Raw genomic sequence first — 219,048 nt, 5'->3', positions numbered from 1 at the left:
TCTGCTCGTCCGGGATGAGGTCGTCGTGGATGTACGGGGTGCCCTTGGCTCCCTTGGTGGTGAAGTAGGTCAGCAGGTAGGTGAGCTCCTCCTCGGTCCACTTGAGCATCGGGCCAAGGCTGTCAGCGCTCTTGTAGTAGAGGGTTCCAATCTTCTGGAGGCCTGCGTTAGCGTCGCCGTCGCCCAGGTACTTGAGGGCGTCCTCAACGGTGACGGTGTTGATGTGCTTCGGATCAACTGCTCCCGGAACGTATCCGTACCAGGCGGCGTAGAACCAGGCGGTGTAATCGTCAATCCAGACGCTCGGAATACCGCTGGTACCCCATCCGCCGGTGTAGATGTTCCACTCGTAGTTGCTCGGCGGCTTGGCGAAGACAACCTGGCCAGCCTTCTGCCTGTCCCACTCAAGCCTGTCAACCTTGAAGCCGACCTTCTTCTCAAGCAGGTCGGCGACGTAGAGACCAATCTCGTGCCTCTCATCCTCGATACGGATGATGAACTTGATGGTAACCGGCTCGCCATCGAAGTACCACATTCCCTCCTTCTTCTCGAGGGTGTGGCCGTACTTGGCAACCTCCTGAGCGGCCTTCTGCATGGCATCGGCTATAAGCTTGAGGGCAAGCTCCTCGTTGCCTGCACCGGTGAGGCCGAGGGCCTTGTAAACCGGCTCGAAGTACTTGTCGGCCGGGTGGCTGGGCCTTATGCAGCCGAGCATTGGAGCGCCGCTACCCTGGTAGATGTTCTGGACGATGTAGTCCCTGCTGATGAGCCAGTTCATGGCGAACCTGACCTGCCTGATGGCGAACGGGTTGAAGTAAACCTTGTCACCAACGGTGACGATCGGAGCGTCCTTGTCCGGGTCGTGGTAGGTGTTGAAGGTCAGCTCGTTGTAGGAGCTGGCACTCTTGTACAGGTTGAGGTTGGCAAGAACATCCTCACCAAGACCCTGGTACTTTCCAGCCGGGAACGAGAACATACCGAGGTCGTACTCACCCTTGGCGATCTGGAGGATAACGTTCTCAGGGTTCTGGACACCCTGGTACTCTATAACGTCGGCGTAACCGTCCTTCGGGAGAGTGTCGGTGAATATCTTCCTCGGGCCGGTGAACTTCTCAAGCTTGAGGTAGAGGTTCTCCGGGGAGTACATGACGAGCATGTACGGACCGTTGCTGATGACGAAGTGGCCGTACTTGAGGTACCACTGGAGGTCGGCCTTGAAACGGGCCTTGGCCTCATCGCTATTCAGCGGAATGTCCTTTGGAGTGTAGTCCGCTGCGCTTACTGGGTGCACGGCAAAAATACTAAACAACATCAAACCCATAATAAACAATCCCAAAGCCTTCTTCATACTCCACTGCCTCCTTCACTTTTTGGCAATGTTGCCACATATGGTGTATAATGGCATGAAGATATACATTGAAAGCCTATTTAAGGGTTACGTTCTTGTAAAAGTAGTGTGCTTAACAGAGCCACCACGAGCCACTATTACCCAAGTATAGAGGTTTGACATGTTCATCATTGCATTGCGTTGTTAAAAACGGCATAATTGTCCAATGTCCAGTAAACATAACGGATAGGGCGATGTTAGGACGGTAGAGGGTTGGGGAAAGCCCCAAAAATCGTTAGCGGTCAGTTCCGCATCACTCCATAGGAGCACCCATGCAAAAAACTTAAAATGGGCTAGTATCCATTCCAGTGCGGGCGCTATGTACGACCTTGTCCTGAAAGGGAAGCTCTTAAAGGATGGGAAAGTGATAGAAGGAAGCGTAGGCATTCTTGGCGGGAAAATTTCTCGAATATCCCTCGGCGAATTGGAAGGAGAGGAAAGGATTAAAATTGGCCGTGGGAATCTCATCCTTCCAGGCCTCATAGACGTTCATGTCCACTTGAGGGATTTTGACCAGAGAAAAAAAGAGACCGTTGAAACCGGCACGATGGCAGCCCTACACGGGGGAATAACCACCGTCTTCGACATGCCCAACACCCAGCCGCCCATTTTGAACGTTGAGATGTTTGAACGGAGGAAAGCGCTGTTTGAAGGGAGGGCCTACGCCGACTACGCCCTGAGCTTTCTCGTCAGAGACAACTGCACAGAGGCCGAAAGGGTGAACGCGGATTTCTACAAGATCTTCATGGGCGCTTCGACGGGAGGTCTCTTCTCCGAGCATTTTGAGAGCGATTATCGCTGTATCCCAGGAATTGTAAGCGTTCATGCTGAAGACGCTGGAATAATTCGAAAAAAACCTGAAAGACCGCCAGAGGCCGAGATAACAGCCATAAAACTGGCCCTGAAAGCCGCCGAGAAATTCAGAAAGCCCCTTAACATCTGCCACGTTTCCACCGCCGGTGGAATAGATGCAGTACTGACCGCGAACCTCCCATGGGTCAGCTTCGAGGTTACACCCCACCACCTTTTCCTGACGAAGAAGGACTACGAGAGGAACCCGCTCCTCAAGGTCTATCCCCCGCTGAGGGACGAAGAAGACCAAAGGACACTCTGGAGGAACTTTTCCCGGATTCCAATAATAGCGAGCGACCACGCACCCCACACGCCAGAGGACAAGGAATCCGGCGCGGCAGGGATACCCGGACTGGAAACTGAGGTGGCCCTTCTTCTGGACGCGATTAACAGGGGGATGCTCGAGCTTTCCGACATCGTGGAGAAGATGCACACAAATCCAGTTAAAATATTTGGAATAACGAACAAGGGGTTCGAGGTGGGAAAGGACGCGGACTTCACCGTGGTAGACCTCAAGAGGGAATGGACCGTTAAGCCGGAGGAGTTCTACACGAAGGCAAAATGGAGCCCGTGGAATGGCAGAAGACTGAAGGGAAAAGTGGTAATGACGATTCTTCGCGGAAAAGTCGTCATGGAGGAAGATGAGATCGTGGGAAAGCCGGAGGGGGTCAGGATAAATGCTGGAAATGGTAGCGCTTAGGGAAGTTTGGGAGGTATCAAAGGACGTCAAGGCCTTCCGCTTCGATAAGAAGCTCGAATTCAATGCCGGACAGTTCATAATGGCATGGCTTCCCGGAGTCGGTGAGAAGCCCTTCAGCCTGGCCTGGGGGGATTTGATAGTCGTCAAGAGGGTCGGCCCCTTCACCTCAAGGCTCTTCGAGCTGGCTGAGGGCGATTACCTCTGGATACGCGGGCCGTACGGAAGGGGCTTCGAGCCGAAAGGGAAACGAGTGGTCCTCGTCGGCGGCGGCATAGGGATTCCACCGCTCTATGCCTTCGCGAGGCAGGAGGCAAAGAATCTCGAAAGCATCACGCTCATCTACGGCGCCCGCTCGAAGGAAGAGCTGGCCCTGATGGACATTGAAGAATACGTGGATGAGGTGGTAATCACCACCGACGATGGCTCGGCCGGGAGGAAAGGTTTTCCAACCGATGTGCTGGCGGAGAGAAAGAACGAGTTCGACCAAGCCTACGCCTGCGGCCCGGAGCCGATGCTGAAAGCGGTACTCAGAGTTATGAACTACGAGAACGTCCAGATATCGGCTGAGCGCTACATGAAGTGCGGAATCGGCGTCTGCGGCTCCTGCAACCTCGGGAAGTATCTCGTCTGCAGGGACGGCCCTGTCTTCAGCGGCTTCCAGCTGAGGGGACTGCTCTGACCAATCACCTTTTTAAACCCCTTTTCTCTGCCTCCCCCGGTGAGAGAATGAAACGGATGAGCTGGGAGGAGTTCGCGAGGAGCATGGGTGTGGAGCCCCATATTCTTGAGAACGAGGAGGCGAGGCTCTTAAAGGAGTTCGTGATGGACTTAAGGTTCCCCACTCACTGTCAGGGCTGTCAGGGGCTCGATTTAAGCAACCCAAATCCCGTTCACCACCCGAGCTATGAGCTAACCCCAGCCTGCAACCACGACTGCATCTTCTGTTACTCGAACGTCGCGGTCAAGCTCGGGAAGGCTCCAAAGCCCGGCTACTATGGCTGGGAGGGGCCGTATGCCATAACAGTCTCCCAGTACGGTGAGCCATTGCTCAGCAAAAGGATAGTTGAAGTGAACAAGATGCTTAGAGAGAGGTTTCCGGAGGCGAGGCTCGACCTTCAGACCAACGGCTCGCTTTTGACGGAGGAACTCTGGGAGAAGCTCGACTTCGACCTGGTAATGATAAGCCTCGACGCTTCAACGAGAGAGAAGCATTTGATGATAACCAACGCCGACACCTTCGACGCAGTCGTGAACGCCCTTAGAATAGTCAGCTCAGATAAAAGCGTCCGCTCGGTTGTAAGGACGATATTCATGCCAGGTATAAACGACGAAGACATACCCAGGATAGCCGAGTTGGCGGCTTCCCTCGGGATTGATGAGATGATGCTCCAGCCACTGACGATTCACGAGCTGAACGTTGAGAGGCTTAAGAAAGCCGGGCTGGATTTTGACAGGGCCGAGAGCATAAGGGAATATCTGAAAACGGCAATGGGGGCGAAGAAGTATATAGACGTCCGCATAAGCGGCTGCCAGCTCGCAATCTACAGGACGATGGACCCGCTGACGCTGTTCAGCGCAAGGCGCGTTGCCAGGGACGTGGCACCGATAGTGAAGAGGAAGCGGGCGGAGATAGAGGAAACCTGCGACGGGGCGTTCAGGCTCGCCCTTGAGAAGCTGAGCCTTGAGGAGCTCGCGATGAAACTGAGCTCCCGCAGGATTGGATACACAATGAAAAACGGCACCCTCCGGTTTAAGGATGGCGATGCGGAAGTTGTGGTCTTCAAAAGCGGGAAGGTGCTGATAAAGGGCGTTGGAGAGGAGGAGGTAAAAGAACTGTACAGAAAGTATTTTCTTTGATATCTAACCCTTGTCCCAGCAACGTGGGTAAAACATCATAGAAAGTACTTCCATTACCCCCAACAAGCAAAAAGTTTAAATTCCGAACCCAGATATGAAGTTAGGTGATAGAATGTCACGGGCTATTAAATACATAGCTCGTAACATTGTCGTACTTTTTTCTTGCCCTCATCATAACCGGGATGATAATTGCTGGAGCAGAGCACAGGGTCTGGGAGTGGAGGAGCAGGCACACGTTCATCCAGACGAAACCGTTCACGCTTGAAGAGGGACTTAAGAAAACCAGAGAGTACTTTGAATATTCCATCTCCCTGTTCAGGGAAAGTGAAGCCAGAGAGCAGTTTATAGAGATGTACATGATAAGTCCCGAGGGGGCCATCCTCACGACGATGGTTGTACTCGCCCTCACAATGGCGCTCGTGTTCGTCCTCGGCCTCTACTGGGGGCTTAAGGCGGGATACAACGGAAAACGATCGGACAGAATCTTGACCACCCTTGCCCCGGTGTTCTCCGCGATTCCGGGCTGGTTCTGGGGAGTATTTCTAATCTGGGTACTCTGGTGGCGAACCGGGTTATCAACCATAGACTACATGACCTACATAGCGAGGGCAAGGCTCAACGACGAGTTGGGATTCGGAACGTATCTCAACGCTATGCTGATTCCCGTCCTCACGCTGACCTTCGCCAACGTTGTGATCTATGCGTTCAACGTGAGGACGCTTGTGAGGAAGGAGATGCACGAGGAGCACTTCTTCGCGGACGTGCTGAAGGGACTTCCCGACAGGAAAATAATGAAGAAGCTCCTGAGAACGGTTCTCCCGTCGTTTTTGACCTTCACAAGCTACAACTTCCTGAACCTGCTGGTAAACGGAATGGCAGTTGAGAAGCTCTTCAACGTCAACGGCATAGGCTACGTCTTTGCAACGTCAGCGGGGAGGCAGTATGACTACGTGTGGAGCTATCTGAGGAGAATTCACGTTGTTGCTTTTTCCTTTGTCTTCAGGCCAGAACTCCTCTTTTTTGTGGCCTTAGTCATGGCGTTCCTGTACTTCGTAAACTCGTCCGTGATGGAGGTTCTCTACTCAAAACTTGACCCAAGGGTGAGGAGAGATGTTTAAAGATAAGGCCCTCCCGCTCTCCGTAATAGTAATCACGACAATGATAGCGGTTTCTCTGATAGGGCCCAGTTGGGTAAATCCCAAGGATATAGAGAACTGGGACAGCATTCTTTACTGGCATCTCAATCCCAAGAACGTGCCGCCCGGGTGGTACGGGAAACTGACCAATCTCCCCAAAACCGAATGGCTGACCGCAACCAAGGAAAACGGTTCCTACGTGTTCAAATACGACTTCCACTACAAGGTTGCCCCCAAGGGCATAATAATCGTTCTTGAGAGGTTTGAAAGCTATCGGGTAACCATAAAGGATCCAGAGGGAAACGAGTACACTATGTGGAACACCCACATACCCAGGGAGCTGAACCTCAGGAATTCGATAGTCCTCAGGGAGATCGCAAGAGAAAAGTGCGGGATTGAAACTACCTCCGACCAACTCCTCTTCTGGAACGGTCTTAACGTAATTTTCTCCAAGCCCAAAAAGGACTGCATTCTGAACCCAGAAACCGTTAAAGGCACGTACCTGATAGTGCTTACTCCTTTGGGACAGTACAACTCGACTCCAAGGGTATACATCCAAGGGGAAAGCTACGGAGTGATGGGAACGGACAACTTCGGCAGGGACATATGGGCGGGATATCTGTGGGGCATGAGGGAAACGATTGCAGTAGCGGTTATCGGAGCCCTCTTCGCAATGGGCTTGGCAATGATATTCGGAATGCTCAGCGTTCTATCGAGTGGGCTTGGAAAGGCTCTCAACTTTGTCTCGCACCTTTTAACTGTCATGCCACTCCTTCCGGTAGCGATAGGGCTCATCATAATAATCTCTGACATCAACGACTACACGTACACAATATCAACAAACCCAATCCTCTTGGCAGTGGTGCTCGGAATTCTCAGCGTTGGTGACCTCTCCCGCAACATACGCTCAATAGTGGATGAAGAGCTCAGAAAAGAGTACATCGAGTCTTCTAAGGCCCTGGGTGGAAGCTCACGGTGGATACTAACGAGGCATGTCTCAAAGGTGCTGATTCCCTACACACTCTACCAATTCGCCCTCACCGTCCCGGGAATAATAGCTTTGATAACACTTCTCGGCTTTTTCAACGTCGTTCCAGGATTCAATTGGGGAACGCTGATGAGCCAGAGCATAAGGGAGAACACCGTTTACAGGCTCTCATGGTGGCACGTCCTGCCCGTTGGCATCTCAATAGGCCTGATGACACTCTCTTTCGTCGCAATAGCCAGGGACATAGAAAGGCGTTTCCTGGAGCGTTAAGAGGAGAAAAGTTAATTATCTCTCGCCCATTTTTATAACCGGGGATAGCGATGATACGTGAGATATTGGCCTTCGTATTCCTGACGGCGTTCCTCTTCATCAACCTATCCCTGATTCTGATGAGAACCTTTGGCAGCATCGCCGGGGTGACGTGGAGGAAGGTTTTAAGAGTGGACGTACCGGAGAACGAAAAGAAGGGTATCGAGAGGATTTACACATTGGCCTGGATAGCCGTTGGGGCTTGGGCATTCCTCAAGCTCTGGGGGGCCAGCTGGAGCGCGGCATTCTTTGGCTTTCTCGCCTTCAGGAGCGGGGCAAACATTACTAAGACCCTAATCTACGGCCTCCACGACCAGAGAATCATAGAGGAGTACACGGAAGATAGCAGGGTTCTGAGAATAATCGGGATGGCCACCAAGCTATCGATACTGCTGGAAACGATTTTCGTTGTGGCGTTTGCGCTCGCATACAAGGCTTTCTCGGTAACACTCAGCCCAAGCGGCATGAGCGTGAACATCATCATCCTCTCCCTCTGGCTCGCCGGGCTAGCCTTTGGACTGCTCTTTGGCTGGTTCATAGCCAGAAACAACCGTGGAATACTGCTGAGGAACGCTATAGCCACGGTGGGCTTTTTCGCCACCAGAAAGGGGAAAAAGAAAACCGAGGAAACCGTTGAGAAAGCCAAGAAAGCTCCCGAAAAACTTCGTTCAAAGTTCCCGAAGCTGAGAAAATAACCTTTTTAAAATTCGCCTCTTTTCTTCCAACATGCTCAAGTGCTCGCTCTGCATCCACGATGAGAGAACCGCGAAGATAGACATCATTGACGGAAAACCAATCTGCAGGGAGTGTCAGGTTTATCTGAGGCATCCAATCGACAGGGAAAAAATCCGTGCCGAGCTTGGAGAGCTCATGAAGGACGTTGAGAAGGCAATCGTTGCCTACTCCGGGGGAAAGGACAGCGTTGTTGCGCTCTACCTGGCGAAGGAGACCTACAAGATTCCGGAACTGGAGGCGATAATGGTCGACCACGGCCTAATGGCGAAGGAAGCTATAGAGAACGCCCAGAGAATAGCCGAAGCGCTTGAGGTTCCCTTCAAGGTTCTGCGCTACGACTACTCCGACATCTTCCGCGAGGCCCTTCTCAAGGGGGAATCCCCCTGCAGACGATGCTCCAGGAGAACGATGGAGAAGCTGAGGAAGTACGCCCTCCGAAACGGCTACCGATACATAATAACAGGCCACGAGCTTCCATTCGGCCACCACCCGTACAGGCTCATGAGCGGGGGAGTAATCCAGGTAAGGCTCCTGTCCATGATGACCGAAAGGGAGAGGCTCGAAATTCTGAGAAAGCTCCCCTTCGAGTTTCCGGAGTTACCCGGCTACACCACCAATTGCCTGGTTCTGGGACCTGCACTGGAGCGCTACTGGGAGGTTCACGGCCACAGCTTCGAGCAGAGGAGGATAGCGGCGCTCGTGAGATACGGTCTCATGGAGAGGGATAAGGCCGAGAAAGAGCTTTCGAAGCCCAACGTCCCGGAATGGCAGAGAGAGTTAGTCTTCAAAAAGCTTGGAATATATTAAGAACAACTGTGATTAAGAGTCGCCCGAGAGAAGTGTCAGCCCGATGCTCACCAGAACTATCGCCACAGAGGGAGATGCTCACCAGAACTATCGCCACAGAGGGAGAGAGCGGCCACCACCAGAGGGTGTAGATGGCGTTCTGGGTAAAAGCTTCGGCCACAAAGGAGCCCCAGTTGACACCGGGGATTATCTGGAAAAGGCCGAGTACCGAGATTATGGCTATCATCTGGGCGAAGAGGAGCGTGGAGTAGGAGAGGGTATACGGCACCACTGCCTTCATTATATGCCTGAGGATTATGGCCATATCACCCGCCCCCAAAGCCCTCGCCGACTCTATGTACTCCTGGACTTTCTCGTGCATGACGATGCCCTTAACGGCACTCGCAAACTTCCCGACGAGGAGCAGGGACAGCACGAGGGCCAGTTCAAGGGTTCCCATCTCAAGCTTGCCGTGGGAACCCGTCGAGGAGAGGACGAATATTATCACTATCGCCAGGGGGAGGTAGGGAATGGAGTTCAGGGCTTCCAGCAGAACCGAAACTGCATCCCCAAACCGGTTCTCGTAATAGCCCGAGCCGATGCCCAGGAAGAGGCCGACGATTATTATCAGCAAGGTCGTTAAAGATGCCAGGATCAGCGTGTTCACAGTCGAACCGACGAAGCCCACCCACAGATCTCTGCCCTTGTAGTCCGTGCCGAGGAGACCGTAGGTGTCGCCAATTATCGCCGCCTTAACTCCCGCCGGATTGACCTGAACGGTGTAGTTTCCGGAAAGGGGCTTCTTAGTCCCGTCCATGAACAGAGCCTGGGCCGGCGTTATGAACGCCAGGTCCTCCCGTTTCATCCCAAGTTCCTCAATGGCAAAGCGCCTCGCCTGGAGCGCCAGCTCAACGTTCGAGTTAACGCTCGTGGTGCCGTTTATCGTCCCCCTAAGTTTAACAACCTTTCCATCGGGGCGGAATATCGTTATGGACACCCTTCCTTTCCCCTCAAGCAGGATGTTGGAGGGGGCTCTTCTGGTCACGATGTAGTCAAGGGACCCCCTGAAGGCGACGGTTTTGGACGAGTCACCAAGCCACACTGGTTTAGCTCCCCTCGGATAGTCAACCCAGAAGATGTAGTTGTCCCAGTTGTCGAGCTTGGCCTCATCCAGGGTGGCGTAGGAGACAGTTGTGAAAAGGAGGAACGCAACTAATATTGCCGCACCGAGCGTTCTTCTCCTCATGCCGTCCCCCTCGGTTCCAGCTTTATCGAGAGAACCTCAACGGTCATCGAGACTAGGAAGTTCAGAAGAACCAGCACCATGACAACGAAGGCAAAAGTCCCAGGGAAGAAAAACACGCTGTCAGGGGTTATGATGAGCGTTGATGCGAGTACAGTCCCCAGACCGTTGAGCTTGAAGAGGTAATCAACGACGAGAACCAGCGTTTGAATCTCAATGAAGTTCTGGAGCCAGACGTGCATTACCGGAACTATGGAGGCCCTCACGATGTGCCTCTTCACCCTCCTCTCGGGCAGACCCATCGCCCTCTTTGCTTCAACGTAGAACTGCCCGAACTCCTCCCTCATAACGACGGTTATACCCTCCGCGAGCCCCCATGAGGCAACGAGAAGCACGGAGAGGACAGGAAAGACAAAATAGGCGAGCATTCTCAAGCCAGAGCCTTTAAGGCCGTTCGCCAGATCGGACGGTATGGGGGAGTAGATTATGAGAAGGAAGAAGAGAACAACGAAGAACCACACCGGGATGCCGTTGAAGGTTCTGGCAGCAGTTTGAAGGAAGCCGTAGAAGCGCTCGTTCTTCACGGCCCTAAACGAGAGCAGAAGCGCCAGAAGGACAACGGCTACCTCAACCATGACGAGGAAAATAAGGGTGTTGTAAACGAAACCCCAGCTCGGCTTAAGGAAACCGTAGAGGTAGCTCCAGCCCCGTTCCCGGGAAGGCCCGAGAAGGTCCTTAAAGGTGAGCACCAAGTACTCCAGACCGACCCTGAGACTCGACTTTCCCAGCTCGGGGTGGTTTTTAGGGGCGATATACTTGACGTAGTATTCTATCGGGTCCATACCGAGCCTCTCGGCCACGGCCACTACATTCTTGGCGTTTGGGTTGTACTGGAAGAAATCAATGGCCTCAAGGTAGGCCCTCTTTTCCACAACCCCCTTTATAGCGTATCCGAGAACGAGGGCCACCAGGAGGGTCACTATGGCGTATCTGATTACTATCCTCCCAAGGGACAAAGAGGCACCCCCAGAGAGACGGTGTGGTTCTAACTCGTGACGATAAAAATTCCCGACAATTCTTAAAAGGTTTACTCTTAATTAAAACCTGTGCAACAAGTCCCAAAAGGAGAGAATTATCAGAGAAAAAACATCACACAAGGTAACCCCTCAGAACCCTACGGGCGGTCTCCAGGACTTCTTCCCGTGACACTTTGAAGCCGCCGCCCCTTGCGAGGGCCTCACTGCCGCCGCCACCGCCGCCGACCTGGGAAAGAACCTCCCTCAGGAGGTCACTCATTGAGAGCCCCTTGACTTCCCTGTTCTTGGCGAATATGGCGTAGTTCTCGCCGGCCACCAGGGCCACAGTGCCGGGGTTCTTATCAACGAGGTAAACCACGAAGGCCTGGGCGTCTTTCATCGGGGCGTCCTCGATGTACGAGACGACCCTTATTCCGTTGATCTCCTCGGCGTCCTCCAGCAGGGCCTTCGCCTTCCATCTCCAGAGTTCCCTTCTAAGGCCGTCTTTTTCCTCATTAAGCCTTTCGATTTCTGCCTTGAGTTCCTCCACGCGCTCGACGAGCGGGCGGTTCTTGTTCGGCATCTCATCGAGGCTCAGCCAATAGTCAGCCATAAGCTCGTCCAGATACTTAAGCGCCCTGTTTCCGCAGACGAACTCGATGCGCCAGAGCTTCCTGCTCTTCCGGTAGAAGTTGACCACCTTTATGATACCGACCTCACGGGTGCTCCTCACGTGTGTCCCGCCGCAGGGTATCACGTCAACCTCGGGAATGGAGACTATCCTTATCGGGGGCCTGACTTTATCGGAGAGCTCCTTCCGGAGCTTTTTTCTGAGCTCATCAGGAAGCTTCTCGTAAACCTCCACCTCAACCGGAAGATCCGACCAGACGATTCCGTTGGCGGCTTTCTCAACCTCAAGAACCATCTCCCACGTGAGCTCGCCGGGGTAGTCGATTTCAATCTTGTTGTATTTCTCGAATATCTGGAAACCGGTCGTGTTGGCGCCGTAGAGGTCCTTGAAGACCGCTGAAAGGATGTGCTGTCCGGTATGCTGGCGCATGTTCTCGTAGCGCCACTCGGCATCGAGGATTAGCCTCACCGGCTCGCCCGGCTCTGGAAGGCGGCCCTCAAGTTTCCCCTCGTGCCATATCTCGTCCTTTCCCTCGACCTTTTCGACGGTTATCCTGAAGCCCTCGCCGGCTATTATCCCCCTGTCGGAGGGCTGACCGCCACCTTCGGGGTAGAAGATAGTCCTGTTGAGAAGGACTCTAACCTTCTTGTCGCTTTTTTCAACCCTCTCGACCCTCGCCCCTGCTTCCCACAGATAGGCGTTCTTGTAGAACAGCTTTTCCGTCATGTCACCACCAGGAAGAAAAGGGAGGCTGGAAATAAAAGGGTTGCCGTCAGGAGCCCTCGGCCTGGGTTCTGGCTTCTATCAAAGCCTTGACCCTCTTCAGCCTGAAGAAGTTTTCGCGCTCCATCTCGTCGAGGCGCTGCTTGATGAACTTGACGGTGGCTTCCATCCTGGGGATTATGATGTACTCAAGGGCATTGACGCGCCTCTTGGTGACCTCTATCTCCTTCGCGAGCCTCTTGAGGGTCTCCTCCACCTCGGCCAGGCGGACGGCCAGGTCAAGAACCTCCTCGAACTTCCCGGCGGCGAGGTCGACCTTGGCCGAGCTGGAAACGAAGGCGTAGCCTCTCTCGTCCGCGCTTCTCCTGAAGGATTCTGCCTCTATGAGAGGAACGGGGACGCCCATTACGTTCCTCCTTCTTATCTCGACCTCTCTGTTGGGCTTGACCGAGAGGCCTATCTCCCTGAGGCGCAGGGTTCCGACGTCTATCTCCGCCGCCTGGAGTGCCGAGAACGCCTCCGCCATCTTCCTGCCCAGCTCTTCCCTAAGTTGGAGCGCCTCGTCGTATATCGTGAAGAACTCCATGACCAAGGCGTCCTGCTTGTCCTTGAGGAGCTTGTGGCCCTTTTTGGCCAGCTTAATGCGCCTCTTGAGGTTCAGGAGCTCCATACGGGTGGGCTTGACGTTGAGCAGCTCTGCCATCTCGACCACCTAAAAGTTAAGGGGAGGTCAGCCCTCCCTCTTCCTGTACTTCGGGTGGTACTTGAGGATGTACTCCTTCCTGACACGCTTAAGCTCGCTCTCCGGGAGTTCAGCGAGGAGTTCCCAGCCAAGGTCGAGGGTCTCCTCGATGCTCCTGTCCTCGTCGTAGCGCTGGGCGACGAATTCACGCTCAAACCTGTCAGCGAACTTGAGGTACTTCCTGTCGGTCTCGCTGAGTGCCTCCTCACCAACAACGGCGACGAGGTCCCTAAGCGAGCGCCCCTCAGCGTAGGCAGCGTAGAGCTGCTGGCTGAGCTGCGGGTGGTCTTCCCTGGTCATTCCCTTACCAATACCGTCCTTCATCAGACGGCTGAGGCTCGGGAGAACGTCAATGGGCGGGTAGATACCCTTTCTGTGCAGCTCCCTGCTGAGGACTATCTGTCCCTCGGTGATGTAACCGGTCAAATCCGGAATCGGGTGGGTGATGTCGTCGTCCGGCATCGTCAGGATGGGCACCTGGGTGATGGAACCCTTCCTGCCCCTAACCCTTCCAGCGCGCTCGTAGATGGTCGCCAAGTCGGTGTACATGTAACCGGGATAACCGCGCCTTCCTGGAACCTCTTCCCTCGCCGCGGAAATCTCACGCAAAGCTTCTGCGTAGTTGGTCATGTCGGTGAGTATAACCAGAACCTGCATGTCGTAGTCGAAGGCGAGGTATTCGGCAACCGTCAGCGCCATACGCGGGGTGATGATGCGCTCGATGGCCGGGTCGTCTGCTAGGTTAAGGAAGAGGACGGCCCTCTCTATTGCACCGGTCTCCTCGAAGCTCTTCTTGAAGAAGTTAGCTTCTTCGTAGGTGATACCCATGGCCGCGAAAACTACCGCGAACTGCTCCTCTTCACCGAGGACCTTCGCCTGCCTGGCTATCTGCGCAGCGAGCATGTTGTGTGGAAGACCTGAACCGCTGAAGATTGGTAACTTTTGACCGCGGATGAGGGTGTTCATTCCGTCTATGGCGGAGACACCGGTCTGGATGAAGTCCCTCGGGTAGGCACGGGCAACGGGATTGAGGGGAGCACCGTGAACGTCGCGCCTGTCCTCGGGGATTATGTCCGGGCCTCCGTCTATCGGCTTTCCGATGCCGTTGAAGACCCTGCCGAGCATGTCCATGCTGACCGGAACCTTGAGGGTCTCGCCGGTGAAGCGGACGCGCGTCGTTTTGACGTCGAGGTCGCGCGTTCCCTCGAAGACCTGAACGATTGCCATGTCCTGCCTGGCCTCAAGCACCTGCCCCTTCCTCTTCTCCCCACTCTCGGTCTCTATCTCGACGACCTCACCGTAGGCGACGCCCTTAACACCTTGGACGATCATGAGCGGTCCGTAAATCTTGCTAACGGTTGAGTACTCCATTCCAGGCATCGACATCACGCTCCATACCTCTTAAAGAGCTCCTCAAACTGCTCGTTCGTCTCATCGATGAGGGCTTTGACCTTCTCTATCTCCGGCTCGAACTTCATACGACCTATCTTCTCCCTGACCGGGAGCTTGGCTATCTCGTCAACCGGAACTCCCCTGTCAACGGCCTCCATGGTCTTCTCGTAGAAGTTGAGGATAACCCTCATCATGGTGACCTGCTTCTTCGGCGGGCAGTAGGTGTCGACCTCGTCGAAGGCATCCTGCTGGAGGAAGTCCTCACGTATCATCCTTGTCACAATGAGTATGGCCTTCTCCCTGTCCGGCAGTGCATCCGGACCGACGATCCTGACTATCTCCTGAAGTTCGGCCTCCTTCTGGAGGAGCGCCATTGCCTGGTCGCGCATCTTCCTCCACTCGGGGTCAACGTTCTTGTGCCACCAGTCCTGAATGGAGTCGATGTAGAGGGAATAGCTCCTCAGCCAGTTGATCGCCGGGAAGTGCCTTCTCCTGGCCAAGTCGGCATCGAGGGCCCAGAATACCTTGACGACTCTCAAAGTGTTCTGGACGACCGGCTCGCTGAAGTCTCCACCGGGCGGCGAAACGGCACCGATGACGGAAACACTTCCAATCCTCTCGTCGCTTCCGAGTGTAACAACCCTTCCAGCTCTCTCATAGAACTCCGCTATCTTGCTCGCGAGGTATGCCGGGTAACCCTCCTCACCGGGCATCTCCTCAAGCCTTCCGGAAATCTCACGGAGCGCTTCCGCCCACCTGCTCGTGGAGTCGGCCATCAGAGCCACGTCGTAGCCCATGTCCCTGAAGTACTCGGCTATTGTAATTCCGGTGTAGATTGAAGCCTCCCTGGCCGCGACCGGCATGTTCGAGGTGTTGGCTATGAGAACGGTCCTCTCCATGAGTGGCTTTCCGGTCTTCGGGTCCTTGAGCTTCGGGAATTCCTCAAGCACATCAGTCATCTCGTTTCCGCGCTCTCCACAGCCTATGTAAACGACGACCTGCGCGTCGCTCCACTTGGCGAGCTGGTGCTGGGTAACGGTCTTACCTGAACCGAAGGGACCCGGAATTGCCGCGGTTCCACCCTTTGCCTGGCTGAAGAAGGTGTCGATGGTTCTTTGTCCCGTGATGAGCGGAACCTCCGGTGGGAGCTTCCTCTTGTAGGGCCTCTTAACACGGACGGGCCAGCGGTGGTACATCTTGAGCTCCTCAATGGTTCCGTCGGGCTTCTTGACCTTCGCAATGACCTCCTCGATGGTGTAGTCACCCTCCTCGACTATCTCCACTATCTCTCCCTCAACCCACGGCGGAACGAGGATCTTGTGCTCGATAATACTCGTTTCTGGAACAACACCGAGGACGTCGCCCCCGACGACCTTGTCCCCGACCTTAACCTTTGGCGTGAAGTGCCACTTCTTGTCCCTTGGCAGAGCAGGGGCGGTAAGGCCCCTCGCTATGAAGTCACCGCTCAGCTCTCTGAGAACCTCGAGAGGCCTCTGAATTCCGTCGTACATTGCGGTGAGCAGTCCGGGGCCGAGCTCGACGCTCAGTGAAGCGCCGGTTCCCTCAACCGGCTCACCCGGTCTTATACCTGCAGTTTCTTCATAGACCTGAATGACTGCTTTGTCCCCCTCAAGGCGAATGATTTCTCCTATAAGCCCCATTTCGCCGACGCGAACCACTTCGTACATCTTGGAGCCTTTCATTCCGTCGGCAACGACGAGCGGACCGGTAACGCGAATTATCCTTCCCATTTCCCTTCACCTCTTCAGCTCAACACCAATTGCCCTTCTAACTATCTCCTTGATGGCCTCTTCACCTAGCCTGGAGCCGGACTTGTCCGGCACCTGAAGGATGATTGGAACGGTAACCTCAGGGAGTTCAACCTTCTCAACGAATCTCTCGGTTATCAGGATTATTCCAATGTCGTCCCTCTCGACGAGCTCCTTCAGCTTGTTCCGGAGCCTCTCCATATCAAGGGGAGTATCGTCGAAGGAATAAACCTCATGGGCACCGGCCAGCCTGAAGCCGAGCGCGGTGTCCTTGTCGCCAAGCACGGCTATCTTCATGCAACATCACCCGCGAGTTCCTTTATCCTCTCAGGGTGAACGCCGTCCTCGATGAGCTTCGCTATCGCCCTGAGCTTTCTGACTTCCCTCTCCTTCTGGAGGATGTAGCTCAACGGAGCCGCAACGCTGAGCGGGTAGAACCTGTTGAGCTCGTTCATCCTCTCAAGGATGTGCCTCTCAAGGGCCCTCTCGAGGACACTGAGATCCCTCTCGACTTCCTCCCTGACGTCCCTGATGACCTTGCCGTACTTGGTGGAGTCCAGCTCTGCCAAGGCCATGCTCAGGTCGTCGACGTGGAGGAGCGGGTCCAGCTTTACGCTTCCTCCAGGGATTATCAGCGGCCTTATCTCCTCCGCGGTCATTCCGGCGGACTTTGCCCTGAGGACGGTGAGTATGTTGGCCTTATCGATTTTGAGCCTGACGAACTCCTCGAGTATAACCCTCTCGTCGTCCTTCCTTGAGAGAGCATAGCGGAGGAGCTTTCCGTAGTGCATCCTGTAGAGTTCGGTCTCAAACTCCTGGAGCGATATCTCTCCGAGGAGCAACTTCTGGTAGGGTTCCTCGTAGGGTGTGCCCTCAAGGATTACGAGTATCTCCTCCATGGTCTTTGCCTCGGCCATGGCCTTGACCTTTGGAAGCATCGGGCCTATCTCCATGACGTAGTCGCCCGCAACCTCGCCGGCGAACTTGGCCTTGACGACACTCGCTATGTTTCTGACGTCCCACTCCTCGAGCATGAACCTGAAGAACGGACTGACCCTCTTCGGGAGGATCTTGATCATCAGCTCGTAGGTCCCGGCAAGGGCCTTTTCTAGGGCTCTCTCTATCTCCTCGACGGTGTAGGCCGAAACATCGGTGAGGTAGTCCTTGTAGTCGGTGTCCTCCAGGCTAACGACGAAGTTCTGAAGCGTCCTGCTCTCGGCCAGCTCGTTGAACCTCTGCTCGCTCAGGAGCTTCGCCTCCATGGCCTTTATCCTGGCGTTGGGGTATGAATATGGGGTGTACTTCCACACTATCCTGGCCGTCTTGTATCCCACCCAGGTGAATACTACAGCCAGCGTCGTGTTTAGGATTCCGCTTACGGCTCCTGCTTCCATTAACCTCACCCGAAGAGAGCCTTGGCTATCTCTGCCCTCAGTTCACTCTCAAACCTCTCTATCCTTGACTCGAAGGTGTTGTCGACCCTAACAGAGCCATCAGGGGTCTCAACTAGGACACCGCCTATGGTCGATATCGGCTCACCGAGGCTTATCTCCACGTCCCTTCCGAGCTTTGCCGCAACAGTCTTTCTGAACTCCCCGAGCTTGCTCTCAAGGAGCTTCAGGGTCTTCACGTTGGAGCGGATAATGCACGCCTCCCCACCGAGTTCTTCGAGGGCCTTGACTGTGAGGTCAACGAGCATCGGGAAGTACTCCTCCTCGGGAAGCTCAGCCAGCCTCTCCTTGAGGGCGGTTATTACCTCCTGGATGAGCTCTTCCTGGACCTCAAGGCGCTTCTTCCTGACCTCAAGCCTTGCGTTGGCTATTATGCGCTGCCTTTCCGTCTCGGCCTGGGTCTGGGCCTTCCTGAGTATCCACTCGGCCCTCGCTTCGGCCCTCTTTCTCGCTTCTTCCTTAATCTTCTCCGCCTCCTTCTGGGCCTCGCTGAGTATGTACTGTATCTTCTGCTCCGCTTCCCTGTTTATCTCCTGGATGATCAGCTCTGCTCCTTCCATCCTCCTTCCTCCTTGGTCTATAAAGAAAGTTTGCGGGAGTCAGAAGCCGACTCCGGTAACTATCATGATCAGGGCACCGACGAGACCGAAGATGGCCATGGTTTCTGCCATAGCTGAGAATATGATTCCCTGGGTGAAGGTCTTCGGGTTCTTGGCGACTGCACCGATGCTCGCGCTGGCGATGATTCCCTGCGGTATTGCCGAGAGACCTGTGAGGCCGACGGTGAGACCTGCACCTAGGAGGATGGCGCTCTTAACGATGTTGTCCATGCTGTTCGGGTCGGTGAACTTGAAGCCGCCACCGAGGATTCCAGAGACCATCAGGATTAGGAACAGCGTAATGAGGCCGTAAATACTCTGGGTCATTGGCAGACCCTCAAGGATGAGGGCGTTCTTAAAGTTCCTCTCATCCTCGGCGACGACTCCGGCCGCTGCGGCACCGGCTATACCGACACCAAAGGCCGAAGCTGCTCCAGCTATTCCTGCGGCGAGGGCCGCACCGAGGGATACGTAAACTATCGGGTCCATCTTTCATGCACCTCCTTAAGCTTCAAACTCCAGTTCGGAAACTTCTCTTTTAGCCCTGAAGGGCTGGAAGGGTTTACCTTCACCTGAGTAGAACGTGCCGAAAAATTCAACGTACTGAAGACGGAGCGAGTGGACGAACGCTCCGAGGGCGTTGATGGCGACCGAAAACAGCTGGCCGCCGGCAAACAGTATGATTCCGATGAGTATGCCTATGGGAACGGGGCCGATGCTTATGCCCCAGACCATCTGGGCAAGTATGTTGACGACCATGGCTATTCCAGCCGTCGCTAGGGCGAGTGCCATGAGCCTCGCGTAGCTGAGCCAGCTGCCCACGAAACCGAAGAAGTCCGAGATGACCAAAAGAACCGCCAGTGCACCGTTCTTGAGCTCGCTGAGTACGAAGAGAGCCAAGCCAACTCCGAAGAGCGCCTTGCCGGGCATGTTCAGTGCTGGGTTTTTACTGGAGAGGAACAGGAAGGTTATTCCAAGTATTATGAGCATCCACGAGAGCTGGTCGAGTATCGCGTCCTTAACCTCGCCGTTCCTGAGCTTGACTATGAAGCCGACGGTGTAACCCGTGAAGAGGTGGGCTATACCTATCGCGAGAGCAAGCTGAAGCACTACTAGTGCATCCTGGAAGGTGTCCCAGACGCGCGGGACTGTGAAGCCGGCTAGATCAAAGGCGTTGCCAAAGTAGCTGCCGAAGATAACACCCATTGCCATGGTGAAGAACGAGCTTATAAGCAGGGTGTAGGCGAACTTGTAGGTGCCGTCGTTGAACTTCCTGTGCCCCTTGACGAGGAGCGCGGCTATTATTGCTATTATGAGGCCGTACATGAAGTCGGTGAGCATGAATCCGAAGAAGAACGAGTAGGTGAAGGTTATTATCGGCGTCGGGTCTATCTCGTTGTACTTGGGGACGCCGTACATCTCGGTGAGCATCTCGAAGGGCCTGGCCCAGGATGGATTTTTCAGCTTTATCGGAATCTCGTCGAGTTCTTCTTTGCTCGGCTCCCTGATGTTGATGTAAGCAGTACCTTTGGTCACCCTCTTGATGCCGTCCAGAACCCGGGGGACATCGCTCCTTGGGAGCCAGCCGGTTAAAGCGAAGGTCATGTTGGTTCTGGCGAGCATCGGGAGAACCGTTGCCTTGTCGCGCTCGTTCTCCATGAGCTCCTGGTAGAAGACGACGTCCTCGTAGTACTTCTCGGCAAGCATCTCCGCGTCTTTCCTGGCGCTCTCAAGCTCCTCCTCCTTTCTCCTGAGCTTCTCCTCGTAGACCGCTATGAGCTCCTTGGGGGTTCCCTCACCCTCGGGAACCTCTAGCCTCTCAAGAGAGTACTTGGCCAGAATCGGGTTGGCTCTGTCGTAGTCGACCTTGAGGAAGACGAAAACCGCCAGAACTTTGTCCTTCAGCTCCTTCGAGACTATGACAGCCCTGTTCTCAGTAGCCTTGGTGACCTCCTCAACGAGGGCCTTGAACTTGTTCCTGTCAACGGTTCCGACGACGATTTCAAGCATGTCGGTCGATTTGAGATACGAAACGTCAAGGTTGAGCGTCGAGAGGAGTTCCAGTATCGCTATGTCACCCTTTATCCTCTCGATTTCAGTCTGGGTTGAGGTTATCTTGCCCTCAACCGCCTTTATCTCCGGCTCGACGGCGCTGAGAAAGTCTTCAACGTCCCTGATAAGCCTCTCGATTCCCTCGTACTTGTACTTCTTCCTCGCCCTCTCCTTTGGGAAGATGAACTCCTTTATGCCGCCTCCGGTGGACTTTCGGTAGGCCTTCAGGAAATCAACGAGCCTTGAGATGGTTATACTGTACGAGGCAGCCTTCCTGTGATACTCGTTGGGTGAATCCTTCTGGGCTATCTCGACGTCGAGTTCCCTTATTTCAACCATGCCGTTCTCGTGGAGATAAGTCAGGAGACTGTCCTTGTAGCGGTTGAGCGTGATGACTTCTACCTTGACCATCTCTTCAGGCTTGAACATTTCAGCCCCCTCTCACGAGCGCTATTCCAGCGGAGATGGCCCTCTCGAAGTTGTTCGTGGCCTTGACCTTGAGCTCCTCGATCTCGGAGTCGCCCTCCTCAAGTATTCTCTTGGCCTCCTCCTCACCCTCGAGGCGGGCCTTCTCGATGAGGGATTCTGCGTTTTTCTCGGCCTCTTCAACTATGCTCTTTTCGAGAAGCTTGGCCTCCTCGCGGGCCTTGAGGACTATCTCCTTGGCCTCTTCCTTGGCCCTCTCGATCCTCTCCTCGGCCTGCTTCTCTGCATCGACAATCTGCTTGATGACGTCCTCCATGATTAGCCCCCCAATGACACCGAAAACAGGTGATCCTCACGCCACCTTTGGCTTCCCTAATTGGTTTAAATAGTTTTTGGCCCACCAACCGAGGATTTGACGATGAAAGAACAAAAATGGGCATAAAAGTTGAAAAAAATGTCATATTAACTTTCGCTGTTGGGTTTTTTCTTTTCCAGGAGCTTCTTCACATCGTCCAGAACGCTGTTCTTGGCAAATATTATGAGCTGTCCCTTCTCTGGAAGCTTCGTATCGCCTGACGGAATTATGAGGTTGCCCTTCTCGTCGTAGACAGCAACCATAAGCGCGTCCCTCGGCAGCTTCAGGTCCTTGACCAGCTTACCGGCTATCTCACTGTCACCGTTTATGCTGAAGCGGACTATTTCAGCACCTTCCTTCGGGAAGAGCACCCTATCAAAGCCCGGCGTGACTATGTTCCTGCTGATGTATTCAGCCGCTATCTCCTCGGGTGAGATCACGAAGTCGAAGTAGCGCTTGAGGTCGGTGACCTCCTCGAATATGCGCCTGTTTTGTGGGTTGCTTATCCTGAGCGACGTCTTGATCCTCGGATTGAGGTGCTTCGCCAGTATGCAGGCGAGCAGGTTGGCATCATCCTTGCCCGTCAAGGCCGCAAAGGCATCGGCCTGCTTTATGTTGGCCTCTTCCAGCGTTTTCGGGTCGGTGGCATCGCCCTCGATGACCAAGCCGTTTATGAGGAGGGAGAGCTCCTTGGCGCGCTCCTTGTCCATCTCTATTATCGTTACGTCGTGTCCCTCCTCCTCCAGCATCTTGGCCACGAGGTAGCCGACCCTTCCGGCGCCCATTATAACGACGAACATCAGTCCTCACCGAGGAGGTATTTGGCTATTTCAGCGTAGGCTGGCCTGGTTATCAGGATTCCGATGAGCACACCCAGTATCGTCGTGAAGGCGAATCCCTTGAGCGTTCCGACGAAGTAGACCAGCAGAAAGCTCATGGCCGCTATCGTAGTCGCTGCTGACGCGAATATGACGAAGAACGCCCTCCCCATCCTCTTGAGAACGCTGGAGCGTCTGCTTATCTTGGTGCTCTTTTCCCCTCCGATTAGCTCGTCGGTTATGACTATCTGCTGGTCAACGCCCGTACCTATGGCCGCAATGATACCCGCGATACTGGGCAGATCGAGGTTCCACTTGATAAGCGCCGCAAAGCCGAGGATGATTATCGCTTCAAAGAGGCTGGTGCTCGCGACAGGTATTGCTATCCTCCACTTCCTGTAGTGGAAGTAGACGATGAGCAGGACCGTTATCAGCGCACCTATGCCCGCGTAGAGAGCCTGCGTCCTGAAGCCCTCTCCAAGGCGCGGGGATATGAACTCCATTCCCACGACGCTGAGCTTGACCGGGAGCGAACCACTCTTGAGGACGGTGTAGATAGTGCTGGCTTCCTGCTCGGCCGTGAGCCTGTCGGGGGCACTTCCTGTTATCTGAACGTCCTGCTGGGGCTCTCCAACCGTGAGGCCCTCACCAAGGGAGTACGGGCCGTAGAGTCCAAGAACCCTGACTATGAGCGCGTGATCACTCTCGCCCTGGGCCCTTGGAACGTACCTCACCGTGATGTTCATTCCCTCAAGCTGGGCCTGAAGCTCCCCCGGGACGTCAACGAGGACTATCTTGTCCTTACCCTGAGCGAGCTTGGCTATTTCATCGGCGCTCTGGTTTGCGTAGGCAACGACGCTTATGTTGAAGGCCTTGCCAATCCTCTCCAAGAGCGTCGGTGCCTCCGGGGCCTCAGCGTTGAACTCCGAGCTGTTCATCGTCTTGTAAACGCTCTCTGGGACAACCATCAGGGAGTTGACCGGCGGGTCAAGGAACATGTCAACGGGCCAGCCCTTCTTACCGTAGGCCAGCTCGGCGAATTTCTCCGCGGCGCTCTTTGAAATCCTGAATGGAACCGCCCAGCTGTTGTCAGGCTTTATCTGATAGATTCCAACGTACTCCACGTCATTTCCTGTTCCAAAGACAACGCCGTTGAACTCCATGTAGAAAACACCCTGGCTCTCAATGACGCTCTTTATCTGATTTGCTTCCTCAGGAGAGGTGACGTTGGCAACTTTAATGAGGACTATCTGGTCTCCCTGGGCCTCAACGGTTATGTCCCTCAGACCGAGGGTGTTCAGCCTCTTCTGAAGGGAGTCCGTTACGAGCCCCATGGTCTTGGTGTCAACGGGGTGTTCCGTCTGGGCAACGAGAGCAACACCACCGCTTATGTCTATACCAAAGGTCAGCCCATTCACATACAGAGAAGCTATGGAACCTATGATGAACAGCGTGAGCAGGATTATCCTCCAGTTCAGGAGGAGCTTTTTGGTTCTTCTCTTCATGATTTACCACCCCTTGCCTCTCTGGTGAGGTACCACTTCAGGACTCCAGCGTTGAGAACCCACGTGTTCATGAAGTCCGCGAGCAGACCAAAGATGAGGACTATGGCGATGTTGTCGATGGTCTGCGAGGTCGAGATTACCCAGAGTATCAGCAGGGCACCCAGCGTAGTTGTGCTCATCGTGAAGCCCGTCGAAACGGCCGAGAGATAGGCCTTATCTATGGAATCCTCCTTTCTCCTCAGGAGCTTGGTGGTGAGAAGGATATTGCTGTCGACGGTGTAACCTATGAGCATGAGCAGGGCCGCTATCGTGGCGGTGGTGAGCTCTATTCCAAAGAGCCCCATCAGGGCAACTGCTATCGTCATGTCCGAGAGGGCCGAGAAGATTATCGTGAGCGATGGAACGAGGTTCCTGAAGAACAGGAAGACCACGACCGCCATGGCGAGGAACGCAAAGGCCAGCGCCCTGATTCCCTGCTGTTGGGCGATTTCACCGAATGTCGGCTGAACCTCGCTGTGAGTGTATTCCGCGTTTGGGTACTTATCCTTCATGGCGTCGATTATTTTGAGCGGGTTAGTGCCTATGGGGGCGTAAACTCTGACGCCGCTGGCTTCCACACCGGTGAAGCTTTCGACCCTGACGTCAACGCCGATTTTATCGCTTAGGTATTTTGCAAGCTCATCGGGGTTGGCATTAACCCCATAGGCTGTAACCACAACACCGCCGCGGAGATCAATTCCAAGCGTTGGAAAGTTGACCGCGAGAAGCATCAGCGCTATCACGAAGACCGCGAGGGGGTACATTATCATCTTCTTGTACTCCATCCGCGCCAGAAAGCTCAGTTTTTCCTGCTTCATCGCCCTCACAGAATTCCCTGCGCTGGGCTTGGACTTTGATTTGGACTTCGACATACCTTCACCCCTTCGTGAGTTTTCGCAAACTTGTCGTTAGTTGGAGGTATGAGTTTTAAAATTAGTGGTTCACACTTAAAAAGGCCCATCGGTTAGGGGAATTAAACGAGGTGGAGAAGGGATTTAATCTATGAAAGAGCCTTCAAATCGGGATTAAGAGGAATCCATCACGAACTTTCAGAAAATTTCCATAACGGCCAGGATATAACCGTTCAATACATTCCAGGCCAATTGAGAGCAGTTCAACGCCAGAACGACCAGTTCACAGCTCTCCACTTTAGGGCTTAACTTTAAAAAGGGTTCGTAATAGGAGCAACAAGAGGTGAGAGCCATGGTCGAGATAGAGACGATAGGGTTCCACTACGTTGTTGAGGCGGCTGGCTGTGACCCCGAAATCCTCGGTAACGCTGACAAGATAAGAGAGATATTCCTAGAGGCTGCCAAGGTTGGTAAAATGGAGGTCAAGGCGAGCTATTTCTTCAAGTTCTCGCCGACCGGTGTCAGCGGCATGGTCATCGTCGCCGAGAGCCACATCTCAATACACACCTGGCCCGAGAAGGGCTACGCGGCTTTGGACGTCTACACCTGCGGAACCACCGCCGACCCTGAGAAGGCCGTTGACTACATTCTCGAACAGCTCAAGGCCAAGTACGCTCACGTGAGTGAGATAAAGCGTGGAATAGAGGAGGACGACGAGACCTTCACCCACATGATACTGACCTGGGAAGAGAGCCTGAGGAAAAACGGGGATTAAAGAAGTTTCTCAATCTCCTTTATCCTTTCGAGGGCATCGCCGAGAACTTTTCTCACATTTTCGAGCTTCGCTTTGAGCTCGTGATTCTCTTCCTCAAGGGTCCTGATTCTCTCTTCAAGCTCCTCCTTCTCCTTCCTGAGCTTCTCGTACTCCTCCATCGCGACGAGCTGGCCACCCTTGGATAGGACTTCAACGTTCTTAACCAGCTCGTCGAGTTTGCCCTGCTTTATGAGTTCGTAGGTCTCCCTGACGAGTTGGCCTGCTTTCGTCTCGCCCTTGAGGTGCTTCCTTATCGTTGCCTCCGTCCTGCCGAGTTCCTCGGCGATCTCCCCAACCGTCATGCCCGCCTTTTCCCTCGCTATCGCTCCCGCTGCCACCGCTAAGCTGTCCACCCACGTCAGTCTCTCGGCCGGGTCCTTGATGAGCTCTATGACCTCCGGCCTGAAGAGGGTCGCGAAGAGGAGTATGCTCTCAAGCCTGTGTATCTCCTCCCTTCCGAGCGGGTTGAGGGGAACCTCCACCATCTTTCCTCACCCCTTTCAAGTTTTCATTCGAGTTCTATTACTCCCTTCCTCTTGAGAACCTTGTCGGGGTAAACGACGATTCCCCTGTCCGTTATCTCGAAGGGATGCCTACTCATGCTGTGGCTCGTTCCGCGCATCTTCCAGATGAGTAATGAGCGCTTGAGCTCGCCGTCAATCTCGTCGAGGTCGAGCCTTATTATGCCATCAACACCGTGTTCAACTCCTGGCCCGCCGAAACCACGCTCACCGACGCTTATCTGACTCACCAGTATGCTCGTGACGCCGAGGCCGGCGAGAACCCTCTTCAGCTGCATCACGATGCTCCTCGCCATGGCCGGCTTGTTGATGTAGAGCGTCGTTACCGAGTCTATGACGACCCTCTTGGCTCCTAAGTCCTTGACTGCCGTTCTAAGAACGTCTATGAACTCCCTGATGTCGGTGAGGTCGTGAACTATGTACTTCTCGTACTCCCTGCTCTTTCCAATTCCGGCTGTGAAGGCATCGACCATCGCGAACAAACCATCTTCCTCGTACTTTCTGACGTCCCAGCCGAACTGGGCCATGTTCCCCCTCACCTGAACCGGGTGCTCCTCCAAAGCGACGTATATGCCGGGCTCGCCCATCTGGAGGCCGTTCCATATGAACTGCTGGCTGAAGATAGTCTTCCCCGTTCCCGGTCCACCGCTGAGAAGGACAACGTTTCGCTCCGGAATCCCGCCGTGGAGTATCTCGTCCATTCCAGGGATTCCAGTCTTGACGCGCTTGACCATGAGCGTCACCCCCTTTAGTTACTTTTTGTTATCATTATGCTCTACTCAAAAGGCCTTAAAAAGATTACGTTTGGTTAGAAAAGTTTGCCCCATTCTGGCTCTTATCTTCAACCGGAGAAAACTTTAATTGCACAACCCCCCCTAACTGGTTAAGGGGGGTTGTTGAGTGAAGAACTACTTCAACGTTCATCCAAGAACGGACATAAGAACGCTTCATGGCAGGAAGAGGGAAGCAGAGAAGCTTTTAAAGGTTCTCCATGCCTCGGGATGGGGAGTAGTGCTTGGACCACGCATGGTCGGAAAGACGAGCCTCTCCATAGCGACGGCCGTTGAATACTCAAAAAGCGTGAGAACCGCTGTCATATACCTTAACCTCTCCACTGCGAAAAGCTTTCATGACCTAACCGTTCGCCTGTTAAACGCGGTTTCCAAACTAAGGGACAAAAGACGGAGCATCGATGCAGAGTTCAGCGTATTCGTTCCGGCGGGCCTTGGGGGTCTCGGTTTCTCGGGAAAACTGCACAGGCCAAACGAACATCACGTCAGCGAGAGCTTCGAGGACGCCATAATGGCATTGCCACCAAATACCGTGGTTATACTGGATGAAATTCAGGAAGTGAAGGGAAGACTTGACAGAATGACAAGGGCTCTCTGGGTTATTTTTAACGAGAGACCAGACATCAGAATCGTCTTTACGGGCTCTTACTCAGGGGTTGTTAAGAGAGTGGTTGAGGCCCATCACGAAGAGCCCATGTTCGGACGACCACCTGTCCAGATAAAAGTCCTCCCCTGGGCGAGAAAAACTGCGGAAGAGTTCCTGATTAAAGGATTGAAGGACTGTGGGGCATATTACGAACCCGTGGAGATAGATGAAACAGTATCCACTCTCGGAACGCTCCCCGGATGGTTGAACGAGTACGGTTTCAGAAGATGCATCGGAGAATCCCACAGCGAAGCTTTGTCCATCGTCTCAACATCCGCCGTGAACAGGGCCAAAAGAGAACTTGAGAACATTCTTGAGGGCAGGGGACCCGCTTCACGGGAAGTCGTTAGAAAACTCTCTGAGGGGCCAAAATCGTGGAGTGAACTCCTTTCAACCGGAATCTCAAAGCCCTCCCTAAGCTCCCTCCTTGAAGTTCTAACCGAGGGGTTGTTCCTGCTCAAAAGAGAAACTATTGGCCACAGAGTCTTTTACTCCTTCATCAATCCTGTCTATCGGAATGCCGCCAGGCTAATCTAGCGCTTCCTCCTTATAAACTCCCCCACATCAGTCACGTTCAGAATGAACTTTCTCCTGCTCTCAGGATTTATCCGCCCTATGCCGAGCAGAGTTCCGTTTTCATCGTAGATAACGAGCTTCTTCGTCCCCTGCCAGCTGTATTTCCTCACGCCGCTCCTCGGCACGTCCTTACCGGTGGTGAAGAGAAAGCCCGCCTTTGGACTGAGAACCGCGTAGTTCTTACCCACATCAACAAAGTAGAAGAACTCCACGTTGGGGTAGAACTTCTCGACCAGGTTTCTGTCCACCTTTATAGTGCCGACGAAGGTTCCGTAGGCGTAGGGTTTGATGTTTAGACCCTCAATCTCGGCCCACACCCTCTCGTTAACGGCATAAACGTCCCTAAAGCGGCCCTCAACTACCGCGAAGAAGTGGTGCTTCAGCCCGCCATACTTCTCGGCCTCGCGGAGGATCAAATCGTACTCCCAAGACGAGGCACGCCTATACCTCAGCTCACCCTCCATGAACCCACCTGTTGGGACTCTTGGGCATTCCTTAAAAGGCTTAGCTCAGCTTGAGTTCGTGAGGTTCGGGGGAGGTACCTCAATTGGGTGTTCCACGACAACCGTGGCGTTTTCCATCCCCCCGTTCGTGTGGACGTGGATGTAGTAGTCGGTGACCACCCACTGGGCCATTGCGGCACTGATGAAGGCCGAGATACCTAAGAAAGCGATTATCACGGCGGCAACAGCATCGGGGACCTTCTCCTCCAGCAACCAGAGGGAGAGGATTCCCCCAATGGACGATACAAACCAGATGCCGAAGGCTATCGCTAAAAGGGGAGTTTCCATGCCCGCGAGGGTTTGCGGTATCCCCCAGGCTGAGCCGAGAGCACCGAGGGCGAAGTACGCCGAGCCGAGTAGCCTGCCCCTTTTCGGCCTTGGCGAGATTCCCATGTAGTAGAGGGCCGCCATCCCCAGGAGGAAGTATATGATGATGAGAACGGGCAGGCTCCAGGCAATTTTTGGATAGATGGACTCCGGGACTATCCCCGAGAACATTACGGCCGGAAAGCCGTAGAAAATCAGATTGATGGCCAATTGAACGATGAACGGAGCGAGGAGCAACGTGAGCCTCCAGTTCCTCATGGGTAAACAATACTCACGGGGGTATATCTACTTTTCGAGCCGATCAATGAGCCTCGCAAAGCCCTCCATGTCGGTTCTTTCTAGTTCCCTCTCGAATTCGAGGCCGAGCTTCGCTATTTCCTCCGGCGTTATCGTCGTTTCCGGTTCCTCCGCATTTATCCCCGGACAGCTTTCATCGTAGTAGAGCCACAGCTCTTGACCCTTGTACTGGAACGGCCTTTCTCCCTCGACCCCGAGGGGCTTTCGCGAAACCATGAAGGGGTAAATCCTGCAGATTACCGGGTTGACCTCGTGAATCCGGCACTTTCCGGTTTCAGGGTCGTGGAAGACGCAGCCAAGGTCCCACTCCCTTACAGCCAAAACGAAGCGTATCTTATTTCCCTCAACCGAGAACGTCACGAACTCCTGGGGGTCGTGACCCTTCTTCGCTATCCTCTCGATGTCCTTCAGCGTCAGATAGACGTGCCTCCCCCTGCAACAGTCAAGGCAGAACTCACACCTGAAGGACACCGGCTCCGTGAAAGGCTTCGGTTCGAACCTCATGGAATTCAATTCAGGAATCTGGTTAAAAATGCATCGGAATATTTCCGAAAACTATTCGACGGAAGGTTTTTATGGGTTCGAAGTAGAGACTCCATTTGCAAAAAAGCGTTTTGGAGGTAATACCATGGACGAAGTTAAAGAGCCTTCCGGGGTCAGGGAAAATGAAGCGATGACCCCTGAAGAGTACAGGGAGGAGATGGCCAAGGAGCAGATGGCCAGCCTGATGGCCCACTGGCCCTGGTACCTGATCCTCGGTATAGTGCTCACCGTTCTCGGTGTCGTTGGTTTGGGGATGCTCCCCTTCTTAACGCTCGCCAGCATAGCCGTCTTCGGCGTCTTCCTGATAGTCGGAGGCATAATGCTCATATTCGCGGGACTCTTCGGCCGCGATGAAACCGGAGGGACGAGGGTATTCCAGCTGTTGCTGGCGGTTCTCTATCTCGCCGTTGGCGTTACAATGATAGAGGAGCCGCTGATGTCGGCAAGGGTACTGACGTTCATACTCGGCGGGGCCTTTTTCATCTTCGGTATCCTCAAGATACTCATGGGATTCAAGGTCCAGAACGGCGGGCTAGTGATGTTCTCGGGCGTCATAGACTTCTTCATTGGAGGGATGATACTCGCCAACTGGCCCGAGTGGAGCCCCTGGGTCATAGGCATCTTTATCGCCGTCGAGCTTATAGTTGCTGGTGCCAGCTTCGTAATCATATCGCTCGGCGCGAGGTCAATGAAAAAAGAGGCGGAGATCGGAGGATAATCCTCCCACTCTTTTTATCTAACTTTTTCCATAGGCGACTTTGAATGCTCCCCAGTCTGTTTTTTCGCCGTAGGTCACGGTGAAGTTGACAAGCTCGTACCTCTCGGGTTTTCCATCGGGTTTGTAGAAGATCAGGTGATATCCTGGCTCAACGTACCAGTACATGGCACTGGTTATCACGAAGAAATATTTAGAGATGGCCAGCCTTCTCCTGCACTTCTCGCTCACGATGAATTTCTCTCCATCCCAGAAGGCGACATCAGCACACCAGCCGGGGGTTTGAATCTCCAAAAGAACGGAATTGCCGTAGTCCTCTCCCCCCTTGAGTATCAGATGTTTCTGCATGTCGACCGCGTTCTCCCAGGTGTAGTTGCCGAGCGTGATGTTCTCAAGGAGGACTATCTGGCCCTTCGGCGCGGCGACGCCGTATGGAACGGTCTTGTGGGTGAGGATGGGGTAGTAGATTATCCTGAAAATCAGGATACCAAAGATAAGAACTATGAGAAGAACCTTAAGCCGAAACTCCGTTTCGTAGGATATCCTCATGGAACCACCTCATGACTTTCCAAGGGACACCTTAAATGCCCCCCAATCCGTTCCCTCACCGTAGGTGACCGTAAAATTGACCAGCTCGTAGTTCTCCACTTCCCCGTCTTTGTGGAACACGAGGACGTATCCCGGCTCCAGGTACCAATAGAGTATTTCGTTTGCCTCGTGTGTCGGAAGCCTCTTGAATGCATACTGGCTCAGCTGAACCTCCCTGGCACAGTCGTACTTCAGCTGCCAGCCCTTCGATGAGCCGCCCCAGATCCAGAGGTCAATGCACCAGCCAGAGGTGGTCACCTTCATGGTCAGCGTATCTCCGGCGTCATCGTTGCCCCTGAGCACAAGCAGGTTGTTCCCGGACGTTGCCGGAACGGCGTTGGTGTAGTTAACCCCTCTAATGGTGAAGTTCTGGGCAAGAACGATCTGTCCCTTTGGGGCGGCAACTCCCCAGGGGTTGGTCTGATGGCTCAGCAGGGGGTAGTACACTATCATGAATATGGCGATTCCAAAAATGAGCGCCAGTATGAGAACCTTGACTCTGAAACTTGTCTCATAGGATAGCTTTTTCTTCAGGGCCACTGTGCTTCACCTCAGTCCATACTTGTTCACCAGTGCTTAAAAGTTTTACTAGCAAGAAAAGGTTTTTTCCTCAGAACTGGGTGATAAAAATAAACTGAGGTCAAGGAGGTACAAACCACCTTTCAGGTGTTCAGGTGCCCGTCGAAGTGCCCGCGGATTTCGAAGTCAGCGTAGCCCCTATCGAGCCTCTTCGCCACGTAGGGCCCGTTCTTCCGGTAGCCGAATTTCCGGTAGTAGTTCCTGACGCCGACACCGCTGATGACGAGCATCTTCCTGACGTCGAACTCCTCGCGAGCTATCCTCTCGGCCTCGCTCAAAAGCTCCCTTCCATATCCCCTGTGCTGCCACTCGTACTTAGGCTTTCCACCTATCGGCACGAGCGGGCCGTAAACGTGGAGCTCCCTGACTATGGCTGAGGGACAGCAGTTTATCTCCCTCCGGTGGGCCTTTTCACTCGGAATTCTGAGGCGGAGGAAGCCGATGAGGATGTCGTTTTTGACGTCCTCAAAGCTGAGGAATATCTCTTTACCTCCAGCCGCTTCATAGTCCTCACGGAGCAGTTTGATGTGCTCGATTTCGGGCTGAACCCCGAACTTCTCCATCATGTGGCCGACTTCCCTAAAGCGAATCTCCCTCGGTCTTATGCCCCTCTTAACCAGCTCGTTGAAGACTAACTGACCCAAATTGGAGTGCTTGACGCCGTCAACGATGAGCTGAACTGGAATATCGCGCTGGATTCTCATCACGCGGACCCACTTGGGAAAGAGCTTGTATGCCTCAACCAGAAGCTCAACGGCTTCTTCCGTGCGGTAAGGACGATATTTACCCTCCTTCCACCAGCGATAGAGCGGTGCATCTGCCGTAACGAGCGTGGGGTATATCTTCAGCATGTCCGGACGGAAGCGAGCGTCCTCAAAGATAGCCTGAAAAGTGTAAAGGTCGCGCTCGAAGTTGCTCCCCGGAAGGCCCGGCATTATGTGGTAGTTTATTTTAAGGCCGGCATCGCGAAGGAGTTGCGTGGCCTTAACGATTTCCTCAACGCCGTGCCCCCTCTTAGTCCGCTCGTGGATGAAGTTGAATACCGTCTGGACGCCGAGCTCGACCCTCGTGGTTCCGAGGCGGAGCATTCTGTCTATTTGCCTCTCAAAGGCCCAGTCCGGGCGGGTTTCAATGGTCAGGCCGACCATCCTGACCTTAGCCCTCTCGTTCTTCCTCTGCTCGTCTTCGAGGTAGTAGTAGGGCTTTGAGTGGGTTTTCTCCCATGCTTCCTTAAACTTCGGGTCCTCGTCAAAGACGGACTCATCTCCCTTAACAATTAGCCTGACGAGCTTCTCATCGAGGTTTTCTATATCCCTAAAGTGCGGGAAGTCGTTCATCGCTTTGAAGGCACACTTGACGAACCACTCCTGGTAGTCGAGATCAACCGCTGGAAAAGTACCTCCCTGGATGATGACCTCGACCTTGTCGACGTCGTGCCCTATGTCGGTGAGCTGCTTCAACCTGCGCATCATGATGATGTATGGATGATACGCGCTCTGGACGGCCCTTAAAGCTGAAGGCTCCCTTCCCGTGTAGCTCTGCGGAGAGCCAACGCTCGGCCCGCCGGGGCAGTATATGCAGCGCCCGTGTGGGCACGGGAAGGGCTTGGTCATCATAGCTACGACTGCCACGCCGCTTATCGTTCTCGTCGGCTTTCTTTTGAGCAGTTCCCTGAACTCTTCCCTTCTTTCCTCGGGGATGGCCTTGAGGATGTCCGAGTTACCGGGAATCTTCGAGAGATGATACTTCCTGGATACGGCTATCTTGTACCTGTTGAGCTCCTCACGGCCCTTTATCTCGCCGTTCATAACGGCCCTCGCGAGCTCCTCAACGGCCTTCCTAAACTCATCCTCACCCATCTCAACACCTCTCGGCTGGAGTTGAGGCTCGGTTTTAAAAGGGTTTGCTGGACATATTCAGTTAGTGAATAATTCACCAGGTGAATAGAGGTGAGAAAATGAACCGTGACGAGCTCGTTGCCTTCCTCGACGAATACCTCAACGTTCAGGCTTACCCAGACAAGTCGAGCAACGGCCTCCAGGTGGAGGGAAAGGAGGAAGTTGAGAGAATAGCTTTTGCCGTCGATACGACGCTTAGAACCATAGAGCGGGCCGTTAAAGGAAAAGCCGACATGCTGATAGTCCACCACGGTATGATATGGGGCGGCCTTGGATACATCACCGGAATACACTACAGGCGTTTGAAGGCCCTTATGGAGGGCGGAATAAACCTCTACGCTGCCCATTTGCCCCTCGATGCCCATCCCGAGGTTGGCAACAACGTTGAGCTTTTAAGGCTCCTCGGTATAGAGCCAATGGGACCCTTTGGGGACTACAGAGGCCTGAGCATAGGCTTCTACGGCGAGTTTGAGAAAGAACAGCCAATAGAAAAGGTGGCACAGGTAATAGCGGAGAAGCTCGACACCACCGTCAAGACCTACGAGTTCGGGAAGCGTAAAATTAAAACCGTTGGGGCAATAAGTGGGGCAGGGGCCTTCGCTTTGGAAGAAGCCCACAGAAAGGACATCGACCTGCTCGTAACGGGCGAGTTCACCCACGCGGATTATCTAACGGCCATCGACCTGCCGCAGAGCGTCCTCGTTGCCGGCCACTACAAGACCGAGACACTCGGGGTTAAAGCGCTCATGGAGGTCGTGAAAGAAAAGTTTGGGATCGAAGTTTTCTTCATAGACGAGCCTACTGGGCTCTGATGCCCCGTATCTTTTCCCTGAACTCCTCCGGCCCGAGGATTCTTAACTCAACGCCAAGCTCCATGGCGTACTCGTTTATCCAGCCTAATTGGGGGGCCTGAAACGGATACACAACCCAGAGCTCCGAGAAGCCGGCTCTGGAGGCTTTAACAATGTTGTATAGGAGCCTCTGGCGGATCCACTTGTAAGAGTTCTCGAACTCGATTGCGAGCAGTTTCTTTCCATCGTTCAGTATCGCCAGGTCGATTCTAGTGCCGTCGGCTGTTCGATACTCGGGAACCGCCGTTAACCCCCTTCCTCTGGCTATCTCAGTCGCTTCCTTGGTTAGGGCCTTCACTCTGATTTCAACCACCCAAAAAGTTTTGAATCAGCCGAGGTGCTTTCTTACCTCGGCTATAGCCTCTTCCGCCTTCAGCGGGTTCCTGATTCTGCCCTGGGCGAGCTCCTTCCTTCCGCCACCGCCACCGCCGGCGACGCTCGTTATCACCTTCGCCAGCTCGCCGGCCCTTACGTCCAGGCCATCTCCTACTGCAACGACGAAGTGGCCCTCCCCGCTGATGAGGGCTATAACCCTCTTCTCCTTCCTGAGCCTGTTGGCGGCCTCGCGGAGGTCGTCCATCGCACCCTCAACGACGGCTCCGATGAACTCTATCTCCCCAATCTTCTCAGCTTTGCCCTCAAGCTCGTAGACTAAAAGCTTGGCCAACTCCTTTCTGAGTTTCTCCACCTCTTTCCTAGCCTGCTTCCACTCGTTGAAGAACCTTTCCGCTGTTTCGGGCACCTTCTCCGGAGGAACGCGGAAGACCTCGCTCGTCCTCTTAAGTATCCTCTCCGTCTCCTGCATCCAGTTGATTGCGGCTTCACCTGCCGCGAAGATTATCCTCTCGACGCCGTCCTGTATGCGCTCCGTCCTGAGAATCTTAATCGGGCCTATAAGACCTGTGTTCGGCAGGTGCGTTCCACCGCAGGCCTGGACGTCCCAGTCCTCGATGTTGAGGACGCGGATTACCCTTCCTGGGACAACTCCACCCTGGTAGAGGCGGAAGCCGTACTTCATCTCGGCCTCGGTCCTTGGAAGCCACTCCCAGGTTACCTTCCTGTTCTCCATGACGACGCGGTTCGCGAGGCGCTCGATTTCTCTGAGCTCTTCCTCGGTTATGCGCTTGTAGTGGGAAATATCTAACCTGGCCCAATCGGTTGAGAGCTGGCTTCCGGCCTGCCAGACGTGCTTGCCTAGGACCCTAACTAGAGCCCCCATGAGAACGTGGGTCCCCGTGTGGTGGCGCATGTGCTGGATTCTCCTCTCCCAGTCGATCTTCCCGTGGACGGTCATGCCCTCTCTGAAGGCCTCGGGCCTCTCCACCCTGTGGAGGATTACCTTTCCGACCTTCTGGACGTCCAGAACCTTCACTCCGCCCAGCTCACCGAGGTCGGATGGCTGACCACCGCCCTCCGGATAGAAGGCAGTCTGGTTCAAAACGACCCAGTCCTCTATGACCTTAAGAACTTCCGCATCGAACTCCCTCATGAAGGGGTCTTCGTAGTAGAGCGTCCTCGTGTCGGGCAAATCTTTGACCAGCTCGAAGTCAACGACGTATTTGGCGGCCTCTTCTCTGGCCGTCTTCTCGGCGTCCTTCGCAACCAGCGTGTAGAAGTTGTCAGGGATGTGGACCTTAACCCCCTCCCTCTTGGCGACTTCCGCGACTATCTCCGGCGTTAAGCCATGGCTCTCGTAGAACAGGATTAGCTTTTCGAGGGGTATCTCGGTCTTTCCGGCCTTTTTGAGCTTTGCAACCTCTCTCTTCACGAGGTCGCTTCCGCGCTTGAGGGTTTCCTGGTAGCGCTTCTCCTCGACGTTGACTATATCGAGGATTACATCCTCCATCTCCTTGAACTCCGGGAAGGTCGGGGAGAGCTCCTTTATGTGCATGGCGACGATCTCAGCGAGCGGTGTCTCAAGCCCAAGCTCGCGGAGGTGCCTTATGCTCTTCCTTATAAGAAGCCTAGCCAGATAGCCGGCTTTAACGTTGGAGGGGATTACACCGTCGGCGAGCATGAAGGTCAAAGCCTTCGTGTGGTCGGCTATGGCATAGATGAGCTCGTAGGGCCTTACTGCCCTTTCAAGCTCCTCGACGCTTATGCCGACGCGCTCGGCCACTTCCCGGCGGAGAACCTTGAGGTCGCCCATATCCTCTATGTCGAACATTCCTGCCAAACGGGAGTTCTCCATCAGAATTCTCTCGTCTATCCTCTCAACTCCAGCGAGCTTCTTGAGCGGCTCAACGACATAGGCAAGAACGGCATCGTAGGCAGTCGGCGTCCCCTGGCTCATCCACACCAGGCGCTCAAGGCCGTAGCCGGTGTCAACCACCCTCGTCTCCATCGGGACATAGTAGTCGCCCTTTATCTCGACGACCTGGTCGGCTGGAGCGTTCTCAGGGGCCTTCTTGTACTGCATGAAGACGAGCGTTGCCACCTCAAGACCGCGGTAGAGGACTTCAAAGGCCGGTCCGGCATTTCCTCCACCGGCCCAGGGGTTCTCCTTGAAGGTTATATCCTCAGCCTTCATTCCCAGCTCCTTGGTGAAGAACTCGAAGGCGAGTTCAACAGTCTCGTCCATCCAGTAAATCGGCTTGTCAGGGTAGTTGAAGGCGTGGTGCGCCATCATCTCGAATATCGTGAAGTGCCTGCCGGTTATTCCGACGTTATCTATGTCGGTGAACCTTATTGAGGGCTGGCTTATCGTGAGGGGGTTGGCCGGCGGATCGGCCTCGCCGCTGATGACCCACGGCTGAAAGTCCATGATCGAAGCCCCAACGAGGAGCACATCATCGCGCCATCTCGGCAGAACGGGGTAGCGCTTTACCCTTCCGTGCCCGTGCTTCTCGAAGAAGCTCAGGAACTTCTCGCGCATCTCCTCAAGGGTGTACTTCTTGGGTATGCCGGGCTTTCCGATGAACTGATATTCGTCGCACGGCGGGTCTCCGCAGGTCTCCCTGTCCGGGTCGAGCGTCCAGAAGAACTTGCCGCACTTGGGGCACTGCTTCCTTATCCATCCTTCCTCCTTAAACATCCTGGTCGTCATGTCCATGCTCATGAGCCTCACCTCTTTGAACTGAAATAGAAACGTGGATAGGACTAATTAAGGTTTTCCTCACTCCTTCGAATCGGGAGTTAGATCAACCTCAATATCCTCAAACTGCTCCTCGTCGATGTGTACCACTGGAACCTTCAGCTTTCGAAGAAACTCCGCGAGTAACTTCTCGCGTTTTTCCATCAACTCCAGCTTATGCCTTAAGCTCGCGTTCTCTATTGCCAGGCGATTTGCCTCGTCCACCTTCAGGTTGAGCTGCATGCGGAGTTCTATTATCTCTTCCTCAAGCTCCCTGATGGAGCGTTCGAGCCTTTCAATCTCCTCGATGTAGTCCTTACAAAGGTGCTCCCTTATCATTCCGGTCAGCCCCGCGAAACATCATCACTGCTCAGGGGGCTCCAGACTCATCATCCCCTAATAATAGCGCGTCCCTGCTCATAAGCCTTTGCCTGCGAAAGTTTTTCAAAAATGAAACAGTTTTCTTTTATTAACCTCAAAGTCAAACTTTAAAAGGATAAAAGCACATAGATGTACTGGCCAGTAACGTTATGTGCAGCATACGCGGCAGAAGGTCATCAAACCCCATGTTTGGCTTGAGAGGTGTTGAAAATGAGCGCCATCGTGGACTTTATAAACTGGCTCGATGGGGAAGTCTGGGGCATACCCATGATAGTGTTGCTGCTGGGCACCGGCATTCTCCTGACAGCGTTTCTGAAGGTTATACAGTTCAGGCGCCTGGGCTGGTCCATCCGCTTCACCCTCTTTGAGGGCAGGAAAAAGACCGGTAAGGGAGATATCACCCCGTTCCAGGCACTGATGGCAACCATCTCAGGAACAGTCGGTATCGGAAACATAGCCGGTGTCGCAACGGCAATCCATTTCGGTGGCCCCGGAGCCCTGTTCTGGATGTGGATAACAGCGCTGGTGGGAATGGCCACGAGGTACTCTGAGGGACTCCTCGGAGTTGCCTTCAGGGACACCCTTCCAGACGGAACCATGATAGGAGGAACCTTCAACTTCCTGGAAAAGGGCTTTGCCATGGAGAACATACCCAAGACCGGCAAGTACATAGCTTCGATATTTACCCTGCTGTTCGCACTCTTCGTCGGCTACGATGCAACAAAGCTGGGCGGCGCGACTCAGATAGGGGCCATCATCGTTGCCATACTCTTCGGTATCCTCGGCCTGTTCCTGCTCAAGGACGACGCCTACCCGACGCTCGGAAAGGTGCTGGCAATACTCTTCGCACTCTTCGCCTCCATAGCGGCCTTCGGAATAGGCAACATGACCCAGTCCAACTCGGTCGCTGACGCCCTGAAAACGGCGTTCAACGTCCCGATGTGGGTCACTGGCCTGGTCCTCGCGATCCTGACGTTCATAGTCGTCATAGGAGGTATCAAGAGGATCGGTGAAGTCGCGGAGATGCTCGTGCCCTTCATGGCGATAATATATTTCCTCTTCGCCATAGGCGTCTGGATCAAGTTCGCAGGAAAGCTACCGAGTGCGATAGCACTCATCGTCAAAGACGCCTTCACCGGAAAGGCTGTCGCGGGAGGTGCGATTGGCCAGGTCATCCTCTGGGGTGTCAAGAGGGGACTGTTCTCCAACGAGGCCGGTCTCGGTACGGCTACCCTTGCGCACGCGGCCGCTAAGACAGACCACCCCTCAAGGCAGGCCCACGTTGCCATGCTCGGTCCGTTCATCGACACACTGATCATCTGTACCCTCACCGGTGTCTCAATAGTCGTTACTCAGGCCTACCTCAACCCCGAGCTCAACGGTGCACCGCTCACCCAGGCGGCATTTGCGGCTGCCTTCGGTCATGCGGGCGAGATAATGGTGGCAATAGGCATCGTCCTCTTCGCGTACTCGACGATACTCGCCTGGTCCTTCTACGGCAGGCAGAACGTCATGTACCTCGCCAAGTGGCTCGAGCAGGACCCGGAGAAGTTTGCCAAACTCTATCCGAAGCTCCACCTGGTCTACAACCTGCTCTTCGTCGTCTTCATCTACGTGGGTTCAGTGACCAAGCTGGAAACCGTCTGGAACTTCTCGGACATGATGAACGGACTCATGGCAATACCGAACCTGATAGGCCTGCTCGTTCTCTCCTGGTACGTCAAGAAGAAGACGGACGAGTTTGTCGCGGCCAACCCGTAACCTTTCGTTTTTTCAACTTTTTAGCTCTTTGAGGCGATGAAAATGACTTCTGAGTATCCAAAAATCGTTGTTAATCCCCCCGGACCAAAGGCCAGGGAACTCATCGAGAGGGAGAAAAGGGTTATCTCGCCAGGTCTTGGCGTCAAGCTATTTCCCGTCGTCCCGGAGAGGGGCTACGGGGCGCTGGTAGAGGACGTTGACGGTAACGTCTTCATAGACTTCTTGGCGGGAGCGGCGGCAGCTTCAACAGGCTACGCGCATCCAATGCTTGTAAAGGAAGTTCAGGAGCAGGTGGAGAAGATACAGCACTCGATGATAGGCTACACATACAGCAAGAGGGCCATAGAGGTAGCCGAGATACTCGCGGAAAAGGCCCCTCTGGATGAGCCGCTGATACTCTTCGGTATGAGCGGGAGCGACGCAATGGATTTAACCATGCAGGTGGCGAGGTTCGCCACGAGAAGGCCCTGGATGATAGCGTTCATCGGCGCCTATCACGGCCAGACCTACGGCGCTACATCCATAGCGGCCTTCCAGAGCTCCCAGAAGCGCGGACTGTCACCGTTAATTCCCAACGTCGTCTGGGTACCTTATCCAAACCCCTACCGAAACGTCTGGGGGATAAACGGCTACGAAGAACCGGACGAGCTGATAAACCGCTTTCTCGACTACCTTGAGGGCTACGTTTTCGCCCATGTGGTTCCGCCCGATGAAACCGCCCTCTTAATTGCCGAACCGATACAGGGCGATGCCGGAATAGTTGTTCCGCCGGAGAACTTCTTCGTCGAGCTAAAAAAGCTCCTCGACGAGTATGGCATCCTGCTCGCCATGGATGAGGTGCAGACCGGAATCGGAAGAACCGGGAAATGGTTCGCGAGCGAGTGGTTTAACGTTGAGCCGGATCTCCTGGCGTTCGGCAAGGGCGTCGCCAGCGGTATGGGACTGAGTGGAGTCATCGGAAGGAAGGAACTCATGGAAGACCTGACGAGCGGCTCGGCGCTCCTCACACCGGCAGCGAACCCGGTGGTTTCCGCGGCTGCCTACGCGACGCTGAGGATAATAGAGGAGGAGAACCTCCTTGAAAACGCCCTGAGGGTTGGGGAATTCATAAGGAAGCGCCTGATGGAGATGAAGGAAGAGTATGAGGTCATAGGGGATGTCCGCGGAAAGGGACTGATGATTGGGGTTGAGGTGGTCAAGCCGGACGGAAAGCCTGACCCGGAGCTGACGGGAAAGGTATGCTGGCGCGCCTTTGAGCTCGGCCTGATCCTGCCGAGCTACGGGATGTTCGGGAACGTTATCAGGATAACGCCGCCTCTGGTGATAAGAGAGGAGCTTGCCGAGAAGGGCCTTGAGATTATGGAGAGGGCCTTGAAGGACGCACTGGCCGGGAAGGTTGCCCGGAGAACGGTGACCTGGCATTAAATTTTTTAAGAATCCTTTCCCTCTTTTCTCTTTGTGGGGAACATGAAGCGGCTCATTATTCCGCTCCTCATGGTCTTTGTACTACTCTCAGCTGGCTGTCTGGGCAACGGCACCACTAAAACGATGACTTACACCATCACCGCAACAAAGACAGAAACCGAGACTTTCACGAAAGTAGTGACCGCTGAAAATCAAGTAAACAGGGAACTGGAAAACAACCTCACGAGATGCAGAACCGAGCTTCAGCTCATCAAAAACGCCCTTAACCTGACCGCGGAGAGATTTCAGGAGCTGGAATCCAGATATGAGGAATGCGCCTCAAAACCAAAAACTGTGACGAGAACTACCACCTCAACCAGTATCGACCAGGAAGAAGGGCCGAAAGTTCTCCTGCTGGAGGACGGGAACTACTACAGAAGCCTGATTTCGGCAATAGATGGTGCTGAGGAGAGCGTTTATGTGATGGTTTTCCTAATGAAGTACGATCCAGAGGACAGCCACGACCACGCCAACGACCTGATAAAGGCACTTGTGCGGGCGAGAAAGAGGGGAGTCCGGGTTTACGTTCTCCTTGAAGATGGTCTGGACGTGAACGAAGAGGCCTACCGCTATCTGAAGGAAAACGGGGTTGATGTATCCTTCGACTCGCCCTCCACAACCCTCCACGCCAAGGTCGTCATTGTGGATGGAAGACTCGTCTTCATAGGAAGTCACAACTGGAGCGAAAGCGCCCTTGACTGGAACCATGAGGTCAGCGTTATGGTCGTGTCTGAGGAACTAGCCAGAGACCTCATCGGGTACTTTGAGGAGGTGAAATCAAATGCCTGAAAGGTTGAGAAGGGTCTATCTGAAGTGGCGTTCAAGGTGCCCCTTCGTGAGGAAAATCGAGGAGTGGCGGATGAAAAGAAAAGCCCGGGAGTTCCGGGTGAAGGTGAAAAAGTAGCTAACCGCCCAGCATTCTCCTGATAACCTCTACGACCCGTTCCTTTTCCACCGCCCTCTGCTCGCCGCTCTCCATGTCCCTTATTGTTACTTTGCCCTCAGCCAAGTCCCTCTTCCCAACGAGGACGACGTAGGGGACGCCCAGTCTCCCCGCGTAGTCAAGCGCCTTCCTCAGCTTCCTTCCGGTCAGCTCGACGTCGGCCTTAACTCCTGCCCTTCTGAGGGAAGAGACTATCCCGATGGCGGCCTTCCTAAGCTCCGGCTCCCTTCCGATCGGAACCACGTAGACCTCGGGTCTGAGCCTTGGCTCCGGAATGAGACCCTTCCACTCAAGGATCGGGATGAGACGCTCTATACCTATGGCAAAGCCCGTTGCTGGAGTCGGCTTTCCACCAAAGACCTCAATGAGGTTATCATAGCGGCCTCCACCACCTATCGAGCCTATGCCGAGGTCATTGGGAGCTATGGCCTCGAAGACTATGCTAGTGTAGTAGTCAAAGCCCCTCGCTATGCCGAGGTCTATGAGGATTCTCTCCTTAACGCCGTATGCATCGAGGAGGTCAACAAGCTCGTAGAGCCTTCTGATTTCTGCCTTTGCCTCATCGCCCGTGAAGAGCTCCTCCGCCTTTGGTAGAACCTCGTCGGGTTTGCCCTTGATCTCGATCAGCGAGAGGACCTTCTCAACGCCTTCTTCATTCAACCCAAACTCTTTCAGGGCACCTATGAAGTCCTCCCTGCTCATCTTGTCCTTCTTGTCTATGAGCCTCATTAAACCCACATCGTCCTCAACGCCGAGCATCTTGGCGAACTCGTCGAGGAGAACCCTATCCCCTATGTTGACGGTGAAATCTTCAAGGCCCGTTGCGAGGTAGCTCTCCACGAAAAGGGCTATCACTTCAGCATCGGCCTCCACCTTGTCGCTCCCGAGGAGCTCAACTCCCGCCTGCCAGAACTCCCTATAGCGGCCGCTTTGGGGCTCCTCATAGCGGAACATGTTGGCCATGTAGTACCACTTTATTGGCTTAGGCGCGTTCTGGAAGGAGTTGACGTAGAGACGAGCCACGCTCGACGTCATATCGGGCCTTAAAGAGAGGTTTCTGCCGCCCTTGTCGTCGAAGGCGTAGAGCTGTTCCACCACTTCCTCGCCGCTCCTGAGCTGGAAGAGCGTGGTGTATTCAAAGGTCGGTGTGAGAACCTCATGAAAGTTATAGCGTTCGAAGACCTCGCGTATTCTCTCAAACACCCATCTCCTCTTGGCCATCTCCTCCGGGAGCAAGTCTCGCGTTCCCTTAACCTTTTCAAGCCTAACTTTCATCTTCAACCCTCCTTTTGAAGAGAAAAGAGGAAGGGGTTAAAAGTTTAGCCCAGGAGTTTTTGACGTTTATCCAGCAGACGTCATGAGCAGGTATATTCCAACGACGCCCTGCACCATCATCTGCGCTCCGATTGCCATCGTGAACATACCTATTATCCTGATGAAAACACCCAGCGTGGTCTTGCTCACGTTCTTGATGACGTACAGCGTGACGAACATCACAAGGGCCGTCAGCAGTATGGCGATGAATATCGCGGCTGTGGCGTGGTAGAGGCCTCTCTCGGCAGTGAGGGTTATGGCGGTGGTTATCGCCGCCGGACCGGCTATCAGCGGTGTCGCAACAGGAACCGCGGCCAACGCCAGTATGTTCTTCTCCCTTTTGAGTGTTAGCATTCCACCGCTTTCGAGGGCTTCTAAACCGATTTTGAAGAGCACGAAGCCACCCGCCACACGGAGGGCGTTGATGTCTATGTGAAAAATCTGCTGAAGGATTATCTGCCCGGAAACCGCGAAGATGAACAGGAGAAGAAAGCCTATGAGGTTCGCCCTCACGATGAGGGTCCTTATGTCCTCTATGTGGAAATCCTCGCGGAGGAGGCTGACCAGGAGTATCTTGTCGCTCGGGTCTATCATGATGAGCATGAAGAGCGCCGAACTGAGTATTGAAAGCCACTCGCTCATGTTCGCCACTGCGGTGAGGGTTTTATAAAGCTATGCCCCAAAGTGTGCATAGCGATGACGACACCGGCACTGGCTGAGGTGTGATGACCACTCCGGTTGGCTGAGCTACCGTGAGTAAAGCCACTTAAGGAGCGGCGGCGTTATTACGGTCGTCACGAAGACCATGAGGATTGCTACGGTGAGCGCGTCCGGCCCTATTATTCCACTGGCCATCGCGACGGCGAGCATGGCAAGCTCCACACCCAGGCGGGGTACCATTCCAACACCAATCTTGAGGGAGGAGTTCCAGTCGAAGCCTGCCATCCTGGCTCCGGCGCCGCATCCGAGGATTTTGCTCGTTATCGCCGCCACGGTGTAAAGAACCGCGAAGAGGCCGGCGTGAAGTATGTAACCCAGCTCGATCCTCATTCCCACCTCGACGAAGAAGAGCGGTATAAAGAGCGAGTAACCGATGACGTTCATATGATCCATTATGCCCTTCTTTTTGGTGCTCTGGCCGAGGGCGAGGCCGGTCAGGTAGGCTCCGAGGATTGACGCTAGGTTCAGGTGTTCGGCGAGGTAGGCGAAGGCTATCAGAAAGACGAGGGCGAATGCCGTCTCCGCCTCCGGGAGGTCAATGCGGGAGATCAGCTTGAATGCCCTGTCCGCAAGGCTCGGCCCAAAGTACAGGAAGAAAAAGAGAAGGAAGGAAACGGAAATAAGAACCTCCGCGAGGCTCGCGTAGTTTACCGCACCCCCCTTTATCATCGAGATGGCCACGGTTAAGATGAGGATTCCAAGAATGTCGTCAACTACGGCAGCAGCTAAAATCGTCGTCCCCTCCCGGGTGTTCAGCCTCCTCAGCTCCATGAGAACCTTCACCGTTATGCTGACGCTCGTGGGGGTCATCATGGCGCCGTAGAGGACGGCCTCGTGAAGGGGGACGAAAAAGTAGGCAACTGAAAAGCCGAAGACGAAAGCCATCAGAACTCCAATGCCCGCCACTATCACGCTCTGACGGCCGACACGTTTGAACTCCTCCAGCTCGCTCTCCAAACCGGCTATGAAGAGGAGGAGCAGGACACCAAGGTTGGCGAACTGCCCGATGATCGGGTTGGTGTCAAAGAATATTCCTATGATGAGACCCCCAAATATCTGGCCGAGAACCACGGGCTGGCCGATGCGCTCGAATATGTACCCGACCAGCTTCGCCGTTGCAAGCATCAGGGCCATCAGGAGTAGTATCTCCATATCACTCCCTCGAAAACGCCCATTTGAGGAAGAAGGGTGTCACGAGTGTTGTGATTATCACCATGCTGACGGGTATTGAAAACGTCCCCCTGTCGAAGACGCCCTCGCGGAGGGCAATGTTTGCCATGATGAGCGCGACCTCCATCCTAGGGACCATTCCCACACCGATCTGCAGGGCTTCCCTGCCTTTGAACTTGGTCAGCAACCCACCAATGCCACAGCCAACTATCTTTCCGAATATAGCCAGAAACGCATAGAGCCCGGCGAACGCCCCTATATGAGCCAAAACGTGGATGTCCGTCTCAACACCTATGCTGACGAGGAAAACGGGAATGAAGAGGGAGTATCCGATGGTCAGGGTCTTGCTCGTAACCTCCCTGGCCTCGGCACTTCCCGCTATAAGGAGGCCCGCCAGATAAGCGCCGGTTATGCCTGCCAGCTGAAACTGTTCGGCTATGTAGGCGAAGATCAGCATTATGGCTATTGCGAAGGCCGTTATAGTCTCAGGCAGGTTTATCCTCTCCGATGCACGGAGGGCTTCTTTCACCGCTGGACTGCCGAGGAGGAGGCCGAGGAGAAAGAACAGCGTGACCTCGCCGAGGATTATGAGGACATCCACAGGGTAGACACTCCCTTTGGTGTTCATCGCCACGAGAACCGTTAGGATTATTATGCCAAGGACGTCGTCAACTACGGCAGCAGCTAAAATCGTCGTTCCCACGCGGCTCCTCAGCTTCTTCATCTCCATGAGTATACTGGTCGTCAATCCAACGCTGGTGGCTGTTAAAATTCCACCGAGGAAGAGAGCCTGGATGTCGGAGTAGCCCCAGGCTAAAGCGCCAATGTAGCCAAGAATGAACGGTATCATGACGCCGAGAACGGCAACTATGAAGGCCGAGATACCAACGTTCTTGAACTCGTCGATATCGGTCTCCAAGCCAGCCAGAAAGAGCAGCATGACGACTCCAAGCTCGGCAACGAGTTTAACTCCCTCATCGTACGTTACAATGCCAAGCAGGGAAGGGCCTATGATAATCCCGCCGATGAGCTGGCCGAGGGCCGCTGGAAAGCCGAGGCGAAGGGTAAGGTAGCCGAACAGCTTCGCAACTATGAGTATCAGCGCCAGCTCCAGGAAGACGTCCATGATTATCATCCCGCGTTAGTTTTGAGCAACTCAGGCCGAGACTATGCGGATGAGCCTTATTATGTCCTTGACCTCCAGAACGCCGTGAACGTGGCGGTTCTCGTCAATAACAGGGAGATGGTGCTTTCCCGTCTCGATCATTATCTTTATCGCCCGTCCAAGGTCATCCCCAACGTGAATGGTTATGGGCTTTCTCACCATTATGTCCCCAACGCGCGAGGCATGGCTTATCGAGTACTTCTTGAGAAGACCTATTCCGACTATCGAGTACCTCCGCGGCGGCTCGAAGAAGTGGAGGAGATCCTTCATCGTGATAAATCCCATGAGCCGGCCCTCATCATCAACGACGACGGCGGAGCTTTCCTCATCCCTGAGGTTCTGCACCAGCTTCGATATAGAGTCCTCTGGATGCAGGGTGAGGAATTCTCTGTCCATGACTATCCTGACCGGAACCTTCGAGATGTAGCGGATGTTGTGGCTCATCTCCTCCTTTCGCTTCAACTGGAGCATTCTACGCTTGCTGTGGATTATCTTTATCTTCTTTGCCTTTGCGCTCTTCGATTTGCCACTCATCATGCTCCCACTAAGGATTTTACTGCCCAATTCTGTTTAAAGGTTTCGGGAAAATAGTAATCAAAATTATGTTAAATAAATGCGCATAAACAGGTCATATTAACCAAAAACTTGCCAAAAAGTTTTTAAGGCATTGCCCATAAACATCGACAAGGGAAATATGGTTTCTGGAAACGGAAGCGGAAAGACCTACGACGTCGTAATTATCGGAGCCGGCCCGGCGGGTCTTTTTGCGGCCTATGAACTGGTCGAAAAGAGCGATTTTAAGGTTCTAATAGTTGACGAGGGCGGGGACATCGAGCAGAGAATCTGCCCGATGTACGATCTGGGCTACTGCATAGGCTGCCAGCCCTGTCACATCATGAGCGGCGTGGGAGGTGCAGGGGGCTTAAGCGATGGCACGATAAACCTCCGCCCGGACATAGGCGGCGACCTGAGCGAGCTAACGGGAGATGAAAACTACGCCTGGCAGCTCGTGTGGGAAGTTGACCAGATATTCCTGAACCACAAAGCGCCGAGGAACCTCTTCAAGGGTAACCCGGAGGAAGTCAGGTACTGGGAGCAGAAAGCGGCCCAAGCCGGCGTTAAGTTCATACCTATAATCCAGCGCCACATCGGCTCCGACAGGACGCCCGAAGTCATAGCGGACATGAAGAAGTACCTTGAGAGCAAAGGCGTTGAGTTCCTCCTCTGGACCAAGGCTCTGGAGTTTGGGAAGGGCTGGGTGAAAGTAAAGCGCAGAAAGGACATTTTCGAGATAAAAACTAGGTACACGATAGTTTCACCCGGCCGCGGCGGGGCCGACTGGTTCCACGAGGTCGCCCGGAGGATAGGCCTAAAGGCCAGGCACGGGCCGATTGACGTCGGCGTTCGCGTTGAAGTGCCGGCGATAATCATGGATCCGATAACGAGCATAAACCACGACCCCAAGTTCCACATATACACGAACACCTACGACGACTTCGTGAGAACATTCTGCACGAACCCCAATGGCTTCGTCGTTGAAGAGCGTTACGACGGTTACGTTGGAGTGAACGGGCACTCGATGCACGAGAAGAAGAGCAACAACACGAACTTCGCATTCCTCACGAGGATAGAGCTGACCGAGCCGGTTGAAGACACCACCGCCTACGGCAGGAGCATAGCCCAGCTGGCGACGACGATAGGTGGCGGAAAGCCCATACTCCAGAGGCTCGGCGACCTGAGGCGCGGAAGGAGGAGCACTTGGGCCAGGATAAGGAGAAGCGATGTAGAACCGACGCTAAAGCACGTTACTCCGGGAGACATAGCGATGGCTTTACCGCATCGCGTTGTCACCAACATCCTGGAGGGTTTGGAAAAGCTCGACCGGGTTCTGCCAGGCGTTGCGAGCGACCACACCCTGCTCTACGCGCCCGAGATCAAGTACTACGCCATGAAAGTTGAGGTGAACGAGGACTTAGAGACAAGCATTGAGAGCATCTTCGCCGCCGGTGACGGCGCTGGCCTGAGCAGAGACATCGTGAACGCTGCCGCCACAGGTCTGCTCGCGGCGAGGGGAATACTCAAAAAGGAGGGCCTCTATACGGAGAAAGAATTCAGAAAACCTGGCAACTGGAAGGCAAAGATTGAGGATCTCAAACCATAAAAACATCAAACCTTCTCACTCTCTTGGCATTGGCAAAAGTATATTTAGTTGAAGTGCAATAGGTTAGACTTGAGACGATACCATGACGGGCCTGTTGAGCCAGCTTCCAAGGATAAAGGAAGGCATAGTGCTCGTTGAGTACTCCTCGACGGATCATCCCGAGAGAGCCATGGCGAAGATATTCATGGAATGGATGAACCTTGGAATAATCCCCCTGATAGTTGACATAGGCGATGCCCTTCACGTTTTTATTCAAAACCTGCGGTTTCAGGGCATTGAGCTCCCCATAGAAAACGTCCCCGTGATAAAGGAGAAGGGAACGGTCAAGGTCGGAAACGTTGTGGGGAACGTGGACGTTGTAGATGATTTCGACCACCACCTAGCCATCTACGCCAAGTTCGCCAAGGAGGTCCCCCTGGAGAGCCGGAACCACACCATCGTCCTTGGAATGGAGCGGTTCTCCTTCACGTTCATGTCGGATCCCCCAAAGCTCGAAAGATATTTCGAAAAGATAACAAGACTCTACCTTCCGGTCGAGGGGAGGACAAGCTTTCTTTTCCTGAACACGGATATAGCGTCGGACTACCTCAGAAAAGGACTTGAGCAGGATTCCGACTACGTGGTCGAGGTGGAGGGACGAAACGCGAGGCTCCTAAAATCCCCCGGAGGGGTAGGATATGAGATTCTCTGAGTATCTGAGCAGGATTGGACCGGGTGAAACCGTTCTCATAGAGCACACTTCGCTGTCTCCATATCCAAGGCTGTTCCACGCGATAGGAAGCGTTCACGGCTGGGAGAAGGTGCTCCTGATAGACATCCTGGACTCAACAATGTCTGCCATCCGATGGCTTAGGCTGGCCGGGTTCACAGTTCCCCAGCACACAAAGAGAATAAAAGCCGGAGGAATGTCCGAATGGGGAGAGGTGCTCTTTGAGGTCGATCCCTACAAAGACCCAGGCATCTTTCTGAGCAGGCTCTCCAAGTGGCTTAGGGATTACTACTCCAAAAACCCCGGGACGATCGCCATAATCATGAACCCGGAGAGGCTCATTCCACTCCAGAACAACAACCCCCGCTTCGTGGTGAGTCTCACCAACCTTAGTGTGGCCTTCATAGGAAATTCCAACAAGAAGGCTTTCTACTTCGTAAACACCGACCTCGCGGATAAAAGATACGTGGCACTCCTGGAGGAGGCCTTCACACGCGTAATAAGGATCGGCGATGAAGGAAAGACCGTGATAGTCAAATCACCCGGGGAGGAAGAGGGGGCGAGCCTGGAACCCGTGTAGACGGAGCCTGCAAGGTTAAATTAATATAACAAATTTCCCCGCTTTAACCCGGTGACCAAGATGCCGATGAAATGCAAGTTCTGCGAGAAGCCGGCCTTCATCAAGCTCCACTACCCGAGGATGTACCTCTGTCCCGAGCACTTCACGGAGTACTTCGAGAGGAAGGTAAAGCGGACCATAGAGCGCTACAAGCTGATAAAACCCGGCGAGAGGATTCTGGTTGTTGTGAGCGGAGGAAAGGACTCGGCTGTCACCGCTCACGTCCTCAAGAAGCTCGGCTACGACATCGAGTGCCTCCACATAAACCTGGGAATAGGCGAGTACTCCGAGAAGAGCGAGGAGTACGCCAAAAAGCAGTGCGAGGCTTTGGGAGTTCCCCTCCACATCGTCAGGGTTAAGGAGCTCCTAGGAAAGGGCATCGGCGAGGTGAGGACGAGAAGACCGACCTGCTCCTACTGCGGGCTGACGAAGAGGTACATCTTCAACAAGTTCGCATACGACAACGGCTTTGATGCAATAGCAACCGGGCACAACTTGGACGACGAGGCCAGCTTCATCTTCGCCAACCTAATGCACTGGAACACCCAGTACCTCGCCAAGCAGGGGCCTGTGACGCCTAGCGAGTTCAACGGGAAGCTGGTGAAGAAGATTAAGCCCCTCTACGAGCTGACCGAGAGGGAGGTAGTCGCCTACGCCCTCGCCAACGACATAGAGTACCACATCGAGGAATGTCCTCACGCGGTTGGGGCAACGACCATAGAGTACAAGGAAATCCTGAACGAGATGGAGGAGAAGAGACCGGGAACGAAAATCAACTTCGTTAAAGGTTACCTAAGAAAGAAGAAGCTCTTCGAAGCCGAACTCCAGGAAACGGAGCTGAGAGAGTGCAAAGTCTGTGGAATGCCTTCGAGCGGAGATATATGCTCGTTCTGCAGGTTCTGGCACCTTGAAGAGCCGCTGGATTTCAGAATAAGGAAAAGATAAAATCAGGGGCTCAAAGCTCCCTGAACCTGATCCTAAACCTCAGCTCCCCATCCACCGGGAACAGCAGGGTATAGCTTACGCCCTGCTGGATGAAGTCCCAGCCGGCTTCGCTCTGGCTGAGGGTCTTTACCGGGTACTTCCAGACCTTTGCCTTTTTGTCGAGCTCTATCCCTACCTTTCCGATGCCATACGGGTCGTTCACCTCGAACTTGTCGGCCTCGAACTCTTCCGGCTGTTCCATGACGCTGTGGACGGCCAGGTTAAGCTCAACGCCGAAGAGGGCTTTGGTCTCACTCCCCACGGTGTAATCAACGACGAAGCCATCCTCTGCCAGGCGGAAGGTCTTCTCCACCTTCGCCGGCCTTCCGGAGACGGTGCCGTCCCTCTCGAGGGTGACGCCGCCCTCAAAAAGGCTGTAGTCATAGGCACCCGTCACGAAGTCCCCGAGCTCGATGTGCCTGTTGAGGCGATACTCCTCGAGTGCCGTCTCCGGGTCGAGGAAGTGGTCCTGCAGGATGGCCCTCAGGTGGTCGTCGTAGGCAAGTTCACGTCTTATCTCGTCCGGGATTTTCCTGCCGACCTCGTGTATGCTCGCTACGCCATCCCCGTCTTCCTCCTCTGGAGTGGCCGCCTCGGGAACCTCGTGGTAGTGCTCCCAGCGCCTCGCGAGAACGTCGTTGTAGTTTACCGCCTTTTTCTTCGAGCTGAGTTCGAAGAGCGCTCCACCATAGGAGGGTTTAAACACCGCGTAAAAACTTTCATTCTCCAGAAAGACCTCATCCCGTCCGTCGAAGTCTATATCCCTAACGAAGGTTCCAATCTTTACGTGGCTATTCGCCTTTATGAGGTTCTCCCATATCGCCCTGCGGAGGTGGGGGAGGTAGACGCCTCCAAAGACACCGTGCCAGTAGGCGTCGTTGCACTGAGCTCTGAATAGGAAGTGCCTCGCTTCGGGGTTATTGCGGACGAGCTTGCTCACCATGAGCATACGCTTGTGCATGTAGTTGCTCTCCGGGTACTTGAGGAAGAAGTTCTTCCAGATGCCACCTCTGACGAAAACGCGGTAGCGCTCGAACTGGCCCTGCTCCTTAAGCGTCTCGACGAACTCAACGAAGAGCTTTGCCTGCGCTGCCGGCAGAGACCACTCGCTCATCTCGAAGTAGGAAGCTATCGGAAGGTAGACTATGCCCCTCGGTTTAAATCTGGAAAGATACTCCGAGTAGAGGGTCAGGTGTATTCCTTCATCACTCGAAATCCGGTCGAAGAACTCCCTGAGCCAGCCCTTTTCATACACCCACTCATGGGTTCCTGGCCAGACACCGAACTTCTCACCGTCGTCGTGGAAAACGGCAACCTTGCTCTCATCGCCATCCTCCAGGGAGTGGAGGTATTCTATCGTTTTCTTAACGGGACGGAAGGGAATGAGGTAACGCAGCTTCTCGTCTATGGGAAAGACCGCTATAACCTCCCCTCCATCCTCGGTGTAGTACGGCCAGAAGAGCTCCTCCTTACTCAGCCCGGCACTCATGAAGTGGTAATCGTCAACGATCACGTACTCTATGCCCGCCTGGCGGAGGCTCTTGACGAGTTCGGGCTGCCAGACGCGCTCGGTCAGCCAGGCACCCTTTGAGTCGTAGCCGAGCTTTTTGGCGAAGTCCTTGAGAAGCTTAATCTGCTCTATCCTGTCCTCCTTCGGAATCGCCGCCAGAACGGGTTCGTAAAAGCCCGCAACCACTATCTCAAGCTGTCCCTTCCTCACAAGGGAACGGAGAAGATCAATGTACTCCGGCCGGTTTTCATCCAGCCACTCAAGGAGGGGACCGCTTATGTGAACCGCGACCTTCATGTTCGGGTATTCTTCGAGTATCTCCATAAACGGCCGGTAAGAGCGCTCGTAGGCGCTCTCCAAGACCCAGCCAAAGTTACCGAGAGGCTGATGGTTATGGATCCCGAATATGAAGTTCACCATGGCAACCACCCCTGTTATCACTAGCGGTGATATGGAAAGAAAAGCATATAAACCTTTTTCATCAAACAAACAAGAGGCTCGAAAGATACAGGACTATGGCGATAGCAAGCTGGTTAGAGAAGTTGTCGTCAAGCTGATCCTCGGGAGACTTCCCGGGGGGCAACCCATAGAACTCTACCAGAGCCCCGGCAGATGACCCAAGAACCGCCAGAAGGGGGCCGACCAGGGGGTACAGGATGACCACGCCGGAGAGGAAGTAGGCAAGGCTTCCCTCCAGACTCTTCCCATTGCTGAAGCGGTGTCTACCCAGGGATTTCCCTATTATGGCCGCCAAAGCATCTCCAACGGTTGCGATGGTTATGGCGCCGATAGCGATCTCCTCTGGGAAGAAATAGACCACTATGAAGGCCGCCGCGGCAAAGTATATGTGCGCCGCCACGCGATAGCGCTCGTGACTTCTGGTTATCTCGTCGATCTGCTTCTCGAGAACCTCCATGCGCTCCATGACATCGTTGTCCACGTATATCTTGAGCCTCCTTTTTATGTTGTCCCTCAGCTCCTCGATTATCCTGAAGGGTTCGAGCACAACGAAGATGAAGAACGCAAGGCCAATGAACGTTAGTGTGAGATCCCGCCCAAAGAGCAGGTAGGAGATCGGAACCAGCAGGCCTGTGAGGTGGAGGGACTTACGCTTCAGCTCGCTTTTCATGCTCATTCCTTATCACCTCCAGAGCCTCCGTGAGGTTCCCCACAACGTAATCGGCGTGCTTGGGGCGCCTCCCCTTGAAATATCCCCTCTGAACAAGTATCGTGGTGGCCCCTATCTCCTTCCCGCCCCTCATGTCGGTATCGTCCCTGTCGCCCACCATGTAAACCTCGTCCTCGTGCGGAAAGAGCCGCCTGGCTAGGCGAAAGTTGTGAGGGTCGAGCTTGCTGTGGCCGGTTTCGCCGCTTATTATGAGGGCATCGAAATAGTCCTTTATGCCCAGGTATTCGAGCTTCTTCCTCTGCCACCGGGTTGAGGAGTCAGTCACGAGAACCACCTTCGCCCCCATGCGTTTCAGCGCCTCAAGGAAAGGCACCGCGTCCGGGAAGAGCCGAAGGTTTGAGAAGAACACCCTGTCTATAAGCTCCTGCATCTCCTCAAGCTCCCTGGGAGAGATTTTGGCGTAGACTTTCTCCAAGAGGTTCTCCACGATTTTATCCAGGTCCATCATGTGAAACTCACGCGACTGCTCCAGCTCGCGGTAACGGGCGGTGAGTATGTAGAAGAAAGCCTTAAACTTCCTCCGTTTTAGCAGAAAGGGGATAAGACGGAGTATCGTGTACTTCCCGGCCTCCCACGTGTTGCACAGGGTATCGTCGAGATCAACGAGCACAAGCATATTAGAGAATCCTTTCCCGGGATTTAAATCCTTTGGGTTAAGTTTTAAAAGATGAGGGGAAAGTCTCCAACGTATGGACAAGGGAAGCCTGCTCATAATGACGGGCATGGGAATGATAATGCTCGGATTCTTGCTAGTCTTTATTGGAACGGTCATCTCGGCCCTTGGCGGCGAGGGTGAGGTGGAAAGCGGCGGGGTCATAATGATAGGACCCATACCGATAGTCTTCGGAACGAGCAGAGGTGCCGCTGGAATGGCAATTATACTGGCGATAATCCTGATGGCGCTCTGGGTGATAGGGGCTCTGCTCATGAGGAGGGGATGACGTGGACTTCTTGCTGGCCCTGGCAATTCTCTTGGTGGTTGCGAAGAGCATCGAGTGGCTCTTCGAAAAGGTCGAGATACACCCGATAATAGCCCACGTGCTGACTGGAATACTCCTCGGTCCCTTCGTCCTGGGCCTCATAGAGCCGAGCGAGGAGCTGGGAGTTCTGGCAAGGTTTGGCCTGATAATGATGATGCTCTACATGGGGCTCACCAGCAACTTCGCGGCGATAGCCCAGAACACCAAGAAGGCCGTGGTGGTTGCCAGCCTCGGAGTCGCGTTCTCCTTTGTACTGGGCTTTCTCACGGTGCTCTACTTCGGGAAGGGTACAACTGCGGCGATATTCATAGGAATAACCCTCGGCAACACGGCGATAGAGGTGACGAGCGGCGTACTCGTGAAGGAACGTGTGAGGAGAGAGGTCTCATCGATACTCATGGGGGCAGCGTTTGCCGACGACATAATGGCGGTTTACCTCATAGGTATAATCACCGCTCTGGCGGGAGGAGGGCTCGACGCGGCTTCCTTTGGAATACTAACGGTTAAGATATTCGCATTCATAGCCGCAACGCTTCTCATCTCAGAGTACATCTTCAAAAGGGCCAAGTGGTTCTACTCGATAGTCAGGAACCTGAACGTATTCTTCACTTTCACCCTCATCCTGACCTTTGCGCTCGCGATCATAGCGGAGAAGGCTGGCCTCAACCAGATAATCGGCGCTTACCTGGCGGGACTCACGATAAGCAGACTCCGCGAGAGGAAGGACCCACTCGTGGTCACGAGGATAAAGCTGAACGAGCTGATTGAAGACCTCCAGGTGGTCCTCACTGAGTTCTTCATACCGCTGTTCTTCATCTACGTGGGGCTGATGTTCAACCCACCTCTCACGGACATAAGCCTGAGCCTCATAGCGGCCCTTTATCTGTCCGCGGTTCTCGGGAAGCTCCTCGGCTGCGGCCTGGGGAGCCGGCTCTTCGGCCTCGGCTGGAGGGACTCAATCCTCGTGGGAATCGGAATGGGTGGAAGGGGGAGCCTGGAGCTGGCCATACTCACCTTTGGTCTGAGTGCTGGACTGATAGACCAGGTCCTCTTCGCCAGCGTTATAGCCGTCTCAATGCTTACCGCACTGACAACCCCGTTATTCTTCAAGGCCTATATCCAGAGGGCAAAAGCTTAAATTCATACGGGATGAGTAGTGCCCGGCTGGTGAGAGGATGTTCCCGAGGAGAGGCGCGAGTGAAAAAGAGGTTCTTGAGGAGCTTGAGGAAAAAACGTCCCCCGACCTTACATTTGATTCAGGGCGGATACTCGGTTCGATGTGCACATACCCTCACCCCCTTGCCATTGAAGTAGTGAGGCGCTACATAGACAGGAACCTCGGCGATCCGGGCCTGCATGTGGGCAGCCAGAGGGTCGAGGACGAGGCCGTGGGAATGCTCTCAGAGCTCTTAGGTCTAAAAAGGGGCTACGGCCACATAGTTTCTGGAGGAACCGAGGCGAACATTTTAGCTGTGAGGGCCTTCCGGAACATCGCCAAGACGGAGAACCCTGAACTGATCCTCCCCGCGAGTGCCCACTTCTCCTTCCTGAAGGCGAGCGAGATGCTTGGGGTGAAACTCGTCTGGGCGAAGCTGAGAGAGGATTACTCCGTCGACGTTAAGGACGTCGAGGCTAAAATCACGGACAACACCATAGGAATCGTCGGCATCGCCGGAACCACCGGGTTGGGTGTGGTAGACGACATTCCCGCTCTGAGTGACCTGGCCCTGGAGTATGGCCTTCCTCTCCACGTGGATGCCGCCTTTGGCGGCCTTGTGATACCCTTCGCAAAGAAGCTCGGCTACAAGATTCCAGACTTTGACTTCCGGCTGAAGGGTGTGAAGAGCATAACCATAGACCCCCACAAGATGGGCATGGTGCCCATTCCTGCCGGGGGGATAATCTTCAGGGAAAAGAGATTCCTTGAGGCGATAAGCGTTCCCGCGCCATACTTAGCTGGGGGGAAGGTGTGGCAGGCCACTATAACGGGAACCCGGCCGGGTGCGAGTGCATTAGCCGTGTGGGCAATGATAAAGCACCTGGGCTTCGAAGGCTACAAGGAGATCGTGAGGAGGGCAATGGAGCTTAGCAGATGGTTCGCCTCCGAATTGAAGCGGATTCCCGGCGTTTACCTCATCCGCGAACCGGTTCTCAACATCGTTTCCTTCGGAACCGAGAACCTTAAGGAAGTGGAGGAGGAGCTGAAAAGGCGTGGCTGGGGTATAAGCGCGCACCGCGGTTACGTCAGGATAGTTATGATGCCCCACGTTAAGAAAGAGCACCTGGAGGCGTTTTTGGAGGATTTGAGGGGAGTGGTGAAAGCTTTTTAAATGTGTCGGACAAACTATTCCACAGGTGAGATTATTGGCGACAGGGGTTAAGGTTTCCGTAAGACTTCCCCCAAGCTCGCCAGGGAGATAGACAGACTCGTTGAAGAGGGTCTGTTCAGCAACAGGAGCGACTTTATAAAAGAGGCCATAAGATACTACATCAGAAACGTCAAGGAGAGACTTCGCGAGGATGAGCTGTGGATTCTCAGGGCCGTCGAGGAGACCCTCAAGGAAGACTGGGAAAGCGAGAGCGATCGCTTCTGGGATGACTACTGAGGTGAAACCATGCTCAAAAGAGGGGAGATAGTGCTCCTCCCGTTTCCCTTTAACGACCTGAGAAGGGCCAAAACCCGGCCCGCCCTGATAGTCTCCAGCGAAAAGTTCAACTCAATAAGCAACGCTGTAATCGTCCTTCAGATAACCTCCAATCTAAAAAGCGGTTTCAAGGAACTGAACGTCCAGATCTCCGATGAAGATGTCTAGAGATACCCTGGGACGAAGCCAATAATTCCAAGCATCGTCAAGCCGTACGTGATATTCTCGATAAACAAACGGCTTATAATCAAGAGGATAGGCCTCCTGAAGGAACACAAGATGAAAGAGATCCAGGAGTCAATGAGAAGGATCCTTGAGTTTACTCCGTAACCCCCTTTATGTCCACGTGGACAAAGGCGACCTCCACCTCTGGGATTTCCTCTATTCTCTTCTTGACCTCCTCGCTGACGTCGTGGGCCTCCTTGAGGGAAAGGCTCTCCGGGACTTCAATGTGGAGCTCAACATGGAGCTTGTTCCCAACATAGTGGGCCCTCAGGTCGTGAACGCCGAGAACTTTGGGAACGCCAAGGGCAGTCTTCTTTATCCTCTCGCAGACCTCAAAGGGCGGGGCCTGGCCGGTCAGGTAACGGACATTCTCAAGGATTATCCCTATCGAGACCTTCACAAGAAACGCGGCCACCACCAGACCGGCAAGGGAATCGCCGTACTGGAAGCCGAGTTTTTGGGCTCCGAGACCAACGAGAACCGCAACGCTGCTCAGAGCGTCGCTCCTGTGGTGGTAAGCGTCAGCTACGAGTATCTGGCTGTTGAGCCTTTTTCCAACGTAAACCGAATAGCGGAACATGGCCTCCTTGGAGAGAATGGAGAGAACCGTGACGCCGAGCATTATGGAGCTTACCTCTATTGTTCCACCTTCAATGATTCTGTAAACGGCATCGCGACCTATCTCGTAGGCGACTATGAGGAGCGCCTCACCGATTAAGAAGGCCACCAGGGGTTCAAAGCGGGAGTGGCCGAATGGATGGCTTTTGTCAGGGGGCTTCGAGGAGATCCTTATCCCCGCGTAGCCTATGATGCTCGTTATGACATCGCTCAGGGAGTGGACTCCGTCCGAGATAAGGGCGATGCTGGAATACATGAAACCCACTGCTAGCTTGAGCAGGGAAAGGAGGACATTGCCAAGGATGCTGACCCATATGGGCCTGTATATCTCCTCCACAGTATCACCACAATTTTGTGCATATGCACACAATATTTAAAACTTTTCAAACTGACGTTGGAACCAAACCTTATTAGGTTTTCCAATTTTATTAGGTTAATCGAAAAAACCAGAAGTGAGCAACGTGGTCAGTCCGTCACTCCATCATCACGAGCCTCAGGTAAGGCTGAACTCATCATCCCGAAAAAGGTTGGAGATGGGCCTTAAAAAATTAATTCAAAAAGCAAGCACGAGCTGACAAAAACGTTATTTACCATTGCCTCCGTAATCTAATGTGGTGGGAGAATGGGAAAGGTAACGGTCGAGCTTAACATTCCCGACGAGATCCTCAGGAGTATTGACATGGCCAGAATAAAACGAATCGTCGAAAGGGAAATAGAAATCGAATACGCGGCCAAGAAACTTCATGGGAGATTTAAAGGAATTGACCTCAGGAAGATCCTCAGAGAGGTAGAGGACGAATGGACGGTTTGGGTGCCTTTGTGGACACAAACGTGATTATAGAACACTTAACGGGCAACCTCGACATTTTAGAGGTAAGGGAGAGGTTTAATGTTCTGTACTCAAATAGCATTGTCTTCAGCGAATCACTCATAGTCTCAGAGCCTTGACAGGGGAAAGGCCGTATACCCTCAAGCACAAACCTGAACTCGTTAGGACTCATCAAACTGAACTCAAGGACTTTTTGAAATCCTTTGAAATTTTCACAGAGCTTGAGATAAACCGAAGCGTCGAGACGCTCGCCGTCGAATATATGGCGAAATACGGCCTACTACCAAACGATGCCATTATTCTAGCAACTTGCAAGTTTTATGGAGTTAAGTATCTTATTTCCTTTGACAGCGATTTTGCAGAAGCGTGCAGTGGAGAAGGGATAGTTCTACTAAGCTCACTTGAAGAGCTCTCAAAAATCACTGAAGAAGGGGAAGAAACTTAAACTGCTCAGCGATCACCTTTCCTTCCTCATCGGTCGGTTCGCCCATCAATCATCATCGCGGTTGACTGTTCTCGTGGGAGCTTAAAATAATTGCCCAAAGGTTTTTGTATCCCAAAGGCATTCTAAACTCGATGTCGGAGAGCTTGAAACTGAGGCTGATAAAAAACGCCGGCTGGCTCTTTGGTGCGGAGATATTTTCAAAACTCCTAGCCTATGGAATAATAGTCCTCTTGAGCAGAACGCTCGGCCCAGACGGGCTCGGCCAGTACTCATTCATCTTCTACTACGTTGGCCTGCTGGGGATATTCTCAGACCTCGGAGTTGGCTTCTACTTCATGAGGGAAGTTGCAAGGGATAAATCAAAACTCGGAGAGCTGTTGCCCGATGTCCTCGGCTTCAAGATAGTCCTAGCAATCCTCAACTTCGGGATAATAGTTCTTATAACACTCTTCCTCCCCAAGCCCGAATGGATAAAGCTCCTCATAGTTCTGGCAGGAGCGGAAGCAATGCTAACCTGGATATCCTATCTCTTTGTTCGGATAACCTACGCCCATGAGGTCACCAAGTACGAGGCCATAGCGAGAACCGTCGAGAGGGTCTGGGCCTTCTTCATTGGTGGAGCTGTCCTGTGGTATTTTAAAGAGCTTTCTCCGTTCGTGGCAGTTCTTCTGGTCGGATACATAATAAGGGAACTCCTCAGGATAAGGTGGGGCCTCAGCTTCGTTCCGGGAAAGATTGTGGTTAGGTTCCGTCCAGCAGAATGGGCGAACCTCCTCAGGAAGTCCTACCCCTTCTGGCTGATTGGGCTCTTCACGCTCATCTACTACCGCACGGACATGGTGATGCTAAACCTTCTCAGGGGAGATTATGAGACGGGAATTTACCGGGCGGCTTACATGTGGATTCAGGTTGCGATGCTAGTTCCCAACGTCGTGATACCAACAACACTACCCTCCATGGCGAGACTGCACAAGGAAGATCAAAAAACCCTCAAAGTTCTGTTCAAGAAGAGCTTTCAGGTTTTACTCCTACTCGGCCTTGCCGGCACTGCAGGATACTATCTTTTCGCAAAGCCCGGAATCCTCTTCGTATTCGGGAAGAAGTTTTTGGAGAGCATCCCAGTGCTGAGGATTTTAGCATTTGCAATCCCCTTCATGTTCCTGAACTCCCTCTTCGGGAGCTACATGAACGCCACAGGAAGGGAGCTTACCTTTACCAAGATAACTGGCTTTACAGCCCTGCTCAACGTAGTGCTTAACTACATCCTCATACTCCACTATGGGGCTACCGGTGCGGCGGTGGCGACGGTGGTGAGTCAGGGAGCGGCGTTATTGGTATCTTTTGAGATCATCCAAGATATCACGTAACAAACTTACCATTTCTTTTTTTCTCCGAGTTAAAGTTCCTTTCTTCACATGAACTGAATGATCCTCCTTAACGTAAAGCCCTGCATTTTCAAACAAAAACGCTCGTGGAGTCTTAAAATAGAACCACGAAGGAGTATCAAAAGAAGTCGATGCAACAATTGCATGAACCCGATCAGAATGTACCTCTAAAGCGTTACTATATAAGAAAAGATAATCTTCAATGTTATCAGACATGAAAATATTCTCTCTCTTTAGAAAGTTTGGATCCGATGCTAATAATCCTCTTTTTGCGAGAAAATTACGCGAAAATTCAATAAATGTTCGGGAAAAAATGTCGGCAAAGATTGTTAAATATAAGTAGTTAAAAGGCCTATGGGTTACATTAATAACAGGCATTCCTTGGGATATGAACTCCTTTTCAAGTTCAATCCCTCTGGAAATCATTTTATCAAATGTCAAAACTACAAACCCTTTATTACTTTTTGGAGGAGTGTGCCAGTCATTGATGAAGAACCCACAATCAATCCCATTAAATATATACTTAATGTATGATTCTGTGGAATAAATTTCATAAGCTTTTATATCTCTAGTTATTATTGCAATTGGCTTTACTTGATAAAGTATTCTTTTGACATAGCTGGCTGTATTCTCCGAATAATCATTACCTCCCACTCCCAAAAGAATGATTGGGATATTACGTTTTTTCAGCTCATACAATATGGGGGCAAGCCTAGGCAATGAAAATTTATCAAGAATGCACCCTGGAAGAATAGCAACATCAATTGAAGATTCTTTAATTAACGAAACAGGTAGTTTAAAGGGAGCAGACCAATATTCAGGAACGGACTTTTCAACATCACTTCGTTTTAGCTTTAACTCAAGATTACGCGCTAAACTGTATGAATATTTAGAGTACCCTACATGTAACATATATGAACTAAACTCATAAATCACAGCATCAGGAACTGCATGATTAACCAATGCTTTTGCACCGTTTTCTATTATTTCATTTCCAATATTAATTTTCCATGTTTTAACAAGAAGGATATTCACCACAGTTAACCCCTCCACAAGATATTATAAGTCTCTAAAATTTCCTTAGCTATCTTCCCCCATGTAAACTGTTCCGCATATCTCCTTATCTTATCCCCGTCCCACTCCTTATCGAGGGCTATTAAAATTTTCTCTGCAAGGCACTCCGGATCAGCAGGTGGACATAATAAACCATAATCCTCAGAGGCTACAATCTCTGGAACCCCTCCAACAGCCGTGCCAACAAAGGGTAAACCAACTCCAAGAGCCTCAAACATAACCGTTGGATTGCCCTCATTCAAGCTCGGCAGGACAAAAAGATCAGCGGCATTCATCCAAAGTGGAATCTCAGAATGAGGCCGAGCACCTACAAGCCTGACTATCCCCTCAAGGTTAAGCCCCCTAATCTGAGCCTCCAGACCTTTCCTTAACGGACCATTGCCCACAATATAGAGCACCACGTTTTTTTCAACACCCGCTATTTTCCTGATTGATTCTATGAGGTACCTGTGACCTTTAACAAGAACCAAATTTGCAACGTTTAGCAACACCCTTTTATCTCGAGGTATCCCGAGAGTTACCCTTGCCTCGAATTTGTCCATGGGCCTGAATAAGTTAGAATCAAACCCATTCGGAATCACGCTTAATTTGTCTTTTGGGACACCAAGATTTTCTGTAAGTATCTGAAAGTTGCTTTTACTGACAGTGATTATGTGATTTGCAGAATTCAGTGCAAACCTGATTTTCTCAAACCATTCCCCGCTACGGAATGGAACCTCATAAACGTCATAGCCATGGGCTGTGATAATTAAAGGAGCATTAAATTCCCTTTTGAGTAAGGCTCCAGCATACCCGCTCGGCCAAGTGAAATGGGCATGAATGAGGTCAAACTCAAGCTTTTCACCGGTGATAACCTTCAAAGCAGCCTTGAAGAAGTTATCTCCAAGTCTTTTTCTAAAGAACTCCACAGGGATATGGAAGAATCTGGGGTAATATATCCGGACATTATCATATTCATAGTCCCGCAACGTTCTCCTATAACCAACTGGTTGAGGTGATATTACATAAATTTCGTTAAAATACTCTTTGAGAGCGTCCACATTACCTTTCACAAAGGGCTGGAGTGGATACTCCCTAGTAGGAAATCCGTTTGAGATCACAAGCAGGTTTTTATCTCCAAATGTACCCTTCATTCTACCACCTGTTTGTATATTTTGATTATTTTCTTCTCCTGCCTTTCCCACACCCATTTCTCACGGAAAGGTCTCACACTAAATTTTAAATCTTTGGCTTTTTCAATGGCCCTCTCAAGTTTTTCTGGGGTGAGTCCCTCTAAAGGAACACCACACCGATAGATAGTCACAAAATCCTCCATGAGAGAGTCCCCGTTGACTATGGAGGGCACCCCAAGAAAAGCGCTCTCAAAAACCTTAACGGTTATCGTTCTCTTCACGTTCTCCGTAGGCGGAAAATATGAATACAGGACATCACAGAGATTATAGTAGTTGGGTATAAGCTCGTATGGAACATTACCTGTGAACTCGACCTCAACCTCAGGGTAATTCTTCGCTAGTTTTTCAACATCCCTTTGAGATTTTCCACCCCCAACAAAGAGAAGTTTGTATCCTCTTTTTCTTGCAACTTCAAATAGGGGCACAAAGTTGCTAACGGTTCTTATTGATCCAATATAACCCACGGTTAGGCGGTTGCTTTTTTTCAGGTTCAAACGGGGGTAATGGGAGAACATTGAATGCATTGGAGTATTCCAAACAACCTTTATTTTGTTAGGGAGAACCCCAGAGGAGACATAGAATTCCTTGAAGCCTTCATGACTTCCCCCCATGGACTTAGTGACAACTATAACGATATCTGCCCACTTTGCAAAAGTTACCTCCAGGAAATGCAGAAAACGCTGGATAAAACCGTGTGAGCTTTTCTCTTTGAGTAGAGAGATCCTAGTAAAGTATATGTCGTGGATGTCGTAAACCCACTTCTTTTTTCGGAGAAGTTTAAGAACAGCTCCAAGAAAAGCTGTATCAAAATCATGGGTATGGATTACATCAAAGTCCATTTTCAACAATGACGAGAGTGCTTTTAGGTAAAATACTGGTAAAGAAACCAAAAAACTCAAGATAGACCCATATCTGGATCTGACCCTGATCCTTTTAACGTGTATTCCCTCTATCTCCTCATTTTCAGAATGGATACCCTCTCTATCCCACGCAAGTATTGTAACCTCATATCCATATTTCACAAGGGTTCTAGCTTCTTTATACACCCGGGGATCAACCTTAAATGGATTCGAAAGGGTCATTACGATTTTCTTGTTCCCCATAGTTCCCCTCTCGCTAAATTTATATCCTTCAATGCAAACCTGAGAAAGGTGGAGATTATGAAGGTTTCGGTCATCGGCTCTGGTTACGTTGGTCTCGTTACGGGAATGGGTTTCATCAAGCTGGGAAATGAAGTCATATTCGTGGACGTTGATGAGAGAAAAATCACAATGACAAACAACGCTCAGCCTCCAATCTACGAGGAGGGCCTCGAAGAACTCATGAAAGAGTTTAGGGGAAAGTATTACGCAACAAAAGACTACCGCGAGGCAATCCTCAACTCAGACGTTACATTCATAGCCGTGGGAACACCATCAAGAGAGGACGGCTCGATAGACTTGAAGTACGTCGAGTCAGCGGCGAAGGCAATCGGGGAAGCACTCAAGGAGAAGGACTCGTACCACGTTATCGTCGTGAAGAGCACGGTCCTGCCGGGCACGACGGAAGAGGTCGTCAAACCCCTAATCGAAGAGCACTCGGGTAAGAAAGCATTCAGGGATTTTGGCCTCGCGATGAACCCCGAATTCCTGAGGGAGGGCGTGGCACTCAGGGATTTCCTCAACCCGGACAGGGTAGTCATTGGAGTCCAGGACGAGAGGACGAAAGGAGTTTTAGAAAAGCTCTACGAGCCAATAAACGCGCCAAAACTCTTAACGGACATTAAAACCGCCGAAATGATTAAGTACGCGTCAAACGCTTTCCTTGCAACCAAAATAAGCTTCGCCAACGAGATTGGAAACATCTGCAAAAAGCTCGGCATTGACTCGTGGAAAGTCTTTGAAGGCGTTGGATTGGACCACAGGATTAGCCCCCACTTTTTCAGGACTGGCATCGGCTGGGGTGGTTCCTGCTTCCCGAAAGATACGAGGGCATTGATAAGAAAGGCGGAAGAGCTTGGTGAAGAGCCCTTAATCCTGAAGGCTGTAGTTGAAGTGAACGAGAGGCAGCCGTTAAAACTGATTGAACTCATCAAAAAGCACGTTCCAGAGATTAAAGGAAAGACCGTGGGAGTTCTTGGTTTAGCATTCAAACCAGACACTGACGACGTGAGGGAGACGAGGGCTTACCCCGTCATCAAAAAGCTCCTCGAAGAGGGGGTTAGAGTTATAACCTACGATCCCCAAGCCATGGAGAACTTCAGAAAGTTCTACCCCGATATTGGCGAGAAAATAACTTATGCCAACTCTCCCCGTGAAGTTCTTGATGCGACCGATGTAATCTTAATAGTTACCGAGTGGAAGGAGTTTGAAGAGTTGGATTACTCTGGGAAGATAGTGGTTGATGGGAGACGCGTGAAAGCTGCCGAAAAAACCGCTAAGGTTTACGAGGGGGTGTGCTGGTGAGGATTAGGAAGGCGGTTATTCCCGCTGCCGGCCTTGGCACGAGAATGCTTCCAATAACCAAGTCAATGCCCAAGGAAATGCTCCCGATAGTGGACAAGCCGGTAATCCATTACGTTGTTGAAGAAGCAATAAAAGCTGGAATCGATGACATTCTTATAATCACCGGAAAGGGGAAGCGCACTATAGAGGACTACTTTGACAGGAGTTTCGAGCTGGAGTACTACCTGCGAGAAAAGGGCAAGCTTGAGGAGCTCAAGCAGGTTGAAGAGATTGGGGAGATGGTCGACATTTACTATGTGAGGCAGAAGAAGCCTCTCGGGCTTGGGGATGCGATACTTCACGCGGAGAAGCACGTTAACGGCGAGCCCTTCGCCGTCCTCTTAGGCGATGACATAATCGTGAGCGAGAAGCCTGGGATAGGGCAGTTGATTGAAGTTGCCCGGGAGAAAGAAGCGCCCGTTATTGGGGTTGAGAGAGTTCCTCAAGAACTTGTGAGCAGGTACGGTATAGTGGAGGGCGTAAAAATCGGTGATGGACTCTATAGGGTGAATAACCTGGTTGAGAAGCCTTCTCCAAGTGAAGCACCGAGTAATGTTGCCATCATTGGTAGGTACGTTCTGTTTCCGGAGATTTTTGACGCGCTCAGGGAGACTCCCCCCGGCAAAGGCGGAGAAATACAACTCACAGACGCCCTTAAAGTCCTACTACCTCAGCCAATGTTCGCAAAAGAGATAACTGGAAAAAGATACGACGTTGGAAGCAGGTTGGGTTTTGTGAGGGCCAATATTGAGCTCAGTTTGGCCCATGAAGAGTTGAGGGAAGAGATTATATCCCTAATGGGACAGATTATCCAGGAGGTTAGTCATGAGTAGACCTTTGGTCTCGGTTATTATTCCAACATACAACCGTGCCAAGCTCCTGAAAAGGGCCATAGAGAGCGTGCTTAATCAAGAGTTTGAAGACTTTGAATTGATAGTCGTCGATGACGCGTCCCCAGATAGCACCCCAAAAGTTGTTGAAAGCTTTGAAGATGGACGCATCAGGTATGTACGGCTTAAGAGGAACTCAGGGGGGCCAATTGCCAGGAACACAGGTATCAAGAAAGCACGAGGAAAATTTATCGCTCTCCTCGACGATGACGACGAATGGCTCCCCAACAGACTAAACCTCCAGGTAAAGAAATTCGACGCCCTCGAGAAGGATGTGGGAATCGTTTACGGCGGTTTCTATTATGTATCGCAGGAGAGCGGTAGGATAATAGGGAAGCGTCTTCATGGAATCCCACCTTTTAAAAATGTTAATGCATAACTTAAACAATCCAAAACTTCAGATGTCATGAACATGTCAGGGAAGTTCTTAGAAGGCTCAACTGTTGAGGCCTTTATTCCAAAAAGCTTTGTTACAGATTTGAATATCATATCTTCCCTAACATCTTCAGAGAACCTTCTCCTTGCAATCTGCCTATAGACAGCATAACCAAGTCTAAACAGCTTGTGTTTCACAGGATAACTCTCAAGCCAAGCACTCTTAAATGAAACAGCTACATCTCTTGGGAAATCTCTCCACTTTCCTTTCTCCCATCTAAGGACTATATTTGGAGTGTTCTCTCTCAAAATTGGCAATAGTTTTGTCGCATTCTCCAAATATTTCTCATCCCATTGAGATGTGTACACAAAAGATGCAATTCCAAATGCATAAGCTCCCGTAAGATAATAAGCAAACATCAAACCGCTCTTTGACCAATCAAATTTTCCATCATTTCTTTGAACGTTCAAGAGCCATTGCGTTCCCTTGAGCATACACTCCTTAAGCCACTCTTCCCGAATAACTTCTTGAACCTTTGAGAGGTAATAGAGTGTAACACCTTGGTAGTGAATACATGGAACATTCAATGGATATTTCTCATTTCCTCTATTCACTGCATATGGAAATGCCCCATCTTTTTCTTGAAATGTGCACACTCTTCTCGCAGCTCTCTTTGCACCTCCTAACGCTTCTTTATCTCCAAAAACTTTGTAATACTGAGCTAAGAATGCCCCACAGGTTGCATCAACATTAAGATAGTCAGCGGTGTAGAGCTTAGACTTAAGGAAATATCCCCCCCTAATCTCGCTTGATAGAACATAATTCCTCGCTTTCCACAGAGCATTTTCTGTTCTTTCTTTCAGCTCACCCTCTAAATATGGTAGCGCCAAAAGCAATGCTTCTCCAACAAAAGATGTTACGAGAGCCGATTCTTGGTTGTAATTAGGATGAATTTCGTTCCACGACCCGTTTGAGTTCTGACGGAATAACAGAAAACGCACAATCCTCTCAATAATACCTCTTTTACGGTGCCCATACAACCTAATTACGGACTTCAAGTACTCAGCACTAACTCTGTGTCTCACTATCCAAAAAACGGGGTCTTTTATGTAAGCAATCTCGTCTTCAATCACTAAATATTTCTCAGTGTTTTTCAATAGTGCTTTCAAGTACTCAGCAATTTTTGTTTTCATGTTTCTTCCCTCAGAGAGTTCAATATTATGAGGAACTTCTTAGCAGAGTTTTTTCTGCTGAACCTTTTAATATATCTAAGAGCTCGAATCCTTAGTTTTTTAAGATTTGAGTTTAAAAGTTTTATAATGCACTCAGCAACTTCTTCTGGGGTTCTTCCTACGCATCCAGCCCCGCTTTCTTCTGCAATTTTATTTATCTCGCCAACACCAACTCCAATAAACGGCAAGCCACACGCTAAATACTCGTAGATTTTTGATGGAATAGCATATTTCAAACTTTCATCCACTTTTATTGGAGCGACTCCAATAGAAGAGGAGCATAGCAACTTAACAACTTCTTTCCTATGTAGCACTCCAACATGTTCTATCCATTTAGCAATCCCCAGCTTTTCAGCGTTTTTCAATACATCACCAAGTGTTTCTCCCCCACCTGCCAAGATTAGAGGCACTCTCTCATTTTCTTTTAAAAGTGCATATCCTTCCAAAAATGTCCCAAAATCTTGAGCATGTCCAAAGTGTCCTGTGTAAACCATTTGGAGTTTTCTTTTTGATTTGTTGCACTTAAATATCTCCAAATCCACACCATTAGGAATTACATAACATTTAGCAGGATCTATTCCATATTTCTCAACTAATTGGCGCCTTATCTTTGGAGTAACAAGAGTTACAGCGTCTGCTTTTTGGAGAGCTTTCGATTCTAGAAATCTAAATATTCTCTCAACTAAGCTTCCACGGTTTATAAAGCCCAAATTAATACTAACATCTAAAAACATGTCTCTAACATCAACAACAACTTTCTTTCCAAGTAGTTTACCAATAAATGCAACTAAATATAACTGAGGTGGTGGAGTAGTTATCAAAATAATATCAGAAGTATTTTTATTAACAATTAACCATACGCTAGCCAAGAACGGAAAGATAGTGTAATACAAAACTCTCTCAATGCTCGACGCATCTTTCTTCGGCTGATACGTGAACAGCCGAATAATATTTCTGTCTCTCTTGATCAATTTGAACTTCCGGGGAAACGCCCCAAAGGGATATGTTTCAACTGCCGAAATAACAATAACTTCTATCCCGAATTCAGTTAAGTATTTATAAAGATCTCCCATCCTAGAAGAGTTACCTCCTTTTTCCGGTGGAAACGTCTGCGAAAAAATAATCACCCTCCCAACCATGTAAATCCCCCGGTTACTTAGTGTGGAGTCATTGAAAGTCATCAATATTATTCCAAGCTCTATCACACAATATCCAGGCAAGAATTTATAAATCAAACTGATGATTTTGGAGTTAGGTGACCCAAATGAACACCACCCTCATAGCAATCATACTCGGCATCGCAGTGTTCTGGATAGTCCTCTACGCCCTCTTCGGAAGGAGAGAGGAGAGAGAAGAGGGCCTCACCGTCGATATGTTCGTCGCGATGTGGAGAACGAAGAGACTGCTGGGTTTGATAGACGCAATAGCCAAAAAAGCCCGGCGCTTCTGGAAGGTTTACGCCGATGTCGGGATAGTTCTCGGCTTTGCAGGTATGGCCTACGTCTTCTACGCGCTCCTTAAAACCGCCATGAAAACGGTTCAGACCGGCGGCGAGCAGGCTGGCGTTCAGCTGGTCATCCCGGGCGTTACAATACCTCTCTGGTACGGCCTGATAGCACTTGCCGTCGTTATGGTCGTCCACGAGCTGAGCCATGGAATAGTGGCCAGGGCCGAAAACCTGCCGTTAAAATCGGTGGGACTTGTTCTTCTTGCCGTGATTCCGGGTGCGTTCGTTGAGCCGGACGAGGAGGCACTCGAAAAAGCTCCTCTCCGCTCAAGGCTCCGTGTTTACGGCGCTGGCTCCCTTGCAAACATAGCAACTGCCCTCCTGGCACTCCTAATAATAAACTTCGCCATAACCCCCGTTCTTCAGCCCGCTGGGATTCTTGTCTCGGGCATCCTAGAGGATGGCCCAGCCTTCGGTGTGCTCCAGAAGGGGGACGTTATAATAGCAATGGACGGGCAGCAGATAAAGGACATGGACAGCTTCATCAACTTCATGAACACCACCAAACCTGGCCAAGTCGTGACGCTTACAGTTCTGCGCAACGGGGAGGAACTGAACCTCCAGCTGAAGCTCGGAGCGCATCCAGAGGATCCGGAGAAGGGCTACATAGGCATCTATCCAGCCCAGCACGTGGTATCAAAAATCGGCTACGAGAACATGGTGCTCCCGCTGTTCTTCACGTTCTACTGGATATACGTGCTCAACATAGGGATCGGTCTGATGAACCTCTTCCCGCTCGTGCCCCTCGATGGAGGAAGGATGCTCGACGACGTGGTCAAGACGTACCTTCCGGAGAAGGTCGCCAAGCCCGTGAGGTACTTCACAATCGGAGTGGGCCTGTTCCTGCTGGCCCTTAACCTCTGGCCCGCACTGGCGAACTTGGTCGGCTGAGCTAAACCTCCAGCCTCTCCGGGATTATCCTTATTTTTCCCTTCGAGAACCGGAATTCGGCGGTGCACGGTTCAAACTCTGGTAGCAGGGACTTCCTCACGACCATCTTCTCAACCCCCGGTGCCTCTCCGTGGGTGAATTCTATTATATGCTCCGCGTACTGAGATATCCAGGATATAAAGCGCTTTGAGACTCTGTCTTGGTTGAGGAGGAATATGTTAACCGGTCTCCTTCTCCTCTCCGTGATCCTGGCGGACTCCTTCATCACCAGATTCCTCTGGAGGAGCTTCATGGCGGATTCTTCCCCGAAGAGATAAGCGAATCCGTCAAGGGTTATGGTGAGTCCAATGGGTTTTCTCTCCCCGATTTCTCGGAGTATCTCATGATACACAGAAACCATCTTCGGGAGGTATGTGCTGGCATCGATCTCCCCCGGAGAATACACAAAGGGCAGGTCGGAGATTATCCCGTTGACGGCACTGAATACGTCAATTATTGCCATATTTCTCGATTCTCCAAGCTCTTTCACATTAAAACCAAGCATTTTGCCGTATTTCTGCAACAGACTCATAGGAAAGGAGTAATTGGTGACGACACCAAAGCCGTTCCTGTTGACTAGACTCCTGAAGATTTCGACCCCCAGAACCCAGCCGAAGGAGTTCGTGTCGTAGAGAATGAGAACCAAACTGTCGTCTAGAAGGCCACCTCCAAGCATCGTGTCAAGCTCACCGATTCCCGTTTTTATAACATCATCCATCATAGGCCCTCACTCATTTAGTCTAAGGAACCAATCTTTTTAAACGATGTCCCGACTTTCCATCGGTGAGTCCATGAAGTGCTCCAAGTGCAATAATCCAGCGGTTTACCACGCGCGCTACACGGGGAGGTACTACTGCAGGAAACACTTCAACGAGATGGTAGAGAAGAAGTTCAAGGAGACGGTGAAGAAGTACCGCCTCATCGAAAAGGGTGAGAGAATAGCGGTCGGCGTTTCCGGGGGAAAGGACAGCGTCGTTCTCATGCATCTCCTGGCGAAGCTAAGCGAGAAGTTCCCCTTCGAGCTGGTTGCTATAACGATAGATGAAGGCATAGCCGGTTACAGGCCTTCCAGCGTTGAGATAGCCAGAAGGAACGCCGAGAAGCTGGGGGTAGAGCATCACATCTACTCCTTCAAAGAATACATCGGCTTCACCCTGGACGAGACCGTCGAGATAATGGGGAGCTTTGAAAAGGGAGAGCGCGTTGGGGCGTGCTCCTACTGCGGTGTGTGGAGGAGATGGCTCCTCAATTATGCCGCCAAAGATGTTGGAGCTGATAAATTAGCTGTCGGCCATAACCTGGATGACGAAGTCCAGATGTTCATAATGAACATCCTCCGCGGAGACATAGCCCGACTGGGCAGGACGGGCCCATACTACGAGGAGATACACCCCGAGCTTGTCCCCAGGATAAAGCCCCTCCGTGAGATTCCCGAGAAGGAGATAGTTCTCTACGCGGTCCTCAACAACATAGAGGTTGATTTCAGCGAGTGCCCCTACGCGGTCGAAGCCTTCCGTGCCGAAATCCGCGACTGGCTCAACGAGATGGAAGAAAAACACCCCGGCACCAAATACCAGATCCTCAGGAGCTACGACAAGCTCTTCCCGCTGATAGCGAAGACCTACACCAAAAAGACGAGCGAGCTGAACCGCTGTAAGATATGCGGCCAGCCGACGACAGGGGAGATATGCAAGGCCTGTGCCTTTAGACTCCAGGTGGAGAGGAAGGCCAGGGAGAAGGGATTAACTTTTAGAGTTGAGTGACAAAGGTTTAGAGAAATAAAGCCCAGCTCCCCTTGTATTTAATACCAAGTAGATAGTATAAAACAATAGCTTTTTATCACATTGTGATAGACTACGCTTAGGTGAGAACCGTGGAAGAAAGACTCGTAGAGAGCATTGTGAGAAGAACCATTGACACGGCTGAGGCAAGGCTTAGAAAGTATGTATTTACCCCAACTGGAGAAAAAAGACCTGAAAGGAAACCTCTCACGGATCTTAAAGAGGAAGTCGAGTTATTCCTTAAAATCCGGGAGAACAAACTTTTGGTTCTCTACGGTCTTCGTGGTGTTGGAAAGACCACCATGCTTGCCCAGATGTATTTCAAGCTTCTCCCCCAAATTCCAAGGGAGAGACTCGTTTACGTCTCCCTCGACAAGCTTCGTCCGTTGGGGATAAGTCTGAACGACTTCGTTCAGGCCTACGAGCGTCTCCTCGGCGAAAGAATCGAAGAGCTCAGCCAGCCAACCTTCCTGTTCATTGACGAAGCCCATTATGATGAGAACTTTGGGACTACGGTGAAAGACCTCTATGACTCCGCGAGCAATCTCATGATTGTGGTTACCGGATCTTCCTCACTCCCCCTTAAGCTTGACCCCGACTTGATGAGAAGGGCCAAGAAGCTCAGGGTGCCACCTCTTACCTTCACCGAGTACCTGCTTCTGAAAAATGGGATAAGAATTCCCGGGGAGCTTAGTATGGCTTTAAAGCGCGCATTTCTCAACTGTGATTTCTCCGGAATTGAGGAGAAGCTTAGGGGAGTACTGCTAAAGTTCACTGAAAGAGACGTTGAGGATTACCTCATTCAAGGCTCGCTACCCATTTACCTAACTTCCGGGAATCCGCTTGAAGATGCTTATGAGATACTGAGAAAGATTGTTGAAGTTGATTTAGTGAGAGAAGGGCTTTCTGAGACGACACGGGAAAAGGTTCTTGGTCTGTTACTTCTTCTTGCCTCCGGCGAAAGCTTAGCATACGATGACTTGAGCTCAACTTTGGGGCTTGCCAAGGCGACTGTAGAAAAAATGATTGAGAAGCTTGAGGACCTCGAAGTCATCTTCCCGGTAAGGGCCTACGGTTCTTTGGGCAAAGTCGCTCGAAAGACTCCGAAGTATAAGTTTCTGGCACCAATGCTCAGGAGTGCGGTGCTTTACGAGTTTGGACTCTTTGAAAGGGATTCAAAAACACTCGGCATGCTTCTTGAGGATGCCGTAGCGCTTTATCTTCACCTGCTTGCCAAGGAGAAGAAATTGGGGCTTCACTACGATGCCCAAAAAGGCGGTGCGGACTTTATCTTGAAGGGACACACTACAGGAGTTGTGGTTGAGGTCGGCTGGGGGAGAAAGAGCGTCCGTCAAGTTGTCAAGACCATGAAGAAGACGGGGTTAACCTGCGGTGTTGTGGTATACAATGGTCCTTTGAAAAAGAAGGACGATGTATGGTTTGTACCGAGGGAGCTCCTTTTAATGATGCTCTAACATCTTCTTTTGAACGCTCTGGAGGTTCCTCCTTGAGGATTGTTGAAACGCCAATTCCCCTCAGCGAGCTCGAGGAAATACGCGAGAAGAGCGGGGCAGAGGTTAAGCTTACCTACCTCGGAAAAATCGAGAGAAACGGCATAACTCTAAACAGGGTTCTGGTAGAGGGTAGTCCTGAGGAAATCGAGCGCTTCATGGAAAAACTTAGACTCGCAAGGGCCGGGGGTTAGTCTGGAAAACAAACTTCCAACCGGGTATTTAAGCTTTGACCCCAACTTTTCTTGGGTGGGAGCATGGAGGAGCTGAGTGAAGCGTTAAAGGCGGTTGAAAAACAGCTCAACTTCGCGAGGAAAGCATACGACTCAATACTATACCCCCACTGGAGCGTCGCGTTCCCGGTTATCCATATGACCTTATCAATACTCCCTGCCTACACGGAGCGCCCGCAAATTCCTTCGTGGTTCTCTTCTCGGCTTTGCTCTTTGCCCTGCCCCACTGAATGGCCCTCGAAGGGAGTAGAAAGAGAAAAACTTTGATAGTAACTGGGGCCTTTATCCTTGGCTCGTTCGCCGGCTATCTCTTCGCCCTTGGGGGCATAGTCCCGGCCATTGTTCTTCATTCCTCGGCGAATTTAGCCGGGCTCACAGCGTTGAAGATCAACGAAACAATCTCAAACGGGAAGTGGCGTTAGCTCCACCCTCCCACCAACAAGCCTGAAGCGGTACTGGCTTTTCAGGGGGTTGAACTCCGGGAGGGGAGATTTTCTTATAACCATGGTCTCCTCGAATGGAGCATTGGACGAGCTGAACTCTATCACGTACTGGCTGTACAGGGATATCCACGCCACTAGTTCCTCCGACGCCCTTCCCTTGTTCAGGAGAAAGATGTTTAGGGGCCTCTTCCTTTTTTCGGTTATTCTTGCCTTCTCCTTCTCTGCTATGAGCCTCTGGAACGTGGAGATGAAGTTTTCAGTTCCAAAAAGGAAGGCCAGACCGTCTATCGTTACATCGATTCCCACCGGTCGCCTGTCCCGTATGTGCTTGCTGAGAAGTTTTCGGTAAACCTTCTCGTACTTTGGAATGAAAGTGCCCACGTCCAGACTCACGTCGGTGTAAACAAAGTCTAGGGGATACTCAATTCCGTAAAACGACGAGAAGACGTCAATGACGGCTATATTTCCTGCCTCCCCTTCAGACTTCAAATCAAAGTCGATTGCCCTTAGCTCCATCTCAAGTGAGGATATCGGGAGGACGGAGTCTATTATCACGCCAAAATCCCCAAGCTTTATGCGGTTCTTAAGGATTTCAAAGGCAAGGGCCCATCCCTTGGAGTAGGTATCGTAGATTATGAGGAGGTTGCTGTCCTCAATCAGCCCATCCCCAAGGGCCTCATCGAGGAGAGGTATTCCAGTGCTCAGAATCTCCATGGTGCACCACCCACGTTCAACGGCATATTCATTAAGAAATGCTAGCAGATGAAGTATTTAACCCTATTCCCGGATTCGCGTAGTTGTTCTGAAATCCAGAGAAACCCCACCCTATAAATAATCCCGTGCCCTATTCCCGAATGGTGAGGTACATGGAGGACGTAAGGGAGCTGAAGAACGTTTTAGAGAGGGTCGAGGGCAAGCTCATAGCGGCGGGGAAGATGTACGGGGCGATGAACTTTGGAGTCTGGCTCTCAGTGATGCTCTTCTATTACGCCATCATCGGAGTCGCAGACATACCGTGGCAGTTCAACCTTGTTTATTGGCCCGTTGCCTTCATCGTTGCTATGGGTTTTACAGGGAGGGTATGGAAGCGTCTTCAGAGGCTCGGACGGGTCACGGGCAGGGAAGTGGAGGTCTCAGGAAAGGGCGGGATTCTGATAGCCCTCTCCTGGATCACCGGAATAATCCTGGGGTGGGGAATCATACCCCACATGAGCCTGGGGGTCAACGCAGAGGCGAGCATGGCCGTTGGATTCCTGAGCTTCATAGCCTTCTCGGTCTTCGCCATGTGGCTGGTATTTGCCAGATACGGCGGAATCGAGCGCGAGATAATCCCGGCGTTCCTCATCCCGGCCACTGGAATACCCATCGCCAAGGGCATGGAAACCGGGGCGATGGCCTGGGCCGGGTTTCTGGTTGGACTGGGGTTCTCACTAGCGGTACTTGCCTACATCTACTCGGCCTTCAAAGCCATAGAGCGGTGATACCATGGAGGCCCTCAGAGAGCTGAGCAGGAACCACACACTCGGGAACCCGGTTAGGTTAGGGATAATGCTATACCTCCTTCCAAGGGGGAGGGTTCTTTTTAAGGAGCTCCTCCAAGTTCTAGAGGTGACCCCCGGAAACCTGGACTCACATCTCAGAGCCCTCGAAAAGGCCGGCTACGTGGAAATTTACAAGGTCTTCGCCGACAGACCGAGAACGGCCGTAAGGATAACGGAGAAGGGGGCGAAAGAAACCGGCGATTATTTGAGGGCGCTGAAGGAAGCGCTATCGCTCATTCCCGCGGAAGACTGAACGGGTAATTCTTTCTTCTCAACATCCAGAGGCCGAGGAAAGCCCCAAGGGTGTCCATCACCAGATCCCTGAGTTTATTAAGGGTGCTCTCGTGGATGAAGGTTATAGAGCCTTCGCTGAGTTTCTCCGCAATTTCCCAGCCTATCGCCAGAGCGTAGAAGATGAGGAAGGAGTAGAGCACCAGCTCTTTTCGTGAGAGGTTCATTCTGCTCTCTCCTAAAGCGGAGAGCACCTCCGCGATCATCAGCCAGAGGGTAAGCCCGCCGAGGAAGTGGCTGATCATGTCCGCGTTTCTCCAGTCCCTGTGAAAGAGGTCGTAGTGCGTGAAGGGAACGTTGACGAGGGAAACATGAACCGCTATGAAGACCGCAAGGATCATCATGGTGCCCTCGTTGTATACTGGGGCAAGAAACGGGCGAAGTCTTTCCGGCGGATCGGGAACCTTGGCCGGCAAGATTAGGGGAATAGAGAGCCCAACGATAGCAACCCACGTACGGTAGATGTGGTCAGTCCTGCCGTTCATAACAGCTGTGATCAGACCGAGGAAAATGAGGAAAATCGAGGCCATGATGATTTTTCTCTCGCTCCCGATCCTGCTCACCCTACCGTCTTTCGATGCCAAAACTAAAAAATCTACCTATGCTTGCTTTCCTCCTCGGCCCTTCTTCTCAGCTCCTTCATGCGCTCTATTCTGTACTCTTCCACCAAGCGGAGGAGCCTCTCTGCCTCCTTCTCTTTATCCTCTTCTTCCCATCTGGCGAGCAGTTCGTCAATGGCCTTTTCGAGGGTCTCCCGCTCGACTACAGCGAACTCATCAACGCGCTTGACGTCAAGCTCCTCCGAGGTGAAGAAGGGCACGTGGGCCTCGCGGAGCACCTCCGCCACCGGCTCCGGAACCGGTTTCTCCGTTATCAGCGCCCGGATCCCCTTCTCCACCAGCTCCTCCGCTATGGCCCTCCCTGCACCGGCGGGATTCACCACGAACAGGACATCGCCCCGCTTTACACCTATCTCGCGCTCCAGTCTTTCGAGCTCGCGCCAGCTGAGGACGTTCATGACCTTTAGAGGGACGGCGGAGCCTCGAATCTCAACCACGTTCATCCTCTTTACCTGGACAAGGTCCCTGCTCAGCCTCTCTATCACGGCCTTTGCTTCGCGGAGCTGCTTCTCAAGGGCCTCTATGCGCTTTACCTTTGCCTCAAGCTCCCTCTCGCGGAGGACCTTCCTCCTGACTTCCTCGTCGTAGTCCGCTATTCTTCTCTCAAGCCTGCCTATAGTCTTCCGCTGCTCCTTTATTATCTCCCTCAGCTCGGCGTTCTCCCTCTCAAGGAACCCTATCCTCCGTTCAAGCTCGCGGATGCGCTTTATGTACGGGGTAACATCGATGCCCGGCTTTTCCTCCGGCGCTTCTTCTTCCTTGGGTCTTTCACGCAGTGTAACCCGCTGCATGGCCTCCCCGAGATTGTAGCCCTGTATAACAAGGGCCTTTACCTCGTCGGCCTTTCCCCTCAAACCTGCCTCGCGGAGTTTGGCCTCAACGTGCTCAAGCTTCGGCTTCAGTCGGAGGTAGGCCTTATAGGCGGCCGCTAAAGCGTCGCGCTGATGGTCGTCGTCAACGCTTATACCTAGGTTCCGGAGAAGTTCATTCTTCTCCTCAACGCGGAGGCTCTCCCTGGGAACGAAAAGGTTGGCCTTGAAGGAGCGGGCTATTTTTTCGACGAATCCCGGGGCGGGGTTCACATCGGTAGCAACGATGACTGGATGGCCGACGTTGCTTATGAACCGAAAGACCTCGCCGACCGGCATGTTCCTCTCGCTGTGGAGGGCCACTATGTTTCCACTCAGGTCTATCGCGGCTATGCCCACCGTTATGCCGGGGTCTATGCCGACGATTATGCTCCTCCTCTCGCGTACCGCCTCCTCGCCCCTGAGCGGGGCAAAGCCGAGTTCGGCCCTCTCAACGGGCTGGATTCTCACCTCGACGTCCCCGCCGCGGGTGGGCTTTATCAGCCCAGCAAGCTCTTCCCTAGATGCGTAGACCTTGAACTCCCCCTTGGCCAGACCGTAGTCCTTTTCCTCTGTCTCGAGGTCAAAAGGTATATCCGCCCTTCTGAGCCTGTCCTCTATCTCCCTCACCTTGTCGCGGACGAGGTTGTGGACGCGCTTTCTATAGCGGTCCTGGCTCCAGCCGCCCTTGCCGTGACTCCTTCCCCGGGTTACCTTGATTATAACCTCGTCCTCAAAAGCTAAAACCTCGTAGCCAACACCCTTGCTCGCGAGAAGGGCTGAAAGTTTCGCCTCCTCGTAGGGGTCGAACCTATCGAAGGTCCTTATCCCGTGCTCCTTGGCTAAACTCTGGAGGCTTCTCTGTTCTCCCGGCCTTCCGGTCACCTGGACGAGCTTCGTCCCGCTCGGAAGGGCTCGAAGAAACTTCCGCAAATCATCGCCGAGCTCAGTGACGCTGTCAAGAGCTATTATATCCGGCCTCTTGGACTGGATGAAGCGGATTAACCTGTAGAGGGTGAACTCACCCTTTCTCTCAAGCCTGCCGTTGAACCAGCTCACGACGGCAAACCTCTTGGGGTTCTCGCTTATTATGTCCACTCCGAGGATTAGAATAGGCCTCACCCTCTAGGGGTTCTGTAAGAAGGTTGAGGGGGCCGGTTTAAAAAGCTTATCAGCCCCGCAAGGAGGTTCTGATGGCGACCTCAAAGGCCTTCCCTATTGTTTCAACGGCCATAGAGGGTCTCGGCTTTTCCAAGGCCTGTTCGTGGCTGAAGGGGACGTGGATGAAGCCAGCCTTGGTTTCCATTCCAGCGACGGCTATCGTGTGGAGCGCCGTGAACATTGCGGTATTGCAGACATAGGTGCCAGCAGTGTTGGAGATTCCCGCGGGGATCTTTGCCTCCCTCAAAGCTCTCACGATGGCCTTTATAGGGAGTGTTGCAAAGTACGCGGCAGGAGCGCCCTCAAATACTGGCTCATCTTCCGGGGCAAACCCCTTGTTGTCCGGCATCTTGCTGTCCATGACGTTTATCGCAACGCGTTCGACGGTTATGTTGGGCCTGCCCCCCGCCTGTCCAGTCAGAATCACAACGTCCGGTCTTTCCTCCATGATGAGCCTCGGTAAAATCTTTCTGACGCCGTTGAAGGTCACCGGGAGCTGTCGCTTTATTATCTCTGCCCCATCAATCTCATCCGGAAGCCCCGAAACGGCCTCCCAGGAGGGGTTTATCTCCTCGCCGCCGAAGGGCTCAAATCCAGTGATGAGAACCTTCATGCTATCACCGAAAAGGTTAGGTTTTTAGGTTTTAAAACGCACTCCCCTCGGTGGGTGAGGATGAGGTACGACGTTCTTATCATCGGCGGCGGACCGGTTGGCAACTACCTCGCCAACCTGCTCGCGAGGGACTTCAAGGTCGCTGTTGTCGAGAGAAAGGGCTCCTTAGGGGGGAAAGCATGCACTGGCATAATAGGGGCCGAGAACTATGAGAGGCTCGGTCTTCCGGAGAGTGCCGTTTTGAACAAGCTCCGCGGGGCGGTTTTCTACTCGCGAATACAGAGCTTTGAGATAGAGAGAAAATCGCCGCAGGCTTACCTCGTGGACAGAAAGGCTCTTGAGAGGTGGCTGGCAGAGAGGGCCGTGGGGAAGGGCGTGGACTACTACATGGCGACGACCTTTCAGGGATTCAAAAACGGAAAGGCCGTCCTTCAGAGGTTTGGGGAGAGGATTGAGATCGAGGCGGACTTCTACATCGGGGCCGACGGTGTGAACAGCACCGTAGCCAAGGCGATAGGGGCCCAGACAAAAGGTGAATTCCTGAGCGGCTACGAGGCCGAGGTGGTTGGGAATTTCAATCCTGACTTCGTCGAGGTCTGGGTGAACCGGGATATAAACCCGGAGTTCTTCTTCTGGGTGGCACCGGTGAGTGAGAGAGTCGCCAGGGTCGGAACCTTCGGGAGCCTCGATGCTTTTCACAGGTTCTTGAGAATAAGGATGCTGAAGCCAACCTCGATAGTCGAGTTCAAAGCTGGAAGTGTCGGCTTTGGCTGGAGGAAACCCTGGGTTAAAGATAACGTTGCGCTCGTTGGAGATGCGGCGCTGCAGATAAAGCCGACCACCGCTGGAGGAATAGTTTACGGCATGTTCTGCGCCCATGCGCTAAGGAGGGCCCTCCTTGACGGAAGGCTCAGGGACTACGAGAAGGGCTGCTCCTTCGTGAAGAGACAGATAGGCTTCGGTCTAAGGTTCAGAAAAGTCTTCAAGGGCATGGGCCAGGACGACATCGAGAGGGTCTTTGAGGTCCTCGGAAGTCCGGAGGCGAGGGAGGTCATAGAGGAGCAGGCCGACTTCGATGACCACGTGAAGACGGCGAAGGCAATCCTTAAGAGGCCGAAGCTCCTCGCAAGGCTGATAAAGATAAGTCCCGCCATCGTCAGAACCCTCCTGTGAGGTGGTTCCATGGCAACCTGGCGAATGGGACTTCAGGAGGAGTACCTCAGGGCCATAGCCGAGGGCAGAAAGAAGGTTGAGGGACGCTTATACGACGAAAAGAGGCAGGAAATTAAGCCAGGAGACACGATAATCTTCGAGAACAAGCTGATGTGTGTAGTGAAGGACGTGAGGGTTTACTCCTCCTTCAGGGAGATGCTGGAGAAGGAGGGATTGGAGAACGTTCTTCCAGGCGTAGAGAGCATCGAAGAGGGCGTTAAGGTTTACAGGCGCTTCTATTCGGGGGAGAAGGAGAGGAAATATGGAGTTGCGGCGATAGAAGTTGAACCGGTGGGGTGGATCGGAGAGCCTAAATGATGTAGACTTCAAAGCCCAATTCCTTCAAAACCTCAAAGTCACTGTCCAAGGTTATTATCGGCAGGCCATTGACAATCGCAATTGAGGCTATGAACAGGTCCCTAAAGGACATGGGGCTTCCCTTTTCCCGCAGTTTTTTATGGAGATACGAGACCATTTCGGCACATTTCCCATCAAAGGGGAGCTCGATAAGCGTTTCAAGCCATATAAGCTCATCTTTTTTAGGCATCCCGAGGAGAATCTCGAACTTGGATATCGAGGTTATGTAGAAGGTGTTGTCCAAGGCAGTGACTTTTTCAAAGACTTCATCGTTGCCCCTAGCGATCTCGATTATCACGTTTGTGTCAAGGACTGCCCCCATTTTTCAAACTCCTCCTCAATCTCTTTGAGCTTCCTCTTTGTTTCCCGGTACTCCTCCTCATTCAATATACCTCGCAGGTGACGCAGGGCGTCGACGTTTCCCTTTCTTTCCCTTAAGAGCTCCCTAAACAGCTCGCTGAAGGATTTTTTACCCTTAATCCGGACGAGTTCGTTGTAAACATCATCCGAAATGGTTATCGTCTTGACCATGTTCCCACCAATACATTGTGTGCATGCATCATATTTAAGCATTATTCTCCACTTCTCCTCGCCAACTGCTGGAGCTTTGGGGAAATAATGGTAAAACTATCCCGGACTTACAAAGGAAGACATAGTGGCAGCCATAAATCATGCGAGCATGATACTAAAGGAGGAGCCTCTGAATGATTGAAATCAAATAAGTCCATGATGTTAAACATCAAGTTCAAATTCCTCACGAAGTCTCTCTTCTATCACTCGATCTCACTAAAAATAGAAATGGGGCAGATCACAGATACCTCTCCCTCACCCACCTTATGAAGTAGTCCGGGTTCAGCTCTTCGCCGATGGCCTTCTTAAGAAGCTCCTTCGGCGGGTAGATGCTTCCCCAGCGGTGTATCTTCTCCCTGAGCCAGGCCTTTATCGGCTCGAACTCGGCCTTCGCGACCTTTTCCTCGAAGTTCGGGATGTCTCTCTTCATATGGTAGTATATCTGGGCCGAGAGGAGCGTTCCGATGCTGTAGGTCGGGAAGTAGCCGACCGTTCCGTGGGCCCAGTGGATGTCCTGAAGGATTCCCTCGACGTAGCTCTTGGGTCTTATGCCGAGGAGGTTCTCCATCTCGTCGTTCCAGAGCTCCGGAAGGTCTTTTGCCTTAACGCCCTCGTTGAGCATCATTCTCTCGAGTTTGAAGCGGAGGAGTATGTGGAAGTTGTAGGTGACGACGTCAGCTTCCGTTCTTATGAAGTCCGGACGAACCATGTTGAAGTAGAGGTAGACGTCCTCCGGGGTATAACCAGACATGAAGGGCAGGTTCTCCTTCAGGACAGGGTAAATCAGCCCCGCGAACTCCCTTGAGCGGCCGATGATGTTCTCCCAGAACCTGCTCTGGCTCTCGTGGATTCCAAGGCTGACACCACCAACTATCGGGCTGAACATGAACCTCTCGTCCTGCTGGAGCTCGTAGAGTGCATGCCCGAACTCATGGACGGTGCTCAAAATCGTTCTCCTGAAGTCGTAGCCCTCGTAGCGCGTGGTTATCCTGACGTCCCTTATCCCGAACTCCGTTGTGAACGGGTGGGCGGATACGTCAAGCCTTGAACGAACGCCGAGCGGGAAGCCGAACTTCTCCAGAATCCAGCGGTTGACCTTCTCCATCCGCTCCTTCTCATAGCTCTCCTTCTCAAGCGGGTGGCTCTGCGGGACTTTACCTTCTTCCATTATCTTCTCAACGAGCGGTTTCAGCTCCTTCTCCAGCCTGTCGAACATCTTCTCGACGTCTTTGGTAGTTGTTCCCTCCTCAAACATGTCGAGGAGAGCGTCATAGGGCTCGTCTTCGTAGCCAAGGTAGTCTGCGGCGCGCTTCGCAAGGTCTATAATCCTGTCCAACCAGGGCTCGAACTTGGAGTAGTCATCGGCCTTTTTTGCCTCCTCCCAGGCCTTGGTTGCCTGGCTGGTCACCTCGCTCATCTCCCTCAGGAACTCCGGCGGGAACGAGCGGCTTATTCTTATCGAGCGGTCGAGGACTCTAATAACACCGCGCTCGTACTCGTTGAGCTCAAGTCCCTTCGCCTTCTCAACGAGCTCGACGAAGTCCGGCTTGAGGAGGAACTCCTGGCTGAGGACGGAGAGCTCGCCCTGGGCAACGGAGCGCTCAAGGATACCCTCCTTCGGCATGTTGACCTCCATGTCCCAGCCGAGGACGCTCTGGGCGTGGCCTATCGCCCAGATGCGGCGGTATCTCGTAAGTATCTCCCTGACGGTCTCGTTCTGGAAAACGCTTTCCATGGAAACCACCCCATTTTTCTTTGATAAAATCTATCCCTTCGGCGCTTTTAACCTTTTCGATGTTCATCTAAACGTGTGGGTAGAAGCCGATTACTCCAACCGGAAATCGCTTAAAGGGATGGACACAAGTCCCTGAAAAGCAAGTGCTGGTGATGATCATGAAGCTTGACCTGGCGGTGCTCGGCCACGTCTCGATAGACCACATACGGTTTCCGGGAAGGGAGGAGATAGTATACCCCGGTGGTGCGGCCGCAGCGGTTGCCACTTCGGCGGCGCTGGCCGGTGCGAGTGTTGGTTTGATAACCAAAGTTGGGGAGGACTTTCCGAAGGAATGGCTCGAAAAGCTCGCCTCAATCCTCGACATCAAGGGCGTTCAAATCCTGCCCGGCAGGACGATTCACATATACATGATTTACCACGAGGACGGAAGCGTTGATGCCCCTGTTGATATGGGAGTCGCTCAGAAAATGGGCGAGACCCCGATTCCTGAGGAGTATATGAACGCGAGGTTGTTCCACATAGCCCCTATTCCACCGGAAGAACAGCTCAAGGCCTTAAAAAGGCTGGAAGGCAAGAGGGTAAGCCTTGATTTCAACCCAACCTACATGAAGGACTACGAGAAGAAAACCGGACTTATGATGGAGATAGCATCGCGGGTGGAGGTCCTCTTTCCAAACGAGAGGGAAGCTTTAACGATAACAAAAGCCAAAACCGTGGAAGAAGCCGCCAAAATACTGCACGGGTGGGGGGCGAAGCTGGTCGTTATAACGCGCGGTGAGAGGGGGGTTCTCGTCTACGATGGAACCTTCAGGGAGTTTTCGGCACTCCCCATAAGCCCCGAGGAAATCGTTGACCCCACCGGGGCTGGAGATGCCTTCGCAGGTGGCTTTCTGGCCATGTACTCTAGGGAAAAAGGAGTTGAGGAGTGCGTTAAAAAAGGACTGGAGAGTGCGAGGGAAGTTCTGAAAAAAACGGGGAGCTGGAGCATCTAAGAGGCCACAAACCGGGCAAAGAGGTACAGCACCACAAGGAGCAGTGCGGCCAGTGCAGTTACCTCAAACCTCGGGAGTGCGGGGGAGAGCATCGACATCAGCAGGTAGGTCGGGAAGGACATCGCAACCGCCGCAAGGAGGATGAGGTAGTGCTCCCTTGGGGCATGCTCCCTGTCCAGGTAGCCCATTTCAAGGGCAAGAACCGTCAGCGCAATCACCGTTAGACCGTAGAGGCCTCCAGTTCTTGTGTAGATGAGGAAGACTGCAGTAGCCAAAAGGAAAAGGACACCGATGAAGTACCACTGGACGGCCATGAGGGCCAGCGGTACCAGCAGGAGTGTTCTGATGTCACGCATCCCAAGGAGTACGAAGAGGGGAATCAATGGGATGATGGAGTATAGCCTTCTCTTAATCTTCACAGCCCAACCACCTCCGCAATAGCAGCCTCAAGGGGCTTTCTGACGTCCCAGTCGATGATGATGCCGTAGGCAGACATCTTCATGAGCATCGCACGCCTCTGAAGCGTCAGTAGCTTCACCGCCAGCTCCTCCTCGCGACTCTTCGGCTCGACGGCGGTGTAAGGATTCGGGCTTATGACCACGACGTTGTAGCCGTACCGGGCCATTATTTTAAGCGCCTCCTGGCTCTCCTCTGTGAGGAGGGGGGAGAAGTATAACAGCTGGGCTTTAGCCGGGAAGCGTGCCTTTATCAGGTGCTCGACCTGGTAGGCTATCATGTTGTTCTTATCGGGCTTTGCCGTGCTCAGGAAGTCTATGCACTTGAAGAAGTGCCTTTTGCCGTAATCAACGCGGATCCAGAGCGGAACGTCTTCGGCCAGGAGAAGGCCAAAGCTTGTCCCGTTATTGAGGGCGTTGAGCATGAGGGAAGCGGTTGCTCTAATCAGATGGTCAAAGACGAGAGTGCCGGTGTAGGAGGCATCGACGATGAAGACGACGTCTACTTTTCTCTCGCTCTCGTACTCGTTGGCCATTATCCTGCCCGTCCTCGCGGTGGCCTTCCAGTTGATTATCTTGAGAGGGTCTCCCGGCTGGTAATCCCTGATCGCGTGGAACTCAACCCCCTCACCGACCCTCGGCGAAGGGAGCGGACCGACGGTTATCTTGGTTCCCCTGGTAGAGTAGGGCGTTGGGACGTCAGTAATTATCGGAACGCCCACTATCTCGCTGTAGACGTCAACCTTCCTGTCAACCCTGAAGAAGCCGAAGGGATCGCGGTAGCTCAGCCTCACCCAGTTGAACTCGTGGATTCCGCGCTTAACGCGAACCCTGTACCTTATCTCCCTCTCCTCTCCCGGCCGGAGGGAGAGGACGTGCTCCCTCTGCCCCTCCACCAGCTCTAAGCCTGGGGGAATGTCCTCGGTGATCTTCAGGGTGGGTATTCTCTCATGGGACTTGATCCTGAGGACTATCTCGATCTCAGTCCCCTCAAGGAAGCGGTTGTGGGGTATTATCCGCTCAATCTCGACGTTGAGGCGCGGCTTGAAGAAGAACACGGCTATAAACAGAAGCCATATTGCCGGGAGCGTCAGATACACCATCTCCCAGCGCAGGAGGAGGAAGGCGAACATAACGATTAGCCAGAGGGCGATGAGAATCTCCTCTGCCTTCTCCGTTGGGAGCATCTCGTCGGTAGGCGCCTCCTCCCTCTCCTCAACGTGAGTGGTGCCGTATAGCGGGGGCTGGGCCTGCACCTTTTCACCTCACTCAAACTTGGGGACCGGAACGCGCTCAAGGAGCTTCTCCATTATGCTCTCCTGGCTGACCTTCGTGTACCACAGCTCCCTCTTGAGGATGAGCCTGTGGCTCAGCGCTGGAACGGCGACGGCCTTTACATCGTCGGGGATAACGTAGTCCCTGCCCTCAAGTGCGGCATAGGCCCTGGAGAGCTTGAGCAGGGCAAGGCTTCCCCTGGGTGAGGCTCCGACCTCTATCTCCTTCTTGTTCTCCCTCGTCGCGAGGACTACATCGGTTATGTACTCCAGGATCGCGTCGCTGACGTAGACGTCCTCTATCGCCCTCTGCATCTCAACGACTTCCTCGGGGGTCAGGATTGGCGTTATATCGACCTCCTCCTTCTTCCTGGCCATCCTCCTCCGGAGTATCTCTATCTCCTCTCCCCTGCTCGGATAGCCAACGCGGAGCCTGACGAGGAACCTGTCCAGCTGGGCCTCCGGGAGCGGATACGTTCCTTCTTGCTCTATCGGGTTCTGGGTGGCAATGACTATGAAAGGCCTCTCCAGCTCGTATGTGCTCCCCTCAACGGTGACCTGCCTCTCCTGCATGGCCTCAAGTAAAGCGGACTGGGTCTTTGGCGGGGCACGGTTTATCTCATCGGCAAGGAGTATGTTCGTGAAGATTGGGCCCCTCTTAAACTCGAACTCAAGGGTCTTCTGGTTGAAAACGCTGACGCCCAGGATATCGCTGGGGAGTAAGTCCGGTGTGAACTGGACGCGCTTGAACCTGACCCCCAGGGCAGTTGCAAAGCTCTTCGCCATGAGCGTCTTTGCTAAACCGGGCAGGTCTTCTAGGAGTATGTGCCCATCGGCCAGAATCGTCGTCAGTATGAGCTTCAGTACCTCGTCCTTTCCGACTATCGCTTTCTTGACCTCCTCAAGGACGGCATTACCCTTGGAACTTACCTCTTCTATTTTCATGGAGATCCTCCTCCAGGATTTTTAAGGCCTTTTCAAGGTTATCGAGAAAATCCCCCTCTGAACGGAGGGCTTCGATTGCCTCGTTGGGCTCGGAGGTGAGGGAATGAAAAGACTTGTTATAATCGTCGGAGAGCGTGGCGTATATTCCCACTATCTTCTCCTCGAGAAGGGAGCGGGCGACCTTCCCCTTCTTGGCGCGCTCTATGAGCGTCACTACCCTCTCAACGTCGGTTTTTCTCTCGACCTTCCCCAGCCTTTCCCGCTTGGGAAGAGGAACGTGTATTTCAAATCCAAAGAGGATGAACGCCAGAAGGACACCCAGCACCAGAACGGCGAGCCATCTAACCAGATAGGAGCCGGCAACTATAGCCATCAGCAACGGGATCACGGCTATTGCAAGGGCATAATTAAACCTCATTCACGCCCCTCCTCATCTCCCGATAGACCCTAAGGGCCCTCTTGGCATCATCCCATGTTATTTTCTCGGGAGCGTATTTGGCTTTTTCGAAGAGCCGCGTCAGCTCGACGAAGGCATCGTGCATGTACCTCACATGCTCTGCGTGTTCCCAGTGTGTCCAGCTCTCCTGGTACGGAATTCCGAGGTACTCAAGCCAGAGGACGGCGTTTTTGTATATACCAACGATGGCCTCCCTGGGGTTCTCGAACATCTCAAGTCCGAGCTCATCAAGCTTCTTATCGAACAGCTCGGCACGGAGCTTCATCTCCTTACGCTCCTTTTTCTGCAGGTATTCGCGGTACTGAATCACGGCAAGGTAGGCAAAGACCACTATTGCACCCACAAGGATGGCATAGAGAAGGTACTGGGACGGCAGGGGTCGCCTAAACGTAGCTATCGGCGAGGTGTTGTTGTAGTAAAGGGGGGACTGAGTGGTGGACTGAAGGGGAAGCGAACCGTTCACTGAGGCGTTCACCTGAGTATTGTTGGCTGGAAAACCCTGGGAGCGCTTTTTCATCATGCGGAAAACAACGCCCCCCACGATGCCACCGAACACAACGGCAATGTAAGTCAGGAAACCAAAGCCGCCGCCGTCATCCCGCCTGAAGGGATCCCTCCACCCCAGAAGAACGCCGATGATAACGAACAGGCCAACTATCGCGAGAAGGATAAGAAGGACGCCGGTCCAGGGTGCGGAACTTCCCCTGGCTGCGCTCGATGTGGTTGCGCTGTAATTAATCATGAGCGTCATCAGTGAAAACAGCAGTCCAGAGAGGGCCAAGAATTTTACCCTGGTGGACATTTTTATCGGGAAGTGTATAGAGGGCAGGTTTAAAAGCTTTTACCCATAGGTAAAGGTCAGGTGATGACGGTGGAGAGGGTTCCAAGGCTTTACGTTGAGGCTCCCCCCGGGGAGTGCATTGAGGGGAGAAAGGCGATAAAAGACTGCGTGATCATCAGCGGGAACGTTGAAGTATGGTTGAGAAAGGGTGAAACCGTTCCCGACTTCGTTGATGTGGATGGCTCCAAGTTCCTCGCGAAGGAAGTTTACGACAGGTTCTACCTCTACGTTGACAGAATTGAGGGAAAGCTGCTCGCGGATGCGGTTCTGGTGCTCCCTGACGGAAGGACGAGAATATACCTGAAAAAGGGCGACGAACTGCTCCTGCTCCCCGTGGAGGGATACACAAAGACCCTGATAGCGAACGTGGGGAACAGGGTAAGAACGGGCGACGCCTTCGCGGCGGTAACCACGAGAAAAGGGGAGGTTCACTACCTCAAGCCCCCCAAGACCGGGACGGTTGTGTTCATAGACGAGGTAACGAACAGGCCGCACTACGTTTACTACATACTCCCCGAGGAATGAGCTCTTTTTCACATTCTTGTGTATCAATGCCCAAAAGTTTATAAGTTCTTGCGGGTAGTTACGGCGAAGAGAATTTTGGAGTTGAAGGAAATGAAGATTGAAGCTGGAGATTTTGTGGTGTTTCACTACGTCGGAAAGTTTGAGAACGGCGAAGTTTTTGATACAAGTTACGAGGACATTGCCAAGGAGAACGAGATATACGTGGAAGAGAGGGAGTACGGTCCCCTTGGCGTCAACGTCGGTGTTGGTGAGATAATCCCCGGCCTTGACGAGGCCCTTATCGGCATGGAGCTTGGGGAGAAGAAGACGATCACCATACCCCCGGAGAAGGCCTACGGCATGCCCAACCCGGAGCTCGTGATTGAAGTGGCCAAAACCGAGTTCTCAAACGTCGGCATAGAGCCCATCGAGGGCATGTACGTCATGACCGACTCGGGGATAGCGAAGATAGCCAAAGTCGGTGAGGAGAACGTCACCCTTGACTTCAACCATCCGCTGGCCGGAAAGACCCTCGTCTTCGAGGTAGAAATAGTGGACATTCAGAAAGCCAAAGAAGAGGCCTCAGACGGCGAGGTTGAGGCCTGAGGCTCCTTGGAAGATCATCAATCCCATTATCACGAGCAGCAGGCTGTACTTTATGCCTGCTGAGTATTTCCCTTCTCTTATAACGCCGATTCCAAGGCCCGAAACTATCGCCTGAAGGGCAACGAATCCCAGCAGTATGGTCCTCACGGTCTCCACTGGGAACTGCACGTTGCCAGTGCTCATAGCCACCATCACCTGGGCGACTATGCCGAGTATGAGAGGACCAATGAATCCACTGGTGATTATGAAGAACATCACCTGCATGCCCGTTGAGGCCTTCCTCTCCTGTTTTATCCTGAGTATCTCCCTGACGTCGTTTCCAACATAGACGAGCACATCGCTCATCGGCGCACCCCTCTCAAGAGCCTCGATGATGATCATCATTGAACGGTAGATGACGGGGGATTTTCTGTTCCTTATCGCAAAGGCTCTGAGGGCTTCAACGGTTGGACGACCCTTCTTTATCTCGGCGACGGTTTTTTTGAACTCCTCAGTCAGTGCACCAAATTTGGCCGTCGTTAGCTCCTCTAGTGCTTCTGAGAAAGATATACCTGCCCTAAGTGAACTGGCCAGGTAGAAGAAAGCATCGGGCAACATTTTCTCCATCTCATCAATGCGTTTGCTGATCTTCCAGTAGGGATAACCAAAGGCCATCCCTGCAAAGAGCGCTATGAATGCTATCACTGCATAAATTAGTGTGGAGAACAAGTCAACGACGAGAGCGCCGATTATGCCGACCAGGAGGGAGACGATGAGGTACTCGGCGGCGAGGAAGTTTATTCCCGAGGAGTATATGAACACCTCGTAGCGCCTCATCCACCGCTTGGGAACTATCCTCTCAATGACCTTAATCAACGCTCCTGACAATCCTCCCGCCATCATTGTCACCTCGGCTCTCCCTTCTTAATCATATTGACCACTATGAAAGATAGCGCCGGGAAGGCGAAGAGCAATATTACTGCAAGGGTTTCGGGGGGCATTATAAGTTGTTGGGCCATAACTGAACCAGCCAGTATTCCAACGACGAACATGGTGGGCATGACTATTGTCATGAACATGTAGATGAAGGCTATACCGTTGACCCTCTGGACGTACTCTATGAGCTTCATCCGGTACTCAAAGGCGAAGTCCTCGGCCAGCTTGTAGAGTATCTCGGAGAGGTTTCCGCCGAACTTTATCGCCCTGAGAATCTGCTTGACGACACGGCTGACGTTCTCGGAGCCCATCTTTTCATCAAACTTGGTGAGGGCATCCTCAAAGGAGGAACCCGTCCTCATATCCCTCAGTATGAGCTCAAACTCCTCAGATATAACACCATAATCGGCGCGGGCAACGGATAGCAGGGCCTCGGATATACCAACACCCGCGCTAAGGAGGGAAGCCATGTGCCTCAGGGCGTAGGGCATTGCCCTCTCAACCTCAACAACCCTGCGCTTCCAGACCATGCGCGGATAGTACCGCATATACATAAAGCCACCCACAAAACCAAGGAATCCCACGAGGGCCGACATATCGAGTGGGATGTACAAGAGGTATGCAAACAGGAATCCAAAGATGCCCGCAAACACCGCAACCGCCAGCATCAACGCGACGTACTTTTCCTGGGGCATCAGTATGCTCGCCCGATAGAGCTCCTGGTCGAGGCCCTTGAGGGAGTTCGTGAGCGATTGAACTGGCCCCTTGAAGTAGCGGAGCACCGTCTCTGCAAGTCTCTCGGAGAAGGGCTTTTGAATCTCCTTCTTCCTCCATTCCAGGATCTCCTCTATCTCTTTCTCCCTCTCTTCTTCAGCCCTCCCCTTCTCGATTTCCTTCTGCAGTTCTTTGAGCGCCCGAAGTCTCTCTTGAACACTTTTGCCCTGGGGGATTCTGCGCAGGGGCTTCTCAGCGACCTCTACCGTCTTTCCCCCTAGGCGTTCCAAAAAGTCGGTAATGGCTTTAACGACGCCCACGATTATCACCCTTAGATCAGATTCTTAACCTGCTTGCTGGTTTCAATGCTGCTCTCTGCCTGAATCCTCTTCAGCAACGCCTCTTCGTCTATGTAGAACTGCCTTATGTAGTATCCGACCTTATCGATGCTCCTGATTCCCTGCTCTATCATCCAGTCCAAGATTATCCTGCGCTTCTCCTTCTCGAATTCAAGCTCTGATATGCTCATGCCCGTGTGGTGGGCAAGTGTGTTGAGTGTCCTGCTGGGAACACCAGTGGGAATCAACTCATCCTTAGCCGGGTCGTACTTGTAGAGTTTGTTGAGCTGGACGCTTTCGGCCTCAATGCCAGAAATCTCGGCTATCTCTGTAATGCGCCTTATGGTTCCCTTCTTCCTGCTGTGGAACCTGACCTGCATAATGATGATGTCCAGTGCGGGTATCATTATCCTGGGAACGCTCATCGGCGGGCTTTCCAGACGGACTATGGTTTCCCTCGCGCTGTTTGAGTGTATGGTTCCCATACAGCCGTCATGACCAGTGTTCATTGCGGTGAACATAGTTCTGGCCTCTGGACCACGAACCTCACCGACAATGATCCTGTCGGGACGCATACGAAGGGTGTTCTTAACGAGGTCGTCCATGGTTATCTCGCCCTTGCCCTCGACGTTGGGCGGCCTCGTCTCTAGCCTGATCCAGTGCTCAACCGGGAGCTGAAGCTCGGCCGTGTCCTCTATCGTTATCACGCGCTCGCTCGGCGGAATGAACATGGCAAGGGAGTTGAGTGTTGTTGTCTTACCGGAACCTGTACCTCCCGCGACGAGAACGTTCGCTGGCTTAACGCCCAGGCCGTCCACGAATATCCACAACAGGGCCGCTATCTCGGTGTTCATAGTCCCATACTTGATTAGGTCGATTATCGTGAGCGGATCCTTCTTAAACTTACGGATAGTTATGGTGGGACCATCGAGGCTGATGGGTGGGATGGTAGCATTGACACGGCTTCCGTCAGGGAGGCGTGCATCAAGGAGTGGACTCTGCTGGTCGATTCTTCTGCCCACTTCCCTCGCTATCCTCTCGATGATGTTGAGTATCTCCTTCTCCTCGGGGAAGACTATGTTGGTCTTACACATATTGAAGCGCCTGTGCCAGACGTAAACGGGCCTGCCGGTACCTATGACCATGATTTCCTCGAGGTTGTCATCGCGGACGAGGGGATCGAGCTTGCCGTAGCCTATCATAGACTGGACTATCATCTCGGTGAGAACCTCGACCCTGCCCTCTGAGAAGTGGGGAGCCTCCTCCTTTATCATCCTCCTGACGGCGTTCATGAAAACGCGCCTGCGCTCTTCAATATCTGGAAAGGCAGATGGGTCTATCTGAAGTTCGGTTATCGCTCTGTCCTTAATCCTCTTGAAAAGCTCCTCCCCCTCGCGGCTTAGCTTGGGGAGGCGTATCTCATATATGGGGACGGGTTCGCCCTTAACGCGGAGGATACGGACGTTTCCATAGGCATCTAGAACCTCGGCCTTCCCCGCGTAGGTCGGCTCCTCCTGGCGAATCGATGAACCGAGAATATCCTGAAGGGTTGAGGGCGGTTTGGGCTTGGGGGCAGGCTTGGGCTTCTCCTTGGGAGCCTCTTCCTCCTTGGTGAGTATCTCTCCGAGAATATCGGCACCGGTGGGTCTGCTGGTGATGGCCTCCTCGGGGGAGGGTCTGCTGAGGATCTCCTCTAAATCAATACCACCCTCCTCTCTCACAAAGGGAAGGTGCTCCTCCTCTTCTTCCTTCTTTTTATCCTCCTTGAGAACGTTCTCAAGGAGGTCGTCCTCCCCGCTCAGTATCTCATCAATCCATGAGATGGTCTCCTTCTTCTTTTTCTTCTCATCCGGCACCAACGCTCACCGCCCCTCATTCTTCCAGCTGACGTGATAGGTTATATCAACACCCTTACCCATGAATATTATCCACACAGGGAAGTCGAAACCTGCCTGCTTGGGCGGGTTGATCTCGGGGGTCCCAACTGAAACACCGCTGATTAAACTGCTCGAAAGCTGGAACATTCCCGGCATCGTTGGAAGCGGCTGCGGCTGGCTCTTCTGAGGCGGATTAAGACCCTTGTACTTCCACACGAACTCCTCCATGTAGTCTCTGTACGTCATTGTATAATTAGGGGTAAAGTCCGTCATGCTAGCACCATCGAATATGACCGGTATCGAGGCGGCGAAGAACGTGTTGAAGGTTCCCGCCTCGTTGGGGACGTTTGTAAGGCGGAAGGTAACGTCACCCTCATACTTGAGGATCTTGATGTGGGCATCAACCATTGGAAACATGCTCCTCAGGTAGAGAACCTTGGGGGTGTTTACGAGCTGAGGATACATGACCCCGCAGCTTATTATTCCAATATCGTCCAGATCCTCTATCACGCCGCTAACGCTACTCCCGTTGTACTCAACGGTGGTTATTTTAGCGGTATCCCCACAGACCGTTTCGTAGTCCATGGTCTGGACTATGTAAGAGTAGTGAGAGGTTATCCTGAAGCTGACGACAACGGTTTCGTAGGGCATTATCCAGAAGCCCGTGTAGTAGTTGAGGGTGGTCTTCTTAACGTTCGATATGTTGTGGAGAACCGTGTCTCCAACGAGTACTGCATTCATGGTCTCGCTGTTGTCCAGCCTGTAGACGGTGAAATCGTAACGCGGGTTCACCACTATGAACTTGGGAAACGGAGCGGTGTTCACCATGGTAAAGTTCAGATTTATCATGACCTGCCCCATAATACCTATGTTGTTGTAGGTATCGCCGGGAAGACGGTAGGTTGCTGCACTAACCAGAGATGAAGCTAACAAAAGAATAAAGAGAGATGCTGCGAGGCGTTTCATTGCTATCACCTCAGGTGGCAACTTTAGCGATGTAAATGTACTGCTGGTTGGAGAGTATGTCGGGCACGAATATTGAAGGAACCCTCACTATGACCAGGAACTGGGTGTTGGGATCGAGCACAAGCATTCCGGATTCTTTCTCAAGGTCAACTATCTCCCAGCCGTAGGCCCTGAGCTGCTCCTTGACGTCTTCGCTGGCCTGTATCTTTCCGGCAGCTATAGCCTTGAGTATCTCGGTCAGGTCGACGTTGTAGGTATAGCTGGCGGAGGCGCTCTGGCTGGCGGTCTGAGAGTTGGAGTAGATGTCACTTATTGCCTGGCCGTTGGTTATGGAAGCATCTCCCGGCGTGTACTGAGTGTCGTGCTGTTCGGAGTACTGGGTCGATGAGCTGGTGCTCGATGAGCTGGTCTGGGTCTGGGCCTCATTGACAGAAATCGTCCCGGCCTCCGTTGGGAGGAGTACCAGCTCAACGTAACCCTCGTTCACTATCTCCTTGAAGGGCGCATTGGTCGCGTTCTTGGCAAATATCATGATCTTGTCCCCCGGAGCGAGGAAGGCGCCGTTTATCTTGTCCCTCGAGAGGACGAGGGCGATGTCAACGAACTCAACCTTGTAGACCTTGTACTGCATCAGCTCCCTGTAGTCCAGTATGCCTCCCAAGATGGCCTTTGCGTCGGATTTGCTGACTATCTTCTTGACGTTGTCCTTCTCCAGGATGACGTTCTGGGTCGGGATTATGTCGATAATGTAGTAGTAGTACTCCCTCCAGAGTTCGAGAAGATACGGATCCGCGTTGACAGCCTCAACCTGCTGCTCGCTGGTGGCGCTCATGACCTGCTCCTCGAGGCTGTTCATCGAATCAACCACCTTCTTCTTAAGGCTGTCAGGCAACGGCATCGCAAGGAGCTGGCTGAACTGGGCCTCGATCTGACTTATCTTCTCCTTCTTGGTCTGGTTGAGCTGCCTCTCCATTTCAAGCTGATGCTGCTTCTCGAGATAAGCCTGATATTGGTTCCAGGCACTCTGGTATGCGGCTTTAACGTCTATTGATTCGACCTCCTCCACACTCTGGGCCGAGTTTATCTTTCTGATCAAATCGTCCCTGGCGTTCTTTCCAAACGTCGTGTTCATAAGCTCGCTCCCGGGTTTGAAGTAGTAGTTAACCTCCGCAAGCTTTTTGTTCTTAGCCTGAGTGAGCTGCTCGGCGGCCCGGTTCTCCATGTAGATGTAAGCGCCTATAGAAATTATTAAAATCACGATGATGACTATCGATGCACCAATTAGAATGCGTCTCTTCCTTTCCCTCTCCCTTATGCTGCCCACGGGGCGGGGCTTTTTGGGTGGTTTCTTGACAGGGGGCTTGGCCGTTTTGGGGGCCTCGGGCTCTACGCTGGCTTTACCCAGCTCTCTAAGACGGCGGATTTTCGCCTCAATATCCTCGGACACGTTGAGCACCACCATCAATCGTTATCATAACTAGCTTCTTATGTCGAATAGTTTTTTGAACTTCAATCTTTATTTAGGTTTCGGTGAGAGATATGGAGCGGCTAGAGATTAGAGTAATAAAAATCCGGGGAAAATGCCCCGTTTTTAACCTGGGTGACAGGATAGTTATAGAAGGGCCCAAAGTTAAGCTCGATGAGACCGATGCCATATGCACCCATGCCTTCGCATCACTGTTGCCGTACATAGTCGCCTTGCGAAAGGGTATTAAGCCAAGCGAACTAGGACTCGGCAAGGGGAAGAAAGCGTACGTTCAGTGCCTCGATCCCGGGCCGCCATACACCGACGGCGGTACAGTAATCTTTGAGATAACGGTGGTGAGAGATGAAGCAGAAGAAGGCGTGGAGAGTGGTGAGAGAGGTAATAGATGAGGCCGACCTCATCGTCGAGGTGGTTGACGCTCGCGACCCGATCGGAACGAGGAACAGAAAACTGGAGAGACTCGTCCGGGAAGAGGGTAAACCGCTCCTCGTAGTCATGAACAAGGCAGATTTAGTGCCGAAAGAGTGGGCTGAGGAGTATAAGAGGAAGAGCGACCTTCCGGTCGTCTTTATATCGGCCCGCGAGAGAAAGGGAACTGGAATCCTTAGGAGAGAAATAAGGAAGCTCGCAAAACCCCTGCTTGACGAGAGGGAGAAGATTAAGGTCGCACTCATAGGCTACCCCAACGTTGGGAAGAGCACGATAATCAACACGCTGAAAGGCAAGAAGGCCGTTGGCACCGCTCCAATACCGGGCTACACAAAGGGAAAGCAGCTGATAAGGCTCAGCAAGAAGATATGGCTTCTTGACAGCCCGGGAGTTGTTCCCATCGATGATTTCGACGAGCTGGTAATTAAGGGAGGCTTCCCTGCCGACAAAATAGACGAACCCGTCAAACCCGCGTTAAAGCTCATAAGCAGGATCCTTGAGACCAGAAGGGAAGCCCTCACAGAGAAGTTTGGTATAGATGAATTCGAGAGCGAGGAGGAGGTTCTGAGGAGGATAGGTGAGAGGAGAGGCCTGATAAAGGCCGGAGGCGAGGTTGACATCGAGGAGACGGCAAGGTGGTTCCTGAGAGAGTGGCAAACGGGTCGATTTACCCTCTTCGGAAAGGAGGAGGAAAAACCCCGGGGGTTCGTCTGGGACTTCGAGGACGTCCTCGACGGAATCGAGGAAGACCTTCTCCTCGACCCGAGGAGAATTCTCTGGAAATACGGGGAAGAACTCAGAAAAAAACTCGACAACCAGAAGCGCATCGGGATACGTGAAATAGAGGGCTTTACCGTCGGGATAGCGACCGGCTTCAAGAAGTGCGACGGCGGAATAAAGCTCCTCGAAAGGCTCACCGGTAAGCATGTTTTAGCGAGCGAGTGCTTCGGGAAGAAGTGGAAGGGAGTAATAGCTATAATGGAGTGATGGGTATGAGGCTTTTGCTGACGACTTCGCAGGGGATAGAAGACCTCGCGAGGGCCGAGGTCGAGAACCTGCTCTCTGGACTTGGAGTTCCGTTTCGAGTGGAGGAGAAGCCACTCGGCGTTGAGGGAAGGGTTTTAGCTGAAGTCGGCGAGGCCTTCTACACCGACGAAAAGGGCAGGAAGAGGGAGCTTAGCGTTTCAACCTATCTTAACGAGCGCTCAAGGCTCCTCCACCGCGTAATCATGGAGATAGCGAGCGAGCGCTTTGAGGGGATTGGGGAAGACGAACCCGACCTTGCCCTCAGGAGGATAGAAGAGTTCGTCTCAGAGCTTCCGGTGGAAAGGTACGTCAAGGTTAGCGAACCCTTTGCGGTGCGCTCCTTCAGGAAGGGTGAACATAAGATAACGAGCCTCGATATATCAAAGACCGTCGGAAAGGCGATATTCAAGAGGCTTGAGCGCTTCGGAAGGCCAAAGGTCAACCTCGACCACCCGGCGGTAATTTTCAGGGCGGAACTTATAGGAGACGTCTTCTTCCTCGGGATAGATACGACTGGAGATAGTTCCCTTCACAAGAGGCCGTGGCGCGTTTACGACCACCCCGCTCATCTCAAGGCCAGCATAGCGAACGCCCTCATAGAGCTGGCAAAACCGGACGGAGGTCCATTCATCGACTCCTTCTGCGGCTCAGGGACTATTCCGATTGAGTTAGCGCTCAGGGGCTACGAAGGGAGAATACTTGGCCTAGAGAAGTATAGAAAACACCTGCGCGGGGCCGAGATGAACGCCCTCTCCGCAGGAGTCATGGGGAGGATAGAGTTCCTTCTCGGCGACGCCACGAGGCTGAGCGAGTACGTCAAGAGCGTTGACTTCGCGGTGAGCAATCTGCCCTACGGGCTGAAGATAGGGAGGAAGAGCACGATTCCACGGCTCTACATGGACTTCTTTGCCGAGCTGGCAAAGGTTCTCGAAAAGCGCGGCGTCTTCATAACCACCGAAAAGAGGGCGATAGAGAGGGCGATAATCGAGAACGGCTTTGAAATCAAGCACTACCGCCTCATAGGGCACGGAGGGCTTATGGTTCATACCTACGTCATCGAATGACCACGAAAACCAAAAGAAAAGGAAAGCTCAGACCTTCAGCGCCTTGACCGCGCTGAGGGTCTCCTTAAGGTCGTTGTAGCCGTAGCGGAGGTACCTCCTTCCCTCATTCTCATAGCCGTCAGCGAAGGCGCTCCAGGCCCTGTTGAGGGCCCTCTCGCCCCTGCTGAAGACGCTCATGATGGTTCCGTATGTCATGAGGCCCTCTATCCTTAGGGGCTGCGCCTTCTCGGCGAACTCATCGAGCTCCTCTAGGATTCCGGTGAGCTCTTCAACGGCCTTCTCGCGCGGGGCGTCCATTATCCTCTCGATTCTACCAAGGGCATCGGTGAGGAGCCTCTCAAGTTCCCTGACGCCACCGGTTCCGCTCTGGGCCGCCCTATGGAGCTCTTCCCTGGCACCCTGGCGCCTGAGGAATATTCCGGCACCCATGACGGCCAGGGAAACTGCCAAGCCGCCCCACATGGGCGGTATCCTGGCGGCGGTTATTGAACCGGCGACGAGGCCTACCGTGAGCAGGACGTTTCCAACGAGCTTCTTCATTTCCATCACCTCACGGGTGGAGCACTCCCATAACGGTCAGGACCGCGAAGAGGAGCGTCATTGCCGCCTCTCCGACCATCAGTCCGGCCGCGACCGGGAGCACCTTCTCGGTTATGAACTCGTTGCCCTTCTTCCTCTTGGCTATCTCGTGGACGATACAGCCGAGTCCGTAGGGCAGGATGTAGAGCATCGGCAGGTACATCGACAGGCCAACGAGGACACCGAGTCCCGGTATTCCGCTCATGGAGAGGGCGAAGCCGAGGATTCCTCCCGCGATGAACTTGTCCACCGGGACGTTGCCGCCGAGGATAGCGTCGACCATGGACTTGAGGGCCATGGCCTGCGGGGCAGGAACCATCTCGTTTCCTATTCCGTAGGCCTTCCATATGAGGCCGACGACGGTGAGGGCTATTATCGGCCCTATCCAGGCGGTGAGGAGCTCGACCTTCTGCTGCCTGGAGGGAATTCCACCGACGAGGTGGCCGGTCTTGAGGTCCTGCATCATATCGGCCGCTCCTGAGATGGCAACGCCGACGGTGGCTCCGAGGAGTATGGTCAGCGGCACCTGCTTGCCGGTGAGGTAGAGGAGTATCATGACCGACACAAGCGAGAGGCCGGAAACCGGACTCCAGTCGGTCATTCCGGTGGACATGGCGACGAGCAGCGAGGCGACGAATATCCAGGCGACGCCGACGAGTGCAGTGAGAAGGCTCCTGCCGATGCCGAGGTTGCCCAGCCGGTAGGTGGTGACCAGCAGGAGGAGGAAGGCGAGGGTTATTCCGGCGTAGAGGTACTTGATCGGGAGCTCCTCGTTCCTTCCGGTTCCGAGCTTGCTCGCGTTGGCTATGCTCCTGAGGGCGACTATGATGACGGGCATCGAGAGTATCAGCCCGGCTATCGAGCCGCCGAGGAGCATTCCTATGCCAAGCGGCCTGGTCATGTTGGCGTAGACGAAGCCGCTGATCGCTCCGCCGGTGACGTCGCTCGGAAGCCAGCCGAGAGTCTTAACTATGGGCGTGATGATGTAGTAGGAGAGTATTCCACCGGCGAGGACTATGAGACCGTTCCTTCCGGTGATGAGGCCCATTCCAAAGACCATCAGCGAGAGGGCCATGGCCAGGCTGACCCAGCCGGGGAGGTGGAGCATCGCGCCGAGGTCAATGTACTCTGGGATTATCTCCGGAAGACCAAGCACCGGGAACTGCTGGACCAGATAGACGGCCGCGCTGACGGCCATGCCGAGGAAGAGCAGTCTGGCCTTCTCGATTCCGCTTCCCGGGGTCTTGAGGACGGTGGCAACGGCCGTTCCGGTCGGGAAGCGAAGCCTGTCGATCTCAATCATCTGCTTCCTCAGCGGAATTATGAAGGTGATTCCCAGTATAGCTCCGGCCGCGGTGGCGAGGAAAAAGTAGGCAGTGTTAATCTCCTGGTGCAGGCCCATGATGTAGAGCGCCGGGATGGTGAAGATGACTCCCGAAACGGAGATGTTGACTGCAGAGGCTATGGTCTGGACGATGTTGTTCTCAACGACGGTTCCCTTCTTGAGGATTCCCCTGAGGACTCCCCATCCGACGATAGCAGCTATGGCCGAACCGCCGGAGGTGAAGCCCATTATCATTCCCGCGTAGGTGAAGCTGGCGGCCATGAAGGCGCCCCAGATGACGCCGAGGATTATAGCAGCGGGCGTCACTTCGCGGTAGGTCTCGTCCGAATCCTTACGCTTCCAGCTCGCTTCTCCAAGCTTCCAGTTGGCGTCCGCCATCTCCCAACCTCCTGTACAGTTATGAGCATTCATGTCCACATTCTTTAGGAATGTGCATTCCTTGGAGGTTGGCCCGTTTCAGAATATAAAGTTTTTCAGCCCTGTAAAAGTCAAGAACGCGAAGTTAAAACCAGAAACGAGTTGAAAGGAACTTCTATGCCGTTTTTAGTCTTAGCATGAATAAAAATTCATCAGGAGGATAGACAAGTGGACACCAACGCACATTACGACATCAAGATCTCGAAAAAACTTTGACCACCCATAGGATGATACGAACGATTACCTGTTGAATACCCCATTTTGAAAGGGATATAGGAAAAATCCACGGCAAACCGAACGAAACTCGAACCTATGAGGACACAGAGAGCCTTGCACTAACGGTTCCAGTTTCATTTCCAGGATTGGATATGACCAGATACCACCTGCCCGAAGAGACCCTCAGTCGTGTACTCACGTTTTGAGTTATTCCAAAGTCCCTCAGAACCTCTCCCCCCTCCGACACGAGCTTCACATGGACGGGTATATCAGAAACGACCTCCATCTCCAGAATCCCCGGCCCCTCCGTGGAGAGGGTTATCTTTCCTCCCGCACCTATGGTCTCGCTGAGGCTTATTGAATGGCCACTAAAGCCGTGAAAAACACAGCCAGAACTCATTAGCCCAAGCACCACCACAAGGAGAATGCCCAGCTTCCACTTCACCCTACTTCCCCTCCGTCTTCAGGGTCACATCAATGACCGCGGTCTCGTTGCCGGGGTTCTTCACCACGACCTTCCACCCCCCAGCAGGAAGCTCAACGACCGCTTTTACCTCCCTGACGGTTCCAAAATCCTTCAGCACGGTTCCGTCGGGGGAGACCACCTTCACCTCAACCGGAACGCTGGAGCTTATCTCAACGCTAAGGTTCGCGGGGCCTTTGAAGGGCCACTCCCTGCTCTCCCCCGGTGGGACGCTCTTTCCCCTGGCGTAAACGAAGTTGTTGTCGAGACAGCCAGCCATCGCAACAGAGAGAACCAGCAGGAAGACGACCCCCAAACGCTCCCTCTTCATAGCACCACCAAAAATAGTTAGAAAGCAAAAACTTAAAAAAGTTTCTCAGCAGAGTATTGAACCCTCGGCCAGAACATCGAACTCGACCTTACCGATGCCCTCTATCCACGCCTCAACCCTGTCGCCGTGCCTGAGCGGGCCTACTCCAGCGGGGGTTCCAGTAGCTATTATGTCGCCGGGTTCGAGCGTCATTATGGTTGAGACGTATTCGATTATCTCCGGGACTTTGAATATCATCTCGCTCGTCCTTCCGAGTTGCCTGAGTTGGCCGTTCACCCTGAGGCCGATTTCAAGGTCTGCTATGTTCAGCTCGCGCCTGTCAACGACCCTCGGGCCGACCGGGGCAAAGGTGTCAAAGCCCTTCGAGACCGTCCAGGGGAGGCCCTTCTTCTTTGCCTCCTGCTGCAGATCTCTGGCAGTTATGTCAAGGAGTATCGTGTAGCCGAGGATATAATCGAACGCCTTTTCCCTCGGGATTCTCCTCCCGCGCTTCCCGATTATCACCGCCAGCTCAACCTCGTGGTCAACGCGCTTGCTCATTCTGGGCAGGATTATAGGCTCACCCGGCCCTATGAGTGAGCTCGGGGGCTTGAGGAAGATGACGGGTTCCTCTGGGACGTCACTCCCCATTTCCTTTGCGTGCTCAGCATAGTTCCTGCCGAGGCAGATTATCTTGCTCGGCCTCAGCTCGTAAAAGCCGTCGCGAAATGGAAGGCGAACCATCTTCAACACCGGATATATTGGAGCATCTGAAGTTATAAAGCGCTCGCAAAGGATAATAAAGATAAGGTCGAATTTCCACAGGTGAGAACGTATGAAGCTCTTCATCCTCAAAGAGAGGGGAAGTACCGTCGCGCTGGCCGCTATGGCCATCTTCATGGTGGTCTTCCTCGCGCTGCTGGCCTTCATAGTCGTCAGCGTTCCAGAAGGGAGGATATTTATCGCAGCCTTCTTTGCGTTCTTTTTCCTCATGATGCTAGCGGGGTTAAGGGCCCTGCTTGGAAGACGGAGAGAATACAAACGTGCAGAAACGTTCGCGGCTTCTTCCACCTTCTCTGACTCGGGAGTGACCTTTCCGGAAGAGCTTGAATTCGAGACGGGAACGCTTGAGATGATGGGCTACTGGATCGGGAGCGGAAGGAACAGGAGCTACCACGTGGAGAGGAAGTTCATCTCTGGGGAGAAAAAAAGAGCCTCGCGGATTCCCTTCATGAGCTCACCGTTCAAGGTGGCCGTTTCCCCAGACGGAACGGGTTTCGTGAAGGCTCCCGCCGTGAGAATAACCGACGAGGTCTACAAAAACATCGTGGTGCTTTTCTTCACAGATGAGGGTGAAGTCAGGGGGAGCGGCACGGTAACGGTGGTGACCGAGAGCGACTCGGCGCAGGTAAACTACCGTGGAGACGGGAAGTTCATAGCGGGGGCGGTTTACTCCACCCTCACAAAGGCTAGGACCGTTAAGACCGCCATAAGCACCGAAGGATTCGAGTACGAGAAGGTCATCGGGAAGGGTCGGAGCTTTGAGTTCAGGGAGAGGATGCTCCCAGAGGAGAAGGTCATCATGGTGGGAACCTACGGGACGGTTACCCCCAGGATGCTCGTGGGGAAGCTCCCCGGAAGCCCCATTCTCCTCGGCCACGGTGAGTTCATAATACGGGGGATACTGGACATGAGGCTTAGGCGCGACGTTAAAGCCGAGGAGACCTTCAGGGTCGAGCTGAAGGGAGAGGAAATTACGGAAGAAAAAGAGTTCGAGGAGGAGTGGGGGTTCAGAGATTAGCAACCCGTCCGACGAACTTGCTAAAAATGAAGAGGAGCGCTGGAAGTCATAGGGGCCCATAATGAAGAAGGAAAAACCACCTAAGAGCCCGCTTCAATTCACATCCACCTCTATCCCTTTGACCTCAAACTCCCTGTTCACATTGGCCATTACCTCATCCGGGTCGATGACTATCCTCACCGGCTTGGAGGGGAGTTCAAAGCTCACCGTTGCCGTTCCGTTAACCCAGACCGTCCCCTCAACATAGCTCTCGTCATCGAGGTAAATCCGCACCGGGACGGGCATCGTAAAGTTGCTGGCGTCGACGATGGTGAAGGTCAGGTTGTAGCCGTCCTCCGCCGGTGAAAGGCTCAGGGAGGTGATGTTGTAGTCCGGGAACAGCGTTGAGTTGAACCACTCGTCGAAGAACCAGCCGAGGTCTTCGCCGGAAACGTTCTCAACCGTTCTGATGAATTCCGTGTAGTTGCAGGAGGAGCTGTGGCACTCCTCAAGAACGTCGTGAAGGGCCCTGTTGAAGGTCTCATCTCCAACGATGAAGCGGAGGGAGCGGAGCATGAAGGCGCCCTTCCAGTAAAGGGTGAGGATAGAGCGGGGGTACTTCATCGGGTCCCTCACCACCTCGTAGAAGGGCACATCGCCCCCATATTTCAGCGTCGTGTACTCGTTTTGATCCAGCCAGGAGAGATAGTCTCCGGGGTTCCATCTCCCGTATGCTTCCATCTGCATAAAAGTTGCCAGTGGTTCGCTAAAGTAACCGAAGGAAGCGTAATAGCCGGCCCACTCGTGGGCAATCTCATGGAAGATTATTGAAGCATAGTTTACCGCGGAGTCTTCCATGTCAACGAGGCATTCCACGAGTATAACATGTCCTAAATCTATTCCAAAGGGCTTCTTTCCAAAGCGTTTGTACATCATCTTCCGCAAACCAGGGAAGAAGACGGCATCAAACCTTTCAACCGGAAGAATCCCGGTCAGGTTGCTGTACAGCCCCATGGCGAAGGTGAACTCCCTTTTAACCAAATCAAAGCCTTCCTCGTTGTATATGCTCTTGGTGAAATAGACGGTGAAGTTTACCCCGTTCCACTGGAAGCCCTTCCATTCCATGTCCGGGATGTAGAGTGTAAAGCCTTCGTAGGGCTTAAGGGAGGAGTTGTAAACGACCTTCATGCCCGAACGGACTATGCCCCACTCTGACAGCACAAAAACCGTGTTCTCTGGAAACGTGGGGATTACCGTGATGGTTGCATTCCTCGAAGCAAACTCCCACCAGGAAAAGTCGGTTCCAATGAGGACGTCCTGCTTCCACATCTCACGCAGGTAATCCTCGTTCTCAAGGTATCGAAACTCGTAGGTGGCAACGCCGTGGAGCTCGGACAGGCTGGTCGAGACGTTGACCGCGTAAATCTCGATACCAACGCCATCTTCATCAACCCATCTGTAGACGTCCATGCGGGAAAGCTCAAGCGGAACGCCCTCTATGGTGATGTTGAGGGTTATAGGGTCCTTCGGGGTGACGAGGAGCGCCAGATAAAGCGTTCCAGAGGTGAAATTTGTGAGGACGAACTCGTACCTGCCCCTGAAGGTTCCATCCGTGTAGTTCACGCTTATGTTCCCATGCTGGGAATAAGGCACTGCAGAATACGTCTTCCAGAAGAATTCGGTCATGTTCTCAAAGGTCATGTTTACGTCAGCCCGCTCTTCTGGGTAGAGGAACTTCAGCGGCGTCTTGTGCTGAGAAGCCGGTGATTGAAGGGACGAAACTGTGTTCGAGGCCGATCCAGTTGATGTCGTTCCGGTTGTCGTATTCCCACCGAGACAGCCGCTCACGAGAACCACGAGAATAACCAGGGAAGCAAGAAGGGCCTTCCTCACCTTTAACTCACCGGTAAAAGTTAACCTCAGCGAGTATAAAAAAGTTTCGAGAAAATAGATTAAAAATCCGGCTCAGCCCCTCAGCGGCTCCGGGATGCTCTTCTCCCACTGCTCCCTCGCCAGCTCACCGGTGTACTTGAACTTCTCGACCTTCTTTTCCGCTTCTTTGCGCTTCTTCTGGTGCTCCTTCAGGAAAGCCTGGACCCTCTCAATCAGCTCGCGCTTGCACTGGCCGCAGAGAAGCTCACCGCTCTTACACGCGTGGTAGCGCTCCATGAGCTTCTTGTCGTCCGGCTCAAAGAATATCTCGAACCACTTGAAGACGACGCACTTCTCGGGCTCGCCGCCCTTCTCGCGCTGCTCCTTCGCCGTGGCCCTTCCGCCGGTTAAAGCGTACTTCCATATCTTCTTACCGGCCTCCTCCGGGTCGTCGGTGAGGTAGACGGCAGTTTCAGGCTTTGAAGCGCTCATCTTGCCCTCGAGGCCCATGAGCCCTGGCACGAACTTGGAGTGAATGGCAGCGGTCTTGTAGTAGCCGAGGCTCTCTGCAAAGTCCCTCTGGAGCCTCCAGTACGGGTCCTGGTCTATGGCCGCTGGAATGAGACAGCGCTTCTTCTCAAAGAAGGTCGGCGCCGCCTGTATCGCCGGGTAGAATATCATCCCAATCTTGCTCTGGTCGGTGAAGCCAAAAACAGCACGGGCCATCGAGTAGTTTATCTTCTTCGCTATCGGTATCGCCATCTCGTATATCTTGGTGAACTCGCTGTCCTGGAAGATGAAGGTCTTGTCCGGATCGAAGCCGACAGCTATGATGTCAAGGATGTTGTCGTAGGCCCACTTCTTGGTGTCGTCGAAGGTGAGCTTCTCCTTGAAGAGGAACTTCTCGTCGTCAGTAATCTGGATGTAGAGGTTCACGCCGAACTTCTCCTGGAGCCACTTTGTGGCGAAGAATGGAATGATGTGGCCTATGTGCATCGGACCGCTCGGGCCCCTGCCGGTGTAAAGGAAAAAGCCCTTTCCGCTCTCGTAGTCGGCTAAAACCTTGTCATAGTCCCTGTGGGAGAAGAAGAACCTCCTCCTGAAGAATATTGGCAGTTCGCTCTTCGTCAGCTCTGCTGTTTTCTCTATCAGTTCGTCCGTCAGCGGACTGGTTCCGAATTCCTCTATCAGCTTCGCGTAGTCCACAACACCCTCAACGTCCCAGGGAGTGACTTTAAATTCGTCCATTCAAAACACCTCCATTTCCAGTGGAAACGAAACCCAAGGCTAAGCCGGGGCAGAAGAGGAAGGCTTCACCAGGGCCAAAAACGACCACCGCGCATGGGAAGAGAAAGGGAAGAAGGGGATTTAAAGTTTTTGCCCTACGATACATATTGAAGCAGGGTCAGAACAACCCCAACAATAGTCAAAACTGCGGTGATGATCTCCAGTATTGTCCTTGAGGGAATCAGAAGAACTGATGTAGCAGAAAGGATGTTATCGATCTCATCCAGGGCCATTACTTCACGCGCTGTAAGAGTCGGATCCAGCTTGAGTTCCTTCAGCTCAATTAGGAGGATCTCCTTCAAGTTTATTGAAAGCCGGACAATGATATAAATCAACCATCCAAAAATCAGCAATGATGCGACGAGTATTAGAACCGCTGCATATCCAGCACCTACAAATTCAGTGTGCGGCACAGAATAGGTTTTTGATAGAATATAGAGAATTATTATGGCGACAAAAGCCAGAACTATTACGAACAAAACGTTCAGCATGATTCGAATTATTGGAGTGAATATCAGCTCCAGCCGTTTTTTGAATCCCACAAAGCGTATTATTGGATTTCTTGAAAGAAGATGATCCTGGAAAAGAGCTTTAAATTCCAAATTTGCTATATTAGTCTCATCGAGGACTGAATGCGCAAATTTCACTATGGTGTAAATATAGTGAATTAATGAAAATACTGGAAGCCAAAACATCATGTAAGCGACCGTTAAAATAAATAGGAGTGCTGTAAGCTCGATGTTTAGCTTTCTCAACCCAAGTAGCCATAACACCCACAATACCAATCCTGCAAGGACTACCGCAAAGTTGGATCGCGAGGCAGAAAACCTAAACATGACTGTGCCTTTAGTGATAGAGTTCAACGTCCCAAGCAACTGCGGGAGGTAACCATCTGAAGAAAAATCCAAGAACACTCGGGCAGATGGGTATATGATAAGAACGCCAGAAAGAAACAGGACTGGATCAAGAGCCAAGTGAAAAAGATTAGTTATTCCCTCGTCTACATAGACGTAATAGGTTCTGATGGTCAAAGGGAACAGTAAAAGGGCTAATAGTCTGAAAGGTAATACAAACCTCCGTTTTCCAATACACACAACTTTCTCCGCAGTAGGGCCAATAAAATATGAGGCAAGTAGATTTCCTTGCAGGAGTCTCTCATGACCCTTATGGAAGTCCTGTGTCATCTTCATACACTTGCCCCTCAATTTTAAAAGTTTTAAGAAGGAGAGATACAACCTTAGAGCTTCCCGTTCTCCCCCAGCCACTCGCCGTACTTGACGAGGGCGTAGACGGCATCGACGCCGTCCTCGACGGTCTCGTAGACAGGAACGCCCTTGAGCTCGATGTTCCTGGCCATCTTGTGGGGATAATCTCCACCTGGGGCAACGAAGACTATCGGCTTGCCGTAGGCCTTCATCTTAGCCATCGCCTCGACGATTCCCTCATCCAAAGCAGGACTCTGGAAGAGAGCTATGACGACGAGGACATCGACGTTTTCATCCTCCAGCGCGTAGCGCATCGCTATCTCATAGCGGCTCGACGGGGCGTCGCCGATGATGTCGATTGGGTTCTTGTAACTCATGTGCTCGGGAAGCTCCCTCCTCTCTATGGCATTCCTAAAGCGCTCGTTGGTCTCTTCGCTCAGCTCGGCGAGCTTCATTCCCTTCTCGAGCAGGCCGTCGCTCATCATGACTCCGGCTCCACCGCCGTTGGTGACTATGGCCACGCGGTTTCCTTTGGCCGGCTTCTGCATGGCCAGAGCTTTGGCGTAGTTGAAGAGCTGGCGCATACTCTTGGCGCTCAGAACACCGGTCTGCTCAAAGGCGGCCTCATATATCTTGTAGGAACCGGCGAGCGAACCGGTGTGGCTTGCTGCTGCTTTAGCTCCAGCCTCGGTCCTGCCGGCCTTGAGGATGATGATGGGCTTCCTGAGGGTGACCTCCTTGGCGACGTTGAAGAACTTCCTACCGTCCTTGACGCCCTCGATGTAGCCGGTGATAACTCCGGTCTTCTCATCCTGACCGAGGTAGGCTATGAAATCGCTCTCGTCGAGGTCGGCCATGTTTCCGAGGCTGATGAACTTGCTCATTCCTATCTTGTGGCTGGCGGCCCAGTCGAGGATTGCAGCGCCGAACGCTCCACTCTGGCTCATGAAGGCGACCTTTCCGAAGGCCGGCCTGGCCTGTCTCTCCGGCGGGTTGAAGTTGCAGTCGAAGCCGTTCTCGAGGTTGGTGACGCCGAGACAGTTCGGGCCGACAAGCCTTATTCCCCACTTCCTGGCACGCTTAACGAGTTCCTCCTCAAGCTCTGCCCTTCCGGCCTCCTTGAAGCCAGCGGAGATGACAACAGCCCCTTTAACGCCCTTCTCGCCGCACTCGTCTATAACATCTGGCACAAACTTCGCCGGAACCGCTATGACTGCGACGTCAACCTCGTCCGGTATCTCCTTAATGCTCCTGTAAACTTTAAAGCGCTTCCCGTTGACCTCGACCTCGCCGCCCTTGACGTTGACGGCGTAGACCTTTCCGCTGAAGTTGAGCGTTATCGAGCGCATTATCGAGTTTCCTATCTTTCCGGGGACGTTTGACGCCCCGATGACAGCGACGCTCTTCGGATAAAACAGGAAATCGAGCTTTGGTGCCTCCATCTTGTCCACCTCCGAAGGTTTTTCGGGAGACCATATTTAAGCCTTCCTCCGCAGATGGGTACATCCGGAAGATGGATATTTTGTCCACTAGTGGCACAACGAGCCACAACGTTTACTTATATAAAGGTATCGTGAAGCAAAAGGGTTATATGCCATAACGTTAAAAGAGGCGTTAGAACGTTTAAATTGGGTGGTGGAAATGGCGAAAGTGAAGGTCATAACAGACCCCGAGGTAATAAAGCTAATGCTTGAGGACACGAGAAGGAAGATACTCGGACTGCTCCGCAACAAGGAGATGACCATCTCCCAGCTCAGCGAGATACTTGGGAAGACTCCCCAGACGATATACCACCACATCGAGAAGCTCAAGGAAGCCGGCCTGGTCGAGGTCAAGAGGACGGAGATGAAGGGCAACCTGGTGGAGAAGTACTACGGAAGGACCGCCGATGCGTTCTACATCAACATGTACCTCGGCGATGAGGAGTTGAGGTACTTCGCCCGCTCAAGGCTTAAGATAAAGCTGGAGATATTCAAGGCCTTGGGTTATGAGTTCGATGATGAGGAGCTGCTCAACACGATGGATGAGCTCCTCAAAAAGGAGCACGAGTATAAGACGGAGATATCCAAGGAGATAGAAGCCAACGAAGAGGCGCTTAAGGACTTCTCCAACGAGGACATCATCCACGCCATCGAGTGGCTCGCCATGGCGAGGATGGGGCGCGATGAAGAGGCAATGGAGCTCCTCAAGAGGCTCGGGAAAATACTTAAAAAGTGATGGGGAAAGGAGAAGCGATGGGATATGGCGAAGGGCATAAGACTTCTCGTCCTAGACGTGCTCAAGCCGCACCAGCCCATGGTGACGGAGCTGGCTCTTGGACTCAGCGAGCTTGAGGGCGTCGACGGCGTCAACATAACACTGGTGGAGATAGACAAGGAAACGGAGAACGTCAAGATAACGATGGTCGGCGACAACCTCGACTACGATGAGATAGTTCGGACGATAGAGGAGTTTGGAGGAGTCGTCCACAGCATAGACATGGTCGCGGCGGGCAAAAAGATAGTCGAGGAAGGCGAAACTCCCCAGGACAAACTGGAGGAGTACTGAGTGAGGGAAGTCCTCATTATTACGGAGCCGGAAAGGGTAAGGGTGCTCTCGGATGAAACCCGATTTAAAATTCTTCAACTGCTCAGAGACAGGCCAATGACGATCAACGAGCTCAGCGACGCCATAGGAAAGGACAGAACGACTATATACAGGCACGTGAAAATGCTTGAATCAGCGGGCCTCGTGGAGGAGCTGGAGATTCACGGGAACGAGAGGGTCTACGCAAGGGCGGCGAGGATATTCCTCATAAAAGCGGATCCGGATGAGAGCGTCGAGGAGTTCAGGCAGGACTACCTCCAGGTGGAGGCAGAGAAGCTGGTTCAGATCCTGGAGAAGGCAGGATTCCGGATAGAGGACAGGGAGACGCTCAAGAAACTGGCGAAGGAAGTCCTGAACGAGATAGAGCTCAACTCCCAGCCCATAATCAAAATGATATCCCAGGCCAACGTTGACCTCACGGAGATAGAGCTCTTCCACCTCCTCAACATGCTGGTCTTCCTTCAGAGCTGCGAGCTGTGTAAGAAAGCGAAGGAAGTGAAGGAGCTGGTTGAGTTTTAATTTTTTACACTCAAAATACGAAACACAACGCGTCGTTTTTGGCTCCAATTATAATGAACAATTACGCTCCTTAATGTACATCAACGATAAAGCTTAAATATTTCACCACCGGTGATATATTCTGACCATCCGGTGGTGGTTGCCATGGCCAGAAAGGTGTTGGTGGCAATTCTAGTACTTCTGGTCTTTCTCAGCGTCTCGGTGGTTCCGGCGAAGGCGGAAACCCTTGAGAACGGCGGCGTCATAATGCAGGCCTTCTACTGGGACGTCCCCATGGGCGGTATTTGGTGGGACACAATAGCCCAGAAGATACCCGACTGGGCCAGCGCAGGAATTTCAGCAATATGGATTCCGCCAGCGAGCAAGGGCATGAGCGGCGGCTATTCTATGGGCTACGACCCCTACGACTACTTCGACCTCGGCGAGTACTACCAGAAGGGAACAGTGGAAACGAGATTCGGCTCGAAGCAGGAGCTCATAAACATGATAAACACCGCCCACGCCTACGGCATGAAGGTGATAGCGGACATAGTCATAAACCACCGCGCCGGCGGCGACCTAGAGTGGAACCCCTTCGTGAACGACTACACCTGGACAGACTTTTCCAAGGTCGCCTCCGGCAAGTACACCGCCAACTACCTCGACTTCCACCCCAACGAGGTCAAGTGCTGCGACGAAGGGACCTTCGGGAGCTATCCTGACATCGCCCACGAGAAGAGCTGGGATCAGTACTGGCTCTGGGCCAGCCAAGAGAGCTACGCCGCCTATCTCAGGAGCATCGGCATCGACGCCTGGCGCTTCGACTACGTCAAGGGTTATGGAGCGTGGGTCGTCAAGGACTGGCTCAGCTGGTGGGGAGGCTGGGCCGTCGGAGAGTACTGGGACACCAATGTCGATGCACTCCTGAACTGGGCATACAACAGCAACGCCAAGGTCTTCGACTTCCCGCTCTACTACAAGATGGACGAGGCCTTCGATAACAACAACATCCCTGCCCTCGTTGATGCCCTCAGATACGGTCAAACAGTGGTCAGCCGCGACCCGTTCAAGGCTGTGACTTTCGTGGCAAACCACGACACCGACATAATCTGGAACAAGTATCCAGCTTATGCGTTCATCCTCACCTACGAGGGTCAGCCCGTCATATTCTACCGCGACTACGAAGAGTGGCTCAACAAGGACAGGCTCAGGAACCTCATCTGGATACACGACCACCTCGCGGGAGGGAGCACCGACATAGTCTACTACGACAGCGACGAGCTGATCTTCGTGAGAAACGGCTACGGGGACAAGCCGGGACTGATAACCTACATCAACCTCGGCTCAAGCAAGGTCGGAAGGTGGGTCTACGTTCCGAAGTTCGCCGGCTCGTGCATACACGAGTACACCGGCAACCTCGGTGGCTGGGTGGACAAGTACGTCTCCTCCAGCGGCTGGGTCTACCTTGAGGCCCCTGCCCACGACCCGGCCAATGGTCAGTACGGCTACTCCGTCTGGAGCTACTGTGAGGTAGAGTGACATTAATTTTCCACCCTGCACCCCTCTTTATTTATCCTCACAACCTCGTCGGTGAGATACATCCCGTTAATGACCTCCACCTGACAAAGGAGGGTCCCGTTCGTCCCGGTTATCTCCGCGAAAACCCCCCACGTTCTTCCAAGGACTTCAACGCTCTCGTTCACGCAGGTCGTCTCGTTTGAAGCCTGGAAGAGGAAGTAGACGATTGAACCCCGTTCAACTTTATAGCCGAGGTAAGTGCCGTTGATGCAGGAACTCAGGGTTATCCTCCTCTTGAGGGCGTCTTCAAGAGTTGAGGAGCAGTTTTTATCGCGGATCACAAATCGTCCGTCCTCAAAACTCGCCCTGCAGTAAAAGGTGTCACCGTCGCGAATCTCAGCCACCACGTAATCGACGGGAAGGTCAAAGGCCTTCACGAGCCGAAAGTCCCTTCTACTTCCGTCTGAGCGCCTGAACTTGAAGAGCGCCACGTGGGTAACCTCGTTGGGATAGCCTGCCATAAGCTCCGCACCCTCAAACTCAAGGGGAGAGCTGAAGTGGGCCTCGACCTCTATCGGGTACTTCTCCCCTGAAGAGAGAATAAGAAATGAAACCAGAGCCAGGGAGGCAACGACAAGGAAAAGGGAGGCCTTCAGAATACGCCCCATCGTACCACCTCAGAACTCCACGGCCCACTTCACGGCATACGGAACCTTTTTGGCAACCTCCAAAGCAGTGAAGTTCTCGCCAAGCTTTTCCTTTACCATGTCCCCGGCGAGGCCGTTGAGGAAGGCACCAATGGAAGCGGCCCTTAGCGGCTCGTTGCCGAGTGCAAGGAGTGCTCCAACGATTCCGGCTAGAACGTCCCCGGTTCCCCCGGTGGTCATGCCCCTGTTGCCGGTTCTGTTGTACTTCCAGGTTTTTCCGTCGCTGATGATGTCGTAGGGACCTTTGAGAAGGATAACGCCGCCAATTTCCCTTGCCTTCCCCATCACCACCTCAGCCTTCTCCGCGAGTGAACCCTCAGGCTTCACGCCGAAGAGAACCGCAAACTCACCGACGTGGGGAGTTAGAACGAAGGCCTTGCCCTTGAGAACACCCAGGTCCTCGGCCACCGCCTTCAGGGCATCGGCGTCTATGACTAAAGGCTTTTCGCAACGCTTTACAAATTCCCTGACGAACTCCTTCGTTTCCTCGGCGAGACCGATTCCAGGGCCGAGGACGACGGCATCAACCTTTTCAGCTATGCTCAGGAGTTCATCAACGTGCCCCGGCGAGAAGTTTCTTCCCTCGACTGGCCTGAGTATCAGATCGGGGTCGCTTATCCGTTCCGCCGGTTCGGAGGGCATCACTAAGTAAACCAAATCGACGAGGTAGCTCGCCCCCTTGGAAGCAAGGTAAGGAGCGCCGTAATAGCTGGAACTCCCACCGATGATGAGCAGTTTACCGTTCTGCCCCTTGTGCTCGCCCCTCTTCCTTAAAGCGAACTTTGCATCACCGGGGCCGACGAGGTGGTAGAGCTCCTTCGGATAACCTATCTTAACCACAACGCGCTCGAAGCCCTCATACTCCTCCTTGTCCCACTGGAAGGTCACCGCGAAGTCGGCATTGACGCGAACTCCACTTGGATAACCGCTCGGCAGGTCAACGCTGACTATCTTCGCCTTTCCCGCGTATTCGTTAATCTTCTCTATCGCAGAGCGTATCGGCTCGCGCGGCTCGCCCCTCGTGCCGGCCCCAAGGAGGGCGTCGATGATAACGTCAAAGCCAGACAAATCAAGGGCTTTAATGTATGCCGAGTCCTTGAGAACCTTGATTCTCACGAAGTCCAGGCCCTTGAGTGTCTCCCAGTTGTGTCTCGCTTCTTCGCTCCTTATCTTCGCCTCATCTCCGACGAGGAAAAGAGTAACGTCGTTCTCGAAGCTGAGATGCCGGGCGGCAACAAATCCGTCGCCGCCGTTGTTGCCGGTGCCGGAGAAGACCGCCACCCTCAGCCCCTTTCCAAAGCGCTCCTCTATAACTCTGGCAACGCCAGCCCCAGCGTTCTCCATGAGCTGGTAAGGAGTTATGCCGAGCCACTCCGCGTTGATGTCCCAGATGTAAACGTCCTCGATGCGCATGAGCACCACCAGGGGAATTTGGGCATCAGTGGTTAAGGGGTTTTCCCCGCCGGGATGAAATCAAAACGAGAAGCAAACCTGAGGGGGCCGTGATATACCAAGAAAGGGCAAAGAGGAGAAGTCCAACATATCCGCTCTTAACGAGCGCGTAGGGAAACTCAAAAATGATGGCGATGATGAAATAACCCATGAGAAGTTTGAATGGAAACCTTCCCTTTCTGAGGACTATCAGCAGGTGGGCCTCGACGATGCCCATTAAGATAGGATAAGACAGAATTAAAAACCTGGGAAGGTGCAGAAGGAGCGGCGCGTTGTAAAAAAGCACCAGACCGAGAGCCGAATCGAGGAGCGTAACGAAGCGAAAACCGAGCCGGAAGAAGATAAGAACAGGCAGCCAATGAAAAAAGGGAGGATTGTTCCTTCCAGTCATGCTATTCTCACGTCCCATAGACGATGCACCCGTTATTTCCTGTCAGATTTTTCCGTTCCGCTGGACGAGAAATACCAGAGAACGGAAAAGAAAACAACGGAAACGACAAAAACCATGACGAGCATGTCAACGCTGCGTATACCCGGCGACTCAGGCCAATGGGCCGATGAGCACAGCCCCGTTGATGCACATGCCAGCTTCCGGATGGCGTAGTAGATAACCAGAAAGCCCGAGAGGAATAGCACGATAAATCCAAGGGCAAGCTTTCTGATGAGTTCCTCAATCCTCTCGCAAGACATTGCACTCCCAACAAATTTTTTAACTCGAAGAGTTATATACCTTTCTACAGCATAAAGTTTAAAGTGCTCAGCCCAAACCGAGGGTTTCAACCGCAGTTCTGTAATCCCCCTCCGAATACAGCACAAGGTAAACCCTCTCAACGCTCCTTGCTTCCGTCGAGAACCCCTCCACAACCTCCTTGAACGTCCTCACGACCTCCTCCAGCGGACAGCCGTAGATTCCAGCACTTACCGCTGGAAAGGCTATCGTTTTGACGCCCAGTTCATCGGCCATTCTCAGCGCGCCGAGGATGGCTTTTCTGAGCTTCTCTTTCTTGTTGCCGTCCCAGCGACCGCCGCAGTAGGGTCCGACCGTGTGAATGACGTATTTGATCCCAAACTTTTCGAGCCTCATCGCCGGCGTTACAACCACTTCGCCGTGCTCGATGGAGTCCTTTCCGAGCTGTTCCCTCATCGCCTCCTTGCTTATCTCGATGTACTCGCGAGCGTCTCCAGCTGCGGCCTTCGCTATTGCATAGGCGACGCCACCGCCGTGTTCCAGATAGCGGTTGGCCGCGTTCACTATGGCCTCCCCCGGAAAGCGGGTTATGTCCCCACGGACAATCTCAAAGGAGGGCATCGCAATCACCGTTTTACCGATTACTCATGGGTGATTTTAACAGTTGCGAGGGTTGTTACTCAGTATCTCCTTTCATAGCATACAACTTAAAACAGTAAACGTTAAATAGTGTAAAACCCCATGAACAGCGGTGGTGGGATGAGGGCATTTGAAGCAGTGACAGAGGCCATCACATCGATTTCCGAAGACAAAAAGCTGTGGAGGTATCCAGTTGCGGCGTCAGGGATAGCCAGTGCGCTCCTGGCCATCTCCGGGCTCGATTCAAACGTGGAATCGGTGGCGTACACTCCCCGTTTCGGCATTGGCATCGCGATTTTGCTGGCCCTTATGGCCCTGCTGATAAGGCTCACCGTAATCTACTACCCCACCCGGGCATTCTACTATCACAAAAAGGGAATACCCTTCGAGGAATCGGCCCTCATAAGGGAGTCCCTGAGGGGTGGCATACTGGCCCTCCTGGTGGGCATAGTTTATGGAATCGTGATCCTCGTAGTCGGCGGCCTTATGCTCTTCCCGGCAATACTGGCTTATTATGCGCTCCCAGGAACGACAAAATACGTAGTGGCGGGAGTGCTTGGACTGCCCCCCGCGATCTTCCTGATGGGGATAATCACCATGATGATCCCGGCGTACATCTGGAGCCAAGACTTCGGTGAGGGCTTAGGGATCATCGGCACCGCACTGGACAACGCTAAAGAAGTCTTCGTCTTCGGGGCGCTGATGGGAGCGATCATCGTCGGCATCTGGGCCGCAGCTGGGGGGCTTGTTTTCCTGACCTCCCTTGTTGCCAGAGGCTTCATTGGGGCCCTGCTGGCGGGCCTGCTTGATGGCCTCATAACGGGCATCTCAAGCGTGTTCTCAGACGTGGCAGGGGTTGTAATGTACAGAAAGCTCAAAATCTGGGTGGAAAAAGAGAGACCGGTCGAAATAGACCCCGACTGGCTGACGAGCCTCTGAACTCAGGCCAGCTTTTCTATCGTTTTTTCGGCCTCATCAAGGATTTTCTCCTCGTCGAGGGTGAGCACTTCCCTGTCGAGCATGAGGATTTTTCCGTCGACTATCGTAGTCTCAACATCGTTTCCGCTGGCGGAATAGACGAGGTGGCTTATAACGTTGTTAATCGGCCTCAAGTGGGGCTGGTTGAAGTCAATGATTGCTATGTCCGCCAGATAACCGGGTTTTATCACACCCGCGTTGAGGCGCAAAGCTCTGGCCCCGTTGATGGTGGCCATCTTGAAGACGGTCTTAGCGTCCGCCACCGTTGGATCGAGGTTGTGGACCTTGTGGAGCAGAGCCGCTAACTTCATCTCGTCGAGCATGTCGAGGTTGTTGTTGCTTGCGCTTCCATCGGTGCCGAGGCCAACGTTTACACCAGCGTTCAGGAGCCTCTGGAGGGGCATCACACCGCTCGCGAGCTTCATGTTTGAGCCGGGGTTGTGGGCTACCGTAACGCCGTGCCTCGCGAGTATCTGGATGTCCCTGCTGTCGAGCCAGACACCGTGGGCTATGATGACGTCCCTCCCAAAGAAGCCGATTTCATCGAGTAAAACCACGGGACTCTTGCCGTAGCGCTCGGTTATCTGGCCTATCTCGGCCATCGTCTCGCTGACGTGGATGGTGATGAGCTTGCCGTGCTCGTTCGCCAGCTTCCTTACTTCCTTGAGCAGGGCTATAGAGCAGGTGTAGGGCGCGTGGGGTCCGAAGACGAAGTGAACCCTTTCCGAGTTGAGCCTCTCGATGAACTCCATCGTGCGGAGGGCCTCCTTTATCTCCTTCCCCGTCTTCTCGGGGTCGCCGAGGTCTATCATCCCGTAGGAGAGGTAGCCCCTCAGCCCGGAGTCAAGAACGGCCTCCGCAACGGCGTCCATGAAGAAGTACATGTCGAGGAAGGCCGTTGTACCTGTCTTTATCATCTCCAGCGCGCCAAGGTACGCGCCAACCTTGGTGTATTCGCGGGTGAGCTTTGCCTCCCGCGGCCATATGTGGTTCTGGAGCCAGTCCATGAGCGGCAGATCGTCGGCGAGACCGCGGAAGAGTCCCATCGGGGAGTGGGTGTGCAGGTTTACGAAGCCCGGAGAAACGACCATTCCCTTCGCATCGATGACTGTATCGGCCGCCTCGTTTATATCCTTGGCAACCTTGGCAATGCGGTTTCCCTCGATGAGAACGTCGGCCTCGACGACCTCAAAGCTCTCGCCATAAATGACGTGACCGTTCTTGATGAGAATGCTCATAGCCACCACCCCTTTTTAAAGGGTTGTGTTTCCGGTGGAAGTTAAAAAGGTGTCGGAGAAGAGAAAAGCCCTCAAATGGGAACCCAGAGGCTCCAGGAGTAGGGGTTGAACTCGTTGTAGTGGTCCCAGATGCTCGCGTAGCCGCTCTCGACGAGCCACTCATTGACGTTCAGGGCGTAGCCGTAGTACCAGAACGGGAGATAGACAACTGCTACGACCCTGCCGTAGCGGTCGGTTTCGTAGACATCATCGACGTCGAGGTAGACGTAGCGGCCGTAGGTGTCAAAGAGCCACTCCAGGGCGGCCTTCGATTCCTTGCCTTCATCGGTGTATATCTCGGGCGCGTTTATGTCGGCAAAGCGGATCTTGAAGGTTTCTCCAGCCCTGTAGCCGTAGTAGGAGTGGAACCACACGGTGTCGCCATCGACGACCTTTGTGACGTACCCATAGGCCTGGAACTCGTAGGCGCTGGCAAAAGGAATCAGGAGCACTGAAATGAACACCAAGGCAGCAACTAAAGCAACCTTCTTCATTTAAGTTCACCGAAGAACGTTGCAACCAAGATTTATAATCTTTACTTTTTTCTTTTGAAAGCCAACCTTCCAGAGAGAAAAGAGTCAGTCGGTGGTCACCAACACGAGACATGAAATGAAAGAAAATCACACAAACATGCTCTTCAGCACATCGGAACAGCCGCACTTCCTCTCCTCTGGAATCCTCGGGATGGCCTTCCTGAGCAGTTCCTGGACCTTGTAGTTGTTTTCCTTCATCACCTTGAGCACTTCCTGTGCATCGACGGGCTTGTCAGCCCAGACGTCGTAGTCGGTAACGGTCACTATGTTGACGTAGCACATGCCGAGCTCCCTGGCTAGGTTTACCTCAGGAACGAGCGTCATGCCAATGATGTGGGCATACTGCCTGAACATGAAGCTCTCAGCGCGCGTTGAGAACCTCGGCCCCTCGATGCAGACGTAGGTGCCCTTTTCGTGGACCGGAAAGCCGAGCTCCTTCGCCGTCTCGTAGAATATCTTCCTCATCTCCGGGCAGAAGGGGTCGGCCATGGAAACGTGGGCAACGCGCGGTCCGTTGTAGAAGGTGTAGTCCCTCTTTTTGGTGAAGTCGATGAACTGGTCGGTTATGACGATGTCCCCCGGTTTGTACTCCTCCCGGAGCGAGCCCACAGCCGTAACACCGATGACCCTCTCAACGCCGAGCTCTTTGAGCGCCCAGATGTTTGCCCTATAGGGAACCTCATGGGGCGGGAACTCGTGGTGCTTGCCGTGTCTCGGGATAAAAGCGACCTCAACGCCCTCGATTTCGCCTATTTCCACTGGAGCCGAAGGCCTGCCGTAGGGCGTGTGGACCTTCAGGGTTTCTTTCGGCTCGAAGACGCCGTAAACACCGGAACCACCTATAATACCAATCTTCACCATAGACATCACCCTGTAAAAATAACGCCCGAATTATTTAAGGGTTGCTTTTCCAGTGGAAATGGAACTCGGAATAAAGCTTAAGGCAATGAAGATCAAAGGCATGAGGGATTGGAGATGCCGGCCGGTCTCGGCAGATGGCTCATATCCTGGACGTTCGCGGGCATCATTGGCTGGTTCGTGGGCACTTTCCTAATGTTCCATCTTCTGAGTTCGGGGGTTAGACCATCACTCGGCTGGTTTGTGACGTTTATGGGGGGTTGGATAACCGGAGGCTTCATCTGGTATGAGTGGAAGATAAAGGCGGAGCTGAAGGGAAGTACCGGCAGGTAGGGGCAAAATTTAATAACCTTTTGGAATTAAATTTTTAGGGGGTGAGAGCATGGACAACGGGGGGCCTGTGAAGATAGTGCTCCCGGAGATAAGGAATCCTATACTGATAGAGGGCTACCCAGGGATAGGCCTGGTTGGCCACATAGCGGCCAACTTCTTGGCGAAAGAGCTCGGAATGGAGATGATAGGCTACGTGGAAAGTCCGTTCATCCCGCCCATGGCGCTGATCCTCGACGGCAAGCCCAACCCTCCGCTGAGGTTCTACGGCAAGGACAACCTGATACTGGCCATGGCGGACATCTACGTCCCACCCACCCTGGTGAGCGAGATAGCCCGGGAGCTCGTGAGGTATCTCAAGGAGATGGGGGCAAAGAAGGTAGTGTCATTAGGGGGCATCGGGATAGGCTTTTTCAAGGAGAAGATGGACGTGTGGGGTGTTGGAGCAAGGGAAGAGCTGAACAGGGAACTTGAGAACCTGGGGGTGAAAATCCTCCAGTACGGCTCAATAATGGGGATGAGCGGGAAGCTCCTCTGGGAGGCCAGCAAGGAGAAACTCGATGCCTATGTCCTCCTCGGCGAGACCTTCGGGGACAGACCCGACCCGAGGGCCGCTGCGAACGTCATAGAGGTTCTCAAGAAGCTGACGCCAATAGAGGTCTCAACGGAGCCGCTCATCAAGGAGGCGGAGATGATAGAGGCCCAGCTGAGGAAGATGCACGAGCAGATGGAGCAGGCGAGGAGAAAGGCCGAGAAGCAGTACGAGAGCATCTACCTGTGAGGTGGGAGTATGGAGGCGATAACCCTCGCCGGAATTGCGAGACGGGTTCTCGATGAGCTTTTGAGGAGCCCGTACAAGACACTTGAACTAAGGAGCGCGAGGAACGTTATTGCACTTGAAAGAGCTAAAGAGCTTGGAAGGGTCTTCCTCACCTACGAGACTTTCCAAGACGTTACCGTGGGCACGGAGGGGCTCCTCGCGGAGATACTCCGCCTGGAGAGCATGGAGCAGAGGATTCCCTGGGAGGAGAGCGACGAGAGGGAAGTGACCGTGTGCAGGGCACAGGTGAGGCTCCTGGGCCTCGGCAGGATAGTTGAGGTGAGGAAGAGGAACACGGTGCTGGTGGTCAGGGTTCGCGAGATGCTGCCCCAGGAGATGGACATAGGCTAAAACAGGGTTTTCTGCCTGCCCTTTCCGAGCTTTTCCCTCTTCGGAGGCTCGACCTTCCTGAACTCAAGGCCCTCCTTTTCGAGGAGCTTCTTTGCACCAGCGGTAAGGGACGGTGCTACCAGTATCCCCCTCACAGTCCCGTGTTCTTTTTTCAGCGCTTCAACGTATCGCTTGAGCTGGCTTACGGCATGCAAATCAGCTTTCCTGCGCTTCAGCTCAAGGACGACGAGGTTTCCGTTCTTATCGCGCCCTAGGATGTCCACTATGCCGTGGCCGATCTGCTTCTCTCTGAAGAGGGGCTTGAAGCCCGGCTCGATGAGTTCCGGGTTTCGGAATATCATCTCCGCCATCTCTGCCTCGCTGCCCGTTAAAGCGAGCTCCTCGTAGTCCTCAGCCTTGAACAGGGAGATCAGATAGACTTCCTCAAGCTCGACTTCAAGTATCTCCTTCGGCTTTCGCCGGACAGAACGGAGGACTAGAATCCCATCGCGCTCCTCAACCGTTACGAAGCTCCCCGGCGGCTGCCAGTTAACGGGTTCCCTCTTCCTGCTCTGGTGGATGAGAAAAGCGCCGTCCGGCTTGATTATTATCACCCTGTCGCCGGAGCCGAGCTCGCTCTTGGCCCGGCCATCGTAGTGAACTCGACAGCGGGCGAATATCGTCAGCATTGCCTCGGATGACAGGGCGGAATCGACTATCCTCATGAGCTCATCGCGGGAGGGGTTCTGAACGGCCTTAACTTTCGACATGGAACGAGGTAAAGAAGAGGGGTTAAAAAGCTAACTCAGTCCTCGATGCCCTTGTCGGTTATCCTGAAGATCGCCTCACCCTCGGGGAGGTGTGGGCTGTCTATAAGCCTGGCGACGCGCTTGCCGGCCTTGCCCTTCCTCAGGTAAATCCTAAGGGTCGCGCTGTGGGCCAGGATATGGCCGCCGACGGGCCTCGTCGGGTCGCCGAAGAAGGCATCCGGTTTGGCCTGTACCTGGTTGGTGACGAAGACAGCTATGTCGTAGAGGTCAGCAATGCGGTGCAGGTCGGCCAGGTGCTTGGCCAGCTTCTGCTGCCTCTCGGCGAGGGTTCCCCTGCCCACGTACTCGCTCCTGAAGTGGGCCATGAGCGAGTCAACGACGAGCAACTTGACGGGCCTGTCTGTTTCTGCCTTCTCCTTGATTATCTCTTCCGCCTTCTCGATGAGGAGCATCTGGTGGTTGCTGTTGAAGGCCCTGGCCACGTAGATGTTCTTGAGCGTCTCGTCGGGGTCGAGGCCGCGGTTCTCTGCAATCTGCCTTATTCTCTCGGGCCTGAAGGTGTTCTCGGTGTCTATCCAGATGACCGAACCGTGGAGGCCGCCCTCTTCCTCTGGGAGCTGAACCATCACCGCAAGGGTGTGCGCCAGCTGGGTCTTTCCGGAACCAAACTCACCGAAAACCTCGGTTATGGCCTGAGTCTCGACTCCACCACCAACGAGTTTGTCGAGGCTCTTGCTTCCAGTGGAAATCCTGCCTATGGTTCTGCGCTTCTCCATATACTCATCTGCTCTCATGAAGGTTCCGATGTTTGCCGCTTCCCTTGCGGCCTGGATTATCTTGAGCGCTGCACCTTCACTTATTCCCGCGATCTCCTTAAGTTCCATCGGAGAGGCAACGGCTATGGCCTCGATGCTGTCGTAACCAGCCTCGCGGAGCTTTTCAGCAGTGGCAGGACCAACCCCTGGGAGATCCTCAAGGGTCCTTATTTCCTTCTCCTTCTTTTTCTTGGTTGAGCTTGATGGGGACTCCTCAACGACATCGAGCTCCTCAAACTCTTCGAGCTCTTTTATTTCATCCTCAGCCTTCTTCTTCCTTGGCATCTCACTCACCCGCTACGGCTACCTTCCATAGGGGTAAAAAGCCAAAGGGTTATATACTTTTCTTTCCGGTGGAGCGGCAGATGAAACTGCCCGGTGTTGGGTAATATTTCAAATTCATGCCCCTGAGGAACCGTTCTGCGCTTAAATAGGGCATGTGATTGGATATAAAGAGAATAAAGCAACACCATCACCTTTTTCCACTGGAAGAGCCGGGCTTTATGATGATGAGTTTTGACCCTTCGGGAATCTCCTCATTCAGCGCAGGATTGAGAACGGGCTTTTCCTTGTAATAACCGAGAAGGAAGTAGCCTTCACTGTGGAGGCGCTTCATGGCCTCGACGTAGGGGACGCCCCACAGGTCCCCCCGCTCCAGAACGGTGATATCGTAGCCGCCCGAGGCTGTGGTCAGGTCGTCTATGACGTCCACCACCTCCGGCTCGAAAACGGAACTGGCGAGAAGCCTTCCCGCGAGGCTCCTGCTGAGTATCACCCTGTCAGCTCCAGCCCCCTTGAGCAGCTCCAGGCTCTCCCCGCGGAGGGCCTCGACGAATACCTTCGCATTAGACATGCGCTTCACCAGGAGGGTAGTGAAGACGGACTTCGAGTCGTCCTCGAGGGCAAGGATGACGTAGGAAGCCTCCTTCACGTGGGCGCGTTCCAGCGTTTCCGGATTCGTTGGGTCGCCGATGAGAACCTCCACTTCCTCTGGAAGCTCGACCTTCTTCCGCTCGCCCTCGTCGGGGAAGACCACCACTATAGGTTTCATCTCCACCTCTCCACTGGAAATCGCGGAGGTGAGTTCGCTCACGCAGCTTGGTATGCTGCTCCCGCGGCCGATTATCACGTAGTGTCCGGAATATCTAACGCTGTGCATTCCCATCATCCTCCTCAGAGACGATGAAATGAAGTATTCGGCTAGAATGGAAACGAGGGCGGTAAAAGTCGAGATTCCAGCAACGGCGGCGACCATAGCCACCGCGCGGCCGGCTTCGGTTTGGGGAGTTATATCACCGTATCCAATTGTGGCCATCGTTATGACTGCCCAGTAAAAGGCAGTGTAGAAGCCCACGTTCTCGAAATACATGAAAAGTAACGCGAAGATAGCCGCCAGTATAAACACAAGTGCCGCTATTTGAAGGAGCCGGTTCCTGCTGACCTTGGCCTTCATTTGGAGAAGTCGTCTGACCACCAGTACTGGGATCATGGTGTACACTATGTCACCTGCTTTAAAAAATTATCACCTATGTCCCAGTACATCCACGGATGGACTCATTTTTCCAGTGGAAACAGAGGTCTTTTTCGATGCTCATCTAAACGACCCCCCAGAGTTTCATTTCCACTGGAACCCGGTTTTGATTATGGATGGATTTGAGGCCAATGAGTATGAAAAGGAGGATTTATAAGACAGATTACAAAGAGCAAATCCATAATTTTTAAGGAGTGTTTGTGATTTGCTGAACTATCTTTCATCACTACTTAGAATTGCGTTCTTTTTATGAACATTGTTCATGAAAATATATAAATATCAGAAGTTGTATAAAAAACGGGGGAGTTTCACCAGAAACATGGTCAGTATTAGGGAGTAGCAACAACTCCAGTTCCACAGGAAATGAAACTCTCTGGGGGTTAATTTTGTTAACTTTTATCCTTCGATGTTAACACTAATGTTTTCCCTAAATGCTCTTTTATGGACTCTAGTGTATGTTTTTTGATGTTCATTCATGTTCATTCTTCTTTCAGTGGAAGTGAACGAATGAGTTCATCTGTTCATTTACAATTGGAAACTTTCTGTGTACAGAAGTGTGCTGAAAACTCCTTCGCTTCCGGTGGAAGCCTGTTTCGAGTGTAACGTTATTAACCCCTTTGTCCAAATTTCTACTGGTGGTTCACATGGGTGATATTGAAACCCAGGTTCTTGAGTGGCTCAAGGCAGGCAGCGATACGGCCGAGGACATAGTTGACCTTCCGTGGTCCATCCGAAGGGTGGGGTCCGGCATGTACGTGGCCGAGCATCCGAGGATGCCGTTCTCACTGCTGGTGACGTTTTCAGAGGATTTCATCCATTTGCTGGCCCCCCTGGGCCTTGAAACGTTCCCCATGACGAAGGATGAGAAGCTCAGGGTGTACCACACCCTCCTTCGTCTCAATGACCAGGTGAACCTCATGAAGTTCACGCTCTCGGGAATGGACGATGACGTTTACCTCCGCGTTGATCTGGACAAGAAGACTCTCGGCAAGGACGAGTTCAACGACGCTCTGACGGCGTTGCTCATAGGCTTGATGTCCGCGGTTTCAGCCCTGGGTCTGGAAGAGGCCTTTGCGAAGGAACTCTTTGACCGCATCGTGGGGATGGTCTTGGAGAGGGTTGAACGCGGCGCCAGCAGGGATGAGCTCATGAGGTTTCTCACGGTTAAGGTCGGCATGAGCGTTGAGGATGCCAAAAATCTTCTCGACGAAGTGTTCGCGGCTAAGAAAGAAATGGAAGAGCAGGGAAAGGACGTTGGGTACTTCTGAGTTTTCCTTTTAACTTTCTAAGGTTCCAATGATGGTAGCTTTCTGGGCTCGAAGAGTAGTGGTTGCAGCACTGGTATGACTAAAGGAAGGGCTCGAGGAGGCTTCTCGACGCCGTTCTTGAAGCCATATAATGGGAGTCTGGGGGCGAAGAGTAGTGATTCTGCCTTCTTTTCTTTGGTTATCTCTTCTATTATCTCCTCCGCTTTTTACATTCTCCTGTTCAACAAGGCATATAAACCCCTTAGCTCGATTATCTATGCTTTCCTCTGCATCCGGTGCTTCCTCTGGAGCACATGTTTGACATTCAAGATCTCTTCGATCAAATTGGCTGGTTGACAACTGTAAACCTTAAAATTATCACATGTTCAATAAATTGTCGATTCCCTGAATAAAAATCAGCGATGGGGCTGGGTTTCCAGTGGAGTGGGTGGTTCCTATGGACGACAATTACCTGGATTCAATCTTTGAGAAGTACCTTCACGCCAAGAAGATCTTTAAGAATAAAGAGGTTCTCAGACACAGTTACACGCCTAAGGAGCTTCCCCACAGGCGTGAGCAGATTGAGAACCTTGCCCATATCCTTGTTCCCGTTCTCCGCGGTGAGACTCCCTCCAACGTTTTCGTTTACGGAAAAACTGGAACCGGTAAGACCGTAACCATTAAGTTCGTGACTGAGGAGCTTAAGAAGATATCCCAGAAGTACAACGTCCCCGTGGATGTCATATACGTCAACTGCGAGATAGTCGATACACAGTACCGCGTCCTGGCCAACATCGTGAACTACTTCAAGTTGGAGAGTGGGGTTGAGGTTCCCCTCGTCGGCTGGCCCACTGATGAAGTCTACGCTAAGCTCAAGGAGGTTATAGACGCCAAGGAGCGCTTTGTCATAATAGTCTTAGATGAGATAGACAAGCTCATCAAGAAGAGTGGCGACGATATACTGTATTCCCTTACGAGGATAAACACGGAGCTTCACCTTGCCAAGGTGAGCATAATAGGCATATCCAACGACCTCAAGTTTAAGGAGTACCTCGATGCACGCGTTCTCTCGAGCCTTAGCGAGGAGGAGGTTGTCTTTCCGCCATACGACGCCAATCAGCTGAGGGACATACTCATGCAGCGTGCAAAGGACGCCTTCAATGAAGGGGTTCTGGACGACGGCGTTGTTCCCCTATGTGCGGCTTTGGCGGCTAGAGAACACGGCGATGCTCGGCGCGCCCTTGACCTTCTCCGTGTCGCTGGAGAGATAGCCGAGCGTGAGGGGGCCAGCAAGGTCACTGAGAGGCACGTCTGGAAGGCCCAGGAGAAGATCGAGCAGGACACGATGGAGGAGGTTATAAAGACCCTTCCGCTCCATTCGAAGGTCCTCCTCTACGCCATAGTTCTCCTCGACGAGAACGGCGAGCTTCCGGCAAACACCGGTGACGTTTACTCCGTTTACAAGTCCCTCTGCGACCACATCGACCTCGAACCGCTCACACAGAGGCGCGTGAGCGACCTGATAAACGAGCTCGACATGCTCGGCATCATCAACGCCAAAGTCGTCAGCAAGGGCCGCTATGGGAGGACCAAGGAGATCCGCTTGAACGTAACCCCTTATAAGGTTAAGAACATATACCGTCATGACCACCAACTCCAGACCGTGCTGACAATCAGCATGTCCCGCCAGAGGAGGCTGCTCTGATGGGTCTGATCGAGGATTTAATGACCAACAACTATCTAATCACGCCCTCGGCTTACTATCTTCTCGTTGATGCCTATAAGAGAGACTTCACGCTCGCGGAGCTCATAAAGTTTGCAAAGGCAAAGGGAACCTTTGTGATAGACTCTGCACTGGCAAAGGAGTTTCTGTCTCAGAAGGGTGCTCCTCCAATGGAAAGCCCCGCAGAGTTTTCGGTCGTGGAGTCGCCCACTGTTGAAGAACACATCTCCACGGAAACTTCTCCTTCTGGCGAAACTCGTGTGGGAATTCCTATTACCAGTGAATCTGGGGTTTTAACTGCCCCAACAACCCAAACGGCGGAATTTATCCCTTCTTCGGGTGATGCTTCTCAGACGTTCATTTCCACTGGAACTTCCTCTGAAAGCGGCGAGGAGACGTCTGAAATTTCGCAGTCTGGGGAAGAAGAGGGCAGCTTTTCGGAGGGAGAGAGTTTTATTTCCACTGGAGATATGGAAGTTGCAGAGGTTGGAGGGGACTTTGAATCTGAAACCGGGGTCGAGGGGGTCGTTTCTTCCGAGGCTCCTGAGGAAGTCCTTCCCGTGGAGGAAGTTCCGGCCGAGAACGGCAACGGCTACGATAACGGCTACGTGAATGGGGAAGAGAACGGGAACGGCGTCAAGCCAAAGGTCGTGTATGGTGATTATGGGATACCCATCGCGTACGTAGGCGAAGAGGTCCCTGAGGAGGAGAAGAGCTACTCCGTTTACGCAGATTTTAAGATTTCTCCGAGGGAAGGCTTCCACTATCGGGCAAGGGAGATACCGGACGATTATGAGATAGCCTTCGATGTGAAGAACGTTAAGTTCACCCTCCCCAAGGCGAAAAACGCCGCCGGTAAGGAGGGAGACGTCATAATCAAGGTCTACTCCGACTACTTCAGGAGCAGGCTCAAAAAGATGCGCAGAATCCTCCGCGAGAACCCCGAGATTGGCGGGGTGATAGACATAGCCAAGCTGGGCTACGTTAGGGGCGAGGACGAAGTGACCATCATTGGCCTCGTTAACAGCAAACGTGAAACCGCTAAGGGCTTCATGTTCGAGGTGGAGGACAACACGGGCGTCATCAAGGTCTTTATAAACCGCAACAACGAGGAGAGCAGGAAGTTCTTCCAGATAATGCCCGACGCTGTTATAGCCTTCCGCGGACGCTACTCTGGCAGGGGCATATTCTTCGCTAACAGGATATTTCTTCCTGACGTTCCCAAGTTCAAACGCGAGAAGCCGCCCCTTGAGGAGAAAGTGTACGCGGTTCTTATCAGCGACATTCACGTTGGAAGCAACAAGTTCTGCGAGAGGGCCTTCATGCGCTTCTTGGAGTGGCTGAACGGTGAAGTGAACAATAAAAAAGAGGAAGAGTTCGTCAGCAGGATTAAGTATATGATACTTGCGGGGGATGTTGTGGATGGCATCGGCATCTATCCCGGCCAGTATAACGAGCTGGCCATTCCGGATATCTTTGATCAGTATGAGGCGCTGGCGAACCTTCTGAGCAATGTTCCGGATCACATAACGATGTTCATCGGTCCGGGCAACCACGATGCGGCGAGGACTGCCCTGCCACAGCCAGGATTTTACGAAGAGTACGCGAAGCCGCTCTTCAAGCTCAAGAATGCAATTGTAATAAGCAACCCTGCTGTGATACGGCTCCACGGTAGGGATTTCCTCATAGCTCACGGGAGGGGTATCGAGGACGTCGTCAACTTCATCCCGAACAGGAGTCACCACAGGCCTGCAGAGGCGATGCTTGACCTGCTGAAGCTGAGGCACCTCGCACCGACCTTTGGGGAAAAGGTTCCAATCGCTCCGGACTCCGAGGATACCCTCGTCATAGAGTCCGTTCCTGACCTCTTCCAGGCTGGTCACGTCCACGTTATGCAGTACAAGATGTACAACGGCGTTTTTCTGATAAACACCGGCACCTGGCAGGCTCAGACGGAGTTCCAGAAGATGGTGAACATCGTTCCAACACCGGCAAAGGTTCCGATAATCGACATCGAGACCGCCCGGCTGAGGGCAGTGATAGACTTTGAAAGGTACTGTGAGGGTGTCTGAAATGGCTGAGATTTACTCTTCCGAAATGAGGGCCTACTTTGAATCACTCCAGCGCGAGATAGACCGGGCTTACGAGGTGGCGAGAAAGGCCCGCGCTCAGGGCAAGGATCCGAGCCTCGACGTTGAGGTTCCTCAAGCCACTGACATGGCAGGCCGTGTTGAGAGCCTCGTCGGGCCTAAGGGCGTTGCCGAGAGAATACGGGAGCTCGTCAAAGAGTACGGGAAGGAGCTTGCGGCGCTGAAGGTGGTAGATGAAATCATCGAGGGCAAGTTCGGTGATCTGGGGAGCAAGGAGCGCTACGCTGAACAGGCCGTCAGAACGGCTTTAGCAATCTTGACCGAGGGTATAGTTTCCGCCCCCCTTGAGGGTATTGCTGACGTTAAAATCAAGCGCAACACATGGGATGACAATTCGGAATACCTGGCCCTCTACTATGCCGGGCCGATAAGGAGCTCCGGCGGAACGGCTCAAGCTTTGAGCGTCCTCGTCGGCGACTACGTGCGGAAGAAGCTCGGCCTTGACCGATTCAAGCCCAGCGAGAAGCACATAGAGAGAATGGTGGAGGAGATAGACCTCTACCACAGGGCAGTTACAAGGCTGCAGTACCACCCGGAGGCAGACGAGGTAAGACTCGCCATGAAGAACATCCCCATCGAGATAACCGGTGAAGAGACCGACAAGGTCGAAGTCAGCCACCGTGACGTTCCCGGCGTTGAGACCAACCATCTCCGCGGCGGTGCCATACTCGTCCTCGCTGAGGGTGTCCTCCAGAAGGCCAAGAAGCTCGTCAAGTACATAGACAAGATGGGCGTTGAGGGCTGGGACTGGATAAAGGAGTTCGTAGATGCCAAGGAGAAGGGCAAGAAGGCAGAAGAGCCCAAGCCTGCCGAGTCTAAAGCTGAGGATTCCGGTGCAAGGGAGGGTATTGAGGAGAAGGTTGAGAAGGGCTTCTACTACGAGCTCTACGAGCGCTTTAAGGCCAACATTGCCCCCAACAAGAAGTACACGAAGGAGATAATCGGTGGAAGGCCGCTCTTCGCCGAGCCCTCCGAGAACGGCGGCTTCCGTCTGCGCTACGGCCGTTCCCGCGTCAGCGGCTTCGCCACTTGGAGCGTGAACCCCGCCACCATGCTGATCCTCGACGAGTTCATAGCGATTGGAACCCAGATGAAGACGGAAAGGCCCGGCAAGGGCTGTATAGTTACCCCCGCAACCACCGTCGAAGGCCCGATAGTCAAGCTCAAGAACGGGAGCGTTATACGGGTTGATGACTACGAGACCGCTTTGAGGGTGAGAAACGAAATAGAGGAGATACTCTACGTCGGCGACGCTTTAGTAAACTTCGGCGACTTCGTTGAGAACAACCAGACGCTTTTACCTGCCAACTACGCCGAGGAATGGTGGGTTCAGGATTTCGTCAAAGCTATAGCCGAGACCTACGAGGTTGAGCTTAAGCCATTCTCCGACAACCCACGCGAAGCCATAGAGGAGGCGGCGGAATACCTTGAGGTCGACGCAGACTTCCTTGAAAACCTGCTGAAGGATCCGCTCCGCGTTAGGCCCAGTGTTGAGCTGGCGATACACCTATCGAAGGTCCTCGATGTTCCGTTTCATCCCCACTACACCCTCTACTGGAACACGCTCAGGCCAGAAGAAGTTGAGGAGCTCCAGCGGGTTCTGGTTGGCGCTCAGATAGAGTGGGACGAGCACATGAAGAATAAGTTCGCGAGGAAGGTAGTTCTCGACAACGACCCCAAGATAAAGCGCTACCTTGAACTCCTTGGATTGCCACACAGGCTTGAGAGAACTGAAGACAGGAAGAAGGTTATAGTGGTCGATTACCCGTGGAGTGCAGCTCTGCTAACACCCCTGGGCAACCTCGAATGGGAGTTCAGGGCGAAGCCCTTCTTCACCGTCATAGACATTATCAACGAGAACAACAGGATAAAGCTCCGCGATAGGGGCATAAGCTGGATTGGGGCCAGGATGGGCAGGCCCGAGAAGGCCAAGGAGAGGAAGATGAAACCGCCGGTTCAGGTTCTCTTCCCGATAGGCCTCGCCGGTGGCTCCAGCAGGGACATTAAGAAAGCCGCCGAGGAAGGCAAGGTAACGAGCGTGGAGATAGCCTTCTTCAAGTGCCCCAAATGCGGTCACACCGGGCCAGAGCACATCTGCCCTCGCTGCGGAACGAGAAAGGAGCTCCTCTGGCACTGCGCCAAGTGCAACGTTGATTATTCCGAGGACGAGGCCGAGAACTTTGACTTCCACTGCCCCAAGTGCGGCACCGAGCTGAAGCCCTATGCGAGGAGGACGATAAAGCCATCGGAGCTTCTCCGCGCGGCGATGGAGAACGTCAAGGTCTACGGCATCGACAAGCTCAAGGGCGTCCAGGGTATGACCTCGGGCTACAAGATGGCCGAGCCGCTTGAGAAGGGCCTGCTGAGGGCTAAAAATGACGTCTACGTCTTTAAGGATGGTACGATCCGTTTCGACGCCACCGACGCCCCGATAACCCACTTCAAGCCGAAGGAGATTGGGACGAGCGTTGAGAAGCTCCGCGAGCTCGGATACACCCACGACTTCGAGGGTAAGCCGCTCGAAAGGGACGACCAGATACTTGAGCTGAAGGTTCAGGACGTCATACTGCCCTACGAGGCCGGAAGGTACCTCCTCAAGGTGGCCCGCTTCATCGACGACCTCCTTGAGAAGTTCTATGGCCTGCCAAGGTTTTACAACGCCGAGAAGATGGAAGACCTCGTTGGACATCTCGTGATAGGACTTGCTCCCCACACCTCGGCTGGAATCATAGGCCGGATAATAGGCTTCTCCGACGTTCTGGTGGGATATGCTCACCCGTATTACCATGCCGCCAAAAGACGCAACTGCGACGGGGATGAGGATAGTGTGATGTTACTTATGGACGCATTATTGAACTTTTCTCGTTACTATCTGCCCGAGAAGCGCGGCGGCAAGATGGACGCGCCTTTAGTCGTTACCACGCGCCTCGATCCAAGAGAGGTTGACAGCGAGGTTCACAACATGGACGTCGTCAGATACTATCCCTTGGAGTTCTACGACGCCACCTACGAGATGAAGTCGCCCAAGGAGATTAAGTTCATCGAGCGCGTTGAGGACAGGCTTGGCAAACCGGAGATGTACGAGGGACTGAAGTTCACCCACGATACGGACGACATCGGCCTCGGCCCGAAGATGAGCCTGTACAAACAGCTCGGCGACATGGTTGAGAAGGTCGAGCGCCAGCTGGCTTTAGCAGAGCGCATCCGCGCGGTGGACGAACACCACGTGGCCGAGACGATAATCAACTCCCACCTTGTCCCCGACCTGAGGGGCAACCTTAGGAGCTTCACGAGGCAGGAGTTCCGGTGTGTGAAGTGTAACACCAAATACAGAAGGCCGCCGCTGACCGGCAAGTGCCCCAAGTGCGGCGGCAAGATAGTCCTGACAGTCAGCAAAGGTGCCATTGAGAAGTATCTGCCAACTGCCAAAATGCTCGTTACAAAGTACAGCGTCCTGGATTACACGAGGCAGAGGATATGTCTGACCGAGAAGGACATCAAGAGCCTTTTCGAGAACGTCTTTCCGGAGAGGCAGAGAACGCTGATGGGCTTTTCCGCTGATGTCTGTGAGAAGATGATAAAGGAAAGGACTGGCAAGTCCAACGGGCGGAACGGCTACCTCGATGAGCTGAAGGCGAACGGAAAGCTCAAGCAGAAGTCAAAAGTGGGGAAAAAGAAGGAATCCGGGGCTTCCAAGCGCTCTGAGAAGAAGGTAAAGCCATCGCAGGGGCTGGAGAAGGCGGTCAAGAAGGAAAGGGCTGCCATGAAGAAGAAAAAGAAGGGCATAAGCCTCGACGAGTTCTTCGGCTCTTAGCCTTTCCGTTAATCATATATATCATTATACCGCTCTTTCTTTGATGGAGATGAACTTCAAGCTGCTCCCCAGCGTGGCCTACCTCCGTGTCCAGAAGCAGGCGTTCATAGGCTATTCTATGCCCCTCGCGGGATGGATAGGTGAGTATCTGGTGAACTATCAGCGGCTTCCAAGGCCGAACTTCCTTGGGCGGGCAATGGGCAAGCTGGGCTTTCACCTCGCCGGCGAGGAGCGCGATGATGGGTACATAACCCAGTTCTTCACGAAGGGGAGCGTTTCAGTAAGCGCGAGCTGGGACGTTGAGAGGGAAAACCTTTTCCTCCAGCTGATTCCCCTTCGCTCAAGGCTCTCCCGCGGCTTAACCGTCAGGGCTGAGCACATAGAGTTCTACGACCAGTACGTGGTGAGCATAGAACCAACAGGCAAGCTCCCGCCTGGAATCAGGGGCATTGGAATAAACGCCCTTATTCTGGAGGACTTCTACCCGGTCGAAACCCCCTACTGGGGCATGCTCCACGAGGACTGGGAGGTTGAGCTGAACCTTCTCGTCATGAAGGACGAGGTTTACGACAGGCTTTCCCGCGAGGAGTACCGCTGCCCGGTCTGCTTTGCCCCGCTCCATGAGGAGAACGGCGTCCTAAAGTGCTCTTCCTGCGGCTTCACCTACGCGCCCGAGCACGACTTCGAGAGGGTCATGGAAGAGTTCAGCGTGGAGGAGTTCGCGTTTTAGCAAGCTTTGCTTGCGCAAAGCTTGACCAAAATATTCCAACTGTTCAAATTGGGAGTGTGGAAATTGGCATGCCTTATACAAGGTGTTCTTAAAGGGTTTTATACTGACGTTGGACAATTTGGCTGGCGTTTCACTCCAAGCCAGCGCCCTTCGGGCGCCAAAAACAAGAAACACAACCAATAACATTGACAATTAAAGCGCAAACCCTACCAAAAATTAGCATCGCAAAAGGCATGCAACAACACCAAAAGCAAGAAAATAGTCAAAACATTCCGCCAGCGCTTGGAAGGAAGCTTTTGGAAAGAGCTTCACCAAAGGCATGTAGCTCCTCATAAAGAACGTCCATACAAGCCGATTTTACACGCCAAATGTTCATTTTCAGGCGAGAACACTTTGAAAAAGCCTGCTGAAATGGGGTTTATTCTCTCCTGACGCCCAAGGGGCGTCGATTTTAAAGTTAAACCCGCAATTAGGAAACAACTAGGAAAGTTCTCACTTCCAAAACAGCCACTCAAAGAAAAAATCACCTAGAATCAGCCTTTCAAGAGGAGCTACAAACTTTGATGAAACTTTGCGCAGGCAAAGTTTCTATGGTAGCCCCGCCGGGATTCGAACCCGGGTCGCGGGATCCAAAGCTAGGTGGAAAAGCCTTTATTCGCCAAATAAAGCCATTGTATGGCCTATTTTGGAAGAAGCCATAGAAATGCCCCAATCAGCATTTCCAGCAATTAGACACGTTTTCCACAGCAGTGGTAAGCAAGAATACTACAGAAGGCTCCTCCAGGTTCAGAATCCAAACCAGTACTACGTAATCACCGAGGAAGACATTGATAGGTTGTTCCTCGAATTCGAAGCCAAAGGCGTTAGCCACGCACACAAAAGGAGCATTGAATACTTAATCAACACATTCCTGAAAGAGGCTGCAAGGGAACACCAAGGGAAATACATATTCACAATGAAAGACCTGAAGGATTATCTTGGGATCATCAGAAGGGAATACCCGGTATCCTACTATCGCAAAAACGTGACTTATCTAAAGAAGCTTTTCAGAATTGCGGGAATTGACCTTGCAGAATCCCTGAAGGCGCCGCAGGAAATAGACATTGATCTGACTATCGTGACGGTTGATGACATCAGACACTTGATACAGTTGGTCGATTCTCTCCACCTCAGCTGGCGTTTCGAGGACTGGAAGAAAGATCAGTTTATCACCGCAATGCTCCTGATGGCAGTTACAGGAATGAGGGTCAGCGAACTGGCAAGAGTGCCCCTAAAAGATATTGATCTCGAAAACCGCAGAATTTATCTCAACACTTCCCAGACAAAAACAAAGCAGAGCCGGGTGGTATTTTCACGGAAGAACTACAGGAACTCCTGCAGGAGTACATTCAAACTTACAAGCCAAATTTACATGAGCCTCTGGCGACGGTTCCGCAAATGCAACGTCCATTCAGAAGAAAAAGCCCGCTAAGGGGCCAGAAACTCAGACCCAAGCATATGAGGAAGTTCTTTGCGCAGGAGTGGGATAGGAGAAACGGCAATGCAACAATTAAAAAGCTTCTAATGGGGCATTCCATAAGATATGACATCAATGCCCTCCACTATTCGCACCACACTGTGGACGAACTACAAGAGGCATACGATAAAATCTTTGGTAATCTCAGATTTCTGAAATGAGCCTATTTGGCCCTTTTTGTTTTCTCAGAATTTTATCAAAGTCTATTTCGGAAAGAACCTTGAGAAAGTTATTCATGAACTCTTGGAACTCGGATTCAGGCGGCTTTGTGAGCACCAGTTTAAGCTCGTTTTCCATGAGCTCAGGGGCAACGTTGAACCTGCCATTTTGAATTGACTCCAGATTCACCCGGAGGTTTTCAATGGTCCTTTCCGGACTGAACCTCATACTGAACCGTATCTTCTCAAGGGCCTCATCGATAACGTCCGAGTAATCATAACCCGCCATGTAAAGCATGAAAACGTCGTAGAAATCCCTCAGCTTCTGAACCCTCCGCGTTAAGATGGCCCTGATCTTCTCGGCCAGAATTTCCTCTGGAGAATACGCCGTGAGGGGGAACGTTGTGTACCGTTCAAGCTCCTCGAAGAAGTATGCCCTTTCTTCATTTTCTAATTTAACGCCCTCAAGAAGCGTTCTGGGTTGTACTTTCCTTTCCCCAAACAGTACCGGCTCGAAGAAGTTAACCTCAATCTTCACGACTTCACCCGTCGGCATAAACAGGTGGAAAAAGACTATCTTTCTGTTCTCGTTCCCCTCAAAATGAACAAAGTCTCGATTGTATGCTTTTCCCTCAAAGGGTCTGAAGTCTAGGCCAAACTCTTCGGCGATGTGAGAGAGCTTTTCTGAAAGCCATCTTACCTCAGAACTTATCAGCTTTCTCCTCTCCGAGCGGGAGAGCCTGCCCCTCAGCGGAAACGTGAAGTCGAGGTCAACGCTGAAGCGATAATAGCCCAGGTAACACTTGATCAGGCACGTTCCACCCTTGAACAGATACCGTCCGTGGAATCTCTCTTCTCCGTAAAGTTCCCGCAAGATTGCGTGCAGAAGGACGTCTCTTTTCACAAGTAGTGGTTTTTCAATGCCAGTCTTCTGAATTATGAAGCCTACGAACTCATCGCCTGGAAACAACGGCCTCGACCTCCTTTTGAACAGACTTGGGGTATGCCTTAGAGTATTCTACCAGCTTTTCTTTTTGGGCCTTTGTAATGTATTCCCTTACGACGGCATCCGAATTAAGGCGTTTGTTGTACCGCTTTAGATAAATAAAGTCCAGCAAGGTTTTCTCTAAGTCTGAATATTGAATCTCTCCGCGTTTAACCACTCCAAAGCCCAGAAGGGATTCCTTCAGCTTGACAAACTGAACCCCCTCGCCGAGAATTGTGACAGGTTTTGGCCTGGTTATCGCTGGCGTTACCAGAAAGATACGGGAGTAGTACTCGTAGGTTGTCCCGTTCAGTCTTAAAGCCGTGTACAGGCCAAAGTACCACTTTAGATTTAACTTATTCATGGCCTTGGCGATTAAAGTCATCGGGTCTGGAGTCTTCCCGAACTTGTATTCCTCAAGGGTTTTCACGTAATAAACCCCGCGAAGGATTCTAACGAGGTAACCCCTGCTTATGTAGTAATTCACAATGTACTCAAAGCTCTCCCCAAACCTCTTACAAATATCTCTAAGCTCTTCCTTTGTGATTATTCTTCCGCCATACCTTGAAAGAATGAACTGGGTTATGAGCTTCATGCTCAGGGTTATCAACTAATCATTAAAAAAGTTAATGGTTACTCGACAACAGAGAATGGATGGTATTTGTGGAAAAGTTTGGGGAAGTTCTCAGGCTTTCTCAACCGTGGAAACGGGAACTCCAAGTTCCTTAGCTTTATGCTTTATTTCATCCCCTATCACTCAAGCTCACCCCGGTAATCCTTGGAAATGTTTATTCTGAGGCCCCATCTGCGGTCAAAATTGGTCCTTCGAGGGCATTGTGGGGTCCAGTAGGGGAAAGCTCCTGAGGCTCTTCTCAGGTATCTTTATTTCTCCCTCAAGACCAAGTCCGAGCTTTTCGCTGAGAAAACCGGGCTTCTTCAGAACCGCTACGCTCCTCATCCGCTTCGCATACTCCAAAAGAGTTTCTCTATTAAAAGAGCCGTTTCTTAGCGCCTTCATGACTTCGATGATTCCACCGCAGTGCTGGGGCTTGTCGAGACAATCAACCAGGGTCTTTTCAGGGTTGGTGATGCTGACGTTCCTTCCACCCACCATGGGTGCGTTTAAATACTCTTGTTCTTCAAAATACGCAGTTTGTTTTTCTAAATATTTAAACATACTCCTACAGGCCTCTATTTTTGGCTCCACCATGTTTAAATACTCCTTTTCCAAATTAACATTTGGTGGGACCAATGAATGCGTAGGACGGGTTTAATCAGACTGGAATACCGGCCTGAGGAGCTTCAGTACCTTATCTCAAGCGACGACGTTGAGGAAATGCTCGCAGACTATGCATCAAGCCACAGCATCTCTGAGACATACAGAAAAGAGCTTGAAAGGTTTGTGTGGCAGTTCCTGAGGTTTGTAAAGACGGGGCGGCTTGAATCAGGAAATAGAATAAAAGCCCCAACCAATAGGGAAGAGTACGTTGTTTCACGAAGAGTTTTGGTGGAATATGTAAGAGCCCTCATAAGGGCTGGATACGCAAACTCATCAATGACAAAAAGACTGCAGGCAGTGATTTTACTGCTGAGGATGATGGGAGTTTCGGAAGTCCTGATAGATGCGCTGAAGGACCCGTTGAGGAAAGTAAACACAGCAAGAAAAATCGAGCAGGAGGAAAATACTCCGGATCTAACACTCGAAGATGCCAGAGAGTTCTTTAAAAGACTGGAACTGCTGTTTCAGCTCGGTAGATTGAAAGAAAAACAGTATGCCAAGGCACTGGCGTTTGCACTGCTGCTCTTCAGCACGGGCAGGAGAGTCAGCGAGGTGGTGCAGCTCAGGATTGATGACATCGACTTTGAAACACACGCCATTAAACTACCTGCCGCCAGAACAAAGGAAGGCAAACTGCTGGGAATAGAGGGCCACAAAATAGTATTCATGACCAGGGAGGCTGAGTATGCGGTGAAATACTACTTGGAACTCAGTGGGGATGAAATCAGAAGGCGGGATGGATATCTCTTCATGCGACCGGGCAAGAGAAGCTTGAAGGACACGTTCCTGCACAAGATAGCGAAGAAAAGCAGAAATCTGGAGGATCTTGGCGCAAATCTGAATTTTATCACCAGCGATGGACTGCACAGATTCGAAATCAAGTACTTTCGAAAGCTCCTCATACAGGAATGGGAGAGGAGGGCTGAAGAGAAGGGAATGAACAATGAGAAGGTATTTGGGGCGGTCAGGAAGCTAACTGGACACAGGCCATCAAACGATGTCCACAGAACCAACTATGCCAGAATAAGTGTGCAGGAGCTCTGGAAGTACTACAGAGAGCTCTACTACGATATCAGTGTGCTCACGGAAGGGCAGAAGAGGATGATAGGGATATTGCCAAGAAAAACCGCCTCTAAACCCACGATCCCTGAGGGAAGCTTCAACAGTCCTTCAAAGACAAATGCTACCATTCAACATGGGATGGCATTAATGGCTCCGGTTCACAGTGCGGAGTACACGGGCCTCTTGAATTGACATCTTTTTGTTTTTCTTTTGTTATTTTGGGGAATAAATATCCACAGAGTATTTTACTGCCCACGAGGACAGAATGGGTCACAATAACAAGCTTACGGTTTGATATTTGATTTTGTGTGCGTGTTTTCAGGCTAAATGTCATTTTACTGATTTATTTAAATAAATAAAAAATCCGTTCAAAATAAAAATTAAAGGGGCATAAAATTTCCTCGTGCATGCTTGTTCTGAGTTGTCCCATCATCAGAAATATGTACATATCAGAGGTCCTGTTCTCAGCTAAATTCAATGTTTCCTCAACCTCCTTCATTGTGGGGGGATACAACCAATGGGGTCCGGCTGTGTCGAATACTTTATGTGTGTTGAATACCGCATTCCGACTAAGCAGTTGTGCATACGAAACTGCAACAACATGGAGCTGGAACGGTTACTCAGACGACGAAGGTTGGAGGAAGTGCTTGATATCTACGCCCGGCAGGCTATTGTCAGGCTTGTAGAACTTGAACTTCTCAGGAGGGGAAGAATCAGCGAGGGTGGACTCATCGGGGCAGTCATGGATGAATCTCCTGTAACTGGGGTTGTTGTTTACAGTAACGCCACTTCGTTGCTGATAGCGGTTAAAACATTCTTTACCGCCGATTGCCTTTTGAATGATTAGTCCCTTTTCTTTTTGATTTTATTGGAGTTTTTGTTCTTGGGACTATCGTGGGGAGTCTTGGGATAACAGCATGACAATCGCGCCCAGCTGGTCGAAGCTTAACTAATCATCTCTATTTATCTTCTAACTAAAGACCCCTGCGAAAAACAGTGCTCTTTAGTAACTTCCACATCTGAAGCTGGTGGAGATAACTGGTTTTCAAAAATCAAGCTTGTCATAGAGAAAAAAATACTAAACAAACCACCAGCGCACCGGGAAATTCTCACAAACAGGAGCTGCTTTTGATGGGACTACACTATCTTGGTTCAACATTCCAATCAATGAAAAGAAAAAACCAGTATTGTCTGCTATCTCCGTTGCTTTTAAAAAAGCTCTTTTTTTGGCGACAACGAGAAATGCGGACAGAACGAGTTTTGTCACTTCATTAATTGGAACGTGGATAGAAGTTTTGGGTGGCCTGCTCCACCGCGTGTGAAATTGGGGTGTAAAAGAGGGCCTAGGCGAGTGTGCTCGCTCGGCATTCTGGCAAGGAGAGTTTTTTTCAACGATCCTCAAGTTCTTGCGGTGGTTGTGGTTGAGAGGAGATTTTTTGGGGTTTTCGGGGAGAGGGGTGTTGAGTTAAGATGTGGGTAAAGATGTTTTGTTAGAGTGCACATTGAGGTTTTATCAGCGCATCTAACTAAACAAAGTTCACCTTATCTCAACGAGCGTTATGCTCAGGTTTTTCGATGAGAAACCTTGTAGGAGAGTTCTTTGAATGTGCATTGTTGTACGTTTCTTTTTGATTTGCTACTACTCCAACAAGTCTCAAAGCCTGTGGGAGACTTTCTGTAGTGGTACTGAACCAAAATGCTTCTGCACTTACTGGATACCGTCATGGGATTTCAGGTCTCATGACCCACTTGAAAATCGAACTCTTCTTGAGTTTGTTGATTTCAGCCGTTAATCTCAAGACTAAGTTTATTAAAGATGGGAGACCTACTAATAGATTGAAGATCTCCGTGGTGGCGGCCATGAAGATGCGGAAAAATAGTTTGAACTTCGAATATGATAGATGGGTCATGGGACATGAGAGCAGTCCCGCGACCCCCTATGAAGGAGAGCTTAGCGGACAGTATTTACCAGAAAACATGGAATTCTTTCTGGAATTGTTTAGCAGGGCAATGGGAGCGGTTTTTAGAGAGATTGCGGGAATATCTGGTAGCCCCGCCGGGATTCGAACCCGGGTCGCGGGATCCAAAGTCCCGCATGCTTGGCCGCTACACCACGGGGCTGCCCGATAGAAAAGCCGAGTCCGAGCTTATAAATCTTAAGCCTCCAGAGCTTAAAAGTTAGAAAAGGGCTTAGAGGATCAGCGACACCAGATCCCTTATCGCCTTTTCCGGGTCTTTGGCCTTGGTTACACCGCTCGCGAGGAGAACGCCAACGCTTCCAAGTTCAAGGGCCTTCTTCACGTCCTCTCCGGTGGAAATCCCCGCGCCGGTGAGAACCTTGACGTCCGGGTTGACCCTCTTGACCAGCTCGACTGTGTCGGTTATAACTTCTGGCTTGGCCTTGCTGACGGGAATTCCAGTACCTATCAGTTCGGGTGGCTCCACTGCAACGTAGTCCGGGCCAAGAGCTGCAACTGCAGCACTGACAGCCGGGTTGTTGGAGCAGACCATCGTCATTAGCCCGACTTCCTCTGCCCTTCTAATGCTGGCCTCCAGATCCGCCAGAATCATCCTGTTCTCCGAGTGGTTGAGGAGCGTTCCAACTGCCCCGGCCTCTTTAACCGCCTCCGGCAGGACGTGTCCGGTGTGGCTGCCCGGCGTTATCGGGTCGATGTGCTGGGCGAAGACCGGAATCTCGACCTCCTGGGCGATGCGGTAGAGGTCGGCCAGCTGTGGTGCAACGACGATGGTTATACCCGTCTCCTTCCAGACCTTCTCGGCGGCCTTGGCTATCCTCAAGGCCCCATCGCCCGTGGCCTGGGCGTAGGTCTTGAAGTTAATCGCTATAATCGGCTCCTTCAGCTTCGACATTGGGTATCACCGTAGGTGTTACGCTTTTGTCCCTTAAACGCCTTTCCCTCGGGGGTTTCGTTTCCACTGGAGAGCGGCCTCCCGAACGGGTCTATGAGACCGGCCCTTATGAGGGATGAGCTGATTTTGGGACCTAAGGAACTTCTCACGATCCCTATGGTGACTATCTCAAGGGGCCTTAGGCCCTTCTCCTCCCTCGCCCTGTTCACGATGAGCGCGCCTTTATAGGTCTCCTCGCTCACAACTATGGCTTCTAGGCTCTTCATCTCGTCCGCGAAGCCTATCGCAGTGTGTATCTTGATCACGCGGTAGTTGGAGTAGCCGTTAACCTCGAAGAATTTGATTAAATCTTTGAGCCGTATCTCGTATGGGAGGATTTTATCCGCGTACGGCTTCTCACGTATCATCTCGTCGGAGGTGAGTCCGATGTAGACGTACTTCCCAACCTCGAAGGCCTTCCTCAGCAGGGCTTTATGGCCGAGGTGGAGTCTGTCAAAGGTTCCGCCGACGACCACTTTCCGGTATTTTTTCCCCATGGGAGGAACTTAGGTGAAGGAACCAATAAGCTTTTTTATCGCCGGGGGAAGATTCCCGTGGAGGTGATTGAATGAGGCGATTCGTGGCGCTCATACTCATCGTTCTTCTACTTACTCCGTTCGTCGGTGAGGTAGGGGCCGCAGACAACGCTCAGCCCCTCTTCAAGATAGACATGACCATCAAGGTTGCTCCAGTTGTCATAGAGAACACCTCGACGTGGCTCGGGACGTTCAAGATGTACGTGGTTCTCACGGATCCACACTACCGGGCCTACTTTGAATATCTGGCCTCCAACAACACGACCGCGGCCAAAGAGGAGTTCAAGGACTTTGTAAAGGAGCTGGTCTACGACAACATGAAGGACAACCTTGAGAAGAGATACGAAGCGGCGAACATAAGTAGTACGATATACCTCCCGTCTGGAGGGCCGGTTAAGGTTCTTGACAACTGGTCCGCCGTCGTGACCTTCGCGGTTGCGAACTTCCTCATCAGCGACGGAAAAATCCTCCGGTGTCCCGTCACTGGCAACTTGGACTTTGTGTACAAGGGTCATGTCTTCGACTACACCTGGGAGAGACTCACCCTCATTCTCCCACAGGACTACGAGATAGCCAACCTCGCTCCCGTTCCGGACGACCTGAGCGACAACGTCGCCGTGTGGAACAACGGGGATTTCATACCTCTGATAGAGCTATACACTCACGTGTACTCATACGTCAGGTTCCTAAACGCCACCCAGAAGGAGATATCTCTCCAGTACGATCCGCACGAGGGCTACGTCCAGTTCAACGCGACATTCACAGGCGCCAACGCTACCCCCGTGATAATCACCCAGCTTCTCGCGAGTTTCAAGGCCACGATGAACATAATGAGCATCGATACTCGCCAGGAAAACGGTTCCCTAGTGGTTATAGGCGTCGCTAGGCCGGAGGTTGCCTACAAGGAGACGTCCTCCGAAAAGATATGGAAAGCAATGGTGAAGCTCCCCGGTGCATTTGACAGCATCTCCGTCGTGGGGGGTAGTTATGTTATCGCTCCGGACCACACCCTCATAATAACCGTAACCGAGAAGAAATCAACCTACAGGTTCTATGTCTACGGAATCGCAGCAGTTCTCGTTGTGGTGGTTGTTCTCATTGTAGTGAGGAGGCGGGAGACCAAGAAAAAAACGGAGACCGAGCCTGAGAAGCCCTGGGAGGAGGAACCTTTCCCTGAGGAGGATGAGGGCGGAGGTGAGTGAATGGACTTCTTCTTTTATCCCTCCAGTGTCGCGGTATTTGGCTCCTTCAAGAAGGGCGCCATAGCCTACGAAATCCTGAGGAACATCGTCGAGGGCGGCTTTGAGGGGGAGATAATCCCGGTCAACCCGAAGGGCGGAACTGTCAAAATCTCGGGGAGAACCTTCCAAATCCGGGAGCAACTGGATGAACCTGTGGACAGCGCTATAATTGCAATCCCGGCGAAGTTCGTTCCCGCTCTCATCGACGAAATCGGTCCCCTCATCAAGGGCGCCGTCGTCATCTCAGCCGGCTTCTCCGAGGTTGGAAACGAGGAGCTTGAGCGCGAGCTGCTTGAAAAAGCTAAAAAGCACGGCGTCCGCGTTATAGGCCCCAATTGCGCCGGCATCTTCGGCGTCCACGGGAAGTTCTTCGGCTCCTTTGAGGTCAGGGTTAAGCCCGGTGGGCTGGCATTAATCAGTCAGAGCGGTGCCTTCGGTGGCGCGGCTTTGGCAATGGGCAACGACGAGGGGATAGGCTTTTCTGCCTTCGTTTCCTATGGAAACGCCGCTGATTTAAACGAGAGCGATTTCCTTGAATATTTCGCGGACGACGAGAATACCAAGGCTATAGCCCTCTACATCGAAGGCGTTAAGGACGGCAGGCGCTTTTTAAAGGCCCTCCGCTACGCGAGTACTAAAAAACCAGTCATCATCCTCAAGGCCGGCAAGAGCGCGAGCGGAGCTAAAGCTGCGGCTTCACATACAGGCTCGCTCGCGGGTTCTTACGAGATTTATCGCGCGGCCTTCAGGCAGGCCGGCGCCATCGAGGTCGAGGAGATGGAGGAGCTCTTCGATGCTGCCAAGGCCTTCGAGATGTACACCCGAGCCGGGAAGAGGGTCGCGGTAATTACCAACTCCGGCGGTCCGGGCGTTCTCGCAACGGACAAGCTCGAAAGGCTGGGCCTTGAGATGGTCAGGCTGAGCGATGAAACCATCGAGGAACTCCGCTCTTTTCTCCCACCCCAGTGCTCGGTAAAGAACCCGATAGACCTGATAGCCGATGCCGACTACGAGCGTTACCGGAGGACCATCGAGGTCGTTTGCGGAGATAAAAACGTGGATTCGCTCCTCGTTATCTGCGTGCCACCGATTTTTATTCCAAGCGAAGAGATAGCGAAGGCGGTAATCGAGGCCGAATGCGATAAGCCGGTCATCGTCAACTTCATGGCCGGAGACCTGGTCAGGGAAGGCGTCCGGCTTTTGGAGGAGCATGGGATCAAGAACTTCCCGACCCCGGAGCGCGCGGCGAGGGCCCTTTCATGGCTCGCAAGGCACTGAGCCCCACCCTTTTTATAATATGAAATTGGATTAATTTTTGGTGATGCCATGAAGCCGTACAGGCTTCTCTATCCGATGAGAACCTATCTTGTGGTGGCAGGTAAGGGTAGGGAAGCAAACGTCATGGCCGCCGACTGGGTCACGATAGTTTCCGCCGAGCCCTTTATGGTCGGCGTGGCAGTGGCGCCCGAGAGGTACACGTGGGGACTTATCAGGAAGCACCGGGAGTTTGTGATAAGCGTTCCCAGTTTAGGAATGCTCGACGACGTCTGGATAGTCGGGACGAGGCACGGCCCTTCAAAGCTGAGGGAAACCTCCATAGAACTGGTCCCGTCAAAGGTCATTGAAACCCCGAGCATCGGAAACGCTCTGGCCAACCTCGAGTGCAGGCTGGTAGATGAGAAGGCCTACGGAGACCACTCTTGGTTCGTCGGAGAGGTCGTGGGAAGTTCATACAAGATGGATGCCTTTAGTGGAGACAGTCCCAGGCTCGAAGCCGGCTTCCTGGCACATGTCTCCTGGACCGACTTCGTGACCTTTGAGAAGAAGATTTACCGGCCGGGGAAGTAGCCCGGCAACTTTTTATAGGTTTTCTTCAACCTTCATGGCGATGATAGCTATCGGAATAGAGGGTACCGCCCACACTCTCGGCATAGGCATCGTTACAGAAAAAGAAGTCCTTGCCAACGTATTCCACACCCTAACCACCGAGAAGGGCGGCATTCATCCAAAAGAGGCCGCTGAACATCACGCCAGGCTCTTGAAGCCCCTTCTCAAAAAAGCCCTTGAAGAGGCCGGAATAACGATGGAGGACGTTGACGTTGTAGCGTTCTCCCAGGGGCCGGGTCTCGGCCCCTGTCTCCGCGTCGTTGCCACGGCCGCGAGGGCGCTGGCGATAAAGTACAGGAAGCCCATAGTCGGCGTCAACCACTGCATCGCCCACGTGGAAATAACCAAAATGTTTGGGGTTAAAGACCCAGTTGGCCTCTACGTCAGCGGCGGAAACACGCAGGTTTTGGCTTTGGAAGGCGGTCGCTACCGTGTCTTCGGCGAGACCCTCGACATAGGAATAGGCAACGCGATAGACACCTTCGCGAGGGAGCTGGGAATAGGCTTCCCTGGTGGCCCGAAGATTGAAAAACTGGCACTGAAAGGTGAACGCTATATAGAGCTTCCCTACGCGGTCAAGGGGATGGATTTGAGCTTCTCTGGAATACTCACGGAAGCCGTCAGGAAGTACAGAACCGGGAAGTACCGCGTTGAGGATCTGGCATATTCCTTCCAGGAAACTGCCTTTGCCGCCCTGGTGGAGGTGACGGAGAGGGCCGTGGCTCACACCGGCAAGGATGAGGTAGTTCTAGTCGGCGGCGTCGCCGCCAACAACCGCCTTCGCGAGATGTTGAAGGTCATGACAGAGGACAGGGGGATAGACTTCTTCGTTCCGCCCTACGACCTCTGCCGCGACAATGGTGCGATGATAGCCTACACCGGCCTGAGAATGTACCTGGGAGGGGTGCGCTTCTCGCTCAATGACACCGTGGTCAAGCAGAAGTTCAGAACCGACGAGGTGGATGTTGTATGGTGTTAAGGGTGTCTCCCCTTGTTTTAGTGGCCGATATCATTCTTTTTCTGGTGATAGGCTACGCGGCTCTCTATGCCCTGAGGAGGATCAACCGCTATGGTGAGCCGTTAAATCGGTTTTTAATAATCACGGCTTTCTCCCTTCTGATGGCCTCGCTGGGTCGGCTTATTGACATCGGCGACGACTTTGCAGCTGACCCCGAACCGTTTATACCCCTTGAGCAGGCGCTCTACTTCTTTTCCATAGTCGGCATAACCTACGGTCTCATCAATTACATCCGAAGTGTTGAGAGGCGGATATTCCCCACCCCCGTGGGGGAAGTTAATAATGGAAACCTTCCGCCGGGGGGTTTTCTGTACCTCGGGGATCAGGATTCTGTTCTTGAATTCCTTGGAAGTTGCAAGGTTCCGACTTTGGTGGTTACCAGAAGCCCATGGAAGTACAAGGAGTCCTGTGAGCATGCCCAGGCCCTTTGGATAACCCAAGCTAGCGATCAGGGAGTGGGTCCGACGAAACTCCACGTGATCCTTGACAGCGCGGTGAAGTTCTTCCAGGGGGGAGGGAGGCTCATAATAATAGACTGCCTCGAAGTTTTGATACTCTACAACGACTTTGGGTCGGTGTTCCGCTTCCTTTCGACGCTTAAGGACTATGCCGTTGAGGCCGGCTCGACGGTACTCCTCCTCGTTGGCGACTCGACGGTTGGGGATAGGGAGCTCATGATGTTAAAAAGGGAGTTTACTCCCGTTAAAGACCTCAAGGAACTCCTCAGAACTTCCTCTTGATCTTCATCGTGTACTTCGGGTAAACTTCCCTCGTAAACCTAACGAACTTGGCCTTTCTCGGGGAGAGCCTCACAGTTATCTCGGTTCCCGGTTCCAGGTAGGTGTAGAACTGCCCGTCTATTGCGAGGATTATCTCCCTTGTGAGGGCTATGTTCTTGATGTCTATCGTGCTGTAAGATGGTACTATCATCGGCCGGGAGCTCAGCGCTATGGGTGCAAGGGGGGCTATAACGATCACGTCCAGCCTGGGATCGACGAAGGGGCCACCGGCGCTCATAGCGTAGCCCGTCGAGCCCGTTGGCGTCGATACTATCAGGCCGTCGGCCCTTATCTCGTCGGCAAGGCCGCCGTCTATGTAGTACTTGAGGTGGATTATCTTTCCGGGGATTCCTGTCAGAACCGCGACCTCGTTCAGAGCGTCGGGGACGATGTTTCTCCCGTTCAGGTAGGTTCTAAGCTTTATGCGCTCGTCCAGGTGGTAGTCCCCTTCAAGGAGCTTGCTGAGGGCGAAGAAGGCCTCGTGAGGCTCGACCTCGGTGAGGAATCCCAGGGTGCCCATGTTGATTCCGAGGATGGGTATGTCCTTCTTGGTTCTGTGCTCCACCCTCAGTATCGTTCCATCGCCGCCGATAACGATTATGAAGTCAACATCGAACTCCTCAAGGGGGCATACGTCCTCCTCCCGGAACTCCGGGAGATGTCTGTGAGTCTCAGTGTCGACGCATACTTCGTACCCGCTGACCTTGAGGAAGTCGTAGACGCGGTAGGCGAGCTTGAGTGCCGCCTCCCGGTCCCTCCTGGCCACTATCCCGAACCTCATCCTCCATCCCTTTCGTCCGTTTCTTCCATTCCCTTTTTCAGAGTTTTCTCGTCCGGTGCGGTAACTGGCATCTCCTCAGGGGCCTCAGGTTTGTAGTCTGCGGTCACGAGTGAACCTATGACCGTCGGGCCCCAGAAGGACAGCAACCTCTCCAGGATGACGCCCGTAACAGCGTGCTCGGGGTTTATACCGAGCGCTATGAAGACGGCTGAATTGACTGCCTCGATTATGCCCGCCCCTCCCGGAACAATGGCGAACATACCAACGACCATCGAGACGACCAGGACGACGGTTATATCGATGGGTGCTATTGGATAGCGTATCGCGAGGAAGATCAGGTAGTAGCGGACTATCGTGAGGCCCCAGTAAACGAAGGAGTGGAATGTGGCAACGATTGTAACGGTTTTGTCTTTGGAGAGTAGCCGGAAGTCCGACTGGAGACGTGGTATTGTGTTCTCGGCTATGTTCCTGAAAAAATCCCTCTGCTTCTCGGCTCTCCCCGACAATATCCTGTGGTAGAGCCGGTATATTCTCCATACAGCACGCGGGGCCCTGGTCTCGCCCATGAGGAGCCAGACCACGAGGGCTGTGAACCCCATCAGAATAACGTCGAGCACTATTATCAGCACGGTCAGCTCGATCTGCCCAAGCCGGTAAACGTGGAGCGTGGCTAGAACCATCATAACGGCGACCGGAACGAGATCCAAAATCCTATCCATCATAACGCTGGCCGTCATCAGACCGTAGGGGCTTCTGGCCCTCTTTGCCAGATAGTAAACCCTTATGAACTCTCCGAGTCCCTTTGCCCCGGGGCTGATGTTGTTGAAGAACATCCCGACGAAGATTGCAGAGAAAACGGCCCTGAACGGGGCTTTTATGCCGAGCCCACTTAGGAGAACCTGCCACCTGAGGGCCCAGGCCACCAGGGTTACGACGTACACCAGAATGGCGAGGAGAAAGTACTTCAGGTCTGAATCCTTCAGGATTTCCGCTATACCCTGGGCACCTGCCCAGTTGATGAGACCGCCTATGATTATGAGTGCCCCTGCGAAGAACGCTATCTTTTTCCAGTCCATGGTATGCACCGTCAAACCCGTTATTGGGATTCATCGTTTATATCCTTGTCGTCCTTTGCTTCCAGCTTCCTGTCCTGACTCACCTTGATGCCGAAGTGGGTCATTACTCCGGCTCCTATTGCCGTCGGTGCCCAGTAGGATATCAGCCTCTCCAGCAGCGTCGCGGTCACCGCTATCTCCTTGTCTATCCCAAGGAGCACGTAAACCGCGGAGTTAATGGCCTCTATCAGCCCAGCTCCGCCGGGTATTACCGAGAACATTCCGACGACTATGCCTATCATCTGAACTACCATGACGTCCGGGAGGCCGATGGGGCTGTTTATGCTGATGAAGATGAAGTAGGAGCGCAGCAGGACGAGGAACCAGAAGGCGAAGGAGTACAGAAGGGAGAGGGTGAAGGCCACCTTGTGTCTCATCAGCACCTTGAAGTTCTCCTGGAACCTGGGGACGTCAACCTCGACGGCCCTGATAAACCGCTCTTCGTACTTCATGGCCTTCTTGGGCATTATCCTTCCGAACTGGCGGTAGAACCAGTAAAGAATCCCCTTGGTTCTCCTCTCACTGAGGAGGATTCCAACGGTGGCCAGGGTTATGGCGGCGAAAACAACGTCCAGGAGGAATATTGTCAGCGTGAGGGTAAAGGAGCCGAGCCGGTAAACGTGGACCGTCGCCAGGAGGAGCATCACGACGACCGGAATAACGTCCATTATCCTGTCCATCATTATGGTGGCAAAAATGTGGCCGTAGGGCTCGCCGGTTCTCTTGGAGACGTAGTACATCCTGACCGGCTCGCCCCCACCCCTCGCGCCGGGGGTCACGTTGTTTATGAAGATGCCTACGAAGAGGCCGCCGACTATTGTCTTCATCGGGACCTTTATCCCGAGGCTCTTGAGCAGAACGCGCCAGCGGAGAGCCCACATGATTACCGCCAGGACGTAGGCCAGAACCGCCAAGAGGAAGTAGTCCGGCCTGGCGGTTTTGAGTATATTCAGCACGTCGCCTGTTCCAGCCCACCAGAGGAGCAGGATGATTATGAGCAGGCCAACGCCCAGGAGGGAGTACTTCTTCCACTCCATGACTACACCTTCCTGAAGCGGGCTATGAAGAAGCCCTGAGTGAGGTGTCTGTTCGGATAGAACCTCTGAACCTCGTCGATACCCATACCGCTCGAACCTATAAAGATGCTCTGCTCTTCGAGCTTTAAACCTTTACTCAGGATGTACCTTACGTTGGCCTCGTTCTCCTCATAGCTCAGCGTGCAGGTGGAGTAAACGAGAACACCGCCCATTCTGAGGGACTTTATGGCGGCGTTGATGAAGTGCCTCTGGTAGCGTGCAGTAGCTATTATGTCCCTCGGCGTCCTGTTCTCCCAGAGCTTCGGTCTTATTCCTAAGGCGGTGCACGGTGCGTCGAGGAGTATCTTGTCCGCCTCGATTCCCAGCTCGGGAAGCTTCCGCGAGTCCATGTGGATGGGCTTAACGTTCTTCACGCCGAGCCTCTTCAGTTCCTCCTCCATCTTTTTGAGCCTGTTCCTCGACTTGTCTATCGCTATTATCTCGCCCCTGTTCTGCATGAGCTGGGCTATGTGGCTTGTCTTCCCTCCGGGAGCGGCCGCCATGTCCACTATCAGCTCCTCCTCGCTCGGCTCAAGAACGTGAGCCACAACCATCGAGGGCAAACTCTGGGCGTAGAAGAGGCCCTCTCTAAAGGACTCCAGCTCGCTCAGGCTGGGCAGTTTGAACTTCGGCAGGGTGACCTCAACCGCCACTCCGCGCGTCGAGACCACCATCTCCTTGGCGCTCATTCTGGCGATGCCTATTCCGACGAGCAGACCTCTGGGGTCTCTTATCTGAACCTCGTCGCCGGGTTTTATTCTCTTGTCCGCCTGGAGGACACCGGGGGCGTAGAGCATCGCACCCTGGTAGACGCTCTCGCTCGCGAACTTGTTGGCCCTTACCACGGGTAGGCCGGGTTCATAGTCGTCCGGGAAGTTCGGGCCTTCCCTCTCGAAGTATATCCCCTCCTTGAGGTAGGGGCTCCTCTTGGGTTTAAGCCCCTCCCTCCGGAGGATGCTCATAAGCTTTGACCTGCTGGTCTTTAGCGTGTTTACCCTGATGTAGTACTTCTCCACCGGCGTTCTGAGGGAGGCCATTATCTCCTCAGCCTCGCTCCCGAAGAGCCTCCGGTAATACTCCCTCAGCTCCTCGGGGAAAGCATCGGCGTACATGGGGACACCTCAGAGATCGAAGATTTCGAAGCGCTTTCCGATGTCTATCAACCTCATCAGCCCCTGCTTTAACGCCCCCACGCTTCCAAAGTTCGCCTCGAACTGGAAAACCTCCTCATCGCTTTTCCCAATCTTCTCAAGTATCTCGGTAGGGGAGACCCTTCCGTCGCGCCTCCAGTTGTAGATGTCGCTGAGGAAGTCCTGGGCGCCGTATATGAAGCTCCTTGGGAATATCTCAACGAACAGGCCCACGAAGTTCTCGCTTATCCTCTCCTTTGGAACGGCGACGACGAAGTAGTAGCTCTCCGGGGTTGCACCGACCTCTATCTGAGGCTTTATCTCGAACGCTGGGTGGGGGTACTTCATGAGCCTCCACTCACCGTCGAGAAAGATGTAGGCCCCGAAGGCCTCCTCGACGTCTTCAACCTTAAAGCCCTCCTTCGGGAGCTCCAGCTTAAGCTCCTCGTTGAGGGTGAATATGTTCTCCCACATCTCGTTTAGGAACTCGTGAATCTCTCTCACGTTCATTTCTCTCACCAGAAATGGAAAGGAGGATTGATTTAAAAGTTCATCCCCTGGAGAATCAGCCGAGCATCTGGTTGAGGAGGTCGTTGAGGTCTTCAATTATGTGCGTCCGGATTATTTCCTCGTAGCTTGCCAGTTTGATGTCGTAGTAATTGCCCATAAGGTTCACCCTCAGGAAAATGTCTGCTGTCACTCTGCTTGCCTCGCCGTTTCTTACGTGGATTTCCCAGACCTTGGGCAGTGAGTCCTCATTAATGTACATCCTTACGTCGATGGTCGCGTATCCCTTCGCTGGAATGACCGTCTCTTTTGAGGTTTCTCCTTCACCGATTTCGATGCTGTTGGCGTACGCTTGAAAACTGAGTTTTGTCACGGGAACCGGGAATTTGTTGGGATTGTAAAGCTTCATATGGGCTATCAAGACTACTTTTCCATTCCTTTCTCCCGCCCAGTCAAATGTGGTCTCAACCAGCGCTGGGCTCTTGATCAGCCCACCGGCGAATTCTTTGCTCTCAGCGGTGAAGTTAAGGTAAGCGAGGATATTTTCACTTATCTCTTTTTTCAGGTCTAGATTCAAGGGTATGGCTTTTAGGAACGTTCCGTTGAGGATTATCTCGACTTCTCCCCTCTGCCCATGTTTTAAATAATTTGCCAGGCCCCTCACGAGGTTCCTGTTGTCTACCCCTATGACCAGGGATACCTCTGTTTTTGTGGGTTTGTACTCGAATCTCTCTATTCTCATTACAGGGATCCCTGAAAAGACAACCGTTAGGTTTTTGATTGATACCGGAACGAGCAGGGGTTTGCTCAGTTTTGCGTCCACCCATATCTCGGTCGTCTTCTCGTCCACGTAGCCCCAGCTGGCGTGAATCGTTGGGCTTGCCGTTATGGCCGCGTACGCCACGTAGCCTGCCCATATGATGAATATCAACACCACGCCGAGTATCAGTAGCTTCCAGTTCATCCTTTTTCACCGTGCCACTTCATTCTCCAAAGTGCGTTTAAATGTTTCCAGGTGCTGGGAGGTCATCTCGACTTCTTTCTGTAGGTATAGACCACCGCTATGACCACGAGCACTCCGATGATTATGGCGAGGTTTCTCAGGTTGGTCCGGGTTTTTGTGTTCTCCTTTACTGTAACGGTCACGGTTCTCTCGAAGACGTAGACGTTGTCGTCCCCTTGAGCCGGGTCTCCGACGGCCCTTATGCGTAACTGGATGTTGTAGTCCTTTGGAATCGCGTTTCCGTCTATCCTGAGCACGATTACTCCTTCTCCCGTTGCTCCCGGGGCCAGGTCGCCGATGTAGTCCGTTCTCTTGTCCAGGCTGAAGGGCTGGTCTGCCTTTACAACCCCTTCGATGAGCACACTGGTGGCCTTCTCACCGCCCGTGTTCTTCAGCTTGATGTAGACGTTGACGGTCTCCCCCTGGAGGGGCTCTGGAGCAAAGTTCACACTGACGACCTCGATGTTGGGCTTGGAGCCGATTATGATCGGGACCTTGAGGGTTACGTTCTTTACCATGCCAAGGTCGTTGGTGTATGTTACGAGCAGGGGTATCTCGTAGGTTCCGGAGCTGGCGTTCTCGGCGACGTTTATCTTGAACGATGACTGCGCTGAGTCGCCCTTCCCCAGGCTTCCCAGGCCAATTACCTGCTCGCTGCTCTCGCTGAGCGAGAAGGGCCACCCCGGCATGGGTTTGACTATTACCGTCCTGGCAGTACCGGTTCCAACGTTGTCCACCTGGAAGTCGACCTCAACGTTGTCCGTCCCGGGGATTATCTTGCCGGGCGACGTTGATACCCTGGAGAGTATCAGCTTTGCTTTCCCGGTCACGTCTATTCCGACCAGCCTCTCGTCGGTTATCTCCTTCTCGTTCGGCTCCGTGAGGTACTTCAGCTCTATCCTGAGCGGGTATATGCCGTTTTCCAGCTTCTCATTGGCCTTGATTCTGAACTCAAGGGTGGCATTCTCCCCGGGCTGAAGCTCTGAGAGATACTTCACGTTGTCCTCCCCGATGGGCAGGAAGGCCTCTATGTTCTGTTTCGCAAGTTGGGCCATTATCCCGTTGAGGGCATCCTGCAGGCTCTGGCTCAGCTGCTCGCTCCCCTGGAGTGGGAGCTGCGAGAGGGCTGAGAGGTCGACGTTCTTTATCTCGCCCTGCACCGGCACCTTGTATGAGCTTATCTTCAGGCTGAGGGCTTTAACAGGCTCCGCCCCTGTGTTCTCAAGGGTGAAGCACACGGTGAAGGTATCGCCAGGGCTTATCTCCCTGGGCTCGGTCTCGACCTTGGTTATCTCGACGAAGGCTTCTCTGGGCTTTTTTACTGTGAGAGCCACGAAGTTGTAGCTCTGCACCATGCGCATGTTTGCCCCCAGGCCGGTGAAATATACAACCCCCACGTAGAGGGGATACGTTCCGACGTCGGCGTTGGGGTTTATCTTTATCCGGAATGTTAGAGTCGCATTCTCCTTGCCCTCGAGGTACTCGATGTACTGCACGGCGCTCCCCTCTGGGTAGAAGACACTCTGCGAGACCCCACTTTGGCTGAGGGCCATCGAGATCGCGCTTGCTATTGAGGAGCTGTCGTTGAAGCTCATCGGTGCAGGCGTAACGAAGACGTTGATGTAGCGCACCTTTCTAGCACCCTCGTTCCTGAGGTGAACCTTGACGGTAACCGTGTCTCCCGGTTGAACCGTGCTCGGCATCTCAACGTTTGAAATTATCATTCCTGGGGCTGTTGCGGCTCTCCACTCGGGGGGCCCGCTTATGCTTATCCTGACGCCGTTCGGATAGATCTCGTTGACTGTCACGTAAACCGTCCGGTTGTCAACGCTGACCTCTACCGTTTCTCCTTCTCGAACGGGGGTTACCTCGGGATAGGTTATCTCCATCAGGATGTTTTCCTTGCTTATGCCAAGTTCGGGATGCTCTTCTATTGTCTTCACGACTGCCTCCCCTATCTCTTTGGGGGATGCCGAGTTCAGCCACTGGTAGAATCCGTAGGCGTTGGCGATCAGACAGGCGTTGAATTCGGCGCTGTTGTTCACGTACTGCTCGCACTGGGTCACGTCGTAGCCCATGGTCTGTGCCATGGCCAGTAGAAACTCCGGATCGAGGAGAAGGCGCTGTATCTTGCTTGGATCTGGCACGAGTATCGTCTTATACTCCGCGTTGAGTATCCTTCCGTCCTTCATTATCATGAGGAAGGCGTAGTAGTCGCCGCTCCCGTAGTCCTTCTGGGTGTCCGTGAGGGTTACTATGAGCGGGCCGACGAGAATCGCCTCACCCTTGCTCAGGTAGCCCTCGAAGAGAGGACTTCCGGTTGATGCGCTCACGCTCCCTGAGAGCATCGCGGTGATGAGCATCAGTCCCAGGATCGGTCCAATCTTTTTCATTCACTACCACCTCCAAGATTTCTTCCGTAAAAGACCTGCAGCAGTGCAGGGGTTACGAGGTAAGCGGCAAACATGGATGCAAATATTCCAAAGGCAAGCGTGGTTCCGAAGTCGTGTATGGTAGGCAGCTCACCGGCGAGCAAAGCCAGAAAGCCGCCGGCCGTTGTCAGGGCACCGGCCAGTATGCCGGGTCCGACGCTCTCAACCGACGTGACTATTGGCCTGGGGTTGCCCTCGTTCATCTCCTCGAGGAAGCGGTGGGTGAGGTGCATGCCGTAGTCAACGCCCAGGCCCACTATCATTGAGATAACCCCGGCCAGACTCTGGGTGAACGGTATCCCGGCCCATCCCATGAAGCCAACCGTCCAGAGGGCGCCCAAAAACATCGGTGTTATCATCGCCATCGAAACCTTGGGTCTCCTGAAGAGGAGGAGCACTATCAACACGACAAAAGCCGTTCCGTACATCGAGATGCGGTTTATCTCGACCTTCGTGAGCTGGTCGAGTACGTAGTTCAGGTATATGTCTCCCGTGAGGGAAAGCCTCACGCCCGGTGGGAATTCGGTCTTCTGCGCCCTCGCCGTTTCCTCCTCAAAATAGCGCATTATCCTCCTGAAGTCATCCATGCTTGCTCCTCCGAAGTCGCCCTTGAACTTGATAAGGGTCATGGAATAGTCTCTTGAGACCAGGTTTACGCCCTGGCTCTTCTCCAGGGCGCTCTTTATCTTCCCCTCATCGTTGGGGATGTAGCCGTACTCGCGATGCACGATGTCAGCGATGCTCTCCGAGTCAAAGACGCCGTTGTAGTAGGAGTCCGCCTTTATCCCGTTCTCGAAGCGGTATATGGCTCTGACGATGGTTGGATTCCTGACATCGTTCGCCTTAAGGAGGACGTACAGCTCGTCCTGCCCGCCGAAGTCACTCCTGATGTCCGTTAAAGCCTCGATCTCCGGCATACCTTTGGGGATGAACTTCTCAAGCCTGACCTCAGTGGTCACCTGGGTTATGCCGTAGCCGAAGAAGAGGGTTATCAGAAACACCGCCGCTAAAAATGTGATTGGCTTTTTTCTTATGGCCTCCCCGAGGTTGTGAAAAGCTTTTCCCACCACTCCCGAGTGGGAGCGAATCTCCGGTACCACGTAGTGGCCTTTCAGGTGTTTCATTACCTCCTCCTCAAGGATTATGACCGCGGGGGTTATCACGACGGCGTTGAGCGCGGCCAAACTTAAACCGAGGATCAGCGCGGTGGCAAGATGATGGAGCATCGGGAGGCTTGATAGGTACATCGCAGCAAAACCCGCTATGGTTGTAAGCGCCGCACCTAAGAGGGCCTTTCCGGTTTCCGCGACAGCTTCCTCGGCCGCTTCCTCTATGCTTCTTCCCCTTTTTCTCTCCTCGTAATAGCGGTTGGTCACGTGGATTCCGTAGTCTATGCCCATACCTATCATCATCGCCCCGACGGTTGTCGTGGCCAAATCGAGGGGAATGCCCATCAGTCCCATAAAACCGAGCGTCATCGTGACGCCGAAGATGAGGGGAATGAGCGGGATGGCAGCTTTTACCGGGGAGCGATAGAAGTACAGGAGCAGGGCTATGACGAGGATAAACGATATTGCCATGGTCTTGTTGAGGTCCCTCTGGAGGAGTTCCAGTATGCGGTAGGTTATGCCGATGTTTCCCGTCTGGATGACCTCAACGTTCTGGGGGAACTTGACGCTTTCTATGTCCCTCTCTATGCCCTCGTAGACCCTCACGAGGGTCTCCGTTTTCTTCTCCCTGCTTATAGTCACGGCTATTATCGTCGTCGTGTAGTCCCTGCTGACGAGACTGTACCTTTCCTCCGGCGGGAGCGCATCCAGGACGAACTTTGCCTCCTCCTCGTTCTTTGGGAGCCGTCCAAGAACCTGCATGTAGATATCTGCGATGCTCACCGTGTCCGTTACGTACTCCCTCTGCCTGAGCCTCTGCTCGAGCTCGTAAACGGCCTCAATGACCTTTGGGTCGCGGATGTCATAGACTCCTCCAGGCTCTATTGAGTTCACCTTAACGACTATCAGAGTGCTGTCACCACTCTGGAATTCATTCTGCAAAGCAGTATAGTCGGTTATGGCAGGATGGTTCTCGGGCAGCATGGTTCTGAGGTCGCTCTCAAACCGAAGGTTCTGGATGCCGTATACCGAAACAACTAACAGAAACATGGCGATCAGCACAAAGGCCACCCTGTACCTTACGATGATCCTTGAGGCGCTCCTCAGCAGTTTCATGCTTTCTCCCCCAATTTTCGGAAACTTCCGAAAGTTTTAAATATGCGAAACCTTAAAAACCTTTTGTCAGTTGATTGACATACTACGTTTCGGCAATGGTATTAACTGAGGTGTTGGTTATGGGTGTGGACGAGGCCAAGAAGGTAATCATGGATCATTTTGCTGGAGCAGCGAGAAGGTTCGGTTTCAACGAGCTTTACGGTTACATATACGGGGTTCTTTTTCTGGCCAGGGAACCGATGAGCTTGGGCGAGATTGCCGAAGCAACTGGATATTCCCTCTCCCACGTGAGCACCGCCCTCAAGTTCATGGAGCGCATAGGGCTGGTTGTAAGGATCAAGAAGCCCGGAGATAAGAAGGCCTACTACAAGGCCACAAAGCTCCTGAAGGACTGGCGCCAGGCTGCTTACTACGGAAAGATAATGGAGGACATACAGCAGACGAGGGCCAACCTTGAGAGAGCGTTGAAGGAGCTTGAGGGCGAGGAAAGCGAGGAAGCGGAGTCGATACGTGAGAGCATTACGTTCGCGATGAGGAGGAACGCCCTTGCCGAGAGGATTCTGAAGTTCCTGATCGAGCACAGGGACGAGGAGGTTCTTGAGAGACTCATAAACTGTCTTGAATCCACTTGAAAGCGGTAGCTTTAAAACCGGGCCTCGATAATCAAATCGGGTGAAATTATGACGGCGTCACTCTCATCTCTCCTCTGGGCGTTCTGGTACATACTGCCGGCTTACGTCGCCAACGCTTCCCCCGTGCTTCTTGGTGGGGGGAGGCCCATAGATGGCGGCAGACACTGGAGGGACGGGAGAAGGCTTTTCGGCGACGGAAAGACCTGGCGGGGCCTCATCGGTGGAGTTTCCGCCGGAACTCTCGTCGGTGTGATCCAGTACTTCCTCACCCCCGGCTTCTATGGAACTCTTAAAACCGCCCTCATGCTCGCTTTCCTGCTCTCGTTCGGTGCCCTTCTCGGCGACCTCGTGGGGAGCTTCTTCAAGAGGAGGGCAAACCTCCCGCGCGGTGCTCCAGCCATAGGCCTCGACCAGCTGGGCTTCCTTATAAGCGCGCTAGCCCTTGCATACCCCGTCAAAACCCTCGACTCGGGCCAGATAATCTTCCTCCTCGTCGTCTCGCCCTTCGTCCACTGGGGGGCCAACTACTTCGCCTATAGGGTGGGCTGGAAGGGCGTGCCTTGGTAGCATAACCGTCCAGCAACCCTTTTTAACTTCCCCTCCAACTCTTTTTGGTGGTGTGGATGAAGATTAGGGTTCGCTATTTCGCCAGGTTCCGCTCCCTCGTTGGTACTGGTGAGGAGGAGCTTGATGTTCCAAAGGGAATAACGGTCAGGGAGCTGATAGAGTTACTGAAGGAGAGACATCCGGTTCTCAAGACGGAGGTCTTCGCCGAAGATGACGACCTTGCGGACGTCAACGTCTCCCGAAACGGCCGCTATGTGGGGTTTGATGATGTATTGCAGGATGGAGACGTGGTGGCCCTCTTTCCACCGGTGAGTGGTGGTTGACATGCTGAGCGATAGAGAGCTTGAGCGCTACGACAGGCAGATAATGATTTTTGGAGAGGAGGGACAGGAGAAGCTCAAAAGCGCGAAGGTAGCCGTCGTTGGCGTTGGCGGCCTCGGGAGCCCGGTGGCGTATTACCTGGCGGCGGCGGGGATAGGCACCATCCTTCTCGTGGACGAACAAAAGCCTGAGCTGAGCAACCTCAACAGGCAGATACTCCACTGGGAGGAGGACATCGGAAAGAATCCGAAGCCCCTCTCCGCGAAGTGGAAGCTGGAGCGCTTCAATCCTGACGTAGAGGTGGTGACCTTCGTTGGTCGGTTGACGGCGGAGAACATCGATGGGGTTCTTGAGGGCGTGGATGTGATAGTTGACTGCCTCGACAACTTCGAAACGAGGTTCCTGCTAGATGATTACGCCCAAAAGGCCAGAATCCCTCTGGTTCATGGTGCGGTCGAGGGAACCTTCGGCCAGGTTACCACCGTGGTGCCCGGGTTCACGAAAAGCCTGAGGGAAATATTTCCAAATGTGAGGGGAAAGAAGGAAAAGTTTCCAATCCTCGGGGCCACCGCGGGGGTTGTGGGGTCGATTCAGGCGATGGAGGTTATAAAGCTGCTCACCGGAATCGGCGAGCCCCTGCTTAACAAACTTCTCATAGTTGATCTTGCCTTCAACACCTTCGATGTTGTCGAGCTCAGGTAGAGGGCTCCGTGACCTTTCTCTTTTCGTTCACCGACGTTATGGTTACCCTCTCGCTCCACGAGCCGTCCTGGGTTATCGTCATCTTCCCTATCGTCGGGTCGTCTATCGACGTCTTGGTGCTGACTGAGAAGCTTATCCTGCCCCCAACGAGTCTTCCGTTCTCAAAGTACAGCTCCAACAGGCCGTTCTTCACGCTTATTTCGGTGTCTGGGGTTGCGGCGAAGTACATCATGGCCAGCGGGACAACATCCTGGTCGTTCAGGTAGTATCTGAGCACGAGCTTCTCTCCGTTCTCCCTCTCATCCGGGGTCCTCTTGAGGTACTCCCTCGCGAGGTTCACTAGGTTATACACCCATATGAACTCCGCCGTCGCCGGATCGGTGGCCTTTACCCATCCCACAGGGGTCATGATATACGTGACGTTGTTGACCACGATTCTGGACGTGTTCGTGGAGGCGTTGTCCGGAACGCTGATGGTTGTGGTGTTTATCCAGGCGCTCCACGATTCAAAGTCCATATAACCGGTTTCCCTTATCGCGAGCGTCACGTTGTCCCTTTGGGTCAGATTTTCCTGCTTCACGATGACAAGCATGGACACCTCGGCGTTGGCCGTGTAGGTGAACTGCCTTATTCCTGAAACTCCCGCTAGGAGCTCGTCCGTCGTGACTTCCCTCGGGGTCTCCGTCGGCGAGAAGGTCGTTGTGGTTGAGGAGGTTGCCGTCGTGGTAGTGGACGGAGTGTGCCCCGTTTGCTGAGACGTCGCCGGACTAGATGTCGTTGAGCCGTTGCCTCCAAGGCAGCCGGCCATGAGTCCTGTGACTAGGATCAGAATGAGAATGAGGGCATGTTTTTTCATTTCAACCACCCAGGGTTCTTGGAATCGAGTTCACTTAAACCTTTTCGTTAACCCGGCAGCTTTTAATTTGGTTGTGCGTAGTCTTTAGGGGGATGAGGATGAAGGTTAGGATGACCAAGGATGCTTTTGACCTGAACGAGGCGCTTGGATACATCGCCGTCCCTGAGGCAGGCGGCTACGTCTTCTTCTTGGGAAGGGTGAGGAACGAAAGTCGCGGAAGGCGGGTGAGGAGGCTTGTATACGAGGCCTACGAGGAGATGGCAGAAGAAGAGATGGAGAGGATTCGAAGGGAGGCCCTTGAGAAGTTCCCCATCTTGGACATGCTGATATGGCACCGCTACGGTGAGCTTGATGTGGGGGAGGACACGATACTGATAATAGCGAGCGGGAAGCATAGAAAGGAGGCCTTTGAGGCCTGTATCTGGGCCATAGATGAAGTCAAGCGTCGCGTCCCCGTCTGGAAGCGTGAAGTCACCGAGGAAGGAACGTTCTGGATAGAGGGAGACAGGGTGGTGCCCGAGAAATAAGCCTCATGGATTTTCCATTTTTTGCAAACTACTTAAAGTAGTGTGCAAAATCGGAATAGAAAAAGTATATATACAACCCCTGCGTTTCTTCCTATGGTGAGGGCTAATGGAGAAGGTAGTTTACGATGCGTCTCATGCCGTTGATGTGGGAACCGCCCTCAACATAGTTTCCATTGGTAAGCCTCCCTGGAGTCACAAGGCTCACAGCGGAAAGCTTGAGCGCCTCATCGTTCAACTTGGTGCCGGCAGGGGGAGATTCTCTGAAGTGGGGGGGATACCCCGTTCCATAGGCTGCATAGGAAACAACTCTTTCCTACTCCGTCGTGAGCCCCTGAGTCCAGAGCGAGTTAAGGAGCTGATAAGGGAGTTCAAGGAGATCGGTGGAAAAGAGCTGTGGCTCACAAATTACGACAGAGTTGAATACTTGACCAGCGTTGCCTCGTACGCAGCTGAAATAGGCCTTCCTGAGGTTTACGCTGTCGTTAGGCTTGAGGATGTGGATTCAATCGAACCCATTGAGGATGTTCGTTTCATAGCCGAGTTCGAGTACTCGCCCGAGAACCTCCACCGGCTTGAGGCCCACAGCTGGCTCCACGGGGCGCTGGTGATGGTGCAGGGCTCAAGCTTGGATGAGCTTAGGGGCCTCAAGACCACCTTCCCCGGAGAAGTCTACGTTGACGTACTCTTCCCGGGCTCGGCGAGAAGGCTGGACTTCAACGTCATCGAGGTCAAGCGGATACTCAACCCGACCACCGAGAGGTACCACGACTGCCTCGCGGGCACCATGGCGATAACCGCTGAGGGCTACGCCCTTCCATGCCCGCTCCTCAGGAACTACGTTGTTGGGGACATGAGAGAACTGGGAATCAAAAAGGTGCTCAGGAAGAAGAGGCTCAAAGCCTTCTGGAAAATGACGAAGGACGATATCGATGCCTGTAGGAGCTGTCCATTCAAGTACATATGCCACGACTGCAGGGCACTGGAGTATCAGGCTACCGGCGAGATAGACGGACTTGAATACTGCCAGATATTCCTTTAAAATTCTAATATGGAGCGGTAACCGCTTCCGTTCTCTTTTACCATTCTTGAATATTTTGTTGTTCCGTTTCTGTCGTTGAGCTCTTTAAACGTTGGGTCGAAATAGCTAATCAAGATTCTGTCCACGTAGTTGCTGAACTCCAGTATCTTCGTCCCGAGGTCTTCCTTCGATGAGAAAAACCATTCTAGAACGTATCCTTTCCCGGGAAGTACACCAACGCTGATCTCGTACTCCTTGAACCTTTCCAAAACTGTTTCGTCTAGTGTAGTGGTTATTCCCAGGACGCTTCTATCGTGTATGTTGTTCTCCACAATTGGCTCGAATCCGAGTAGAATTCCCGTACTCTCCAGTCGGTTTATCATAAATTTCACAGTGGGGCGACTCTTTCCGAGCTTTCTGGCTATTTTGGTGACGGGTGTTCTAGCATCTGCCTTCAGTATGTCCATGAGCACGGCATAGTCATGGCTTAGGTTCCATTCTCCAAAATTGTCGTCTCCTTTGTATGGGTATGCTCTGACCTCGTAGTACTCGTAGTCGTCGGAGTATTTTGACAGCATCTCGTCTATCCTGTCCTTTTGGTCGTCCGGGATTTGAAGTATCGCCGACAGTCCGTTCTTGAACCCAAAGGCAGGATTAACAAATGCCACGAAGGGATTTTGCGTTATCTTGTAGCCTGTTTCGAGTATCCTATCCGAAGGAACGCTTAAAAACGCCAAATAACTTCTGAGTCCTATTGCTCGAATGTTGTATATAGCACTGACTGTGAGATATTTTCCGTAGTACTTGTCATACAGTCTCTTAAGCCTGTAGTAGTCTATGCCCTCCTCCTCGGCAATTTTTCTGAGGCTGTCGAGGGGATGTTTCTCAAGGATTTCAACGAGGAATTCGAGCTCCTCCATAATCGGTTCGCCCATTTCACCTCACCATAGCGCCGCACGAAAAGGTTATATCATCATTAGATATTAAACCCTTCCGGTGGTGGACATGGTAAAGATAGATGTTGTGGATATCGAGAAGCCCGAGGGCGTCGAGGTGATAATAGGCCAGGGAAACTTCTCTATCTTCACGGTTGACGACCTCGCCAAGACACTTCTGACGACGGTTCCGGGCATAAAGTTCGGCGTGGCAATGAACGAGGCCAAACCACAACTGACACGCTTCACGGGCAACGACGAGGAGCTTGAGAAGCTGGCAGCCAAGAACGCCCTTAAGATTGGTGCCGGCCACGTCTTCGTGATACTTATGAAGAACGCCTTTCCGATAAACGTTCTCAACGCCGTCAAGAACCATCCAGCCGTGGCCATGGTCTACGGCGCCAGCGAGAACCCCTTCCAGGTGATAATAGCTGAAACCGAGCTTGGCAGGAGCGTCCTCGGAGTCGTTGATGGGAAGGCCGCCAACAGGATCGAAGATGAGGAGCTCAAGAGGGAGCGCAGGGAGCTCGTCGAGAGGATAGGCTATAGGATAGACTGAAACCTTTTTATTTCTCCGTTCTACTTCCCCTCGGTGATTCCATGAGGCTGGCTTTTATCACTTCTAACCCCGGAAAGGTTCAGGAGGCGAGGAGGTACTTCGAACCCCTCGGTGTTGAGGTTTATCAGTTCAGGATGGAGTACCCCGAGATACAGGCGGATACGCTTGAGGAGGTTGCACTCTTCGGCGTTGAATGGTTGAGGAGAAAGATTGAGGGGCCCTTCTTCCTCGACGACTCAGGTCTATTCATAGAGGCCTTTGACGGCTTCCCCGGTGTCTACTCTGCCTACGTCTACAGAACTCTGGGAATAGACGGAATACTCAAGCTGATGGAGGGTGTTGAGGACAGAGAGGCCCACTTCATGAGCGTAATAGCTTACTGGGACGGCGAGGCCCACCTCTTCACTGGCAGGGTTGATGGCGAGATAACGCTCTCCCCGAGGGGAAGTGGCGGCTTCGGCTTCGATCCGATATTCAAACCTCTGGGATTTGAGAGAACTTTTGCCGAAATGACAACGGATGAGAAGAACCTCATCTCACACAGGGGACGCGCCCTTAAGGCTTTCGCTGAGTGGCTAAAGGAAAACCTTAAATAAGGCCATCGTTCCAAAGTTAACAGTTATAATTGAATGAATGACGAAGGGGGTTGCGATGGTAGCTTCATTGGATGGCACAGATTTGAGGTTGTTGAGGGAGCTCAAAGAGAACGCCAGGGAGAACATAGCGAGTCTGAGCAAAAAGCTGGGCATTCCAAGGACAACCGTCCACTACCGCATTAAAAAGCTGGTGGAGGAGGGCGTGATAGAGAAGTTTACCGTGAAACCAAACTATAAGAAGCTCAATCTTGGAACCACCGCGTTCATACTTGCCCGATACGAGCCGGATTCCGGCTTAAGCCAGAGGGAAGTGGCTGAGAGGATAGCGGCCCTTGAGGGAGTTTACGAAGTCCACATAATAGCCGGTGAGTGGGACCTCCTCATAAAGGTCCGCGCTCCAAGCTCCGAGGAGGTCGGAAAGATAGTCGTGGACCGGCTCAGAGAGATAAAGGGCGTTGGACAGACGGTTACGATGGTGTCATTCGTGACCGTCAAGGAGGAGCTTTAGCTAGGGCGATGATTGGCGTTCTCCTTTCTGATTTTATGATGATGCGAGGTTTCCTGAGCCCACTATCGTGCCTCCTACATGACGCAGCACTCGTAGATTATCTCAACATCCCTCACGCTCTTTGCCCATTCGATGACTTTTCTGGGAGGGTTCGTCAGCCTGTCGATTCCGGCCAAAACCGCTCCCCTGTCGAAGTCAACGCGCCACCTGCCCAGCGGGCGCATGCAGCCTATGCTCAGCTCACCACCAAACTTCTCCCTGGCGTATTTCACGACCTTCAGGCTCTCCTCAACGCTCGGCTTCGGAACGTTTTCCATCTCCGTTCCCTTTGTCGGGATGAGAACATCTAAAACGAGGACGTCTATGGGGTACTCGACGAGCATGTCTATGGCATTGAACTCCCAGCCGATTCTGCCGAAGTCAAGGCCTATGGTTATGTGGGGGGCCACTTTTACCCCGGCATCGGTGAGCAGGTCGAGGATTCTGAGGTAGTCTTTAACGGTTCTGTCTATCCTGTAAACGCGCCTTATCACGTCGTCATCGCCCACGAAGTCGAGGGAGACCACATCAACATATTTGACCCACTCCAAATCGCTCTCGTCTATGAAACCCACGTGGGCGTTGAGCTTGAGGCTCGTTCTTCGCTTTATCTCCCTGATTTCATGGGCGTACCTGTCGATGGGAACCTTGAGCCTCGAATCCATTCCACCGCTCAGCAGGCAGCCTGTGTAGCCCTCCCTCTCCAGACTGAGGCAATAGTCAACCAGATTCTTTCTGGTGGGCTTTCTCATGCCCTCGAGGTAGTGTCTCCCGCAGTGGGCGCAGTTCAGCGCACAATAGTTGCCCGTGAGCGAGATTGAGGGGAATTTGATGCCCGGGATGTATATCTTTAGCTTCTTCCGTTCTGTCATTTAAATCACCTCGCAGAACAGGGGGTCGTAGGGGGCTTTGCCCCCTCCGGTATTTAAAAGAGGAGGAAGGGTTTGGGAAACGTAGTTTCCCGGCTTATGTGGGGCGAAGCCCCACGTTCGGGGGGAGGGGGTTGGCAAGGACGTGGGGGGTGAAACCCCCCGGTCCTGCGAGGGGAATTTGATGCCTGGAATGTAGATTTTGAGCTTTTTCATTTAACTCACCTCAGAAAGGGGGTTGTAGGGAGCGGGGCTTTTGGACTTTTTTCGTTTCCTCATTCAGTCTCCCTCCCATCTCGCTCGTCCGCCCTCCCGTTTAAAACCCTGACTGGACGTTTCTGTTTCCTCGAAGGTTAGGAGGAACCTTAGATAGAACAGCTTCCCGAGTATCGCGAGAACCGTGAAGGAACCCAGTATAGGGGCCGCTAGAACTGCCAAGATCCAGGTCGCCCCCTCAGCGTTGGCAAGCGCCGGCAGAAACGGGACCGCCGCCATGAGGAACAGCACGATCGAGTTCAGCCTCGACATCCAGAGGCTCATTTTCAGCCCCTCAATTTTCCATAGAACGCTGTTCCTTATCCCTACCGCGAGGTAGTTTATCCCAGCTCCCACGAGCGCCACCACCGACGTTATCACGAACTCCCTTGGGCCAAATGGGAAGATGTTATCTATCACGGCTGAATAGGTGTAGACTGCCGATGCTAGCATGAGAACCCAGGAAAAGGCCCTCAGGAGATACGCCAGGGTGAAGCGCTTCACTGCCCACCTTCCGAGCCTTTCCCCCACGAGCTCGGTCATGCCTACATAGTAGATGACCGTCGAGGCTCCGAGGAAGGCTATCGAGACGTTGTAGGACCTAGAAGCCAGAACCGCCAGGAGAAGAAATAACTCGGCCAGAATGAGGAGCGGTCTGGGCTTTATGAGCTTCTCGAGGTCAAACTCCATCGGCTCCACCAAAATTCCAAAATTAAGGAAAAGGAATCAGAGGAAGGGATTGCGGAACTTCCTGCCGGGGTAGAGTGCTATTCCCTCAAGCTCCTCCTCTATGCGTATGAGCTGGTTGTACTTGGCGTTCCTGTCGCTTCTCGCTGGAGCACCGGTCTTTATCTGGCCGGCGTTGAGGGCCACTGCAAGGTCGGCTATGGTTGAGTCCTCAGTCTCTCCGGAGCGGTGGGAGACGACGACGCCGTAGCCTGCTCTAAAAGCCGTGTATGCGGCATCGATAGCCTCGCTCAGCGTTCCAATCTGGTTCACCTTGAGGAGCAGAGCGTTGGCGGCACCGAGCTCGATGCCCTTCCTTATCCTCTTTGGGTTGGTGACGAAGAGGTCATCGCCGACTATCTGTATCTTGTCCCCGAGCTCCCTGGTTATCATAGCGAAGCCTTCCCAGTCCTCCTCGTGGAACGGGTCCTCAATGGAGACTATCGGGTATGTTGAGACGAGCTCCTTATAGAGCTCGAGGAGTTCGCCCTTGTCGTACTCCTTGCCGCCGACGACGTACTTGTCCTTGTCCGGGTGGAAGAATTCGCTCGAAGCGGGATCCATGGCGAAGGCAATTTCATCACCGGGTTTGTATCCAGCCTCCTCTATGGCCTTTATGAGGAGTTCGAGCGGCTCGTGAGGCTCCTTCAGCGGCGGGGCGAAGCCTCCCTCGTCGCCAACGTTAACGGCGTCTTTGCCGTACTTATCGGCGATGACGCCCTTAAGGACGTGGTAGGTCTCGGAAACCCATCTTATGGCCTCTCTAAAGCTGTCAGCACCGACGGGCATTATCATGAACTCCTGGAAGTCGAGCTCGTTGCCGGCGTGCACTCCACCGTTGATGACGTTGCTCATCGGAACGGGCATGACGTAGGCGTTGGTTCCGCCGATGTACTGGTAAAGGGGCAATCCTAAAGCGTTCGCCGCTGCCTTGGCAACGGCAAGGGAGACACCGAGCATCGCGTTCGCGCCAAGGTTGCTCTTGTTCTCGGTGCCGTCGAGCTCAAGGAGAAGGCTGTCTATGTCCCTCTGCCAGGTGACGTCCATTCCGATGATTTCCGGGGCAATTATCTTGTTGACGTTCTCGACGGCCCTTCTAACGCCTTTCCCATGGTAGCGCTTTCCGCCGTCGCGGAGCTCCAGGGCCTCGTGCGTTCCTGTTGAGGCTCCACTCGGAACGGCCGCTCTTCCCATGCTTATCGGGGTGTAAACCTCAACCTCGACCGTCGGGTTTCCCCTGCTGTCGAGTATCTCCCTGGCGACGACTCCGGTTATCTCAAAGGGGTTCTCCATCTCAATCACCTCGGGTGATATTCCCGGCAGGGCATATAAAGGTTTTAGCTTCGAGCGGAGTTGAAGCGATGGACAGGCGTATATATCCCTGGTGCGTATTTCCTTCGGTGATTGCATGAAGAGGGCTCTGGGTTTCATAGTCCTCCTGATGTTCACAGTGACACCGCTCGTCAGGGCCTGCGTTACACCGGGGGATTTCTACGCCGTCGAGGTCGTTCTCAACAAGCCCGGGATTTCCCAGAAGCTCTGGCTGCTTGAGATAGCACACAACGTTCTCGTTGAAAACGGCACCTTCGTCTTCCGCTCCCACTACGATAGGAGGCTCTACGTTCTGGTCTGGAATACCACCGATGGGCTTCACATCAAAGTTGGAATTCCCGTTGAGTGGAAGACCGAGGACGTCTCGATGGGGTCATTAAACATCTCCCTCCTCGTCACTCCGGATGCCCTCGAAAGGCTCAAGGAGGACGGATGGAGCATCTCAGACAACACGACCTTTGAGAGAGATGGGGTTAAGATAGCCCTCCTACCGGTTAGGGGTGGCGAATGCACCTCAGACGGGGATTGTGCCACCGGTGGCTGCTCCGGTGAGGTCTGTGCTCCCAGAGAGGAGGCGTCAAAGATAGTCACTCCCTGCGTTTACAGGCCCTGGTACGACTGCCTCTCCCTGACGAGCTGCGGCTGCCTCAACGGCCTCTGCACCTGGAAGCCGAACCCGGCCTTTGAGAAGTGCCTGAGGGAGCACGGGGTTGATCCATCCAAGGTGATCCGCGCGGGGTACTTTGAGCTCAGGGTTGAGGGGGTGAACAAGTCCGACGGCGAGATAAACGCAGCTCTAAAGGACTTCCTCGGTGCTTTTGGAGTATCTTGCAACTCACCGCTTACGCTGGTTAAGACTGCCGTAACCCGGCTTTCTCCCGCCATAGACCCCTCTGAAGTTAACGCTTCCGAGGCAATAAAGGCCGAGCTGGAGTGGATGAGGGAGTTTGGAGGAATAGTCAATCTGAGCGAGAGGGATGTGGAGGAAATCTCCACGGTGGCCCGGTGGGGCTTTGCCGGCCACAACTCGCATATCGGCTGGTACGAGACCAAAAACGGAACCTTCTCGTGGGTTCCCTACCACAGGAGCAGGGATCCAAAACTCATCAGATGCACCTCCCAGGTAGTGAGGGAGTACGAGCTTCCCAACGGCACGGCCTACGTCGGGCCGACACTAACTAAGCCCCCTTCGGGAAATCCTACCACCACGTCCGGTTCAACTAGTGGAGAAGTATGCGGGCCAGGTATAGTGATTCTGCTGGCGCTGCTGGCTGCCCTCGCGGGGAGGAGGTGAACTTTTAAACTCCCCCTCCAACTTTTCCCCATGGACTGGAAGAAATTGCTACGCGAGGACGGCTTCGTCGAGGTCGATGGCTTTCGGATAGAGCTCAGCCTGGACAACACGTTCATGGATCTGGACTACATCCCCAGGGTGCTGTTCTACGACCCCCCAACGGGGAGATGGCACGTTCTCAGGAATCCGATTCCGAAGGGGAATAGCCTTGAGGAGAGCTGGGATAACGCCGTTGAGGTTCTTGAACACATAGCCGCTGGGAACGAGAAGCCCATCCTGGGTGATGACGCGGTTGCCGAGAGGTTCGTTGAGTTCCTGAAGCGGCTTGGAGATTCCACACGATGATGTGGTTTCTTCATCTCATGGTAGGCTTTGCCAACAAATCGACGAAGATTCAATGAAACTCTGCAGATTTTCCGATAAATTGCTCATTTTTGAGGAGAAAAAGCCTAAATACCTTCTGGGAAAGTAGTCATTGGTGATGGTTATGGGTGATCACATCGATGTCGCCAAGTATATTGACCATACGAACCTCAAACCCTACGCTACCGCCGATGACATTAAGAAGCTCTGCGATGAGGCGATAGAGTACGGCTTTTACGCCGTCTGCGTCAACCCCTACCGGGTTAAGCTGGCCAGGGACTATCTCCGCGAGAAGGGCGCCGACGTCAAGGTCGCGAGCGTCATAGGCTTCCCGCTCGGAGCTACCCCAACTGAGGTCAAGGTCTTCGAGGCAATGAAAGCGCTTGAGGACGGGGCCGACGAGCTGGACATGGTCATAAACATCGGCGCCCTCAAGGACGGGGACTACGGGTACGTGAAAAACGACATAGCCGAGGTCGTTAAGGTCGCCCACGAGAGGGGTGCGAAGGTCAAGGTCATCATCGAGACGTGCTACCTCACCGAGGAGGAGAAGGTCAAGGCCTGTGAGCTGGCAAAGGAAGCCGGGGCTGACTTCGTTAAGACCTCCACCGGCTTTGGAACCGGCGGTGCCACCGTTGAGGACGTAAGGCTCATGAGAGGAGTCGTCGGCCCGGAGATGGGGGTCAAGGCCGCGGGGGGCATCAGAACCTACGAGCAGGCACTGGCGATGATAGAGGCGGGAGCAACGAGGATTGGAACTTCGAGTGGAGTGAAGATTGTGGAGGGGGCTAAGAATGCAGGGAGTTGATGAGATCAGGGACATACTAGGCAGGGCCATCGAGGAGCTACACGGGGAAGGGCTCGAACCCGACATACTCCTAGTCGGACCCGGCTTCCTAGAGTACGCTGCTGGAATGCTCAGGGACTGCAGGCTGAGAATATACAAGATAGAGGAGCTCGGCTACGACGCGGTCGTTGCCGACTCAAAGTATCTGGGACAGATGAAGAGGGCCTCTCGGAGAATCTCCGTCGAGCCTCTGCTCAAAGAGAGTGAAATGTGGGAAGAATTGAAGAAGCTGGAAGTCTAAATTAAATCCGCGACCTCCGGATACCTCTTCTTTATTATCGTTGCCAGACCTGTGCCCACGAGTATTCCCGTGACGGCTTGGAGCATGTTTCCTGGCACCTCGGTGAGTGCCGCGGGGACTCCGAACATGTACGCCTCGAAGAGGAAGTAGCCGGAGACCATTATGATTCCACCGACGATGCCCGCTATGACCATCGTCGAGACGTTATCGCTCCTTCTGGCAATATACCCAATTGCAAGACCTTCAAGGCCTTTAACCACCAGCGTTATCGGGGCCCACCCTGCATAGCCGCCCATGATGTCACCGAGGGCCGAGCCGACGCCTCCGGCGAAGACGCCGATTACCGGGCCAAAGGTCATTGCCGAGAACATGACCATTGTGTCTCCGAAGTTGATGTAGCCCCCCGTGGCGGGGGTTGGAACCTTTACTAGGTTCGTTGCTATTGCCACGACCGCCGCTAGGATGGCGGAAAGGGCTATCGTTGCCGGTGCCTGGTACTCCCTTCTCTTTGCCCAGACGTACGCGAGGAAAATGACCACAGCGCCCCCGAGCACGTAGTGGCCGTAGGGTTCCAGGATTTTGGTCAGGTCCATCGCCATCACCACCGTGAGGTTTTTCAAGTTATAACTTTAAAAACTTGTTGCCGCGGTAGTAACCGTTTACAAACTGGATAAAACCGATGGGAGGGTAAAGGGATAAAAAAGAGGCTCAGCCGAGAGCGGCTTTGAGGCTCTCCTCGAATATCTCCATCGCGACGTCTATCTCTTCCTTGCTTATGGTCAGCGGCGGTATGAACCTTATGCTGTTGTCGCCACAGCCGAGGAGGATAAGCCCGCGCTTGACGGCCTCTTTGACGATGGCATCGCGGAGCTTGGGGTTCTTCTCCTTGGTGTCCTTGCTCTTGACTATCTCGACGGCCTGAGCCAATCCGAGACCTCTGGCATCTCCGATGACCTCGTACTTCTCCTCAAGCTCCTTGAGGTACTTGTGGAGGTAGTTGCCGACCTCCTGGACGTGCGGGAGGAGCTCCTTGACTATCTCGACGACCTCTATTCCCGCCGCTATGGCAACCGGGTTGCCGCCGAAGGTCGAGGCGTGCCTGCCCGGCTTGTCGAAGGCAATATCAGCTCTGTGGACGACACCGGCGAGCGGAATGCCACCGCCAATGGCCTTGCCGAACTGTATGGTGTCAGGTGCAACGTCAAAGTGCTCGATGGCCCAGAACTTTCCGGTCCTTCCAACGCCCATCTGAACCTCGTCGTCTGCCAAAAGTATGCCGTAGCTGTCGGCGAGCTTCTTGAGTTCCTTGAAGAAGTTCTTCGGCGGAACGACATAGCCGCCTTCGCCCTGTATCGGCTCGAAGACTATGGCTCCGACCTCGTGGGGCGGGACGTGTCTAAACACATACTCCTCGATGAACTCGATAACGCGGTTGACGAGCTCGTCCGGCTCGGCGTAACCGTCTATGTGCCAGGGGTTCCTGTAGGGGTTCGGATAGGGTATGTGCTCGACTCCGGGCATGGTTGGGAAGAACCTGTCCTGCTGAACCCATTTACTGGCGGTAAGGCTGAGAACGGCCTGGCTCCTGCCGTGGAATGCATGATAGAAGGCGATGAACCTTTTCCTTCCGGTGCCGTACTTGACGAGCTTCATCATGGCCTCGTTGGCCTCTGCACCGCTGTTCTGGTAGACAACCTTCTTCGGGAAGTCTCCGGGTGAAAGCTCTGCGAGCTTCTGGGCGAGTATGACAGCGTTCTCGTAGAAGAAGTCGTTCAGAGCGAAGTGGGTGAACTTCTCGGCCTGCCTCTTAACGGCCTCAACGACCCTTGGGTGGGCGTGTCCGACGTTGAGAACACCGACACCGCTTCCGAAGTCGTAGAAGGTGTTTCCATCGACATCGTAAACGAGGATTCCATCTCCGTGGTCAATGACTATCGGGAGGGTCTCCGGGTCCTGTGTGGTAACTGCGAGGGCTTCAAAGTTCTTCTCAATGACCTCCTTGGCCTTGGGTCCGGGGAGTTCTTTAACGTTCGGTCTAACCACCATGTGCATCACCGAAGGGTGATGGGGGTTATCCTATATAAGCCTGTGTTCATCAATGAACATCTTTGACCGAAGAATTTTCGATAAACACCTGGGAGAAATGAGTTTATAAAACGTCATCACTCATAAGGGCACAAAGCTAATAAACTTCAAGTGGTTTTTGTTTTCGGTGGTTGGATAGTGAGATCTCGCAGGAGAAAAGGGAGAAGGGTAAAATCGGGAAAGCAATCTTGACCAGTTCGGTGATAGCCATGGTGATGATAACCACTCTGAACGTTCTCACGGGTAGGGAAGACCTGATAAACGCCTTAGAAATAGCAATCAAGGTCGTTCCTTTTGTTGTACTGTGGACTTTTCTCCTGATATCTTTCTTTGATAAGAACTTTCTGTTTGATGAAGACAGGGAGTATCAAGACGATATCATTGCCCTTTGGGAGGCCGAGTGATATTGAGGAGTCCACTTAAAGGTGGGGAGATATGAGGAGGTGCTTTCTTCTCGTTGCCGTGATTCTCCTAACGTCCGCGGTGGTTCAAGGGTCCTTTTCTCTGAGTGATGTAGTGCTAATTACCCTCCTCGCATATCTCTGTGGCATCTTCGATAGCACCTCAGGAGAGTGTGTTAAGGAGCCCTATATCATCGGAGACTCCAGTGAAATCGTGTACCTGACGAAAAGGGAGCTTAAAGAGCGGTTAAAAAAGAAGAGAACCTCACTCCACGACCTTTGAGTTCCACTCCTCGAGGAGCTCCTTGGCGGAGTTTGCGGCAATAGCTCCCTGACCTACAGCAACGGCAATCTGCTTGAAGACGTTGGTTATATCGCCAGCTGCAAAGATGCCCTTCACCTTGGTGCGCATGTACATGTCCACCGGGATGTAGCCGTACTCGTCGGTTATGCCGAGGTGCTTGACGAAGTCCGTCTTCGGCTCGTAGCCGATGAATATGAAGACGCCGTCAACGGGCATCTCGGTCTCCTCACCGGTCACGCGGTTCCTGAGCTTTACGGCCTCGACCTTGTCCTTGCCGATTATTTCGGTCACGACGGTGTTGAGTATCGCCGGAATGCCGCTTTCCCTAAAGCGGTCCTGGAGTATCTTGTCGGCCCTGAACTGGTCGCGCCTGTGGACGAGGGTAACATCTACTTCTATGCTCTTCAGGTAGAGTGCCTCCTGAAGTGCCGTGTTGCCTCCACCAACGACTATGACCTTCTTGCCCTTGAAGAGCGGGCCGTCGCAGGTCGCGCAGTAGGAAACGCCCCTTCCGGTCAGTTCTTCCTCGCCCGGAACGTGGAGCTTTCTCGGCGCGGCGCCGACGGCTATGATTATGGTCTTTGCCTTGTAGGCCTTTCCGTTCTTTGTTTTAACCGCGAACTTGCACGGGCCCTCGTAGTAGGCGCACTCGGTTGGGTCAATTCTCTCGACCTCGTCGAAGATAACGTCAATGCCGAGGTTCTTGACCTGCTCGTGCATTCTGTTGGTAAGCTCTGAACCGCTTATCTTGATGAACCCGGGGTAGTTCTCTATAAGGTCAGTCAGTGCCATGTTTCCGCCCAGGTCTTTGCTGATGATCAGCGTTTCAAGTCCGAAGCGCGCCGCGTATATCGCCGCGGTGAATCCTGCCGGACCTGCACCGATGATGAGCACGTCCCAGGTCTTGTTTTCGTATTCGCCTCCGCGTGAGAATCCTCCCAGACTGAACATCTCTCCCACCTCCGGGCTTTTCTAACGTGAGCTATTTAAAAGCGTTGTTGCCCAGTGGTGGGTATTCATACCACGACGTTAATTTCCAGACTGCCCTCGGGGAACCCTTCCACGGGTTCTATCAGGAGTTCCGTCCCCGCGTGTTCGCCCTGCTTCAGTGGGACGTCCATCGTGAGCAGAACCTTGTATTTCCCGTGTCCCTCCAGAACCTGCCTTCCATGCAACCACCGGGATAAATACGAAGACTGGAAATAAAAGAGTTTCTCTACAGCAGTGATAGCTCCCCGTCGAGGAGCAGGTGAAGGGTATAGCCGCAGAAGGCCGCGAAACCGACGAAGAGGGCCTCCCCCGTACTCATTCCGAGACCGAACTCAACGAGAGCGTAGCCCAGGAGGCCGTACACTGCCGCAAAGAGTAGTGAGTGGACTATTCCCCTGTGTCTTGGCATAATCCATGTGAAGGCGAACCAGGCCACGAGAGCGGTCAGCGCCCCGATTCCCCAAGCCGCTGTGATATTGAGCCAGGATTCGCCGAGGTGCACGGAGTCAACGCTCTGAATGAATACCGCGCTCCCGACAGCCACCGCCACTATCGGCTTCGTCCCGCGGTGTATCAGTGCGTTGGGATGATCCATGTCCGGCAGATCGCTGCCAAGGACGTAGAGAGCGTAGCCTATGACCATCGCCGCCGTACTGAGGACAAAGGGGATTCCCACGTAGTCCCGGATTATGAACGCGATAAACACGGTGAGCGGATAGGTAACTATGCCGCTCAGGAGGTGAACGTCGTAGTTTGGCATGGACTATCACTCTTCGCCTTCTTCGGCCTCTTCGCTCTCCTCCAGGAACTTCCTCACATACTCGGGGACCTTGTAGTTGCCCTTGGGGTCTCCGACCAGGAAGCCGAGGCGAATCAGCTCGTTGAGCTGGTCGTAGACCTGTATTCCGGGCCTCTTGACGACCTTGGCTATCTGGATGTAGCTCACCGGTCCGCCGTTGAACTCGTAAACGATGGCTTCAACTAAGTCCTTGTACTCCTTTGGAATCCTTGTGAGATACTCCTCAAGGCTCTTCGGCTCCTCTAGTATGGTGGTCACCACGTAGTCGTCTATCGGGTCGAACTTGTGCTTCGCGGCTTCGCTCAGAACGTAGTGGAGCAGGCGGAGAATCTGCCTGGGATTGCCCTTTCCGAGCTCGTGGATGAGTTTAACAGCCTCCTCTGTGAATGGGTAGAGCGGGTCGTCGGTGTCCTTTATCCTGACCCGGTTGAGTCTCTTCTTGACGAGCTCGTAGGCTTCGTCTATGCTCATCGGTCTGAGCTTGAACTCGTAGTGCAGGCGCATGAAGAACGCCGGGAATATCTTCGTGTACTCATCGTAAGCCTCGGGAACGCAGGCGAATGCAACGATACAGCCCTGGGGCATGTTGCTGATGAAGTGCCTGAGCATCTCGAAAAACTGTATCTTCTCCCTCTCGCTCGCGGTCTGCATGTTCTCAAGCTCGTCCAGGAGAAGGGCGCAGTATGGATACTTGCCCATCTGCTCGGTCAGAAGCTCGGCTATGTCCCTGCTCTTGTACTCGTCCCTGCTGCTCAACATCTTCTCGAGCCTGTCTATGAACCCGAGCTTCCTTGAGAGGTTTTCCAGGAAGATGTTCGTCCTGCTCTTCGGCGGCTTGAGGGCGTAGAAGATGTCGCGCGTGAGCTTGAGGATGTCGTTGGTGTCAACTTTGACGTATATCGCCTTTCCCCGGTTCTCCTCTATGGCCTTGGCTATTGTCTTGAGCCTCTGGGTCTTGCCCATTCCGAGGGGGCCTACGATGCTCATGGCTATCGAGCTTTTATTGCCGATCACCTCGGAGATTATCATCTGAAGGCGCATGTCTATCTCCTGATAGACGTGAATGCTCTCGACGTCGCTTATTCCCTCGCTTGCAAGCTGTTCAAAGGGGTTCCGAGAAAGACCGTAAACTTCGTATGACTGATAGGGATAAAGCTTAAGGCCACCGGCTTCCATTTTAACTCACCGCATAGTTTAGGAACGCGAAATATAAAAACCTGTCCATCGGTGAGCGGAGATGACGATTCTTCTCGTCACGACCCCACAGGGACGCGAGGGTGATGGGATACTTGAACTGGAATGGGCGCTGGGGAAGGTCCGGGTCCGGGGAACGGACTGGAAGGGGGTCCTCCTAGCTGAGACGCCTCTGTCGAAGGGCGAAGCTCTAGAACGGCTGAGAGACTTTGAGACCCAGGCTATACAGAGGGTTGTTCCCCTCGACATCATCGTTCCAGCAAAGAGGGAGGAGATTGAAGGGGCCGTCCTCCAGCTGGCGGGGAAAATAGACGGAACCTTCGCCGTTCGGGCAAAGGTCAGGGGAAACAAAAAGCTTTCCCAGAGGGAGCTTGAGATCGGCCTTGGTTCCCTGGTGGTCGAGCGCTTCGGCCTGAAAGTCAACCTGAGTGACCCGGATTACACCCTCGTGGTTGAGGTCTTTGGAAAGAAAGCCGGGATCGGGCTTGTGCGGAGGGGTGAGTTCCTTCGCTTTGAGGTGGTGGATTGAAAAGCTTAATTAGGTTCAACGCCTAGTGAGTTGGGGGTCAAAAATGTTCGAGGTTGAGGAGATTATCGAGAGGTTGCAGAACCTCACCTATGAGAAAGCTTTAGCCTATTGGATAAAGAGCGAGGAGGAGGAAGCGAAGTTCTACGGAGAGCTTGCTGAGAGGGCCAGGAATCTTGGACTTCCCCAGAGTCTTACCGAGACATTTCTCAAGCTGAGCAGAGACTCAAAAAGACACGCCGAAGAACTCACAAAGGAGTTTAGAAAATCCTTCGGGAAGGAGCCATCAACTGGAATACCTCCCCTTGAGGTGGTTCCAGTCCTAGATAAGTTCGAGAGGGCGGATCAGGTCAGAGAGGTTCTTGAAGCGGCCATGGAGAGCGAGCTCATAGCTATGAACGCCTACAAAATGCTTGCAGGGAAGGTAAGTGAGGAAAGGCTCAGGGAACTTTACCTCAAGCTCGCGGACGTCGAGAAGAGCCATTATGAGGCTTTAAAGAGGGAATACGAAAGGTTGGGTGGTTGACGTGGTAGTCGAGATTCTGAACGAAATTAGGAAGCTCAACGAGCGCGAACTGCTCAGTTACTGGATTAGGGGAGAATACGAGGAGGCCGAAGCCTACCTCAGGCTCGCTGAAAGAGCGAAAGAGCTTGGTCTTCCAAAGGAGGTCTATGAGACCTTTGAAAGGCTTGGCAAGGAGTCAAAGGAGCACGGCGACGAACTTTACGGGATCTACAGAGAAAAATATGGTGAGAATCCAGTCGAGATTGATATCCCGAGTCTCGAAGCTACCCACGTCTTGGGCAAGTTCTGGAAGGTCGGGGATTTTGAGGACGTTTTACAGAACGCTATGGAAGCCGAGAAGCTCGCGGAGACAATTTACAGAAAGCTAGCGGAGGAGTGCCATAGAGAAGAGCTGAGGAGAATCTACCTCCGCTTGGCTGACATAGAGAGGGGTCATTATGAGGCTCTGAGGAAGCTTATGGGCCACAAAACTTGAGTTGAGATGTTTCCATAAGTTTCGTCCGGTCTCTTACTTCCTCTGGAACCTTTTAGGTAATGAATCGGAAGCGGATATGGGCAATCTGAAACTCGGGTCTTTAAGGGCGTTGTTAATATGTCCTTCGGCTAGAAAAAGATATGAAAACCCGAAATCCGATTCAAAAACATTTCTTCTTTTGATAAATCCTTTGCCGGCGGTTCTTTTCTCCTAAACTCCTTCCATAGACGGTTGTGCCAAAGCCCGTATAAAACCTCCCGAGTATGGTTTACTGGGTGAGTGAGATGGTCGATCTCGAAGGATTGTCTTTCCTTGAGGAGCTTCCGCTGAAGGAGCTTCTCGCCCACTGGATATCCCTAGAGGGTGATAAGGCCCTGCTTTACGAGAAGCTGGCCGAGAAGGCCAGGGGCATGGAGATTGATGGGGCCGTCTGGGATATGTTCAAACTCCTCGGCCAGGAAGCTAGGAGACATGAGAAGAAGCTGAGGGCCCTTTACACGAGGAAGTTCGGGGCGGAGATTCCTGCAGTCAACGGCCCATCGTTGGAGGGGCTCTCCGATATAAGGGAGCTCGAGAGTGAGAACGACGTTTTTGCCGTTCTTAAGTGCGCCCTTGAGCTGGAGGAGGTTGCAGAGAGGGTTTACTCGATTCTAGCCGAGAAGGCCGATGAGGAAACCCTGAGGGCGGTCTTTTCTTACCTCGGCTCCACTGAGAGGCTCCACGAGAGGGCCGTTGAATCCCTCATCAGGGATTACGACTACAGAAGCGGGGTGGGAAAAAAGGGGATGGAGGCTTAGCTCACGCTAGCCTTCTGACTCCACTGCCTCCTTCACCTCTTTTTTGAAGGGCTCCTTTGCCTCGGGAGGCTCCTCTATCAGGTTGTCGCTGTACTTGTCGTAGTCCGCTAGCAGGAACTCCTCGCTCATCCTGAGCGCCTTGACGGCCTTATCCTCGCCGGGGAACTTCTTGCCCGGACAGACATCGACGCAGAGGGCGCAGAACATGCAGCGCGAGACGTAGTGCCTTATCTTCTTGAGCTCCGGTACCCACTCCATGGCATCCGCCGGGCAGACCATTATGCACAGCCTGCAGCCTATGCATCTCTCAGGGTCATAGATGAGCTTACCCCTGAACCCTTCGGGAACCGGAACGGGTGGGTTTATCTGAACCTCTCCCTTCTGCACCTTCTCTATTAGGGCAGTGACGTTAGCGGGAGCATGCTTGACGGGGAAGGGATTTGTGGCTGGCTTTTTGACGAGCTGCTTTAGCAGGACGAACATCATCTTGTTTACCATGCTTCACACCCCCAGCCATACCAGCGCGAGTCCGACGAGCGCTATGATGTTGACGTAGACCCAGAACACTCTGGATGCCTGCTCTATCCTGAACCTGGCGAAGGACGTCCTGACCAGCGTTATGGCGAGCAGGTATATCGCCAGCACCTTGAAGAGGAACCACAGCGCCTCGACGGCGTAGTATGCTGTTCCAGTGAGGCTCAGGTTCAGCATGCTCGTCAGCGTGAACGGGAAGAACAGCACCACCTCCAGCGCCGCCATGGCGAAGCCCCTGACGGCATCGGAGAGGTAGAACAGAGCAAGGTTCCTCCCGCTGTACTCGGCGAGCATACCCTCACATATCTCCGTCTCAGCCTCTGCGATGTCAAAGGGCAGTTTGGCCAGCTCGGCCGGCGTGACGACTAGCAGAGCTATGAAGAGCAGCAGCACGCCCATGGCGGCGAGCGGACCCGCGACGCCCCACACCGGTGTGCTGGCTATGGTCGTCAGCGAGAAGCTCCGGTAGAGCACGGCGAAGCCGACTATGACCGTCGCCAGCGGCATCTCGTAGCTCATCATGAGCACCATTTCCCTCTGCGCACCCACCGATGAGAACGGACTTCCTGAGGCGAAGCCGCCTATGGCCATTGCCAGCGACTGTAGGGTTAGCAGGTAGAGGATGACGATTAAGTCTCCGTAGCCCTCGAGCGGGGCCTTGAGCACTCCGAAGGGTATGTAGAGGAGCAGGGTCATCGAGGCCGCGAAGGAAACTATCGGCATGGCGTTGAATATCCATGCCACCGCGTTCTCGGGAACGACGGTTTCCTTCAGGAGCAGCTTGCCAACGTCCCAGAAGGGCTGTCTTATGGGGGGGCCTATTCTTGAGGTCAGCCTCGCCGAGAAGCACCTGTCTATACCCTTGTAGACCAGCCCGAGGAAGACCCCCAGCACGGGGAAGGTGAACGCGTAAATGAGGGTCTCGGGGGTCATGCCCTCACCCCCAGCTCTTCCCTGAGCTTCCTTGTTTTCTCAACCGCCTTCAGGTGCAGGGTTGCGGGGTCGATCAGCCTGCCGCTCTCGTCCCTTACCACCGCGACCCTGTCGTTGCAGCACATGCACGGGTCGATGTAGGCGACGACTATAGGTATGTCCGCCACCTCAGCGCCGAGGAGGAGCGGAGCCCAGGTGTTGATGTTGTTGTAGCTCGGCGCTATTACCTTCCAGACGACCGGTCCGTCGCGCTTGTTGCCGTATTTGAAGTAATGGATGACCTCACCGCGAGGTGCCTCGTGCATTCCTATCGCTTCCCCTTCGCTCCGCCGTATCTTGGCCAGAAGCGCCACGTAGTTCGGAATGGCCATTATCTTGCCCTCTGGCATCTCCTCGAGGCAGAACTCGATTATGTCGAGGCTCTGCTCTATCTCGTAGAGCCTCACCATGGTTATATCGTAGGCATCTCCCCTGGCCTCGCCCACTATGTCCTGGGGAACCACTGCCCTGACCCCGATGTCAGCGTAGGCGTCGTACGGGTTGTCCTGCCTGACGTCCATCCTCAAGCCAGCGGCCCTGGCAACGGGCCCGCATACGTTAAGCTTCTTTGCCATATCCCTGGAGAGCTGTGCCACTCCCCTGGTTCTTGCCTTGTAGACAGGGTCTGCCAGGAAGACGTCTTTCATCTCCTCCGTGAATATCCTGTAGTAGTTTATCATGTCCTTGAGGGCCTTGACGTGGCTCTCCTTGATATCCCTCCTGACGCCGCCTATCATGAACACGGAGTAGTTTATCCTGTTCCCGGTGAGAAGCTCAAGTATGTCGAGGACCTTTTCCCTGCCCTTCCACGTCCAGAACAGGAGGGAGTCGAAGCCCATCTCGTGGGCAACCACACCGAGCCAGAGTATGTGACTGTGAATCCTCTCCAGCTCGGCTATTATCGTCCTTATGTACTGGGCCCTTGGAGGAGCCTCTATTCCCAGGGCCTTCTCGCTTCCTATGACGAAGGCATAGGGGTGCGATATCGAGCAGATTCCGCATATCCTCTCCGAGAGGTAGAGCGTCTGTATCGCGTTCCTCTTCATGCCCATGTACTCTATTCCCCTGTGGGCGAAGCCCCTCTTGACGTCGACCTCGACTATCCTCTCGCCCTCGACCTTAGCCTCAACCCTTATAGGCTCCTTCAGTGCGGGATGAATGGGCCCGACGGGGACGTAGTACTGGGTTTTCGCCATCACTCCTCACCCCTCATCTTCCTTATTTCGTTCACGCTCCTGTGGGTGTGCTTCACCATGTCCTCGACGCCGTGCTCGTCCTTCCTCCAGGGGTACTTGCCCTCGGGCCAGTCGTCCGGCAGGAAGAGGTGCCTCTTGTTCTTCAGTCCCTCGAACTCAACGCCCAGCATCTCCCTGATTTCCCTCTCGTTTGTCTCCGCCCCGGGCATCAGGTCGGTTATCGTCGGCAGGACTAGGTTATCCTTTGGAAGGTTGAAGCGCATGGTGACGCTGAGCTCTCCCCAGGGAATGGCCCAGAACAGGCCGAAGGAGTAGACCATCCTCAGAGAGTCGCCCCCATCGTCCTCTCCTGTTATGAAGTGCAGGTGCGGGTAGTCAAGCTCGAACATGACTTCGACGGCCTTTCTGAAGGCCTCCGGGTCTATCTCTATCCAGAGTTCCCTGTACGTTCTCTTCCTCCTGACGCCCATGGTGTACTCCCTGACCTCGTGGGAGAGTATGGCCTCCCCGAGCGCCTCCTGGAGCCTCTTGAGGACCTCTTCCGCGCTCATTGGTTCCCTCATTCTTTCTTCCCCTCCAGCTCCTTTTCCAGTTTCTCTATCTTGAGCCAAGCCTTCACAACGCCGTCTATTATTGCCTCCGGCCTCGGGGGGCAGCCGGGGACGTAGACGTCCACAGGGATTACCTCGTCTATCGGGCCGGCTATGTTGTAGGAGTCGTAGAACACTCCGCCAGTGGTTCCGCAGTTCCCGATGACCACGACGGCTTTTGGGTCGGGCATCTGCTCGTATATGCGCCTCAGCTTGTCGGCGAAGTCCCTTGGAATGGCCCCGGTTACGAGGAGGACATCAGCGTGCCTTGGACTTCCGACGAGTTTGATTCCAAAGCGCTCGGCGTCGTAGCGCGGTGTTAACGCGGCTATAATCTCGATATCGCAGGCGTTACAGCTCCCTCCGGAGGCATGGAAAACCCAGAGGGAGCGTTTAAAGTTGGTCAGCTTCCCCATTCACACACCCCCCACGAGGACGAACAAGATTACTGCACCGAGTCCGAGGTACCAGAGTATGTAGTCCCTGACGTCTCCTGTGTGCATTCTCATGAGGACGCTGTAGTAGCCCTTGAGCGCCTCGATGAAGCCCCAGTATATGTCGCCGGCCCTTACGCGGATTTCTTCCACGTCCTCAACCTCGTTGCCGCTCAGGAAGGGCTTCACTTGGTCAGTGTTGGGCTTGTAGCTTCTGTTTCCGCGCGAATAAATGAGGTAACCGATGACCGCGAAGACAACCAGGAACGCCAGCCAGACTATCGGGTTCCAGAAGCCCGACGGCGAGTTCAGCGTAAGGCTCTCAATCCAGGTCATGGCAGACCACCCCACGTCTGGTAGCTGCTCAGCTTCAGCAGCGCGTCAACTGCCGGGTACACCAGCTTGTCCAGCACCACGTTCGGGAACAGACCGAAGAGGATACACAGCGCCGCTAGGATTAGCATCGCCACTACCATGCTCCTCGGAACCTCTCGTACCTCTTCGTACTTCTTGACCGGCGGTCCGAGGAAGGCCGAGGCAAAGACCTTGACGAAGGACGCTAATGTCAGGACGCTCGTGACCATCGCGAACACCGCGAAGATCGGGCTGAGCTGGTAGGACGTCTCGTAGATGAGGAACTTGCTTGCAAAGCCGTTGAAGGGCGGTATTCCCGATATTGCCGCGGCACCGACTATGAAGGCTATCGTGGTGTACGGCATCTTTCTGGCTAAGCCTCCCATCTCGTTGAGGTTCCTCGTCCCGGTGACGTAGAAGAGCGCCCCAGCGGTCATGAGGAGGAGGCTCTTGTAGATGATGTGGTTGATTATGTGGAATATTCCACCTGCCATCGCGTCCCTTCCGAAGGCGGCGAGCTTTGCCGGGTCGTTGAGAACTGCCAGGCCAACGCCGACTCCGAGGAGCATGTAGCCTGTCTGTGAAATCGCGTGGTAGCTCATGAGCCTCTTGACGTCCTTCTGGACGAGCGCCATGGTGACGCCTATGAACATCGTGAGGACTCCGAGGATGCTCATTATCCACCCGAGGCTGCTCATGTTCATGGTCACCTTACCGAAGAGGCTGAAGCTCACCCTGAAGAGGGCGTAGAGGCTCGCGTAGGTCGCCACCAGGAGAGTGGGGTTGATTCCGGAGGGGACCTCGGTGTAGGCATCGGGGACCCAGTGGTGGGTCGGCACGGAACCGCACTTCATCGCGAAGGACGCGAAGAGTATTCCGAGGGCTATCATGTCGACGGTGTTGAAGCTTATCTGAGTGCTCAGGTAGGCCATGTTGAGGTTTCCGTACTGACCGTAGAGCAGGCCTATTGAGAACAGCACCATCAGTGAAGCGACCGCGCTGACTATGAGGTACTTGATTCCGGCCTCGCTCGCCTCCCCCCTGTAGTTCCTGAAGCCTACCAGCGCCGAACCGGCTATTCCGGCTATCTCAAGGAACACGAATAGGTTGAACAGGTCTCCCGTCAGGACCATGCCGAGGATTCCAACCTCAAGCAGGAGGAGCAGCGCGTAGTACTTCTCAAGGCCGGTCTCATTCCTCACGTGGCTGTAGGAGTAGAGCGCTCCGATGAAGCTCATGAGCGTTGCCGAGAGCGCCATGAAAGCCCCTATCGCGTCGACCTCGAAGATTATCCTCACCGGAACCCTGTAGCCGGAAGGCAGGACGAGGGTTGGCCTGTCCGCCCCGAAGACGTACACCATCATGCCCTGAGCGAGCACTTCTTTGACGAGTAGCAGTCCGATACCTAGCGTAACGGTGGTGATGATTATTGCCCAGACGGCTGGAGCACTTCCCTTCTTCTTCAGCAGAGGCGCTATAAACGCCCCGAATAGGGGCACGGCTATCATGAGTGCCGGCAGGTGCTCGATCATCCTTTCAGCCTCCTGACCTTTGTAACGTCAAGGGTTCCGTAGTGCTCGTAGATGTTGACGGCGAAGGCGAGCATGAGGGCCGATACGGCGACACCTATGACTATGCTCGTCAGAGTGAGTGCCTGGGGCGTCGGCAGAACCATGTTGTTAACGGCTTCCTTCGGTGCCATGGTGTATATCGGGGCGTAGGCGCCTTTGACGTATCCGAGGGCTATCAGAAACAGGTTGACTGCCCCCTCAAGGATTTCAATGCCTATGACGACCTTGATGAGGTTCCTTTTGAAGCCTATCGTGTAGAACCCCACCGCCAGCAGGAGCGCCACGACTATGAACGGGAAGTTGACTAGAATTACGTTATTCATCCTTCCTCACCCCCAGGAGGAGGTAGAACACCAGGATTATGCTCGTTAATCCGGCCAGAACCTTCGTTCCGACGAATATGTTCATGTACGGCAGCGTTCCGCCCGTGTTCAGATAGCCTGGGTTTATCCCTATCGGGGTCGGGTCTCCGAAGAGCGGGAACCCGCTGTTGGCTATGACGTTCCTGAAGAACGTGTACCCCATGAAGCCGAGTGTCGCCATTCCCAGAAAGCCAAGAGCGCCTACGCTCTCAAAGGCGCTGAGCGGAACCTTTCTGAACCTCTTAGCTATGACGTCCTTTTCGCACGCCACTAAAAGGAGCGCAAGCCCACTGGCGAAGACGGCTCCCCCCTGAAAGCCTCCCCCAGGAGTTAGGTGTCCGTGGAGGATGATGTATGCTCCAAACGTCAGTATGAGCGCCGTCAGGTACCTGGTGGTCGTCTTGATGATGAGTGTCGTCATGCTTTCACCTCCCTCTTTCTGAGGGCCATCAACACGCCGGCAACCGCGGTGAACAGCACTGTGGCCTCGCCGAGGGTATCGAAACCCCTGTAGTCGAAGACTATGCTCGTCACGACGTTGTTGGCCGAGGCTTCTTCCTGGGCGTGCCCGATGAAGTAGGAGTCCATCTCGGTGTGGGCCGGCTCTCCGAAGGGTCTGAGGCTTGTCACGGCCACGAGGAGGAACAGCGTGAAGCCCATGAACGCGAAGAGGCCTAATGCGCGCCTCATTCTATCACCTCCTCATCGGTGGTTTTCTTGATCGCCAGGAGGTACATGGCCGTCGTGAGGCACGCTCCAACTCCCGCCTCGGCTATCGCGACGTCCGGCGCTTGGAGTATGTAGAACTCCAGCGAGAGTATCAGGCTGAACACCGCCATCGCGATAACGGCCGAGACAAGGTTCTTGAACCTCACCGCCGCTATGGCTGATACCAGAAGCCCCAGCCCCGCCATGACCTGAAGCGCCCAGAAGAGTTCTTCGAAGTTCATAGGCGACCCTCCAGTTCGTCTATAACAGCCCCGTGGGGTAGTATGCCCGACTTTCTGGCGGCCCTGCCGATGGCGTGGGCTCCTACGGGGTTGGTGAGGACAAGGAATATGACCACCAGAGCGGAATGTATCCCTATGGTTATCCACGAGGGGTCCCTCTCCACCCAGAAGTAGCTGTATACCGCGTAGGTAACCGTGGCCAGCACTATGAATATCGTGCCGAAGGTCGTGCATTTTGTTGCCGCGTGTATCCTCGTGTAGACGTCGGGGAAGCGAAGGATGCCAACGCTGGCCAGAAGGTTGAAGAACACGCCGATGGCCAGGAATACCGCTATCACCCACTCTATCATACCGCCTCCCCCTCCTCGCACTCGCATGCAACTCCCACTCTCTTTTTGACCAGATAGCGGGCTATGTAGAGGGTCGCGATGTAGCTCAGGACCGCGTAAACCAGTGCCACATCTATGAAGACCGCCTGCCTGGTTACCACGCCATAGATTACCATCGCTCCCGCCGTGGTGGTCGTCATGGAGTCCAGGGCGACGGCCCTGTCGGGTATCGTCGGCCCCGCTAGGAGCCTTATGAGGGTCAGCGTTGCCGAAAACATGAGCAGTATTATGGCCCACATGAACATGCTCTCTATCATTCCGCAATCCTCCTTGCCCATTTTGGAAGGTACCCACACAGCTCCTCAGGGGTGGGCTTCTCCTTTCCGGGCGGCACGTTTATCCAGTGAACGTAGAAATTGCCCTCCTCGTCTATCTCCAGGGTGAAGGTTCCAGGCGTCAGGGTTATCGAGTTGGCGAGGAGAGTTCTGCTCTCGTCTCTGGTCAGGTCGGGTGATATCTTGACTATCCCCGGCCGTATCTTGCCCGTTATGACCCTGTATGCGACATCAAGGTTGGCCTTGGCCATTGCAAAGAAGAACGGCCCTATGGCGTATACTATGAACAGTAGCCATCTCTTCGGGTTGAAGAAGTAACTCAGCTTTTCGTTCATGATGTCCTTTGTGGCGTAGCCGATGATGGCCGCTATTACAATTCCTGCAACCAGCTCCCCGGGGCTCCAGGCGATAACGCTTCCCGAGCCCGCGGTGAGGAGTAGGTAGACGATAAGGGACCACAGGAACGGTGCGGCAAACCCCATTTTCCCACCTCAACTTTAGGTTTTAAACCCTTATCGGGCGTATTTTCCCGAAATCTCAATTGAGCATTGGCTAAATCTTTATAAATGGATTTCTAAAACAAATGGTTAACAACCTGAAATTTGACAAACAGAAACGGCACAACGCTTTACATAAGTACAAAAAACGGCTCCTCGTAGTATGTTCTTGGATACTAATGTTCATAAAAGGGCATCAAAAAGGCCGGAGGAAAACGCAAGAAGAAAAATGTAACTACTTGGAACCTTCGTTCTTTGCCGTTTCCTTGGCTTTCTTCTGCTCCTCCAGCTTCTTTTTGAGCTCCTCTATCTCCTCCTCCTTGAACCAGCGGAGGTTGTCGTTGTACTTGTCGTCCGTCGCCAGGAGGAACTCATCGCTCATCTCCAGGGCCTTTACCGGGCAGACGTCCACGCACTGCTGGCAGAAGACGCACCTTCCGAGCCAGAAGGTGACCTTCCTGACCTCGGGGACGTATTCTATAACCCCCGCCGGGCAGACCATGACGCAGAGCCTGCAGCCGACGCACTTGTCTGGGTAGTAGATGAGTTTGCCCCTGAAGCCCTCTGGAGTCGGAACCGGATCGCTGGCCGGAAACGGATTGGTTGCCGGCTTCTTGAAGAGGTTGCTCAGCACGGCTGAGAGCGTCGGTGGAACCTTCATGCCACCACCCCCAGGGTGTCTATTGCCAGCAGCAGTGCTCCCACTATTGCCGCCGGGAGCATCCTGGTCCAGAACAGCCCCACTGCCTGGTTTATCCTGAGCCTTCCAGTTACCGCCCTGAAAAGGCTCATGCTCACGAAGAGGACTCCAAAGACCTTGAGGGTGTGGAAGAGTAGGTCCATGACAACCGCCGGAAGCCCCGTGAGCCCGATGTAGCCGGATATGCCCCAGGGGAAGAATATCGCCACGACGAGGCTCGCGCTCACGAAGGCCTTTATCGCGTTGGCCAGCTCGAAGAGGGCCAGGTGCCTTCCGCTGTACTCGGCCATCGTTCCCTCGGCGAGCTCGGTCTCGGCCTCGGGGATGTCGAAGTAGCCGACCTCAATCTCGCTGGCAAGCCAGGCGAAGAAGACCACGAGTAGTATGAGCGTTCCGATGAGGCTCAGGGGCGTCCCGAGCTCCCAGACGTTGTGCTCGTAGAAGGTGCCCATGCTGAACGGCTTTGTAACGCCGAGCTCATTGAGGCGCCAGAGTATGGTGAAGAGGGCCAGCATCATCGGTCCCTCCCTGGAGACGAGGATTACCATCTCCCTCTGGGCACCTATCTGGGCGTAGGGAGAGCCCGAGCTAACGGCACCGACGACCCTGAGGAAGCCGATTAGGGTCAGCAGGTAGATGAAGAGTATCACGTCACCCTTGGTTCCGAAGATTGGTTCAAAGCCGAGGGGAGTGTAGGCGAGCAGGGCGATGGAGGTGGCGAGGGCCAGCACCGGGGCCAGCTCGAAGAACCTGTTGGCGTCCCTCGGGATTATTGACTCCTTACTCACCAACTTCAGGAAGTCGTAGAAGGGCTGGAGCAGCGGGGGGCCCATCCTGCGCTGCATCCTCGCAACCAGCTTCCTGTCTATGCCTCCCCAGAGCAGTGAGGCGAAGGATACGTAAGCGTAAATCCCCAGGAATCCGAGCGTTGCGTAGAGGACGTTCATAGGACACCACCCCTTGGGCAGCCTACCCCAACAACTTCAGGCTTTGCCCTAACGTTCGGGTTCAGCTCCCTCGTCTTCTCGATGGAGAGCTTAAGGAGGTCCCTCTCGGTGAGGATCTTCTTCCTCCCAGTGTTCGCATCGATAACCGCGACCCTATCCGTACAGCTCAGGCACGGGTCTATCGAGGCTATCGCGACGGGAACGTCCGCCACCTGCTCGCCTACCAGTGCCCTGGCTATCGCGAACAGGTTCGGGAAGGTCGGTTCACGCATCTTCCACTTCGCCGGAACGTCCCTGCCCTTCTGGCCCATGACGTAGTGGATGAGTTCTCCGCGCGGCGCCTCGTACCTGCCTATTCCCTCCCCCTCGGCTTTCTTGAGCTGGAACAGGAGGGCGTTGTCCTTTGGAACTGCCTTTATCTTGCCCCCCGGCATCTGGTCTATGGCCCTCTCTATGAGCTCCATGCTCTGCCAGAGCTCCCCAACGCGGACGACCATCCTGTCGAAAACGTCTCCCTTGATGACTCCGGTGAACTCCTTTGGGGTTATCGGCTTCACGCCGAGGTCAGGGTAGACGCTCAGCCTCTCGTTGTAGCGGACGTCCTTCTTCACGCCGCTTCCTCTGGCGGTCGGTCCCTGGGCACTGTACTCGATGGCTATTCTCTTGGGGATAACGCCGGCGTCTCTCAGCCTGGCCTCGACCGTCGGATCGTAGAGGAATATCTCCTCTATCTTGGGCATGACCTCGTTGCGGTAGTACTCTATCATGTCGAGTATAGCTCTGACGTGCTTCTCCTCCAGGTCCCTCCTCACGCCGCCGATGGTGTTGATGGAGTAGTTGACCCTGTTACCGCCTATGGCCTCGAGGATGTCCATGACGCGCTCGCGGGCGAGCCAGCTGAGATGCAGAATCGTATCGTAGCCTATCGCGTGGCCAACCACACCGAGGTTGAGCAGGTGAGAGTGGATCCTCTCGAGCTCGCCGATTATCACACGGATGTACTCGGCCCTCTCGGGTACCTCTATGCCCGCCATCTCCTCAACGGCTCTCGAATAGGTGTGGTTGTGGGAGAAGGAGCAGATTCCGCATATTCTCTCGGCGAGGTAGAGGATCTGGATGTAGTTCCTTCTCATGGCTATCCATTCCAGGCCCCTGAGGTTGTAGCCGAGCTTGACGTCGACGTTGATTATCCTCTCTCCGTCGAGCGTGATGATGAACTTCTCGGGCTCCTCCAGTGCTGGGTGAATAGGTCCGATGGGTACCTTGACCCAGTACTCAAGCTTTCCGTTCATTTCTTTTCACCCCCCATTCTATAGGAGTGTCCTGCGTTCTTCACCATCACAGCCCTTGCTTGCGCAAGCGCTGGCGGAAACCCTCTCACTGCCATACTCGCATTATTTCGAATGGGTGTCCCCTCAATTTTCTCCTGGCGTTTGTTCACCCGTGAAATGCGCCCTCCGGGCGCAGGGTGAGTGTGAACCTGTTGAACTGGCCTCATTTCTTTGCACCCCCTATCTTGTATGGGTGTCCTGCGTTCTTCACCATCTCCGGCTTGATGCCAGTCTCGTCGAGCCTCAGCGGGTAGATTCCCTCCGGGAAGTCGTCGGGCAGGAAGAGCCTCCTTGGGTCTGGGATTCCCTCGAAGAACAGCCCGAGGAACTCCTGGTTCTCCCTCTCGTATGGCAGTGCGCTCGGGAAGATGTCTGTGACCGTCGGCAGTTTGGGGTCGTCCTTGGGGACGCTCGTGCCTATGACGAGCGACAGGCTCTCCCCTTCCTCCCAGAACATCTCCAGGTGGTACTTGGCGAGCAGTCTGTCGCCGGCGTCCATTCCGATTATGATGGAGAACTGGGCCTTCGGGTCGAGCTCCTTGATGAATTTCATGGCGTCGTGGAACTTCTCCCCGTCTATCTCGATCCAGACGCGCCTCTTCGGGTGGGGCATCCTGTTCTCGCTCACCCTTATCTCGGCCTCGGGGAACCTCTCGCCAAAGGCTTTAACGAACTCGTCAACGTTCATCTCTTACCCCCCTCAATCTTCTCAATCAGCTTCTGCAGACCGAGCACGACTCCGTAGAGTATCGCTTCCGGTCTAGGCGGGCAGCCGGGCACGAAGACGTCCACCGGTATGTGCCTGTCCAGCGGAGCGTTGGTGAAGGGGCTCTCGAAGAACACGCTTCCGCCGGTGGGACAGGCTCCAACGGCTATGACAACTTTTGGGTCCGGCGTCTGCTCGTAGACCAGCTTGACCCTCTCAAGGCTCTGGTCGGTCACCGGCCCGGTTACGAGCAGTATGTCGGCGTGCCGCGGCGTTCCGACGAGCTTCACACCGAAGCGCTCGGCATCGTACCTCGGCGTCAGTGCGGCTATTATCTCGATGTCGCAGCCATTGCAGCTACCGCTGTTCACGTGGAACACCCAGGGTGAGCGCCCTATGTACCTGCAGAGCTTTGATATCTCCCTCTCAAGCCTCTCGCGCTCCGGGGAGTTTGAGCTGACATTGCTCTCTGCCCTTGTAACCTTAATCGCCATTCATCTCACCTCCTCAACCCCAAACTATCAGTGCCCCCACGATTATCGCGGTCGTGACGAGCAGGTAGCTGATGTAGTCGCTCAGCAGCCCGGTGTGCTCCCTGCGGAAGACCAGGAACATCCTGTGGATTCCCCTTATGAGGCCCCACATGACGTGCCTACCGGTGACGTAGCCCTGGAAGTGCTCGAACTGCGGAATAACCTCGTCCTGGTCCTCACCACTGAGGAATATCTTCGTTCCATCGCCGGTTCTCCTCGTCCCCGTGCTTGACCTCTCGGCCCACTTGTAGAGGGCGTACGAGATGAGCAGGCCTATGGCGAAGACGTAAACGAAGTAGAGTGCATCCCAGTAGCCAAACATTTCACGCACCCCCCAGCACCGCCGAAACGTAAGCCCCTATGTTCTCCAGAGTCTTTGCCGCCGGAAGCATGACCTTGTCGCTTATGGCCCATGGGAAGAGTCCCATGACGATTATTGCCGCCACCAGTATGAGCATCGGCACGAGCATGGCCTTTCCTGGCTCGCTGGCGTTCATGACCCTCTCGCTCGGCCTTCCGAAGAACGTGAAGAGCACCCTGATGTAGGCGGCGGTACAGAAGGCCGTGCCTATGACGGCTACTGCCGCGAGGAACGGGTTGAAGAGCGCCGAGCTCTCGTAGATGAGCCACTTGCTCGCGAATCCATTGAGCGGCGGGAGGCCGATTATCGCGGCCGCACCGACCAGGAAGGCGAAGCTCGTGACCGGCATCTTCCTGGCTATTCCGCTCAGCTCGTTGAGGTCCTTGGTTCCGAGCCCGTGTATGACCGCTCCCGCGACGAGGAACAGGAGGGCCTTCATTATCGCGTGGTTCACGGTGTGGTATATCGCTCCGGCAAGGGCAACCTGACCGACGTCGCTTCCGTACGCGGCGAGGCCAATTCCGATTCCCAGGAGGATGTAGCCGATCTGGCCGACGCTGGAGAAGGCGAAGAGCCTCTTCATGTCGGTCTGTATCACCGCCATCGCGTTTCCGACTATGAGGGTCACGCAGGCGAAGAATATGATTATCCAGCCGAGCGTTCTGGTGCTGATTCCGGCGCTGAAGACGCTGAAGGCGAGCCTCGCCAGGGCGTAGGTTCCCCCTATCTTGATGACGAGACCCGAGAGCATGGCGCTTATCGAGCTCGGGGCGGCCGGGTGTGCGTCTGCGAGCCACATGTGCACCGGAACGGCGCCGCTCTTGAAGAGCAGTCCGCCCGCGAGGAGGCCGAGGGCCACCTTTGCTGTAAAGGTCGGGTTCTCGGCTATCATCTTGGCCAGATATGCCATCGTCAGCGTTCCGTACTGGCCGTAGAGGAGCACTATGCCGAGGAGGATGAACGAGCTGGCCAGCGAGCCGACGAACATGTACTTTATGCCCGCCTCGATGCCCTCCCAGGTGTCGTTTCTAAACGCCACCAGCGCGTAGCTCGCTATGCTCATTATCTCCAGGAAGACGTAGAAGTTGAACAGGTCGCCGGTTACCGCTATGCCGAGCATGCCGACCTCGAGGACGAGTATGAGCGTGTAGTACTTCTCAAGCCCCGTGTCGTGCTTCATGTATTCGCTGGAGTAGAGCACGGCCACGAAGGCTATGAATGCCACCATCAGGGCGAAGAGCGCGCCCAGCAGGTCGACCTCCCAGACTATCCTTATCGGGAACGGAACGCCGTTTCCAAGGGGGCTCTTCGCTCCAAGGGTGTAGACGAGTATCTCGCCGCTCTCCCAGACTTCTTTGAACAGTCCGGCCGCGACGCCGAGGGTGATGCCGGTTATGAATATCGCCCAGGCCCCCCTGGCCTTCCTTCCCGCGAGGCCCACTATGGGCAGTGCGAACGCTCCAAGGAGCGGGACTATGATGAGGTATGGGATCAGCCCGTTCATCCTCTCAACCTCCTGAGCTTGTTAACGTCGAGGCTTCCGTAGTGTCTGTAGGCGTTCACCGTGAGGGCCATCGCCAGCGAGAGAACGCAGACTCCGATGACTATGCTGGTGAGCGTAAGCGCCTGCGGAATCGGGGCGACCATGGCGCTCTTTACGGTCTCGTAGCCCGTGTAGATTGGCGCCGTCGGTATCTGGCCAGCCTCTATGCGGTATCCGAAGCTTATGAGGAGCAGGTGGATGCCTGCATCAATAATGTTGAGGGCCAGTATGAGCTTGATGAGGTTCCTCTTGTAGAGGAGGGCGTAGATTCCCATGGCTATCAGCAGGAATGCCGTGATGAACTGGAAGGGTATCATTCGTTCCACCTCCTGAATGCCGCTATGGCAACCATCGCGCTGAGCAGTCCCGCAAAGACCTTCAGTCCCACGGCGAGGTTCATTACCGGCAGGTATCCGGCAGAGAGCAGCGTTCCCGGCTCGCCGTTGAAGACCGGCCCGCTGTGCCACAGCGTGTTGTAGAAGAACGCAACCCCCAGTCCGAGCATCGCCGCTCCGAGGAATACCAGGCCTCCTAGGCCCTCAAGTGCGGAGTAGAGGTGGTGGTTGTAGCGCCTCTTCATCTCGCCCAGCCCGAAGGCTATGAGGAACAGTATCCCGGCTCCCGCTATTGTTGCCCCACCCTGGAAGCCGCCTCCCGGCGTGAGGTGACCGTGGGAAACTATGTAGGCGCCGAAGATTCCTATGAGCGGGATGGTGGCCCTCGCTGTGGTCTTAACGATCAGTCCCATGTCACTCTGCGCCGAACGGCGGTTCATTCTTCATCCCTCCTCCAGGGCCTTAGTAGAGCCACCGCTCCGGCTATTGCAGTGAAGAGAACGGTAGCCTCTCCAAGGGTATCGTAGCCACGGTAGTCGAACACTATGTCGGTGACTATGTTGGTTCCGCCGACCTCCTCAACACCGTGGTCTATGTAGTACTGGTCGGTGTAGCGGTAGGCCTTCCAGTCCTCACCGCCGAGGCCGAACTTTATTCCTGTTGAAGGGCTCGCAACGACGAGCAGCACTCCGAGGAGGAACAGCAGTGCGAGAGCTCCGAAAGTCCTCTTCATGGTCCCTCACGCTCCCATCTCTCGGTTTTGGCTATTCCATACACGACTATGGCCGTAACGACGCCGGCTCCGACCGCGGCCTCGGCTATCGCAACATCCGGCGCGTGGAGCATGTAAAACTCCAGGCTGAGGAGCAGGCTCATGGCTGCCGAAGCGATGGCCGCGCTGAGCAGGTCTCTCATCGTTATCGTGATGTAGGCCGCTACCAGCACGCCGAGGAGTATCCCGAACTGTATGACCATATCCATCGAAAGGGCGTTCATTCGGCACCACCCCTGAGCTTGTCCTCGTACGCGTCAATGACGGCTTTGGCCGGCTTGTAGCCGCTCAGATGGGCCGCCTTGGCTATCGCGTGCGCTCCTGTCGGGTTTGTGAGGAGGAGCGCCACCAGTGCCACAAGGCTGTGAAGCGCCATCTGAAGGTACTTGGGGTCGCCGGTGAGGTGGAGCTGGTAGGCGGCGTGAACCACCACCGCCAGAACCGCGAAGATAGTGCCAAAGGTGGTGCACTTAGTCGCTCCGTGGAGTCTGGTGTAGACGTCCGGGAACCTGTGGAGCGAGAAGCTGCCCAGCAGGTTGAAGACTATGTTTACCGTGAGGAATGCGTAGATGACGTAGGTGACTGCGCTCATTCCAATCCCCCCTGGAGGTATTTGGCTATGGCCAGGGTTCCCACGTAGCTCAGAAGGGCGTAAACGATGGCGATATCGATGTATATCGTCCTGTCGTAGGCAGCTCCGAGGAGAACCATTCCGGCAACGATCAGCGTGTTGAGGGTGTCCACTCCAACGACCCTATCCGGTACGCTCGGTCCGAAGAACACCCTGAGCAGAGCCAGGAACGCTCCAATCATGACTATGACGGCCGCATAGAAGAACTCCGGTGCTATCATCTTCCCAGCCTCCTCGCCCATTTTTCGAATGAACCCGCTATGACCTCGGAATTAGCTGGCTCCTTCTCGGTCACGTTTATCCAGTGGACGTAGAGGGCCTTCTCCTCCGGACAGGCATCTATCGTGAGCGTTCCGGGGGTGAGGGTTATCGAGTTGCTGAGGATCGTGTACTGGGCGTCGTTTTCAAGCTCAACCGGAACGCGAACAATTCCGGGCTTTATCCTGCCGGTTATGACGCGGTAGGCAACGTCGAGGTTTGCCCTGACCATGCCCCAGAAGAGCGGGCCGATGGAGTAAACCACAAAGCCGACCCACTTTGCCGGGTTGAGGAAGCGGGATGCCTTCTCGCCTATGATGTCCTTGGTTGTTAACGCAATTACTCCCGAGAATATCAGCCCCGCAACGAGTTCTTCGGGACTCCAGAGTAATCCTTTACTGCCAGCAGTGAGTACTAACCAGAGCACAAATGACCAAATGAATACAGCAATGAAACCCATTGTGCGTCCCCCCACTTTTGGTTTACAACCCTATATCGGCTTCATTTTCCTGGATTTCCGTTTAACATAGAAAAAATTCTCTTAAAAGGGTTTTTTGAAGCTTAGAATTGAAAACAAAGGTAGGAAACAGGTTGTTATAAACCAAAGGTTTTATAGGCCTGTATTTGGCCAAAGAAGCCTTGAATAGAAGTTTAATGTTCATTAAAGTTCTTGAATGAATTTTTAATGTCATTGATGTCATAAAGTTCACCTAAAGCTTTATATACCCTCAGGCCGACCCATCATTGGGACTCTTCTCGGAGTTTTCCCTGAAGGGCCCTGAAAGTTGAAAGAGTTGGTGTTGGATATGTATGGAGATGGATTTGGCGGTGGCTACGAAGCCCCTGTTAAGGTTGGAGAAAGGTATAGAGTTAGGATCGAGAGCCTTGGAAAGGGTGGCGATGGTATCGCCAAGATAAAGGGCTTCGTTATCTTCGTCCCGAACACTCAGGTCGGCGACGAGGTTGAGATTGTCATTAACTCTGTCAAGAGGAAGTTCGCCTTCGGCGAAGTCATCTGATTTCCTTTCCCTTCTTCTTATCGTTCTTCAAGGTTCAAAACGTAAGCTTGAGACTCTTGTCTTGGAATTGAGCGCATTTCTTTCTACCTTGCTGATAGGAATACTAAGTTATAATACAAGTCGTAGAAAATTTTATAAAAACTAGTGCGTAACTTTATAACGAAGAATTCGCATAGGGGAGGCTCCACAATGTGGAGGAAACTTCTGGGTTTGATAGTGGGGTTGCTGATTTTGGGTTCTATGATGGGAATAACCAGTGCCGCGAAGCCGAAGACAAGGGCGAATGGCCTTTTCACAGGCCTCACCCTTTAGGGAGGGGAGGAAAACAACAAGAACCGTCCGTATAACTGTGAAAACAAGGGCCTACTATGCCAATAGGGCGGGGATTCAAGGTGGGCAACTATGAAAAAGAATGTCCTTTTTCTTCTTTTTCTAGTGGGTTTCGGGTTCTTAGCTTATTCAAAGTACCTTCAACACGAGAGGGCAATAAAGGAAGCGGAACTCAACAACACCCTTAACTTGGTTCAAACGGACCTTGAGACGTTTAGACTGGGCTACAATTCCACTCATTGGACTTATCTGAATCAAAAGGTTCGCGAAAAAGACGTTGAACGTGCCATTGAGCGAGTTCTGGAGCTTAGGGAGATGCTTCGCAAGCTAAATGTCTCGGATGACGAAATAAGAGACATCGATGTCTGCCTTAACGAGACCTATTCGTATCAACGCAGGGGTCAGTTTTATGTAGCTCTCACAGAGGGCAGGAGTTGTGCAATACTTGCCGCTGACTACTTGGGCTCAACCCTTGCACTCGCAAACCGCACGGAGTTCCTCAAGTATGTCCGTGGGCAGTTTCGGAGTGTAGAAGCTTTACAGAACAAAACGGCTGAAAAGTGGAAACAAACGTTGGGGAGCGGGATTAACTTCACGGACTATCTTATAACCGGTTTTGTGGTGGAGGACAACATAATCAAAGCGGAAATCTCCCTGAACCAGTCCCGTGACTTCCTGGAAAAGCTTGATAGGATACCAAACCCAACGACTTCTCAGGAGATTGAAAACGTGAGCATACTTGGAAGCTGGGTGATGAGTTATTTGGAATTCGCCAGGAGCTTTTTGATGACTCAGCAGTGCTTACCAGCCACGTAACTCCCGGTACCTTCGATCCCAATGGGCCAAGAAATAACGTGCACGCGCTCGTGGATGATCTCTCAGGGGTTGATGTTCCGTGCGAATTCGAGGAAACGATGCTCAAGGTGGCGTGTGACTGGAAGGAGTACCATAAAAAGCGGGGTCTCCTTGGAGTCGAGAAGGGCTACTATTCGGCGGCCACTTACCACCTGCTGTACGCAATCGCAATAGACGAGCATCTCCACGAATTTGAGGCCCTCAATTCGACTTTTGCTACTTTGAAAACTCCAACGGAGAAAGTTAAACTGGTTCTTCGTCTGAGGCATGAAGCCCTGGAGTCCATCAACGATTGTTCTCAGGACCCATTAACGTCCCTCTACATCCAGGACGCCGTGGGATGGTACTTCAAGCACGGGGATGCGGTATTGGAGATGATGGTCAGACTGCGCACAGATGACCCAACGACTCAGCCCCTCTATAACTACGAGATGGCGAAAATCATCGCTAAAAAGATGTGTCCCTACGTTACAATGCTTTCCCAAACAACGGAGCGATAAATTTTTATCATTTTACCCCAAATTTTCCGGGCGCTAACATGGACGAGGAGTCCGTGATGATCGGGGTTATAGTTGGGTTTCTGGTTCTTCTCTCACCTATCATGCTCTACTGGACGGTGGCCCTCTTCGACACTATCGGAGTTGATCGGTATCTTCCGAATATTGCTTTTATGGCCCTCTCTTCACTCGTCCCGGTCCTAATTGTCTGTGCTCTTTCTTTCCCGGTTATGAGGCACTACAACCGGCCTTACCATTGGATAAAGAAGACGTTGCTGAGAGTTGGCGTATTCCTCTTCGCGGCTCTCTTCATGCTCCTGAGTATAGTGGGCCTGGCGTGAGTTCCCACTTCTGCACCGCACCCTTTTTAAACCCCTTGGCCCAGCCGGCACCGATGGTAAGGGTTCACGTCGAGACCTACGGATGCACGAGGAACAGGGCCGATGCGGAGATAATGGAAGCGATTCTGGTTAGGGCGGGCTATGAGTTAGCCGAGACTCCAGAAAGCGCCGACTACGTGGTCGTGAACACCTGCGCCGTAAAGGACCCCACCGAGAAGCACATGCGGGAGAGAATAAAAGAGCTCCTCGATTCCGGGAAAAAAGTCATCGCCACCGGCTGTCTAGTCCACGTGAATCCTGAGGCCATAGATCCACGCGTCTCTGGAATACTCGGCGTCAAGAGCGTAGACAGAATCGCCGAGGCAATAGAGATTGCCGAGCGCGGCGAGAAGCTGGTGAGCGTCGAGGGCTGGCGCGAGAAGAGCATAGACAAGCTCGAACTTCCGAGGCTCTGGAAACCTGGGGTTTCCTTCGTGGTTCCGATAAGCGAGGGCTGCCTCAACGCCTGCACCTACTGCGCAACGCGCTTTGCAAGGGGTGTTCTCAGGAGCTACAAGCCCGAGCTCGTCGTCAGGTGGGTGAAAGAGGCCCTCGCCAGGGGGTACAAGGAGATACAGCTGTCGAGCGAAGATACAGGATGCTACGGCTTCGACATCGGGACGAATCTGGCCAAGCTACTCGACGAGATAACGGCCATCGAGGGCGATTTCAGGGTCAGGGTCGGCATGATGAACCCCAACCACGTCCTCAAGTTCCTCGACGAGCTCGTTGATGCCTACACCGATGAGAAGATATACCGCTTCCTCCACCTGCCCGTCCAGAGTGGCGACGATGAGGTTCTGAGGAGAATGGGAAGAACGTACACTGTGGAAGAGTTCGAGGGAATAGTTCGAACATTTCGTAGGAAAGTTCGTGATTTAAACCTCAACACGGACATAATAGTTGGCTTCCCCGGGGAAACGGATGAGGCCTTCAGGAACACTGTAGAACTGGTAAAGCGCGTTAGGCCAGACAAGATAAACGTTTCACGCTACTCACCGCGCCCCGGAACGATAGCGGCTAAGTGGAAGGGGTTGCCGGGCTGGAAGGTTAAGGAGCGCTCAAGGGAGCTTCACAGGCTTCGCCTCGGGATAGCCTACGAGATTAACCGCGCCTACGTTGGGAGGACCGTTGAGGTCCTCGTCCACGGCGAGGGCAAGAAGGGTGGAATAGAGGGCAGGACGTTCAACTACAAGGATATAATCCTCGATTCCGGCGAACCCGGCGAATTCCTGGAGGTTAGGGTAGAGTGGGCAGGCTCAACTTACCTCAGGGGGATTACCCTCTGATCGTTTATGTTGTATTTTTTCCAATGGTCCCTTCTGGACATGGTGGATTTTCCAAACTATATTGTTGACTTTTCAAAATATTAACATTCGTAGTTCTGCCCGATGTTTTTCAAGGTCTTCCTTCCAGAGGTTTGCGGGATGTATGCTTAAATTTGAAGGACAAACCTTAAATACAAATTGCCCACTTAGGTAATGATATAATCCCTTGGGGGTGGAGTTAGATGAGGAGGAATAAGAAGAGGTTAATCCCGCTGGCGCTTGCCCTCGTTCTGGCGCTGGTTGGTGCAGCGCTGGCTGTTCCGGCTATTACGGTGAACGTCCAGGAGATCGGAGCGGGGGGCCCTAAGGTAGTTAGTGTCCCTGGGGGAGTAAGTACTGCTGATGTTGACTGGGTGCTTGCAACCAATCCTGATTACGTCAAGGGGGTGAAAGTCACTTTTGATCAGCCGCTCGATGCGGGAGTGACTATCATTGTAAAGGTCTACGCAAGTGACGACGATCCAACTGCTCCAAACACCGCTCCCACAACTGTTAAGTCGGTTACTCTCTCCAGCGCACTCGCTGCCAACACTCCATATGAGATAGACTTTGACAGTCCAATAGCCATAGGTTCGAATATTAATAGTGTAGCTATTGTGCTCATTGGTCCGTGATTTTGAGTTTCGCGAAAGTTTCATTTCTTCTTATCTGTATTTTTCTGAAACCTAAACCACGCTACATCACACCATCGACGGCAAACTTGGAACGCTTGCTCTGTTCTTCTTGTTCACATTTAGATTAGTTCTGGCCTCTGCCTACGTTTGTTTCCGTTTGTTTCATTTATAATTGTGAATGTCAAGCCTTCCAGTCTCCGCGCGATATCGAAGTATTGCATTTAAAGGGGGCAGTTCAAAAACAGCAAGATTCCATTTTTAACCAGACCAAGCCTAAAAAGAAAAGCACCGTCAATTTTTTAGGCTACATCGACGGATTTTTATGTTGGAGACACAAATTATGAAGTTGGATTAGAGAGCTTTAGATTAATTTCGCTTTAATCTGGTGGGGTCCCATGGGAATTATTAGCAAGATAATTTCCTTCATTTTGTACTTCCTCCTCTTCTCTGTAGCCCTAATCGTTATTCTCCACTTTGTCTTCGGCTTCCAGTACGTGGTCATTCTAACCGACTCGATGCAACCGGAGATAAACCCCACCGACCTCGTGGTCACGAGACCGGTTTCTCCCGACGAGCTCCACGTGGGGGAGGTTGTTCTCTACCGTGTTGAGATAGGCAACGCGACCTACAAGATAACCCACCGCATAGTGGGCATGAAGACTGATTCTAGCGGAAGGTTTTACTACGTCACCAAGGGCGACAACAGGAACTACACCGACCCGTGGAGGGTTTATCCGGAGCAGGTTATCGGAAAGGTGGCTCTGGTCATCCCGAAGGTTGGCGTGGTGTGGTACTACACGCCGCTGATCGTGTTTGGCCTCTTCCTTGTCGTCATAGCTTCCCTGGCCTACGACCTTGCCTGGCTCCTGCTTGAGGAAGAGCCTATACGCCCCAAGTCCAGAAAAGCCGACCTTCTCGTTCTCAGGAGGAAGAAAATAAAGGTTTACCATTACAAGCACTAAGCCCACTCGTCCTCCGGGATTGCCTCCTTCTTGGTCGGGATTATGCATAGAAACTCCAGCGTTTCTCCGGTCGCCTTGTAGCCGTGGGGCTCGTTGGGCGGAACGTAGAGGAAGTTTCCTGCCTTGACGTGGTGCTCCTCCTTCCCGTTCGTTATGATACCCTCTCCCTTCACGATGAATATCTCGTGCTCCCAGTCGTGGTGGTGGAGAGGTATCTCCGCGCCCTTCTTGAGGACGAAGTAGCGCATCGCGTAGTTCTTTGCTCCGAGCTTTGGAGAAACGAGCCACCTTATCGTCACTCCCTCAAAACCGGTGTCCTTCTCGGGGACCTCGGTGTAGTGTCCGACGAACATGGTATCACCGAAGGACTTTTGGCTTTGGGTTATTTAAATCTGCCGAGTTCGGGTTTCTAATGGAAAGTGCTTTAAGCTTTCGTTTCCATCCCCCTGAAGGTGATTCCATGAAGAAAGCCGCTTTTGCCTTCATTCTGGTTTTAATTGTGATGGTCTCGGGCTGCGTCAGTCAGAGCGGTCCGAGTGGGACGTCAACAACTACCAGTTCCGCCGCTGGTGGAATAGACTTCGGGAGCTACGAGAGGGGCCAGGTTCTGGCGCAGTGGAAGAGCTTGGCGGATGTCTCCAGGGTTTACGTCAGCGAGGGCTACGAGGATATAGCGAAGCACTACTTCCCGAACGCCCAGATACTCCCGGCGAGCCAGTACGAGGGTGGCGTCGCGGTGCTCTCGCCAAAAGATGCGAGGCCCCTGCTGAGGGGCAAGCCGATCCTCATAACGGTCAGCGATTACTTCGGCTACGTGGTCTATAAACTCGGCCTTAAGTTCGTTGGTCCGGACAAGGGCGTCTTCGCAGCCTTCAACAAGGATGGTAAGTCCTACTTCGTATTCACCGGAACGAGCAAAGCCGGCGCAGGCGCCGCCGTGAAGTACGCCATGGACTTGGCCGGTGGAAAGTCCCCCAACTCTGAGGACGTTATCAGGAGCGGTGAGTTCGAGGGAGTCGTTCTCAAGGTCATAGGGGACAACAACTGGAACGGAGTTCCGGACGACGGGGAGCACTGGTATCTGGACTCCTTCAAGACGTGGGAGCCATTCATCTACCACTGGCGCATCGTTGACGGCGAGAACGTGACGGTTAGGGGAGGTTTTATAAGGCTCGTGAACGGCTCCACCGTTTATATCCACGCTCTGGGCTTCAACGTCAGCGTTGAGGTGAAGGACCCCAAGGGAGTTGCGCTCACCTACGTGATCGAGAACACCAATCCAGGGATACTTAACCTGCCTGATGGGGCTGAGACGGGAGACACTTGGGTAAGGTTCACGAGCTCCGACTCATCCTTCAGCATAGTCCCGATGGAGGTGGGGGATTACAGGATCATAGCCTTCGGCGACCATAGGTCCGACGGTGGGAAGGAGCCGCCGAAGGTTTTCCTGAAGATACGGGATAAGATAAACTCTGACGATGCCCTCTTCATAATCGACGGCGGTGACCTCGTCTATTCGGGCAAAGTTGACGAGTGGGCAGAGCTTTTGAAGGAATGGAAGTGGAACAAGCCGATCTTTCTGGCCCCTGGGAACCATGAGTACCGCGGGGAGGGTGTGAACGTCTATCATGCCTTCTTCGGCCCGGACGACTACTCCTTCGCTCTCGGGGATTACTATTACATCTTCATAAACGACGTTGAGAACGACTACGGACTCAGCGACGAGGTCTTTGCCTGGCTGGAGGGGGAGCTTAAAAAGGCTCAGGATTCTGGAAGGAGGCCGGTTCTGGTTCTCCACGCCCCGCCGATAGACCCAAGGCCGAACGGTGACCACGCCATGAACCCCGAGGACGGGAAGAGGCTCCTGGCGCTCATGAGGAAGTACAACGCCTTCGGAATATTCAGTCACATCCACATCTACTGGTACGGCGAGGAGGATGGCGTCCAGATGCTCATAACGGGCGGTGGTGGGGCGCCCCTCTACGCACCTCCTGAGCAAGGCGGCTTCTACCACTACGTCAGGCTCTCAATGGGGGCCGATGGGAACGTAGGGGTCGAACCCGTAAAGGTGGGCCCCTGAGCCCTTTATTCTATTTATGCCTATATAGTGGATGGTATTTGGCTATATTCTACTGCGGCAAGATATTTATATACGGTCCCTTATTGGGGCTTGGTGGTGACGGTGGACGTATGGCTACTGATAACCGTGATCCTTGGATTCTCCATGGCCTGGGCGATAGGTGCCAACGACGCGGCCAACTCCATGAGCACCGCGGTGGGTGCGAAGGCCATAACTCCGAAGCAGGCTGTTGTGATAGCCGGCGTCCTTGAGTTCGCCGGGGCGTACTTCTTTGGAAAGAGCGTTACTGAAACGATAAGGAAGGGCATTCTCGACCCTACGATGATAACTGATCCGAACGTGCTTGTTTATGGTTCCATTGCGGCCCTCCTCGCGGCGACGATCTGGCTCATCATCGCAACCAAGTTCGGCCTGCCGGTCTCGACGACCCATTCCATCATAGGTGGAATAGCTGGCTACGGAATAGTCTACGCCGGAACGGCGATAGTCAACTGGGGCAAGATGACCCAAGTAGTTCTCAGCTGGATTCTTTCGCCGATAATCGGTGCCATAATGGCGTACTTCATTTTCAAAGCCCTGACGAAGAGCATTTTCGAGAGAAAGGACCCGGTCAGGAGTGCCAGGTTGTGGTCCCCGTTCTGGATTGGGCTGGCGTTCGTTGTAATTGGAACCATGTTCTACATCAAGGTTCTCCACGGAAAGGACCTTAAGACGGGCGTTTTCATGTACGGGGTTCCGCTCGGTATTGTTGTGTTTGTCGTAACGTACTTTCTCATAAGGCTCCGCTTCCCGAGCAGTGACCCCTTCATCGGGGTCGAGGCAATATTCAGGAAGGTTCAGGTCATCACCTCTGGCTACGTGGCCCTGGCTCACGGTGCCAACGACGTTGCCAACGCCATCGGCCCGGTCGCGGCGGTTTACGCGGTGGCAACGATGGGGCTGAGCGGCATGCAGGTTCCCGTTCCAAAATGGATACTCGCGATGGGCGGCCTCGGGATAGCGGTTGGTGTCGCAACGTACGGATACAAGGTAATGGAGACTGTAGGAAAGAAGATAACCGAGCTGACCAATACGAGGGGATTCACCATAGACTTTTCGGCAGCAACGGTCGTTCTGGTCGCCAGCTGGATGGGTCTGCCGATCTCAACGACCCATACAGTGGTTGGAGCGGTCATAGGAATAGGCCTTGCCAGGGGAGTAAAGGCAATAAACAAGAACATCGTTAGGGATATAGTGATCTCCTGGTTCGTTACCGTTCCGGTCGCGGGTCTGATAAGCGCGGCCATATTCAAGCTCCTGATGATCGTGGGGTGATATCATGCAGGTCTGGACCAAGCTTTTCGCGAAGAGCCCCTTCAAGCCCCTCATAAAACACGCTGATGTTGTGTTGAATACCGTTGAGACCCTCGAGAAGGCGCTCCAGTACTGGTACGAGGGGAACTATGGGGAGATGGAGAGGGTCGCCGTTGAGGTCGACCGCCTTGAGGACGTTGCCGACAGGATAAAGGAGGAGATAAGGGATTCACTCAGCTCGAAGCTCATGATGGCAGTCGCTAGGGAGGACGTTCTCATCTATCTGCACATGCAGGATAAAGTCGCGGACGCGGCCGAGGATACCGCGAAGTGGTTGCTCATCAAGAGGCCCGGCGAGATTCCCGCTGAGATTAAGGACTTGATCCTCCAGATGGGCATGGAGAGCATCAAAGCTGCTAAACTCGTCCACGAGGCCATAGTTCAGATGGACCGCGTTATAGAGAGCGGCTTTGCGGATGGCGAAATAAAGCGGGAGTACGAGATAATCAGGCAGATAGAGAGCGTTGAGAACAAGATAGACGGGCTGGACACCAAGCTGATGAAGCTGGTCTTCGAGAAGGAGAACGAGCTCAGCTGGGGCGACGGATTCTACATCCTCAACATCGCCAGAACCCTTAGCAACATCTCAGATAAGGCCAAGGATGCCGCCGAGAGGATAAGGCTCATGATGAATAAGTAGGCTCTCTTCTTCTATTATTCCTGGAAGAATGGCAAGAGAGAAGAACGAGAAGTTCAGATGGCTATCATCGTCGAGGTCATCTGTATCTCGGACATCTTCCTTATCTTCTCCGTGATGAACTGGTCAAGGTCCTTGAGGGTGTCGGTCTCGACCTTAACAACGAGGTCGTATTCGCCATAGACTACGTAAGCCTCCTTAACCTCCGGCATGGCCAGAAGCTTCTCCATAACTTCCCTTTCCTTTCCAGCGGCCGTCACCATCAAAATAAAAGCCGTCACCATGGCTATCACCAAAAGTATTTTATCGGCGGAGTATTTAAGCTTATCGAGGCCTATGTTCGACCACTTGATAAGCAAAGCTCAACTGGGGCGGTTTTACTCTTACCTGAGGGGGCTTGGATTGGACGAAATAGGGCCCTACGCCAAGGGCACGACTAGCTTAATCTTCAGGGCCAGATTAGATGAAAAAAACGTCATAATAAAGCTTCAACGACCGGACTCCCCGAGGCAGAACTTTGAGAGGGAGGCGAGGATAATCGAGGCGCTGGAGCCATTCAGGGTAACGCCCCCGCTCGTGGCTTACGGCGTCTTCGAGGGCCTTGAGTACCTCATCCGGGAGTTCGCTGAGGGTGAGATAATATTCTATGCGGAGCTTGAGAAGAGTCACCTGTTCGAGATAGTCGAGAAAACAGCTTTGCTCGACAGGCTGGGCCTCGACCACGGCCAGATTCAGGGCGGCAAGCACATAATAATCGGCGAGCGCGTTTACCTCATAGACTTCGAGAAGGCCGGCTGGAGGAAGCCGAGGAACCTAACCTCTGCCATGGCGATGATATTTCTCAACGATAATTACATCTCGCGCCGCGTTAGGGAGAAGTTCGGAATCGATGAATCCTTCTTGAAGGAGATGAAAAACGAACTCAGGGTTTACAAGAAAACCGGCCAGTTATCGGGCCTTCTGCGCCTTCTTTCTCGCCTTTAACCTGTCCGCGTAGATGGCCAGCAGTGGTATCACAACCGCCATCGCTATCAGGCCCATCCTGGGATCCCAGAGGTAGTTGAAAACGAGTATGACAACGACCGCTATCGCTATCATGAGGAAGAGGTCCCTGTCGTAGAGTCTGGATTTCGCCAGTATGTTCTGTTCCCTGGCCACGTACGCGAGGTAGAGGGGTATTCCGAGAGCTGCTATTGCCACTCCCACGTAGGTTTTGAGGATGAGCGAAATCAGTATTCCAGCGGCCAGTATTATTCCAACCCCGTGCTCCTCCTTCATCATCTCACCTGGCCGGGTAGTTACGCTTATATACTTTTAAGGCTCTCTACCAAATAGGTGATAGCGTTATGAGCGGTATCGAATGGAACCACGAGACCTTTTCTAAGTTCGCCTACCTGAACGACCCGAGGATAAGGGGAAACCTGGTTGCTTACACCCTCACCAAGGCCAATATGAAGGAGAACAAGTATGAGAGCACGGTGGTCGTTGAGGACCTGGGAACAGGGGTTAGGCGCTTCATTGAAAACGCTTCCATGCCAAGGCTTTCGCCCGATGGCAGAAAGCTCGCCTTCACCCGCTTTAACGAGGAAAAGAAGGAGAACGAGATATGGGTCGCTGACGTTCAGACCCTGAGCGCAAAGAAGGTTTTGAGCGCTAAAAACGTCCGCTCGATCCAGTGGAACGACGACTCCCGGAGGCTCCTCGTTGTGGGCTTTAAGAGAAGGGACGACGAGGACTTCATCTTCGACGACGAGGTTCCCGCCTGGTTCGACGGCATGGGTTTCTTCGACGGCGAGAAAACGACCTTCTGGGTTCTCGACACGGAGAGTGAGGAAATCATCGAGGAGCTTGAGAAGCCGAGGTTTTCGAGCGGAATCTGGCACGGCGATGCCATAGTCATCAACGTTCCCCACCGCAATGGGAGCAAGCCAGCACTCTTCAAGTTCTGGGACATCTACCTCTGGAAGGACGGCGAGGAGGAGAAGATCTTTGAGAGGGTCTCCTTCGAGGCTATTGACTCCGATGGAAAGGTCCTCCTCCTGAGGGGCAAGAGGGAAAAGAGGTTCATCAGCGAGCATGACTGGTTATATCTATGGGATGGGGAGCTTAAGCCGGTTTACGAGGGCCCGCTCGACGTCTGGAGCGCAAAGCTGACAGAGGGCAAAGTTTACTTCCTGACGCCAGACGCTGGAAGCGTGAACCTGTGGCTCTGGGATGGGAAAGCCGAAAGGGTTGTGGTGGGAAACCACTGGATTTACGGGTTAGATGCCAGCAACGGAAAGGCCCTGCTCCTCGTAATGACGGCAACGAGGATAGGCGAGCTCTACCTCTACGACGGCGAGCTGAAGCAGATAACCGACTACAATGGGCCAATATTCGCCAGGCTCAGGACCTTCGAGCCCAGGCACTTCAGGTTTAATAACAAAGATTTGGAGATAGACGGCTGGTACCTGAAGCCCGAGCTTAAGGAGAACAAAGCTCCGGTTATAGTCTTCGTCCACGGCGGGCCGAAGGGAATGTACGGTTACAGGTTCGTTTACGAGATGCAGCTAATGGCGAGCAAAGGTTACTACGTGGTTTTTGTCAACCCGCGCGGCAGCGACGGCTACAGCGAAGACTTCGCTCTAAGGGTTCTTAAGAGGACTGGTTTAGAGGACTTCGAGGACATAATGGCCGGAATCGAGGAGTTCTTCAAGCTCGAACCCCAGGCCGACAGGGAGAGGGTTGGCATAACCGGCATAAGCTACGGCGGCTTCATGACCAACTGGGCCTTAACGCAGAGCGAGCTATTCAAAGCTGGCATCAGTGAGAACGGGATAAGCTACTGGCTGACGAGCTATGCTTTCTCGGACATAGGCCTCTGGTACGACGTCGAGGTCATAGGCTCAAATCCCTTGGAGAACGAGAACTTCAGGAAGCTCAGCCCGCTCTTCTACGCCGAAAACGTGAAGGCTCCAATACTGCTCATTCACTCGCTGGAGGACTACCGCTGTCCCCTCGACCAGAGCCTGATGTTCTACAACGTGCTCAGGGACATGGGCAAGGAGGCATACATAGCGGTGTTCAAGAAAGGTCCTCACGGCCACAGCATACGTGGAAGCCCGAAGCACAGGGCAAAGCGCTACAAACTCTTCATCGAGTTCTTCGAGCGCAAACTCAAGAAGTACGAGGAGGGCTTTGAGGTCGAGAAGATACTCAAGGAAAGCTGAGGCCCCTCTCTTTGAGCTTTTCTTTCAGCCTCTTTTCGCTTCCCCTGAGGTAGAAGAGGCACCACCCGTTCCGGCAGAACAGCTTCAGCTCGCCCCTGACGTCGTTGATGTCCCCCTTTCCTCTCGTGACCCCCACGAAACAGCCCCTGCCTCTCCAGGTTTTCGGCCCTTCCGGCATCCACAGCTTCCGCGAGAGGGCCTCTCTCATCGTCCAGAACTCAAAGGCGCAGCTGACTATGCCAAAGCGGTGGTTGTGCTCTATGAGCTTCACCAGGAACCTGAGGTAGTCCCCGTCTCTTGGCAGGTGCTCCGGGTTCGGGAGGTGTCTGAGGATCTCTGCCGGCACGGGCTTTCCGTCCGCGTAGAGCCTTGCGGCGGTGTAGAACGGAACCCACCTCTCGCTACCTCAACTATCCTAACTCCCTCCCCCTCCGCCTCGGGCAGGAGCTCATCGAGGCGGCTGAACCCGGCCTGAACGCCGAGCAGAATGCTCTCTCCGAGGTACTTTCCGAAGCAGTCCGCTGGCATCTTCACTACCCTTTCGAAGAAGTAGTTCCTCTCGAAGGCCGCCGCAACGGCTTCAAAGGCCCCAAGATTGCCCCGGTGAAGCGCTCTGCTGGCTGAAGCAACGAGCAGGGGGTGGAGTATATGTCTCTTCCAGTCGGTGATGATTATCGTCCTCATGACCCTTTCTCGGAGGGAGGGCCTTAAATTATTTTCCCCAGTTGTAACGTTCCACCTTATTCAAACCTGGTTACTCCTGTCCCGTTTTGACACGAAAGCGTTAAAAAGAGCATCCATCAACTGAGTTGCTACGTCAAATAAACCGGAGGTCTGCTCATGTCAGGGAAGGAGGGTGAGAAAAAACTCTACTATCATGGCCTGAAGGAGCAGAAGAGGCTCGACGTTTCAAAGCTTAAATACCTGTCGATTCTACTCTCGGTCATCGGCGTTGCCCTTCTGCTCGTCGCAGCCCAGAGCGCCCAGGCACCGCTCGTCAGAGTGAGCGACGTCTACGGCAACTACCTGATGAACTACGCCGTGGTGAGGATAAACGGAACCGTCATCACGGTTCCCTACGTCTCCCAGACCGGCGGAAAGCTCGGCCTCACCTTCACTGTGGACGACGGAACGGGACAGATAGACATCAGAGTATACTCTCCCCTTGCCGATGAGATGATAAGAAAAGGCCTTGTCCCATTCCCCGGCGACGAGGTGACGGCCGAGGTTCAGCTCCGCGTGAGGGAGACCTATACCTACTCGATGCTCCAGTACCTCGGTGGCCTTCACTTCCGCTCGAAGCTCCACTCCGAAAAACCGTCCCTCGTCAAGTCGCTCAACGTCAACATGAGCAACACTTACGTGGCCGTCGAGGGGATAGTAACTAAGTTCTCCAACGTCAGCTCCGGCTATCTTTTGACGGTTGATACTGGTGATTCTCAGGTTTCGGTGCTCGTTCCGAGGGTTCTGCTCGTCTTCAACAACCTCTCCGTCAAGGTCGGAGATACGGTTTACGCCCCGGGAATCGTCTACCTCTACAAGGGCACCTCGCCGGAGATAGTTGTCAGGAATCTTAGCCAGCTCTCCGTGACTCCGATCGAGGAAGCACCCGTAGTCCCGATAGGCGAGGCACCACGCTACCCGGGAATGGTCATGGCCGTCGAGGGATCCATAGCTGGAATATCCTACGAGAACGGCCGCTACGTGCTGACCATTACCGACGGTGGGAACTACCTCGACGCCCTCGTCCCGAGGGACGTTCTCGCTGGCTTAAACCCATTCAACGCATCGGGCGAGAGTACGGTTAAAGTCGCGGGAAGAATGGGCTCAGATGGCAGGCTCGTTGCGGCCTACCTTGAGGTTGTCAAGGCGGTTAAGACGGAGTTCAGGCCGATCGGCGTCCTAACCCCCGACATGCGCGGCTCGATAGTCGCGGTAAAGGGCAACATCGAGGAGGTCGATAGAATAGGCTCGAACCTCAAGCTCGTCATCGACGACGGAACGGGAAGGCTGGACGTCTTCGTTCCGTCAGCTACCCTCGCGGAGCTCTCCAACGAGACGATGGCTCAGCTTAAGGTCGGCCTCGGAGTCGAGGTCGCCGGCTACCTCGAGGAGTACCGCGGAAAGCTTGAGGTGGTCGTTTACACCGGAGAGGGAATAAGGGCCCTCGGAGAGCCGCTCCCGCCGGAGGAGATAGAGCTCCCGAAGGTCACGGCTGAAGAACTGGCCGATTACGAGGGCCAGCTCGTCGATTTCGCCGGCTCCCTTGAGGGGGTGACCTACACCAACGGCACCTACTACCTCACCGTGGACGGGGTTAAGGCCTCGCTCCCGAGAGAAGCTTTATTGAACCTCAACCCGCTCGAGGCTGGAACCGGAAGTCAGGTCGTCATCAGGGGCCTGGTGGCCGGGGATAACCTCGTGAAGGGAGAGAACCTCACCGTTGAGGTGCCGGTAGCTCCAATTCCGCTCAAGCCCGAAGAGGTCACCGCGGAGATGGAAGGCGAGCTGGTCGCGGTAATCGGCAAGGTCACGGACGTGGCCAACCTCAGCGGCAACCTCAAGATAGTCGTCGGCAACCTTCCGGTCTTCGTGCCCCGCTCTACGGCCAGCGAGCTGACCTACGTCCCGGCCGAGGGGGACATGGTGCAGATTGGAGGATACGTTGAAATCTACCGCGACGAGCCGGAGGTGGTGCTCTTCAACCCGGCCGCAATTGAGAAGCTCCAGCAGGCCGGGCCGGTTGAGGGCACCGTCTCAGACCTGAAGACAGCAATGGAACCCCTCCTCCTGACGGTCACCTGGGACTCGATTGCCTACCAGAAGCCCGACTACGCCCTGACCTTCCACGACTCCACCGGAAGCGCAACCCTGCTTGCCGAGCGTTCGCTGTTGCCTAACCCGCTTAAAGCAGGGACTGGTAGCACGCTCAAGCTTATAGCAGACCCGCTCTCCGGCAGGATAACCGCGCTGAACGTCACCAAGGCTAAGCCCTCGTCTATCCTCAAGACCGGCTCGGTGAGCCTCTCGATGAAGGGCAGGACCGTTGCCCTCAACGGCACCGTAACAGAAGTGAGGGTCATCGGCAAGAACCTCAAGCTGACCCTGGATGACGGAAGCGGTGGGATAGCGGTCTTCATACCTGGGGGAGCAAACCTGAGCGTTGAGAAGGGCCAGAGACTCCTCATAGCGGGCTACGTGGACGAGTACAACGGAAAACCTGAAATCATCGTCTACGACTTCGATGCGATTAAACTTGAGAAGCCCTCCGGAGGAACCGCGGGAATCGGAGAGGTGAAGGTCTCTGAGCTCTCTAAAGCTACCGGAAGGGTGAACCTCACCGTCACCTGGGACGGGCTGAGCTACGACAATGGCTACGTCATGAAGGTTCACGACGACACCGGAAGCGCTGAGCTGAGGGTTTCGAGAGAGCTCCTTCCGGATCCAAGAGAGGCCGGAACCGGAAGCGAGCTGAGGATAACCTACGACGCTGACTCTGGAGAGGTCGTTTCCATAACCGTCGTTAGAGCTGTCCCTGCAGAAAAGCTGAAGACGGGCGACGTTACCCTCGACCTCCTCGGAACGACCGTGGTCGTTGAGGGAACCATCAAAGATGTCTACACCGGAAAGAGCTTCATCAAGCTGACGATAGATGATGGAAGTGGGGAGCTGGTGGTCTTTATACCCAAGAGCGTGGCCCAGCTCACCTTCAGCGAGGGTCAGACGGTCAGGATTGCAGGTTATGTTGCCGAGTACAAGGGAACCGTTGAGGTCATTCCTTACAGGAGCGACTGCATTGAGGTGAGGTGATGGCCATGCTTCCCCTTTCAGACCTTTTAATCTGGTCCCTCGCAGGGGTGCTCTTCGGAGCGCTCATCTCATGGATCCCGGGCTTCCACATATTCAACATAATGGCCCTACTTGTTGCAGTCTTCGGCGTTGGCGAGCTGATGCCGGTCAAGGCCTTTCCCTTCTTCGCCATCGGCGCCATAGTTGCCTACGCCTACGTGAGTGCCATTTCCAGCGTCTACTTCAGCGTTGCCGACGAGAGCGCCGTCTTCCTCCTATTCCCCACACAGCGCTACCTCCTCCTCGGCAGGGGCCACGAAGCTGTGCTCCTCTACCTCATCGGAGCGGTAGCGGGAACGCTCTTCCTCGTGCTCGGTCTGCTCTTCATCTTCCCGAAGGTTCTCCCGCCGATCTACCAGGCAACCAGCCCTTACATCACCTACTTCCTCGTCGCCATAGTGGTCTTCATGTTCATGAGCGAGTGGCCCAAGGAAGGTGATAGGGGAAGAACTCCGGGGGAGAGGCTCTGGCTGGCCTGGAGGCAGATACTCGGCGGGATATTCGTCTTCTTCCTGTCAGGAATACTGGGCTTCATAGTCATGAACACCAACCTGCTTCCCACAACCAGCGCCTACACCCGCTTAACTCCGATGTTCATAGGCTTCTTCGGAATGTCCTGGGTGATACTCAACATCCTCTCCAACCCGCCGATGCTGGAGCAAAAGACAGATGACAGGGTCGAGAGCAGCCTCTACAACACCCTCAAGGCCAGCTTCGGCGGCGCCCTCGGTGGAACCATAGCGGCGGTCTATCCAATAATCACCGGCGGAATGGGCGCGCTCGTTGCGGGCCACATGACGAGCCAGCGCGGGGACGATGCGTTCATCATAAGCCAGGGTGTGAACAGGGTCATCTACTACGTGGGAGCGTTTACCCTCCTCTTCCTGCCCAACCTGAGGCTCACGAGGGGAGCGGCTGCCTGGCTCGTCAGCTCAATCTACACCCCCAAGAGCTACTCCGAGTACCTCGCCGCGGTGGGTGTTGTACTGCTCAGCGCGGGCATAAGCTTCCTCTTCACCTACTACCTCTCCAGGTTCATAGCCAGGAGCTTCAACGTCGTCCACATCAAGAAGCTCTCCTACGTGGTGGCGGTGACGCTAGTGGTGATAAGCTACCTCCTCACCGGACCGATGGGACTGGCGGTGCTTTTCGTCTCGACGGCGATAGGAATGATGGCGGCTGCCTTCAACACCAGGAGGAGCTACTGCCTCGGCGGACTTATCCTGCCCGTGCTCATCAGCATGACGGGCCACACAGGCTACTTCATGTCCCTGCTCGGACTGGGGTGATGGAAGATGAGGGGATTCACCCACTACATCTCCGGTTTGGCCGCGGCGACCTTCTTTGGAGCGCTCGTCGGTGATCTAAGGCTGGGCATACTCATTCCGGTCATAGCGGCCGCTGCCGCTTACTTCCCCGACTTCGTGGACTTCAAGTTCGGAAAGTTCCTGGCTAGAAGGGACTACGAGATTGATCCAGCTCCCTGGGACGAGAAGAAGCACTACGCGCCTAAACTCGTCAAAATCAGCGAGCTGAGCAAGGAAAACCGCTACCAGTTCTTTGCCATTGAGGGAACGGTGGAGGAGATACTGGCGAGGGGCTCCGGGAAGGTCTCCTACAAAGTTCTCCGCGAGGACGGAAGCGAGGAGACGGTAACGGAGAGCTACAACAGCATAGTCTTCACGCTCAACGACGGAACCGGAAAGATAACCGTTGAGGCCTTCGGTGATGACTACGAGTTCTTCGAGGAGGAGTTCGGAAAAATCGAGGAAGGAAAGGAGATGCTCGTCTTCGGTTACATCGATATCGATGAGGACGGCTCGCTCAAGCTCGTCGTCAGCGACGCTCCCCACCCTCAGGGCATAGCGGACACCATAGCGAAGGCCATCGAAGAAGCATACAGCGAGGGCGAGAGGATAGTCAAGATACACAACATCCGCCTTCCCGGCGACGTTTACAGGCGCTTCATGGTTCACCTAGACCCGCCCAAGCGGGAGGTCAGGGTGGAAATGGGTCCGATAGTAACGCCAGGAGGGGTCGCGATAGGCGGCGACGTCCCCGAGTACAGGAAGTACGGGATAGCGAAAGTGAGTGTGCCTTTCATCAAGACCTACCCCAAGCCCACCAGGATAGACTCCTTCTCTGGCCCGGAGATAGCCTTTAGGAAAGCGGAGTTCAAGGGAAAAACCGTCGTCAAGGACCGCTTTTTGCCCTGGCACCACGGCTTCAGCCACTCCCTCACGATGGGTGTGGTAATAGGCCTGGCCGTTTTTGCTTTCTTCAAGCTGATTGGCTACGAGCACGCGACGGAGTTGGCACTCGCTTCGATGCTCGGCCAGTGGCTCCACGTCTTCGAGGACCAGCTCGGCTTCATGGGAAGCAACCTGCTCCCGCCCCTCACGAAGGACGTCGTTCCTGGCTTCAAGCTCGGAGAAAGCGGCAGTGGGCTTACCAACTTCTCGACGGCCTGGCTGATGATAGCCTTTATGATATGGAACTTCAACCGCTTCACTGAGCCAAGGGCCATACCGATAAGCGACGCCAAGCTGCTGCTCCTCCTGGCCTGGCCGTCGATAATAGGCTTTGGAATAGCGATAGCCAAGAGCTTCAAGCTTAGAAAGGAAATCTCTGAGCTCATGGACTACTACACGAACCTGGAAGCCTTTGAGGAGATGGAAGAAGTTGGAGGGATTTAATCCTTCCCTCTTCCCTTTTCGGGTTTTCTCCCCACGACGCCAAGTGCTTCCTCAACGCGCTTAACCCCGACGAAGCCGACCCTCCTCAGCCTCTCCATGACGCCCTTCTGAAGGTCCTTTCCCCGGTATTTCTTTCCTGGATTCCCCACGTAGTGGAAGAGCCTTCCTCCGGGTTTAAGAACCCTGAACAGCTCGCGATAGAACTCCTCCGAATAAAGCTGGCCCGCTAAAGAAAAGCGCGGCGGGTCATGGATAACCACATCGAAGCTCTCATCGTTGAACTTCTTTACAACCTCGAAGGCGTCACCCTGAATCACCTGGATTTTACCGCCGGTGAAGAGCTCCCTGCTCCAGGGGTTTATTCTGGCAAGCTGAATCACGTTCGGGTCTTTCTCGATGGTTATGACGTACGCTCCTCTCTTTGAGGCTTCTATCGCCGTGTAGCCGAGCCCCATGCAGGTATCTAAGACTGTTTCGCCCTCCTTTGGCTTCACCGCGTTCACCTTGTTCCTTGTGTCCTGGAGGGGGTTCACTTCCTTCGTCCTGTGCATTCTGATGCCGTTTATCTCAATCGTCGGTGGAATCGTTGGCACGAGCTTGTAGAAGCCCTCTCCAGCGATGGCGGCTTTGTAAACCCCACCCCCTCTCACGAAGTAAACGCTCCCCTCGTCCCTCGCGATCCTCTCGATGACGTCCCTCCCAACCCGCGTTCCGTCGGGAAAGATGAACTCGTCTCCCTCAAGCGTTATGAGCCATGAACGGTTTGTTTTTCTAAGGTCGAGGTTGAGCCTCGCCCCGCCCTTCGCGAAGAGCAGTCTTCTCGCGTCTCTCGCGGTTAGAAAATACAGAGTCTCCACGGTATCACCCGAGGGCGAGTTCTATCTCTTTGATGGAGTTCTCCCGCACCAAGAGGGAGTCTATGCCTAATTCTTTGGCCCTGAGATACATTCCTTTGTCGTCGGTTATCAGTGGAAGGCCCAAAAGACGTGCCGTGGCTATAAAATACGCATCAAATCCAGAAGCTCCAGTAAGAGTGGCGACCTCTCTAGCTTTTTCCAGGATCTCCCCATCATAGTGAAGTATGAAGTTGTTCTTGATAGTGTCACTGGCAATCGATGCTCTGTATTCGTCTCCAGTGATCCTTCTGATGACCCCAGCTACTTCAACAACGATTACAGCTGGTGAGTGCGTTTCAATCCTCTCCTCTTCTATCGTCTCTAGTATGAACCGGCACTTCTCGTGGGTTTCAAGCTCCCTTTTGAGTATCTCCTCTTTGAGATTTCTGGGAGGAGGTAGGAGTGCCTTGAGGACAACCGATGAATCTAGAACTACTCCCATAATTTCCTCTCCCTGGCATCTTTGAGGGCACTTCCCACCTCTTCCTTGACGTTCACTTCTTCGAAGAGCTTCATGAGTCCTTTTAATGAGGGCAGGATTACCAGCTCAACCTCAGTACCGGCTGGAAGATTAAGCCTGTTCTTGGGCCTTAAAACGCCATTCTCATAAACAGCGACTATCTTTGTTCCCATTCTCACTCCCCATATGAGAGTTTGAAGAAATCGTTAAAAACCTAACCCACGACCCTCTTAAAAACGCGCTCGAAGTTCTTGAAGGTTATTGCCTCGACTTCCCTCTCGCTGAAGGTTTCGGACAGCCTCTCCACCAGGTGGGGTATCTTCGACTCGTCCTCGAAGCCTTCGATGCTCCTCCCGCTCCAGCCGGGGAGGTAGTAGACGAAGTCGAAGCCGAGGCCGACGTGCCGGTAGCCGGCCAGGTCGACCATGTACGCTATGTGCTCCACGTACCGCTCCAACGTCGGCTTCTCCTTGTTTACGAAGCTTGGAATGGCAACCGCTCCAATGACGCCATCGCGCTCCGCTATGGCCTTTATCTGCTCGTCCGTGAGGTTTCTCCTGCTATCGCAAAGGCTTCTCGCGTTGGAGTGCGACGCTATAACCGGGAACGCCGTGACATCCAGTGCGTCCCAGAAGCCGGCCTCGTTTATGTGGCTCAGGTCTATCACGATTCCCAGCTCCTCGGCCTTTCCAACGACTTCAACGCCGAAATTCGTCAGTCCTCCGCCGGTTCTCTCAAAAACGCCATCGCCTATCGCGTTACGCAGGCTCCAGGTGAGCGTCAAAACTCTCAGCCCGAGACGGTAAAATGCCTCCAGCAGATCGAGGCTCTCCCCTATCGGCTCCCCGCCCTCAAGGCCGATCCAGAGAGCGACCCTTCCCTCTTTGATGGCCCCTTTCATTCCATCGACCCTTGTCACGAGTTCGAAGCGCTGGCTCTCCTCGATGTCCTTCAGCAGGGAGTTCAGAACCTCCAGGCCGTATAGGGTTGCGTTGTTCCTCCTCTCGGGTCGGGTCCAAATGGCCATAACGCGGGCCTTTATCCCCGGGGCGAAGAAGCGCTCAAAGTTTTCCTCCAAAACGCGGGTCCTCCCGTTAACCCTCTCGTCGTAGATAAATGTCGGGAGGTCCGAATGAGCGTCGAATATCATATCCCCTCACTGGCCTCCTCTATGGCTATTATCTCCGTCAGCACCTCGGTCTTTATCCTGGGGTCGGGTATGCTCCTCACAATCTCTCTGGCCTCTTCAAACTCCTTCCTCTTCGCCAGTTCTAGTGCTATCGCCCTGAGTGCATCGCTCCTCTTGCGGACGTCTTTTATCTCCCTCGCAAATTCGAGGGCCCTCTTCAGGCTCCCGAGTTCGGTCAGGAGTCTGGCTATCTTCTGAACGTTCGCCTCGGTGAAGTGCGGATTCTCACAGTGCTCAAAGGCCTTGTCCACCACTTCTAGATATTCTATGTTATTAACCCGCTTCATCCATAGCGCCACTTCCAGCTCTCCGATGAGCCTAACGACGCCGGCATATTTCTTCTCTATGAGGGCGAGGGCGTAGTGGTTCCTCCCTTCCAAGAGGGCCTGTCTTATTGGCGGAAGACCGACATCGTAGATGGTCTTGGCTAGCTCTATCTTTTTCTCAACGACCGCCGCGCGCTGGTTGACGTGAAGCTTGTCGAATATGTCGAACGCCATCCGGTAGAAGTCGAGGGCCTTGTTCGCGGGAAGTGCGTCGCCTGCCTTTTCGAGGAGCTCCCCTATTCTTATTATGCCGTCTACCTTGAGGTTGTAGCCTATTTCTGCCCCGATTATGGTGTCGAAGGCTATGTTGAACAGTTCGAGGGCAGTCTCGGGGCGGCCGGCGAGGGCCAAGTGGTAGGCCAGCTCCGAGAGAACCACGCCTTTCTCTATCGGACTCTTTATTCTATCTGTCTCGTCTATGGCCCTGTTAAAGAAGTCCATCGCGTCCTCTTCGTACTCCATTATCGCGAGGGATGATGCTATCGTTGAGTAGGCCACCGCCTTGTTGGCGGGGTCTTTGAGTTTCTTGGCTATGTACATAGCGTCCTCTATTATGCTCGGAATCCACTCCTGAGGTCCGCCGTGCTGGTATATGGCAACGGCTATGTCGGTGAGAACCTCTATCTGATCGAGGGGGTCCTTCAGCTTGTGGATCTTGGATAGGGCCTCCTCGTAGTACCTCCTCTCAACTAGTAGCTCTATCTCCTCTCGCGTAGTCATACTAACTATTTAATCCGTTCTAAATCCTTATAAACCTTCCTTGGCCACCCTGAGTGAGGAAAGATGTTGACGCTGGCACTTTACAACACCTACGACCCTAAAAAACTCCACGAGGCGCATCTAAGGGCGATAGCTAGGGCCGGGCCGATAGCCTATGCCTACGGCTTTCATCTGGCCCTTGTGGGGTTTCCGTTCGAGGGTAGGCCAGTTGACGTTGCCCGCGAGATAAGCTCACACACAACCATAGGGGATGGGGGGAGGTATCTCCTCGAACTGGCCGAGGGGAACCGCTTCCATCTCCTTGAGTTCCCCAAGAGGGGCTTTCCGCCGCAGTTCGGTATCCCTGTCGCCACAACAAGAAAACCGGTCGGGGAGAAGGAGATAACCCCGCTGGAGCTCGCCAAAAGGGCCCTTCGCGGAGAGAGTTTTCTCCTCCTGGTCGGCCTCGGCAGGCATGGCCTCCCGAAGGAAATCTTTAAGACCGCCCGCTATCATATGGACATCACGGGAAAGAGAGTAAGCTTAGAAACGTGCACCGCGATCGGTGCCATACCCGCGAGAATAAGCACCCTCATGGAGGCGCTGAAATGGAGGAGTCATGGAAAAAGGATTTAGCGTGGATACTGATAGCGTTACTCGCGGTCTTCACCCTCCAGGTGGGCCTGAAGGTGATTCTTCATACCGACTCGCCCCTCGTGATAGTAGTGAGCGAGTCTATGGAGCCCGTATTTTATAGGGGTGACGTCGTACTGCTCAAGGGCATAAGCGAGGAGAACATAGACGACGTTAAGCTAAACGACGTCATCGTTTACAAGCGCCCCGGTTACGAGTATCCCATCATCCACCGTGTCAGGGGTATAAAGACCGTTGAGCTTGGCGGAAGGGTTGAGAAGTGCTTTGTAACTTGGGGGGACAACAACTGGGCGCCCGACCCGGATTTCCCAACGCCATACGGAATGATACCCTGCGTTCCAGCCTATGCCGTCGAGGATAAAGCATTAGTCGTCTTCCCTAAGATAGGGCTCATCCCCCTCATAATAAGGGAACACCTCGGCCTGGGATGATGTAAGGGTAGGTGTCCGAGGGCTCCGATGATGAACTAATCGGCCCCTGACCCTACGAAAGACAAGGGGGCTCCGCCCCCTTATCTCTCTGTACTCTCAAACCCCCGAGGTGGGGTTCCACCCCACGTTAAGAAACTTTTCTGGAGAAAAGTTTCATCAAAAATGGCATGCCTTTTAGAGG

Annotated in this window: 243 protein-coding genes, 1 tRNA gene and 2 pseudogenes (1 of these 246 only partly in view); 104 read left to right on the top strand and 142 right to left on the bottom strand. The window is 53.4% G+C overall.

What is annotated here, in order from left to right:
* Window positions 1-1,291, bottom strand: the 5' portion of a protein-coding gene (locus E3E25_RS09190) for an ABC transporter substrate-binding protein (protein WP_370456678.1). 1,109 nt of this gene lie to the left of the window's left edge; 1,291 of the gene's 2,400 nt are visible here — the first part of the coding sequence; the start codon lies at window positions 1,289-1,291; the stop codon falls past the left edge of the window.
* Between the two features lie 415 nt (window positions 1,292-1,706).
* On the opposite strand from E3E25_RS09190, the gene E3E25_RS09185 reads away from it, so the two are divergent.
* From E3E25_RS09185 to E3E25_RS09155, 7 genes and pseudogenes are all read left to right on the top strand, one after another.
* On the top strand, window positions 1,707-2,939 hold the full coding sequence (locus E3E25_RS09185; RefSeq protein ID WP_167892977.1) for a dihydroorotase: 1,233 nt from the start codon (window positions 1,707-1,709) through the stop codon (window positions 2,937-2,939).
* The gene (locus E3E25_RS09180) at window positions 2,917-3,618 is read left to right on the top strand and encodes a dihydroorotate dehydrogenase electron transfer subunit (protein WP_167892976.1); all 702 of its coding nucleotides are present in this window, start codon (window positions 2,917-2,919) and stop codon (window positions 3,616-3,618) included. Before E3E25_RS09185 ends, E3E25_RS09180 begins: the two co-directional genes overlap by 23 nt.
* A 47-nt stretch (window positions 3,619-3,665) precedes the next feature.
* Window positions 3,666-4,562, top strand: a pseudogene (locus E3E25_RS09175) (radical SAM protein); the annotation flags it as partial.
* 380 nt (window positions 4,563-4,942) lie between these two features.
* Window positions 4,943-5,914 (top strand): ABC transporter permease, encoded by a 972-nt coding sequence (locus tag E3E25_RS09170; protein ID WP_240910806.1) that lies wholly within the window; start codon window positions 4,943-4,945, stop codon window positions 5,912-5,914.
* A complete protein-coding gene (locus E3E25_RS09165; protein WP_167892974.1) occupies window positions 5,907-7,190 on the top strand; it encodes an ABC transporter permease in 1,284 nt (427 codons plus the stop codon). The genes E3E25_RS09170 and E3E25_RS09165 overlap by 8 nt, the downstream gene beginning before the upstream one ends.
* Window positions 7,191-7,240: 50 nt before the next feature.
* Window positions 7,241-7,924: a hypothetical protein gene (locus E3E25_RS09160; protein WP_167892973.1), complete on the top strand. Its 684-nt coding sequence runs from the start codon at window positions 7,241-7,243 to the stop codon at window positions 7,922-7,924.
* A gap of 31 nt (window positions 7,925-7,955) precedes the next feature.
* Window positions 7,956-8,771, top strand: a complete 816-nt coding sequence (locus E3E25_RS09155) for a 7-cyano-7-deazaguanine synthase (RefSeq protein WP_167892972.1) — start codon at window positions 7,956-7,958, stop codon at window positions 8,769-8,771.
* Here E3E25_RS09155 and E3E25_RS09150 read toward each other — a convergent pair.
* From E3E25_RS09150 to E3E25_RS09080, 15 genes are all read right to left on the bottom strand, one after another.
* Entirely contained in the window at window positions 8,749-9,996 is a 1,248-nt protein-coding gene (locus tag E3E25_RS09150) for an ABC transporter permease (protein ID WP_167892971.1), read from the bottom strand. The genes E3E25_RS09155 and E3E25_RS09150 overlap by 23 nt on opposite strands.
* A complete protein-coding gene (locus E3E25_RS09145; protein ID WP_167892970.1) occupies window positions 9,993-11,009 on the bottom strand; it encodes an ABC transporter permease subunit in 1,017 nt (338 codons plus the stop codon). The genes E3E25_RS09150 and E3E25_RS09145 overlap by 4 nt, the downstream gene beginning before the upstream one ends.
* 133 nt (window positions 11,010-11,142) lie before the next feature.
* Entirely contained in the window at window positions 11,143-12,366 is a 1,224-nt protein-coding gene (locus E3E25_RS09140; RefSeq protein ID WP_167892969.1) for a DHHA1 domain-containing protein, read from the bottom strand.
* Window positions 12,367-12,412: 46 nt separating this feature from the next.
* The gene (locus E3E25_RS09135; protein WP_167892968.1) at window positions 12,413-13,066 is read right to left on the bottom strand and encodes a V-type ATP synthase subunit D; all 654 of its coding nucleotides are present in this window, start codon (window positions 13,064-13,066) and stop codon (window positions 12,413-12,415) included.
* Window positions 13,067-13,093: 27 nt separating this feature from the next.
* Window positions 13,094-14,485 (bottom strand): ATP synthase subunit B, encoded by a 1,392-nt coding sequence (locus E3E25_RS09130; protein WP_167893170.1) that lies wholly within the window; start codon window positions 14,483-14,485, stop codon window positions 13,094-13,096.
* A gap of 5 nt (window positions 14,486-14,490) precedes the next feature.
* Window positions 14,491-16,248 (bottom strand): ATP synthase subunit A, encoded by a 1,758-nt coding sequence (locus E3E25_RS09125; protein ID WP_167892967.1) that lies wholly within the window; start codon window positions 16,246-16,248, stop codon window positions 14,491-14,493.
* A 6-nt stretch (window positions 16,249-16,254) separates the two neighbouring features.
* Entirely contained in the window at window positions 16,255-16,563 is a 309-nt protein-coding gene (locus E3E25_RS09120; RefSeq protein ID WP_088865641.1) for a V-type ATP synthase subunit F, read from the bottom strand.
* Window positions 16,560-17,660: a V-type ATP synthase subunit C gene (locus tag E3E25_RS09115; protein WP_167892966.1), complete on the bottom strand. Its 1,101-nt coding sequence runs from the start codon at window positions 17,658-17,660 to the stop codon at window positions 16,560-16,562. The genes E3E25_RS09120 and E3E25_RS09115 overlap by 4 nt, the downstream gene beginning before the upstream one ends.
* Before the next feature lie 5 nt (window positions 17,661-17,665).
* Window positions 17,666-18,277 (bottom strand): V-type ATP synthase subunit E, encoded by a 612-nt coding sequence (locus E3E25_RS09110; protein WP_167892965.1) that lies wholly within the window; start codon window positions 18,275-18,277, stop codon window positions 17,666-17,668.
* 39 nt (window positions 18,278-18,316) lie between these two features.
* Window positions 18,317-18,805, bottom strand: a complete 489-nt coding sequence (locus E3E25_RS09105; protein WP_167892964.1) for a V-type ATP synthase subunit K — start codon at window positions 18,803-18,805, stop codon at window positions 18,317-18,319.
* Window positions 18,806-18,820: 15 nt separating this feature from the next.
* Window positions 18,821-20,797 carry a V-type ATP synthase subunit I gene (locus tag E3E25_RS09100; RefSeq protein WP_167892963.1) on the bottom strand — a complete coding sequence of 659 codons (1,977 nt, stop codon included), beginning with the start codon at window positions 20,795-20,797 and terminating at the stop codon, window positions 18,821-18,823.
* 1 nt (window position 20,798) lies between these two features.
* Window positions 20,799-21,110, bottom strand: coding sequence for a V-type ATP synthase subunit H (locus E3E25_RS09095; RefSeq protein ID WP_167892962.1), 312 nt, complete (start codon window positions 21,108-21,110; stop codon window positions 20,799-20,801).
* A gap of 146 nt (window positions 21,111-21,256) precedes the next feature.
* Window positions 21,257-21,949, bottom strand: coding sequence for a TrkA family potassium uptake protein (locus E3E25_RS09090; protein WP_167892961.1), 693 nt, complete (start codon window positions 21,947-21,949; stop codon window positions 21,257-21,259).
* A complete protein-coding gene (locus E3E25_RS09085) occupies window positions 21,949-23,472 on the bottom strand; it encodes a preprotein translocase subunit SecD (RefSeq protein WP_167892960.1) in 1,524 nt (507 codons plus the stop codon). Before E3E25_RS09085 ends, E3E25_RS09090 begins: the two co-directional genes overlap by 1 nt.
* Window positions 23,469-24,383 carry a protein translocase subunit SecF gene (locus E3E25_RS09080; protein WP_167892959.1) on the bottom strand — a complete coding sequence of 305 codons (915 nt, stop codon included), beginning with the start codon at window positions 24,381-24,383 and terminating at the stop codon, window positions 23,469-23,471. Before E3E25_RS09080 ends, E3E25_RS09085 begins: the two co-directional genes overlap by 4 nt.
* Before the next feature lie 331 nt (window positions 24,384-24,714).
* Between E3E25_RS09080 and speD the strand changes: the two genes are divergently transcribed.
* The gene (gene speD / locus E3E25_RS09075) at window positions 24,715-25,137 is read left to right on the top strand and encodes an adenosylmethionine decarboxylase (RefSeq protein WP_167893168.1); all 423 of its coding nucleotides are present in this window, start codon (window positions 24,715-24,717) and stop codon (window positions 25,135-25,137) included.
* Here the strand turns inward: speD and E3E25_RS09070 are convergent.
* Together E3E25_RS09070 and E3E25_RS09065 are read right to left on the bottom strand one after the other, a co-directional pair.
* A complete protein-coding gene (locus tag E3E25_RS09070; protein WP_167893169.1) occupies window positions 25,134-25,658 on the bottom strand; it encodes a hypothetical protein in 525 nt (174 codons plus the stop codon). The two genes, speD and E3E25_RS09070, sit on opposite strands and share 4 nt — an antisense overlap.
* Before the next feature lie 26 nt (window positions 25,659-25,684).
* Entirely contained in the window at window positions 25,685-26,431 is a 747-nt protein-coding gene (locus E3E25_RS09065) for a KaiC domain-containing protein (RefSeq protein WP_167892958.1), read from the bottom strand.
* A gap of 166 nt (window positions 26,432-26,597) precedes the next feature.
* Between E3E25_RS09065 and E3E25_RS09060 the strand changes: the two genes are divergently transcribed.
* Window positions 26,598-27,671, top strand: coding sequence for an ATP-binding protein (locus E3E25_RS09060; RefSeq protein ID WP_167892957.1), 1,074 nt, complete (start codon window positions 26,598-26,600; stop codon window positions 27,669-27,671).
* Here E3E25_RS09060 and E3E25_RS09055 read toward each other — a convergent pair.
* From E3E25_RS09055 to E3E25_RS09045, 3 genes are read right to left on the bottom strand one after another with little or no spacing between them, the layout of a single operon-like run.
* A complete protein-coding gene (locus E3E25_RS09055; protein ID WP_167892956.1) occupies window positions 27,668-28,174 on the bottom strand; it encodes a PUA domain-containing protein in 507 nt (168 codons plus the stop codon). The two genes, E3E25_RS09060 and E3E25_RS09055, sit on opposite strands and share 4 nt — an antisense overlap.
* A gap of 45 nt (window positions 28,175-28,219) precedes the next feature.
* The gene (locus E3E25_RS09050) at window positions 28,220-28,798 is read right to left on the bottom strand and encodes a hypothetical protein (RefSeq protein WP_167892955.1); all 579 of its coding nucleotides are present in this window, start codon (window positions 28,796-28,798) and stop codon (window positions 28,220-28,222) included.
* A gap of 27 nt (window positions 28,799-28,825) precedes the next feature.
* On the bottom strand, window positions 28,826-29,341 hold the full coding sequence (locus E3E25_RS09045; RefSeq protein WP_167892954.1) for a YkgJ family cysteine cluster protein: 516 nt from the start codon (window positions 29,339-29,341) through the stop codon (window positions 28,826-28,828).
* 124 nt (window positions 29,342-29,465) lie between these two features.
* Between E3E25_RS09045 and E3E25_RS09040 the strand changes: the two genes are divergently transcribed.
* Window positions 29,466-30,098 (top strand): HdeD family acid-resistance protein, encoded by a 633-nt coding sequence (locus E3E25_RS09040; protein ID WP_167892953.1) that lies wholly within the window; start codon window positions 29,466-29,468, stop codon window positions 30,096-30,098.
* Window positions 30,099-30,116: 18 nt separating this feature from the next.
* On the opposite strand, the gene E3E25_RS09035 is transcribed toward E3E25_RS09040, so the two are convergent.
* From E3E25_RS09035 to E3E25_RS09025, 3 genes are all read right to left on the bottom strand, one after another.
* Window positions 30,117-30,644: a hypothetical protein gene (locus E3E25_RS09035; protein WP_167892952.1), complete on the bottom strand. Its 528-nt coding sequence runs from the start codon at window positions 30,642-30,644 to the stop codon at window positions 30,117-30,119.
* A gap of 9 nt (window positions 30,645-30,653) precedes the next feature.
* A complete protein-coding gene (locus E3E25_RS09030) occupies window positions 30,654-31,223 on the bottom strand; it encodes a hypothetical protein (protein ID WP_370456677.1) in 570 nt (189 codons plus the stop codon).
* 122 nt (window positions 31,224-31,345) lie between these two features.
* Window positions 31,346-33,121, bottom strand: a complete 1,776-nt coding sequence (locus tag E3E25_RS09025; protein WP_167892951.1) for a tRNA uridine(34) 5-carboxymethylaminomethyl modification radical SAM/GNAT enzyme Elp3 — start codon at window positions 33,119-33,121, stop codon at window positions 31,346-31,348.
* Window positions 33,122-33,219: 98 nt separating this feature from the next.
* Here E3E25_RS09025 and E3E25_RS09020 point away from each other — a divergent pair, with 98 nt between their 5' ends.
* Window positions 33,220-33,972, top strand: coding sequence for a Nif3-like dinuclear metal center hexameric protein (locus E3E25_RS09020; RefSeq protein WP_167892950.1), 753 nt, complete (start codon window positions 33,220-33,222; stop codon window positions 33,970-33,972).
* Here the strand turns inward: E3E25_RS09020 and E3E25_RS09015 are convergent.
* From E3E25_RS09015 to E3E25_RS09005, 3 genes are read right to left on the bottom strand one after another with little or no spacing between them, the layout of a single operon-like run.
* Window positions 33,959-34,324: a hypothetical protein gene (locus E3E25_RS09015; protein WP_370456676.1), complete on the bottom strand. Its 366-nt coding sequence runs from the start codon at window positions 34,322-34,324 to the stop codon at window positions 33,959-33,961. The two genes, E3E25_RS09020 and E3E25_RS09015, sit on opposite strands and share 14 nt — an antisense overlap.
* 15 nt (window positions 34,325-34,339) lie before the next feature.
* On the bottom strand, window positions 34,340-37,069 hold the full coding sequence (gene alaS, locus E3E25_RS09010) for an alanine--tRNA ligase (protein ID WP_167892949.1): 2,730 nt from the start codon (window positions 37,067-37,069) through the stop codon (window positions 34,340-34,342).
* A gap of 57 nt (window positions 37,070-37,126) precedes the next feature.
* The gene (locus tag E3E25_RS09005; RefSeq protein ID WP_167892948.1) at window positions 37,127-37,423 is read right to left on the bottom strand and encodes a hypothetical protein; all 297 of its coding nucleotides are present in this window, start codon (window positions 37,421-37,423) and stop codon (window positions 37,127-37,129) included.
* Window positions 37,424-37,675: 252 nt separating this feature from the next.
* On the opposite strand from E3E25_RS09005, the gene E3E25_RS09000 reads away from it, so the two are divergent.
* The 4 genes from E3E25_RS09000 to E3E25_RS11680 are packed head-to-tail and all read left to right on the top strand — an operon-like array spanning window position 37,676 to window position 41,594.
* Entirely contained in the window at window positions 37,676-39,226 is a 1,551-nt protein-coding gene (locus tag E3E25_RS09000) for a sodium:alanine symporter family protein (protein WP_167892947.1), read from the top strand.
* A gap of 42 nt (window positions 39,227-39,268) precedes the next feature.
* Window positions 39,269-40,651 carry an acetyl ornithine aminotransferase family protein gene (locus E3E25_RS08995; RefSeq protein ID WP_167893165.1) on the top strand — a complete coding sequence of 461 codons (1,383 nt, stop codon included), beginning with the start codon at window positions 39,269-39,271 and terminating at the stop codon, window positions 40,649-40,651.
* Between the two features lie 42 nt (window positions 40,652-40,693).
* Window positions 40,694-41,479, top strand: coding sequence for a phospholipase D-like domain-containing protein (locus E3E25_RS08990; RefSeq protein ID WP_167893164.1), 786 nt, complete (start codon window positions 40,694-40,696; stop codon window positions 41,477-41,479).
* A complete protein-coding gene (locus E3E25_RS11680) occupies window positions 41,472-41,594 on the top strand; it encodes a hypothetical protein (protein ID WP_255496504.1) in 123 nt (40 codons plus the stop codon). Before E3E25_RS08990 ends, E3E25_RS11680 begins: the two co-directional genes overlap by 8 nt.
* Here the strand turns inward: E3E25_RS11680 and hisS are convergent, their stop codons facing one another.
* The 5 genes from hisS to E3E25_RS08965 form a co-directional block, all read right to left on the bottom strand.
* Window positions 41,595-42,908, bottom strand: coding sequence for a histidine--tRNA ligase (gene hisS, locus E3E25_RS08985; protein ID WP_167893163.1), 1,314 nt, complete (start codon window positions 42,906-42,908; stop codon window positions 41,595-41,597).
* Window positions 42,909-42,974: 66 nt separating this feature from the next.
* Window positions 42,975-43,589, bottom strand: a complete 615-nt coding sequence (locus tag E3E25_RS08980; RefSeq protein ID WP_167892946.1) for a MarC family protein — start codon at window positions 43,587-43,589, stop codon at window positions 42,975-42,977.
* Window positions 43,590-43,694: 105 nt separating this feature from the next.
* Window positions 43,695-44,819 (bottom strand): cation:proton antiporter, encoded by a 1,125-nt coding sequence (locus E3E25_RS08975; RefSeq protein WP_167892945.1) that lies wholly within the window; start codon window positions 44,817-44,819, stop codon window positions 43,695-43,697.
* A 1-nt stretch (window position 44,820) separates the two neighbouring features.
* The gene (locus E3E25_RS08970) at window positions 44,821-45,963 is read right to left on the bottom strand and encodes a cation:proton antiporter (RefSeq protein WP_167892944.1); all 1,143 of its coding nucleotides are present in this window, start codon (window positions 45,961-45,963) and stop codon (window positions 44,821-44,823) included.
* Window positions 45,964-45,993: 30 nt separating this feature from the next.
* Window positions 45,994-46,539: an HPP family protein gene (locus E3E25_RS08965; protein WP_167892943.1), complete on the bottom strand. Its 546-nt coding sequence runs from the start codon at window positions 46,537-46,539 to the stop codon at window positions 45,994-45,996.
* A gap of 157 nt (window positions 46,540-46,696) precedes the next feature.
* On the opposite strand from E3E25_RS08965, the gene E3E25_RS08960 reads away from it, so the two are divergent.
* The 4 genes from E3E25_RS08960 (at window position 46,697) to E3E25_RS08945 (ending at window position 50,436) form a co-directional block, all read left to right on the top strand.
* Window positions 46,697-48,163, top strand: coding sequence for an NAD(P)/FAD-dependent oxidoreductase (locus E3E25_RS08960; RefSeq protein WP_167893162.1), 1,467 nt, complete (start codon window positions 46,697-46,699; stop codon window positions 48,161-48,163).
* Between the two features lie 82 nt (window positions 48,164-48,245).
* Window positions 48,246-48,854 carry a DUF257 family protein gene (locus tag E3E25_RS08955; protein WP_167892942.1) on the top strand — a complete coding sequence of 203 codons (609 nt, stop codon included), beginning with the start codon at window positions 48,246-48,248 and terminating at the stop codon, window positions 48,852-48,854.
* Window positions 48,841-49,452, top strand: a complete 612-nt coding sequence (locus E3E25_RS08950; RefSeq protein WP_167892941.1) for a DUF257 family protein — start codon at window positions 48,841-48,843, stop codon at window positions 49,450-49,452. Before E3E25_RS08955 ends, E3E25_RS08950 begins: the two co-directional genes overlap by 14 nt.
* Before the next feature lie 66 nt (window positions 49,453-49,518).
* Window positions 49,519-50,436, top strand: a complete 918-nt coding sequence (locus tag E3E25_RS08945) for a TIGR00269 family protein (RefSeq protein ID WP_167893161.1) — start codon at window positions 49,519-49,521, stop codon at window positions 50,434-50,436.
* A 10-nt stretch (window positions 50,437-50,446) separates the two neighbouring features.
* Here the strand turns inward: E3E25_RS08945 and E3E25_RS08940 are convergent, their stop codons facing one another.
* From E3E25_RS08940 to E3E25_RS08930, 3 genes are all read right to left on the bottom strand, one after another.
* Entirely contained in the window at window positions 50,447-52,405 is a 1,959-nt protein-coding gene (locus E3E25_RS08940; RefSeq protein WP_167893160.1) for an alpha-amylase/4-alpha-glucanotransferase domain-containing protein, read from the bottom strand.
* A gap of 61 nt (window positions 52,406-52,466) precedes the next feature.
* A complete protein-coding gene (locus tag E3E25_RS08935) occupies window positions 52,467-53,120 on the bottom strand; it encodes a diacylglycerol/polyprenol kinase family protein (protein ID WP_167892940.1) in 654 nt (217 codons plus the stop codon).
* Entirely contained in the window at window positions 53,092-53,790 is a 699-nt protein-coding gene (locus E3E25_RS08930; protein ID WP_167892939.1) for an HAD family hydrolase, read from the bottom strand. Before E3E25_RS08930 ends, E3E25_RS08935 begins: the two co-directional genes overlap by 29 nt.
* 73 nt (window positions 53,791-53,863) lie before the next feature.
* Between E3E25_RS08930 and E3E25_RS08925 the strand changes: the two genes are divergently transcribed.
* The 5 genes from E3E25_RS08925 (at window position 53,864) to E3E25_RS11515 (ending at window position 56,967) form a co-directional block, all read left to right on the top strand.
* Window positions 53,864-54,115 carry a DUF131 domain-containing protein gene (locus tag E3E25_RS08925; protein ID WP_167892938.1) on the top strand — a complete coding sequence of 84 codons (252 nt, stop codon included), beginning with the start codon at window positions 53,864-53,866 and terminating at the stop codon, window positions 54,113-54,115.
* Window position 54,116: 1 nt separating this feature from the next.
* On the top strand, window positions 54,117-55,292 hold the full coding sequence (locus E3E25_RS08920) for a cation:proton antiporter (protein ID WP_167892937.1): 1,176 nt from the start codon (window positions 54,117-54,119) through the stop codon (window positions 55,290-55,292).
* 37 nt (window positions 55,293-55,329) lie between these two features.
* Window positions 55,330-56,484, top strand: a complete 1,155-nt coding sequence (mfnA, locus tag E3E25_RS08915; RefSeq protein ID WP_167892936.1) for a tyrosine decarboxylase MfnA — start codon at window positions 55,330-55,332, stop codon at window positions 56,482-56,484.
* An 87-nt stretch (window positions 56,485-56,571) separates the two neighbouring features.
* Window positions 56,572-56,760, top strand: coding sequence for a CopG family transcriptional regulator (locus tag E3E25_RS08910; RefSeq protein ID WP_370456683.1), 189 nt, complete (start codon window positions 56,572-56,574; stop codon window positions 56,758-56,760).
* 9 nt (window positions 56,761-56,769) lie between these two features.
* Window positions 56,770-56,967 (top strand): type II toxin-antitoxin system PemK/MazF family toxin, encoded by a 198-nt coding sequence (locus tag E3E25_RS11515; RefSeq protein WP_206204691.1) that lies wholly within the window; start codon window positions 56,770-56,772, stop codon window positions 56,965-56,967.
* 151 nt (window positions 56,968-57,118) lie between these two features.
* Here E3E25_RS11515 and E3E25_RS08900 read toward each other — a convergent pair whose 3' ends face one another.
* Window positions 57,119-57,979, bottom strand: a complete 861-nt coding sequence (locus E3E25_RS08900; RefSeq protein ID WP_167892935.1) for a cation diffusion facilitator family transporter — start codon at window positions 57,977-57,979, stop codon at window positions 57,119-57,121.
* 285 nt (window positions 57,980-58,264) lie between these two features.
* Between E3E25_RS08900 and E3E25_RS08895 the strand changes: the two genes are divergently transcribed.
* From E3E25_RS08895 to E3E25_RS08885, 3 genes are all read left to right on the top strand, one after another.
* Entirely contained in the window at window positions 58,265-58,477 is a 213-nt protein-coding gene (locus tag E3E25_RS08895) for a hypothetical protein (RefSeq protein ID WP_167892934.1), read from the top strand.
* Window positions 58,478-58,586: 109 nt separating this feature from the next.
* Window positions 58,587-58,916, top strand: coding sequence for a PIN domain-containing protein (locus E3E25_RS08890; RefSeq protein WP_240910805.1), 330 nt, complete (start codon window positions 58,587-58,589; stop codon window positions 58,914-58,916).
* Between the two features lie 131 nt (window positions 58,917-59,047).
* Window positions 59,048-60,283, top strand: a complete 1,236-nt coding sequence (locus tag E3E25_RS08885; protein WP_167892933.1) for a flippase — start codon at window positions 59,048-59,050, stop codon at window positions 60,281-60,283.
* On the opposite strand, the gene E3E25_RS08880 is transcribed toward E3E25_RS08885, so the two are convergent.
* Genes E3E25_RS08880 through E3E25_RS08870 form a run of 3 tightly spaced genes read right to left on the bottom strand, consistent with a single transcriptional unit; the run spans window position 60,245 to window position 63,650 of the window.
* A complete protein-coding gene (locus E3E25_RS08880; RefSeq protein ID WP_167892932.1) occupies window positions 60,245-61,339 on the bottom strand; it encodes a polysaccharide pyruvyl transferase family protein in 1,095 nt (364 codons plus the stop codon). The two genes, E3E25_RS08885 and E3E25_RS08880, sit on opposite strands and share 39 nt — an antisense overlap.
* A gap of 2 nt (window positions 61,340-61,341) precedes the next feature.
* Window positions 61,342-62,565, bottom strand: a complete 1,224-nt coding sequence (locus tag E3E25_RS08875; protein ID WP_240910804.1) for a glycosyltransferase family 4 protein — start codon at window positions 62,563-62,565, stop codon at window positions 61,342-61,344.
* Window positions 62,505-63,650: a glycosyltransferase family 4 protein gene (locus E3E25_RS08870; RefSeq protein WP_167892931.1), complete on the bottom strand. Its 1,146-nt coding sequence runs from the start codon at window positions 63,648-63,650 to the stop codon at window positions 62,505-62,507. Before E3E25_RS08870 ends, E3E25_RS08875 begins: the two co-directional genes overlap by 61 nt.
* Before the next feature lie 57 nt (window positions 63,651-63,707).
* Between E3E25_RS08870 and E3E25_RS08865 the strand changes: the two genes are divergently transcribed.
* The 3 genes and pseudogenes from E3E25_RS08865 to E3E25_RS08855 form a co-directional block, all read left to right on the top strand.
* A complete protein-coding gene (locus E3E25_RS08865; protein ID WP_167893158.1) occupies window positions 63,708-64,991 on the top strand; it encodes a UDP-glucose/GDP-mannose dehydrogenase family protein in 1,284 nt (427 codons plus the stop codon).
* Complete coding sequence (gene galU, locus E3E25_RS08860; RefSeq protein ID WP_167892930.1) at window positions 64,988-65,863, top strand: UTP--glucose-1-phosphate uridylyltransferase GalU; 876 nt, start codon at window positions 64,988-64,990, stop codon at window positions 65,861-65,863. Before E3E25_RS08865 ends, galU begins: the two co-directional genes overlap by 4 nt.
* A pseudogene (locus tag E3E25_RS08855) lies at window positions 65,856-66,263 on the top strand (glycosyltransferase family 2 protein); the annotation flags it as partial. The gene galU and the pseudogene E3E25_RS08855, both read left to right, overlap by 8 nt.
* Here E3E25_RS08855 and E3E25_RS08850 read toward each other — a convergent pair.
* Both E3E25_RS08850 and E3E25_RS08845 read right to left on the bottom strand, forming a co-directional pair.
* Window positions 66,263-67,489 (bottom strand): prenyltransferase/squalene oxidase repeat-containing protein, encoded by a 1,227-nt coding sequence (locus E3E25_RS08850; protein WP_167892929.1) that lies wholly within the window; start codon window positions 67,487-67,489, stop codon window positions 66,263-66,265. The pseudogene E3E25_RS08855 and the gene E3E25_RS08850 sit on opposite strands and share 1 nt — an antisense overlap.
* Complete coding sequence (locus E3E25_RS08845; RefSeq protein ID WP_167892928.1) at window positions 67,486-68,733, bottom strand: glycosyltransferase family 4 protein; 1,248 nt, start codon at window positions 68,731-68,733, stop codon at window positions 67,486-67,488. The genes E3E25_RS08850 and E3E25_RS08845 overlap by 4 nt, the downstream gene beginning before the upstream one ends.
* 59 nt (window positions 68,734-68,792) lie before the next feature.
* On the opposite strand from E3E25_RS08845, the gene E3E25_RS08840 reads away from it, so the two are divergent.
* A complete protein-coding gene (locus E3E25_RS08840) occupies window positions 68,793-69,926 on the top strand; it encodes a site-2 protease family protein (RefSeq protein ID WP_167893157.1) in 1,134 nt (377 codons plus the stop codon).
* 1 nt (window position 69,927) lies between these two features.
* Here E3E25_RS08840 and E3E25_RS08835 read toward each other — a convergent pair whose 3' ends face one another.
* Window positions 69,928-70,683 (bottom strand): hypothetical protein, encoded by a 756-nt coding sequence (locus E3E25_RS08835; protein ID WP_167892927.1) that lies wholly within the window; start codon window positions 70,681-70,683, stop codon window positions 69,928-69,930.
* Between the two features lie 73 nt (window positions 70,684-70,756).
* Here E3E25_RS08835 and E3E25_RS08830 point away from each other — a divergent pair, with 73 nt between their 5' ends.
* The 4 genes from E3E25_RS08830 (at window position 70,757) to E3E25_RS08815 (ending at window position 73,757) form a co-directional block, all read left to right on the top strand.
* Window positions 70,757-71,728, top strand: a complete 972-nt coding sequence (locus tag E3E25_RS08830) for a TIGR00269 family protein (protein ID WP_167892926.1) — start codon at window positions 70,757-70,759, stop codon at window positions 71,726-71,728.
* A gap of 101 nt (window positions 71,729-71,829) precedes the next feature.
* A complete protein-coding gene (locus tag E3E25_RS08825) occupies window positions 71,830-73,221 on the top strand; it encodes an ATP-binding protein (RefSeq protein WP_370456674.1) in 1,392 nt (463 codons plus the stop codon).
* 32 nt (window positions 73,222-73,253) lie between these two features.
* A complete protein-coding gene (locus tag E3E25_RS08820; protein ID WP_240910803.1) occupies window positions 73,254-73,451 on the top strand; it encodes a TIGR04140 family protein in 198 nt (65 codons plus the stop codon).
* A 63-nt stretch (window positions 73,452-73,514) separates the two neighbouring features.
* Window positions 73,515-73,757 (top strand): hypothetical protein, encoded by a 243-nt coding sequence (locus E3E25_RS08815; RefSeq protein WP_167892924.1) that lies wholly within the window; start codon window positions 73,515-73,517, stop codon window positions 73,755-73,757.
* Window positions 73,758-73,891: 134 nt separating this feature from the next.
* Here the strand turns inward: E3E25_RS08815 and E3E25_RS08810 are convergent, their stop codons facing one another.
* Window positions 73,892-74,647 (bottom strand): hypothetical protein, encoded by a 756-nt coding sequence (locus tag E3E25_RS08810; RefSeq protein ID WP_167892923.1) that lies wholly within the window; start codon window positions 74,645-74,647, stop codon window positions 73,892-73,894.
* A 140-nt stretch (window positions 74,648-74,787) separates the two neighbouring features.
* On the opposite strand from E3E25_RS08810, the gene E3E25_RS08805 reads away from it, so the two are divergent.
* Both E3E25_RS08805 and E3E25_RS08800 read left to right on the top strand, forming a co-directional pair.
* The gene (locus E3E25_RS08805) at window positions 74,788-75,414 is read left to right on the top strand and encodes a hypothetical protein (protein WP_370456673.1); all 627 of its coding nucleotides are present in this window, start codon (window positions 74,788-74,790) and stop codon (window positions 75,412-75,414) included.
* Between the two features lie 4 nt (window positions 75,415-75,418).
* Window positions 75,419-75,727: a transcriptional regulator gene (locus E3E25_RS08800; RefSeq protein WP_167892922.1), complete on the top strand. Its 309-nt coding sequence runs from the start codon at window positions 75,419-75,421 to the stop codon at window positions 75,725-75,727.
* Here E3E25_RS08800 and E3E25_RS08795 read toward each other — a convergent pair.
* The 3 genes from E3E25_RS08795 to pcp are packed head-to-tail and all read right to left on the bottom strand — an operon-like array spanning window position 75,708 to window position 79,007.
* Window positions 75,708-76,328, bottom strand: a complete 621-nt coding sequence (locus tag E3E25_RS08795; protein ID WP_370456672.1) for a hypothetical protein — start codon at window positions 76,326-76,328, stop codon at window positions 75,708-75,710. The two genes, E3E25_RS08800 and E3E25_RS08795, sit on opposite strands and share 20 nt — an antisense overlap.
* A gap of 32 nt (window positions 76,329-76,360) precedes the next feature.
* The gene (locus E3E25_RS08790) at window positions 76,361-78,355 is read right to left on the bottom strand and encodes a DUF460 domain-containing protein (RefSeq protein ID WP_167892921.1); all 1,995 of its coding nucleotides are present in this window, start codon (window positions 78,353-78,355) and stop codon (window positions 76,361-76,363) included.
* Between the two features lie 49 nt (window positions 78,356-78,404).
* Complete coding sequence (gene pcp / locus E3E25_RS08785) at window positions 78,405-79,007, bottom strand: pyroglutamyl-peptidase I (protein WP_167892920.1); 603 nt, start codon at window positions 79,005-79,007, stop codon at window positions 78,405-78,407.
* Between the two features lie 60 nt (window positions 79,008-79,067).
* On the opposite strand from pcp, the gene E3E25_RS08780 reads away from it, so the two are divergent.
* Both E3E25_RS08780 and E3E25_RS08775 read left to right on the top strand, forming a co-directional pair.
* Entirely contained in the window at window positions 79,068-80,180 is a 1,113-nt protein-coding gene (locus E3E25_RS08780) for an NAD(P)/FAD-dependent oxidoreductase (protein WP_167892919.1), read from the top strand.
* A 9-nt stretch (window positions 80,181-80,189) separates the two neighbouring features.
* Entirely contained in the window at window positions 80,190-80,537 is a 348-nt protein-coding gene (locus tag E3E25_RS08775) for an ASCH domain-containing protein (RefSeq protein WP_167892918.1), read from the top strand.
* Here the strand turns inward: E3E25_RS08775 and E3E25_RS08770 are convergent.
* The 3 genes from E3E25_RS08770 to E3E25_RS08760 all read right to left on the bottom strand — a co-directional run bounded on the left by E3E25_RS08770 (window position 80,530) and on the right by E3E25_RS08760 (window position 82,881).
* Window positions 80,530-80,898: a type II toxin-antitoxin system VapC family toxin gene (locus tag E3E25_RS08770; RefSeq protein WP_167892917.1), complete on the bottom strand. Its 369-nt coding sequence runs from the start codon at window positions 80,896-80,898 to the stop codon at window positions 80,530-80,532. The genes E3E25_RS08775 and E3E25_RS08770 overlap by 8 nt on opposite strands.
* Window positions 80,871-81,107, bottom strand: coding sequence for an antitoxin VapB family protein (locus tag E3E25_RS08765; RefSeq protein WP_167892916.1), 237 nt, complete (start codon window positions 81,105-81,107; stop codon window positions 80,871-80,873). Before E3E25_RS08765 ends, E3E25_RS08770 begins: the two co-directional genes overlap by 28 nt.
* A 277-nt stretch (window positions 81,108-81,384) precedes the next feature.
* The gene (locus E3E25_RS08760) at window positions 81,385-82,881 is read right to left on the bottom strand and encodes a carboxypeptidase M32 (RefSeq protein WP_167892915.1); all 1,497 of its coding nucleotides are present in this window, start codon (window positions 82,879-82,881) and stop codon (window positions 81,385-81,387) included.
* A gap of 158 nt (window positions 82,882-83,039) precedes the next feature.
* Here E3E25_RS08760 and E3E25_RS08755 point away from each other — a divergent pair, with 158 nt between their 5' ends.
* Window positions 83,040-83,873, top strand: a complete 834-nt coding sequence (locus tag E3E25_RS08755) for a carbohydrate kinase family protein (protein WP_167893153.1) — start codon at window positions 83,040-83,042, stop codon at window positions 83,871-83,873.
* Here E3E25_RS08755 and E3E25_RS08750 read toward each other — a convergent pair.
* From E3E25_RS08750 to E3E25_RS08730, 5 genes are all read right to left on the bottom strand, one after another.
* Window positions 83,870-84,292, bottom strand: a complete 423-nt coding sequence (locus E3E25_RS08750; protein WP_167892914.1) for a hypothetical protein — start codon at window positions 84,290-84,292, stop codon at window positions 83,870-83,872. The two genes, E3E25_RS08755 and E3E25_RS08750, sit on opposite strands and share 4 nt — an antisense overlap.
* Window positions 84,289-85,515, bottom strand: coding sequence for a DUF58 domain-containing protein (locus E3E25_RS08745; protein WP_167893152.1), 1,227 nt, complete (start codon window positions 85,513-85,515; stop codon window positions 84,289-84,291). Before E3E25_RS08745 ends, E3E25_RS08750 begins: the two co-directional genes overlap by 4 nt.
* A 78-nt stretch (window positions 85,516-85,593) precedes the next feature.
* Window positions 85,594-86,547, bottom strand: a complete 954-nt coding sequence (locus E3E25_RS08740) for a MoxR family ATPase (RefSeq protein WP_167892913.1) — start codon at window positions 86,545-86,547, stop codon at window positions 85,594-85,596.
* Entirely contained in the window at window positions 86,516-86,965 is a 450-nt protein-coding gene (locus E3E25_RS08735; protein WP_167892912.1) for a hypothetical protein, read from the bottom strand. Before E3E25_RS08735 ends, E3E25_RS08740 begins: the two co-directional genes overlap by 32 nt.
* Window positions 86,955-87,806, bottom strand: coding sequence for a DUF4129 domain-containing protein (locus E3E25_RS08730; RefSeq protein ID WP_167892911.1), 852 nt, complete (start codon window positions 87,804-87,806; stop codon window positions 86,955-86,957). The genes E3E25_RS08735 and E3E25_RS08730 overlap by 11 nt, the downstream gene beginning before the upstream one ends.
* Window positions 87,807-87,875: 69 nt before the next feature.
* Here E3E25_RS08730 and E3E25_RS08725 point away from each other — a divergent pair, with 69 nt between their 5' ends.
* Together E3E25_RS08725 and E3E25_RS08720 are read left to right on the top strand one after the other, a co-directional pair.
* On the top strand, window positions 87,876-88,370 hold the full coding sequence (locus E3E25_RS08725) for a DUF2118 domain-containing protein (protein ID WP_167893151.1): 495 nt from the start codon (window positions 87,876-87,878) through the stop codon (window positions 88,368-88,370).
* Window positions 88,371-88,460: 90 nt separating this feature from the next.
* Window positions 88,461-88,955 carry a peptidylprolyl isomerase gene (locus E3E25_RS08720; RefSeq protein ID WP_167893150.1) on the top strand — a complete coding sequence of 165 codons (495 nt, stop codon included), beginning with the start codon at window positions 88,461-88,463 and terminating at the stop codon, window positions 88,953-88,955.
* Here the strand turns inward: E3E25_RS08720 and E3E25_RS08715 are convergent.
* From E3E25_RS08715 to E3E25_RS08695, 5 genes are read right to left on the bottom strand one after another with little or no spacing between them, the layout of a single operon-like run.
* On the bottom strand, window positions 88,932-89,837 hold the full coding sequence (locus tag E3E25_RS08715; RefSeq protein ID WP_206204704.1) for a type II secretion system F family protein: 906 nt from the start codon (window positions 89,835-89,837) through the stop codon (window positions 88,932-88,934). The genes E3E25_RS08720 and E3E25_RS08715 overlap by 24 nt on opposite strands.
* 2 nt (window positions 89,838-89,839) lie before the next feature.
* Complete coding sequence (locus E3E25_RS08710) at window positions 89,840-90,904, bottom strand: type II secretion system F family protein (RefSeq protein WP_167892909.1); 1,065 nt, start codon at window positions 90,902-90,904, stop codon at window positions 89,840-89,842.
* A gap of 11 nt (window positions 90,905-90,915) precedes the next feature.
* Entirely contained in the window at window positions 90,916-92,778 is a 1,863-nt protein-coding gene (locus E3E25_RS08705) for a CpaF family protein (protein WP_167892908.1), read from the bottom strand.
* A gap of 6 nt (window positions 92,779-92,784) precedes the next feature.
* On the bottom strand, window positions 92,785-93,765 hold the full coding sequence (locus E3E25_RS08700) for a hypothetical protein (protein WP_167892907.1): 981 nt from the start codon (window positions 93,763-93,765) through the stop codon (window positions 92,785-92,787).
* A gap of 10 nt (window positions 93,766-93,775) precedes the next feature.
* Window positions 93,776-95,212, bottom strand: a complete 1,437-nt coding sequence (locus tag E3E25_RS08695) for a DUF515 domain-containing protein (RefSeq protein ID WP_167892906.1) — start codon at window positions 95,210-95,212, stop codon at window positions 93,776-93,778.
* 92 nt (window positions 95,213-95,304) lie between these two features.
* Between E3E25_RS08695 and E3E25_RS08690 the strand changes: the two genes are divergently transcribed.
* From E3E25_RS08690 to trm14, 3 genes are read left to right on the top strand one after another with little or no spacing between them, the layout of a single operon-like run.
* Window positions 95,305-95,640 carry a TIGR04076 family protein gene (locus tag E3E25_RS08690; protein ID WP_167892905.1) on the top strand — a complete coding sequence of 112 codons (336 nt, stop codon included), beginning with the start codon at window positions 95,305-95,307 and terminating at the stop codon, window positions 95,638-95,640.
* Entirely contained in the window at window positions 95,594-96,667 is a 1,074-nt protein-coding gene (locus tag E3E25_RS08685; RefSeq protein ID WP_167892904.1) for a GTPase, read from the top strand. Before E3E25_RS08690 ends, E3E25_RS08685 begins: the two co-directional genes overlap by 47 nt.
* 5 nt (window positions 96,668-96,672) lie before the next feature.
* Window positions 96,673-97,770, top strand: a complete 1,098-nt coding sequence (gene trm14 / locus E3E25_RS08680; RefSeq protein WP_167893149.1) for a tRNA (guanine(6)-N2)-methyltransferase — start codon at window positions 96,673-96,675, stop codon at window positions 97,768-97,770.
* A gap of 27 nt (window positions 97,771-97,797) precedes the next feature.
* Here the strand turns inward: trm14 and E3E25_RS08675 are convergent, their stop codons facing one another.
* From E3E25_RS08675 to E3E25_RS08655, 5 genes are all read right to left on the bottom strand, one after another.
* A complete protein-coding gene (locus E3E25_RS08675) occupies window positions 97,798-98,316 on the bottom strand; it encodes a cell division protein (RefSeq protein WP_240910802.1) in 519 nt (172 codons plus the stop codon).
* Window positions 98,317-98,320: 4 nt separating this feature from the next.
* A complete protein-coding gene (locus E3E25_RS08670; protein WP_167892903.1) occupies window positions 98,321-100,072 on the bottom strand; it encodes an OPT family oligopeptide transporter in 1,752 nt (583 codons plus the stop codon).
* Window positions 100,073-100,421: 349 nt separating this feature from the next.
* On the bottom strand, window positions 100,422-100,772 hold the full coding sequence (locus E3E25_RS08665) for a hypothetical protein (protein ID WP_167892902.1): 351 nt from the start codon (window positions 100,770-100,772) through the stop codon (window positions 100,422-100,424).
* A gap of 1 nt (window position 100,773) precedes the next feature.
* A complete protein-coding gene (locus E3E25_RS08660) occupies window positions 100,774-101,121 on the bottom strand; it encodes a DUF4493 domain-containing protein (RefSeq protein ID WP_167892901.1) in 348 nt (115 codons plus the stop codon).
* Between the two features lie 45 nt (window positions 101,122-101,166).
* Complete coding sequence (locus E3E25_RS08655; protein WP_167893147.1) at window positions 101,167-101,844, bottom strand: fumarylacetoacetate hydrolase family protein; 678 nt, start codon at window positions 101,842-101,844, stop codon at window positions 101,167-101,169.
* 91 nt (window positions 101,845-101,935) lie between these two features.
* On the opposite strand from E3E25_RS08655, the gene E3E25_RS08650 reads away from it, so the two are divergent.
* Window positions 101,936-102,901, top strand: a complete 966-nt coding sequence (locus E3E25_RS08650) for a hypothetical protein (RefSeq protein WP_167892900.1) — start codon at window positions 101,936-101,938, stop codon at window positions 102,899-102,901.
* A gap of 93 nt (window positions 102,902-102,994) precedes the next feature.
* On the opposite strand, the gene E3E25_RS11715 is transcribed toward E3E25_RS08650, so the two are convergent.
* The 4 genes from E3E25_RS11715 to E3E25_RS08630 all read right to left on the bottom strand — a co-directional run bounded on the left by E3E25_RS11715 (window position 102,995) and on the right by E3E25_RS08630 (window position 108,686).
* Window positions 102,995-104,773, bottom strand: coding sequence for a M1 family aminopeptidase (locus E3E25_RS11715; RefSeq protein ID WP_167892899.1), 1,779 nt, complete (start codon window positions 104,771-104,773; stop codon window positions 102,995-102,997).
* 72 nt (window positions 104,774-104,845) lie between these two features.
* The gene (locus E3E25_RS08640) at window positions 104,846-106,000 is read right to left on the bottom strand and encodes a tryptophan--tRNA ligase (RefSeq protein WP_167892898.1); all 1,155 of its coding nucleotides are present in this window, start codon (window positions 105,998-106,000) and stop codon (window positions 104,846-104,848) included.
* Between the two features lie 134 nt (window positions 106,001-106,134).
* Window positions 106,135-107,223, bottom strand: a complete 1,089-nt coding sequence (locus E3E25_RS08635; protein WP_167892897.1) for a hypothetical protein — start codon at window positions 107,221-107,223, stop codon at window positions 106,135-106,137.
* A gap of 53 nt (window positions 107,224-107,276) precedes the next feature.
* Window positions 107,277-108,686 carry an acetate--CoA ligase family protein gene (locus E3E25_RS08630; RefSeq protein ID WP_167893146.1) on the bottom strand — a complete coding sequence of 470 codons (1,410 nt, stop codon included), beginning with the start codon at window positions 108,684-108,686 and terminating at the stop codon, window positions 107,277-107,279.
* A 199-nt stretch (window positions 108,687-108,885) separates the two neighbouring features.
* On the opposite strand from E3E25_RS08630, the gene E3E25_RS08625 reads away from it, so the two are divergent.
* The 4 genes from E3E25_RS08625 to E3E25_RS08610 all read left to right on the top strand — a co-directional run bounded on the left by E3E25_RS08625 (window position 108,886) and on the right by E3E25_RS08610 (window position 111,867).
* Complete coding sequence (locus tag E3E25_RS08625; RefSeq protein ID WP_167892896.1) at window positions 108,886-109,461, top strand: winged helix-turn-helix domain-containing protein; 576 nt, start codon at window positions 108,886-108,888, stop codon at window positions 109,459-109,461.
* Window positions 109,462-109,485: 24 nt separating this feature from the next.
* Window positions 109,486-109,791, top strand: coding sequence for a DUF211 domain-containing protein (locus E3E25_RS08620; RefSeq protein WP_014788876.1), 306 nt, complete (start codon window positions 109,486-109,488; stop codon window positions 109,789-109,791).
* Window positions 109,792-110,349 (top strand): winged helix-turn-helix domain-containing protein, encoded by a 558-nt coding sequence (locus E3E25_RS08615; RefSeq protein ID WP_167892895.1) that lies wholly within the window; start codon window positions 109,792-109,794, stop codon window positions 110,347-110,349. It begins immediately after the preceding gene.
* 144 nt (window positions 110,350-110,493) lie between these two features.
* Complete coding sequence (locus E3E25_RS08610) at window positions 110,494-111,867, top strand: alpha-amylase (protein WP_167893145.1); 1,374 nt, start codon at window positions 110,494-110,496, stop codon at window positions 111,865-111,867.
* Window positions 111,868-111,869: 2 nt separating this feature from the next.
* On the opposite strand, the gene E3E25_RS08605 is transcribed toward E3E25_RS08610, so the two are convergent.
* The 5 genes from E3E25_RS08605 to E3E25_RS08585 all read right to left on the bottom strand — a co-directional run bounded on the left by E3E25_RS08605 (window position 111,870) and on the right by E3E25_RS08585 (window position 115,314).
* Entirely contained in the window at window positions 111,870-112,514 is a 645-nt protein-coding gene (locus tag E3E25_RS08605) for a hypothetical protein (RefSeq protein WP_167892894.1), read from the bottom strand.
* Window positions 112,515-112,523: 9 nt separating this feature from the next.
* Window positions 112,524-113,966 carry an NAD(P)H-hydrate dehydratase gene (locus tag E3E25_RS08600; RefSeq protein WP_167893144.1) on the bottom strand — a complete coding sequence of 481 codons (1,443 nt, stop codon included), beginning with the start codon at window positions 113,964-113,966 and terminating at the stop codon, window positions 112,524-112,526.
* A 25-nt stretch (window positions 113,967-113,991) separates the two neighbouring features.
* Window positions 113,992-114,222 (bottom strand): hypothetical protein, encoded by a 231-nt coding sequence (locus tag E3E25_RS08595; protein ID WP_167892893.1) that lies wholly within the window; start codon window positions 114,220-114,222, stop codon window positions 113,992-113,994.
* Window positions 114,223-114,428: 206 nt separating this feature from the next.
* Complete coding sequence (locus tag E3E25_RS08590; RefSeq protein WP_167892892.1) at window positions 114,429-114,695, bottom strand: hypothetical protein; 267 nt, start codon at window positions 114,693-114,695, stop codon at window positions 114,429-114,431.
* Window positions 114,696-114,762: 67 nt separating this feature from the next.
* Complete coding sequence (locus E3E25_RS08585; protein ID WP_167893143.1) at window positions 114,763-115,314, bottom strand: [protein ADP-ribosylglutamate] hydrolase; 552 nt, start codon at window positions 115,312-115,314, stop codon at window positions 114,763-114,765.
* A 138-nt stretch (window positions 115,315-115,452) separates the two neighbouring features.
* Here E3E25_RS08585 and E3E25_RS08580 point away from each other — a divergent pair, with 138 nt between their 5' ends.
* A complete protein-coding gene (locus E3E25_RS08580; protein WP_240910801.1) occupies window positions 115,453-116,271 on the top strand; it encodes a hypothetical protein in 819 nt (272 codons plus the stop codon).
* Window positions 116,272-116,273: 2 nt separating this feature from the next.
* On the opposite strand, the gene E3E25_RS08575 is transcribed toward E3E25_RS08580, so the two are convergent.
* From E3E25_RS08575 to E3E25_RS08565, 3 genes are all read right to left on the bottom strand, one after another.
* Complete coding sequence (locus E3E25_RS08575; protein ID WP_167892890.1) at window positions 116,274-117,548, bottom strand: amidohydrolase family protein; 1,275 nt, start codon at window positions 117,546-117,548, stop codon at window positions 116,274-116,276.
* Window positions 117,549-117,619: 71 nt separating this feature from the next.
* Window positions 117,620-118,081 (bottom strand): thermonuclease family protein, encoded by a 462-nt coding sequence (locus E3E25_RS08570; RefSeq protein WP_167892889.1) that lies wholly within the window; start codon window positions 118,079-118,081, stop codon window positions 117,620-117,622.
* A 126-nt stretch (window positions 118,082-118,207) separates the two neighbouring features.
* On the bottom strand, window positions 118,208-118,981 hold the full coding sequence (locus tag E3E25_RS08565) for an S-methyl-5'-thioadenosine phosphorylase (RefSeq protein ID WP_167893142.1): 774 nt from the start codon (window positions 118,979-118,981) through the stop codon (window positions 118,208-118,210).
* A 114-nt stretch (window positions 118,982-119,095) separates the two neighbouring features.
* On the opposite strand from E3E25_RS08565, the gene E3E25_RS08560 reads away from it, so the two are divergent.
* Genes E3E25_RS08560 through E3E25_RS08550 form a run of 3 tightly spaced genes read left to right on the top strand, consistent with a single transcriptional unit; the run spans window position 119,096 to window position 120,479 of the window.
* Window positions 119,096-119,311: a hypothetical protein gene (locus E3E25_RS08560; protein WP_167892888.1), complete on the top strand. Its 216-nt coding sequence runs from the start codon at window positions 119,096-119,098 to the stop codon at window positions 119,309-119,311.
* Between the two features lie 49 nt (window positions 119,312-119,360).
* Window positions 119,361-120,089, top strand: coding sequence for a proteasome assembly chaperone family protein (locus E3E25_RS08555; protein WP_167892887.1), 729 nt, complete (start codon window positions 119,361-119,363; stop codon window positions 120,087-120,089).
* A gap of 9 nt (window positions 120,090-120,098) precedes the next feature.
* Window positions 120,099-120,479, top strand: coding sequence for a DUF473 domain-containing protein (locus E3E25_RS08550; RefSeq protein WP_167892886.1), 381 nt, complete (start codon window positions 120,099-120,101; stop codon window positions 120,477-120,479).
* Here the strand turns inward: E3E25_RS08550 and nucS are convergent.
* The 3 genes from nucS to E3E25_RS08535 form a co-directional block, all read right to left on the bottom strand.
* The gene (gene nucS / locus E3E25_RS08545) at window positions 120,476-121,228 is read right to left on the bottom strand and encodes an endonuclease NucS (RefSeq protein ID WP_167892885.1); all 753 of its coding nucleotides are present in this window, start codon (window positions 121,226-121,228) and stop codon (window positions 120,476-120,478) included. The genes E3E25_RS08550 and nucS overlap by 4 nt on opposite strands.
* A gap of 35 nt (window positions 121,229-121,263) precedes the next feature.
* Window positions 121,264-122,328 (bottom strand): DNA repair and recombination protein RadA, encoded by a 1,065-nt coding sequence (gene radA / locus E3E25_RS08540; RefSeq protein ID WP_167892884.1) that lies wholly within the window; start codon window positions 122,326-122,328, stop codon window positions 121,264-121,266.
* 187 nt (window positions 122,329-122,515) lie between these two features.
* Window positions 122,516-123,532: a TrkA family potassium uptake protein gene (locus E3E25_RS08535; protein WP_167893141.1), complete on the bottom strand. Its 1,017-nt coding sequence runs from the start codon at window positions 123,530-123,532 to the stop codon at window positions 122,516-122,518.
* A 686-nt stretch (window positions 123,533-124,218) separates the two neighbouring features.
* Here E3E25_RS08535 and E3E25_RS08530 point away from each other — a divergent pair.
* The 6 genes from E3E25_RS08530 to E3E25_RS08505 all read left to right on the top strand — a co-directional run bounded on the left by E3E25_RS08530 (window position 124,219) and on the right by E3E25_RS08505 (window position 134,709).
* Complete coding sequence (locus E3E25_RS08530) at window positions 124,219-124,842, top strand: YbjN domain-containing protein (protein ID WP_167893140.1); 624 nt, start codon at window positions 124,219-124,221, stop codon at window positions 124,840-124,842.
* 436 nt (window positions 124,843-125,278) lie between these two features.
* Window positions 125,279-126,526 (top strand): ORC1-type DNA replication protein, encoded by a 1,248-nt coding sequence (locus E3E25_RS08525; RefSeq protein ID WP_167892883.1) that lies wholly within the window; start codon window positions 125,279-125,281, stop codon window positions 126,524-126,526.
* Entirely contained in the window at window positions 126,526-128,616 is a 2,091-nt protein-coding gene (locus E3E25_RS08520; protein ID WP_167892882.1) for a DNA-directed DNA polymerase II small subunit, read from the top strand. Before E3E25_RS08525 ends, E3E25_RS08520 begins: the two co-directional genes overlap by 1 nt.
* A gap of 1 nt (window position 128,617) precedes the next feature.
* Window positions 128,618-132,508: a DNA-directed DNA polymerase II large subunit gene (locus tag E3E25_RS08515; protein WP_167892881.1), complete on the top strand. Its 3,891-nt coding sequence runs from the start codon at window positions 128,618-128,620 to the stop codon at window positions 132,506-132,508.
* A gap of 43 nt (window positions 132,509-132,551) precedes the next feature.
* Window positions 132,552-133,238, top strand: a complete 687-nt coding sequence (locus E3E25_RS08510; protein WP_167892880.1) for a hypothetical protein — start codon at window positions 132,552-132,554, stop codon at window positions 133,236-133,238.
* A gap of 685 nt (window positions 133,239-133,923) precedes the next feature.
* Window positions 133,924-134,709 carry a tyrosine-type recombinase/integrase gene (locus E3E25_RS08505; RefSeq protein ID WP_167892879.1) on the top strand — a complete coding sequence of 262 codons (786 nt, stop codon included), beginning with the start codon at window positions 133,924-133,926 and terminating at the stop codon, window positions 134,707-134,709.
* Window positions 134,710-134,898: 189 nt separating this feature from the next.
* Here the strand turns inward: E3E25_RS08505 and E3E25_RS08500 are convergent, their stop codons facing one another.
* The 3 genes from E3E25_RS08500 to E3E25_RS08490 all read right to left on the bottom strand — a co-directional run bounded on the left by E3E25_RS08500 (window position 134,899) and on the right by E3E25_RS08490 (window position 137,104).
* Complete coding sequence (locus tag E3E25_RS08500) at window positions 134,899-135,816, bottom strand: nucleotidyl transferase AbiEii/AbiGii toxin family protein (RefSeq protein ID WP_370456682.1); 918 nt, start codon at window positions 135,814-135,816, stop codon at window positions 134,899-134,901.
* A 49-nt stretch (window positions 135,817-135,865) separates the two neighbouring features.
* Window positions 135,866-136,492 (bottom strand): hypothetical protein, encoded by a 627-nt coding sequence (locus E3E25_RS08495; RefSeq protein WP_167892877.1) that lies wholly within the window; start codon window positions 136,490-136,492, stop codon window positions 135,866-135,868.
* A 216-nt stretch (window positions 136,493-136,708) separates the two neighbouring features.
* A complete protein-coding gene (locus E3E25_RS08490; RefSeq protein WP_167892876.1) occupies window positions 136,709-137,104 on the bottom strand; it encodes a hypothetical protein in 396 nt (131 codons plus the stop codon).
* A 48-nt stretch (window positions 137,105-137,152) separates the two neighbouring features.
* Between E3E25_RS08490 and E3E25_RS08485 the strand changes: the two genes are divergently transcribed.
* Window positions 137,153-138,430 (top strand): tyrosine-type recombinase/integrase, encoded by a 1,278-nt coding sequence (locus E3E25_RS08485; RefSeq protein ID WP_167892875.1) that lies wholly within the window; start codon window positions 137,153-137,155, stop codon window positions 138,428-138,430.
* A gap of 451 nt (window positions 138,431-138,881) precedes the next feature.
* Window positions 138,882-139,085, top strand: a complete 204-nt coding sequence (locus tag E3E25_RS08480; protein ID WP_167892874.1) for a hypothetical protein — start codon at window positions 138,882-138,884, stop codon at window positions 139,083-139,085.
* Between the two features lie 1,198 nt (window positions 139,086-140,283).
* On the opposite strand, the gene E3E25_RS08475 is transcribed toward E3E25_RS08480, so the two are convergent.
* The 3 genes from E3E25_RS08475 to coaD form a co-directional block, all read right to left on the bottom strand.
* Window positions 140,284-140,359 (bottom strand) — tRNA-Gln (locus E3E25_RS08475).
* Between the two features lie 69 nt (window positions 140,360-140,428).
* Window positions 140,429-141,109 carry a triose-phosphate isomerase gene (tpiA, locus tag E3E25_RS08470; RefSeq protein WP_167892873.1) on the bottom strand — a complete coding sequence of 227 codons (681 nt, stop codon included), beginning with the start codon at window positions 141,107-141,109 and terminating at the stop codon, window positions 140,429-140,431.
* Complete coding sequence (gene coaD / locus E3E25_RS08465) at window positions 141,097-141,645, bottom strand: phosphopantetheine adenylyltransferase (protein WP_240910800.1); 549 nt, start codon at window positions 141,643-141,645, stop codon at window positions 141,097-141,099. Before coaD ends, tpiA begins: the two co-directional genes overlap by 13 nt.
* 71 nt (window positions 141,646-141,716) lie before the next feature.
* On the opposite strand from coaD, the gene E3E25_RS08460 reads away from it, so the two are divergent.
* The 5 genes from E3E25_RS08460 to E3E25_RS08440 are packed head-to-tail and all read left to right on the top strand — an operon-like array spanning window position 141,717 to window position 146,570.
* Window positions 141,717-142,886, top strand: a complete 1,170-nt coding sequence (locus E3E25_RS08460) for a hypothetical protein (RefSeq protein ID WP_167892872.1) — start codon at window positions 141,717-141,719, stop codon at window positions 142,884-142,886.
* Window positions 142,887-144,203 (top strand): acetate--CoA ligase family protein, encoded by a 1,317-nt coding sequence (locus E3E25_RS08455; RefSeq protein ID WP_167892871.1) that lies wholly within the window; start codon window positions 142,887-142,889, stop codon window positions 144,201-144,203. It begins immediately after the preceding gene.
* 48 nt (window positions 144,204-144,251) lie between these two features.
* A complete protein-coding gene (locus tag E3E25_RS08450; RefSeq protein ID WP_167892870.1) occupies window positions 144,252-144,773 on the top strand; it encodes a flavin reductase family protein in 522 nt (173 codons plus the stop codon).
* 40 nt (window positions 144,774-144,813) lie between these two features.
* Window positions 144,814-145,791 carry a bifunctional N(6)-L-threonylcarbamoyladenine synthase/serine/threonine protein kinase gene (locus E3E25_RS08445; protein WP_167893139.1) on the top strand — a complete coding sequence of 326 codons (978 nt, stop codon included), beginning with the start codon at window positions 144,814-144,816 and terminating at the stop codon, window positions 145,789-145,791.
* On the top strand, window positions 145,782-146,570 hold the full coding sequence (locus E3E25_RS08440; RefSeq protein ID WP_167892869.1) for a DUF835 domain-containing protein: 789 nt from the start codon (window positions 145,782-145,784) through the stop codon (window positions 146,568-146,570). Before E3E25_RS08445 ends, E3E25_RS08440 begins: the two co-directional genes overlap by 10 nt.
* Here the strand turns inward: E3E25_RS08440 and E3E25_RS08435 are convergent.
* The 8 genes from E3E25_RS08435 to E3E25_RS08400 form a co-directional block, all read right to left on the bottom strand.
* Complete coding sequence (locus E3E25_RS08435; RefSeq protein ID WP_167892868.1) at window positions 146,554-147,390, bottom strand: NAD(+) kinase; 837 nt, start codon at window positions 147,388-147,390, stop codon at window positions 146,554-146,556. The genes E3E25_RS08440 and E3E25_RS08435 overlap by 17 nt on opposite strands.
* A complete protein-coding gene (locus E3E25_RS08430; protein WP_167892867.1) occupies window positions 147,387-148,466 on the bottom strand; it encodes a lysylphosphatidylglycerol synthase transmembrane domain-containing protein in 1,080 nt (359 codons plus the stop codon). The genes E3E25_RS08435 and E3E25_RS08430 overlap by 4 nt, the downstream gene beginning before the upstream one ends.
* 20 nt (window positions 148,467-148,486) lie before the next feature.
* A complete protein-coding gene (locus tag E3E25_RS08425) occupies window positions 148,487-149,542 on the bottom strand; it encodes a lysylphosphatidylglycerol synthase transmembrane domain-containing protein (protein ID WP_167892866.1) in 1,056 nt (351 codons plus the stop codon).
* 2 nt (window positions 149,543-149,544) lie between these two features.
* Entirely contained in the window at window positions 149,545-150,693 is a 1,149-nt protein-coding gene (locus E3E25_RS08420; protein WP_167892865.1) for an RsmB/NOP family class I SAM-dependent RNA methyltransferase, read from the bottom strand.
* A 9-nt stretch (window positions 150,694-150,702) separates the two neighbouring features.
* Window positions 150,703-151,221 carry a DUF3201 domain-containing protein gene (locus E3E25_RS08415; RefSeq protein WP_167893138.1) on the bottom strand — a complete coding sequence of 173 codons (519 nt, stop codon included), beginning with the start codon at window positions 151,219-151,221 and terminating at the stop codon, window positions 150,703-150,705.
* Between the two features lie 55 nt (window positions 151,222-151,276).
* On the bottom strand, window positions 151,277-152,182 hold the full coding sequence (locus E3E25_RS08410; RefSeq protein ID WP_167892864.1) for an LEA type 2 family protein: 906 nt from the start codon (window positions 152,180-152,182) through the stop codon (window positions 151,277-151,279).
* Window positions 152,183-152,244: 62 nt separating this feature from the next.
* Window positions 152,245-154,614 carry a COG1361 S-layer family protein gene (locus tag E3E25_RS08405; RefSeq protein WP_167892863.1) on the bottom strand — a complete coding sequence of 790 codons (2,370 nt, stop codon included), beginning with the start codon at window positions 154,612-154,614 and terminating at the stop codon, window positions 152,245-152,247.
* Window positions 154,611-156,878, bottom strand: coding sequence for a hydrophobe/amphiphile efflux-3 (HAE3) family transporter (locus E3E25_RS08400; RefSeq protein ID WP_206204686.1), 2,268 nt, complete (start codon window positions 156,876-156,878; stop codon window positions 154,611-154,613). The genes E3E25_RS08405 and E3E25_RS08400 overlap by 4 nt, the downstream gene beginning before the upstream one ends.
* A 119-nt stretch (window positions 156,879-156,997) precedes the next feature.
* Here E3E25_RS08400 and E3E25_RS08395 point away from each other — a divergent pair, with 119 nt between their 5' ends.
* The 4 genes from E3E25_RS08395 to E3E25_RS08380 are packed head-to-tail and all read left to right on the top strand — an operon-like array spanning window position 156,998 to window position 159,100.
* Window positions 156,998-157,510, top strand: a complete 513-nt coding sequence (locus E3E25_RS08395) for a GbsR/MarR family transcriptional regulator (protein WP_167892862.1) — start codon at window positions 156,998-157,000, stop codon at window positions 157,508-157,510.
* A 48-nt stretch (window positions 157,511-157,558) separates the two neighbouring features.
* Window positions 157,559-158,077 (top strand): CDP-2,3-bis-(O-geranylgeranyl)-sn-glycerol synthase, encoded by a 519-nt coding sequence (locus E3E25_RS08390; protein WP_167892861.1) that lies wholly within the window; start codon window positions 157,559-157,561, stop codon window positions 158,075-158,077.
* A 56-nt stretch (window positions 158,078-158,133) separates the two neighbouring features.
* The gene (locus E3E25_RS08385; RefSeq protein ID WP_167893136.1) at window positions 158,134-158,400 is read left to right on the top strand and encodes a ubiquitin-like small modifier protein 1; all 267 of its coding nucleotides are present in this window, start codon (window positions 158,134-158,136) and stop codon (window positions 158,398-158,400) included.
* Window position 158,401: 1 nt separating this feature from the next.
* On the top strand, window positions 158,402-159,100 hold the full coding sequence (locus E3E25_RS08380) for a ThiF family adenylyltransferase (RefSeq protein WP_167893135.1): 699 nt from the start codon (window positions 158,402-158,404) through the stop codon (window positions 159,098-159,100).
* On the opposite strand, the gene E3E25_RS08375 is transcribed toward E3E25_RS08380, so the two are convergent.
* Window positions 159,093-159,956 carry a hypothetical protein gene (locus E3E25_RS08375; RefSeq protein ID WP_167893134.1) on the bottom strand — a complete coding sequence of 288 codons (864 nt, stop codon included), beginning with the start codon at window positions 159,954-159,956 and terminating at the stop codon, window positions 159,093-159,095. The two genes, E3E25_RS08380 and E3E25_RS08375, sit on opposite strands and share 8 nt — an antisense overlap.
* A gap of 98 nt (window positions 159,957-160,054) precedes the next feature.
* Between E3E25_RS08375 and E3E25_RS08370 the strand changes: the two genes are divergently transcribed.
* Entirely contained in the window at window positions 160,055-160,483 is a 429-nt protein-coding gene (locus E3E25_RS08370) for a molybdenum cofactor biosynthesis protein MoaE (protein WP_167893133.1), read from the top strand.
* Window positions 160,484-160,589: 106 nt separating this feature from the next.
* Window positions 160,590-161,522 carry an SPASM domain-containing protein gene (locus E3E25_RS08365; RefSeq protein ID WP_167892860.1) on the top strand — a complete coding sequence of 311 codons (933 nt, stop codon included), beginning with the start codon at window positions 160,590-160,592 and terminating at the stop codon, window positions 161,520-161,522.
* On the opposite strand, the gene E3E25_RS08360 is transcribed toward E3E25_RS08365, so the two are convergent.
* On the bottom strand, window positions 161,519-162,436 hold the full coding sequence (locus tag E3E25_RS08360; RefSeq protein ID WP_167892859.1) for an Lrp/AsnC family transcriptional regulator: 918 nt from the start codon (window positions 162,434-162,436) through the stop codon (window positions 161,519-161,521). The two genes, E3E25_RS08365 and E3E25_RS08360, sit on opposite strands and share 4 nt — an antisense overlap.
* Before the next feature lie 70 nt (window positions 162,437-162,506).
* Between E3E25_RS08360 and E3E25_RS08355 the strand changes: the two genes are divergently transcribed.
* The 3 genes from E3E25_RS08355 to E3E25_RS08345 are packed head-to-tail and all read left to right on the top strand — an operon-like array spanning window position 162,507 to window position 164,099.
* Complete coding sequence (locus tag E3E25_RS08355) at window positions 162,507-162,995, top strand: adenosine-specific kinase (RefSeq protein ID WP_167893132.1); 489 nt, start codon at window positions 162,507-162,509, stop codon at window positions 162,993-162,995.
* Window positions 162,996-163,036: 41 nt separating this feature from the next.
* Window positions 163,037-163,591, top strand: a complete 555-nt coding sequence (locus E3E25_RS08350) for an XTP/dITP diphosphatase (protein WP_167892858.1) — start codon at window positions 163,037-163,039, stop codon at window positions 163,589-163,591.
* A 55-nt stretch (window positions 163,592-163,646) separates the two neighbouring features.
* On the top strand, window positions 163,647-164,099 hold the full coding sequence (locus tag E3E25_RS08345; RefSeq protein WP_088181277.1) for an Lrp/AsnC family transcriptional regulator: 453 nt from the start codon (window positions 163,647-163,649) through the stop codon (window positions 164,097-164,099).
* Between the two features lie 74 nt (window positions 164,100-164,173).
* Here E3E25_RS08345 and E3E25_RS08340 read toward each other — a convergent pair whose 3' ends face one another.
* The 3 genes from E3E25_RS08340 to eno all read right to left on the bottom strand — a co-directional run bounded on the left by E3E25_RS08340 (window position 164,174) and on the right by eno (window position 167,281).
* Window positions 164,174-165,010, bottom strand: a complete 837-nt coding sequence (locus E3E25_RS08340) for a radical SAM protein (protein WP_167892857.1) — start codon at window positions 165,008-165,010, stop codon at window positions 164,174-164,176.
* 276 nt (window positions 165,011-165,286) lie between these two features.
* Window positions 165,287-165,952, bottom strand: coding sequence for a hypothetical protein (locus E3E25_RS08335; protein WP_167892856.1), 666 nt, complete (start codon window positions 165,950-165,952; stop codon window positions 165,287-165,289).
* Window positions 165,953-165,988: 36 nt separating this feature from the next.
* Window positions 165,989-167,281, bottom strand: coding sequence for a phosphopyruvate hydratase (gene eno / locus E3E25_RS08330; RefSeq protein WP_167893131.1), 1,293 nt, complete (start codon window positions 167,279-167,281; stop codon window positions 165,989-165,991).
* A 115-nt stretch (window positions 167,282-167,396) separates the two neighbouring features.
* On the opposite strand from eno, the gene E3E25_RS08325 reads away from it, so the two are divergent.
* The 4 genes from E3E25_RS08325 (at window position 167,397) to E3E25_RS08310 (ending at window position 170,065) form a co-directional block, all read left to right on the top strand.
* Window positions 167,397-168,614, top strand: coding sequence for a CGP-CTERM-anchored Cys-rich protein (locus E3E25_RS08325; protein ID WP_167892855.1), 1,218 nt, complete (start codon window positions 167,397-167,399; stop codon window positions 168,612-168,614).
* 30 nt (window positions 168,615-168,644) lie between these two features.
* On the top strand, window positions 168,645-168,959 hold the full coding sequence (locus tag E3E25_RS08320; RefSeq protein WP_167892854.1) for a hypothetical protein: 315 nt from the start codon (window positions 168,645-168,647) through the stop codon (window positions 168,957-168,959).
* A 142-nt stretch (window positions 168,960-169,101) separates the two neighbouring features.
* The gene (gene deoC / locus E3E25_RS08315; RefSeq protein ID WP_167893129.1) at window positions 169,102-169,785 is read left to right on the top strand and encodes a deoxyribose-phosphate aldolase; all 684 of its coding nucleotides are present in this window, start codon (window positions 169,102-169,104) and stop codon (window positions 169,783-169,785) included.
* Window positions 169,772-170,065 (top strand): family 4B encapsulin nanocompartment shell protein, encoded by a 294-nt coding sequence (locus E3E25_RS08310; RefSeq protein WP_167892853.1) that lies wholly within the window; start codon window positions 169,772-169,774, stop codon window positions 170,063-170,065. The genes deoC and E3E25_RS08310 overlap by 14 nt, the downstream gene beginning before the upstream one ends.
* On the opposite strand, the gene E3E25_RS08305 is transcribed toward E3E25_RS08310, so the two are convergent.
* Both E3E25_RS08305 and E3E25_RS08300 read right to left on the bottom strand, forming a co-directional pair.
* Complete coding sequence (locus tag E3E25_RS08305; RefSeq protein ID WP_167893130.1) at window positions 170,062-170,664, bottom strand: ECF transporter S component; 603 nt, start codon at window positions 170,662-170,664, stop codon at window positions 170,062-170,064. The genes E3E25_RS08310 and E3E25_RS08305 overlap by 4 nt on opposite strands.
* A 109-nt stretch (window positions 170,665-170,773) precedes the next feature.
* Window positions 170,774-172,111: an ornithine aminotransferase gene (locus tag E3E25_RS08300; RefSeq protein ID WP_167893128.1), complete on the bottom strand. Its 1,338-nt coding sequence runs from the start codon at window positions 172,109-172,111 to the stop codon at window positions 170,774-170,776.
* A gap of 170 nt (window positions 172,112-172,281) precedes the next feature.
* On the opposite strand from E3E25_RS08300, the gene E3E25_RS08295 reads away from it, so the two are divergent.
* The gene (locus E3E25_RS08295) at window positions 172,282-172,554 is read left to right on the top strand and encodes a hypothetical protein (RefSeq protein WP_167892852.1); all 273 of its coding nucleotides are present in this window, start codon (window positions 172,282-172,284) and stop codon (window positions 172,552-172,554) included.
* Window positions 172,555-172,585: 31 nt separating this feature from the next.
* Complete coding sequence (locus E3E25_RS08290) at window positions 172,586-172,834, top strand: hypothetical protein (protein WP_167892851.1); 249 nt, start codon at window positions 172,586-172,588, stop codon at window positions 172,832-172,834.
* On the opposite strand, the gene trxB is transcribed toward E3E25_RS08290, so the two are convergent.
* The 4 genes from trxB to E3E25_RS08270 form a co-directional block, all read right to left on the bottom strand.
* Complete coding sequence (trxB, locus tag E3E25_RS08285; protein WP_167893127.1) at window positions 172,817-173,806, bottom strand: thioredoxin-disulfide reductase; 990 nt, start codon at window positions 173,804-173,806, stop codon at window positions 172,817-172,819. The two genes, E3E25_RS08290 and trxB, sit on opposite strands and share 18 nt — an antisense overlap.
* A gap of 65 nt (window positions 173,807-173,871) precedes the next feature.
* Window positions 173,872-174,030 carry a hypothetical protein gene (locus tag E3E25_RS08280; protein ID WP_167892850.1) on the bottom strand — a complete coding sequence of 53 codons (159 nt, stop codon included), beginning with the start codon at window positions 174,028-174,030 and terminating at the stop codon, window positions 173,872-173,874.
* Between the two features lie 41 nt (window positions 174,031-174,071).
* Window positions 174,072-174,605, bottom strand: coding sequence for a metal-dependent hydrolase (locus tag E3E25_RS08275; RefSeq protein WP_167892849.1), 534 nt, complete (start codon window positions 174,603-174,605; stop codon window positions 174,072-174,074).
* Between the two features lie 6 nt (window positions 174,606-174,611).
* A complete protein-coding gene (locus E3E25_RS08270; RefSeq protein ID WP_167892848.1) occupies window positions 174,612-175,820 on the bottom strand; it encodes an ATPase in 1,209 nt (402 codons plus the stop codon).
* A 61-nt stretch (window positions 175,821-175,881) separates the two neighbouring features.
* Here E3E25_RS08270 and E3E25_RS08265 point away from each other — a divergent pair, with 61 nt between their 5' ends.
* From E3E25_RS08265 to E3E25_RS08250, 4 genes are all read left to right on the top strand, one after another.
* The gene (locus E3E25_RS08265; protein ID WP_167892847.1) at window positions 175,882-176,367 is read left to right on the top strand and encodes a THUMP domain-containing protein; all 486 of its coding nucleotides are present in this window, start codon (window positions 175,882-175,884) and stop codon (window positions 176,365-176,367) included.
* Window positions 176,368-176,410: 43 nt separating this feature from the next.
* Window positions 176,411-176,890 (top strand): ferritin family protein, encoded by a 480-nt coding sequence (locus E3E25_RS08260; protein WP_167892846.1) that lies wholly within the window; start codon window positions 176,411-176,413, stop codon window positions 176,888-176,890.
* Complete coding sequence (locus E3E25_RS08255) at window positions 176,883-177,365, top strand: ferritin family protein (protein ID WP_370456671.1); 483 nt, start codon at window positions 176,883-176,885, stop codon at window positions 177,363-177,365. The genes E3E25_RS08260 and E3E25_RS08255 overlap by 8 nt, the downstream gene beginning before the upstream one ends.
* Window positions 177,366-177,649: 284 nt before the next feature.
* Entirely contained in the window at window positions 177,650-178,162 is a 513-nt protein-coding gene (locus tag E3E25_RS08250) for a ferritin family protein (RefSeq protein WP_167892845.1), read from the top strand.
* A 6-nt stretch (window positions 178,163-178,168) separates the two neighbouring features.
* Here the strand turns inward: E3E25_RS08250 and E3E25_RS08245 are convergent, their stop codons facing one another.
* From E3E25_RS08245 to E3E25_RS08110, 28 genes are all read right to left on the bottom strand, one after another.
* Window positions 178,169-178,660 carry a 4Fe-4S dicluster domain-containing protein gene (locus E3E25_RS08245; RefSeq protein WP_167892844.1) on the bottom strand — a complete coding sequence of 164 codons (492 nt, stop codon included), beginning with the start codon at window positions 178,658-178,660 and terminating at the stop codon, window positions 178,169-178,171.
* 3 nt (window positions 178,661-178,663) lie between these two features.
* Entirely contained in the window at window positions 178,664-179,629 is a 966-nt protein-coding gene (locus tag E3E25_RS08240; protein WP_167892843.1) for a respiratory chain complex I subunit 1 family protein, read from the bottom strand.
* Window positions 179,626-180,864, bottom strand: coding sequence for a nickel-dependent hydrogenase large subunit (locus E3E25_RS08235; RefSeq protein WP_167892842.1), 1,239 nt, complete (start codon window positions 180,862-180,864; stop codon window positions 179,626-179,628). The genes E3E25_RS08240 and E3E25_RS08235 overlap by 4 nt, the downstream gene beginning before the upstream one ends.
* Window positions 180,864-181,427 (bottom strand): NADH-quinone oxidoreductase subunit C, encoded by a 564-nt coding sequence (locus tag E3E25_RS08230; RefSeq protein ID WP_167892841.1) that lies wholly within the window; start codon window positions 181,425-181,427, stop codon window positions 180,864-180,866. Before E3E25_RS08230 ends, E3E25_RS08235 begins: the two co-directional genes overlap by 1 nt.
* Window positions 181,424-181,870, bottom strand: a complete 447-nt coding sequence (locus E3E25_RS08225; RefSeq protein ID WP_167892840.1) for an NADH-quinone oxidoreductase subunit B family protein — start codon at window positions 181,868-181,870, stop codon at window positions 181,424-181,426. Before E3E25_RS08225 ends, E3E25_RS08230 begins: the two co-directional genes overlap by 4 nt.
* Window positions 181,871-182,224 (bottom strand): hydrogenase, encoded by a 354-nt coding sequence (locus E3E25_RS08220; protein ID WP_167892839.1) that lies wholly within the window; start codon window positions 182,222-182,224, stop codon window positions 181,871-181,873.
* A complete protein-coding gene (locus E3E25_RS08215; RefSeq protein ID WP_167892838.1) occupies window positions 182,221-183,774 on the bottom strand; it encodes a proton-conducting transporter membrane subunit in 1,554 nt (517 codons plus the stop codon). Before E3E25_RS08215 ends, E3E25_RS08220 begins: the two co-directional genes overlap by 4 nt.
* A complete protein-coding gene (locus tag E3E25_RS08210; protein WP_167892837.1) occupies window positions 183,771-184,136 on the bottom strand; it encodes a sodium:proton antiporter in 366 nt (121 codons plus the stop codon). Before E3E25_RS08210 ends, E3E25_RS08215 begins: the two co-directional genes overlap by 4 nt.
* On the bottom strand, window positions 184,129-184,596 hold the full coding sequence (locus E3E25_RS08205; protein WP_167892836.1) for an MnhB domain-containing protein: 468 nt from the start codon (window positions 184,594-184,596) through the stop codon (window positions 184,129-184,131). Before E3E25_RS08205 ends, E3E25_RS08210 begins: the two co-directional genes overlap by 8 nt.
* The gene (mbhE, locus tag E3E25_RS08200) at window positions 184,593-184,865 is read right to left on the bottom strand and encodes a hydrogen gas-evolving membrane-bound hydrogenase subunit E (RefSeq protein WP_167892835.1); all 273 of its coding nucleotides are present in this window, start codon (window positions 184,863-184,865) and stop codon (window positions 184,593-184,595) included. Before mbhE (E3E25_RS08200) ends, E3E25_RS08205 begins: the two co-directional genes overlap by 4 nt.
* Entirely contained in the window at window positions 184,862-185,125 is a 264-nt protein-coding gene (locus tag E3E25_RS08195) for a hydrogenase subunit MbhD domain-containing protein (protein WP_167892834.1), read from the bottom strand. The genes mbhE (E3E25_RS08200) and E3E25_RS08195 overlap by 4 nt, the downstream gene beginning before the upstream one ends.
* Complete coding sequence (mnhG, locus tag E3E25_RS08190; protein WP_167892833.1) at window positions 185,122-185,475, bottom strand: monovalent cation/H(+) antiporter subunit G; 354 nt, start codon at window positions 185,473-185,475, stop codon at window positions 185,122-185,124. Before mnhG (E3E25_RS08190) ends, E3E25_RS08195 begins: the two co-directional genes overlap by 4 nt.
* A complete protein-coding gene (locus E3E25_RS08185; RefSeq protein WP_240910799.1) occupies window positions 185,472-185,771 on the bottom strand; it encodes a cation:proton antiporter in 300 nt (99 codons plus the stop codon). The genes mnhG (E3E25_RS08190) and E3E25_RS08185 overlap by 4 nt, the downstream gene beginning before the upstream one ends.
* A complete protein-coding gene (locus E3E25_RS08180; protein ID WP_167892832.1) occupies window positions 185,768-186,271 on the bottom strand; it encodes a Na+/H+ antiporter subunit E in 504 nt (167 codons plus the stop codon). Before E3E25_RS08180 ends, E3E25_RS08185 begins: the two co-directional genes overlap by 4 nt.
* A 250-nt stretch (window positions 186,272-186,521) precedes the next feature.
* Complete coding sequence (locus E3E25_RS08175; protein ID WP_167892831.1) at window positions 186,522-186,947, bottom strand: 4Fe-4S binding protein; 426 nt, start codon at window positions 186,945-186,947, stop codon at window positions 186,522-186,524.
* Window positions 186,944-187,933, bottom strand: coding sequence for a respiratory chain complex I subunit 1 family protein (locus E3E25_RS08170; protein ID WP_167892830.1), 990 nt, complete (start codon window positions 187,931-187,933; stop codon window positions 186,944-186,946). The genes E3E25_RS08175 and E3E25_RS08170 overlap by 4 nt, the downstream gene beginning before the upstream one ends.
* A complete protein-coding gene (locus E3E25_RS08165; RefSeq protein ID WP_167892829.1) occupies window positions 187,930-189,225 on the bottom strand; it encodes a nickel-dependent hydrogenase large subunit in 1,296 nt (431 codons plus the stop codon). The genes E3E25_RS08170 and E3E25_RS08165 overlap by 4 nt, the downstream gene beginning before the upstream one ends.
* 202 nt (window positions 189,226-189,427) lie before the next feature.
* The gene (locus E3E25_RS08160; protein WP_167892828.1) at window positions 189,428-189,952 is read right to left on the bottom strand and encodes an NADH-quinone oxidoreductase subunit C; all 525 of its coding nucleotides are present in this window, start codon (window positions 189,950-189,952) and stop codon (window positions 189,428-189,430) included.
* Window positions 189,949-190,464, bottom strand: coding sequence for an NADH-quinone oxidoreductase subunit B family protein (locus E3E25_RS08155; RefSeq protein WP_167892827.1), 516 nt, complete (start codon window positions 190,462-190,464; stop codon window positions 189,949-189,951). The genes E3E25_RS08160 and E3E25_RS08155 overlap by 4 nt, the downstream gene beginning before the upstream one ends.
* Before the next feature lie 13 nt (window positions 190,465-190,477).
* Window positions 190,478-190,825 carry a hydrogenase gene (locus E3E25_RS08150; protein WP_167892826.1) on the bottom strand — a complete coding sequence of 116 codons (348 nt, stop codon included), beginning with the start codon at window positions 190,823-190,825 and terminating at the stop codon, window positions 190,478-190,480.
* Between the two features lies 1 nt (window position 190,826).
* Complete coding sequence (locus tag E3E25_RS08145) at window positions 190,827-192,368, bottom strand: proton-conducting transporter membrane subunit (protein WP_167892825.1); 1,542 nt, start codon at window positions 192,366-192,368, stop codon at window positions 190,827-190,829.
* A complete protein-coding gene (locus tag E3E25_RS08140) occupies window positions 192,365-192,724 on the bottom strand; it encodes an NADH-quinone oxidoreductase subunit K (RefSeq protein ID WP_167892824.1) in 360 nt (119 codons plus the stop codon). Before E3E25_RS08140 ends, E3E25_RS08145 begins: the two co-directional genes overlap by 4 nt.
* Window positions 192,721-193,182 (bottom strand): Na(+)/H(+) antiporter subunit B, encoded by a 462-nt coding sequence (locus tag E3E25_RS08135; protein ID WP_240910798.1) that lies wholly within the window; start codon window positions 193,180-193,182, stop codon window positions 192,721-192,723. The genes E3E25_RS08140 and E3E25_RS08135 overlap by 4 nt, the downstream gene beginning before the upstream one ends.
* Window positions 193,179-193,475 carry a hydrogen gas-evolving membrane-bound hydrogenase subunit E gene (gene mbhE, locus E3E25_RS08130; RefSeq protein ID WP_167892823.1) on the bottom strand — a complete coding sequence of 99 codons (297 nt, stop codon included), beginning with the start codon at window positions 193,473-193,475 and terminating at the stop codon, window positions 193,179-193,181. The genes E3E25_RS08135 and mbhE (E3E25_RS08130) overlap by 4 nt, the downstream gene beginning before the upstream one ends.
* Window positions 193,472-193,738, bottom strand: a complete 267-nt coding sequence (locus E3E25_RS08125) for a DUF4040 domain-containing protein (RefSeq protein WP_058938999.1) — start codon at window positions 193,736-193,738, stop codon at window positions 193,472-193,474. The genes mbhE (E3E25_RS08130) and E3E25_RS08125 overlap by 4 nt, the downstream gene beginning before the upstream one ends.
* Window positions 193,735-194,106 (bottom strand): monovalent cation/H(+) antiporter subunit G, encoded by a 372-nt coding sequence (gene mnhG, locus E3E25_RS08120; protein WP_167892822.1) that lies wholly within the window; start codon window positions 194,104-194,106, stop codon window positions 193,735-193,737. Before mnhG (E3E25_RS08120) ends, E3E25_RS08125 begins: the two co-directional genes overlap by 4 nt.
* Window positions 194,103-194,366, bottom strand: a complete 264-nt coding sequence (locus E3E25_RS08115) for a cation:proton antiporter (RefSeq protein WP_048056655.1) — start codon at window positions 194,364-194,366, stop codon at window positions 194,103-194,105. Before E3E25_RS08115 ends, mnhG (E3E25_RS08120) begins: the two co-directional genes overlap by 4 nt.
* Complete coding sequence (locus tag E3E25_RS08110; protein ID WP_167892821.1) at window positions 194,363-194,863, bottom strand: monovalent cation/H+ antiporter subunit E; 501 nt, start codon at window positions 194,861-194,863, stop codon at window positions 194,363-194,365. The genes E3E25_RS08115 and E3E25_RS08110 overlap by 4 nt, the downstream gene beginning before the upstream one ends.
* Window positions 194,864-195,209: 346 nt before the next feature.
* Between E3E25_RS08110 and E3E25_RS08105 the strand changes: the two genes are divergently transcribed.
* From E3E25_RS08105 to E3E25_RS08075, 8 genes are all read left to right on the top strand, one after another.
* Complete coding sequence (locus E3E25_RS08105; RefSeq protein WP_014013099.1) at window positions 195,210-195,422, top strand: TRAM domain-containing protein; 213 nt, start codon at window positions 195,210-195,212, stop codon at window positions 195,420-195,422.
* A 189-nt stretch (window positions 195,423-195,611) separates the two neighbouring features.
* Entirely contained in the window at window positions 195,612-195,734 is a 123-nt protein-coding gene (locus E3E25_RS11665; RefSeq protein WP_255496499.1) for a hypothetical protein, read from the top strand.
* 90 nt (window positions 195,735-195,824) lie between these two features.
* Entirely contained in the window at window positions 195,825-196,568 is a 744-nt protein-coding gene (locus E3E25_RS08100; protein ID WP_167892820.1) for a hypothetical protein, read from the top strand.
* 38 nt (window positions 196,569-196,606) lie between these two features.
* Window positions 196,607-197,107: a hypothetical protein gene (locus E3E25_RS08095; RefSeq protein ID WP_167892819.1), complete on the top strand. Its 501-nt coding sequence runs from the start codon at window positions 196,607-196,609 to the stop codon at window positions 197,105-197,107.
* Window positions 197,108-197,145: 38 nt separating this feature from the next.
* Window positions 197,146-197,445 (top strand): hypothetical protein, encoded by a 300-nt coding sequence (locus E3E25_RS08090; RefSeq protein WP_167892818.1) that lies wholly within the window; start codon window positions 197,146-197,148, stop codon window positions 197,443-197,445.
* Between the two features lie 53 nt (window positions 197,446-197,498).
* Window positions 197,499-198,773, top strand: a complete 1,275-nt coding sequence (locus E3E25_RS08085) for a tRNA (N(6)-L-threonylcarbamoyladenosine(37)-C(2))-methylthiotransferase (RefSeq protein WP_167892817.1) — start codon at window positions 197,499-197,501, stop codon at window positions 198,771-198,773.
* A gap of 221 nt (window positions 198,774-198,994) precedes the next feature.
* On the top strand, window positions 198,995-199,426 hold the full coding sequence (locus E3E25_RS08080) for a hypothetical protein (protein WP_167892816.1): 432 nt from the start codon (window positions 198,995-198,997) through the stop codon (window positions 199,424-199,426).
* A gap of 395 nt (window positions 199,427-199,821) precedes the next feature.
* Window positions 199,822-200,388, top strand: coding sequence for a signal peptidase I (locus E3E25_RS08075; protein ID WP_167892815.1), 567 nt, complete (start codon window positions 199,822-199,824; stop codon window positions 200,386-200,388).
* Here the strand turns inward: E3E25_RS08075 and E3E25_RS08070 are convergent.
* Entirely contained in the window at window positions 200,385-200,741 is a 357-nt protein-coding gene (locus tag E3E25_RS08070; protein ID WP_167892814.1) for a cupin domain-containing protein, read from the bottom strand. The two genes, E3E25_RS08075 and E3E25_RS08070, sit on opposite strands and share 4 nt — an antisense overlap.
* 107 nt (window positions 200,742-200,848) lie before the next feature.
* Between E3E25_RS08070 and E3E25_RS08065 the strand changes: the two genes are divergently transcribed.
* From E3E25_RS08065 to E3E25_RS08055, 3 genes are all read left to right on the top strand, one after another.
* Entirely contained in the window at window positions 200,849-202,468 is a 1,620-nt protein-coding gene (locus E3E25_RS08065; protein WP_167892813.1) for a metallophosphoesterase, read from the top strand.
* Between the two features lie 144 nt (window positions 202,469-202,612).
* Window positions 202,613-203,782, top strand: a complete 1,170-nt coding sequence (locus E3E25_RS08060; RefSeq protein WP_206204699.1) for an inorganic phosphate transporter — start codon at window positions 202,613-202,615, stop codon at window positions 203,780-203,782.
* A gap of 4 nt (window positions 203,783-203,786) precedes the next feature.
* Entirely contained in the window at window positions 203,787-204,461 is a 675-nt protein-coding gene (locus E3E25_RS08055; protein WP_167892811.1) for a TIGR00153 family protein, read from the top strand.
* Between the two features lie 53 nt (window positions 204,462-204,514).
* Here E3E25_RS08055 and E3E25_RS08050 read toward each other — a convergent pair whose 3' ends face one another.
* Window positions 204,515-204,742, bottom strand: a complete 228-nt coding sequence (locus tag E3E25_RS08050; RefSeq protein ID WP_012572508.1) for an Lrp/AsnC family transcriptional regulator — start codon at window positions 204,740-204,742, stop codon at window positions 204,515-204,517.
* Window positions 204,743-204,794: 52 nt separating this feature from the next.
* Here E3E25_RS08050 and E3E25_RS08045 point away from each other — a divergent pair, with 52 nt between their 5' ends.
* On the top strand, window positions 204,795-205,442 hold the full coding sequence (locus E3E25_RS08045) for a serine/threonine protein kinase (protein ID WP_167892810.1): 648 nt from the start codon (window positions 204,795-204,797) through the stop codon (window positions 205,440-205,442).
* On the opposite strand, the gene E3E25_RS08040 is transcribed toward E3E25_RS08045, so the two are convergent.
* Window positions 205,407-205,736 (bottom strand): hypothetical protein, encoded by a 330-nt coding sequence (locus E3E25_RS08040; RefSeq protein ID WP_167893123.1) that lies wholly within the window; start codon window positions 205,734-205,736, stop codon window positions 205,407-205,409. The two genes, E3E25_RS08045 and E3E25_RS08040, sit on opposite strands and share 36 nt — an antisense overlap.
* Window positions 205,737-205,804: 68 nt before the next feature.
* Between E3E25_RS08040 and E3E25_RS08035 the strand changes: the two genes are divergently transcribed.
* The gene (locus E3E25_RS08035) at window positions 205,805-207,667 is read left to right on the top strand and encodes a S9 family peptidase (protein WP_167892809.1); all 1,863 of its coding nucleotides are present in this window, start codon (window positions 205,805-205,807) and stop codon (window positions 207,665-207,667) included.
* Here the strand turns inward: E3E25_RS08035 and E3E25_RS08030 are convergent.
* Both E3E25_RS08030 and E3E25_RS08025 read right to left on the bottom strand, forming a co-directional pair.
* Complete coding sequence (locus tag E3E25_RS08030) at window positions 207,654-207,938, bottom strand: hypothetical protein (protein ID WP_167892808.1); 285 nt, start codon at window positions 207,936-207,938, stop codon at window positions 207,654-207,656. The two genes, E3E25_RS08035 and E3E25_RS08030, sit on opposite strands and share 14 nt — an antisense overlap.
* Entirely contained in the window at window positions 207,935-208,351 is a 417-nt protein-coding gene (locus E3E25_RS08025; protein ID WP_167892807.1) for a hypothetical protein, read from the bottom strand. The genes E3E25_RS08030 and E3E25_RS08025 overlap by 4 nt, the downstream gene beginning before the upstream one ends.
* 156 nt (window positions 208,352-208,507) lie before the next feature.
* On the opposite strand from E3E25_RS08025, the gene E3E25_RS08020 reads away from it, so the two are divergent.
* The 3 genes from E3E25_RS08020 to E3E25_RS08010 are packed head-to-tail and all read left to right on the top strand — an operon-like array spanning window position 208,508 to window position 214,212.
* Entirely contained in the window at window positions 208,508-211,477 is a 2,970-nt protein-coding gene (locus E3E25_RS08020; protein ID WP_167892806.1) for an OB-fold nucleic acid binding domain-containing protein, read from the top strand.
* Window positions 211,478-211,482: 5 nt separating this feature from the next.
* On the top strand, window positions 211,483-212,805 hold the full coding sequence (locus tag E3E25_RS08015; RefSeq protein ID WP_167893122.1) for a tripartite tricarboxylate transporter permease: 1,323 nt from the start codon (window positions 211,483-211,485) through the stop codon (window positions 212,803-212,805).
* A gap of 6 nt (window positions 212,806-212,811) precedes the next feature.
* Window positions 212,812-214,212, top strand: a complete 1,401-nt coding sequence (locus E3E25_RS08010) for a metal-dependent hydrolase (protein ID WP_167892805.1) — start codon at window positions 212,812-212,814, stop codon at window positions 214,210-214,212.
* On the opposite strand, the gene E3E25_RS08005 is transcribed toward E3E25_RS08010, so the two are convergent.
* Genes E3E25_RS08005 through E3E25_RS07985 form a run of 5 tightly spaced genes read right to left on the bottom strand, consistent with a single transcriptional unit; the run spans window position 214,209 to window position 217,803 of the window.
* Window positions 214,209-215,069 (bottom strand): methyltransferase domain-containing protein, encoded by an 861-nt coding sequence (locus E3E25_RS08005; protein WP_167892804.1) that lies wholly within the window; start codon window positions 215,067-215,069, stop codon window positions 214,209-214,211. The genes E3E25_RS08010 and E3E25_RS08005 overlap by 4 nt on opposite strands.
* Window positions 215,070-215,073: 4 nt before the next feature.
* Window positions 215,074-215,550: a type II toxin-antitoxin system VapC family toxin gene (locus E3E25_RS08000; protein ID WP_167892803.1), complete on the bottom strand. Its 477-nt coding sequence runs from the start codon at window positions 215,548-215,550 to the stop codon at window positions 215,074-215,076.
* Entirely contained in the window at window positions 215,541-215,741 is a 201-nt protein-coding gene (locus tag E3E25_RS07995; RefSeq protein WP_167893121.1) for an antitoxin family protein, read from the bottom strand. Before E3E25_RS07995 ends, E3E25_RS08000 begins: the two co-directional genes overlap by 10 nt.
* A gap of 41 nt (window positions 215,742-215,782) precedes the next feature.
* Entirely contained in the window at window positions 215,783-216,718 is a 936-nt protein-coding gene (locus tag E3E25_RS07990; protein ID WP_167892802.1) for a dipeptidase, read from the bottom strand.
* Complete coding sequence (locus tag E3E25_RS07985; RefSeq protein ID WP_167892801.1) at window positions 216,715-217,803, bottom strand: hypothetical protein; 1,089 nt, start codon at window positions 217,801-217,803, stop codon at window positions 216,715-216,717. The genes E3E25_RS07990 and E3E25_RS07985 overlap by 4 nt, the downstream gene beginning before the upstream one ends.
* Window positions 217,804-217,866: 63 nt before the next feature.
* Here E3E25_RS07985 and E3E25_RS07980 point away from each other — a divergent pair, with 63 nt between their 5' ends.
* The gene (locus E3E25_RS07980) at window positions 217,867-218,418 is read left to right on the top strand and encodes a DUF531 domain-containing protein (RefSeq protein WP_167892800.1); all 552 of its coding nucleotides are present in this window, start codon (window positions 217,867-217,869) and stop codon (window positions 218,416-218,418) included.
* On the top strand, window positions 218,391-218,867 hold the full coding sequence (locus tag E3E25_RS07975; RefSeq protein WP_167892799.1) for a signal peptidase I: 477 nt from the start codon (window positions 218,391-218,393) through the stop codon (window positions 218,865-218,867). Before E3E25_RS07980 ends, E3E25_RS07975 begins: the two co-directional genes overlap by 28 nt.
* Window positions 218,868-219,048 lie beyond the last annotated feature (181 nt).

The organism is Thermococcus sp. MAR1, from assembly GCF_012027305.1.
Taxonomy (GTDB): Archaea; Methanobacteriota_B; Thermococci; order Thermococcales; family Thermococcaceae; genus Thermococcus.
Note: the sequence above shows the minus strand (reverse complement) of the source record. Positions and strands in the feature narration are given on the sequence as shown.

What these genes read in the sequence shown, in the direction of transcription:
- E3E25_RS08755 (WP_167893153.1), top strand. Translation starts at nt 83,040, where the DNA reads ATGAAGCTTGACCTGGCGGTGCTCGGCCACGTCTCGATAGACCACATA.
- E3E25_RS11515 (WP_206204691.1), top strand. Translation starts at nt 56,770, where the DNA reads ATGCTCAAAAGAGGGGAGATAGTGCTCCTCCCGTTTCCCTTTAACGAC.
- E3E25_RS08835 (WP_167892927.1), bottom strand. Translation starts at nt 70,683, where the DNA reads ATGGATGATGTTATAAAAACGGGAATCGGTGAGCTTGACACGATGCTT.
- E3E25_RS08360 (WP_167892859.1), bottom strand. Translation starts at nt 162,436, where the DNA reads ATGGGCGAACCGATTATGGAGGAGCTCGAATTCCTCGTTGAAATCCTT.
- E3E25_RS08070 (WP_167892814.1), bottom strand. Translation starts at nt 200,741, where the DNA reads ATGTTCGTCGGACACTACACCGAGGTCCCCGAGAAGGACACCGGTTTT.
- E3E25_RS08955 (WP_167892942.1), top strand. Translation starts at nt 48,246, where the DNA reads ATGACGGGCCTGTTGAGCCAGCTTCCAAGGATAAAGGAAGGCATAGTG.
- E3E25_RS08100 (WP_167892820.1), top strand. Translation starts at nt 195,825, where the DNA reads ATGAAAAAGAATGTCCTTTTTCTTCTTTTTCTAGTGGGTTTCGGGTTC.
- E3E25_RS08415 (WP_167893138.1), bottom strand. Translation starts at nt 151,221, where the DNA reads ATGAACGTGAGAGAGATTCACGAGTTCCTAAACGAGATGTGGGAGAAC.
- mbhE (WP_167892823.1), bottom strand. Translation starts at nt 193,475, where the DNA reads ATGAAGAGGACTTTCGGAGCTCTCGCACTGCTGTTCCTCCTCGGAGTG.
- E3E25_RS08805 (WP_370456673.1), top strand. Translation starts at nt 74,788, where the DNA reads ATGGTGAGGTACATGGAGGACGTAAGGGAGCTGAAGAACGTTTTAGAG.
- E3E25_RS09040 (WP_167892953.1), top strand. Translation starts at nt 29,466, where the DNA reads ATGGACGAAGTTAAAGAGCCTTCCGGGGTCAGGGAAAATGAAGCGATG.
- E3E25_RS08690 (WP_167892905.1), top strand. Translation starts at nt 95,305, where the DNA reads ATGGAGCGGCTAGAGATTAGAGTAATAAAAATCCGGGGAAAATGCCCC.
- E3E25_RS08155 (WP_167892827.1), bottom strand. Translation starts at nt 190,464, where the DNA reads ATGGCGATTAAGGTTACAAGGGCAGAGAGCAATGTCAGCTCAAACTCC.
- E3E25_RS08400 (WP_206204686.1), bottom strand. Translation starts at nt 156,878, where the DNA reads ATGAAACTGCTGAGGAGCGCCTCAAGGATCATCGTAAGGTACAGGGTG.
- E3E25_RS08995 (WP_167893165.1), top strand. Translation starts at nt 39,269, where the DNA reads ATGACTTCTGAGTATCCAAAAATCGTTGTTAATCCCCCCGGACCAAAG.
- E3E25_RS09115 (WP_167892966.1), bottom strand. Translation starts at nt 17,660, where the DNA reads ATGGAAGCAGGAGCCGTAAGCGGAATCCTAAACACGACGCTGGCTGTA.
- E3E25_RS08635 (WP_167892897.1), bottom strand. Translation starts at nt 107,223, where the DNA reads ATGACACAGGACTTCCATAAGGGTCATGAGAGACTCCTGCAAGGAAAT.
- E3E25_RS08965 (WP_167892943.1), bottom strand. Translation starts at nt 46,539, where the DNA reads ATGATGAGTGGCAAATCGAAGAGCGCAAAGGCAAAGAAGATAAAGATA.
- E3E25_RS09155 (WP_167892972.1), top strand. Translation starts at nt 7,956, where the DNA reads ATGCTCAAGTGCTCGCTCTGCATCCACGATGAGAGAACCGCGAAGATA.
- E3E25_RS09090 (WP_167892961.1), bottom strand. Translation starts at nt 21,949, where the DNA reads ATGTTCGTCGTTATAATGGGCGCCGGAAGGGTCGGCTACCTCGTGGCC.
- E3E25_RS08620 (WP_014788876.1), top strand. Translation starts at nt 109,486, where the DNA reads ATGGCGAAGGGCATAAGACTTCTCGTCCTAGACGTGCTCAAGCCGCAC.
- E3E25_RS08195 (WP_167892834.1), bottom strand. Translation starts at nt 185,125, where the DNA reads ATGAACTTCGAAGAACTCTTCTGGGCGCTTCAGGTCATGGCGGGGCTG.
- E3E25_RS08980 (WP_167892946.1), bottom strand. Translation starts at nt 43,589, where the DNA reads ATGAGCGAGTGGCTTTCAATACTCAGTTCGGCGCTCTTCATGCTCATC.
- E3E25_RS08380 (WP_167893135.1), top strand. Translation starts at nt 158,402, where the DNA reads ATGCTGAGCGATAGAGAGCTTGAGCGCTACGACAGGCAGATAATGATT.
- E3E25_RS08225 (WP_167892840.1), bottom strand. Translation starts at nt 181,870, where the DNA reads ATGGGGAAGCTGACCAACTTTAAACGCTCCCTCTGGGTTTTCCATGCC.
- E3E25_RS08375 (WP_167893134.1), bottom strand. Translation starts at nt 159,956, where the DNA reads ATGAAAAAACATGCCCTCATTCTCATTCTGATCCTAGTCACAGGACTC.
- E3E25_RS08050 (WP_012572508.1), bottom strand. Translation starts at nt 204,742, where the DNA reads ATGGTGACGGCTTTTATTTTGATGGTGACGGCCGCTGGAAAGGAAAGG.
- E3E25_RS08975 (WP_167892945.1), bottom strand. Translation starts at nt 44,819, where the DNA reads ATGGAGATACTACTCCTGATGGCCCTGATGCTTGCAACGGCGAAGCTG.
- E3E25_RS09020 (WP_167892950.1), top strand. Translation starts at nt 33,220, where the DNA reads ATGAACCGTGACGAGCTCGTTGCCTTCCTCGACGAATACCTCAACGTT.
- E3E25_RS08040 (WP_167893123.1), bottom strand. Translation starts at nt 205,736, where the DNA reads ATGAAGGAGGAGCACGGGGTTGGAATAATACTGGCCGCTGGAATACTG.
- E3E25_RS08885 (WP_167892933.1), top strand. Translation starts at nt 59,048, where the DNA reads ATGTCGGAGAGCTTGAAACTGAGGCTGATAAAAAACGCCGGCTGGCTC.
- E3E25_RS08135 (WP_240910798.1), bottom strand. Translation starts at nt 193,182, where the DNA reads ATGAACCGCCGTTCGGCGCAGAGTGACATGGGACTGATCGTTAAGACC.
- E3E25_RS08335 (WP_167892856.1), bottom strand. Translation starts at nt 165,952, where the DNA reads ATGGAGTTTGACCTCGAGAAGCTCATAAAGCCCAGACCGCTCCTCATT.
- E3E25_RS08945 (WP_167893161.1), top strand. Translation starts at nt 49,519, where the DNA reads ATGAAATGCAAGTTCTGCGAGAAGCCGGCCTTCATCAAGCTCCACTAC.
- deoC (WP_167893129.1), top strand. Translation starts at nt 169,102, where the DNA reads ATGGGTGATCACATCGATGTCGCCAAGTATATTGACCATACGAACCTC.
- E3E25_RS08565 (WP_167893142.1), bottom strand. Translation starts at nt 118,981, where the DNA reads ATGGTGAAGATTGGTATTATAGGTGGTTCCGGTGTTTACGGCGTCTTC.
- E3E25_RS08960 (WP_167893162.1), top strand. Translation starts at nt 46,697, where the DNA reads ATGGTTTCTGGAAACGGAAGCGGAAAGACCTACGACGTCGTAATTATC.
- E3E25_RS08840 (WP_167893157.1), top strand. Translation starts at nt 68,793, where the DNA reads ATGAACACCACCCTCATAGCAATCATACTCGGCATCGCAGTGTTCTGG.
- E3E25_RS09005 (WP_167892948.1), bottom strand. Translation starts at nt 37,423, where the DNA reads ATGATAAGGGAGCACCTTTGTAAGGACTACATCGAGGAGATTGAAAGG.
- E3E25_RS08935 (WP_167892940.1), bottom strand. Translation starts at nt 53,120, where the DNA reads ATGAGCATGAAAAGCGAGCTGAAGCGTAAGTCCCTCCACCTCACAGGC.
- E3E25_RS08355 (WP_167893132.1), top strand. Translation starts at nt 162,507, where the DNA reads ATGGTAAAGATAGATGTTGTGGATATCGAGAAGCCCGAGGGCGTCGAG.
- E3E25_RS08210 (WP_167892837.1), bottom strand. Translation starts at nt 184,136, where the DNA reads ATGAATAACGTAATTCTAGTCAACTTCCCGTTCATAGTCGTGGCGCTC.
- E3E25_RS08535 (WP_167893141.1), bottom strand. Translation starts at nt 123,532, where the DNA reads ATGATCCCAGTACTGGTGGTCAGACGACTTCTCCAAATGAAGGCCAAG.
- E3E25_RS09055 (WP_167892956.1), bottom strand. Translation starts at nt 28,174, where the DNA reads ATGGAGGGTGAGCTGAGGTATAGGCGTGCCTCGTCTTGGGAGTACGAT.
- E3E25_RS08595 (WP_167892893.1), bottom strand. Translation starts at nt 114,222, where the DNA reads ATGGGCATCGTCGAGGCCCACCTGCTGATAGTCCTCAGAAAGGGAAGG.
- E3E25_RS08215 (WP_167892838.1), bottom strand. Translation starts at nt 183,774, where the DNA reads ATGATCGAGCACCTGCCGGCACTCATGATAGCCGTGCCCCTATTCGGG.
- E3E25_RS08655 (WP_167893147.1), bottom strand. Translation starts at nt 101,844, where the DNA reads ATGGTTCGCCTTCCATTTCGCGACGGCTTTTACGAGCTGAGGCCGAGC.
- mfnA (WP_167892936.1), top strand. Translation starts at nt 55,330, where the DNA reads ATGTTCCCGAGGAGAGGCGCGAGTGAAAAAGAGGTTCTTGAGGAGCTT.
- E3E25_RS08850 (WP_167892929.1), bottom strand. Translation starts at nt 67,489, where the DNA reads ATGAAAACAAAAATTGCTGAGTACTTGAAAGCACTATTGAAAAACACT.
- E3E25_RS08230 (WP_167892841.1), bottom strand. Translation starts at nt 181,427, where the DNA reads ATGAGGGAACCAATGAGCGCGGAAGAGGTCCTCAAGAGGCTCCAGGAG.
- E3E25_RS09000 (WP_167892947.1), top strand. Translation starts at nt 37,676, where the DNA reads ATGAGCGCCATCGTGGACTTTATAAACTGGCTCGATGGGGAAGTCTGG.
- radA (WP_167892884.1), bottom strand. Translation starts at nt 122,328, where the DNA reads ATGCCAAGGAAGAAGAAGGCTGAGGATGAAATAAAAGAGCTCGAAGAG.
- E3E25_RS08250 (WP_167892845.1), top strand. Translation starts at nt 177,650, where the DNA reads ATGGTCGATCTCGAAGGATTGTCTTTCCTTGAGGAGCTTCCGCTGAAG.
- E3E25_RS07995 (WP_167893121.1), bottom strand. Translation starts at nt 215,741, where the DNA reads ATGGGAACAAAGATAGTCGCTGTTTATGAGAATGGCGTTTTAAGGCCC.
- E3E25_RS08180 (WP_167892832.1), bottom strand. Translation starts at nt 186,271, where the DNA reads ATGGGGTTTGCCGCACCGTTCCTGTGGTCCCTTATCGTCTACCTACTC.
- E3E25_RS08220 (WP_167892839.1), bottom strand. Translation starts at nt 182,224, where the DNA reads ATGACCTGGATTGAGAGCCTTACGCTGAACTCGCCGTCGGGCTTCTGG.
- E3E25_RS08325 (WP_167892855.1), top strand. Translation starts at nt 167,397, where the DNA reads ATGAAGAGGGCTCTGGGTTTCATAGTCCTCCTGATGTTCACAGTGACA.
- E3E25_RS08940 (WP_167893160.1), bottom strand. Translation starts at nt 52,405, where the DNA reads ATGGTGAACTTCATATTCGGGATCCATAACCATCAGCCTCTCGGTAAC.
- E3E25_RS09110 (WP_167892965.1), bottom strand. Translation starts at nt 18,277, where the DNA reads ATGGAAGGAGCAGAGCTGATCATCCAGGAGATAAACAGGGAAGCGGAG.
- E3E25_RS08060 (WP_206204699.1), top strand. Translation starts at nt 202,613, where the DNA reads ATGGCCTGGGCGATAGGTGCCAACGACGCGGCCAACTCCATGAGCACC.
- E3E25_RS09050 (WP_167892955.1), bottom strand. Translation starts at nt 28,798, where the DNA reads ATGAGGAACTGGAGGCTCACGTTGCTCCTCGCTCCGTTCATCGTTCAA.
- E3E25_RS08865 (WP_167893158.1), top strand. Translation starts at nt 63,708, where the DNA reads ATGAAGGTTTCGGTCATCGGCTCTGGTTACGTTGGTCTCGTTACGGGA.
- pcp (WP_167892920.1), bottom strand. Translation starts at nt 79,007, where the DNA reads ATGAAGGTTCTCATCACTGGATTTGAGCCCTTCGGCGGCGAGGAGATA.
- E3E25_RS08580 (WP_240910801.1), top strand. Translation starts at nt 115,453, where the DNA reads ATGAGGGCATTTGAAGCAGTGACAGAGGCCATCACATCGATTTCCGAA.
- E3E25_RS08000 (WP_167892803.1), bottom strand. Translation starts at nt 215,550, where the DNA reads ATGGGAGTAGTTCTAGATTCATCGGTTGTCCTCAAGGCACTCCTACCT.
- eno (WP_167893131.1), bottom strand. Translation starts at nt 167,281, where the DNA reads ATGGAGAACCCCTTTGAGATAACCGGAGTCGTCGCCAGGGAGATACTC.
- E3E25_RS08365 (WP_167892860.1), top strand. Translation starts at nt 160,590, where the DNA reads ATGGAGAAGGTAGTTTACGATGCGTCTCATGCCGTTGATGTGGGAACC.
- E3E25_RS08610 (WP_167893145.1), top strand. Translation starts at nt 110,494, where the DNA reads ATGGCCAGAAAGGTGTTGGTGGCAATTCTAGTACTTCTGGTCTTTCTC.
- E3E25_RS08550 (WP_167892886.1), top strand. Translation starts at nt 120,099, where the DNA reads ATGGAGGCGATAACCCTCGCCGGAATTGCGAGACGGGTTCTCGATGAG.
- E3E25_RS08495 (WP_167892877.1), bottom strand. Translation starts at nt 136,492, where the DNA reads ATGAAGCTCATAACCCAGTTCATTCTTTCAAGGTATGGCGGAAGAATA.
- E3E25_RS08720 (WP_167893150.1), top strand. Translation starts at nt 88,461, where the DNA reads ATGAAGATTGAAGCTGGAGATTTTGTGGTGTTTCACTACGTCGGAAAG.
- E3E25_RS08575 (WP_167892890.1), bottom strand. Translation starts at nt 117,548, where the DNA reads ATGAGCATTCTCATCAAGAACGGTCACGTCATTTATGGCGAGAGCTTT.
- E3E25_RS08590 (WP_167892892.1), bottom strand. Translation starts at nt 114,695, where the DNA reads ATGTCTTGCGAGAGGATTGAGGAACTCATCAGAAAGCTTGCCCTTGGA.
- E3E25_RS08145 (WP_167892825.1), bottom strand. Translation starts at nt 192,368, where the DNA reads ATGAACGGGCTGATCCCATACCTCATCATAGTCCCGCTCCTTGGAGCG.
- E3E25_RS08520 (WP_167892882.1), top strand. Translation starts at nt 126,526, where the DNA reads ATGGGTCTGATCGAGGATTTAATGACCAACAACTATCTAATCACGCCC.
- E3E25_RS08925 (WP_167892938.1), top strand. Translation starts at nt 53,864, where the DNA reads ATGGACAAGGGAAGCCTGCTCATAATGACGGGCATGGGAATGATAATG.
- speD (WP_167893168.1), top strand. Translation starts at nt 24,715, where the DNA reads ATGGTCGAGATAGAGACGATAGGGTTCCACTACGTTGTTGAGGCGGCT.
- trm14 (WP_167893149.1), top strand. Translation starts at nt 96,673, where the DNA reads ATGAGGCTTTTGCTGACGACTTCGCAGGGGATAGAAGACCTCGCGAGG.
- E3E25_RS08585 (WP_167893143.1), bottom strand. Translation starts at nt 115,314, where the DNA reads ATGCCCTCCTTTGAGATTGTCCGTGGGGACATAACCCGCTTTCCGGGG.
- E3E25_RS08300 (WP_167893128.1), bottom strand. Translation starts at nt 172,111, where the DNA reads ATGGTGGTTAGACCGAACGTTAAAGAACTCCCCGGACCCAAGGCCAAG.
- E3E25_RS08310 (WP_167892853.1), top strand. Translation starts at nt 169,772, where the DNA reads ATGCAGGGAGTTGATGAGATCAGGGACATACTAGGCAGGGCCATCGAG.
- E3E25_RS08340 (WP_167892857.1), bottom strand. Translation starts at nt 165,010, where the DNA reads ATGACAGAACGGAAGAAGCTAAAGATATACATCCCGGGCATCAAATTC.
- E3E25_RS08510 (WP_167892880.1), top strand. Translation starts at nt 132,552, where the DNA reads ATGGAGATGAACTTCAAGCTGCTCCCCAGCGTGGCCTACCTCCGTGTC.
- E3E25_RS08405 (WP_167892863.1), bottom strand. Translation starts at nt 154,614, where the DNA reads ATGAAAAAGATTGGACCGATCCTGGGACTGATGCTCATCACCGCGATG.
- E3E25_RS08240 (WP_167892843.1), bottom strand. Translation starts at nt 179,629, where the DNA reads ATGACCCCCGAGACCCTCATTTACGCGTTCACCTTCCCCGTGCTGGGG.
- E3E25_RS08660 (WP_167892901.1), bottom strand. Translation starts at nt 101,121, where the DNA reads ATGAAGAGGGAGCGTTTGGGGGTCGTCTTCCTGCTGGTTCTCTCTGTT.
- E3E25_RS08015 (WP_167893122.1), top strand. Translation starts at nt 211,483, where the DNA reads ATGCTTCCCCTTTCAGACCTTTTAATCTGGTCCCTCGCAGGGGTGCTC.
- E3E25_RS08715 (WP_206204704.1), bottom strand. Translation starts at nt 89,837, where the DNA reads ATGATGGCGGGAGGATTGTCAGGAGCGTTGATTAAGGTCATTGAGAGG.
- E3E25_RS08420 (WP_167892865.1), bottom strand. Translation starts at nt 150,693, where the DNA reads ATGTACGCCGATGCTTTCCCCGAGGAGCTGAGGGAGTATTACCGGAGG.
- E3E25_RS08275 (WP_167892849.1), bottom strand. Translation starts at nt 174,605, where the DNA reads ATGCCAAACTACGACGTTCACCTCCTGAGCGGCATAGTTACCTATCCG.
- alaS (WP_167892949.1), bottom strand. Translation starts at nt 37,069, where the DNA reads ATGAGCATGGACATGACGACCAGGATGTTTAAGGAGGAAGGATGGATA.
- E3E25_RS11680 (WP_255496504.1), top strand. Translation starts at nt 41,472, where the DNA reads ATGCCTGAAAGGTTGAGAAGGGTCTATCTGAAGTGGCGTTCAAGGTGC.
- E3E25_RS09120 (WP_088865641.1), bottom strand. Translation starts at nt 16,563, where the DNA reads ATGAAGATAGCCGTGCTTGGCGACAAGGACACCGCGCTCGGCTTCAGG.
- E3E25_RS08740 (WP_167892913.1), bottom strand. Translation starts at nt 86,547, where the DNA reads ATGAAAATAGAAGAGGTAAGTTCCAAGGGTAATGCCGTCCTTGAGGAG.
- E3E25_RS08870 (WP_167892931.1), bottom strand. Translation starts at nt 63,650, where the DNA reads ATGGGGAACAAGAAAATCGTAATGACCCTTTCGAATCCATTTAAGGTT.
- E3E25_RS09160 (WP_167892973.1), top strand. Translation starts at nt 7,241, where the DNA reads ATGATACGTGAGATATTGGCCTTCGTATTCCTGACGGCGTTCCTCTTC.
- E3E25_RS08260 (WP_167892846.1), top strand. Translation starts at nt 176,411, where the DNA reads ATGTTCGAGGTTGAGGAGATTATCGAGAGGTTGCAGAACCTCACCTAT.
- E3E25_RS08390 (WP_167892861.1), top strand. Translation starts at nt 157,559, where the DNA reads ATGACGGCGTCACTCTCATCTCTCCTCTGGGCGTTCTGGTACATACTG.
- E3E25_RS08020 (WP_167892806.1), top strand. Translation starts at nt 208,508, where the DNA reads ATGTCAGGGAAGGAGGGTGAGAAAAAACTCTACTATCATGGCCTGAAG.
- E3E25_RS08105 (WP_014013099.1), top strand. Translation starts at nt 195,210, where the DNA reads ATGTATGGAGATGGATTTGGCGGTGGCTACGAAGCCCCTGTTAAGGTT.
- E3E25_RS08055 (WP_167892811.1), top strand. Translation starts at nt 203,787, where the DNA reads ATGCAGGTCTGGACCAAGCTTTTCGCGAAGAGCCCCTTCAAGCCCCTC.
- E3E25_RS08045 (WP_167892810.1), top strand. Translation starts at nt 204,795, where the DNA reads ATGTTCGACCACTTGATAAGCAAAGCTCAACTGGGGCGGTTTTACTCT.
- E3E25_RS07990 (WP_167892802.1), bottom strand. Translation starts at nt 216,718, where the DNA reads ATGATATTCGACGCTCATTCGGACCTCCCGACATTTATCTACGACGAG.
- mnhG (WP_167892833.1), bottom strand. Translation starts at nt 185,475, where the DNA reads ATGATAGAGTGGGTGATAGCGGTATTCCTGGCCATCGGCGTGTTCTTC.
- E3E25_RS08760 (WP_167892915.1), bottom strand. Translation starts at nt 82,881, where the DNA reads ATGGAAAGCGTTTTCCAGAACGAGACCGTCAGGGAGATACTTACGAGA.
- E3E25_RS09100 (WP_167892963.1), bottom strand. Translation starts at nt 20,797, where the DNA reads ATGTTCAAGCCTGAAGAGATGGTCAAGGTAGAAGTCATCACGCTCAAC.
- E3E25_RS09140 (WP_167892969.1), bottom strand. Translation starts at nt 12,366, where the DNA reads ATGACGGAAAAGCTGTTCTACAAGAACGCCTATCTGTGGGAAGCAGGG.
- nucS (WP_167892885.1), bottom strand. Translation starts at nt 121,228, where the DNA reads ATGTCGAAAGTTAAGGCCGTTCAGAACCCCTCCCGCGATGAGCTCATG.
- E3E25_RS09035 (WP_167892952.1), bottom strand. Translation starts at nt 30,644, where the DNA reads ATGAGGATATCCTACGAAACGGAGTTTCGGCTTAAGGTTCTTCTCATA.
- E3E25_RS08080 (WP_167892816.1), top strand. Translation starts at nt 198,995, where the DNA reads ATGAGGAGGAATAAGAAGAGGTTAATCCCGCTGGCGCTTGCCCTCGTT.
- E3E25_RS08425 (WP_167892866.1), bottom strand. Translation starts at nt 149,542, where the DNA reads ATGGAGTGGAAGAAGTACTCCCTCCTGGGCGTTGGCCTGCTCATAATC.
- E3E25_RS08950 (WP_167892941.1), top strand. Translation starts at nt 48,841, where the DNA reads ATGAGATTCTCTGAGTATCTGAGCAGGATTGGACCGGGTGAAACCGTT.
- E3E25_RS08765 (WP_167892916.1), bottom strand. Translation starts at nt 81,107, where the DNA reads ATGGTCAAGACGATAACCATTTCGGATGATGTTTACAACGAACTCGTC.
- E3E25_RS08125 (WP_058938999.1), bottom strand. Translation starts at nt 193,738, where the DNA reads ATGAACGCCCTTTCGATGGATATGGTCATACAGTTCGGGATACTCCTC.
- E3E25_RS08700 (WP_167892907.1), bottom strand. Translation starts at nt 93,765, where the DNA reads ATGAAACGCCTCGCAGCATCTCTCTTTATTCTTTTGTTAGCTTCATCT.
- E3E25_RS08675 (WP_240910802.1), bottom strand. Translation starts at nt 98,316, where the DNA reads ATGGAAATGAAGAAGCTCGTTGGAAACGTCCTGCTCACGGTAGGCCTC.
- E3E25_RS08175 (WP_167892831.1), bottom strand. Translation starts at nt 186,947, where the DNA reads ATGAAGGTTCCACCGACGCTCTCAGCCGTGCTGAGCAACCTCTTCAAG.
- E3E25_RS09080 (WP_167892959.1), bottom strand. Translation starts at nt 24,383, where the DNA reads ATGTCGAAGTCCAAATCAAAGTCCAAGCCCAGCGCAGGGAATTCTGTG.
- E3E25_RS08445 (WP_167893139.1), top strand. Translation starts at nt 144,814, where the DNA reads ATGATAGCTATCGGAATAGAGGGTACCGCCCACACTCTCGGCATAGGC.
- hisS (WP_167893163.1), bottom strand. Translation starts at nt 42,908, where the DNA reads ATGAAAGTTAGGCTTGAAAAGGTTAAGGGAACGCGAGACTTGCTCCCG.
- E3E25_RS08625 (WP_167892896.1), top strand. Translation starts at nt 108,886, where the DNA reads ATGGCGAAAGTGAAGGTCATAACAGACCCCGAGGTAATAAAGCTAATG.
- E3E25_RS08065 (WP_167892813.1), top strand. Translation starts at nt 200,849, where the DNA reads ATGAAGAAAGCCGCTTTTGCCTTCATTCTGGTTTTAATTGTGATGGTC.
- E3E25_RS08895 (WP_167892934.1), top strand. Translation starts at nt 58,265, where the DNA reads ATGGGAAAGGTAACGGTCGAGCTTAACATTCCCGACGAGATCCTCAGG.
- E3E25_RS09065 (WP_167892958.1), bottom strand. Translation starts at nt 26,431, where the DNA reads ATGGTCAAGCGCGTCAAGACTGGAATCCCTGGAATGGACGAGATACTC.
- E3E25_RS08165 (WP_167892829.1), bottom strand. Translation starts at nt 189,225, where the DNA reads ATGAACGGAAAGCTTGAGTACTGGGTCAAGGTACCCATCGGACCTATT.
- E3E25_RS08525 (WP_167892883.1), top strand. Translation starts at nt 125,279, where the DNA reads ATGGACGACAATTACCTGGATTCAATCTTTGAGAAGTACCTTCACGCC.
- E3E25_RS08875 (WP_240910804.1), bottom strand. Translation starts at nt 62,565, where the DNA reads ATGGGTGTGGGAAAGGCAGGAGAAGAAAATAATCAAAATATACAAACA.
- E3E25_RS08345 (WP_088181277.1), top strand. Translation starts at nt 163,647, where the DNA reads ATGGTAGCTTCATTGGATGGCACAGATTTGAGGTTGTTGAGGGAGCTC.
- E3E25_RS08160 (WP_167892828.1), bottom strand. Translation starts at nt 189,952, where the DNA reads ATGAACGTTGACGAGTTCGTTAAAGCCTTTGGCGAGAGGTTCCCCGAG.
- E3E25_RS08640 (WP_167892898.1), bottom strand. Translation starts at nt 106,000, where the DNA reads ATGGACGAATTTAAAGTCACTCCCTGGGACGTTGAGGGTGTTGTGGAC.
- E3E25_RS09085 (WP_167892960.1), bottom strand. Translation starts at nt 23,472, where the DNA reads ATGAAGAGAAGAACCAAAAAGCTCCTCCTGAACTGGAGGATAATCCTG.
- E3E25_RS09095 (WP_167892962.1), bottom strand. Translation starts at nt 21,110, where the DNA reads ATGGAGGACGTCATCAAGCAGATTGTCGATGCAGAGAAGCAGGCCGAG.
- E3E25_RS09125 (WP_167892967.1), bottom strand. Translation starts at nt 16,248, where the DNA reads ATGGGAAGGATAATTCGCGTTACCGGTCCGCTCGTCGTTGCCGACGGA.
- E3E25_RS08440 (WP_167892869.1), top strand. Translation starts at nt 145,782, where the DNA reads ATGGTGTTAAGGGTGTCTCCCCTTGTTTTAGTGGCCGATATCATTCTT.
- E3E25_RS08110 (WP_167892821.1), bottom strand. Translation starts at nt 194,863, where the DNA reads ATGGGTTTCATTGCTGTATTCATTTGGTCATTTGTGCTCTGGTTAGTA.
- E3E25_RS08770 (WP_167892917.1), bottom strand. Translation starts at nt 80,898, where the DNA reads ATGGGGGCAGTCCTTGACACAAACGTGATAATCGAGATCGCTAGGGGC.
- E3E25_RS08025 (WP_167892807.1), bottom strand. Translation starts at nt 208,351, where the DNA reads ATGAGGACGATAATCATCACCGACTGGAAGAGACATATACTCCACCCC.
- E3E25_RS09185 (WP_167892977.1), top strand. Translation starts at nt 1,707, where the DNA reads ATGTACGACCTTGTCCTGAAAGGGAAGCTCTTAAAGGATGGGAAAGTG.
- E3E25_RS08265 (WP_167892847.1), top strand. Translation starts at nt 175,882, where the DNA reads ATGACGATTCTTCTCGTCACGACCCCACAGGGACGCGAGGGTGATGGG.
- E3E25_RS08730 (WP_167892911.1), bottom strand. Translation starts at nt 87,806, where the DNA reads ATGTCCACCAGGGTAAAATTCTTGGCCCTCTCTGGACTGCTGTTTTCA.
- E3E25_RS08395 (WP_167892862.1), top strand. Translation starts at nt 156,998, where the DNA reads ATGGGTGTGGACGAGGCCAAGAAGGTAATCATGGATCATTTTGCTGGA.
- E3E25_RS08435 (WP_167892868.1), bottom strand. Translation starts at nt 147,390, where the DNA reads ATGAGGTTCGGGATAGTGGCCAGGAGGGACCGGGAGGCGGCACTCAAG.
- E3E25_RS08090 (WP_167892818.1), top strand. Translation starts at nt 197,146, where the DNA reads ATGGACGAGGAGTCCGTGATGATCGGGGTTATAGTTGGGTTTCTGGTT.
- E3E25_RS09150 (WP_167892971.1), bottom strand. Translation starts at nt 9,996, where the DNA reads ATGAGGAGAAGAACGCTCGGTGCGGCAATATTAGTTGCGTTCCTCCTT.
- E3E25_RS08205 (WP_167892836.1), bottom strand. Translation starts at nt 184,596, where the DNA reads ATGACGACACTCATCATCAAGACGACCACCAGGTACCTGACGGCGCTC.
- E3E25_RS08670 (WP_167892903.1), bottom strand. Translation starts at nt 100,072, where the DNA reads ATGGCGGACGCCAACTGGAAGCTTGGAGAAGCGAGCTGGAAGCGTAAG.
- E3E25_RS08410 (WP_167892864.1), bottom strand. Translation starts at nt 152,182, where the DNA reads ATGAACTGGAAGCTACTGATACTCGGCGTGGTGTTGATATTCATCATA.
- E3E25_RS08370 (WP_167893133.1), top strand. Translation starts at nt 160,055, where the DNA reads ATGAAGGTTAGGATGACCAAGGATGCTTTTGACCTGAACGAGGCGCTT.
- E3E25_RS08930 (WP_167892939.1), bottom strand. Translation starts at nt 53,790, where the DNA reads ATGCTTGTGCTCGTTGATCTCGACGATACCCTGTGCAACACGTGGGAG.
- tpiA (WP_167892873.1), bottom strand. Translation starts at nt 141,109, where the DNA reads ATGTCGAAGCTGAAGGAGCCGATTATAGCGATTAACTTCAAGACCTAC.
- E3E25_RS08650 (WP_167892900.1), top strand. Translation starts at nt 101,936, where the DNA reads ATGAAGCTCTTCATCCTCAAAGAGAGGGGAAGTACCGTCGCGCTGGCC.
- E3E25_RS07980 (WP_167892800.1), top strand. Translation starts at nt 217,867, where the DNA reads ATGTTGACGCTGGCACTTTACAACACCTACGACCCTAAAAAACTCCAC.
- E3E25_RS08815 (WP_167892924.1), top strand. Translation starts at nt 73,515, where the DNA reads ATGGAGGAGCTGAGTGAAGCGTTAAAGGCGGTTGAAAAACAGCTCAAC.
- E3E25_RS07985 (WP_167892801.1), bottom strand. Translation starts at nt 217,803, where the DNA reads ATGACTACGCGAGAGGAGATAGAGCTACTAGTTGAGAGGAGGTACTAC.
- E3E25_RS08780 (WP_167892919.1), top strand. Translation starts at nt 79,068, where the DNA reads ATGAGGTACGACGTTCTTATCATCGGCGGCGGACCGGTTGGCAACTAC.
- E3E25_RS08035 (WP_167892809.1), top strand. Translation starts at nt 205,805, where the DNA reads ATGAGCGGTATCGAATGGAACCACGAGACCTTTTCTAAGTTCGCCTAC.
- E3E25_RS08385 (WP_167893136.1), top strand. Translation starts at nt 158,134, where the DNA reads ATGAAGATTAGGGTTCGCTATTTCGCCAGGTTCCGCTCCCTCGTTGGT.
- E3E25_RS08560 (WP_167892888.1), top strand. Translation starts at nt 119,096, where the DNA reads ATGCCGGCCGGTCTCGGCAGATGGCTCATATCCTGGACGTTCGCGGGC.
- E3E25_RS11665 (WP_255496499.1), top strand. Translation starts at nt 195,612, where the DNA reads ATGTGGAGGAAACTTCTGGGTTTGATAGTGGGGTTGCTGATTTTGGGT.
- E3E25_RS08185 (WP_240910799.1), bottom strand. Translation starts at nt 185,771, where the DNA reads ATGATAGAGAGCATGTTCATGTGGGCCATAATACTGCTCATGTTTTCG.
- E3E25_RS08245 (WP_167892844.1), bottom strand. Translation starts at nt 178,660, where the DNA reads ATGGTAAACAAGATGATGTTCGTCCTGCTAAAGCAGCTCGTCAAAAAG.
- E3E25_RS09045 (WP_167892954.1), bottom strand. Translation starts at nt 29,341, where the DNA reads ATGAGGTTCGAACCGAAGCCTTTCACGGAGCCGGTGTCCTTCAGGTGT.
- E3E25_RS08970 (WP_167892944.1), bottom strand. Translation starts at nt 45,963, where the DNA reads ATGGACGTCTTCCTGGAGCTGGCGCTGATACTCATAGTTGCGAAGCTG.
- E3E25_RS08115 (WP_048056655.1), bottom strand. Translation starts at nt 194,366, where the DNA reads ATGATAGCACCGGAGTTCTTCTATGCGGCCGTCATAGTCATGATTGGA.
- E3E25_RS08350 (WP_167892858.1), top strand. Translation starts at nt 163,037, where the DNA reads ATGAGGCTGGCTTTTATCACTTCTAACCCCGGAAAGGTTCAGGAGGCG.
- mnhG (WP_167892822.1), bottom strand. Translation starts at nt 194,106, where the DNA reads ATGAGCGCAGTCACCTACGTCATCTACGCATTCCTCACGGTAAACATA.
- E3E25_RS08150 (WP_167892826.1), bottom strand. Translation starts at nt 190,825, where the DNA reads ATGTTTGGCTACTGGGATGCACTCTACTTCGTTTACGTCTTCGCCATA.
- E3E25_RS08605 (WP_167892894.1), bottom strand. Translation starts at nt 112,514, where the DNA reads ATGGGGCGTATTCTGAAGGCCTCCCTTTTCCTTGTCGTTGCCTCCCTG.
- E3E25_RS08235 (WP_167892842.1), bottom strand. Translation starts at nt 180,864, where the DNA reads ATGGCGAAAACCCAGTACTACGTCCCCGTCGGGCCCATTCATCCCGCA.
- E3E25_RS08555 (WP_167892887.1), top strand. Translation starts at nt 119,361, where the DNA reads ATGGACAACGGGGGGCCTGTGAAGATAGTGCTCCCGGAGATAAGGAAT.
- E3E25_RS08530 (WP_167893140.1), top strand. Translation starts at nt 124,219, where the DNA reads ATGGGTGATATTGAAACCCAGGTTCTTGAGTGGCTCAAGGCAGGCAGC.
- E3E25_RS08630 (WP_167893146.1), bottom strand. Translation starts at nt 108,686, where the DNA reads ATGGAGGCACCAAAGCTCGATTTCCTGTTTTATCCGAAGAGCGTCGCT.
- E3E25_RS08085 (WP_167892817.1), top strand. Translation starts at nt 197,499, where the DNA reads ATGGTAAGGGTTCACGTCGAGACCTACGGATGCACGAGGAACAGGGCC.
- E3E25_RS07975 (WP_167892799.1), top strand. Translation starts at nt 218,391, where the DNA reads ATGGAGGAGTCATGGAAAAAGGATTTAGCGTGGATACTGATAGCGTTA.
- E3E25_RS08685 (WP_167892904.1), top strand. Translation starts at nt 95,594, where the DNA reads ATGAAGCAGAAGAAGGCGTGGAGAGTGGTGAGAGAGGTAATAGATGAG.
- E3E25_RS08290 (WP_167892851.1), top strand. Translation starts at nt 172,586, where the DNA reads ATGAGGAGGTGCTTTCTTCTCGTTGCCGTGATTCTCCTAACGTCCGCG.
- E3E25_RS08745 (WP_167893152.1), bottom strand. Translation starts at nt 85,515, where the DNA reads ATGCTCCCAACGGAGAAGGCAGAGGAGATTCTCATCGCCCTCTGGCTA.
- E3E25_RS09130 (WP_167893170.1), bottom strand. Translation starts at nt 14,485, where the DNA reads ATGCCTGGAATGGAGTACTCAACCGTTAGCAAGATTTACGGACCGCTC.
- E3E25_RS08010 (WP_167892805.1), top strand. Translation starts at nt 212,812, where the DNA reads ATGAGGGGATTCACCCACTACATCTCCGGTTTGGCCGCGGCGACCTTC.
- E3E25_RS08735 (WP_167892912.1), bottom strand. Translation starts at nt 86,965, where the DNA reads ATGAGGTTTAATTATGCCCTTGCAATAGCCGTGATCCCGTTGCTGATG.
- E3E25_RS09180 (WP_167892976.1), top strand. Translation starts at nt 2,917, where the DNA reads ATGCTGGAAATGGTAGCGCTTAGGGAAGTTTGGGAGGTATCAAAGGAC.
- E3E25_RS08990 (WP_167893164.1), top strand. Translation starts at nt 40,694, where the DNA reads ATGAAGCGGCTCATTATTCCGCTCCTCATGGTCTTTGTACTACTCTCA.
- E3E25_RS08270 (WP_167892848.1), bottom strand. Translation starts at nt 175,820, where the DNA reads ATGGAAGCCGGTGGCCTTAAGCTTTATCCCTATCAGTCATACGAAGTT.
- mbhE (WP_167892835.1), bottom strand. Translation starts at nt 184,865, where the DNA reads ATGAGGCGCGCATTAGGCCTCTTCGCGTTCATGGGCTTCACGCTGTTC.
- E3E25_RS09105 (WP_167892964.1), bottom strand. Translation starts at nt 18,805, where the DNA reads ATGGACCCGATAGTTTACGTATCCCTCGGTGCGGCCCTCGCCGCAGGA.
- E3E25_RS08800 (WP_167892922.1), top strand. Translation starts at nt 75,419, where the DNA reads ATGGAGGCCCTCAGAGAGCTGAGCAGGAACCACACACTCGGGAACCCG.
- E3E25_RS08600 (WP_167893144.1), bottom strand. Translation starts at nt 113,966, where the DNA reads ATGCGCATCGAGGACGTTTACATCTGGGACATCAACGCGGAGTGGCTC.
- coaD (WP_240910800.1), bottom strand. Translation starts at nt 141,645, where the DNA reads ATGGGGAAAAAATACCGGAAAGTGGTCGTCGGCGGAACCTTTGACAGA.
- E3E25_RS08485 (WP_167892875.1), top strand. Translation starts at nt 137,153, where the DNA reads ATGCGTAGGACGGGTTTAATCAGACTGGAATACCGGCCTGAGGAGCTT.
- E3E25_RS08775 (WP_167892918.1), top strand. Translation starts at nt 80,190, where the DNA reads ATGGCAACCTGGCGAATGGGACTTCAGGAGGAGTACCTCAGGGCCATA.
- E3E25_RS08430 (WP_167892867.1), bottom strand. Translation starts at nt 148,466, where the DNA reads ATGGACTGGAAAAAGATAGCGTTCTTCGCAGGGGCACTCATAATCATA.
- E3E25_RS08810 (WP_167892923.1), bottom strand. Translation starts at nt 74,647, where the DNA reads ATGGAGATTCTGAGCACTGGAATACCTCTCCTCGATGAGGCCCTTGGG.
- E3E25_RS08830 (WP_167892926.1), top strand. Translation starts at nt 70,757, where the DNA reads ATGAAGTGCTCCAAGTGCAATAATCCAGCGGTTTACCACGCGCGCTAC.
- E3E25_RS08515 (WP_167892881.1), top strand. Translation starts at nt 128,618, where the DNA reads ATGGCTGAGATTTACTCTTCCGAAATGAGGGCCTACTTTGAATCACTC.
- E3E25_RS08320 (WP_167892854.1), top strand. Translation starts at nt 168,645, where the DNA reads ATGGACTGGAAGAAATTGCTACGCGAGGACGGCTTCGTCGAGGTCGAT.
- E3E25_RS08450 (WP_167892870.1), top strand. Translation starts at nt 144,252, where the DNA reads ATGAAGCCGTACAGGCTTCTCTATCCGATGAGAACCTATCTTGTGGTG.
- E3E25_RS09165 (WP_167892974.1), top strand. Translation starts at nt 5,907, where the DNA reads ATGTTTAAAGATAAGGCCCTCCCGCTCTCCGTAATAGTAATCACGACA.
- E3E25_RS08460 (WP_167892872.1), top strand. Translation starts at nt 141,717, where the DNA reads ATGAGGCGATTCGTGGCGCTCATACTCATCGTTCTTCTACTTACTCCG.
- E3E25_RS08455 (WP_167892871.1), top strand. Translation starts at nt 142,887, where the DNA reads ATGGACTTCTTCTTTTATCCCTCCAGTGTCGCGGTATTTGGCTCCTTC.
- E3E25_RS08305 (WP_167893130.1), bottom strand. Translation starts at nt 170,664, where the DNA reads ATGGCGATGGACCTGACCAAAATCCTGGAACCCTACGGCCACTACGTG.
- E3E25_RS09135 (WP_167892968.1), bottom strand. Translation starts at nt 13,066, where the DNA reads ATGGCAGAGCTGCTCAACGTCAAGCCCACCCGTATGGAGCTCCTGAAC.
- E3E25_RS08570 (WP_167892889.1), bottom strand. Translation starts at nt 118,081, where the DNA reads ATGAAGAAGGTTGCTTTAGTTGCTGCCTTGGTGTTCATTTCAGTGCTC.
- E3E25_RS08075 (WP_167892815.1), top strand. Translation starts at nt 199,822, where the DNA reads ATGGGAATTATTAGCAAGATAATTTCCTTCATTTTGTACTTCCTCCTC.
- E3E25_RS09025 (WP_167892951.1), bottom strand. Translation starts at nt 33,121, where the DNA reads ATGGGTGAGGATGAGTTTAGGAAGGCCGTTGAGGAGCTCGCGAGGGCC.
- E3E25_RS08170 (WP_167892830.1), bottom strand. Translation starts at nt 187,933, where the DNA reads ATGAACGTCCTCTACGCAACGCTCGGATTCCTGGGGATTTACGCTTAC.
- trxB (WP_167893127.1), bottom strand. Translation starts at nt 173,806, where the DNA reads ATGTTCAGTCTGGGAGGATTCTCACGCGGAGGCGAATACGAAAACAAG.
- E3E25_RS08140 (WP_167892824.1), bottom strand. Translation starts at nt 192,724, where the DNA reads ATGATACCCTTCCAGTTCATCACGGCATTCCTGCTGATAGCCATGGGA.